We start from the raw sequence: 227574 nt of genomic DNA on the forward strand, positions 1-227574 counted from the left end.
CACGCGCGTAGTCGAAATCGGGTCCGAACGGATTCGACAACTCCGAATGCTGGTGCAGCACTTGCAGATCCACCTGATCCGGCCACCAGTCACGATTGGACCGCGGCCGGCTCGCCTTCGGGGTGGGCGAGGGGATTACCGGGTTCTCGCTCTCACTGACACTGGCAGTGTTCTCACTGGTAGGTGGCTTGTCAGACACGACGTTCCTTTCGAGGAGGGGTGAACCGGGCTGTGATCACCCGTGTGAGGGCATGGACGACGAGCATTCGGGGCACACGCCCCAGTAAATGACCTCGGCCTCATCGAGTACGAAACCGTTGTCATCGGACGCGGTCAGGCACGGCGCCGCACCGACCGCGCACTCCACATCGGCGATCGCGCCACAGCCGCGGCACACCACATGATGATGGTTGTCACCGACCCGGGTCTCATACCGCGCGACCGACCCCATCGGCTGGATCCGGCGCAGTAGTCCCGCCGCCGTCAAGGCACGCAGCACGTCGTACACCGCCTGATGAGAGACCGCGCCCAACGTCTGGCGCACCGATCGCAGAATCGAATCGGTATCGGAGTGGGGATGTTCGTGCACGGCCGACAGCACCGCCACGCGCGGCGCCGTCACACGCAGTGCAGCACCACGGAGCATGCGCTCGAAGTCCGAGGTGGTGGACACATTCAGAAGTATTACCCATTCAAGTGTCCGCCGTGCGGGGTTTGCGATACCGGGTTTCCCGTCCGAGCCGACGGGCGCAGGGGAGCGGTGCCGGGCGGCAGGCGCTCAGCGACTCACCGCGACCACACGCTCCATTCGCGACAACTTCTCCGGATTGCGCACCGCGTACATACCGGTGATCAGCCCGTCGTCGATCCGCAGCGACAACACGCTGTCCAGTTCGCCGTCCAGCCGCAGCACACCCGCGGGCCTGCCATTGACCAGCGTGAGCTCGAACGACGCTACCGGACCCACCCGTTTCCAGCCGTGCATCAGCAACTTCGCCACCGGCAGCGCACCCACCACCGGCCGCGGCAACGCCTGCTTGATGCCGCCGCCGTCGCCGAGCAGCACCACCTCCGGCGCCAGCACATCCAGCAGCGCCTGCACATCACCGGTGTGCAGCGCCCGCTGGAACGCCACGAGCACACTGCGGGTCTCATCCGCCGACACCGGCCCACGCGGGCGTCGCGCCGCCACATGCTCACGCGCGCGGTGGGCGATCTGGCGCACCGCGGCCTGGCTCTTGTCGACGGCCTCGGCGATCTCGTCGTAGCCGAGGGCGAAGACCTCACGCAGGACGAACACTGCCCGCTCGACCGGCGCCAGCGTCTCCAGGACCAGCAGCATCGCCATCGACACGCTGTCGGCCAGCTCGACGTCCTCGGCAACGTCGGGGGAGGTCAGCAGCGGTTCGGGCAGCCACGGGCCGACATAGGATTCGCGGCGGCGTCCGAGTGTGCGCAGCCGGGTCAATGCCTGCCGGGTGGTGATGCGCACCAGATAGGCCCGCCGGTCCCGCACCGTCGGCAGATCGACCTCGGCCCACCGCAGCCACGTCTCCTGCAACACATCCTCGGCATCGGCCGCCGAACCGAGCAACTCGTAGGCCACGGTGAACAGCAGATTGCGGTGCGCGAGAAAGGTCTCGGTGGCAGCATCCACCCGGCCACCCACATTTCCCGGTGCACTGTCCATCCGTCACTCCTGTCCGCTGATCGGCCCGTGTGTCACTCAACTAGACGCCGCGGGCCGTCGATCTGTGACACACGGTGACGATAGCGACCGGCTCGGAGGGGATGGCCCTGATCCCGATTAGTTGACGTAATGTTGATTATCGGTAGTTCTACGGCGCGGCCGGAAGGGGCGGATCAGCTCCGACTGCCGCGCTGAAGATGACGTTTATGAGCAGGTGCCCGCCGAGGTTCCGCGCCCGCGCAGGGTCACTGCTCGACCTTGCATGCACTCGTCGTCTGTATGCAGTTGCTGTCGTTCTTGGCGCGCGCAGCCTGCGACGGCGTTATGTCAGGTCGCGGCGCTGTGGTGTGTGGTCGTTCGGATCTCTGTGGGCCGCCCCGTGCGAGGCCGGAAGCAGCGCACCGCCTCTGGAGCGCGGCATCGCGTGCCGATGTGCGCGAAGTGCCTACTCGACGGACGATATCGCGCCGAGCTCGCACCACATTGTCGGGCAGGGCTCGGTTCGGTCCACTCCCCTGATGCAACAGAACCCCTCCCTATATTCGTCACTGTGACGAATATAGGGAGGGGTTCTCCGTCGCCGTGCCGTCTACTTGCGGCCGGATATCACGATTGCCGGGTAGGCAGTCCATTCGGATAGGCCCACGCCAGGCGGCTCAGGACCAGGGCCGCGGCCATCAGGCCGAAGTCGCGCAGAGCGATATCGCCATAGCCGCCGACGATCAGCAGGTTGACGATGATCCCGCCGAGCCAGGCCGCGACGAGCGGCGCACCCAGGCGCGGGAACACGAGCACGGCGATCCCGGCGACGATTTCGATCACCCCGACGATGTTCATCGCAGTGGCCGCATCGCCGGGAACGAGGTCGTTCACGAATCCAGCGAGGTAACGAGTCCAGTCATCGGTGAGAACGTTTGCGAATTTGTCGAGCCCGAACAGGATGGGCAGTACGCCGAATCCGAGCCGCAAGGCCCAGAACGCTTGATAGCCGGGTTCGGTGAGGCCGGCGGTGTGCTGGGTGCTGGTGGCTTGCGCAGTCATTCGTTTCTCCTGACAACGATGCGAGGGACGACCGGCCCCGGTGGGGTGCGCTCGGGTTCCTGCCGAGCGCAACCGGTCCACACTGTTAGTGGCGGTGGCGGGGCCGGTCTTACCTGCGAGCGGCGAAGTTTTCGCGCCGCTACTGCCGCGGTTCGTGATGGCCGGCGAGCAAATCGTGCAGGGCCGCTGCCTCTTCGGCGCACGCGCCGCATCCGGCCAGGTGCACGCGCATGGCGAGGTCGTCGTAGCTCGGGTCGGCGATGCGGCGTTCGACGTATTCGTCGATCCGCTCGAAGCATTCGTCGCAGGACAGGTAGGGGCTGGTATCGGCCAGCAGTGCGGCGATGATGTCGGCGCCGGGGCCGGTGTGCGGATCGGTCATGGGATGCTCCGATCGGTGCGGGTGTCGAGATGTCCGCTGGCGATGAGGGCGGTTCGCAGCCGGCGACGGGCGTCGTGCAGGGTTTTGTAGAGGGCGTTGCGGGTGCTGCCGAGACGTTCGGCCAGCACGTCGATCGGCACCTGCTCCACCACCAGGGCCAGCAGGATGCGCCGTTGATGCGGGGTGAGCTCGCCGACGATGGCGGCTTCTACCGCGCGGCCGAGTTCGGTGGCGTCGAAGACGGCGTCCGGCGTGGGCGATCTGTCGGCGATCGATGTCAGGGCGTCGGGCAGCAGTATTTCCCGGTGCCGCCAGGCCTGGCGGCGTACCGCGACTCCGGCGTGGTGTACGCCGAATTTGTAGGCCCAGGTGGTGAATCGGCTGCGGCCTTGGAAGGTCGGGAGTTGGCGCAGTACGGCGATCACGGCGTCGTCGGCGCATTGTTGGGCGAGATCTTCGAGTTCGTCGGCGCCTGCACCGGTCAGCAGGTGGCGTAGCCGCCAGATCTGGTGGCGGGTGGCGCGTAGCAGGACTTCGCGCAGGCTGGCGATGGCGTGGTGGCCGGCGGGGCCGTCGTCGGTGAGATCGGTCAGCCATTCCTGATCGGTCTGTGGCCGGGTGGCGTCGGCGGTGGTGGGGTTGACGGTGCTCACGGCGGGGTCTCGATTCCTGGCATCGGCGCGAGGATGCGCACCGCCAGTTCCGGTGTGCAGCCCTGGTCGACGAGTTGAGCCAGCGCGAGGAGGTCGATGGTGGGATCGGAGGCCACGGTGTCAGCCAACCACGGCGGGAATCCGGACGCCACCAGCCATCGTCTGCGCCAGTCGCGGATGTCGGTCGATGGGCACCGTGGTCGAGGCGGGTCGGGGTGTGGGCGCGTGGAAGTGGCCATGCCCTATTGGTGTCGCTCGACGGGCGAGTCTTACCTCGGCGCCCGCCGTCGGGTATCGGGTGTTCGGACGGCGGACGGCGATGGGTGGGTCAGGCTCCCACGTAGTCGGCGAGGTGTTCGCCGGTGAGGGTGGAGCGGCCGGCGACGAGGTCGGCGGGGGTGCCTTCGAAGACGACTTTGCCGCCGTCGTGGCCTGCGCCGGGGCCGAGGTCGATGATCCAGTCGGCGTGGGCCATCACGGCTTGGTGGTGTTCGATGACGATGACGGTTTTGCCGGCGTCGACGAGCCGGTCGAGCAGGCCGAGCAGGTTGTCGACGTCGGCGAGGTGCAGGCCGGTGGTGGGTTCGTCGAGGATGTAGACCCCGCCCTTCTCCCCCATGTGGGTGGCCAGTTTGAGGCGTTGGCGTTCGCCGCCGGACAGGGTGGTCAGTGGTTGTCCGATGGTGAGGTAGCCGAGGCCGACGTCGGCGAGGCGTTGCAGGATCTTGTGTGCGGCGGGGGTGCGGGCTTCGCCGGAGCCGAAGAATTCTTCGGCTTCGGCGACGGGCATGGCGAGGACTTCGCTGATGTCGCGGCCGCCGAGTTTGTAGTCGAGCACTTCGGCGAGGAAACGTTTGCCCTCGCATTCCTCGCAGGGGGTTTCCATGGTGGCCATCATGCCGAGGTCGGTGTAGATGACGCCGGCGCCGTTGCAGGCGGGGCAGGCGCCTTCGGAGTTGGCCGAGAACAGTGCGGGTTTGACACCGTTGGCTTTGGCGAAGGCTTTGCGGATGGGGTCGAGCAGGCCGGTGTAGGTGGCGGGGTTGGAGCGGCGGGAGCCTTTGATGGCGCCTTGGTCGATGACGACGACGCCGTCGCGGCGGGCGAGGTTGCCGTGGATGAGGGAGCTCTTGCCGGAGCCGGCGACGCCGGTGACGACGGTGAGTACGCCGGTGGGGATGTCGACGTCGACGTCGACGAGGTTGTTCTGGTTCGCGCCGCGGATTTCGAGGGCGCCGTCGGGTGTGCGCACGGTTTCTTTGAGGGTGGCGCGGTAGCCGAGGTGGCGGCCGGTGAGGGTGTCGCTGGCGCGCAGGCCGTCGATATCGCCTTCGTAGCAGACTGTTCCGCCGCCGGTGCCCGCGCCGGGGCCGAGGTCGATGACGTGGTCGGCGATGGCGATGGCTTCGGGTTTGTGTTCGACGACGAGCACGGTGTTGCCTTTGTCGCGCAGCCGTAGCAGCAGGTCGTTCATGCGTTGGATGTCGTGCGGGTGCAGGCCGATGGTGGGTTCGTCGAAGACGTAGGTGACGTCGGTGAGGGCGGAGCCGAGGTGGCGGATCATCTTGGTGCGTTGGGCTTCTCCGCCGGAGAGGGTGCCTGCGGGGCGGTCGAGGGACAGGTAGCCGAGGCCGATTTCGACGAAGCCTTCGAGGGTGTGGCGCAGGGTGGTGAGCAGTGGTGCGACGGAGGGTTCGTCGAGGTCGCGGACCCAGTCGGCGAGGTCGCTGATCTGCATGGCGCAGGCGTCGGCGATGGAGATGCCGTTGATCTTGGAGGAGCGGGCGGCTTCGGTGAGGCGGGTGCCGTCGCATTCGGGGCAGGTGGTGAAGGTGATGGCGCGGTCGACGAAGGCGCGGATGTGGGGTTGCATCGCTTCGCGGTCTTTGGACAGGAACGATTTCTGGATGCGTGGGATGAGGCCTTCGTAGGTGACGTTGACGTTGTCGACCTTGATGCGGGTGGGTTCTTTGTAGAGCAGGTCGTTGAGTTCGCGTTTGGTGTATTTGCGGATGGGTTTGTCGGGGTCGAGGAAGCCGGAGCCCATGAAGATGCGTCCGTACCAGCCGTCCATGCTGTAGCCGGGGATGGTGAGGGCGCCTTCGCGCAGGGATTTGCTGTCGTCGTAGAGCTGGGTGAGGTCGAAGTCGGAGACTTTGCCCATGCCTTCGCAGCGTGGGCACATGCCGCCGGTGATGCTGAAGCTGCGGCGTTCTTTGACGGTGTGCCCGGCTTTTTCGATGGTGACCGCGCCTGCGCCGCTGATGGAGGCGACGTTGAAGGAGAACGCTTGGGGTGAGCCGATGTGGGGTGTGCCGAGGCGGCTGAACAGGATGCGAAGCAGGGCGTTGGCGTCGGTGGCGGTGCCGACGGTGGAGCGGACGTTGGCGCCCATGCGTTCTTGGTCGACGATGATGGCGGTGGTGAGGCCGTCGAGGGCGTCGACGTCGGGGCGGGCGAGGTTGGGCATGAACCCTTGGACGAAGGCGCTGTAGGTTTCGTTGATCATCCGCTGGGATTCGGCGGCGATGGTGGAGAAGACCAGTGAGCTCTTGCCGGAGCCGGAGACGCCGGTGAAGACGGTGAGGCGGCGTTTGGGGATGTCGACGCTGATGTCTTTGAGGTTGTTCTCGCGGGCGCCTTGGACACGGATGGTGTCGTGGCTGTCGGCCAGGGGCAGGGCGGCCGGTGCGGTGTCCTTGGTCGTGGCCGGGCTCATGGTGAGGTCTCCATCTGTTCGCGAACGCGGCCGGTGCGGGCCGAGCGGGTGTTGTGCGTGATCGTATGCGGTGCGCCGGTGGTGGCGTGCCGATTCCCCGCACCGGTGGATGCTGTGTGGTTGCTGCCGGTGCGGGGTCGGTGGGTCAGCTGATCTGCTGGATGCGCAGCAGGTTGCCCGAGGGGTCGCGGATGGCGCAGTCGCGGATGCCGTAGGGCTGGTCGGTGGGTTCCTGGACTACTTCGGCGCCGTTGGCTTGGAGTTGGTCGAAGACGCCGTCGACGTCTTTGGTGGCGAGGTTGAGGCTGGCGTAGGTGCCTTTGGCCATCATTTCGGTGATGGTGCGGCGTTCGTCGTCGGTGACGCCGGGGTCGGCTTCGGGTGGGTAGAGCACGATCGAGGTGGCCGGTTGGTCGGGTGGGCCGACGGTGATCCAGTGCATGCCTTGGTAGCCGACGTCGTTGCGGACTTCGAATCCGAGGACGTCGCGGTAGAAGCCGATGGCGGCTTCTGGGTCGGTGTGCGGTAGGTAGGTTTGGGCGATGGTGAGGTCGTTGGTCATGGTGGTCACGCTAATTGCTGTGGTGAGAGCGGCGCTTCTCGATTCCTGATCGGTCTGGTGACCTTTTTGGCGACGCAGGAGGGCATGCCGTCGGTGTGGGCGGCTTCGCGGCGGTAGGCGCTGGGTGGCATGCCGACGAGTTCGGTGAAGCGGGTGCTGAAGGTGCCGAGGGATTGGCAGCCGACGGCGAAGCAGACTTCGGTGACGCTGAGTTCGCCGGCGCGCAGCAGGGCCATGGCGCGTTCGATGCGGCGGGTCATGAGGTAGGAGTAGGGGGATTCGCCGTAGGCCTGTTTGAACTGGCGGCTGAGGTGGCCTGCGGACATGTGGGCGTCGCGGGCGAGTGCTTCGACGTCGAGGGGTTGGGCGTATTCGCGGTCGATGCGGTCGCGCACGCGCCGGAGCCTGGCCAGGTCGCGCAGATGTTGCTCGGTGGCGGGTGTGCTCACGGTGCTGATGCTGCCATGTGTTCGCGGTGCTGCCCAGCAGTGTGTTCGGGGGTCGGGCCGATGTTGTGTGTTCGGTATTCGGTGACTCCCCTGTCCCCCGGCGCCGCACGCCTCGGGTGGGGGCGCGCGATGCCGGGGTGTCAGCGGGCTGCGCGGGCCCGCAACGAGCCGCCGGTTACCCGGGACAGCAGATGCTCAGGCGTCGACGGGTGTGGCGCGGGAGTCGGGTGCGGTGCGGCGGATGGCGTCGGCGGTGGCGTCGTCGGGCTGGTGTTGGGCGTCGAGTTCGGCGGCGACGCGGGTGGTGTAGCGCTCGATTTCGCGGGCGATGTCGGTGCTGTCCCAGCCGAGGTGGGGTGCGGCGAGGGCGGCGGCTTCGGCGGCGACGGCGGTGCCGCGGTCGGGGGTTTCGATGGACAGGTGGGTGCGGCGGGTGAGGATGTCGTCGAGGTGCAGGGCGCCTTCGTGGGTGACGGTGTAGACGATCTCGGCGCGCAGGTAGGGGGTGGTGCCGAGGGGGCGGGCGAGGGTGGGGTCGACGGTGATGAGGTCGCGGATTTCGGTGACGGCGCTGCCGTAGCGGCCGAGCAGGTGGTCGATGGTGGCCGGGGGCAACCGCATCTCGTCGGCGAGGCGGGCGCGCGACAGTGACAGTTCGGTGTAGCCGTGGGCGCCGACGAGTGGGACGGTGTGGGTGCGGCTCGGGCCGATGCGTTGCGGTAGGTCGGCGATGGCGGCGTCGACGGCGTCGGCGGCCATGACGCGGTAGGTGGTGTATTTGCCGCCGGCGACGAGGACGAGCCCGGGGACCGGGGTGACGACGGCGTGTTCGCGTGAGAGTGCGGTGGTCTGGTCGGTGTTGCCCGCGAGCAGGGGGCGTAGTCCGGTGTAGACGCCGACGATGTCGTCGTGGCCGATGGGGTTTTCCAGTAGCCGGTTGACCTGGGTGAGGATGTAGTCGATGTCGGCGCGGGTGGCGGCGGGGTGGGCCAGGTCGTGGTCCCAGGGGGTGTCGGTGGTGCCGATGACCCAGTGTTGGTCGCTCCAGGGGCACGGGATGACGAACAGCAGGCTCTTGTCGGTTTCGGTGATGAGCCCGGTGGTGGCGTCGATGCGGTCGCGTGGGACGACGATGTGGACGCCTTTGGAGGTGCGGATCCGGAATTGGGGGGTGGCGTCGAGCATGGCCTGGATGTCGTCGGTCCATGGGCCTGCGGCGTTGATGACGCGGGTGGCGCGGATGTCGAAGCGGTGCCCGGTTTCGAGGTCTTCGACAACGGCGCCGGTGATGGTGTCGCCGTCGCGGAGGAAGTCGATGACGCGGGTGCTGGAGGCGCAGAGGGCGCCGTGGGTGGCGGCGGTGCGGGCCAGCATCATGGTGTGGCGGGCGTCGTCGATCTGGCCTTCGTAGAAGCTGACGCCGCCGCGGATGCGGTCGCGTTTGGCGCCGGGGAATCGGTCGAGGGTGGCGCGGCGGCCGAGGTGGCGGTGGTGGGCGGGCACGCCGCGGCCGGCGCCGAGGATGTCGTAGACGCCGATGCCTGCGCCTGCCCAGGCGCGGTCCAGTAGTGGGCGTTGCAGGGGGTAGACGAATTCGACGGGGGTGGCCAGGTGCGGGGCGAGGGTGTCGAGGATGAGGGAGCGTTCGCGTAGCGCTTCGAAGACGAGGCCGAAGTCGAGTTGTTTGAGGTAGCGCAGGCCGCCGTGGATGAGTTTGGAGGAGCGGCTGGAGGTGCCGGAGGCGTAGTCGCGGGCTTCGACGAGGCCGACGCGCAGGCCGCGGGTGACGGCGTCGAGTGCGGTGCCCGCGCCGACGACGCCCGCACCGATGACGAGGACGTCGAGTTCGGTGGTGGCCATGGTGTGCAGGGCGTGGGCGCGGGTGGTGGGGTTGAGCGGCAGGGGTGTGGTGAGCGTGCGGCCGGTCATGGGGGTGTCTTTCTGGTTAGTAGGTGGTGGTCAGGGGGGTGGACCGGTCGAGGGTGCGGCCGACGGCTTCGGTCCAGCCGGAGTAGCCGTCGGCGCGTTGCTGTTCGGTCCAGGTGGGGTGCCAGCGGGTGTCTTCGCGCCAGTGCCGGCGTAGTTCGCCGGTGTCGCGCCAGTAGCCGGTGGCCAGGCCCGCGGCGTAGGCGGCGCCGAGGGCGGTGGTTTCGGTGATGACGGGGCGGCTGACGGGGACGCCGAGGATGTCGGCTTGGATCTGCATGCACAGGTCGTTGGCGGTGACGCCGCCGTCGACGCGCAGTACGTGCAGGTCGACGCCGGAGTCGCTGGTCATGGCGTCGATGACGTCGCGGGTTTGGTAGCCGATGGCTTCGAGGGTGGCGCGGGCGATGTGGGCGCTGGTGGCGTAGCGGGTGAGGCCGACGATGGCGCCGCGGGCGTCGGAGCGCCAGTGCGGGGCGAACAGGCCGGAGAAGGCGGGCACGAAGTAGACGCCGCCGTTGTCGGTGACTTGTGCGGCGAGTGTTTCGCTGTGGGCGGCGGCGGGGATGATGCCGAGTTGGTCGCGGAGCCATTGGACGGCGGATCCGGTGACGGCGATGGAGCCTTCGAGGGCGTAGACGGCGGGTTGGTCGCCGAGTTGGTAGCAGACGGTGGTGAGCAGGCCGTTGGTCGATCGGACGGGGGTGGTGCCGGTGTTGAGGAGCAGGAAGTTGCCGGTGCCGTAGGTGTTCTTGGCTTGGCCGGGGTCGAAGCAGACCTGTCCGATCATGGCGGCTTGCTGGTCGCCGAGGGCGGCGGTGATGGGGACGGCGGCGGCGAGGGGGCCGTCGGGGTGGGTGTGTCGGTAGTGGGTGGGGTGGGCGGAGGCGGTGATGGTGGGCAGCATGGCGCGGGGGATGTCGAACAGGGTGAGCAGTTCGTCGTCCCAGTCGAGGGTGTCGAGGTCCATGAGCATGGTGCGGGCGGCGTTGGTGACGTCGGTGCGGTGGATGCCGCCGCGGGTGCCGCCGGTGAGGTTCCACAGCAGCCAGGTGTCGATGGTGCCGGCGAGGGCGTCGCCGCGTTCGGCGGCGGCGCGCAGGCCCGGCTGGGCGTCGAGCAGCCAGCGGATTTTGCCGCCGGAGAAGTAGGTGGCCGGTGGCAGTCCGGTGCGGTGGCGGATGAGTGGGCCCGCGGTGGCGTCGAGTTCGGCGGCGATGCGGTCGGTGCGGGTGTCTTGCCAGACGATGGCGTTGTGGTGCGGGCGGCCGGTGTGACGGTCCCAGATGACGGTGGTTTCGCGTTGGTTGGTCAGTCCGATGGCGGCGAGGTCGCTCGAGCGCAGGCCGTGGCGGTCCAGGGCGGTCCGGATGACGGTGCAGCTGCGTTCCCAGATGTCGAGCGGGTCGTGTTCGACCCAGCCGGGGCGCGGCAGGATCTGCTGGTGTTCGAGCTGGTGGCCGGCGACGACGGTTCCGGTGTGGTCGAAGACCAGGAATCGGGTGCTCGTGGTGCCTTGGTCGAGGGCGCCGATGAAGTCGGTCATCTGTTCTCCGCGGTCGGGGCTCGCTGCCCCGTCGCAGGAGCGGCCACCGCCGAACGTAGGCAGCCTCGCCACTGCCCACAACGGGGTGCGTTCGACAATGTCGAACGGTTCGCCCGCTACGGTGGTGGGGTGCCCGGACCCATTCAGTCGATCGAACGAGCCGCCGCGATCATGGCGCTGGTGGCGCAGGCGCCGTTCGGTATCGGGGTGAGCGAGGTGGCGGGTGCGCTGGGGCTGCCGAAGGCCACGGTGCACGGGCTGCTGCGCACCCTGCACGGCGTCGGGTATGTGACCCAGGATGCGCGCACCGGGAAGTACCGGATGGGTGCGGCGCCCTCCGGGGCGGGTATGGACACCAATGTGCTGCGCTCGTATGCGATGAACTGGGCCGACACTCTGGCGGCGCGGTCGGGGGAATCGGTGCGGATGGGTGCGGTACACGATGAGGGAGTGCAGGTCGTGCATCACGTGTTCCGCCCCGATCGGTCGCCGCAGCGGCTGCGGGTGGGTGTGGTGCTGCCGTTGCATGCGACGGCGCTGGGCAAGGTGCTGCTCGCCTACACACCCGGTCTCGCCGAACGTGGCGGCGAACTGCCCGGCTACACCCACCGCACGATCACCGCACCGCGTGCGCTGCACGCCGAGATCGCGCGGGCGCGGGCGCAGGGGTTCGCCATGGACGTCGGTGAATTCGCGGCCGAACGAGCGTCGGTGGCGGCGCCGGTGCGCGATCCCGGTGGACGTGTCGTCGGCGCGATCGGTGTGGTGGGGTCGGTCGACCGGGTGAGCGGTGCCGCGCGGGCGGGGCTGGTGGAGGTGGTGCGGTCGGCGGCGGCGGCGATCTCGGCCGATATCGCCGCCGATCGGGCGCGGGTGCGGCGATGAGGGCGCCGCGGCGGGCGAGCAACCGGTATGTGCTGGCCGTCGATCAGGGCACGACGTCGAGTCGCGCCATCGTCTACGACGCGGCCGGGCAGCTGGTGTCGGTGCTGCAGCGTGAGCATCGTCAGCTGTATCCGGCGGCCGGGCAGGTCGAACACGATGCGAACGAGGTGCGCCGCCAGGTGCAGGCGTTGATCGGGCGGGCGATCATCGCGGCCGGGATCGGTGCCGGGCAGGTGGTGGGGATCGGGATCGCCAATCAACGTGAGACGACGGTGCTATGGGATCGGCGCACCGGCCGCCCGGTGGGCAATGCCATTGTCTGGCAGGACACCCGAACCGACGACCTCGTCGCGCACCTGTCCGCCCGGCCCGGGGTCGACGAGGTGAGCGAACTCAGTGGGCTACCGCTGCTCGGCTATTTCGCCGCCCCCCGCATCCGCTGGCTACTCGACCGCGACGAACGCCTGCGCGCGGGCGCCGAACGCGGCGACATCCTGTTCGGCACCATGGACAGCTGGCTGATCTGGAACCTCACCGGCGGCGTGCACGTCACCGACGTCAGCAACGCCGGGCGCACCATGCTGATGAACCTGCACACCCTCGACTGGGATCGGCGGCTGCTGGAGTTCTTCGATATCCCGCGGGCGATGCTGCCCGAGATCCGTTCCAGCGCCGAGGTGTACGGCCGTACCGTGATCGAGCCGTCCGGTATCCCGATAGCGGCCGCGCTGGGTGATCAGCAGGCCGCGCTGGTGGGGCAGACCTGTTTCGCGGCCGGGGAAACCAAATGCACGTATGGCACCGGGGCTTTCCTGCTGTCGAATACCGGTACCGCGCCGGTGCGGTCACAGCACGGGTTGCTGACGACGGTGGGTTTCCGGCTCGGTGACGAGCCCGCCCACTACGCGCTGGAAGGTTCGATCGCCTCGACCGGTTCGCTGGTGCAGTGGCTGCGTGACCGGCTCGGGCTCATCGACTTCGCACCCGAGGTCGAAACGCTCGCCGCCACCGTCGCCGACAATGGTGGATGCTCGGTGGTGCCTGCTTTTTCGGGATTGTTCGCGCCCCGCTGGCAGGCCGAGGCGCGCGGGGTGATCGCCGGGCTGACCTCCTACATCACCCGCGGGCATGTGGCGCGGGCGGTGCTGGAAGCCACGGCATGGCAGACCAGGGAGGTCGTCGAGGCATTGAACGCCGACACCGGAAGGCCCCTGACCGAACTGCGCGTGGACGGCGGCATGACCTCGAACAATCTGCTGATGCAACAGATCTCCGATGCGCTCGGGGTGCCGGTGCAGCGGCCGCTGTTCGCCGAAACTGTCTCACTTGGTGCGGCCTACGCGGCGGGGCTGGCGGTCGGGTTGTGGCCCGATGTGGATGGGCTGCGCCGTAACCGCCATATCGCCGGGCGCTGGGAGCCTGCCGTTTCGGCTGCCGACCGCGACCGTGGTTACCGGCAGTGGAGCCGCGCCGCGGCCCTGAGCTACGACTGGACCGGACACCAGTAGCGGCACGTCACCGGCGGCCACGCTCACTCGGAAGCGACGGCCTCCTCATAGGCGCGGAGTGTGGCGATGACCAAGGCGCGCTGGTCGGCGGTCAGCGGGCCCAGCGCGGCACGCCATCCCCGATCCGCACCACCGAGCCAGGCCGTTACCGCTTCGCGGTGCTCGTCGGCGATGGCGACCAGGGTGCGGCGGCGGTCGTTGTCGTCGGTGCGGCGGTCCAGGACGCCTTGGCGGCTGAGATCGCCGACCATCAAGCTCACCGTGGTGGGCGCGACCTCGAGTCGCCTCGCCAGCTCGTTGACGGTGAGCGGTCCGTCGAGCAGGACGTAGGTCAACAGCGACAGGTGCCGGGGTGCCAGATCGAACGATCGCAGCGCTTCGGGCACCGGCAGGCGTTTCGCGCGGCCGACCAGGCGCGGCATGAGCAGCACCATGGCCCGGACACTGTCGTCCAGCGACAGAGCGTCGTCGGTTGACATACCTTTCTCCCTAAAATACCTTTGTTGTTAAAGCTATATCGAGGTGAACAGGGCCCATCGTCTCATGCGGACGGGCGCTCACACACCCTTCCTGGAGGTATCGACGAGTGTCCGAACCACCCGCCCGCCTGCGAGCCCTGACCATCGGATTGCATCCACACGCCATGGATTACGGTCGAAACCCGGGCCTGGACGAGGCCGAACTCACGGCCAGGGTCGACGCCGCCAACGCCGCCCTCCGTGACACCGAATTCGATGTCACGCCCTGCATGGTGCAGGCCTCACCCGCCCAGGCCGAATCCACAGTCCGCGAGCTGCTGGCCGCCCAGACGTTCGACCTCGTCATGCTCGGCGGTGCGGTGCGGTGCGGGCCCTCCCCGAGCACACTCTGCTGTTCGAACGCCTGGTCAACGTCCTCGTCGAGGAGGCCCCGGGAATCCGGTTCTGCTTCAACACCTCACCCGAGACCACCCTCGACGCGCTGCGCCGCGCAGCCGCATCCGCCTAGTCGCCCGGCCCGCACCGTCAGAGCCCGCCGCCGCCACCGATCAGCCACGGATTGAAGGCGCACACCAGCTCCGGGTGCGCGGCGGGGTCGAGGGCACGCAGCACCATCGACATCGCGCGCGGGGAGTACATCATCGTCAGGTGATCGGACAGATCCTGTTCGCAGCCGTCCTGCAACGTCAGGTTGGCGACGGTCGCGCCGGGGCCGGGCCGCAGGAACGTCAGATCGTAGGGGTTGACGATTTCATCCCAGCGGGAGGCGATCACGGTGTAGTCGACACCGGCGACAGTGTCACCGCCGGCATTGAGCGCGTGCAGAAATGGGGATCCGATGACCTGCTCGATATTGGCGGGGCCGACGAACAGCTGATTGAACCCGAGGATGTCCAGGCCGAGATCATTGATCGCGCGTCCGAGCGCGGCGATGCCGAGCAGGCTGGTGCCGTGATGGGTGGCGCCGAGGGTGATCAGCCGGTCCACGTCGGTGTCGCCGCCCTCGAATTTCAGGTAGTGGGCGGCCACGGTACCGCCCTGGGAATGGGCGACGATATCGACCGATTCCGCGCCCGTCTCCCCCAGCACCCGATCCACGAAATCGGCGAGCTGACGCGCCGATTGCGCCATCGGCCCCACCGCGTTCCGGCCCGGCATCAGCGGACCGAGACCGCCGCCCTCGAGCACACCCAACTGCCCGTAATTGAGGGCGAACACACAGACACCCGCCCGCGCCAGACGCGGCGACAGGTACGCGAAACTGCCAAAGGCGTTCATCCACGACCCGTGCATCAACACCACCGGCCGCGGATGCTGCGGAGTGGGGCGGCAATTCCAGTCGTTGGCGCCCGGCGGCGCCGCATTCGGATGCAGCAGACCGTAGGCGAAGGCGGCCAGCGCGGCCGTCGCCTCCGGGCCCGGCCCGGCCGCGACCATCGACCGGCTGGCCGGCGCGCCCGCGCTACCCGACACCGCACCGGCCTGCGCTGCGCCCGGCTGTGTGGCGTTGATCTGGTCCGCCAGTTGCTGTTCGGTCACCGCCGGCTCGGGTGCCGCGTTCCCCGGTGGTAGCGGCCCGGCGGCCAGCAGCGCCGATCCCGCGAGCACCGCTGCGGCCTGCGCGGCCCGTCGTATTGTCCAACCCATGTGTGGTCCTCTCACGCACCCCGGCAAGCCACCGCATCGATCGCACTGGAACTCACCGGTTCTGATTCGAAACTCGTCGCGACGCTAGAAGTTCCGGACACCGGCGCGGACCGCATCGACCGCGAATCCGAGCATTCCCACCGCGACGCCCGGCACCGATTGGAGAAAGACACAACCGCATCAGGTCCCGGCGCGGAGGCGGCGGCGCGGGCCGCGTACAGCCGGTAGCCTCGTCGGGGAGCGTTGTCACAACGGACCAGGGGGCGTGCATGAGCGCGGACACGGCGCACATCGTGGGAAAAGTGTTGATGCAGCTCGCCGAACCCGAAGGCCGCGCCGACCCCTACCCGCTGTATGAGCAGCTACGGGCCTGCGGACCGGCGGTTGCCGCCCCCGACGGGACCATCGTGGTCACCGGATACCGTGTGGTGTCGGCACTGGCACGCGACCATCGGCTGCGCAAACGGCCGGAAACCTCGCTTGCCGCCAACGGATTCCCGCACTGGCAGCAGCGGCCCGGGTTGCGGTTGATCTTCGGCAGCATGCTGGTGGCCAACCCGCCCGAACACACCCGGCTGCGGCGGCTGGTGTCCGCCGCGTTCACCAGCAGACGAGTCGCCGGGCTGCGGCCGGCGATCGAGAAACTGGTCGACGGGCTGCTCGACCGGATGCACACCGCCGCCATGAACGGCCCGATCGACTTCATCGACGAATTCGCATTCCCCTTGCCGGTCACCGTGATCGGTGAACTGCTCGGCATCCCCGCAGCCGACCGGATGCGCTTCCAGCCACTGGTGCGGGACTGGACCGCGGTCCTGGACCGGCTCGACGAACCCACCGTCGCCGCCGCCGACACCGCGGCCGACACCATCACCGACTACCTGCGCGAACTGATCGCCCGCCGCCGCCGCGAACCCGCCGACGATCTGCTCTCCGCGCTCGCCGCCCCCGACGACGGACTGCCCGACGACGAACTGATCACCATGGCCGCGCTGCTGTTCGCCGCCGGATTCGAAACCACCACCGGCCTGCTCGCCAACGGCCTGCGCGCCCTGCTCGACCACCCCGGCCAAGCCCAGCAGTTGCGTGAACGCCCCGAACTGGCCACCACCGCGGTCGAGGAACTGCTGCGCTACAACTCCCCCGTGCAGCTGCTCACCTCACGCACCGCACCCGAAGCCATCGACGTCGCCGGACTCCACCTCGACGCCGGCCGGCGCGTGGTCATGCTGCTCGGCGCCGCCAACCACGACCCCGACATCTTCGACCACCCACACCACCTGCGACTGGACCGCGATGGCGAACCACCGCTGTCCTTCGGCGGCGGCATCCACTACTGCCTCGGCGCGCCCCTGGCCCGCCTCGAAGCCCAGATCGCCTTCCCCGCCCTGCTACGCCGCTTCCCCGGCCTCGCCCTCGCCGCCACCCCCGTCCCCCGCGACGGGCTGGCCCTGCACGGGCTCGTGCACATGCCGATCCACCTGCACTGACCGCGACGTCACAGCGACCCGCGTCCTGGTCGGCGAGAACCAGCCACCCCGCCCGCTGGTGTGCCGCTCGAACAGGCAATGACCAGCTGTCACACTGGTGGCGAGCAGGTGGGAGGCCTAGATGAGTGTCGTATCAGCGGAATCGGCGCCGGCGACCGCATGGGCGCAGCACCGGCGGCGCCTGTTCGGAGCGAGCTGGGAGGCGCTCGAGGCGCACCTGTTCACCGACTATCCGCACATTCAGCTGCTGCTCCGGGTCCGCGGACGGGTCCTGCCGTGGCGTGGTGGCTGGTATTGCGCCGCCGCGGTCACCGTCGCCGCCGCCGGTGTGGTCGCGTTCTGGCTCGGCTCCGCGCACCCGCGTGCCGCCTGGATGATCGCCGGCACACTGATGGGCGTCTGCGCCGGACTCCAGATCACCGGTTGGGTGCGCGCCTGGCGCGGCTACGGCACCGGCGCCGACGCGATATGGGGCGGCGTGGTGTTCACCGTCGGCTTCGCCCCCGCTATCGGCATCGGGATGCTCGAAAGCCGGATCTGGGGCTCGGCCACCGGCGGCACCACCCCCACCCCCGTGTTGTACCTGACGCTCGTCGCGCTGGCGCTGGGATTCACCGGCTTGCACGCCACCTCACTCGGCCCCGCCCCGGGCAGCCACCGCTACCAACGCGCCCTCGACGCCGTCGCCGCCCTCCCCGACCCCGCCCGGCAGCGCCTCGACGCCGACCTCGCCACCGCGCTGCGCCTGCTGCGCGACCGCCGCGTCATCACCCCCACCGAGTACCGCGACGCCACCGCCGCACCACTGGGCGGGCTCGTCGCCGCGATGACCAACCGATCCCCGAACTGACCGCTGCTCCACAGGTCAGGCGTGGAGTCGGCACCACAGTCGCACGCCGCCGCGGTAACGCCGCAGCGCCCCCACCTCACCGACCACGAGAGGTGAACCATGCATGACACTCGGCCTCGACTTCCCCCGACCCCGACCCGGGCCTGCTGACGGTGGTGCGTGCACCGTCGCCGCCACTGATCCGGATCACGCTGAGCACCGATCTGCCCGCCCGCACCCAAGGGTGGCGGCGGGTCCGGGCGCGGACCGTCCTTGCCGGCATCGACTCGATCGACACCCTCGAGCGGCATCTGCGGCGATAACTCCGCCGCTGTCTCGACACCCGCGGATCAGCGCAGGCCTGCTCAGCGGATCCTGATGCGGCGCAACGACGCCGCTATCGGGTGAGAGTCTTTTCCACCAGGTCCAGGAAGGCATCGACTTCCTGTTCGTCGTATCCACGCTGACCGAAACGCGGCCGCCGGAACGCGATGTCACGAACCTCCGCCGGGGTCAACCGATCGGTACCACGCAAGGTGGCTTCGACCCGGTCGAGAAAACCATCCACCTCATCCTCCCGATAGCCGCGCGCACCGAACCGCGGCCTGCTGAACGTGACCGCGCGGACGTCGTCTGCGGTGAGTCTCATCGCTGCCTCCTCGACCGGCTGATCGATCCATTGTCGTCGCACCGCCGCTGGTTCGCCGTGCGAACCAGCGATCGACGGTGCTGCTACCGCGCATCCGCGCGATGATCGTCGAAGGCGACCGCGACATCGGGCAGACCCGACGCGTCGGCCACCACGGCGGCGGCCCGTTCGACGCGGCGCCGCAGACCCGCGGGCAGCGCGGCGAATCCGGTCACCGTGAGGAGGTTCTCACCACGCCGGTAGCGCCAGATACCCACCACCTCACCGGCGTCGAGTACCGCGCCGGGCGCCGACACCGGCCGCCACACCAGCCGGCGACGGGCCGGCTCGGGCACCAGCAGAACACGATCGGCGTGCCGCAGATACGGATCATGCGGCGGAACCAGCACGCTGCCCTCGGCCGCCGCCGCGGTGCGCAGATCGTCGACGAGGGCGGCGGGCAGGCTATAGCGTCGCCCGTCGACGGTGACCGGCACCAGATCGGCGGCCTTCCACACGCCGGCCACATCCGCCGGTTCGACCCCGAGCCATTCGGCGAAGAGGGCTCGGGTGGTCGGGCCGTTGATTCCGAAGAAGGTGTCGAGCAGCCGAGCGCGCGCCTGCCGCGGACGCTCACGTGGATGCGCGGGCGCGGGCCGCAACACGGTGCCGCGCCGATCATCCGAACCCACCAGGATCTGCGCGCGACAGCCCGCGGTCCGGAACAATGCGTCGGGCACATGCCGCGCCTGGCAGCGTTCACACCAGCTCACCAACGTGTCCGGCACGCATTCGGTGACCCGAGTGCTGGCGTCGGACTTCGAGATCGGGCCGGTGACCACCGCACGCAACGCCTCGGCGACGGCCTCCACCGCGGCGACCAGATCCGCGCCTCCGGAGTCGGTGGGCAGCGGCGTATTGGCCGCGGTGACGAAGTCGAGTCGATCCAGCCGATGCACATGCGGTGCCCCACGTACCGACCACATCGCCACCAGCGGCCCGTCCGGACCGATGACCGCGGACACGGAACGAGCTCGCAGCGATCGCAGCGCGCCATCGGGTCGCCCGTCCTGGATGCCGAGCAGCAGCAGCTCGTCCAGATCCGTGCCGTCGGCGCCGAAGCCATGGCGCTGCCAGCGGTGACCCAGCCACCGTGATCGGTCGACGACGAGCGCGCCCGCCATCACTCCACTCTACGAGCCTGCGCCCACCCGCCGGGCGTGGGTGTAGATGAGGCGGGCGTACTCGGTGAGCAGCCGGTCCAGTCCGATCGGCTGCTCACCGGTCGCGGTCTGCTGGAACCCGATCAGCATCGCCATCCCCAGTTCGGTGACCACGGCGGCGGTCTCGTCATCGCCCACCACACCCTTGATCGCCTTGTGCACGGTGCGCCGACGGGATTCGTCGACCCGCTTGACCGCCAGATTCACCGATTCGTCATTGGCCGCCCACGCGCGGATGGCGGCTTCGGCGGCATGATGCAGGCCCAGCGCCAGATCGGACATGGCGCGGATGTCGTCGTCGGGATGGCCCTGATTGAAGTTCAGGGTGCGCAGGATCAGGACCTGGCGGTTTTCCCAATGGTCGAGCAGGGCATCGACGAAACCCTGCCAACTGCCGAAATGATGGTAGAAGGAGCCGCTGGTGACACCGAGGCGCCGGCACAGCACACCGATATTGAGGTTTTTGAAGCCGAGTTCGGCCAGCACTTCCAGTCCGGTGTGAAAGTACTGCTCCTTGGTGACCACTCGTGACATACGGCGCCGTTCTTCTGGTATGGGCTGGGCGGAAGGACCGAACGGTACCCCATCGTGTCGTCGGCTGGCCCGAGGGTAGCCGAGTCGCGACGCCGATTACAGAGTGCCACCGGGTACCAGTTACCTGATGAAACATTAAGCGCGGGAAGGGAACAGGACGCCGCACACCCGAACGCCGCAGGGAACCGACGATGCGCGGCACCCGGGCAGCGGTACCAGCACTCGCCTACCTACGTGACGGCTGCGCCGATCACACCCCAATAACAGAGCACCCGCTCTGTTATAGTGGCGGCATGCCCCGCCCGCGCATCCACGACCCCGACGCCGTCCTCGACGCCGCCGAACACCTGGCCGCGCGCTCCGGTCCCGCCGCGGTCACCATCCGGGCCGTCGCCACCGCCACCGGGATCTCCAACGGCGCGATCTACCACAGCTTCGGCTCGCGGGCCGAGCTGCTGGCACGGACCTGGCTGCGGGCGGCACACCGGTTTCTGGACTTGCAGACCGCGCAGGTCGACGCCGTCCTCCCGGCCGCACCGCAGCCGGGCTCCGCCGCCTGCGTACGCGCCGTCGCCGCCGCCGCGGCCACGCCCGCACTGTTCGCGCGCGAGCACCCGGACTCCTCGGCGCTGTTGCTGACCATCTCCCGCGAACAGCTGCTCGGCGACGAACTGCCCGAGGCCATCGCCGACGAACTCGCGGGCACCGATCGAGCCTTGGTGGGTTTGATGATTCGGCTGGCGCAGGCGATGTGGGATCGCCGCGACGGCCGCGCCGTCGCCGTCATCACCACCTGCCTGGTCGACCTCCCCACAGCGATCCTGTTGCGCCGCCATCAGATCGACGCACCCCATGCCCGGCGGCAGCTGGACGCGGCGGTACGCGCCGTCCTCGACGTCGGACCACCCGACCACATCCCGAAGAACAAGGAGCCCTGATGCCCGCCCTCGACTACCACGACAAGATCGCCGTCCTCGATCTCGGTGACGGCGAGAACCGCTTCTCCCCCACCTTCCTCGACGAGCTGAACGCCCACCTCGACACCGTCCTCGCCGACGGCGCCCACGCCCTCGTCACCACCGCGAGCGCCAAGTTCTACTCCAACGGCCTGGACCTGGAATGGCTTTCGGCCAACGGCGAACGCGCCGACTGGTACGTCGCCCAGGTCCACAGCCTCTTCGCGCGCGTGCTCACCCTCGGTGTGCCGACCGCCGCGGCCATGCCGGGCCACGCCTTCGGCGCCGGCGCGATGCTCGCCATCGCCCACGACTTCCGCGTCATGCGCGCCGACCGTGGTTACTTCTGTTTCCCCGAGGTCGATATCCGGATCCCGTTCACCCCCGGCATGGCGGCCCTGATCCAGGCCAAGCTCACCCCGCAGGCCGCGGTCGCTTCCATGACCACCGGCCGCCGCTGGGGCGGTGTGGACGCCGCGGCCGCCGGCATCGTCGACGCCACCGCACCCGAAGGCGAACTCGTCTCCGCCGCAACCCAGCTGCTCGCCCCGCTCGGCGCCAAGGATCCGGGCACCCTGGCCGCCATCAAGCAGACGATGTTCGCCACCGCCGTCGAAGCGCTCACCTAGTCCCTCGGAGGCGCCGGGATATGCCGGCCGGCGGTGCTGGACCGCCGCTCCGTCCGGCAGCCCTGTGGCGCCCGGACCAAGACGCCACAGCTCATCTCAGTCGTGGCCGTAACGCTCACGGGCCTGCCCAGCATCGTGTGCCGGCACACCTGATGCGGTGAACACTGTTGCCGGCGCACGGCATACGACTAGGGTGAGGCGATGACGCAGTCGACAAGACCTGGTGGGGTCCTGCGCTTTTGGCGGCTATCCGGGCCGGGGGCGAAGTTCTTGGCGCCGATCGTCCCGTTCTGGGTGGTGCTGGAAACCACCGGCAGGCAATCCGGTCTCCCGCGGCGCAAACCGCTGGCGCGCGGCATCACCGACGGTGAGCAGATGCTGCTGGTGTCGGTGCACGGGCGTCGCGCGGACTGGGTGCGCAATATCGAGGCCGATCCGCGGGTGCGGCTGCGCACCGGGCTGCGCTGGCGCAGCGGGATCGCCTCCATCGAGCCGCTGACCCCGCAGCAGCTGGCCCGCTTCAACAGCTACATCCGTTCGGCCGCGGCCCGATTCGCGATGGACGGCACCGAACAAGTCCTGGTGCGCATCGACACCGCCGCCTCCGCACGCTGAGCTGACGCCGGTTCGAGGAGGTTCCGTAGTTCGCGCCGCCGGATCAGCAGTCCGTGCCATTCCTGCCCCGGCACGCGGTACCGGTGTTCGACAGCAGGAAAGCCCGGGATAGCCCGGTTCAGTAGCTCACAGGCGCACGCCGAGCAGGGCGTCCACCGCGGTCGCGATCGCGGCGGGGGCGTCGGTGTCGGTACCGCCGTAGGTGAGGGCCTCATCGGTCCAGTTGTCGATGGCGGCCAGCGCCTTGGGGGTGTCGAGATCGTCGGCCAGATGCTGACGCAGCCGGGCGATGGTGTCGGTCGCTGCGCCCGCGGCGGGCAGGGCGGCAGCGCGGCGCCAGCGGTCCAGCCGGGCCACAGCCTCGTCGAGCACGGCGTCGGTCCACATGCGGTCCTGGCGGTAATGGCCGGCCAGCAGCCCCAACCGGATCGCGGCCGGATCCACCCCGGCGCGGCGCAGCTTCGATACCAGCACCAGGTTGCCCCTGGACTTCGACATCTTCTCCCCGTCCAAACCGATCAACCCGGCGTGGACGTAATGGCGGGCGAAGCGGCGGCCGGCGACCAGCGCCTCGGCGTGCGCGGCCGAGTACTCGTGGTGCGGGTAGATCAGATCGCTACCGCCGCCCTGGATGTCGAACTCGGTGCCCAGCCGGTTCACCGCGATCGCAGCGCATTCGATATGCCAGCCCGGGCGTCCCGGCCCGAACGGCGACGGCCACGACGGCTCACCCGGGCGGGCCGCGCGCCACAGCAGCGCGTCGATGGTGTCGCGTTTGCCCGGACGGTCCGGGTCGCCGCCGCGTTCGGCGAACAACCGCTCCATGGTGGCCCGGTCATAGCCGGATTCGTAACCGAACTGTTCGGTGGCGTCCGCGCGGAAGTAGATATCGGGGAATTCGGCATCGTCGACGGTGTAGGCGGCGCCGGAGGCGAGGAGTTTGCCGACGAACTCGACCACCTCGTCGACCGATTCGATGGCGCCGATGTAGTCACGCGGCGGCACGATCCGCAGCGCGGTCATGTCCTCGCGGTACAGCTCGATCTCGCTGGTGCCCAGCTCGCGCCAGTCGACGCCGTCGCGAGCGGCCCGTTCGAACAGCGGGTCGTCGACGTCGGTGACGTTCTGCACGTAGTGCACCTCATGGCCGCGGTCGCGCCAGATCCGGTTGATCAGATCGAAGGTGAGGTAGGTCGCGGCGTGGCCGAGGTGGGTGGCGTCGTAGGGGGTGATGCCGCACACGTACATGGTGGCGGTGGCGCCGGAAGTCACCGGGCGCACCTGCCGGTCGGCGGTGTCGTACAACCGCAACGGGGGTCCTGCTCCGGGGACCGTCGGGATCGGGGTATCGGACCAGGACTGCATTCTTCGAGGGTAAAGGTGGCGTCGACGCCGTCGGCGCCCACCCCGGCGCACACGCGTGACACGGCATGCGATACGCGGGCGCGGACCTGCACGGAACCGGCCGCGCGGCGATGTCAAGGGTTTGGCTCAGGCAGAACCGATGCCCCGGGGAACGCTCAGAACGCCGGCCACGGAATGGGCCGCGCGGTCACCGGCAGAGGCATGACCGGCTCGTCGAGCAGCCGCTTGGCGCGATCGAGCAACGCGTCGATCTCGGCATCGGTGATATGCGCGGACAAGGTGTCGGCCAGCTCGCCCGGCAGGGCGTTGGTGAAGGATTCGATATCGGCGATCAGGGCGTCGTCGATGGGCCGGCCGGCCCAGCCCCACAGCACGGTGCGCAGTTTGTGCTCGGTGTGCAGGCAGATGCCGTGGTCCACGCCGTACACCTGGCCGTCGATGCCTTCCAGGGCGTGCCCGCCCTTGCGGTCGGCGTTGTTGAGCAGCACATCCAGCACCGCCATCCGGTGCAGGCGCGGGTCGTCGGCGTGGATGAGCGAGACCTCGTTGCCTTCGGGGTCCAGTGCGCGCAGCACCTCGCAGAAGCCCTCCGGTACCGCGCCCGGCGGGCACAGGTCGACCAGGTCGAGACGGTGACCGCGGTCGGTGTGGTTGTCGGCGGCGGTGATCCAGCGCTGCACCATGCCAGGCCCGAACGGGCCATCCCGCAGGATCGTCTCCGGGATCACCGACCAGCCCAGCGCCTGGGAGATCAGGTAGGAGGCCACTTCGCGGCCGGCGAGGGTGCCGTCGGGGAAATCCCACAGCGGCTGTTCCCCGCGCACCGGCTTGTACACCACCCGCAGCGGGGCTTCGCCGTCACCGATATCGCAGACGAGGGTGAGGTTGCTCGCGGTGGTCACGCGCCCGATCACCGTCAGCTCGCCGGTGGTGAACTCGTCACCTGCCGCGGGCACGGTTCACTCCTCCAGCTCGGTGGCGCCGAAGATGTCACCGCGTTTGTAGCCGTTGGTGCGCACGCACATGTGCCCGCGCGCCGACAGCGGTTCCCCGCACAGCGGGCACGGTGGGCGTCCGGCCGCGATCACGCGCGCCGAGCGCAGCGCGAACTCGCGGGCCTGCATCGGGGTCAGGAACACCCGGACCGCGTCGGGGCCTTCCTCGGTGTCGTCGAGCACCACCGATTCGTCGACCTCGGTTTCGGTGATCGCCAGCAGTTCGACCACGACCGCGCCGGCGTCGGCGTCCCAGCCCAGGCCCATGGTGCCGACCCGGAACTCGGCGTCGATCGGGGTGACCAGCGGCGCGTTGTCGCTGACGTCGTCGGCTTGCGGGGGCACCTCGGCGCCGAAGCGGCGCGCCACCTCGTCCAGCAGCAGACCCATGCGGTCGGCGAGCACCTTCACCTGCTGCTTTTCCAGCAGCACGCTGACCACCCGGGGTTCTTGCACGGCCTGCAGGTAGAACGCGCGATCGCCCGGCTCACCGACAGTTCCGGCGACGAAACGTTCGGGGGTGCGAAATACATGGATTGCTCGTGACACATGCACCTCCTGATACGTGATCATGTTCGGCCCGCGGCGCCCGTATCGGGGTCGACGCGGCCGCGAGTGCCCGGTTCGGCCGACTACTCATGACAAGGAATCGCTGGGCCGCGCATTCCCATTATCCGTGTTCCCGGCCGCACCGATCTCACCCCCGGGCACCGGACCCGACTCGGCGGACGCACGAGCGGGTACGGGGGCCAGGCCGTCGAGATCGGGGCCGGTGTCGTTGATCCGGGTCACATACGGCGCGGTCGGGGTGTAGCGGACCACGCTGATGGAGGCCGGTTCGACCACGATGCGCTGGAAGCCGTCCAGGTGCAGCCCGAGCGCGTCGGCGAGGACCGATTTGATGACGTCGCCGTGCGTGCACGCCACCCACAGCACGTCGCCGCCGTGCGCCTCGGCCAGGGTGCGGTCGTGTTCGCGGACCGCGGCCACCGCGCGGGTCTGGACGTCGGCGAGGCCTTCGCCGCCGGGGAACACCGCGCCGGAGGCGTGCCGTTGCACGACCTTCCACAGCGGTTCCTGCAGCAGTTCGGAAATCGCCCGGCCGGTCCACTCGCCGTAGTCGACTTCGGCCAGCCGCGCCTCCACCACCGGTTCCAGGCCGGTTTTCTCGGCCAGCGGGGCGACGGTGCGCTGACAGCGCAGCATCGGTGAGATCACGATCTGCTGGATCGGGAGCCCGCCCAGGCGTTCGGCGACCGAGCGGGCTTGTTCGGCGCCGCGGTCGGTGAGTTCGACGCCGGGGCTGCGGCCGGCCAGTGTGTGCGCGGTGTTGGAGGTCGACACACCGTGGCGCAGCAGAATCACCGTCATGGCGCCAGCCTAGCGATCACGTGGCCGACACCACCCCGCCCGCGAGCAGACCCATCACGACCACACCGAGGACGATGCGGTAGCCGACGAACCAGTAGAGGCTGTGATTGCTGACGAAACGCAACAACCAGGCGACCGAGGCGTAACCGGCGGCGAAGGCGATGAGCGTCGCCACCAGCAGCTGCGCGCCGCTGGCATTGAGGCCCTCACCTGCGGGTTCGAACGCGTCGGGCAGGCTGAACAGGCCCGAGGCGGTGACGGCGGGGATGGCGAGCAGGAACGAGAACCGCACCGCGGCCTCGCGTTCGAGACCGAGGAACAGACCCGCGCTGGAGGTGGCGCCGGAACGGGACACGCCGGGGATCAGCGCCAGGCACTGCGCCAAGCCCATGATCAGGCCGTCGCGGGTGGTGAGCTGTTCGATCGGGCGGGTCTTGCGGCCGTAATACTCGGCGGCCGCGATCACCAGCGCGAACGCGATCAGCATGAACGACACCAGCCACAGGTTGCGGGCACCGGTGCGGATGACGTCTTTGAACAGGAACCCGAGCACACCGATCGGGATGGTGGCGATGATCACATACCAGCCGATGCGGTAGTCGAGTTCGCGTTGCGCGTCGGCGTCGGGGTCGTAGCCGAGTGGCCCCGATCCGGTGACCACGGGCAGTTTCGTGGTGACCTGTTCGCTGAGCGGCACGGTCTCGCGGGAACGCTGGGTCAGCTTCTCGAACACCGTTGAACACCACACCTTCACGATGCGCCAGATGTCCTTGGCGAAGAACACCAGCACCGCGGCCTCGGTGCCGAGCTGGGTGACGGCGGTGAAGGAGGCGCCCGCGTCGTCGCCGAAGAACACCGACGACACGATCCGCAGATGTCCGGAGGAAGAGATCGGCAGGAATTCGGTCAGCCCCTGCACCAGGCCGAGCACTATCGCCTGGAGCCAGGTCATCGACTCGCCTATCACTCACCCTCCTGTACTGCCGCCGAAATGTCCGTTCCGAGAAGATGATTGGTTCATCGGCGGGTGACCCCGGCGTTCGGACCGCTATCTCGCAGCGACAGTACCGTGTCGACCTCGACGACGCCGGACGGGGTTGGGCGCCTGCGGTGTGGCCCACACGACGCGCGACCCGGCGCGCGAGAGGGACCGCACCGGCGGATCAGGCTCTACGCTTGGCGCCGTGACGAATGCGCGGACACGGTGATGGAACAGCGGACGGTCGGTCGCAGCGGCCTGCGGGTGTCGCGGATCGGGTTGGCCACCCACACCTGGGGCAGCCGCACCGATGCCGACCAGGCGGCGGTGCAGTTGATGGCGTTCGTCGAGGCCGGTGGCACCCTGGTCGACACCTCCCCGGTCTACGCCGGCGGCGCGGCCCAGCGGATCCTGGCCGATCTGCTCGGCGATCTGGTCTCCCGCGACGATCTGGTGCTCAGCGGGTGCGCGGGTCTGCATCCGCGGCCCGCCCCGCCCGCCGCCGACGGCACACCCCCGCTGCCGCAGGTTCCGGGCATCGGTGTGGACACCTCACGCCGGACGCTGCTGCGGCAACTGGATCGCACCCTCCTCGAACTGGGCACCGATCATCTCGACATCTGGCATATCGCGGCCTGGGATCCGCGCACCCCGCTCGAGGAGGTGGCCGCCACGGTGGAGTTGGCGCTGCGTTCGGGCCGGGTGCGGTACGCGGGTGTGCGTGGGTTCACCGCCTGGCAGATGGCGAGCCTGGCCGCGATGGCGCCGATCACCGTCACCCAGACGCCGTATTCGCTGCTGGCGCGCAGCGCCGAGGACGACACCGTGCCCGCCGCGGCCCACCACGGCGTCGGCATGATCGCCACCGCACCGCTGGCCGGCGGCATCCTCACCGGCAAGTACCGCGACGGGGTTCCCGCCGATTCCCGCGGCGCCGATGAAGCCACCGCCGCCGAGATCCGCGGCAGGCTCGACGACCGCGCCACCCGTGTGGTGGACGCACTCGTGACCGCCGCGGACGGGTTGGCGACCTCACCGCTGGCGGTCGCGCTGGCCTGGATCCGGGACCGCCCCGGAGTGGCGAGCATGTTCGTCGGCGCCCGCGATATCGGCCAGTTGACCGGCGTGCTGGCCGCCGAGACGCTCGAGCTGCCGCGGGCCATCGCCGCCGCGCTCGACGATGTGAGCGCGCGCACCGACTAGCCGTGGTGGATTGCCCGCGCGCCAGGGGATTCGGCTGTGATCTGCCGGACCGAGGCCGCACCGCCGGCGGACCCGCCGTTAGGCTTGCCTTCATGAGGTATGACCGTGTCCGATCCGGGTGGGTCCGAGCGCTGCTCGCGGTGCTCGCTCTCGGCGTGCTGGTGGTGGCGACCGGGTGCGATGCCGGCAGTCAGGGCGCCGTCGACGGCCGCCGCGGCCCGGCCACCGCGCAGCTGGCCGACGCGGCGCCGGTGCCGATCGGCCCGGAACCGACCCCGGTCCTGCCCGCCACGGTGCGCTCCTTCGACGGCACCGAGGTCACCGTCGGCTCCGCCGACCGCATCATCGCCGCCGACCGCTACGGCACCCTGATGCAAACGGTGTGGGCGCTCGGGCTCGGCGACAACCTCGTCGGACGCTCCACCGCCGGCGTGTTTCCCGAAGTCGCCGATCTGCCCAACGTCACCGGCGGCAACGGCTCACTGAACGTCGAATCCATCCTGGCGTTGCGCCCGACGGTGTTCCTCACCGACACCACCAGCGCCTCACCGGCGGTGCGCGAGCAGCTGCGCGCCACCGGCGTCACGGTCGTCTACTTCGATCCGCAGCGCACCATGGAAGGCGTCGTCCCGCAGATCGAGGCCGTGGCCGCCGCGCTCGGTGTCCCGGATCGCGGTCAGGCGCTGGCCCAGCGCACCCGCGACGAGATCGCCGCCGCCTCCGCCGCCGTGCCCGCGCAGAATCCGCCGCTGAAGATCGCGTTCCTGTACCTGCGGTCCACCGCCATCACCATGCTGGCCGGGCCGGGTTCGGGTGCCGATGCGTTGATCGCCGCCATCGGCGGGCGCGACGCAGGCACCGAAGCCGGGGTGAGCGAACCGTTCACCGCGATCACCAGCGAAGCCATGATCACCGCCGCCCCGGATGTGCTGCTGGTGATGACCGACGGCCTGAAATCGGTGGGCGGGGTCGACGGGGTGGCCAAGATCCCGGGGATCGCGCAGACCCCGGCCGGGCGCAATCAGCGCATCGTGGACATGTCGGATGCGGTGCTGCTGAGCTTCGGGCCCAACACCGGTCGCGTCATCGAGGCGCTCAGCGAAGCCGTCTACGGTCCGGCAGGCGCATGAGCGTCATCCCCGGACGCGGTGGGCTCACCGGCGCGCGGCGCGGCAACGAACGGCCCGTCGGCGCGAAGGCTCGGCAGATCACCGGCATCTCACCGCGCCATGGCCGTCCGGGCCGCCGCGGGGCGGGCTCATGAGCGAGCAGGTGAAGCTCGCCGAACGACGGCCGGCGACAGCCCGCTGGTCCCGCACGACCGTGGTGTTCGCGGTGGCGATCGCGGCGCTGATCGTGCTGGCGCTGGCGTCGGCGGCGATCGGACAGGTACCGACGAGCATCGCCGAAGTGACCGGATCGGTACTGCACCGCATCGGCCTGGACTGGGGGCCGATGCCCGCGCATCCCGCAGGCGAGGTGACGCTGTGGGAGGTGCGGTTCCCGCGGGTGATGCTGGCGATCCTGGTGGGCGCCGCGTTGGCGACAGCCGGTGCGTTGTTGCAGGGTGTGTTCGCCAATCCGCTGGCCGAACCGGGCGTGATCGGAGTGTCGGCGGGTGCGGCGGTCGGCGCGGGCACCGTCATCGTGGTGGGCGGGGCGTTCGTGGCGGCCTGGTCGGTAGCCGCGGCCGCGTTCGTCGCCGGTTTGGCGACCACGGCGCTGGTGTATCTGCTGGCCCGCGCCAACGGCCGCACCGAGGTGGTGACGCTGGTGCTCACCGGTGTCGCCATCAACGCCTTCGCCAGCGGCCTCATCGCGTTCCTGCTGTTCGTCGCCTCGCCGGCGGCGCGCGACCAGATCGTGTTCTGGCAGTTGGGCAGCCTCAACGGCGCCACCTGGTCGGCGGTGTGGGTGGTGGCCGTGCTCACCGTCGTCGGGGTGTGCGCGGCGATCGTGGTGGCGCCGAAACTGGATCTGCTGTCGCTGGGTGAATCGGCGGCCCGGCATCTCGGTGTCGATGTGGAGCGGTTGCGGCGCAACGTCATCGTGATGGTGGCGATCCTGACCACCGCCGGTGTGGCGTTCAGCGGCATCATCTTGTTCGTCGGGCTGATCGTGCCCCACCTGGTGCGCATGCTGGTCGGGCCGGGGCATCGGGTGCTGATCCCGCTCAGCGCCGTGCTCGGCGCGGTGGTGTTGCTGGCCGCCGACGTGGCCGCCCGTTCGCTGGTCGACAATGCCGACCTCCCGCTGGGCATGTTGACCTCGCTGATCGGCGGCCCCTTCTTCTTCTGGCTGCTGCGCCGCACCCGGGCACGCTCGGGAGGCTGGGCATGATCGAGCGGCCTCGCGCGCCGAGGGGTCCCGGCGCGTCGCGCACCGCGCGCCGGGCGGCACATGATGCTGGGACCATCCACCGGCCCGCCGGCCGGCCACGCCCGGTCGGTCCATGCGACCGGCTCGTGTTAACCGATGCGGCGGGCATCGCCGTTGTGGCAACGCCCGAGAACACTGCGGGCCGTACACCGAGGATGGTCGCCGGATGACCGGGCTCAAGGCCGGATTGGACACGGTGTTCGCCCGGGCACATGAACTGCCGGCCGCGCCCGACCGTGGCTCGGTGACGTTGCGCGCGAGCGGGGTGAGCGTCGACCGCCGCGGCGGTGGCGCGAAGGTGCGCCGAGTGCTCGCCGAGGTCGATTTCGAGGTCGCCGCGGGCGAAGTGGTGGCGTTGGTCGGCCCGAACGGTGCCGGCAAATCGACGCTGCTCGCCGTGCTGGCCGGCGAACTGGATCCCACCGAAGGCACTGTCGAACTCGACGGCCGATCGGTCACCCAGTGGACGCCGCTGGATATGGCCCGCCGCCGCGCGGTGCTGCCGCAGAGCCACACCGTGGGGTTCCCGTTCTCCGCCGGTGCGGTGGTGGCGATGGGCCGCGCCCCCTGGCAGCGCACCACACTGCGCGAACGCGACGACGAGATCATCGCCGCGGCGATGGCCGCCACCGATGTCACCCACCTGGCCGAGCAGGCGTTCCCCACCCTGTCCGGCGGCGAACGGGCCCGCGTCGCGTTGGCCCGTGTCCTCGCCCAGGACACCGCCACCCTGCTGCTGGACGAACCGACCGCCGCCCTCGACCTCGGCCACCAGGAGGCCGTGCTGCGCCTGGCCGCCCAGCGCGCCGAGGCCGGCGCGGCCGTCGTCGTCGTCCTGCACGACCTCGGCGTCGCCGCCGCCTACGCCGACCGCGTCGCCGTCCTCGACGCAGGCCGCATCGCCGCCGACGGCCCACCCCGCGAGGTCCTCACCACCGAACTGCTGACGCGGGTCTACCAGTACCCGGTCGAGGTGCTCGATCACCCGGTGACGGGTGCGCAGCTGGTGTTGCCGGTGCGCGGCGGAATCGCCGGGTAGGCGGCTGGTCCGGGAAGCCGCGCCGGCGTTCGCGCCCGAGCTGCGCGCAGACGCCGCGGCCGAGTGATCGGACCGGCCTCGACAGTGATTGGCGCCGTTGGCGATCGATCACACGGCGCGCCCTGGAGTATGTGGTCTCCGTAGTCTGGCGGAATGGACGTTGTGGAGCTCGGCGGCGCACCGGCCTGGGATATCGCGGGCCCGGCCGCTGCCGCGCCCGCGGGTGCCGCGATCATCGGCTACCGCGATGTCGGTGGCACCGGATTGGATCTCCAGGTGGCCGGGGCGGCGGCGGTCACCCTGGTGGTTCCGTTCGGGGACGCCGACCCCGTCGTCGAGGACGCGTTCGGGCGGCGCAGGGTCGGCGGCTTCCTCGCCGGGCTGCCGCTCGAAGCGATGCGCGTGCGCAGCGAACGAGCCGAATGCGTCGAGGTCCGTGTGTCGCCGATCCAGGCCTACTCACTGTGGGGCGGTCTCGTCGCTGAATTGGGCCGCGGCGCGGTCGATCTGGAGGATCTCTGGGGTCCGCGTGCCCGGCGACTGCGTGCGCAACTGGCCGCCTGCCGCAGCTGGGATGAGCGTTTCGCGGTGACGAAAGCGTTCCTGGCGCAATGGGACAACTCGGCGCGCACCCCGGATCCGGAGATCCTGGCGGGTTGGCATCGCATCATCGGCTCCGGTGGACAGGTCCGCGTCGGTGAGCTCGCCGCGTCCGTCGGATGGAGCCACAAACGGTTCGGGGCGCGATTCGAGTCGCAGATCGGCCTCACCCCCAAGCGGGCGGCGATGCTGGTCCGATTCCGGTGCGCGGTCGACGCGCTGCTGGCCGGACGACCCGCCGCCGAGGTCGCCGCCGAGTGCGGGTACGTCGATCAGGCCCATCTGTGCCGTGACGTCTCGATCTTCACCGACCGCACACCGGGCGCGCTGACCACGCACTATCTGCCGCCGATCGCCCGGCACCGGCACCGGGCGTGGGGAGAATTTTTCCAATACCGGCCGGGGCGGGCCGGTCGATAGTGGTGGGGCCTCGGGCACGGTCGGTGAACCGGCCGCGGCTCGAATCCGCACCCATCGACACCGAGAGGACCTTCGCCGTGACCGACACCCTCGAGCCCGCCGCACTCCAGACCGCCCTGGACGCAGTGCATCACGCAGGTATGCCAGGAGTTTTCGCGGAGGTACGTGCCGGCGAGCACACCTGGCAGGGCGCCGCGGGCGTCGCCGATCTGGCCACCGGCCGCCCCGTCAGCGCCGACATGCGTCACCGCGTCGGCAGCCTCACCAAGACCTTCACCGCCGCCGCCGTCCTACGGCAGGTCGAGGCAGGCGCGATCGGACTGGACACACCCATCGGCCATTACCTGCCGCGGCTGGTACCCGGCGAACGAGGTTCGGCGATCACGGTCCGGATGCTGATCAATCACACCAGCGGGCTCGCCGAATATCTCCCGCACGCCTACCCGTCGCTGGCAGCCTTCCCCGATCTGGCCGCAACGACACCGGCGAGCCTGGATGAGCAGCGGTTCACCCACTTTGCGGCGACCGAGCTGATCGAGATGGGTGTGTCGGCACCCGCGACCGGGAAGCCCGGTGCCACGCCGGGGGTGTACTCGAACACCAATTACCTGCTGCTGGGCCAACTCCTGGAGTCGGTCACCGGGGACGCGGCCGAGAAAGTCATCACCCGTGACGTCATCGAGCGGGCCGGACTGCGCGACACCGAACTGCCGGACGGCCCGTACCTCACCGGCCCGCATTCACTGCACTACGAGGCATGGTTCGGCATGATCGACCCGCCCCGCGACTACAGCGTGTACGACATGTCGTGGGTCGGGCCCGCGGCATCACTCATCTCCACCGTCGCCGACCTCAACCGCTTCTACCGCCTGCTTGCGGACGGCGAGATCATCAGCCGGGAATCGCTGACGCAGATGCAGCGCACCGTCCCGGTCATCTCCTTCGAAGGCGAGCTCATCGACTACGGCCTGGGCTTACAGAAAACGACCATCCCCGGTCACGGCACCTTCTGGGGCCACGAGGGCTCGGCCTGGGGTGCCGGCGCGGTATCGATGATCAGCGACGACGGCGCCCGCCAGATGTCGGTGATGGTGAACCTCCAGCGCTGGAAAACCCCCGGCTCCCTCCGCCGACCCTATCCCATCGATACCGCACTCGAAGCGTTCACCCGCCTCGCCCTGTGTGATTGATTCCCGCTTATGGGCGTATGTGTCGGCGTCCGGTGGCAGGATAGCGAAGCCTGACTTCGCCGAACTGCTGCTCGGATTCTTCGCTGATGCGGACTGGACGTGAGCGGCCGCGGCGGCGGTCATCTTCCCGCCGCCCTTACCACCGGGACTTGGACATTGACGCTCTCCTGCCTTGTGCCTCTGCTTCAGCCTTCGCCACGGTCAGCCCGGACCGCCAGGGCCACCGGCGCGCGTTGTCTCGTTACCAGGGAAGCGGAACGGCCGAGGTCATATTCCTATGGCATGCTGCTCGTATCCGCTGGCCGTTCGATCGCCTGCTGGGGCAGGATCGGGCTGTGCGTCATGATCTCCACGGGCTGGCCGAGAACCCCGCGCTGCCATCGGAGCTGGTCGATCGGCTCATCGCGGCTGCGGACACCGACCTCGCCGAGGTTCTGGCCTGCCGCCCGGACCTGATCGGCACACAGGTGGCCGCGCTCGCGCGCTTCGAGGGGGCCGCGGTACGGCTCGCTCGCGCTGGTCGATTCGCCGCCGAAGATGTTGATCCGCTGGCTCACCCGCGTGTCGCGCTCGCTCTGCTGGAGGCGGGCTCCGGCAGGCCGGAGTGGGCACGGCTACTGGCAGCCGATCCGTTAGTGGACAACCGGGAGAAGTTGGCGGCCTGTCCTGGTCTGCCGCGCGATGTGACGCAGACGCTGGCCTGCGATCCCGACGTCAGGGTCGTCGCGGAGCTTGCACTGTGGGCGACAACGGATGTTGCCGCCGAGCTTGCGGCGCATCCCCATGCTTCGGTCCGCCGCGCGGTGGCGGCCAACGAGGCCGCGCCGCCCGCCGCGCTGGCGGCGCTGCTGACCGGTGTTGGGCTGCCGCCGGCACGCTCCTGCCTGGTCTGCGACCGCGAGCCAATTCCTTTCGTTCACGACCCGAACTGCCCGCGACCCGACTGTGCTCTGCCACCGGGCGCTTCCTGTGACGGCTCCCACGAATCCACCGTGCACGAGATCCAGCAGTTGGCCCTGCGGAACCCGGCCACACCGGTCGACGCGGCGGTGGGCTTCGCCGACCACTCCTCGACACTGGTTCGCTGTGAACTGGCAGCACGCACCGATCTGCCGCAGCACCTCTACGCGAGGCTCGCCGAGGATTCTGTCCCATGGGTTCGCGCGCATCTCGCGGACAACCCCGCCATCGCCGAAGGCACGATCCGTGCCCTGGCCTTCGACCGTGGCCACGATGTCCAGCGCCGACTGGCCCACCATCCGCGCCTGCCACTCGACGTCCTCTCCCACCTTGCCGAGGCCACCCGGATCGGCTCGACTCTGCTACCGCGTATCGGCTCAGCGTCGACGGCCGAGGCCGAGGAGCTGGCCGCGTCCCCGAACTCGACCCTGCGGATGCTCATCGCCCAGCGACGCGATCTGCCGACCGGGCTGCGTGACGCGCTCGCCCGCGACCCGGATGCGAAGGTGCTCGAGTCCATCGCGCCGCACCCGGGCCTGTCCGAAGCCCAGTTGCGGGCGATGGTCGCATCGCACGGTGTCCGGGTGATGGCGAAGGTCGCAGCAAATCCTGACACCACGTCATCCCTACTGGAGGACCTGGCACAACACCGGCCTCCGGTACACAAGGCGATCCGTGAGATCACCCGCCACTCCAACGCGACGGCCGCAGCTCTGCTCGCGTGCCTCACCGATCGCCAGGCCAGACCATGGGCCGCCGGCCACCGTGCCCTGCCACCGGCGATCATCGTTGAACTGCTCGACGACGAAGACTGGCAGGTAGTGAAAGCAGCGGCAGCCAATCCGTCGCTGCCGCATGCCGCGATGGCCAGGCTCGTGCCCTGAGCGAAGCGGTTCGGTTCTATCGGTGAAGTATGCAGCGCAAGCACTTCTTTCCGGCTCGACGCAAGCATTCCGCCAGCTATCCGTTCCACTTCCTAGGAGGGGTTCCGGTAATAACCGCCGAAAAACCAACGGATATGGGGTCGCCGTAGTATCGGCCGAATTTCGGGCGGATATGGCGTACCCCGCTGGTAGAGGGCGGGTTACGCGCGCTGGGTGCCGGTCAGGCCGGGGGTTGTTGGGTGAGGCGGTCGCGGTAGATCCGATATGCCTTGCGGTCGGCGGCCGCGGTGCTGTGTGCGAGGGGTTCGGCGGCGACCAGCAGTGCCTGGTGGATGTGTGGTGGGGCGGTGACGTGCAGGCTGTAGCCCTCGCCTCGCCGTATCTGCCGGCCGTCGCGTAGGGCGTGGTGTTCGGTTTCGCCGAGGTCGGCGGTGTGGGCGGTGAGGTGGTGGGCGAGCTTACCCGGCATCTCGATTCGGATCGGGCGGGGTTCGTCGATATCGGTGGGGGCGGGTTGTTCGGGCCGGTCGGGCAGCAGGTCGGCGAGTGCGGTGCGGATCGCGACGCGGCTGACTCGGTGTTGTCGGGCGAGGGCGGCGATGCTGGCGCCTTCTCGATATTGGCGGCGGACTTGTTCGAGGTCCCCGTTCGCGGCGACCTGGGGGCGGCGCCCCGATATCGCGCCGTTGGCGCGGGCGGCTGCCAGGCCCTCGCGGGTGAGTTCGTTTTGCAGGTCGCGGCACAATCGATAGAGCTCGGACATGGTGAGCCGGTCGCCGGGGCGCGCGTATCGGGCGAGCTCGCGGAAGCCGTCGCGGTGCAGCGCGGGGATCTTGGATGAGGTGGCCGGATCGGCGAACAGTCGCACACCGTGCGCGCCGTCGACGAGACCGGCCTCGGCGAGCAGGTGGGTCTGGCGCGCGGTGCTCTGCTCGTCGGTGGAGACCCGCGTGTAGACGAGTTCGGCCATGACTGCGGTGTTCCCTCTCCGATCTGATCGCTTTCGTTCACCGCGCTATCTGTCGTCAAACCCTGTCGTCAATATGGACCGCATTGGATCGGGAGTGCTGTTTCCGCACGATCCGCGCGACCCGGAAAGCGCTCACGGCGGGTGTCGTCAAAGGGTCATTTGACGACATTATCGGAGCACGGATGCTGGCTTGTTATGGCGGCGCTGTTCGGTGGTCAGCGCCATGGTGTGCTCTCCTGCATTGCGGTCCGCGGAAACGCGGCGGAGTTCAGGGCCGGTCGGCGGGCCGATGATCGGTTCTCTGCGCCGGCCGTCCACGAGTCGTGATCATGGAATATCGTGCCGGTCATGACCACGAATGACTGGTTGGCCGACACCCGAACCTCTTATGACACGGTCGCGGTCAGCTATGCCGACCAAGTGCGCGGCGCTCTCGCCGGACACCAGTACCTTCGCGCGGCTCTGGCGTTGTTCGCCGACAGCGTGCGGGTCGCTGGCGGTGGGCCGGTCGCGGACGTCGGCTGCGGCCCCGGCGAAGTCACCGCCCACCTACATGAGCTCGGTGTCGACGCCTTCGGTGTCGACCTCTCCCCGGTGATGATCGACGTGGCCCGGCGCGACCACCCCGGCCTGCGGTTCGAGGTTGGCTCGATGACGGACCTGGACCTCCCCGACGCTTCGGTGGCAGGCCTGCTCGCCTGGCAGTCGTTGATCCACATCCCTGACGCCGAGGTGCCGACCGTGCTCGGGCACTTCCGCCGAGCATTGCGTCCCGGCGGACCGCTGCAGCTGCTGTTTCACGTCGGCGACGAGTCGTTGTTGAAGACGGACGGCTATGGCGGTCACCCGATGAATGTCCATGTCCACCGCCGTCAGCCTGACCAGGTGGCATCCTGGCTGCGCGAGGCCGGATTCGTGGTCGAGGCTCAGATGCTGCTCGACCCGGACGCGAAAGCTCAGCAAGCGATTCTTTTCGCACGCAGTAAGTCCTGACTTCTGCATATGTCGGGCTCGCCAGTCGGATCCGGAGCCGATGCCCGAGATGGACGCCGACACTGCGCTATGCTCTCGGCGCGACCGTCTGGGACGACCTGCTGCGGCTGGATATCGGCCGTTGCGGGTCCGCGACACCGGCCTCGGGGCGCCAGAACGCCTTGGCCGAACAGATGCGCCGGGCCGGGCTGGACAAACGCACCGGCTACCTGGACTGCCTCGCGCACGTACCATTCGTCGGTCCAGGACAAGATGTCGTAGGAGATGCGCATGTTGTCGCGGGTCACGAAGTGCCGCCGCACATGCCGCAGCGTGGCTTCGGTCTCCTCGTGCTCGCCGGTATTCACGATCGCCTTGATGCCCATGTTGGTGCCCAACGGCGAACAGCACCAGCAGCAACCGCTGCCGCAGCGTGTCGCGGTCCATCGACTCACGCGAGGTCACCGACACGAACTCCGTAGAGAAGTCGGTCAGGAAGTCGGCTTCCTTCAACACGTCGAGCAGGTCGATCGTGCCCCAGCGGCGGGCTACCTCGTCCTTGATTGCGGTCAGGTTCTCCGGTTCGACCAGTTTGTCCAGCTTCGGTACCGAGATCCACTGCTCGCCACGGCGTTTGGTGATCCGCACCCCGCCGGTACTCCCCTCGTTCAGGGCCCTGTCCAACCCTTCCAGCCCGGCCGTCATCCGTGCGCGCAGATCGGTGATGAACTCGGTCGCATCCAGCGGCTGACGCAGCGCGGCGTAATGGACCTCGCGGGCCTGCTCGAAATCACCCGGCAGGTCGTCTTCCGGGTTGCGCCACCGGTTGCCGCCCTCGACGTAGATTTCGCGCCGTCGCAGCGCGTCACGCAACGCGACCAGCACGCACAGCTCGTACGGTATGCGCTCGACCCGGTCGCGGTCGTCGACCACAGCTTCACGCCAGGCTTTCGGGACCACGCCGTCCAACGGCACCAGGGCGTGCTGGTCGTAGAAGCGAACCTTGCCGTCGATCGTGGCATAGCGCGCCAGCAGTTACCGAGCTCGTGCCGTGGCTGCGCAAGCAACGGGTATGGCTGGAGTCGTTGATCGATGAGTGCGGCGATCCACACCAGCGAATCAGCCTGTTCGCGATCGCCGGCCAGACATCGGGGTTGCTCGGCTACATCGCGGCTGGTCGAGGAAGCTCTCCGATAGGGCGGGCCTACTGCCTCGAGTCCTACCAATTGGGCTGCTACGCGGCAGATCCGAATCTGGTGGCGTGGGCACGTGGGATGCAGAGCTTCTGTGAGTACTACGCGGGGCGTTACGAGGAGGCGCTTCGATTCGCCGAGGCGGGCCTGGCCGAGGCGACGGCAGATTCGCAGCGAATCCGATTGGCTGTCAACGGCGTTGCGCGGGCGAAGGGGAGGCTCGGAGATGCCGACGGCGTTCGCCGTGCGGTCGACCAGGCGTACGAGGTTCAGTCGCGCAGCGAGGCAGGGATTTCGCCGCGGTCCAGCATTTCGCTCGCGGGTTACAGCAGCGCCCAGCTCGCAGGTAACCCCGCCACCGCCTATCTGTCATTGGCGATGCCGCGCGAGGTCGAGCGTTATGGCCGGATAGCGTTGGGCGTGATGCCGGCCGAGCAGTCGCCGTGGGGCCGGGCACTGGTGCAGCTCGATATGGCGCGGGTCGCAGGTGATGAGTTCGGATGGAGACTTCGATGCGGCAATGGCGATGATCGGTGAGGTATTCGCTTGCGCGAGGGGCGGGTTCATGACGCCGGTTCGGTGCCGCGGTATGGAGTTCGTCGGCGAGGCTGCCGCCCGGTGGGGCGATTCGCCACAGCTGCGTGAGATTCGGACGATGCTGCTCGACGCTCGAGCTCCAGGTGGCCGAGGTGAGTGAGCTGATATTTCGCGAAGGGCAGGACGGCCCGCTCGGCCACTATTGGTTCCTCACCTTTGAACACGCAACGCAGCTGCACGCGGCGTCGACAGAAGTCCAACGCGCGCTGGATCCGCACCGTTTCGCGGCGACCCCGATTGATGGTCTGCATCTCACGCTGGACCGTATCTCGCGCGGCCCAGCTAGCAACGCCCGGCAATGCGCGCGGATAGCCGCCGCAGCCGAAGAAGCCTGCGCGCTCTGGAAACCTTTTGTCCTGACATTGGAGCGGTTGGCACATATTCGCGCGGCCATCGGATTCCTCGCCACACCCGGCGAACAGATACGCGAACTACGTGACGCCCTCCGTGCGGCAACAACGTCGATACTTGCGGATGCGCCCATCAAGGATTCCCGCACTGCCCCGCATGTCACAATCGCCTACCCGATCTATGAGGGGTTGACTGCCGAAGCCATAGCGGCCGTCGACGCGAACGTACACCGCGTTGGTCCGGTGCAGGTGACAGTCTCAGAAGTCGCCATGGTGGCACTCGAACGGCGAGGTCACGGGTACCGATGGGACACGATGGCGCGTATACCGCTCACCGGTCCCTAGCCCGTAGACCGGCGAATACGGACGTTGCGCGAACACCACCCCCACGGCACACCGTTCCCGCCGGGTGCACGCCGCGGCAGAGTTGAAGTCGCATCCGGTAGCGGGTGACGCCGGCGACCACCACCGGCCGACGCATAGCCTCGGCGGCCGCGATAGGCCGGTGTCGAAAGCCTCGCTACCGGATGGTCCGACTCCACGACTCACCAGGGAGACCATCCATGTTCGCGCTCGGTTGGATCGACCCGTCCTCACCCACGCCTGATTGGGATGCGGCACAGATTCGCCGACTAGCGCGGCGACTGGGCTACCCGTTGCACTGGGCGGATTCGCCGTGGCTGGGATTAGTCGAGCAGGTCCGATCCGGCGGCGCCGACATAGTGATCATGCCGTCGGCCGCCCACATCGATGCCATAACGCTGGATCGGGTCATGGCCGTCGCGGATGTCGAATGCGCGGCGCCACGGTCATCGTTCGCGCGCTGGACGATCTTCGGAGGGCGGTGGTGAGCATGACATCGATCGGCATGATGCTCGCGATCGGCATTCCGGTGGCAGTCGTGGCGCTGGTGATCTGGTGGCCGAGCGACGACAACGATCCGCCGCGGTGAACCCGGTTCCTTGTCCGGACGCCCGGCACGTGGTGTTGTTACTGCGTGTGCGATGTGGCGCGGCGGTTGATGAGCAGGCGGATGATGCTGGGCGGTGCGCTCGGCGCGGGTGCGTTGGTCGCGCTCGGTGCGGGGGCGGCCGCGGGGGCCGAGCCCCGGACGGTGGCGGCGCGGCAGCGGTTTTTCGGTGGCGACGTCGTCGACCCGGTGACCGGTGCGGTGCGCGCGGACCGGGTGGTGCTGTCGTGGGTGGGATGTGCGACCTACGCGGTGGCGTTCGCCGGGACCGTGGTGTTGCTGGACGCGTGGGTGCCGCGGTTGAGCAGCGCTGGGTATGTGCCTGCGACCGCGCAGGATCTCGCCGATCTACGGCCTGCGGCGATCCTGATCGGGCACGGGCATTTCGACCACGCGGGTGACGCGGGCCGGATCGCGCAGGCCAGTGGTGCGGTCGTGCACGGCACCGCCGAACATTGCGCGACGATCCGGGCGCAGGTGCCGGATCCGGGGTTCGGCACCATCGCGCTCGGTGATGCGGGCACGCCGCCGGGGCACATCCACGAGTTCCGCATCGGCGATATCGAGGTGACGGCGGTGCGGCATCTGCATTCCGGGCCCACCGCACCCGACCCGGTCAACGGTTCGGCACCGTTCTTCCCGGTGCCGGATCTGTGTGCGATCGCCGAGCATCCCCCGACTCTCGACGACCTGCGCGTCGGCCTGCCGCGCCTGCGCGACGAGGAGGGCGGCTGCCTGCTGTATCAGCTTCGCGCAGGCGGCTTCTCGCTGGTCTGGCACGACTCGGCCGGCCCACTCACCGAGAAGGCGCCGCACGTGTTCGACGTCTTCGCCGGCCTGCCTCCCACCGACCTGCAGATCGGCGCCATCCAAGGCTTCAACCAGCTCACCAACGGCCTGCGCGACCCACGCACCTACATCGAAGCCATCCGCCCCAAGATCTTCGTGCCCGCCCATCACGACAATTGGCTGCCCGGGTTCACCGCCCCCGCCGCCACCTACGATCAGCCGTTGCGCAGCGAGCTGGACCGGATACCGGCGGACAGGCGACCCGAGCTGCACGCACTGCTCGACCCCACCGACTACATCGCCCCGGCCCTGCTCACCTTCGCGCTCTGAGGCCGCGGGCCGTGACCTGCCCACGGATCGGCCGTTCAGCCGCCTATGACACCGGTGATGTCCAGTGGGATGGTCTGAACGAGGATGTCTGCTGCCGGTTCGCCGAGCGCCCTGCCACCTGACCTCCCGCGGTCCGATCCGAACCCCTTCAGCGGTAATGCTCGTTCGGACCGCCGTCCACACGGCCCGTGATTCCCACGGATGCGAGGGTCCCGGGAGTGCGCATCGTTTCGCGGCTGAGACCTGCGCCTCTCGTATGACGGCAGGGGTGGTTCAGCGGTGACCGCCGGAGTGATCGTGGGCGCAGGTGTCGGTGCGGCGGCCGTCGGCGCTGACGGCTTGTCCGGCTCCGTGGCCTTCGAGGGCGGCGAAGGGGCCGCAGTGATGGGCGGTGATCCACACGTGCACCATCGGGTTGCCCGCGCCCGGGTTGACCGAACCCGGCGGGCATGTGCCCTGGTCGTCGGTGACACCGGCGACGACCGGACCGTTGTCGCCGCGCTTCCAGCACAGGTTGTCGTGCACATGCCATTGCATCAGCGGGCCGCCGAAATCCACCAGTTCGGGATCGTCGATCTTCTTGTCCTTGGCGATGTACATCGCCGAGACCAGAGTGCGCCGATCGCCGTCGACCCGGTACACCAGCGACTCCGGGTAGGCGGGATCGAGGAACCGGTCGTCGCGGATGTAGGCGGTGTTGATGTAGTGCTCGTGGCCGGTGGACGCGTCGCCGATGGAACGGAAACCCAGGGCGCCGATCGTGCTGACGTCGGCGAAGGCGGGCAACGTGTGCAGGGTGGTGCGGATCAGTTCGGCGGCGCGCTGCTCCTGCGCGGGCGTCACGCCGGGCACACCCGAGACATCGATCGGGTTCGCCGGATCCCACGGCCGCGGCCATGCGGCGCCGGTGTCGTGGTCGTGGCCGGTGTGCTCTTCGCCGGCGGCATGGGAGTGGCCGCCGGCGCCATGGCTGTGCACATGTCCGGCGCCGCCGAGCATCGCCGCCACAGCGAGGGCTCCGGCCAGGCCGGCGGCGGTCGCGGTCGACGTGGTGGGCAACGTCGCGGCGGGCCGCACCAGGGCGAGCACGGCACCGGCGATCGCCAGCGCGCCCAGCACCGCGCACACTGTGTCGAGCAACTGCGGTGATTCCGCCGCGGACAACCCGTCGGGCCACGGCAGCCCGGCCAACCGCGTGTACCCCCACACCGCGACGGCCACGAGGTTCACCCCGATCACCATGGCGGGCACGACTTTTCGTGTCGTGACCGTGGCCAGCAGGCCTGCCGCGCATTGCGCGGCCGCCAGCAGCACCATCAGCCGGGCCAGCGTCGCGTGCTCGGTGTGCAGCCCGGCCCCGAACAGGTGCAACGCACCCGCCGCGACCGAGGCCATGCCGGCCGGCAACAGGAATCCGTGGCGTCCACCAACCATGTTCGATCTCCTCGTCGTTCTCGGCGGACTCTACTGTCCCGGGCCGACGTCGAACTCCCCTGTCGTGTGAGAGAACTCTGTGGATTTCAGTCCGGCCGAACCCAGCCGTGGCGACAGCTCATCGTGGCGGCGCTCACCCAACGACGGTCGCGATCGCGGTGGCCGACACCCTGCGGCCCCCGGACGTTCGCAATGATCAGCTCAGAGCCACGTCATCGGCTCCGAGACGACTCAGTACCTCCATCGCTTCGTGCTCGAGGCGAGACAGGTCGCCGAGCAGCGTGCCTGCCCGGTCCAGCAGGTGCCGATCCCCTGATCGGCCGGCCTCCGCGATCAGGGTGGCGACCTCCGTCCACCCGTCGGCGGCGTCGGTGTAGAGCCGGTGACCGGTGCGCAGGTTGTCGCTATCGAGGATGTCGCGGCATTCGCCGAGAAAGTCGCGGTACAGGTTGCGGAACAGGGCGCCGCCGGTGCCGCCCCTCTCCATCAGCAGCGCGGCCTGCGGCAGGTCGCGCTGCGGGTTGTCGGTGCGGTCGAACCAGGTAGGGACCACCGTGCCTGCCTTGGCGATTCCGCGATAGCCGAGATTGGCGATCGGCGGGTGCAGGAAGGCGCGGGCGCAGGCGGTAATGGCGGGGACGATCCGGAGCCCTACCTCGGTCACCTCACGCGGGACGGTAAGGGTGAACGAGCGATGCTGGGCCGTCATCGGTCCGCGCGCGGCCCTGGCTTGGCCGAGGCTGTCCAGGCTGGTGGTGACGGCGCCGCCTTGCTGTTCGGTGTCCACCAGGTAGGCGGTGTCCGAGTCGTAGCCGTACAGGGCGACGATGTGCCCGCCGAAGTGCACCCTCGACCCGAAGTAGTCCAGGTAGTAGCTGTCGAGCTGCAACCCGACGGGCCTGCCCGCCTCGATGTCGCACGCCACGTTCTGCCAAGCCTTGCGCGCGGACCTGGTTTCCCGCACCTCGAGCCCGAGCCCGAGCGTGCCCGCCAGGTTCCTGGTCAACTCGAACGGCTTGACCCGCCCGCCGAGGAACGGGAAATCCAATGTCTTGCTGTCCCAATAGACGAACGACAGCCCGGCACCGAGACCGAAGAGCATCGGCTCGGACAGATCCAACCCTTGATGCCGCAGCAGCACTCCGAGCGCGGTGGTCTCGCAGTGCTGCATGCCGCGCGCCTCGACACCCTCGACGATCATGCTCTGATCATGAGCCCTCCGGTAGCAGGAGAGTCCAGCGGCTCACCGCCCCGGCCTATCGCACACGCGGCCGGTCGTGGTGGCCCCGGCATGCGAGGCCACCAGGATCAGCCGCAGTGACTCGGCCCCGGCGCGTTCCATTCGACAGCCCGTGCTGCACCCGGCTTGTGCGCGAGGCCGCCCCACCCGATGCATTTGCCGGGAGCATCCACCTTGACCGGTCCGGCGTAGTAGGCGTAGAAGCCCTGGTCGATCTGTGGCTGATCGGCCCCCCAGATGCCGACACCGGCCCGCAGGCCGGTCTTGGTGCCGATGTAGGCGGTCTTCCACGTGACGACGCAGTTGGTTCTGCCGTTGTAGAGCAGATAGATCGTCGCCAGGCCGTCCAGATTGTGGCTATCGATGACGTGATAGCTGCCCCCGCCGCATGCCGCGACCGGGGATGAGGCGGCATTCGCCGGGGCGGCCATGGTCAGCGATCCAGTAAGAATCGCCGCGACGGCCAAGCCCAGGCGGGCTCCGCGCTTGATGACACGCATCGTTCGATTGTCCTTCCGAGGCACCAATGATCGACCACCTCACGGCGGCGGATGACCGCCGGCCGATCAATGATCTGTCAAGATCCTGCCCTGAACCCGACTGGACGGTTTCTCAGCAGTGGAGGGCCTCGGAGCACACCGATCGTCGACGCGATGTCTGACGGATCAGACCGGGTTCGAAGCCTTTTCGACATCGGCGACGGCCGGCTGCGCCCGGCCGGGCCGGCGTCGATCACGCCAGATGAGCTTCAGCAGTGCAGGCGTGAGCAGCATCCGCACCACCGTCGCGTCCAGGATCAGCGCCGCGATCATGCCGTAGGCGATGTATTTCATCAGCACCAGATCGGAGAATCCGAACGCTCCGGTGACGACGATGAGGATCGCCGCCGCCGAGGTGATCACACCACCGGTGTGGGCGATGCCGTAGCGGATCGCCTCGGGTGGGTCGGCGCCCTCGGCGCGCGCCTCCGACATCCGCGACAGCAGAAACACCTCGTAGTCGGTGGACAGGCCGAACACCACCGTCACGATCAGCACCAGCACCGCGAACATCAGCGGGCCCGGGGTGAAATCGAACAGCTCCGCGCCGTGTCCTTCGACGAAGATCCAGGTCAGGATGCCGAGGGTGGCGCCGAGGCTCAGCGCCGACATGGCCACCGCCTTGACCGCGAGCACCATCGACCGGAACGCCAGATACATCAACACCAGGGCCGCGGCCACCAGCAGCGCCGCCAGCAACGGAAGCCCTTCGATGAGGCCGTTGATGCTGTCGCGTTCGAGGGCGGGTACCCCGGCCACCATCACCCGTACACCGTCCGGTGCGTCGATGCCGCGCAGCGTGGCGATGGCGGTGTCGGCCGCGCGTTCGTCGACCAGGCCGGCGTTGAGGACGTTGATGCCGTCTTTGGTGGGCGCTGCCGGTTCGAACGGCCCGGTCAAACCGGGAGTGTGGTTGGCCTGGAAGCGGATATCGCTGAGCTGCTGCGGGTCGGCGCCCACCACCACCAGTTTCAGCGGTTCGGTGCGGAAGCCGGGGAACAGCTCATCGAACTGTTCCTGCGCGACGCGCGCGGGATTGTCGTCGGCGAGATAACGTTCGCTCAGCCCGCCGAATTCGATATGACGGAACGGCACGATCAATGCCAGCAGCGCCAGCACGATCGGCACGATCACCAGCCACGGCCGTTTCATCGCCAGAATCGCCAGCCGGGAGAAGAACCCCGCGTCGATCTCTTCGGCGGTTTTGGATTTGGCGAACCGATGCCAGCCCCACAGATCGATGCGGTGCCCGATGATGGCCAGCACCGCGGGCAGCGCCGTCACCGACAACACCGCGGCCAGCAGCACCGAGCTGATGCCACCGTAGGGCACCGACCGCAGCACCCCGTTCGGGTAGATGAGCAGCGCACCGAGGCTGACGGCGATGATCGCCGCCGAGAACAGCACCGTGCGTCCCGCGGTGGCGACGGTGCGCGCCACCGCGTCCTCGACACTGCGTCCGGCCGCCAGCTCCTCCCGGAACCGGGTGACGGTGAACAGCCCGTAGTCGATGGCCAGGCCGAGGCTCACCAATGTCACCACCGCGCTGGCGAACACGTTGACCTCGATGTGGTCGGTGAGCAGCCGCATGATGCCCTGGGTGCCGAGGATCGTCATCCCGCCGATCAGCACCGGCAGCAACGCGGCGATGACGCCGCCGAACACGAAATACAGCAGGATCGCCACGATCGGCAGCGCGATCAACTCGGCGCGATGGATGTCGTCCTGCATGCCGTGGTTGATGCCCTCCACCACCGGTTGCAGCCCGGCGAGCTGGACGGTGGTGCCCGCGGGCCCGGCGCCGGGGACCCCGGCGTGCAGATCGGATTTGATGGCGGTGTAGTTGTCGACGGTGGCGGTGCCCTCGCCGCGCAGACCGACGCTGGCGAAGGCATGGGTACGCGAGTCGTCGGCGAACCCGCTGGTGAACGCGCTGTCCCAGTAGCTGTCGATCTTGAGGACGCGGTCGGGATGCTCGGCCTGCAGCCCGGCCAGCTGGGCGGTGACCGCGGCCCGGATGTCCGGGTCGTCGACGGTGCGGCCGTCGGGGGCGGTGTAGAGCAGGATCAGATCGCTGTCGGTGTCGCGGCCGAAGGTGGCGTCGGCCAGTTTCGACGCGGCGACCGATTCGCTGGATTCGTCGAACCAGCCCTCCTGGGTCAACCGGCCCGATAGGTCGCGACCGTAGAAACCCGAGAGGGCGACCGCGAGCAGGAAGACGGCGAAGACGAGATAGCGGTGGCGGTAGACGAACCGCCCCCACCGTTGCGAGCCAGTGGAGATCATCGGTATCGGTGCGGTCGCCGGGTCAGCCGCAGGCCGGGGTGCGGTAGTCGGCCGAGCGCAGGATGCCGCACAGATCGGTGCGCGAGATCTTCCACTTGCCGTCGAGGTAGACGAAATGCACGACGGTGGTGCGGATCTGGGTGCCGGTGCCGTCCTTGTCCAGGCGCATGGTGGCGGTCAGGGTGCCGTCGTGGTTGTCGAACACCGGATCGGTGACGCCGTAGACGGCGTGCGGATTGTCCTGCAACGCCTTGTACATGTCCGGGATGGCGTCGCGGAACGCCTCACCGTCTTCGATGAGCGCGGTGCGTTCCGCATCGGGCAACGCCGGGTCCAGCGCCCGTTTGATCTGGGCGTCGAGTTCGGCGGCGGTCGGCAGCACCCGCGCGGCGACCGACGAGGAGGTGGCGGCCGCCGATGACGACAGGGCCGCGTTCGCCGCGGAGCGGGCGGCGGCGACGGCATCGTCGTCGACTCCCGAACCACAGGCCGAGGCGGCGGCCAGCGCGACCAGCGTCGCGGCCGCCAGTGCGGCGCGGACAGGTCGGACGGCGCGGGAGAAGGGTGTGTAACGCATCACTACCTACATACCATCGATCACGGAGCTGATTCGGCCGAGCAACGCCCGGACGGTGGTGACGTCGCGGTCGGCGACGGTGGGGACGGCCTCTGGCACCAGGTCACGCACGAGGGCGGTCACGCTGCGTTCGTCGTCGAGGTCGATATCGGTGACCTTGACCTCGGCGACGGCGACGACGTCTTCGGGGGCGGGTACCTCGGTGTCGAGGTCGGGGCGGTAGATCTCGAGGCGCAGCGTGGAGCGGACCGTGCGGAAGGCGAAGGGGCGGCCGTCGTCGGTCGTCCCGAAACCATGAGCAAACGAACCAATTGTTAAGTCATCGATCGAAAATCCCGAAGGATGTTCTGATTTCAACCGGAACTCCTGACATTGGACGCTGTGCTGGCTCAACCGTAACTCCCCGCCACAATTATCCGCCGGAGGCGGTCGCCAAACCCCTCCCGCGTGCTCACCGCGGCGCACGTGGTCAGATGGTGTGGTTCGCGGTTGTGTCACAAGGTAGAGGAGTTCGTGGATGCGCCCACGCGGCTCGGTCCCCGCAGTAGTGGCTGGTGTGACGGTGCTGGCGTTGCTGGCGGGCTGTTCGTCCGACACCGACCCGGACAAGGTGCCCACCCGCGATCCGGCCACCGCCGCCGTTTCCCCGGACCAGGGCGCCGCCCCCGCGGGCACGGTGCTGAGCGCGCCCGCGCCGATCGGGGCGCTGGTCGCCGAGGCGAAGACCGGCCGCATCGCCGCTCTGGACGCGCGCGCCGGCACCCCCGCGGTTTATCTCATCGACGCGGCCGACCCCTCGGCCGAGACACGCGCGCGCACCGTCGCGTTGGCGGCGCCCGGCGCCACCGTGGCCCAGGGCGCACCTGGTGAGGTGCTGATCCCGGCGCCCGGGCGGGTGCTGCGCGTCGACGTCACCAGCGGTGCGGTCACCGACGTGCCCGTCGATGCCGACGCGCGGTCGGTGCACCTGGGTGCCGACGGCGGGCTGGTGATCGGCACCGCCGACGGCCGGGTGCTCTGGCTCGACGCCGAGGGCGAGGTCACCGACAGCGTGGACGGGTTGATCTCGGCCGACGCGGTGACCGTTGCCGGCGACCGGGTGGCGGTGCTGGATCGCCACCAGACCTCGATCACCGAGATCGACCCCGCCGAAGACCACCTCGGGCTGGCACTGCGGGCCGGCGACGGGGCCACCAACATGATCGGCGACCGGTTCGGGCGCATCGTCGTCACCGATACCGCGGGCGGGGAACTGCTGGTGTACACGACCGGACCGCTCGTACTGCATCAGCGTTTCCCGGTAAGATCGTCGCCTTACGCGCTCGCCTATGACAACGAGTCGGACATCGTCTGGGTGACGTGCACGCAGAGCAACGAAGTCGTCGGTTTCGATCTGTCGACGGGTATACCGGAGGAAGTGGGCCGCTACCCCACCGTCGGGCAACCGAACTCGGTGACCGTCGATGAGCGCAGCGGCGATCTGTTCGTCGGGTCCGCGACCGGTGACGGTCTGCAGCGGATTCGCGCGGACGAGCGGAAGAGAGGGCAGTGATGGCAGCGAGCCGCCGCGCGGCGCTACCGGCCGGCTGGGAAACCAGCACCGACGATTACGAATACGTGCCGCTGCGGCTGCCACCGGATGTGACCAGGGTGACGGCGTCGATGCGGCTGGCGATCCAGGCCGAATACGGCGGCTGGGAACTGTCGCGGGTGCGCGCCTACACCGACGGCAGCCGACGGGTGTTGCTTCGCCGCCGCCGCACCCCGCTGAGCAGCCCGGTCACCGCCGAGCCGGGGATGTGAGCTCGATGCTGTACCGATTATTGCTGCGGGTGATGTTCCTGGTTCCCCCGGAACGCATCCATCATCTCGTCTTCGCCGCCCTGCGCGCGGCCACCGCCTTCCCGCCCTCGCGCGCGGTGCTGAACCGGCTGCTGGTCGACCACGATCCGATCTTGCGCAGCACCGTGTTCGGCGTGGAGTTCCCGGCGCCGCTCGGTCTGGCCGCCGGCTTCGACAAGAACGCCACCGGCGCCGACGCCTGGGGTCCGATGGGGTTCGGCTTCGCCGAGATCGGCACCGTTACCGCGCAGGCCCAGCCCGGCAATCCCGCGCCGCGGCTGTTCCGGCTGCCGGCCGACCGCGCGCTGATCAACCGGATGGGGTTCAACAACGAGGGCGCGGCCGCCGCTGCCGCACGACTGCACTCCCGGCGCCGTAAGACGGTGCCGATCGGGGCGAATATCGGTAAGACCAAGATCGTCGAACCCGAGCATGCCGCCGAGGATTACGCCACCAGCGCCCGGCTGCTCGGCCCGCTCGCCGATTTCGTCGTCGTCAACGTCAGTTCCCCCAACACCCCTGGACTGCGTGATCTGCAGGCGGTGGAGTCGCTGCGGCCGTTGCTGCGCGCGGTGCTCGACACCGTCGAGGTGCCGGTGCTGGTGAAGATCGCCCCGGATCTGTCCGACGACGATATCGACGCCGTCGCCGATCTGGCGGTGGAGCTGGGTCTGGCCGGGATCGTGGCCACCAACACCACCATCGGACGCAGCGGCCTGGCCAGCGATCCGGCGACGGTGCAGCAGATCGGGGCGGGTGGGCTGTCGGGTCCCCCGGTGGCCGATCGTTCGCTCGAGGTGTTGCGCAGGCTGTACGCGCGCGTCGGTGACCGGTTGGTGCTGGTGTCGGTGGGCGGCATCGAAACCGTCGATCAGGCGTGGGAACGCATCCGGGCGGGTGCCAGCCTGCTGCAGGGCTACACCGGATTCATCTACGGCGGTCTGTTGTGGACGCGCCGCATTCATCGTGGGCTGGCGCAGAAGCTGCGCGAGAACGGTTACGCGAGCCTGGCCGAGGCCGTGGGCTCCGAACACACCGCGCGCGCCTGAATATCGCGGCGCGATCAGCTCAGTACGCACGGCGGGCCGCCCGCGAACCGGAAGTCCTCGTCCAGGTCCGCGGGCACCGTCGCGCTCTCGCACAGCCGGGCGCTGAGCCGCTTGCAGAGCAGTACGACAGCGTGTTCCCACAGCAGCCCGAGCATGCCCGCGCACTGTGCACCGCGGGCGAGGGCCGCCTGGTCATAGACCAGCGTCGGATCGCTGACGATTTCGTCGAGTTCCATGCCGGCGCGGGCCTGCTCGGCGCTCAGCCGCCGATCCGGTAGCCAGCTCAGCCGCCAGGGCGTGCGGGACTCACCGGGTACCCGATGGGCTGTTTCGGGAGTGATATCGCTGGTCATCGACCAGTCGGTGGCGTGGATGGTCACAGCTGCCTCCTGACGAACTCCGGCACCGAGACCGGGCCGGGCATTCCCGGCGCGGCGTCGCTACCGTCGTGCGGAGCGGGATGGTCGGGCGTTATCGCGAGTTGCGGATGCGTCCGGGTCCGTCCCGAGGTGGCCGTCGGGCTGTGTGTGCCTGCGGCGGCTGCGGAACCTCAGCGTCGTTGTCATCACCAGGGCCTCCCGTCCGTCTGGTGCGGCGCTCTCTCACCATCCAGTCTGTCATTTGCCGGGAATGGCGGTCAATTGCCGTTGCGATATGGTAGTTGCCGGAATGACTGGTGGTTAAACCTCGTTCACGACCGGGAAATGCCGAAAGGTGGGGACGCCATGGTCCAGCAGGACTCGGGCATGGTCGCCGTGCGCAACATCCTCACGCGGCTGTGCAAACGGTCCGGTCTGAGCCCGGAACGCTTGCGCACCACCGAAATCGACGTCGGACCGCTCCTGGATCTGCCCGCGGTGCGCCGCCACGCCCACCGCAGTGGCCTCGCACCGGAGGAGGCGGTGCTCCCGGTGGTCCGCGACCTCGCCCGTCATCTCCCGCCGACCCACCGCCTGATCACCGATGCCGAATTGTCACTGGGCCTGTTACGGGACGACACGCCCGAGGGCATCGATCCGGACCGCCTCTACGCGCAGGATCTCGGCGAGCGGCGCGAATACCTCACCCAGCAGTGGCAGCGGCTGCACGAGATCGCCGGCGCCGAGCAGATCCCGCCCACCCCGACCGTGCGCTCGTTGCGGGCCACTCCGGAACGCCGCGCGTTCAGCGCGCTGGCGGGACTGCTGACGACCGGCCCGGTGTTCGGCACTCCCGTCGACGCGGGCATCAGTGTGGACACCGGGGCCGCGCACGAGCCGGCACCCGGGGTGCTGACGGTGATCGGCGACGCCGTCATCGACCACATCTACCGCGTCGACCACGTCCCTGCCGCCGGCACGTCCACCCGCGGCAGTTTCGAAGCGCATCCCGGCGGCAAAGGTCTCAACCGCGCGGTGGCCGCCGCCCGCCTCGGCGTGGAGGTGCGGTTGGTGGCGGCCGTCGGCGACGACGAGGCGGGACGGCAGATCCTGGACTATCTGCGCGCGGAGAACGTCGACACCGAGCTGGTGACCGTCGTGCGCGACGCCGCCACCCCGGTGACCTCGGTGATGATCACCGCCACCGGTGTGGCGGCCAGCATCGGCTGCAAGGACGACCGGATCCGGCTCGGCGAACGCGAACTCACCGGCCCCGCCCTGCATGCCGCGCTCGCCGCCTCCGATGCGATCCTGCTGACCTTCGAACAGCCGTTGGCGGTGATCGAGCAGGTGATGGCGCGGGTGCGGCAGATGCGGCCGCGGCCGCTGCTGATGGTGCATCCGGCCCCGCCGGTGGACGCACCGCAGCATCTGTATCAGCATCTGGGGGCGGTCGACTATCTGATGGGCGCGACCTGGGAACTGGACGAAATGGTGCCGGAGGTCAAAGCCACCTCCGGCGATCACATCGCCCGCCATCTGCGCGCCCTCGGCGTCCGAACCGTCTGTGTCATCGACGATTTCGCGTGCACGGTGCGCTCGGAGGAGCTCGATCTCGACGTCGGCCGCTTCCCCGCCGCGCTCAGCGATTCCCCGGGAGCCCGGGCCGCGTTCGCGGGGGCATTGGCGTATAGGCTCCTGTCGGCGCGCCGCCCGGCGCAGGAACAGGACTACGTGTGGGCGACCGCTGCGATGGTGGCGACCCAGTCCTTCGGCGATATCCCGGGCGCCATGCCGCTGGCAGGCGAGATCGACCGACTCGTCCGGCTCGGCCCGGAAGAGCGGTGACCACACCACTTCAGGTTCGGTTCGGCGGCGATCGCGCAGCGCACCGAACCGGCGGGGCCACACCCCGTACGACACAGGAGGCGCGTTGACCATAGTTGCGGTACCGACCGGCGACACCGGTCACCGGTTCACCCGCGGCGGGCGCGATATCAGGGTCCGGGTTCTGGAGGTGGCGGGCGGCGCCGAGGACGGGCATGTGCTCGTGTTCGGTGAGCCGGCCAACGGCTGCCTGGTCCGGGTGCATTCGCGCTGCCTCTACGGCGAAGCTCTCGGTTCCCAGGATTGCGATTGCGGCCCCGAACTCGCCAAATCGCTCGACCACATCCAGGACGAAGGCGCCGGCGTGCTGGTGTATCTGGAGCAGGAAGGCCGCGGTTGCGGGCTGGTCGCGAAGGCGCACGGCTACCGCGAGAGCGAACGTTCCGGCGCCGACACCTTCACCAGCTATGAGCGCCTCGGCCTGCCCGCCGACGCCCGCACCTACACCCACGCCGCGACCAGCCTGCTCGAACTGGGCTTGACCCGGGTGCGGCTGCTCACCAACAACCCCGACAAGGTCGCCGCCCTCACCGACGCCGGGATCGAGGTCACCGCGGTCCCGCTGGCCACCACCCCGCTCAGCGACCGGGCGGCGCAGTATTTGCAGGCCAAGCGGCAGCGGCGCGGTCACTGGATTCCCGCCGACACCTCCGTGTGGGAACAGCAGGCGGCCGTGCTGGACCGGCCCGAGACCCAGCATCGGGGCCGTAACTAGCGCCGGCCCGCGCCGGTCCGGGTGCCGTCGTGCGCTCGGACCGGTTTCGTAACCCAGGTCACAAATGTCCGGTTTCCGGCTACCATGAGTGAGCCGCGTCACTCGGTGCTGCCTCGGTGAGCCGGTGTGCCGCACAGGCCGGCGCGCTGTCCAGTCAGGGGCTCCGCCGAGACGCTCGGTTCATGCAGCGACATCGGGAACGGAACATGACCACAACAGACATCGGCTACGCCCATCCCAGCGGCACCACCGTCTACACGGTGCCGCAAGCCTTCCAGCAGACCCTCGCCCTGCGCCCCGATCAGATCGCCTTGCGCACCGTCGGCGGCACCCAGGAGATCACCTGGCGTGAATACGGTGAACGCGTGCGCGCGCTGGCCGCTGGGCTGGCCGGGTTGGGCGTTGGGCACGGCGACACCGTCGGCATCATGCTCACCAACCGGCCCGAGTTCAACCTGATCGACACCGCGGCCCTGCATCTGGGCGCCACGCCCTTCTCGGTCTACAACACCAGCTCCGCCGAACAGATCACGCACCTGTTCACCAACGCCGCCAACAAGGTGGTCGTCACCGAACAGAAGTTCCTCGATGTCATCACCGGCTCCGATGTGCCGATCGAGCATTTGATCGTGGTGGACGGCCCCGTCACCGGCGCACTCACCATCGACGATGTCGAAGCCGCCGCGAGCGAGGATTTCGATTTCGACGCCGCCTGGCAGGCGGTGCAACCCGACGATCTGGCCACCCTCATCTACACCTCCGGAACCACCGGCCCGTCCAAGGGTGTGGAGATCACTCACCGCAATGTGCTCGCGCAGGTGATCGCGCTGGTCAACGGCCCGCTGTCGGTGGGCATCGATGACCGGATCGTGTCGTACCTGCCCGCCGCGCATGTCGCCGACCGCATTTCCGCGCACGCGATGAACCTGCTCACCGGCATCCAGCTCACCACCGTGCCCGACCCGCGGGAGGTCGCCGCGGCCCTCCCCGACGCCAAGCCCACGGTGTTCTTCGGGGTGCCGCGGGTGTGGCAGAAGATCAAGGCCGGTATCGAAGCCAAGCTCGCCGCCGAGACCGGGGTGAAGAAATCGCTGGCCGAGTGGGCCATCGGTACCGGTGTCGCGGCCGCGCGCGCCGATCTGGCAGGCAGCGGCCGCCCGCTGACGTTGCGCATCCAGCATCCGATCGCCGACGCGTTGGTGCTGTCGAAGCTGCGGGCGGCGCTGGGCTTGGATCAGCTGAAGGTGGCGTCCTCGGGTGCGGCGCCCATTCCGGCGGAGACCCTCGAATATTTCCTCGGGCTCGGGTTCACCGTGTCGGAGGTGTGGGGCATGTCCGAAACCACCGGTGTCGGCACCTACACCGAACTCGACAAGCCGCGCCCCGGCACGGTCGGGCGCCCGGTCGACGGCCTGGAGTTGCGGTTGGACGCCGACGGCGAGGTGCTGGTGCGCGGACCCATCGTCACCCGCGGCTACCGCAATATGCCCGACAAGACCGCCGAGGCCTTCGATGACGACGGCTGGCTGCGCACCGGCGATGTCGGCACCCTCGACGCCGACGGCTACCTGCGCATCGTGGACCGCAAGAAGGAACTGATCATCAACGAGGCGGGCAAGAACATCGCGCCGAGCAATATCGAGAACTCGGTGAAGGCGGTGTCGTCGCTGATCGGGCAGGTCGTGGCCATCGGCGACGCCAAGCCCTACATTTCGGCGCTCATCGTGCTCGACCCGGATATCGCGGCGGTGCGGGCCAAGGAGCTCGATGCCACCGGCACCGATATCGCCGGTCTGGCCCAGCGCCGCGAAATCCTCGACGAGGTGCTGGCCGCGGTGCAGGCGGGCAACAAGAAGCTCTCCCGGGTGGAGCAGATCAAACGGTTCACCGTGCTCGGCACGGTGTGGGAGCCCGGTGGCGACGAGTTGACCCCGAAGATGTCGCTGAAACGTCAGCCGATCGCGGCGAAATACGCCGACCAGATCACCTCGCTCTACGCCGAACCCGCCCCCGACAGCGTGATCAACGTCAAGTAGCTGTCCGAGACCTGCCGATGGCGCTGTGGCCCTGAGCGAGCACGCTCAGGGCCACAGCCTTGTCCTGCTCAGTTCTGCTCGTAGGTGGCGACCAGGGTGGCGCGGGCGAGGGTATGGGAGAACAGGTTGAAACCGAGGAAGGCCGGGCTGGCGTCGGCGGGGATGTCGAGGGAGTCGACGTCGACGGCGTGCACGACGATGAAGTAGCGGTGCGGTCCGTGCCCGGAAGGTGGGGCGGCGCCGACGAAGCCGGCGAAGCCGCCGTCGTTGCGCAATTGCACCGCACCCGTTGGCAGTTCACCGCCCTGGCTGCCCGCACCGGCCGGCAGCGACGTCACCGTGGCGGGGATGTTCGCCACGGCCCAATGCCAGAAACCGGAGGCCGTCGGTGCGTCGGGGTCGAAGACGGTGACGCCGAAGCTCTTGGTTCCGTCGGGGAAACCCGACCACGACAGCTGCGGCGACACATCCTTGCCTCCGGCCCCGAACACGCCGCTGACCTGGTCGTTGCCGAACCTCTGGCCGTCGGCCACATCGTCGGAGGTCACGGTGAAGGACGGGACCTGCGGGAGAGCGTCATAGGGGTTGTAGCTCATTGGCTCCTCATCTCGGATCGGTTCAGCTGTGCAACAGGAAGTGTTCCAGCACCTGGGTGCCGAATTCGAGGGCGTCGACCGGGACCCGTTCGTCGACGCCGTGGAACAGGGCCGCGAAGTCCAGTTCCGGCGGCAGCCGCAGCGGCGCGAAGCCGAAGCAGCGGATCCCCAAGCGGGCGAACGCTTTCGCGTCGGTGCCGCCCGACAGCATGTAGGGCACGGTGCGGCCCTGCGGGTCGTGGGCGAGGATCGCCTCGTTCATGGCGTCGACGAGGTGGCCGTCGAAGGTGGTTTCGTAGGAGTCGAGTTTGGTGATCCACTCCCGTTCCACATCCGGGCCGATGAGTTCGTCGACCTCGCGTTCGAAGGCGGCCTGCCGGCCGGGCACCACCCGACAGTCCACCACCGCCTCCGCCGTCTGCGGGATGACGTTGGCCTTGTAGCCGGCGTCGAGCATCGTCGGATTGGCGGTATCGCGCAGGGTGGCACCGATGATCCGCGCGATCGAGCCCAGTTTGGCCAGGGTGCCTTCGATGTCGGGGCTGTGCGGGTCGAAGTCGAGGCCCGATTCCTGCGACACCGCGGCCAGGAACTCCGCCACCGAATCCGAGATCACCAGCGGGAAGGTGTGGGTGCCCAGGCGTGCGACGGCGCCGGCGAGGATGGTGACGGCATTGTCTTCGTGCAGGAACGAGCCGTGCCCGGCGCGGGCCTTGGCCCGCAACCGCATCCACCCCAAACCTTTTTCCGCGGTCTCCACCAGATACAGCCGCCGCTCCCCGCCGTCGGGGCGCGGCACCGTCAGCGAGAAACCACCCACCTCCCCGACCGCTTCGGTGATGCCGTCGAACAGGTCGGGGCGATTGTCGACCAGCCAGTGCGAGCCCCATTTGCCGCCGTTCTCCTCGTCGGCGAGGAAGGCGAACACCAGATCGCGCGGCGGGACGGTGCCCTCGATCTTGAACTGGCGTGCCACCGCCAGCATCATCCCGACCATGTCCTTCATATCGACCGCACCGCGGCCCCACACATAGCCGTCGCGGACCGCGCCGGAGAACGGATGCACGCTCCAATCCTCGGCGCGGGCGGGCACCACATCCAGGTGCCCGTGCATGAGCAGCGCGCCCCGGGAGGAATCGGCACCGGGCAGGCGGGCGAAGACGTTGCCGCGACCCGGCGCACCGGATTCGACGTATTCGGTGGTGTAGCCGACCTCGCGCAGTTTCTCGGCCACCCATTCGGCGCATTCCTGTTCGCCTTTGGTGGTGGCCAGCTCGCCGGTGTTGGAGGTGTCGAACCGGATCAGCGCACTGACCAGATCCACCACCTCCGACACCGCGCGAGAACGTTGCTGTGAACCCGGTACTCCGCCAGTTGCCGACACGTACCCTTTCCTACCATCCGCGGGCGGGGTTGCCGGTGGTTCGGTCGGTCGCGCGGCGCCCGGGCAGCCGCCGATCCGCTGGTCGGGGCGTTCGGCGGGGTCCGGCGGGTTCGAGTCGCGGTGAGCCGAATCCGGCGTGCCGTCGCTTGTGCGGTCGAGCGCGCGAGGCGGGTGTGCGACGTGGTCGGCGGCGACCGCGTCCGAGCCGGGCATGACACCTGAGCCAATTCCGGTAGCCGCAGGTCGTTCGCCTCGTACGCTGTCCGCACGGAGCCGGCACCGACGGAGCGGAGAGCGGGTGAGCGAGAGTCCGGCCGAGATCAAGCGGCACGGCAAGCACTACACGCCCACCGATCTCGCACGGTTCCTGGCCGAGCGCGTCGTCGACCATCTCGACGACGAACGTACCGAACTGCGGATCCTGGATCCCGCCTGCGGTGATGGCGAGTTACTGTTCGCGGCCTACCGTGCGGTGACCGAACGTCGGCCCGGGATCGCGGTGCGGCTCACCGGCTACGACCTGGACCGCGACGCGCTCGGGGTGGCGCGGGTGCGGGCGGCGCGCCTCGGTATCGCGGTCGACCTGCACGCGGGCGATTTCCTGGACGCACGAACCGAACTCGATACCGCCGGTTTCGACGCCGTGATCACCAATCCGCCGTATGTGCGGGTCCAGCAACTCGGGCAGGTGACCGCCCGACTACTGGCCGCCCGGTTCGGACTGCGTGGCCGCATCGATCTCACCCACCCGTTCGTGGTGTTGCTGCCCGCGCTGCTGCGCCCGGACGGGGTGGTCGGGCTGCTGTGTTCGAACCGGTTCCTCACCACCCGGGCGGGCGCCAATGTGCGGGCGGTATTGCAGCAGTCGTTGCAACCGCTCGAGCTCTACGACCTCGGTGACACCAAACTGTTCACCGCCGCGGTGCTGCCCGCGATCGTCATCGCCCGCAACCGGGCACCCGATGGGGCGTCCCGGTGCGTCTACACCTCCGCCTACCAGGACATGCGCGCCGTGCCGAACAGTGCGATCGGCTTGTACGAGGCGCTGACCGCCGGTGCTGACACCGTCATCGACCACGGTGGGCGCACCATCGCCATCAGGTCCGGGCATCTCGCATCGGCCGTTGACGCGCACCTGCCCTGGCGACGCTCGCATGCCGCAGGCGATGCGTGGTTGCAGCGGGTGCAGGCCGGCACCTGGCGCCGATTCGGTGAGGTAGCGCGCATCCGGGTGGGCATCAAGACCACCGCGGACCCGGTGTTCATCTCCGACGCTTGGCACGAACGCAGTCCGCGCCCGGAGCAGTCGCTGTTGCGTCCGCTGCTCACCCAGCACGATGTGCTCGCGTGGCGGGTCTCGCCCGCACCGGCGAGCCGGGTGCTGTATCCGTACGTGCTCGACCACGCCAGACGGACGGTGGTGGATCTGGCCGACTACCCGGATACCCGCGCCTATCTGGAGGCGCATGCCGACCGGTTGCGCAGCCGCCGCTACGTCGCCGAGGGCGGGCGCGAATGGTATGAGATCTGGGTGCCGCAACAGCCTGCGCGGTGGGCGGCACCCAAGATCGTGTTCCCCGATATCAGTGCCACCGCGCGTTTCGCGCTCGACCGGTCCGGGGCGATCGTCAACGGCAACTGCTACTGGATGTCGGTGCCCGATATCGGGGGCGACGAGCTGGCCTATCTGATGCTGGCCGTCGCCAATTCGCGGCTGGGCCTGCGCTTCTATGACGAAGTGTGCGGTAACCGGCTCTATTCCGGGCGCCGCCGCTGGATGACGCAGTACGTGGCCCGATTGCCGCTGCCCGCCCCGGAATGCGCGGCGGCCCGCGAGATCATCGCCCTGGTCGCCGATGTCCTCGCCGCCGGCGCGGTCCCCTCCGCGCAGCAGTGCGCGGCGATCGATGAGTTGCTCGACGCCGCGTTCGGTCTGTAGGCCGCTGCCGTCTCATCCAGTGGGAGCATCACCGACCGCGGGACGCCGTGGCGGGCGGTGGTGCGATGATGGCGGCGTGACTGCGTGGCTGCCCCTCATCAGTTCGGTTGTTGTCGTCGTTGCGCTGTCGTTGACGATCCTGGCGACCCACCGCTCGCATCGGCGCGCGATCATCGCCGCCGACGAGCGCGCGGCTGCGGCGGTGGAGGCGGCGCAACGCACCACCGAGGCCACCCACGGCGCTGCCGCGAGCCGCGATCATGACCGGTGGCGGCGGGAAAAGGTGCTCGACGCAGTCTCCGACATCCTCGCCATCTCCGAGGAGGTCACCGATCAGCTGGATCGGCGCGCGGAGTGGAGCGCCGAGACCGTCGACGACGCCGAGGCCCAGATCCTGCACACCTTGGACCGGCTTCCCGTGCTGTTCAACGTGATTCGCCTGCTCGCCGATGACGCTCTGCTCGAAGAATGCGACCGGCTCGGCCAGGCCCTGCACTCGGTGACCAAGGCCGCCGCGGCGACGGTGGCGCGGGAGCCGATCGGCTTCGACGAACACAAGAAGCTGATCGAGCACTACATCGCCAGCTACCGCGCGATCGCGGCCATCGAGTTCGACCTCGTGGCCGCGGCCCGATCCGAACTCGGCGCCACCGCCTTGGTGCGCGTGGGGTAACCCACACACCGATCACGCCTCCCGAGCGATCAACCCGCGCCGCACCGATCCGCGGCCAGCACTGCCGCCGCGCCTTCGCGCAGGCCCTCGACGAGATATCGGGGAACCTCCAGCGGCGGGAAATTCCCGCCGTTCTCGGGGTGAGTGCCGGCGGACGACACGCCGTGCCGCTGCTGCGCCCCGGGGCGTGGAGTCTTCTCGATATCGCCGGGGTGCATGGTGATTCGGGCGAATGCTGTAGCCGCGGGGCGCTGGTTCGCGCCCACCGGCCGTCTTCGTTGTCCGGCGGTGGGCGCGCCGGTGCGCTACTGGGCGCGGTCGAACAGCTCGCGCGCCTGCTCGATGGCAGCATGTAAACGCTGCGGCTGCGGCACCAGCTCCGCGATGATGTCGTCGACACCGCGCAGCCCGGCGCGGTTCAGCATCCGCTTCTCGTTGACCACCCAGGTGCCGCGGGCCGCGAGCACCGCGTGCGCGGTCTGCACCGCCGCTGTCGCCAGCGCCCCTGCCACTTCGGTGCGGTGTCCGCGTGCGGCATAGGCGTTGTCGGCGTAGGTGAGGGTGAGCGCGGCGCGTTCGCGCCACACCGGCGGCGCGGATTCGCGCAGGGCCCGCGGGTAGTCCGGGCGCGGCAGCGCACCGTGCAGCACGCTGTTGATCGCGAGTTCGGCGACCAGCAGATAGCTGGGGATGCCCGCCAAATGGAACATCAATGGTTCCCAATGGAATCGGCCCGCCTCGGCCTCGGTGAGTTCGCGGTCGACGGCGGCCAGGTCGCGGTAGTGGATGTCGACGCGGCGGCCGTCGACGGTGAGCCACGCGCCGCCGTTGAACACCCCGCCGCCCCACGCACCGAGGTCGAACACCTCGCCGGGCCAGCCGATGGCGCGCAGGTCGGCGGGGTCGAAGCCGTGGCGGTAGTAGACGGCAAGGTCCCAGTCGCTGTCGGGAGTGTGGGTGCCTTCGGCGCGGGATCCGCCGAGGGTGACCGCCTCGACGCCGGGCAGCGCGGCGAGGCGGTCGGTGAGGTGGGCGAGAAACTGCTCGTCGGTCATGGCTGTCCTCTGGATCGGAGCGATGAAAGAACCTGCGGGCAGCACCATCCATCGCGCCCGGGTATCCGGGCCGCGATCAGGGGGGCCGCGCTGTCATCACTCCACGACCGGCGATGGTACCGAGCACCAGCGCGATGTGCGCGGCATTATCCGCGGCGCCGATCCCTGTCGCGGCGCCGGTCGATGACCTGACTCCAGGCGCTCGCGTGATCGAGGCGCTCGGCGACGCCGTCGCCGGTCCTAGGAGGCGACGTGGATCTTGTCCGCCCCGATTCGCGCGATCCGCTCGCGCCCCCACTCCCCCAGCGGGCCGAGCGCGGCGTTGAGGGCGGCGCCGAGTTCGGTGAGCCGGTATTCCACGCGCGGTGGCACCTCGGCGTAGACGGTGCGGTCGACGATCTCGTCTTCTTCGAGTTCGCGGAGTTGCTGGATGAGCATCTTCTCCGAAATACCGGGAAGGCCGCGGCGCAGTTCGCCGAAGCGGCGCATGCCGTGGTTGTGCAGCTCCCACAGGATCAGCGATTTCCATTTGCCGCCGACGACGTCCATGGCCGCGTCGATGCCGCAGAAGTATGGTCCGGATCTCTTCGCACCCATTGCCGACCTCGCTACCTGTTCACACACGGTGTGGTAAGTACCCGACCAAATAGTAGGTACTTGTCGGGTCTTCCGGTACACCGCAGTGTTGGGGCATGCGGCGCGCATCGGCGCGCTACCGAACCCAGGAGATGTCTTCCATGCCCGACACCACCCCCGCACCGGTCACCGTCCTCGGCCTCGGCGCCATGGGCCGAGCCTTCGCCGCCACGTTGCTCAAAGGTGGCCGGTCCGTGACGGTCTGGAACCGCACGCCCGGCAAGGACGGCGAGCTCGTCGCCGCCGGTGCGAGCAGTGCCGCCGCGCTCACCGACGCGGTTGCCGCGAGTCCGGTGATCATCGTGCTGCTGCTCGACCACGCCTCGGTGCACACCACCCTCGACCCGGTGGCCGAACAGCTGTCCGGTCGCGCGGTGATCAATCTGACCAGCACGACGCCCGAGGAGTCGCGGGCGTCGGCCGAGTGGGCCGCCGCCCGCGGCATCGACTACCTCGACGGCGGCATCATGGCCGTCCCGCCGATGATCGGGCAGCCCGGCGCGTCCATCCTCTACAGCGGCGCACAGACGGTCTTCGACGAGCACCGCGCGATGCTGGAACTGCTGGCCTCGGCCGAATACTTCGGTACCGACGCCGGGCTGGCCTCGACCCTGGACTTCGCGCTGCTGGCGGCGATGTACGGGATGTTCGGCGGCTTCTTCAACGGTGTGGCGATGACGCGCTCGGTCGGTGTGTCGGCCCAGGCCTACGCCGAACGCGCGGCCGCGTGGGTGGCGGCGATGGCGCAGCTGCTGCCCGACTACGGAAAACTCATCGACACCGGCGATTACCGCGATGGCGTGCAGGGCATCGCATTCCACAAGTCCGCCATCGACGCGATCGTGCGTGCCACCCGCGATGCCGGCGCCGCCCCCGATTTCCTGGCGCCGATGCAGCATCTGCTCGACCGTCAGATCGCCGAGGGCAATGGCGCACTGGCCTTCGAGCGCACGGTCGAAGAAATCGCCTGACCCCGGCCCCGGGCGACGGGCCCGCGCGGCGGCCGTTGGCGGCTGACCGGGACGTGTGGTCCGGGCCTCACCGCCGGTGCGGTTAGCGTGTGAGGTTCGGCCGGTCGTATCCGGCGGTGACCGGAGGGTCCGGCCGAGCAGGCAACGACGACGACAAGGAGTCCGCGGGTGGCTGTCCTGGACGCGAAGCTGAGCGACATCTACGACGAGGTGTTGCGCCGCAACCCCGGCGAAACCGAGTTCCATCAGGCTGTGCACGAGGTACTCGACAGCCTCGGCCCCGTGGTCGCCAAGCATCCGCACTATGCCGACGCCGCGGTGATCCGCCGGCTGTGTGAACCCGAACGCCAGATCATCTTCCGGGTGCCGTGGGTCGACGATTCCGGCGCGGTACAGATCAACCGCGGGTTCCGGGTCGAGTTCAACTCCGCGCTCGGCCCCTACAAGGGCGGGTTGCGGTTTCATCCGTCGGTGTATCTGGGGATCGTGAAGTTCCTCGGCTTCGAGCAGATCTTCAAGAACTCGCTGACGGGGCTGCCCATCGGCGGCGGTAAGGGCGGTTCGGATTTCGACCCGAAGGGCCGTTCCGAGGGCGAGGTGATGCGGTTCTGTCAGGCGTTCATGACCGAGCTGTACCGCCACCTCGGTGAGCACACCGACGTCCCCGCCGGCGACACCGGCGTTGGTGGTCGCGAAATCGGTTACCTGTTCGGCCAATACAAGCGCATCACCAACCGCTACGAGTCCGGTGTGCTCACCGGAAAAGGCTTGACCTGGGGCGGATCCCAGGTCCGGCGGGAAGCCACCGGGTACGGCGCGGTGTTCTTCGTCAACGAGATCCTGGCCGCGGCCGGCCGTTCGCTGGAGGGGCAGCGGGTGGTGGTGTCGGGATCGGGCAATGTCGCGATCTATGCCATCGAGAAGATCCACGAACTGGGCGGCATCGTGGTGGCGTGCTCGGATTCGAGTGGCTATGTCGTCGACGAGCACGGCATCGACTTGGAGTTGCTCAAGGAGATCAAGGAGGTACGCCGGGCCAGGATCGCCGATTACGCCGAGGCCAGGCCGGGTGCGGCGCGTTTCGTGGCCGGCGGCTCGCTGTGGGAGGTGCCCTGCGATATCGCGTTGCCGTGCGCCACCCAGAACGAACTCGACGGTGTCGCCGCGGGCAAGCTCATCGCCAACGGCTGCCATATCGTCGCCGAGGGCGCCAATATGCCGTGCACGCCGGAGGCGGTGAAACTGTTCGGCGCGGCCGGGGTGACCTTCGCGCCGGGGAAAGCCGCGAACGCGGGCGGGGTGGCCACCAGTGCGCTGGAGATGCAGCAGAACGCCTCGCGCGATTCCTGGAGTTTCGAACACACCGAGCAGCGGTTGGCCGAGATCATGCGCGGCATCCATGACCGCTGCCTGGCCACCGCCGACGAATACGGCATGCCGGGCAACTATGTGGCCGGTGCGAATATCGGCGGTTTCATCCAGGTCGCCGATGCGATGCTGGCGCTCGGGGTGATCTGAGCGCCGTCTCGGCCGCGGGCGCCAAGGGCTCGGCGGTGGGTCCGTACCCTGGGTGCATGCCCGATCACACCGCCGGGCGGGCCGAGATCGAGCGGCTCGCGCAGATGATCACCGGGCGCCGGGTCGCGGTGCTGACCGGGGCCGGGATGTCCACCGACAGCGGGATCCCGGACTACCGCGGCCCCGGCTCCCCGCCCCGCACCCCGATGACCTTCCAGCAGTTCATCGGCGACGCCGCGTTCCGGCAACGGTATTGGGCGCGCAATCATGTGGGCTGGCGGCGCATGGACGCCGCGCGCCCCAACCCCGGCCATCGCGCGCTGGCCCGGCTCGAACGCCTCGGTGTGGTGAGCGGGTTGATCACCCAGAACGTCGACCTGCTGCACACCAAGGCCGGCCATCGCCGGGTGATCGACCTGCACGGCACCTACGCGCGGGTGCGCTGCCTGAGCTGTGATCATCTGGTGTCGCGGATGTCGCTGGCGGATCGGCTCGAGGCCGCCAATCCGGGGTTCGCCGACGCCGCCGACGCCACCGGTGTGGAGGTGGCGCCCGACGCCGACGCGGTGATCGCCGATACCGCCGCGTTCCGCATGGTGGATTGTGTGCGATGCGGCGGCATCCTCAAACCCGACATCGTCTATTTCGGGGAGAACGTGCCCAAGCAGCGGGTGCGCGCGGCCTATGACGTGGTCGACGACGCCGAGGTGCTGCTGGTGGCCGGTTCGTCGCTGACGGTGATGTCGGGGCTGCGGTTCGTGCGCCACGCCGCGAAATCGGGGACGCCGGTGATCATCGTCAATCGTGGGCGCACCCGCGGCGACGAACTGGCCACCCACACCGTCGATGCCGGATGTTCGCCGACGCTGAGCGCGCTGGCCGACCACCTCGCGGCGCGGGTCGCGGTGGCCTGAGCGGCTGCGTCACCGGCCGGTGAGCGGGTACGCCCCGGGTATGACGTTGTTGGTGGGCACCTCCGGGTGGCAGTACCGCGACTGGCGCGGGGTGCTGTATCCGCAGGGGGTGCCGCAACGGCTGTGGCTCGAGCAGTACGCGCGGTCCTTCGCCACCGTCGAGCTCAACAATGCGTTCTACCGGCTACCCAGCGCCGAGACCTTCGCCTCCTGGCGGGTACGCACTCCGGCGGGGTTCCGGATCGCGGTCAAGGCCAGCCGGTTCCTCACCCACATCAAACGGCTGCGCGAGCCCGAGGAACCGGTGGCGCGGCTGATGGGCCGGGCCGCGAGCCTGGGTGAGCGCCTCGGACCGATCCTGCTGCAACTGCCGCCGACCTTGCGCGCCGATCCCACGCTGCTGGAGGCGTGTCTGCGGTGTTTTCCGGATGGCACGCGGGTGGCGGTCGAACCGCGCCACGAGTCCTGGTGGACCGAGGAGACCAGGCAGGTCCTCGAACGTCAGGGCGCGGCGCTGTGCTGGGCGGATGCGGGCGAGCAGGCGGTCACACCGCTGTGGCGCACCACCGATTGGGGCTATCTGCGCCTGCACCACGGCACCGCCGAGCCATGGCCGCGCTATCACCCCGGCACCCTGGCCGAGTGGGCGCGCCGCCTCACCGAGACCTGGCCGCGGGCGGCTGAGGTGGAGGTGTATTTCAACAACGACCCGGGCGGTGCGGCGATCTACGACGCAACCGTTTTCGCGCGTTCGGCGGCCGCGCTGGGCGCCGAGGTCACCCGCACACCGGATATCCGGCCCGCGACCGCACCACCTGCCGTCGGCGGGGCGTGACCGCAACGCTTCAACCGGGGTGGTCGGCCGACCGGGCTGAACGCGCGCAGACACAGCCGACCGACAGATGCAGCCGACGTCTCGTCCCGGTGCCGCCGACGCCCGGCCGGGCTGCACCGTCCCCCGGTCGGGCGTGCAGCGGGTCGTCAGTCTTCGGTAGGGAAGAACGACTCTCCGTCCTCGGGGGCGCCGTCGATTTGTCCGCGGTGTTCGCCGAAGGTTTCGTCGCTGTCGTCGGCGGGCAGCTGGTCGATGTCGTCGCCTTCGTCGATGGTGCCGGGTTGCCCGGCGGTGGGTTCGCCCGGCTCGGTGGCGCCCAGGTCGGGTTCTTCTTCGGCCAGCCGTTGTCCGAGTGATTCGCCGGCGCGCTGTTCGGCGGGTGTCATGCCGAACTTGTCGGCGCCGGTCCAGTCCTCGGGCGGGTCGACCACGATGTCACCGTCGTCGTTGCGCACCTCGTCGGAGTCGAGGCTCTCGGTGGGGCCCAAGGTGTCGCCTGGTCCGGTTTCTGTAGCCATATGCGCCGGATGCCCGGACACCGGCCGGGCAAACAGCTCACCCGTGCGGGGCGATCTCGGTCTCGTCGGGCGACAGGCATGCTGTCGGCGGCGGCGCCCGGACGCACGACGACAGCAGCGGGTACGCCGGTGAGCGCGCGGATCGGGCAGCTTTACTCGCTCGGCGAGCAACCGCACCCGTGGTGCGCGGTCGGCGGCGACGAGCGTGCTCAGCTCGATGGCGGCCGGCGTCCGGTATCGGTGCGCGGCAGTAGGTCGAAGGCGGTGTCGACCACGACGTCGCCGAGCCCGGCGGCACGCAGATTTCCGCGTATGCGGTCCAGGTCGAGCGCGGGCAGCGGTGGAACGTGCGAGGCCGGGCCTGAATCGAGTTCGGGTTCGGGTTCGTCGTCGCCGACGCGCACGGTGACGGGGTAACCCGGATAGTGTTCGCCGATGAACGCTCGATAGGCGGCGGCGTCGACCGGATCCCAGCGGTCGACGCCGGCGTGGCAGTCGAGTGCGAAAGTGCCGTCTTCGAATCCCCGCACGATCGTGAACAGCCAGGCTTCCAGCCCGGGATGGGTGATAGAGCGGTATTCGCTGTCGTGGCTGAACTCGACGATCTGGCCGGCAACGCCATCGAAGGCGCCGGCGAGATCGACGCAGACGCAATCGCCCCAGCCGTTGTCCAGGAACGGGATCCAGTCCGGGCCCCACCACTCGGCCATGTCGTCGTTGTCGACCAACCACGCCATATCTGCCAGGGTGGACTCGATACTGTCGGTGGACATCAGCGACCACGTACCCAGCAGTGCGCCGCGATGGTCGGCGCCTTCACCGTCGTGCCAGCCGAGGAGTTCACGCAGCAGCGGCGGGAACCGGCCCTCGAACCGGGCGGCGAGGGCATCGATGGCGTCCGCGGACGCGCCGGGCCGCAACCCGGCTCGATAGGCGGGGCGGTTGAGCATGAGCCATCGGTCGAGTCGGGTGAGCAGCGGATGCATGACGCCGAAACTACCGGCGCACTGCGTGATTCGCGCATCGCGCCTGCCTCCGGGCTGTGAGTTGTCAGCTGTCGGCGCGGAGCAGGGCGGCGATCTCGGCCTGTCCGCGCGCGAGCGCGTTGTCGAGGGCGGTGTTGCCGTCGCTGTCCCGGATGTTCGGATCGGCGCCCGCGGCGAGCAGATCGGTGACGACCTGCTGGTAGCGGGTGCTGCCGTCGCCGTAGACGATCGCTTCCTGTAGCGCGGTCCAGCCCGGGGTGTTGACGTGGTTCACCGCCACGCCGGCCTCGATGAGCCTGCGCACCGTGGTGACCGAACCGTGTTCGGCGGCCGGGATGAGCGCCGTGCCGCCGTAGCGGTTGACGCTGGTCAGGTCGGCGCCATGAGCGAGGGTGAGGTCGAGGATGGAGTCGATTCCTTCGGCGCCGGCATACAGGTAGGCCGAATCCTGCAGGGCGTCCACGGCGTTCACGTCGGCCCCGGCCTCGATGAGTGCGCGGGCGGCGTCGGTGGCACGGTTCTTGGTGGCCTCGATCAGGGGCGTGCGCTCGTGTGGTCCGCGGGCTTCGATATCGGCGCCGCGGGCCAGCAGCTCGCGCACTCGGGCCGCGGCATCGGCGGCGGCCGCGGCGAACAGATCGTCGTCGAGGGCCGGGTCGTGCGGCGGGGTCGCCGGGGCGGTGCCCGGGTTCGGTTCGATCGAGGCCGGTGCGCCGGCGGATGCGGGCACGGGAGTCGAGACCGAGGTCTGCGTGGGCGCCGGGTCAGCGGTGCACGCCACGGTAGCCGTCAGGATCGCCGCCGACGCCGCGAGGGTGACGCTCGCCGGCAGCGAACGTCGTCTGCTCGAATGGTTGCGGGTCATCGCCGACTCCTCAGATTTGGTATACCAACGATGGTCGACTCGTTGCGGGAGTTTGTCCAGATGAAGACCGGAACTGTGGTTACCGACACCAAGGAGGCGACTTGTTGGTATACCAGAGTTGGTATCGTGGGGATATGAGCCAATCAGGCGAGGGCTACCAGATCACCGATCAGGACCGGCAGCATCTGCGCCGATGCGTCGACCTGGCCCGTACCGCGCTCCAGGACGGTGACGAGCCGTTCGGGTCGATCCTGGTCGACGCCGAGGGCGCGATCCGGTTCGAAGCCCGCAACCGCATCGTCACCGGGGAACCGACCCAGCATCCGGAGTTCGAGATCGCCCGCTGGGCCGGGATCCACCTGCCGCCCGAACAGCGCGCGAGCGCCGTCATCTACACCTCCGGCGAACACTGCCCGATGTGCAGTGCCGCGCACGCCTGGGCCGGTCTCGGTCGCATCGTGTACGCGGTCGGCTCCGAACAGCTCGGCCGCTGGCAGCGCGAATGGGGTCTGCCACCCGGGCCGGTGGCCGCGCTCCCCATCACCGCCGTCGCGCCGACGGTGCCGGTCGCGGGGCCGGAACCCGGCCTCGAAGCCGAGATCAAGGAGCTGCACCAGCACATGGCCGCACGGCTGCGCGGCTGACCGCGGTCGCGCGGGCCGGTGTCAGTCCGCGCCGTCGCGGATATCGGCGGCGTCGCGTTGCGCGGCGAGGGCGCGGCTGGTGTCGATGTGGGCGGCGGCCAACGCCTCGACGCGGGCCAGATCACGGTTGGCGATGGCGTCGAAGAGCTGCTGGTGTTCGCGGGCCACGGTGGTCAGATCGTCGTGGCGGCCCAGCAGCCAGCGCATCCGGCTGCGCAGCCCGGCCTGCAGTTCGCCGAGCAGTTCGTTGCCCGTGAGCCGGATGACGGTTTCGTGGAAATCGGCGGCCGCCCGGCGCGCGGTGACGGCATCACCGGCGCGGGCGGCATCCCATTCGGCGTCGAGATCGCGGCGCAGTTCGTCGAGCCCGGCGCGGGTGGCGCGTTGCGCGGCGAGCCGGAAGGCCAGCACTTCGAACGCCGAGCGCACTTCGATCAAGTCGGCGATATCGGTGGCGCTGAACTGGCGCACCACGGCCCAACTGCGCGGGCGCGCCGTCACCAATCCCTCTGTCACCAGCGCTTTGAGTGCTTCCCGCACGGGCAGCCGGGAGACACCGAGTTCGGCCGCGAGTTCGCGTTCGACCAACTTGGATCCTGGTGCCCGCACACCGTCGAGGATCTGATCCCGCAGGATCCGGGTGACCCGTTCGGATTCGGAGGCGAACCCAGCCGACGCACTCATCACCGCATTCTCGCATCCCCTCGCCCACATTTGGTATCCCACCTGCGTCGGGGGTGGGTCAACGCCCGGGACGTCCCAGCTGCTGCAGGCGGGCTTCGTCGAAGTCGAGCATGTACTGGCAGCGGGCCAGCGCCTTGGCGCCGAAACGTTCGCCGTCACGGGCGCGCAGCAGCGCCGTCCGCTGCGCACCCAGTACCCGCAGCCGCAGCTGCCGGTACTGTTCGCGCGGGTCGGGACCGTCGGCAGGCAGATCCGCCTGCGCGGCCGAGCCCTTCCGGACGGTGTCGTCGCGAACCATTCCCACCAGTGCGTCCGGGAATGGGTTGCCGTCGTCGTCGGCGAGACCGGGAGTGTCGAGGACGTGTTCGGCGGCCTCGGACAGCAGCGTCCGCAACTCGGCGAAGTCGTCGCGCAACCGCACCGGATCGTCGCCGGGTACGCGGACGAGGCGGATCACCGCGGGCAGGCTCAGGCCCTGCACCAGCAGCGTGGTGGTCGCGACGACGAACGCGATCAGCACCAGCTCCGACCGCATCGGGGTCTGCGCGGGCAGGGTTTGCGCCGCCGCGACGGTGACCGCGCCACGCATCCCGGACCAGGCCAGGACCGCTCCGCCGCGGGCACCGACGGTTTCGGTGAGCCGGAAGTCGACCGTGGCCGAGACCTTGCCGAAGCGGCGCAGCATCATCTGCAGGCGTTTGCTCTCCGGCGGCAGGCCGGTGTCGGCGATGCGCGCGCTGATCTGCTCGAGGCGCGGTTTGACTTCGGCGGCGCGGCGCTGGTCCAGCCGGAGAAAGGCCACCAGCGGCATGATGAACACCGCGCGGATCACCATCACCACCAGCGCGGCCAGCAGCCCGATACCGAAAGCTTGCGCGGCGCTGAGCTGTTCGCCGCGCACATCGTCGATCAGGCCGGACAGGCTCAGGCCCATGAGCAGAAAGATCGCACTTTCCAGCAGGAAGGCGACGGTGCGCCAGTTGGTGGCGTCGACGAGGCGGTCCTGGGCGCTGAGACGGCGTGGGCTCAGGTGCCCGCTGACCAACCCGGCAACGACGACGGCGAGCACGCCCGAGCCATGGAATTCCTCGGCCGGCAGATAGGCCAGAAACGGGATCACGAACGACACCGCCGTGGTGGCCACCGGATCGTCGAGCATGGCCCGCGCCCGCACCCCGAGCCAACCGACCAGCAGTCCGGCGATCACCGCGACCACGACCGCGAGGACGAAATCGCCGAGCACCTGCCACAGCGACACCGTCGCCGCCAGCGCGGCCACCGCCGAGCGCAGCAGCACCAGTGCGGTCGCGTCGTTGACCAGCCCCTCCCCCTCCAGCATCGTCAGCAACCGCGACGGCAACCCGAGCCGTCGGCCCACCGAGGTCGCCGCGATCGGATCGGTCGGGCTGATCACCGCGCCGAGCGCGAACGCCGCCGGCCAGCCGATATCGGGCAGCAGCTGATGAAACAACCAGCCCGTGCCGAGGGTGGTGACCACGACCAGCAGCACCGCAAGGCCGGTGATGGGTTTGAGGTTGCGGCGAAAATCGACCGCAGGCATGTTCACCGCCGCCGAATACAGCAGCGGCGGCAGCACACCGGACAAGATGAGCTCGGGTTCGACCTGCGGATGCGGAATGCCCGGCACGAAACTGAGCGCGATACCGACCACCGCCAGGCTCAGCGGCGCGGCCACGCCGAGCGTGTCGGAGAACGCCGCGACCACCACGATGGCGATGATGCCGACGACCACGACCAGGGTGATCTCCACGAACCCTCCTCAGCGCTGACGGCGTGTCCCGGTAGCACCGTACGACGCGGGCGGCGGCCGTGATTCGATGGCGGTGCAGCGTTTCCCTGACCGCGGCGACCGATCGGAGCTGACGATGACGGCAACTACGGGTATCAGCGAACTGTCCTTGGCCGAGAAGGCCGCCCTCGGCAGCGGCGCGGATTTCTGGACCACCAAGGCGGTGGGCCCGGTGCCGTCGATGCTGCTGACCGACGGCCCGCACGGGGTGCGCAGGCAGACCGGCGCCACCGACCATCTGGGGCTGGCCGCGAGCAGGCCCGCCACCTGTTTCCCGCCAGCGGCCGGGCTCGGGCAGAGCTGGGATGTGGCTCTGGTGCGCCGGGTCGGCGAAGCGCTGGGCCGGGAGGCGCGCGCCCTCGAGGTGGACGTGCTGCTGGGGCCGGGGATCAACATCAAACGGGATCCGCGCTGCGGGCGGGTGTTCGAGTACTACTCCGAGGACCCGCTGCTCACCGGTGTGCTGGGTGCGGCGTGGGTGCGGGGTGTGCAGAGCCAGGGGGTGGGCGCCTCGCTCAAACATTTCGCGGTCAACAATGCCGAACACGATCGGATGCGATCGAGCTCGGATGTGGACGCACGGCCGTTGCGGGAGATCTATCTGCGAGCCTTCGCCCATATCGTGCGCACCGCGCAGCCGTGGACGGTGATGTGTTCCTACAACCGGATCAACGGCGTCTACGCCGCGCAGAACCGGTGGCTGCTCACCGACGTGCTGCGCGATACCTGGGGTTTCGACGGGCTGGTTGTCAGCGACTGGGGTGCGGTGTCGGACCGGGTCGCCTCCGTCGCCGCGGGCCTGGATCTGCAGATGCCCGGCGGTGGCGGCGACCCGGACGCGCAGGTGGTGGCAGCGGTCGAATCCGGTGCGCTCGAGGTTGCCGCGGTCGATCGGGCCGCGCAGAAAGTGGCCGAGTTGGCGGCGAAGGTGCTCGCCGGGCGGGCTGCTGCCCCGGCGGCGCCGGATCCGGACGCACATCATCGGCTGGCTCGTGAGGTCGCCGCACGTTGTGTGGTGTTGTTGCGCAATGACGATGAGCTGCTGCCGTTGCGTGCCGGGCAGCCGCTGGCGGTGATCGGCGAGTTCGCGCAGACCCCGCGCTACCAGGGTGGCGGCAGTTCGCATGTGAATCCGACCCGTGTGGATGTGCCGCTCGAGGAGATCGCTGCCGCGGCCGAGCCCGGGCAGGTGCGGTATGCGCGCGGGTTCCGCACCGACACCAGCACACCCGATCCGGTGCTGGTGGCGGAGGCCGTCGCCGCGGCGCGTGCGGCCGAGGTGGCGGTGGTGTTTCTCGGGTTGGGCGCGGGCCAGGAATCGGAGGGCTTCGACCGCGAGGATATCGAGCTGCCCGCCGACCAGCTCGCCCTGCTGGCCGAGGTCGTGGCGGTTCAGCCGAAGACCGTGGTGGTGCTCTCCCACGGTGGGGTGCTGCGGTTGGCGCCGGTGGTCGAGCTCGCGCCGGCCATCGTCGACGGCGCGCTGCTCGGTCAGGCCGCGGGCGGCGCGCTCGCGGATGTGCTGTTCGGGCGGGTCAATCCCTCGGGCCGGCTCACCGAGACGGTGCCGCTGCGGCTTCAGGATGTGCCCGCGTATCTGAACTTCCCCGGCGAGAACTCCCACATCCGGTACGGCGAAGGTATTTTCGTCGGCTACCGCTGGTATGACGCGCGCGAGATGGCGGTGAGTTTCCCGTTCGGACACGGCCTGTCCTACACCAGCTTCACCTACTCGGACCTGGCGGTCGAGTCGAGCGCGAGCGGGCTCACCGTGGAGGTCACCATCACCAATACCGGTGACCGGCGCGGCCGTGAGGTCGTGCAGATCTACACCGCGCTGCCCGAATCGGCGGTTACCCGTCCGCCGCGCGAGCTCGGGGGCCATGCGGTCACCGGTGAGCTGGAACCCGGTGCGAGCCAGCGGGTCTCGATTCCGATCGAGCGCGAGGCTCTGGCCTACTGGGAGACCCGCACCGAGGCGTGGGTGGTGGAAGGCGGCACCTACCGGGTGATGGCCGGTGCGTCCAGCCGCGATATCCGCGCCACCGCCGACGTCGAGGTGCCCGGCGACGAGCTGCGCCTGCCGATCACCCGGCAGTCCACCCTCGGCGAGGTGCTGGCGAACCCGGCCGCGGCAGCGGTGCTGTCACAGATGTTCGCGGCGATGACCGGCGGCGGTGACGGTGACGGTCAAGCCCTCGGCGTCGACATGATGCGCATGCTCGCCTCCATCCCGCTGGACCGGCTCACCGGCTTCGGCATGTCCCCCGCCGACCTCGATGCCCTGCTGTCGGCCACCGACGACCACAGCCGACCGTGAGCCGTCGCGCCGTCCCGCGGCGCCGGCCGGAGCCGACCGTGAGCCGTCGCGTCGTCCCGCGGCGCCGGCCGGAGCCGACCGTGAGCCGTCGCGTCGTCCCGCGACGCCGGCCAGAGCCGAGCTGCACGAGGGGCTCTGTGACCGCCGCGCACGCCGCCGGGAGAAGGTGGCCGGCTTCGACGGGTCACCGCCGCGGTCTCGGGGCCGGCGCAGTCAGCAGGTCGCTATTTCCGCGCCGCGACGACGAACATCGGCACCGCGACGAAGATCCGGTTCGTGCGGGCGCGCTCGGCTTGCTCGGCGAGCCAGCTCTGCTCATCGGTGATGCGACGCACCAGGGCGAGTGCGGTGTCGTCGGTGAACACGCTGGTGCGCACCTCGACGACCGCGTCGCTGAAACCGGCGTCGAGCAGCAGGTTGCGGTAGCGGCGGGCGATGCGCGGCGACGGCAGCGAGTCCGCCTTCGCGTGGACCAGCCGCCGGGTGGTCTCCGGCTGGTCGGAGTCGATGACCACCGTGTCCCAGTCCTGGCCGAGCAGCACGGCCCGCCCGCCCGGAGCGAGCACCCGGTGGGCCTCGGCGACGGCGCGCACCGGGTCGTCGACCGTGTGCAACACCTTGTCCGCGCGGTAGCCGGCCACCGACCCGGTGGCCAACGGCAGTTCGCAGGCATCGCCGACGTGGAACTCCCCGGCCGGCCAGCGCTCGCGGGCCACGGCGATCATCTCGGGGTCGGTATCGATCCCGACGGCGTGGCACCCACGCTCGGCCAGTTCGGCGACCGCGCGGCCACCGCCGCAGCCGACGTCGACCACGGTCCGGCCGGTGAGATCGCCGAGCAATGCGTAGGAACGTGCGCGCAGTTCCACAGACATCGGCTGGGCATCGATGGCGTCGAGGACATCAAGAAGAGTGGACATGCCCGCCATAATTCGACTTAATGTCGACATGAAGTCAAGTGTGCTGACGATCGGCCAGGTCGCCGACCGCTTCGGCCTGCCGACACACGTTCTGCGGCACTGGGAGTCGGTCGGCCTGCTGCATCCGGCCCGCGTCGCCGGCGACCGCCGCCGCTACACCGACGACGACCTCGTCCGGGTGGCGTCGATCATGATCGCGAAGCGGGCCGGCCTGCCGCTCGAGGACATCCGGGCGTTCCTCGCCGCCGCGGACCCGGCCGCCCGCAAGGACGTGCTGCAGCGCAACCACCGTGCGCTGCAGGCCAGGATGGCGGCACTGCGTTCGGCGCTGGATCTGCTCGAAGCCGGCATGAACTGCTCGCACGAGGACATCACGACCTGCCCGAACTACCGGGCCCACCTCGCAGCCGAGTCGACCCGAGGCCGATGACCGGCATGGTCGCCGCGCGGGAGGGCCCCGCTAGGTGATGTGCCCGCCCAGGGCATCGGCTGTGCGTGCGGTTGCGGCGAGGTGGGCGTTGACTCGCCCCAGCAGCGCGAACAGCTGTGCGCGTTCCTCGTGATCGAGTGGGGTCATGATCTGTTCGTTGACCGTGTCGAGGACGCGGTCGAGTTCGGCGAGGCGTTGTTCGCCGGCTGCGGTGATGGTGATGACGTTGCGGCGTTTATCGGCCGGGTCCGGGGCGCGGCGCACCCATCGGCCCTCTTCGAGGTCGTTGAGTACCGAGACGAGGTCACTCTTGTAGACGCTGGTTCGCTCCGACAGCGTCGCCTGGCTCGCCGGCCCGAATTCGGCGAGCGCGGCCAGCACCACGAAGTGATCCTTGCGCGCCCCCGTGGCCCGTAACGCCTCGCGCGACAGGCGCGTCATCTGGGCCGCCGTCATCGAGGTCAGGCGTGAGAGCTGCTTTTTCAGCCGCGCCGGAGTGGACTCGCCGCGGTCGAAGCGCATCTCCTCATCGGTGTCCATGCACCGAGCCTACCCCTTGCGTTAGTGCCACTAACGACCTACATTCATTCGCGGCACTAACGTTAGTGCTCCGAACAGATTGTAGGAGTTCCCATGACCCCCACCGAATCCCTGATCCGTACCCTCGCCGACCGCGCCGAGCTGGCCGATCTCGTTGCCCGTCACAGCCTCTGGATCGACGAGGGCTTGGCCGACACCGACCGCATCTTCACCGACGACGTCGTGGTGCGCTCCATTCGCGGGCAAGCCAAGGGCATCGACGCCCTCGAAGCTCTCGCCCGCGCAGGGCACGACACCTACACGCGCACCCTGCACAACAAGTCCAACCTCGTCATCGAGATCGACGGCGACACCGCGACTGTGCGCGCGCACGACGTGGCCGTCTTCGTCATCGACGACAGCACCGCGGCCGTCGCGGCCGGTATCGGCCGCTACCGAGCTCGCCGCACCTCGGCGGGCTGGCGCTTCGACGCACTCGACATCACCCCGGTCGCGCTGACCGACGCGCTGCCACGCACCCTGTAACCCGCCCGACTGGCCGAATATCTCGATTTTGTGGCCGCCAGTCGTTGCTGTCGGCGTCGCGCACCGCTCTACGCTCGAACAACAGGTCAACGGTGATGGAGGACACAGGCAGATGGCGTTCGACTACGACGTGCTGGTGATCGGTTCGGGATTCGGCGGCAGCGTGTCCGCGCTCCGGCTGACCGAGAAGGGCTACCGGGTCGGCGTGCTCGAGGCCGGACGCCGCTTCGCCGACGACGAATTCGCCGCGACGTCGTGGCGGGCACGGCAATTCTTGTGGGCGCCACGGCTGGGCTGCTTCGGCATCCAGCGGCTGACGTTGCTGAAGAACACCTTCATCATGAGCGGCGCCGGTGTCGGCGGCGGCTCGCTGGTGTACGCCAACACCCTCTACGAGCCGCCTGCGGCGTTCTACGCCGACAAGCAGTGGGCCGGTATCACCGACTGGCGCGCCGAACTGGCACCGCACTACGACCAGGCCAAACGCATGCTCGGCGTCACCACCAACCCGGCCACCACCCCCAGTGACCGGATCCTGCGTGAAGTCGCCGACGAACTCGGCGTCGGCGACACCTACCGCCAGACCCCGGTGGGTGTGCTGTTCGGCGGCGCCGGGGCCCGGCCCGGCCAGGAGGTGCCCGACCCGTTCTTCGGTGGTGTCGGCCCCGCGCGGCGCACCTGCACCCACTGCGGCGAATGCATGACCGGATGCCGCCACAACGCCAAGAACACCCTGGTCAAGAACTACCTGTATCTGGCCGAGCGGGCGGGTGCGCGCGTGCATCCGCTGACCACGGTGGTGGATGTGCGGCCCCGCCCCGGCGGCGGCTACGAGGTGCACACCCGCCGCACCGGACGCTGGGCTCGCACGGGAGCGCGCGTGTTCACCGCCGAACAGGTGGTGTTCTCCGCGGCCGCGCTCGGCACCCAGAAACTGCTGCACCGGCTGCGGGATCGCGGCTCGCTGCCCCACATCTCGCCGCGGCTCGGCTATCTGTCGCGCACCAATTCCGAGGAGCTGCTGTCGGTGCGCAGCCGCCGCCGCGACGCCGATTTCACCAAGGGCGTCGCGATCACCTCCTCGATCCATCCCGACGAGCACACCCATATCGAACCGGTGCGCTACGGCAAAGGCAGTAATGCGCTGGCGCTGATCACCACCGCGATGGTCGGCGACGACGGCGTGCGCCCACGCTGGCGCCAGTACCTGCATCAGCTGCGGCGCAATCGCCGCGACCTGCTGCACATGCACAATCCGCACCGCTGGTCCGAGCAGATGATCGGGCTGCTGGTGATGCAGTCGGTGGACAACTCCATCACCACCTACACCACCCGAGGCGTGTTCGGCCGCAAGATGACGACCAAACAGGGCGAAGGCGAACCCAATCCCACCTGGATCCCGATCGGCCACGAGGTCGCCGAACGCGTCGCCGACAAGATCGACGGCTTCCCCACCGGCGCCACCAGCAGCATCGTCAATATCCCGGCGACCGGCCATTTCATCGGCGGCTGCGCCATCGGCGACTCCCCCGCCACCGGCGTCGTCGACCCGTACCACCGCCTCTACGGCCATCCCGGCCTGCACGTCATCGACGGCTCGACCATCTCGGCCAACCTCGGGGTCAACCCGTCGCTGACCATCACCGCCCAAGCCGAACGCGCGATCTCCCTGTGGCCCAACAAGGGTGAGCCGGATCTACGGCCCGAACTAGGCGCACCGTATCGGCGGCTGGCGCCCATCGCACCGGCCGCTCCGGTGGTGCCGGCCACCGCCCCTGCCGCTTTGCGGTTGCCGATCGTCGAGATCTCCGGCGGCCAGCCGCTGGTCGAACACGACAACTGACCGCACACCACGCGATCTCGACCGGTTCGCGACAACGTCGTCGCGTCGGTCACCGAGCCGGTCGCGTCGGATCGCGTCGGCGCGGCCCCTCCTGAACGGGCCGCGCGAGGACGCTGCCCGTGAACGCTCAGCCGTCGGTACCGCGTCGATCCCGCCGACCCGACGCCCGGCGCGGCACACTGGTGCGGGTGAGCAATGTCCCCGTCGCCGCGGTGGTGTGTGCCTTCCTCGCCGCGCTCGGGTTCGCGGTGGCCGCGGTCGCGCAGCAGCGGGCCGCGGCCGAGGTGCCCGAGGGTGCGGCTTTCCTGGCCGGGTTGGCGCGCAGTCCTCGCTGGTGGGCGGGGATCGTCGGGGACGGCGGCGCGTTCGTCTTCCAGATCGTGGCGCTGGCGTTGGGGTCGGTGCTGGTCGTGCAGCCGATCCTGGTGACGTCGTTGATCTTCGCGCTACCGCTGGCCGCACGCTACAACGACCGACCGGTGACGCGGACGGCCTGGGCACAGGCGATCGCCCTGTCGGTCGCGCTGGCGTGTTTCCTGGTGGTGGGTGATCCGTCGCCGGGGGTGCGGGACGCGCCGTGGTCACACTGGTTCGGCCCGCTGATGCTGGTGCTCGGGCTCGTCGCCGCGGCGGTGGCGGCCGCGGTCGCGGTGCGGGCCACCGCGGTGCGGGCGCTGCTGCTGGGGGCGGCGGCGGGGCTGTTGTTCGGTGTGTCGGCGGCGGTGACCCAGCATGTGGTCGAACTGTTCGGCGACGGCATCGCCACCGTGTTGCGCAGCTGGGAGCCGTACACGATGGTCGGGGCGGGCCTGCTGGGGTTGTATCTGCAACAGCGCGCGTATCAGATCGGTGCGCTCTCGGCGTCGCTGCCGGCGTTCACCGTGGCCGAGCCGCTCGCGGCGATGTTCCTGGGGCTGACCGTCCTCGACGAAACACTGAACACCGGGACCGTTGGCGTCGTGGTGGTGCTGGCGTCGGTGGTGGTGATGTGTGTTGCGGCCGTGCAGCTTTCTCGCGCCCAGGCCGAGGCCGTGCCCGCCGAGCACGCCGGATGATCGTGCCGCCGGGCATGGTGGCCGTCCGTGGACAGCGACAATTGCCGGTCGGTTGCCGATTTTTGTCGATCGACGCGCTCTGCGCGGTGGTCGGTATGTGTCGATCCCGGCACCGGAGCTCGACGGTGAGGCCGGCCCGTTCCTCGAAGGTGGCGAAGTCCTCGTCCACGGCAACCACGTTTTCGTCGGCGAGTCCGGGATGGCCACCAACGGTCTGGCCATCGACGCCGAAACCTATATCACCGACCCGAATTTCGAGCGCGTCGGCCGCGACGTGCAGGCTCGCGGCATCACGGTCGAGTATGTGGACTTCGCGGTGTCGCGACTGTTCGGTGGCGCGTTCCGGTGCTCGCCCCAACCCCTGGGCCGCTTCGACTGAGACACCCCGGCGTTCGCCACACCTCCCGGTCTGGGTGGCGACGAACGACCACCGGCAACCCGTCGTTGCCGGTGGTCGCGCCGCGGTCATCGCACCGCAGTCCGAGCGAACCCGCGGACGCGCCGGATGTGGCGGACGTAGCGAGGACGACCGATCACGTACCAGATGACGCGCACCGGTGCCGGCAGCACACCCAGCAGCAGCGCACGTTCGGCCGGGTCGGCGTCCTCGAGGACGAGACCGAACAGCGTGAGCAGAGTCGGTTTCGGTGTGTTGGCCACCAAATGCTCACCCAGCGACGCCCATTCCTTGTCGGTGATGTGGTCGGCCGCGAGCGGAAGCAGCATGGTCTCTTCGTCGTCGAGGTGCTCGACCAAGACCGCCCGGTGATCGGCCAGGACCGCGACCAGCGCGTCGCGTTCATCGGCACCGGCCGTTGCCTCCCACGCCGGGACCGCGCTGTCCAGGCTCGCCAAGGTGGCTTCGACGCGCTCATGCTGTCGCTGCATCCGCAGGATGACATCGGCGCCCAGATCGACGCGGGACAGCAGCGGCGGCCACAGCAGCTCGTCCTCGCCCTCATGATGGTTCTTCAGTCCCAGCCGATAGTCGCGGAAATGGCCGGCGATCACCGCTGCGCGCGCGGTGTCACCAGGGGCGACCGCCGCCACGAGCTCCATCAGCAACCGCGACTCGCGCCGGAACGCGCGGTGCACGATCTTCATGTCCTGGGTGTCGACGCTCATCTGTTCCTGCCTTTCAACATCGGTGGTGTTCGCTTGCGGTTCGATGCGCCTGCGGCGCTAGGCGCCGACGAGGGAACGTGCGACACGGCCGCGCGCCACCGGATCGGTGCCTGCCGGTCGCGTCCGCTCGGTCAGCAGCAGGACCGCCGTCAGCGCGACGACGACCACCGCCGAGCCGTGCACGATCAGCGCCGTCGACACGCTGCCGCCGTGCGACACCACCGCGAGCGCGTCACCGACCGGGATCGCGGCGTGGATCAGCACCACCCAGCCGAGAACGCGCCGCAGGCCGAGGCCGAGCAGCAGGAAGGTGACGGCCGCGATGGCGAGGTCGCGCACACCCTTGACGACGAAATAGCCGTCGGCGTTGCCGGTCGGCCACGGCTCGATACCGAAACCGGCGGGGGCACTGCCGGGAGCGAGCAGGAAGCTCAGCCCGAAGTACAGGGGCGCGGCCGCGCAGATCACGGCCAGCACGGTGGTCAAGCGATACTTCGTCATGATGGTTTCTCCTCGGTTGGTCGGCGGATCGTTTCCGTCCGATGGGACCGTGTTCGGTCTGCTCCGAGACTGCGTGCGCGGGTTTGGAGGCCACCTGGAACCGACTTGGAACACCGGTCACAGCGGTGGTGCGTACGATGTGCCAGGTCATGGTCTTCATCCGGGTATTGGGGTCGTTCGCGGCCGAAGCCGACGGCGAACCCATTCCCCTCGGCGGACCGCGCCAACGTGGCGTGCTCGCCCTGCTCGTCGCCGCGCGCGGCCACGTCGTGCCGGTCGACCGCATGGTCGAGGACCTGTGGCGCGGCGAGGCGCCCGCCCGCGCGCTGGCGTCACTGCAGGCCTACATCTCCAACCTGCGCCGTCTGCTCGAACCCGGCCGCCCGCCACGCACTCCGGCCCGCCTGCTGGTGAGCGCCGCACCCGGCTACGCCTTGCGCCTGCCGCAGTCGGCGGTCGACGCCTGGCGCTTCGAAGAACTGCTCGACCAGGCCCGCACGCGCACCGACCCCGGCGCGGTCCGCGCCAGGCTGGACGAGGCACTGGCCCTGTGGCGAGGACCCGCGTTCGCCGAGTTCGCCGACGAACCATGGGCTGTCACCGAGACCGGCCGCCTCAGCGAGCTGCACCTGGTGGCCCGGGAACTGCACCTCGCGGCGCGCCTGCGTCTCGATCTTCCCGCGACGGTGGCGCCCGACGCCGAAATCCTCACCCGCGACCATCCTTTGCGCGAGGAGGGCTGGCGACTGCACGCGCTCGCCCTGTGGAGCAGCGGCCGCCAGGCCGATGCGCTCGCCGCGCTCCGCCGCGCCCGCGCCACCTTCGCCGACGAACTCGGCCTCGACCCCGGACCGGATCTGCTCGCGCTGGAAGAGGCGATCCTCACCCAGCGCACCGACATCCTCCGCGAGGCCGGCCCACCACCCCGAAACGACGCACCCCACGCGAACACCGTGCCGGACAACAGCATTCGAACCGGCACCGATCCGGGCACACCCGACGCGGGGACGTTCGTCGGACGCGACGACGAACTCGCCGCACTACTGGCGGCCGCGACCGATGCGATCGAATCCCGAGGGCGCGTCGCGCTCGTCACCGGAGAAGCCGGGCTCGGCAAATCGACACTGCTCGAACACCTCACCGCCCGACTCGAACACCACGGGTGGCTGGTGGCCACCGGACGCTGCCCCGATCTCGACAGCGCCCCGCCGGCCTGGGCGTGGGTCGAGGTCCTGCGCACAGTGGCCGCGACCGTACCGGCCGGCGAGTTCGCCGACGATCTCGCGCCGCTGCTGTCGGATGCGGCAGCGGTCACCGGTGACGCGGCCGCCGGGCGGTTCCGGCTGCGGCAGGCCGTGTGGGCCTTTCTCACCGCGGCCGCCGCCGAGCGTCCGGTCGCCATCGTCGTCGACGATGTGCACTGGGCCGACGCCGCCACGCTGGAACTACTCGGCGGCTGCCTCGACACGCGCGCCCCGATCTTCGTCGTCGCCGCCTACCGCGCCGACGAGAGCGAGCACCTCACCGCGACGCTGGCCGCCCTGGCCCGCACCGCGCCGCTGCGGCTCGATCTCGCCGGACTCGACCGCGCCGCCGTCGCCCAGCTCGTGCGCGCCGAATGCCGGGCCGATGAAGCGACCGTGACCGGAATCGCCGAACGCACCGGCGGCAACCCGTTCTATGTGCGGGAGAGTGCGCGGCTGCTCAACGGCGAGGGCGCCTTGATCGCGTTGTCGGAGGTGCCCGACGGTGTCCGCGACGTCCTGCGGCGCCGCCTGGCCCGGCTCCCCGAAAGCAGTGTTGCTGTGCTGCGGCTCGCCGCGGTCGCGGGCCGGGAAAGTTCGGTGGACGTGCTGGTGCAGGCCGCCGACACCGACGAGGACGGCGTGCTGGACGCACTGGACGCCGGCGTCATCGCCGGGCTGCTCGACGAGCCCGGACCAGGGCGGGTCCGATTCGTCCACGCATTGGTCAGGGACACACTGGGCACCGACGTCAGCCGACTGCGCATCACCAGGATGCACGCCAGGATCGCCGCCGCTCTGGAAGGCACCGGCGATATCGCCGCCCTCGCCCACCACTATGCGCGCGCCGGCTCACCGAAGGCCGTCGGCTACTGCGTGCGCGCCGCCGAACTGGCCGAGGCCCGCTACGCCCACGACGTGGCGGCCACACTGCTCACCGACGCCGTCGCCAACTCCAGCGACCCGGACGAACGCATCGACCTGTGCGGCAGGCTGCTGCGCGCCCAGGTCAGAGCCGGAGACGTCGCCGCGGCCAGACAGACCCGCGAATACGCCGTCACCTATGCCGAATCCCTTGGCCGCGACGACCTGATGATCGCGGCGTTCACCGCCTGGACCGAACCCACCCCCTGGCTTGCCCGCACCTACGGCACGGTCGACCATCCCATCGTCGACCGCCTCCGCCGACTGCTCGACCGCACCGACCTCGCCGCAGAGGTGCGCGCCCACCTGCTCATCGCCTATACCCACGAACTGGTCGGCGAAGCAGACCCGACCGTCATGGCGGCCGGGCGGGAAGCGCTGGCACTGGCCACCTCACCGCGCCTGCGCGCCGGGGCGCTCCTGGTCCTGGCACGCGACTCGGGCCAGGAGGAGTACTCCCGTGAGCTGGTGCGGATCGGCATCGAGCACGATCTGCCCGTCTACCGGGTGACCGGGCTGCTCAACCTGGCCGCCAACGCCGCCGGGGCCAACGACCCGGCCACCATGCGCGAGCTGATCGGGCAGGCACTCGAACTGGCCCGCACCTACCGGATGCCGGAGGCGATCGGCGCCGCCGAGATCGCGCTGGCCTCACTGCTGCTCATCGAGGGCCGGTTCGCCGACGCCGAACACAGCTACATCGAAGCCACCGAACGCCTGGAACGAGCCGGATCAGTGCACGCCACCGGCTTCCTGCGCCTGGCGCTTGCGGCGACCTGGCTCAACGCGGGCACCCTCGGCGACCACCTCGACGACATCCGCGCCCTGCACACGGCACTCGGCCCCATGGTCGCCGACCTGCACACCCTCGCCCTGCACGCCGCCGGCCACACCGAGCAAGCGCGCCGAACCCGCACCGCACCGACCCCGATCCGCCCCGACTTCTTCTTCACCTTCCTGACCAGCCTGCGCGCCATGGCCATCCTCGCCGTCGGCGACCGCGCCGCCGCCGAGCAGATCTACACCGACCTGCTCCCCCACCGCGACGGTCCCCCGGCCGGCGCGGAAAGCCTGTCGCTGGCCGTGCGTCCGGTCGCCCATACCCTCGGCGAACTCGCCCGATTCCTCGGCCGCGACGCCGAAGCCGACGCGCACTTCGCCCGCGCCGACGCCATCGCCGGATTGTGGAACGCGCACCTGAGCTGATCCGCTCCCCTGCACCGGCACGGCGTTCCAAGCCGGCTCCAAGCGCCTTCCAAAGCCCCGGGACCACTGTCGAGCCATCAGAACCGAACTGATGGAGGAGTCACCCATGAGCAGCGCAGCAACTTTCCGGGCCGCCGTCGTCCGCACGCCGAGCGGGCCCGATTCGATCGAGATCATCGACGTACCCGTCACCGAGCCCGGACCAGGCGAAGTACGGGTGGCGGTCGCGGCGGCGCCGGTCAACCCCACCGACCTCGGCGTCGTCAGCGGCTTCTTCCACGAACTCGGCATGATCGACCAACCCGCCCACACCGGTCTCGGCTGGGATTTCGCCGGCACCGTGCTCGCTGCCGGGCCAGGAGTGGACCTGACGCCCGGCACCCGGGTCGCCGGCGTGGTCCTCGGATTCGACCGTGACTTCGGCACGTATGCCGAACAACTCGTCGTGCCCGCCGCCGAGGTGGCGGTGGTGCCCGACGGGCTCGACCTGGTCGCGGCATCGACAGTGCCGCTCAACGGGTTGGGTGCGGCGCGGATCGTCGACCTGCTCGGCGACGCACCCGCCGACGGCAACCGGCTGCTGGTGACCGGCGCGGCCGGTGCGATCGGCGCCTATGTGGCCGCGCTGGCCCCTGAGCGCGGCTGGAAGGTGACCGGTCTGGCCCGCCCCGCCGACGAGGCGTTCGTGCGCGGTCTCGGCGCCGACTTCGTCACCGAGGCCGCACCGGGCTGGGACGCGGTCGTCGACACCAGCTCACAGCAGACGTGGGGCCTGACCCCGGTCCGCGACGGCGGCGCCTTCGTCGGTGTCCGGCCCAATCTCGCGCCCGCACCCGAACGCGGCATCACGGTGAACGCGCTGCTGACCCAGTCCGATCGCACGCGACTGGAGCAGCTACTCGCCCTCGCCGAGTCCGGTCGCCTGCCCGCCCGAGTGCATGCGGTCCTGCCGTTGTCCCGAGCCGCCGACGCCCACCGGGCGATGGCCGAGGGCGGGACGCGCGGACGCTACGTGCTCCAGCCCTGACCGAGCAGCCCGCCCCGGAGACGCCGATGCCTCACGGGATCAGCCCGTGCCATCGAAGGTCGCCCAGGTATCTGGTGATCAGATCCGCACTCAGGTGCGGGATGTCGGCGTCCGGGCCGAGTTGCGCGGCGCGCACCGCGGCCCGGAACTCGGCGGCCGGAATGGCCGAGCCCGCGATCGCCGGCGCGGGCCGGGCGAAGGCGTGCAGCAGCGGCAGCACCGAGGCGCTGCGCTGCGGCTCGGGCAGCCCACGCAGCGCCGCCTCGAAACGGGTCACCCACTCGGCGTAGTCGTCGACGCGTTCGATCGCGACACCGGCCTCGATCAGCCAGTCGACCACCGTATCGAGCGAGATCCCGTCATCGTGCGGGTTCACCACATGGAAGCTGTGATGGCCCGCGTCGACGGCGGCGCCGAGCACGGTGATCGCTTCGGCGGTGAAATCCGCTGGTAGCCCGTCGTAGTGGGCCCGTGCCCGCGCACCGTCGCCGGCGCGGCGGTAGAACGAGGCGGGCGCGAGTCCGGTGGCGGCCAGCCCGATCAGCAGCCGGGTGAACATGTCCGGCACATTGAGCTGCCCACGGTAGCGCGGATGGGCCAGCACCATATCCGAGCGGAACACCGCCACCGGCAGGCCGCACAGATCGTGCGCCTCGCGCAGCAGCACTTCCCCCGCCCATTTGCTGTTGCCGTAGCCCGCGGCGTACCCGGCGCCGTTGCGCCGCACCGGGCTACCGGCCCGGATATCGCCGCCCTCGGTGAACACCGTGCGATCGACGTCGGCGGCCACCGCCACCGTCGACAGATAGGTCACCGGCTTGAGCCGATGGGTGAGCGCCAACCGGATCACCTCGGCCGTACCGACCACATTGGGGCCGAACAACTGCTCATACGGCAACACATGGTTCACCAGTGCCGCGCAGTGCACGACACGGTCCACGCGCCGCGCCAACTCCTGCCAGGCCGGTTCGTCGAGCCCGAACCGGGGCGCGCTGATATCGCCGGCGATCACCTCGAGGTGGGCATCGGCCGATTCCCGGTAGCGGCGCAGCAACTCGGGATCACCGGAGTCGAACGCCGCGTCGAGCCTGCGGCGCGCGCTGTCGGCGTCCTTGCCACGCACCACACACAGCACCCGCCCGCCGACGGCCGCCATCCGCTGCAACCACAGCAGGCACAGCCACCGCCCGAGGTAGCCGTTGGCGCCGGTGATCAACACCGTCGACGTCGTCGCAGCCAGCGGTAGCCCTGGCGCCGCCGCCACGGTGTCGGCGCCGATGAATTTCTCCAGCGTCAGGTCCGCGGCCGCCACCTGTTCGGCCCCGGCGCCGTGCACGCTCGCGAACGACACCACCTGTGCACCGGATTCCCTTGCGGTGCTGATGTATTCGGCGAGATCGCCCAGCCTGGTGGCCGGGCTCGTCACCACGCTGACCGGCACCTCGACGCCGAAGATCTCGGTCAGCAGCTTCGCCAGCGACAGCGCCGAGAGCGAATCACCGCCGAGGTCGGCGAAACCCGCCTGCGGGCTCGACTGTTCGGGCGTGCAGTCCAGCACGGCGCGCGCGGCTCCCAGCACCGTGTCCACCACGGCGACCTCGCCCGCGCTGATGTGCAGGTCCCGCAGCTGCGCCGAACGCCCCTCGGCGCGATCGCGGTACATCTGCTCGAGCCGCGGACCATACCGGCGCTCCAGCGCCGGGCGCAGCAGCTTACCGATTCCCGACAGCAGCCCGTTCTCGATCGTGAACGGCTCGGTCTCCACGATGAACTCGCGCGGAATCTCATACGGTTCCAGCCCGGCCTCGGCTGCCACCGCACGCACCGAGGCGGCGATCGACGCCGTGAGCTCACCGGTGTTCGCTGCCGCGTCGATCGCGGCCTCGGTCGGCACCACCACCGCGAGCAGATAGGCGCGCACACTACTGCCGTAGACGAAGATCTGCCGGATCAGCGGGCTGCCCGCGAACACCGCCTCCAACTGCGCGACAGCGACGAACTCCCCTTGGGACAGCTTCAGCACATTGTTGCGCCGATCCAGATACCGCAGCCGATCCGGGCCGATCTCGGCGACGATGTCGCCGGTGCGGTAGAAACCGTCGGCGTCGAAGACCTGCGCGGTGATATCGGGGCGCCGGTAATAGCCGGGGATCATGGTCGTGGTCTTGAGCAGCAGCTCACCACGCGGATGGGGGGTATCGGTGGTGCGGTAGCCGAGTTCGGGGACGTCGACGAGCTTGTAGTCGATCACCAGCGGCCTGCGCACCCGGTTGTCGACCACCAGACCACCACCGGCCTCGGTGGACCCATAGGCGTCGTGCACCTCGATCTCGAGCAGCGACTCCAGGAACGTCTTCAGCTCCGGCGCCAGCGGCGCGCTACCGGTCGAGGCCGAAATCAGCCTGCCGCCGAGCACTTCGCGCCGCAGCTGCGCCCGCACCTGCTCCTCGGACCGGCCACCCGCCACCTCGCTCTGATACCGCTGGTAGATCATCTCGCTGACCCTCGGCACCAGCACCATCTCGGTGGGCCGCACCAGCGCGATGTCGTCGAACAACGTCGACATGTCCGCCGCGGCGGTGAAATACGCGGTGCCACCGCGCACCAGGACCCCGGCCAGGGCCAGCCGTCCGGCGAGATGACTCAACGGCATGTAGTTCACACTGATGGCCGGCGGGTTCGAGCCCGCCTTACGGGCCAGCCCTTGCAACCAGATCCCCGCGGCCAGTCGATCGGTGTACATCGCGCCCTTGGGCGTGCCGGTGCTGCCAGAGGTGTAGATCAGCATTGCCAGCGGGTCGGTATCCCGGTCCGCGAAATACGGTGCGACCCTGGGCATATCGCGGCCCGCCTCGATCACCTCGGCCAAGGTTTCGAGCGTGATCGACGTGCCGGCCAGTCGCTCCCGAGCCGTGGCCAGCGCGGACCGGTGCGCATCGAGCTCGGCGACGTGATCGATCACCACCAGCCGCCGCAGCCCCGGGCCGGCCAGCGCGCAGTCGACCGCACGGTCGAGCAGTTCGGGCGTGGATGCCAGTACCCGCGGTTCGGTCTCCGCGACGATCTGGGCCAGCGCCGGACTCGGCGCCCCTGCCTGCAGCGGCACCACCACCGCCCCGAGCCGCACGCAGGTCAGATCGACGATGGTCAACTCGACGCCGGTCACGCCGAGAACCGCGATCATCGTGCCCGCCTCGACTCCGGCCGTGCCCTGCCACGCGGCGGCTATCGCCTCGACTCGATCGGCCACTTCGGCATAGCTGAGGGTCTCGAAACGGTCGAGCCAGCGGCGTTCGGGCTGCCCGGTGACCGGATCGCGCACGATGTCGAACGCGCGCTGCCCGAGCGCGGGACGTTCGGCGTAGCCGGTGAGCACACTGGCCACGATCTGGGCGACACCGGTGCCGGGCGTCCGCACGGCATCGAGCACTGTCTCATCCGGCGCCGCCGCGCGGGCCTGGTGATCATCGCTGTACAGCTGAGCGATGCGCTGCCTGCGCCGAGCAGCCGGCGTCTCGATCGACATGGTGTTGGTGCCTCCCCTGGCCGGCCGAGCACGTCCTGAACGTTAGCGTGCCTAAGCAAGATGCCAGCCGGGGGGCGCTTACGCAGCCGCAATCGGGTGTGATACCAGTCACAAGGGTGCTGATGTCTCAAACGCGGCAGGGGGACCGGTCATTCGACCGAGCCGGACACGAGCTAAGCGGCAGCCGGTTCGGCCAGTGCCTGCTCCCGCAGACTCGCCAGCGTGCGCGACAAGATCCGCGACACCTGCATCTGGGACACACCGAGCCGTTCGGCGATCTGGTTCTGGGTCATCGACCCATAGAACCGCCACACCAGCACCTGACGTTCCCGCCGCGGCAGCGCGGCGATCAGCGGCCGCACCGCCATCGCATCCTCGAGCAGGCCGTAGCAGGGTTCCTCACTACCGAGCCTGCGCTGCACCGCACTGCCCGCGTCATCGTCGTCACGAGCGATCGACTCCAGCGAATTGCTCGTATGCCCATTCGCGGCGACCATCGCCTGCGTCAGCTGAGCCAGCTCCACCCCGAGCTCGGCGGCGACCTCACGGGCGGTCGGCACCCGTCCCAGCCGCTGCGACAGCGCTTCGGTGGCCGGACCTATCCGCAACTGAATGTCTTTCATCGTGCGCGGCACCCGCACCGCCCAGGTGCGGTCGCGGAAGTGGCGGCGCACCTCACCCATCATGGTTGGCACCGCATAAGCGAGAAACGTACTGCCGCGGCTGAGATCGAAACGATCCACGGCCTGGATCAAGCCCACCCTGGCCACCTGCTGCAAATCGTCGAAGGACTCACCGCGTCCACCGAAACGACGCGCGATGTGCTCGGCCAGCGGAAGGCACAGCTCGATGATTTCGTCGCGAACATGCGCGCGATGCGGATCGTCAGGGTCCAAAGACTCGAGTTTGTCGAACCACGGCTCGATGTTCTCGTAACTGTCCGAAGAATCTCCGTATTTCCCCGCACCGGCACCGACTGATCGGGCCGCAGGAGCGGTTGTGGTGGTCTGAGCGTGCTTCGACTGGTTCATTGGGCCTCCTCGGTTCCCCAATCGGCTGACGTTCGGCTCGACCTGACTGAGGGGTACCCAATTTCCCGTAATCGAAAAGTGATCGCCCACGCCGCGTTCGCCGCCGCGACGAACTGCACGGACGTGTCGGCGCCGCACACCCGGGTATGCGGGAAGCGAGTCGCATGATCCGCGACCAGAGCGCCGAACACGCGCAGCGGGCATCGACAGGAAGGAACCGCGCATGGCAGGCACCGATCTCACCCAGCGCCGCATTCTGGCGATCGTCACCAATTACGGCGTCGAACAGGACGAACTCATGGTTCCCGTGCAGCATCTCCGCGACGCGGGCGCCACGGTCGACATCGCCGCCGAATCCGGCGACACCATCCAGACCCTGGTGCACGACAAGAATCCCGGCACCACCGTCCAACCCACCGTCACCCTCGACGCGGTGAACCCGGCCGACTACGACCTGCTGCTGATCCCCGGCGGCACCGTCAACGCCGATTCGCTGCGCCTCAACGCCGCCGCCGTCGACATCACTCGCCGGATCGCGGCCGCGGGCACACCGATCGCCGCGATCTGCCACGGACCGTGGCTGCTCGTGGAAGCCGGCATCGTCGGCGACAAGACACTCACCTCGTTCCCCTCCCTGAAAACCGATATCCACAACGCGGGCGCCGCCGACTGGGTGGACCGATCGGTCGTCTTCGACGACACCCACGGTTACCCGCTGATCACCTCACGCTCCCCCAAGGACATCGGCGACTTCATCGAACGCATCGGCCTCACCCTGGCCGAGCGAGCGGCCTGACCGCCCGCTCAGCCGTTGCCGCGGCGACGCAGCCGCGCCAGATCGGCGTGCAGGGCGGCATTGGCGTCTTCGAGTTCGAGAATGCGGCCGATGCCGGCGAGGTTCACCCCATCGGCGGCCAGCGCCGCGATCCGATGCAGCCGCGCCAGATCGTCGCCGCTGTAGCGGCGGGTTCCGCCGTCGCTACGGGCCGGGGTGATCAGACCGTGCCGCTCGTACAGGCGCAGAGTCTGCACGCCGATGCCGGCCAGGTCGGCGGCCACCGAGATCGCATAGACCGCCTGCGTCGAGTCGGGGAGACGAGGCTCGAAACTCTCCTGCGTCATCCGTTCTCCTCACTCCTGCCATTCCTTTCAGATTTTCTATCCTAAGCCCTTGCGTTCATCTCACCGCCGAGCTATAACGAATCTATGTCAGATGACATAGGTTATCTGCTCATCGATACAGAGAATGGAGTGATCTGGAGGTGGCGACCATGCTGATGCGCACCGATCCGTTCCGTGATCTGGACCGACTGACGCAGCAGGTGTTCGGCACAGTGGCCCGCCCGGCCGTCATGCCGATGGACGCCTGGCGTGCGGGCGACGAATTCCTGGTCGAGTTCGACCTACCCGGCATCGACCCCGAATCGCTGGATCTCGATGTCGAACGCAATGTCGTGACAGTCCGCGCCACGCGTCCAGAACTGCAAGGCGACCGCGAGATGATCGCCGCAGAACGCTCCCGCGGCGTCTTCAGCCGACAGCTGTTCCTCGGCGACGGCCTCGACACCGACCACATCCGCGCCGACTACACCGACGGCGTACTGCGCCTGTCCATCCCGGTCGCGGAGAAGGCCAAACCCCGCAAGATCGCGGTCGAGCGGGCCGAACGGCGTCAGGCCATCGACGCCTGATCCGGCACGGCCCGGCACTCCTTCGAGGAGACAGGGCAATGATCGGAACGGACTCGCGCGAGGACCTGCTCGACACCGAACTGCTCCTGCTCGACCCCGACATCGAGCAGCTCTTCGCCGAAATGGACGCCATTGTGGCCGAAGCGCTGGCCCGTTGGCCCGCACCACAGCACCCCGGCCAACGGGTCCGGCCCGAGCGACCACCGCGCGCACCGACGCACCCCGCGCTCGTCGCGACGCTACGCCGGCGCATCCCGCCCGGCGTGCAGCCGACTCAGCGCGGCCCGCCGCACCGCGCGGTGTCCCCGCAACCGGCCGAGATCGACACGAGTGAGGTGATGCCCCTGTTCGACACGGACTCACAGCAACCCATCTCGAACACAGTCACTCTTCGCGGGGCGACCCGGAACCCTCCGGGCCGCCCCTGGCCCGTCACCCGATCGGACGCAGGGAGGTAACGCGATGACCCCGTTCCCCACCGGCAGCGACGCCGACCGCAGCGACCAGCACACCCTCGCCTACGCCACCGACGTCGACGCCGGACTCGACACCGCGGAACCCCCACTCACCACTCGCATCCGCGAAGCCTTCGACAACGCCGATACCGCCGACCGCATCGATCAAGCCTGGATCACCCCGCTGCCCGACGACGAGTACCCCCTCGCCTACTGACCGCGGGGACACCGGGCCATCAGCGATTCCCGGCCGCGACCCCGTGCTCCGCCAGAATCCGTTCGCGCTTACGCGGAGCGATATTGGCCTTGGTGACATCACCGCCGTAATGCGCGAGCACCCGCGGATCCATCACCCGCCGCCACAGTGGAGGGACAGCGGCCAGCAAGATCATGGTGGCGTACCCCGCGGGCAGCTGCGGGGATTCGGCGGAACTACGCAGCGTCTGATACCGCCGCCCCGGGTTCGCGTGATGGTCGCTGTGGCGCTGCAAATGGAACAGGAAGATATTGGTCACCAACCGGTCGCTGTTCCAGCTGTCACGCGGCGAGCAGCGCTCGAACCGGCCGTTGGGGCGGCGCCTGCGCAGCAGACCGTAGTGCTCGACATAGTTGACCGTCTCCAGCAGGGCCGCGCCGATCACCGCCTGCAACAGCAGCCACGGCAACACCTCGAGCCCGAATGCCGCGATCAGCGAACCGAACAACACCACCGTCATCGCCCACGCCTGCACGATGTGGTTGTGCGGTGACCACCAGCCCTGGCCGTGCCGCTGCAACCGCTCACGTTCGAGCGCGATGGCCGAGCGGAACCCACCCGAGACGGTGCGCGGCAGGAACTCGTACAGCGACTCCCCCAGCCGCGCGCTCGCCGGATCCTCGGGCGTCGCCACCCGCACGTGATGACCGCGGTTGTGTTCGACGAAGAAATGCCCGTAACCGGATTGGGCCAAGGCGATCTTGGCCAGCCAGCGCTCCAGATGCTCGGCTCGATGCCCCAGCTCGTGTGCCGCGTTGATCCCGATCCCGCTGACGAATCCCAGCGTGACCGCCAAGCCGAGCTTGTCGACGAAACTCAGCGCATCGCCCGCCCACATCGAGGACGCGATCACCAGTCCGAGCAATTGGATCGGCAGGAACATGTAGGTGCACCACCGGTAATAGTGGTTGTTCGACAGCGCCTCGTAGTCCTCGTCGCGGGGGTTGCTGCCGTCCTCGCCGACGATCAGATCGAGGACCGGAATCACGATCAAGACGATGATCGGACCGATCCACCAGAACACTTCGGATCCCGTGCGCAGCACCAACTGTGAGGGCAGCAGCGCACACCCCGGGGCAATCAGCCCCAATACCCACAGATACCGCTTCCGATCCTGAGGACCCCGCGATTCGCCCGCTTGCACTGAGACCAACTCCGAGTGTTGCCTTGTGGCCCCCCACAACGAATAAATCCGGATGCTCACCCGGCCCGTTACAGCCGGCGCAAATCATTGGCATCCCGATTCTCGCACCCGCGACTCGAGTAGATCAATACAGATGATCATGCCCCTTGGATCAACCAAGCGACCATTCGGACAGGGCCCAATAAAAAGGACAGAAGCCGACCAATTGCGGAACGGCGTATCGCCGGGCGCCCTACTTTTCCCGCAAACCCGCTGAGCCACATCGAGATCCAGTCGATACCGCGATATTTCGAAAAGATCCGTTCCCACATCGACCGCTGCTTTGAAATGCGCGATCCGATCGGCACGCCCGGCGAGCTCAGCCGTGGGCGCCGCAATTATCCGCTCGTGCAGAAACCACACCCATACCGCCGAATCGAGCCACCGGATCGTCGAGCAAACTACAGTTTGCAGTGAACGACGAAACCAAGGGGCCGAGACCGATCGCGCCCGACCGGCCGGGCACCCTCGGGAAGGGACCGCACCGATGCACCGCGGCCGAATCAGCACACCCGGGCGAGCTCCCGGAGCCCTCCCATGACCCGCTGGTTCACCGACACCATCGTCGACAACGGCCGCCTGCCGCTGCTGTTCATGATGGTTGCCTTCCTGCTGACGTTCCTGTTCATCCGGATGAGCACCCGGATGATCCGCGCCGAAGTCTCCTGGTGGCCCGGCAACGTCACCCCGGGCGGCCTGCACATCCACCACGTGATCTTCGGACTCGTCACCATGCTGGTCTCCGGCCTACTGCTGGTCGCGCTCGCCGCGCACGAAACACCGGTCCTCAACTGCGTGCTCGCCACCTTCTTCGGCATCGGATCCGCGCTGGTACTCGACGAATTCGCCCTCGTGCTGCACGTACGCGACGTCTACTGGAGCGAGGAAGGCCGCAGCAGCATCGACGCCGTCATGGTCGCCTTCGCCATCTCGGTGCTGTTCCTGCTCGGCATCCACCCCCTCGGCCTCGCCGACGACTTCGACGAATACACCGACGACGGCGAAGTCGCCACCCTCATCGCCTCGATCGCCGGTCTCACCATCCAATACGGCCTCGCCGCCATCACCCTGCTCAAAGGCAAATACTGGACCGGCTTCCTCGGCCTGTTCTTCCCACCACTGCTGGTCGTCGGCGCCCTCCGGCTCAGCAGGCCGACCGCGCCCTGGGCGCGGTGGCGCTACCGCCCGGGCTCATCGAAACTCGCCAAAGCCACAGCCCGTGAAACCCGCTACCGGGAGCCGGTGGTCCGCGCGAAGATCACCGCCCAGGAATTCGTTTCGGGTCGCTTCACCACACCCGAACCGGCTGCCGAACCGGAGACGAGCAGAGCTGGGCGAACCGGCAGCGGACACGAACTCTGATGCGGCGAAGACTCGGACCGTCCGGCGGCGGGCCGCCGGCTAGGCGGTAGTCCGTACTCGACGCTCTCCTCCTCTCGCGGCATACTTTCCCGCCGGCTGTAGCTCGGCCCCTCGAGGACTTGGGCCGACCGATTCTGATGAACCCCACCAGGCCCTCACGCCTCTTTGCTGTTTTTACGGAGGGTCGTGTATGGGCGACGTTGGCTATTGGGTGAGGCACATTCGTAGATGCGCATATCTACGTATCGGCAAGATTAACACAGCGAGATTATCGGACCCTTCTCATACCGAACTTCAGCCCCCACTCGCTCAAACCGGTAGCCGAGCTACGCCGGACCTCACTTCCCTGGCCCACATAGTTTGCGTGTCCACCGCCCCTCCCCCATGTCGCCGTCGCCGAACGACAACTACACGCCTCAGCTCCCCCGGTCGAACGATCCGAGTCCCTCCTGGTGGTAATACTCGAGCGTGAGCTCATCACCGTCGAAGGTCGCCTTGGAGACCGAGCCGGGGGCGGCGTTCTCCCCGGAGGGTGTGAAGACGAAAATGTCGCCATCCCAGTGAGTCAGCGGGAAGGCCGTATTCTTCGGGCCGAGCGTCAGGGTCAACGCGCCCGCGGTTTCGGTGATGGTCGCCGGGCCGTAGTACGGGTTGTCGTAGACGCCCGCGTAGTCGGTCAGTGGGCGGGCCGGGGCCGGGTCGGCGGGCGCGGTGGCGTCGGCCAGTTCGCCGGTGGGCGCGCTCATCGGCGCGAACGCTTCCCGGTAGAGGGCTCGCCAGTCCTGCCGGATCTCACCGAATTGCACCAGGTCGGCGAATTCGGCGTTGAGCGTCTCGGGTACGCCGATCGGTGCCGCGTTGGTCAGCGTCACGATGCCGACGTCGGCCGAGGGAATCAGGGTGAACGCGGTCGCCGCTCCGAGTTCGAATCCGCCGGAATGGCTGAGCATCACCCGTCCGGCCGCGGATTCGGAAACATTGAAACCGAAGCCGTAGAAGCCGGCGCGTGCGTCGGCCGATTGCGGTGGGTGCGCGACCGACTGCGGTGAGATCGCGGGCAGCAAGTCCTGCGGTTCGATCAAGGCGCGCCCGTTCACCGAGCCGTTCGCGAGCACCATCGTCATCCATTTCGCCATGTCCGTCACCGAGGAGCTCACTCCCCCGGCCGGCGATTGCGCGTCCGGCTGTCGTCCCGGATTGGTGACCCGGTATTCGCCGTCGACGAAGGTGTGACCGTCGGCCCGGTCCGCGCGTTCGGCGAATTCGCTGTAGCGCGAACTCGTGGCGGTCATGCCGAGCGGCTCGTACAACTCGCGGGCCGACAGTGTTTCCCAGTCGGTGCCACCGGCGCGCGCCACGGCCATGGCGGCGGCGGTGACCCCGAAGTTGGTGTACTCGTACGAATCGCGGAAGGGTCCGAGCGGCAGCAGACGCAATCGCTCGACGACCTGTTCGCGGTCATAGCCGAGATCCTCGAGCAGGTCACCGGCGTGATCGGGTAGTCCGGACCGATGGGCATACAGGTCGCCGACGGTGACATGGTCGGTCACGTAGGGGTCGCCGAGAGCGAAGGACGGCATCAGCTCCTCGAGCGGCGAATCCCACTCGACCTTGCCCGCCGACACTTGGTGCGCCACCACCGTCGCACCAACCGATTTCGACACCGACGCCAGCTGGAACACCGTGTCGGGCCCGACCTCGCTCTTGCTGTCGACATTGCCGACGCCGAAACCCTCGCTGTAGACCACCCTGCCGTCGTGCACGATGGCCACCGCCATCCCGGGGATTCCGGAGGATGCCATCAGCTCCTCGGCCAGCCCACCGACCCGATCGACCGCCTCGCCGACTCGGCCATCCGGGATCGCGACACCCGCGACCTGGTTGGGCAAGACCGAATCGGTCGCCGACGGCGTCGTACTCGCCGACTCCGCCGGTTCCTCACCCCCGCAACCGCTCACCACTAGTCCCGCGGCGACAACAGCCGCGAGAGCCCCGAACCTCGACCGCCGACGCTTCATTACGTCGCCTCCTGGGTGTGGCACGCCCCCGTCCGACAGTAATGCACCCGGGTACCCGGCGGAAGATCATCGATGCGGGCCGCTACGCCGGTGACGTCCTCGACCGACCCCGGCGGCTACCGGCGCTGTGTGCCCGGATCTCTTCGGTGGCCGCTCGGAAAGCAGGTGCGGCCCGAGCGAAATAGTCGAACAACAGGGCGCGCTGCTCGGGGGTGTAGTGGTCGAGGACTTCGGCCAGGTGCCGGCGGGCAGGGCCGACGACCTGCTGGATGCGATCGAGGGCTTCGGGCACCGGCTCGACGAGCACACGCCTGCGGTCATTCGGGTCCGCCGTTCGGCGGGCGAAACCGGACTTCTCCAGCCGGTCGATCAGGCGGGTGGTGGCACCTGTGGTGAGCCCGGCCCGGGTGGCGAGCTCTCCCGAGGACAGGGCGCCGTGGAATGCGATCAGGCTCAGCGCGTACCACTCCGAGGTGTGCAGACCTGCGGCCTCCGCGCTGGCGAGGCCTTGCAGGCCCACCGCGTCCAGGTACTGCCGGAAGATCACATGTTCGCGGTCACCATCCGCCGTACTTGCCATCGGGTCGCCTCGCCTCGTACATTCGATTTATCTGCATCTGAGCAGATACTTCTTGCATGCAGTATCTGCGCCATTCTAACCAGCGAGGGAGTGATTCACCATGCAGCAGGACATCGCCGCGGTGAGAGCGGTCATCGACGGTCTGGTCGCCGCCTGGGCCGACCACGACGCCGAGGCCTACGGCGCACTGTTCACCGAGGACGCGAGCTATATCAGCTTCGTCGGCACCGTCTACCGCGGCCGGCGCGATATCGTGAGCAGCCATCGCGCGCTGTTCGCGAAGTTTCTCGCGGGCACGAAACTCGCCGACGAGGTTCTCGACATCCAATTCTGCGGAACCGATACAGCCGTGGTCACCAGCCGGGGCGATACCTACAAAGGCGGGCGGCCGCGCAAGCTGAGCAAGGTCCAGACCTACACGATGGTCCGTGACACCGACGGACAGTGGCGCGTGGCCGCCTTCCAGAACACCCAGCGCAAACCGGTCATGGAGAAGATCTCGTTCCTCGTCTCCCCCGACACCGTCCCCCGGGCACAGCAGTGATCATTTCTCAGGACGATTGTCCATAACAGGCGACCAGCGCGGCTGCGCGATCGTGAAGACGGGTGCGCAGCCATTGCGGCGCAAGAGCTTCCGCGTCCGCGGCGAGCTGCCACAGGGCCCATTCCGCGTGCCGGGCATCTTGGAAACTCACCTCGAGGCGCAGTCGACCGTTCGTGTCGGAGTCCTCGGCATGCACGGCCAGGGCGGTGCCGACCAGGTCCTCGCGCCGTGCCGGATCCACCAGCGCCAGCACGGTGACCTGGTCGCCACCGGCACGAAAACGTGTGCTGCGCTCCTGCCAGACGCGATCCAGATCGACCCGGCCCGCCCGCTGCGCGGGTTCGGGCAGTTGCTCGGCGGCCAGCACTCGCGACAGCCGATAGGTGCGATCCGCACCCGCTCGGGTGGCCAGCAGATAGACGTGATCGCGCACAGTGACCAGGCCGATCGGGTCCACCGTTCGCCACGTCGGGGCCTGGTCCACGGCGGCGTAGTGGATGCGCAGTTTGTGTCCGGTGAACACAGCACGGCGAACCTCGGCGGCCACGGCCTCGGGCACCTCGTCCTCGACCAGCCGACGTGAGAGCAGATCGGTCTCGGGATCGACGAGCAGCCGCCCGGCCACCTCGTCGGCGGTGGCCCGGTAGCTGTCCGGCAGCGCATCGACCACCTTGAGCATTGCCGAAGCCAACGCCGAGCCGAGACCGAATACCTGTGCGCCACGCCGGGATCCGGCCACCAGCAGGGCGAGTGCCTCGTCATGGTTGAGTCCGGTGAGCTCGGTCCGGAATCCCGGTAACAGCGCGAAACCGCCGTGTCTGCCGCGTTCGGCGTACACCGGGACGCCCGCCGTCGACAGCGCTTCGATGTCGCGCAGGACCGTGCGCGTCGACACCTCGAGCTCATCGGCCAGCTCCGCCGCCGTCAGCCGGCCACGCCGGCGCAGCAGCAGCACCAGCGATACCAGCCGATCAGCGCGCACACCGGAAATCTTCCCAGAAATACCTGACACAGGATGTCGTGAATCGTTGGAAGGCTCGTCAACACGGCGCCTAGAACAGGCGGCGGTAGGTACCTCGACAATGCGAATGGAGCTGAAGTGGTAGCGCAACGAACGGCAGTGAACCCGGTGACGTGGTCGCTGGAGATGGGGTTCAACCAGGGCGAACTCGTTTCCGGGCACACCCGGACGCTGTACTGCTCCGGCCAGACCGCGATGGGCGAGGACGGCACTCCCCAGCACGACGGCGACATGGCGGCGCAGTTGGCCCTGAGTCTCGACAATGTCGAAGCCGTGCTCGGCAAGGCAGGAATGTCGCTGGCGAACCTGGTCCGGCTCAACGTTTATACGACCGACGTCGACCTGCTCTTCCAGCATTACGGCGTGCTGGCCGCGCGATTGGGCGCCGCCCAGGTAGCCCCGGCCACCACGATGCTCGGCGTCACCCGCCTCGCGATCCCCGGCCAGCTGGTCGAACTCGAGGCGACCGCCGTCGACTGATGCTCGCCCCGCCGCCTCTGGTTGCGATGCCGGAGGCGGCGGGTAGCCGGAAGATGACGATCACCCGTCGTACGACACGTGGGGCGTCCAGTCGTCATCGGGCCGCTGCACCGCTGCCCACATGGCTTCCGCGATGGGCGGCGGGGAGAACGGACCCGTCTCGGCCAGCAGGCCGTTGATCTGGACGGCGACGGCCCTGATCCCTTCACCAGCCAGGGCGGCGTCGAGACTGGTGACGAGATTGCGTACGCCGGCCTTCTGCACACCGAGCGAAGCCGCGCCGTGCCACGGCTTGTCGGCGGCCGCGCTGCCCGTCACCAGGATGCGCGCCCCGCGCGACATGAAGCGGTATGCCGCCTGTACCGCGGGCAGCAGTGCCGCGACACCGAAAGTGACGTCCTCGAGCAGTTCGGCCACGGTCAGGTGCAGCGGATCCTTCTCCCGCCACGCGCTGGGATTGAAATGCAGCAGATCGATGCGGCCGTGGCGGGACCCGATCTCGGCCACCACCCGGCTGATGTCGCCCGCATCGAGCAAGTCGATGGCGGCACCCTCGGCAGAAAGGCCGTCGGCGGTGAGCATGTCCGCCAGCCCGGCGGCATCCTCGGTGGTGCGGGCGGTGAGCGCCGCATGGTAGCCCGCACGGGCGAATCGGCGCGCGACCGCGACACCGAGACCGGGCCCTGCGCCGATCGTCAGATGGACGGGAGTGGTCATCCCGCCAGGCTAAGTCGCCGGAGCCACTCGTGCGAGGACGCTCCCCGCGCCGGTTACTTTCACACGCGTGAGCGCTCCCCCAAGGCAAGCTGACGGCAGGGCCCACCACCTACCGCCCGGATCGCCGGCATCGATGACTCCGCAGCCGGAGCAATCCCACTCGCAGCCACCCCGGCGCCGACAGACGCCCGGTACGCACCCCAAGCCCCTCTCCTCAGTAAACCACCAGGTCAGGGCGCGATTTGGCGCTTACCCTGAGCATCCGATAATCTTGCTGGGCACACCGGTCCGGGTGGCGGAATGGCAGACGCGCTAGCTTGAGGTGCTAGTGCCCTTTATCGGGCGTGGGGGTTCAAGTCCCCCTCCGGACACAACCACTACGCCCACGGGCGGTTGTGGGCTGGTTTCGGCTACCACCGTTCGTGTGGCGTGGTTATAGGTGAGCTTCAGGCCAAGCTGTCGGTAGATCTCAAGTTTCTGGGCTGGGTCGGCCTTGCGTATCACTTTCACCAGACCGCCGAGCGAATCGATGAGGCTGGCGATCTCCGCCTGTGTCATGCGCTGGTTTGAAACGTGCCGGCTTTCTAGTGCCGCCATCTGTGCGGTGACGAGTTGCCGCTCTCGCTGGACATCGTCAATCCACCCGGCGACAAGTCCAGGGTCTGCCCCCGCTTCCAAGGCTGCACGGTGTCTGGCGAGTTTCTGATCGATGGTGGCCAGTGATCGACGTGCCGCATCCAGTGCTGGTGCATCATCTCGTTGGGTGGCTTCGAGCATAGAGAGGGAGTGCGCGAGCCGATCGGGGTGAAAGATATCTGCCAGCCATGTGTGCAGAGGACCAGTGAGTTGGTCTTCGCGCAGGTAGACCGACGGCGGGTGGTCGAGCTGGTTGGCGATAGCGTATTCGGAGGGGTATCGGCATCGGTAGTGGGCTCGCTCGTGGTTCCACGTACCCTGCATCCTCCTGCCGCAGGACTCATGAAACAGTAACCCTTTGAACATGTAGGGATGCTGTCGCCGAGTCACAACCCGGCCGGTCGATTTCGGGCCCCGGGAGGCCAGTCGTAACCGGACGTGTTCGAAATCAGTTCTGCTGACCAACGCCTCGTGAGCAGGTCGGTCGGAGTAGACCCACTCGGTTTTCGGATTCCAGGACAGCCGGGTGTGATGGCCGAGAGCGACGTCGTCTACGTCGATGAGGGACTCTTGCTTGCGCTGCTTGTTCCACACTTCGTAGCCGGTGTACCGCGGATTGGTCAGGATCGAGCGGACCGCACTCTTCGACCACGCGAGTGCCGAGCGGTGGTTGTTGCGCTTGCTGTCGTAAGCCGACGGGCACGAAATACCCTCAGTGGTGAGGCGTTGCGCAATCGCGAATACTCCTATACCCGACAGGTACTCGTGATAAATGCGCTGCACTACGGGCGCCGTGACCGGGTCGGGTTCGAGCCGGTGTAGCCGCTTACCATCGGCGGCTTTGCCCGGATTGGGATGAGGGCCGGCGTCGGCGAGCCGGTACCCGTAGGGCGGTCGGCCCCCAAGATAGCGGCCCTCGACTTGCACTTGCGCGGCCATAGCAGCACGAACACGAATCTTGATGCGGTTGCGCTCGCCTTTGGACATGCCACCGAAAACCGACATGATCAGGTCGTGCGCTTCGGAGTCAGGGTCGATCGGACCACCGACCTCCGGCACCCACAGCTGCACGCCGTAGTGGACGAAGACCGGGAACGTCAGCCCGAATTGGTTGCCGTAGAACGCGCGCTGCGGTTCGCCGATCACGACCGCGTCGAACCCTCGATCAGGTTCTTTGAGCAGCTCGAGTAGTCGCCCGGCCGCGGGCCGCCGCTTCCACGGAATGGATCGCGACTGCCCGATGTCGAAGAACTCCGCGACGATGTGCCCGTGCTGACCGATGAGGGCCTTCGCCCGTCCGATCTGCCAGTTGCGAGATGCATCCGGATCCTGTTGATCTTCGGTGGAGACCCGCCCGGCGAAAGCGAATCTGAGCATTAGTGCAATTCCACCTGCTGGTTGCGAAAGACATCCATGTTCGGCGGTGAGGTGGTGGGACTGCCCCATCGTTGTAAAAGGAGCCTCGTGGTGTCGGTCGTGCTGCTGAGGCGGGCTCGGTCCGGAGCGACCGGCGATCTCGCCATCAGCAGCACGGACATGTTGGAGAATGATCTCCAGCAACACTCTAGCGGCCGAGGCGTTGAGCATCGGCGGATCGCTCGGGACGTTAACGGTGATGTCCTCCGCGTCATTTCGGCCAGAGCTATCGTCTGCGTTGATGCTGTCAGGTCGCACGGCGCACGTCCTCACCTACAGCGGCGGACTTGAACCAGCTGATTGATGACCGAAACCTTGGCCTATACAGGCTGCCGCGCACGCCCGACCGAGCGTGGTCATTTCCCTGTGAGGGCCCACGAATCGGTGCGCTGAAGTGGACAGTCGCGGCTGATGCACCCATGAATCCTGGGTGCCCGATAACGGGAGCAGCCCCGGCACAGGAAACACTTATCGATATCTGGCCTTGGAGATCGAACGGCATGAATCCTCCAGCCCGCCGATTCTCCCTCTATCTATGAGAGCCGAACCACGACGATTTCGCAACCGCCGAAGTCCTTGTGCACAAACGCGGCCAAAGGGCAGTTGCGACGACCCGTGAGAAGCGCTCCGAGCCATAGTTATTTCTCTTGCCAGCCGCCGCTGCAAGGGTGGCGCCACGACCACGTCAAGTCTCCCATCCCGAAGGATGGCGCCGCGCTGTCGGTACAGACAGGCAACCCTCATTGGCTCGCCTCCGCCGCATATCGCTCACACCCTGACCACAATCACGGGAGGACTCCCATGCACAGCTCTGCGTCCGATTCACCGAACCGTGCGGACGCGACGGAAGTAGTGGTCGCGACGGATGTGCCGCGTGCGCACCCGTTCTTCTGGGCCGTGCTCATTACCGCCGCGACTGTCAGCATCATCGGCAACGCCACGCAAGCAATCCTGCATGGCACCGCTGTTCCCGTTGTCGCCGCTGCCGTCGCCGTCATACCACCGTTGGCGTTGCTCGCCGCTGTGCACGGGGTGTCGGTCCTGGTCCGCGCCGACACCGGAGCCCGCGCAACGCACATCGTCGCAACAGCGATGACTGCGCTGATCGCGGCGGGCGCCTTCTGGTTGTCGTTCACCGCGTTGAGGTCGTTGGCGGTAACGGCCGGCGTACCTGGCAAGGAGGCGTGGCTGTGGCCGCTGATCATCGAAGGCTCGATGGCACAGTCCACCGTCGCGCTGCTCGCACTCGCGCATTCCTCCAACAGTGCGCACGCGAGCGTGCCCAATGTCCCGGCCGCTCCCGCGGATGAGCCGATGCTCGAACGCGTGCGCACGCCGCTCGATTCATCTGCGCCGGTCTTGGCGGACTTCGCGGCGCTGGCAGAGCTGTTGTGCGCACGCGATCCTGCCAGGCGCCGCGATCCGCGTGTGGTCGCGCACGCATTGAAACGCCACCACAACGATGGCTGGAGTCCCACCCAGATCGCCAACGAACTGAACAAGAGCCGCTCGACTATCAGCCGCATCCTCTCCGACGCGGCCGCCACACAAGCAATGCACGACTCACCGGACAGCTCGCAGACCGCCAGGGAGTTGTGACCGGCGCCAGCGCCTGCCGAATCAAAGAGGCTGTGGCATCAATCGGCTCGACATACCGCCCACCGTGTCGGATTATCGAAGGAGTCTTCGTGACAGCATCACCATCCGCGCACACGGCAGGTGTGCCTGTCGCCCAGGGAGTTCCGATCGACGTCGACTTGAGCTGTCCGCACTGTCACCAAATTGACCTGGTGCAAAGCGTTCCAGCCGTATACACCAACGGCATCTCCTCCAGTTTCGGCACCGGCACCCACTCCGGTATCGGCGTGGCCTCCACAGGGCTGGTACCCGTTATCGGCACGGCCTCGATCGACCGCACTCACGTGACGATGCTGGCCGCCAGCCTGGCACCCGAGCCCGCGCTGGAGTCGACCACCCGACTCACGATCGTCGGTCTGCTCGTACTGATTCCCGCATTCTGTATGACCGTGCCGTTGGTGGGCGCTACGGCGATGGGAGACCCGGGCATGTCCTTGGCGACCTGGGTGGTCGGGCTTCTGTTCTTCATCGGCCCGGCAGCTGCACCCGGCGTGGTCACGCTCGGCATCCCCGTCGCCCGCGCCCGCTCCAACAGACGGATAGTCCGCGGCCGGGCGAAGGCGCACGCCGTCTGGCGGAGCGCGGTCTACTGCCACCGATGCGGACTGGTCTTCTGGCCCTTCTCCCCAGCGCCTGGCATACCTGCACGGCAGGCATTCTTCCCGGAGAAGTTCCGATCGCTGGGCTGGAGGGCCGGAGGCTACCTCAGAACCTGAACCAGCCCGTCGCCACAGCTCGGGGAGGGCGTACGGCGCCTTCTGGGCAGACTCGTCCGATCGGAGTCTTCAGACGACTCCACCCACTCCCGAATCACCTCTACTACCAGGTGTTCCAATGTCTGGACCGGTGCTGCCGGGCTGCTGATTCGATGCTTCGGTCAGGTCGATGGGCCGTTGACCGGTTGCCTGGCTCGCGGCGGCGTCACTGGTGTGAGCCGCACGCGCAGCCGCCAATAGCTGGCGGACGTGTTTCGGGGATGTCTCGAGGAGTTCACTGATCTCGGCTTCGGTCAGCCCCTTCTCATGCATGCGCGCAGCTGCGGCTGCTTGCCGGGCGTGGTGTGCGGCTTTCTCCCGGCCGGCGCGTTCCTCGACCGCTCGTATCCGCTGCTGGAGTGCGGCCACTTCGCTGACGAGTTGGGCTTCGCATTCGGTGATCGCGTGCCATTCGGCGATATAGGTCGTGATCGCGGCGTGTATCACGCGTTCGCGTTCCCGTACTTCGTCTTTGCGGCGGCGCTCGCGTTCACGTGAACGTTCGAGTCGTTGGATGAGTTCGGGGGGACGCGATGTGCGCGACGAGCGTGTCGGCTTCGACGACATGGGCATGGCCTTCCGCCGTGACCGGCCTGCCTGTTCTCCCGCCACCAATAGTACCCATGCTCCCCGGCCTGCTGACGAACAGATATGGCCACGAACGACTCTGAATGGTCCCGATCTCCCATGTCGGTCTGTCGGGCCGCTGCTTGCGCCGTCAGCGCCTCATCTCTGAAAGGACATTTGATGCAAGTCGATCTGGATTGTTTCTTCGTGCCCGCGCGGTTGATCGCGTCTGTTCCGGGTGCGCTGGGGTACTGGCCGCGCCGACGTCTGGTGTTGCTCATGACCGTAGCGCCGGCACCGGATGAGCAGCCCCAACGGGTGCAGCCTCTATTTGTCACTTGGCCGTTGGAGGTGCCGTCGGCCACCGCGTTGGCCGACGCGCGGCGTCTGGCCACGAACGTGAACGCCTCCGCTGTCGCTGCGCTCATTGTCGACGACCGGCTCGCCAGCCCCGATTCCGCCGAGCTGGGCTCGGCGGCGCATCGTGAACTCGTCGATGCGTTGGTCGAGGGATTCGATGCCGGTCCGCCATCATTGGTCGCGGTCTGGGGTATCAGCGACATCATCGCCAGCGCCGAATGGTTCACGTTGTGTGGTTCACCCGAGCGCGGTCTAATCGGGGACCCGTTGCATGATCCGGCCACGCGCGAACGTACCGAGCGCGGCCAGGAGGTGCAATCCAGCCGGGAAGCAGTGGTGCAATCTCTGGCACCTGACCGCCAGCTGATCGAGCAAATCCGCAAGCACAACGCCTCTGCTGGTGACCCCGATTCTCGCGTACCGGGGCGCCGGCGATCAGCAGCGCATGACGTATCGGAGCATTCGGCTCGGCAGAGTCTGCGTGCGGCGCTCGAGCTGCTCGGCTGCTGCCAGGACGAACGTCGGTTGAGTGCTGTGCAACTGGCTTGCTTGGCCGGGTTGATCGCCGATAGCAGCGTGCGCGATTGTTTGTTCGCGGTAGCGAACACCGCCCGCGCCGCGGTGGCTGAGGCGACGTGGGTGATGCTCGTTCGCGGGCTCACTGGACCCGACCGGGCACATGCAGCCGTCCTACTCGCCTACTTCGCCGCTGTCCGGGGCGATACGGTCCTCGCGTCGATCGCCGTCGGCATCGCCCTCGAGGCCGGCCCTCACTACGAGATCGCGGTCCTCCTGGATGCAGCGATCGAGATCGCGATCCCACCGCAGAAGCTGCTGCGGTTGGCCCACAAATCGGCACGAATAGCAGCCGCCCTGGGCGTCGAGATCCCCCAGTCGTCGGCCTGACACGCCGGCGGAACGCCCTGGCCGGACCCACTCCCGTTAACGAACAGCTCGTCGCCTGCCCCGACACGTGGCCGGGCGAGTCTGAACAGCTGTCTACCGCAAGGAGTTACGTCATGAAGTTCGACATCAGACCAGACCGGGGCGCAGGCCGACGCCGGGGTGGGCACCGACTGCGCCGCCGCACAGCTGCCCTGCGTGCCGGGCTGGTCCGCTGGCGCGCCTACAGTCACATTCCGGCACAGCTCGAACTCACCGTGGCCGAGCAGCGGTGGCTCCGCGTCGATGCCTGGATCAGCACGATCGACGGGGCCGCCGTGGTCCAGGTCGACACCAGCGCGCTCGACCAGGCGCGGCGCTGCCGGGTCTACGTCAACGACGGCGCCGTCTATGACGCCGTGCCCAGTGACGCAGACCACGACACCGGCCGGCTCGCCGACGACCTGACAGAGCTCGGCCGCGGTGAACGCGTCAACCTCGCCCGGGGCCTGGCTGCTGCGCGCACCCGACGGCCCGACCTGCCCGAATGGCCCTATCACGATGTCGGCGCCGACGATCTCGGCCGAGTCTGGCCCCTGATCACCGTCGATCAGATCGCGCACTGGGCGGGCACTGCCTTGACCGGCGATGAGATCGACCGGGTCGCTCGGGCGATCCCGAAGTCCTCGATTCCCAAGGCGATCGGCGACATCGTCGCGGCGATCACCGCCGACCGGGCAGGTGCGCATAACCAGCACGACGCGGCAGCCGAAGCGGGCGAAACGGCCCGCTGCAGTCTGCCACAACGAGGGGAGTGATATGGGTCTGCGAACACCGCCACGATCGATCATCGAAGCGTTCGCTGGCTTGTTCGGTGCGGCCGGCGCCGAATTCGCCAGCACCATGGACGTCACCTTCGACCAGTTCAACTGGGCCGAGGACGAGATCCACGGTGCGCAGCGGCGCCATCGCCGTCACCGTGACGTGCTGCATCACAGCTTCGGGCTCTTGGCGCCGACCCATGACCTGATGAGCCGGGAGTTCGTCTACCGATCGCACTGTCGTGAACTGCTCGACCGGGTTGCCGCTTGCTCCGACACCACGCTTGCGACCGCGGCCGAGGTGGCGCTGTCGCTGGTGCAGGCCAGTCACTCAGCTCCTTTGAACACCGTCGCGTTCGGGCTGTATGTGCGCATGTGGAAGCTCGCCGGGTTTCCGGCGCTGGATGCGCTGGGATCTGTCGAGGTCCACTACGAGGCGATCGCCGCCTCCGAGATCGACGATCTCGAGAACTGGACCCGTCAGAAACTCGCGGTCCGCGACCGGACCCTGACCGGCATCGCCTGCCGCGGCCGTCACCACGACGAACCCGTCACCTGCCGATTCGCACACCCTACCGACCGCCCCGCGGCGGCCTGAGACAAAAAGTCAGGCAACGGCCCTGAATGCGAGCGCGAAACCCGCAGTCTCGCTGGGGGCGCCGCCTGTAGGCCGCGCAAACCGCGCCCGCAGGCGCGGAATTTCCAGTTCCCGCCTGAACACCAGCGGCCTCGACTGGCACTCACAGTCGTCGGCGCCCCGGGGGTGATCTGGCCGGGAGTAGGCCAGCTGTCCGGCCACCGCACGGGCGATCGTTCATCATCCCCACAACGCCTGTGCCGGGTTGCACCACGCTGTTCGACCCCCCGTGCTGCAGAGTTCGGTCGGCGGTCGAGGCCCTCTGAGAGGGACGTATCTGCGGTCATCCCAAACATCTACGAGCAGGAGGTCGATGGTGGGCAAGTTGTCTAAACGCGCGGCTGCTGCGCATCGTGAGGCGTGCGCGTTGGTGGCGCTGCGGCGCGAGTTGTGTGAGGACGAGAAGTTGTTCGTTCTGGCCAACTTTCAGGAATCCAGTGTCAGCGGTCAATCCGCGGTGGGGGCGTTCTTCACTCCGGCCAGGTTGGCGCGCGATATGTCGATCGAGGTGGTGGGTCGTCGTCTGATCGATCTGGGGGCGGGAATCGGCCAGCTGGCGTTCGCGTGCCGAGATCTGTGGGGCCGGGCCAACGGCGAACCCGTTCGGGACCTGGTGTGTGTGGAACGCAACCCTGTGTTCGTGCGGGTGGGCCGGAAGGTGCTGCCCGAGGCGCGGTGGTTGTGCGGTGATCTGTTGCGCGCGCACCTGGAGCGGATGCCGTTGTTCGACACCGCGATCGCCAACCCGCCCTTCGGCGCGGTCGCCCGCAGCAGCGATGCTCCGGGCTATCATGGGCCGCGTTTCGAGTACCACACGATCACGATCGCAGCACGGGTGGCTCGCCACGGCGTTTTCCTGATTCCGCAGTCCTCGGCTCCGTTTCGCTACAGCGGCCAGCCTCGGATGCACGACGGGTGCGCTGATGCGGAGTGCCAGCGTTTCCACGCCGCCACGGGCATCACCCTCGATCCCAGCTGCGGAATCGACACCAGCGGCTACCGCGACAACTGGCACCACCCGACCGTCGCCACCGAAGTCGTCACCAGCGACTTCACCACCCTCGCCAGCGCACACGAGCCTTCCCCGCCCGCGACGCCAGAGTCCTGGGCCGCCTGAGCACGAGTGCGTAGCCAGCTAGCACGCTGGCCGCGATTGAGTGCGCCGGCTTCACTGCGATCTGATCGAGGAGACCCGTGGTTATGGATGTTCATGAGCCTGTCGAGGTTTCGGTCGGCGACGGCCGCGCCTACCGCGTGCGCTTTCTACGCGATCCGGACGCCGAATGCCCTCGCAGTTGGGACGGCAATCGCGCGCTGCTGATGAGCCGAGATGGGGGTACCGCCGTGAACGAGATCGCGGCGAGCAGCGCGCCACACGCGCGAGCGGTGGCGCATCTCCTCGATCAGCACGACGGGGATTGCGATGCGGTGGTTCGTGGCTACGCGATGTGGCGGGCCATCACGGGCAGCCCGTACCGGCTGTTCGTCGGCAGCGGGTATGCCACAGCCTGGCAATCGGATTGGCTGGTCTGGTACGCGCTGGCCGAGAACGTCGACATCGCCCGCGTCGAGGTCGACATCTATCGGCAATGGCTTGCCGGGGAAGTGTTCGGCTGGTGTCTGACCGGGCCCGACGGCGGCCAGGTCGATTCCTGCTTCGGCTACTACGATTGCGAGGCAGCCGATGCCGACTGGCGCGCCGCACTGCGAGCCCACGAGCGTCAGTTGTGCCGGCAGGCCAGCGCGGCCGGCACAGGCGTGATCGGTGTCATCTGAAACATCGTGCCGGATGGTGCCCCTCGATGCAGTCACGTCTGGACCATCGGGCGCCGGCGGCGGCGCAGCCGCTGGCCGATGATTCGTTCATGTGAGGTGAAGCCACAGAACGGTTTCGTGGTCCCGAAGGACGGCGCATATCCACGATGTGCGGACCAAGCCGCTCCTGGTCTGCAGATTCGAGCCTGGATCGAAACGCCCGACTGCACTCCCGTCCTGGCGACCCGGATTCGGTCGGATACGAAGCCACGTACTGAGGTGGCGTGGGACCGGGCGATGGTTGGGTCGCTACCGGCCGATGGTGCGTACCGGATTCCGCGGAGGTTCCATACGGGGGCATACCCGGTGGCCAGCGCCCCTGAGCCGCCGCTATTCGCGCCGGCGCGGCGATCGGGTCAACATCCGCGAACTGGCGACCAGCAACCGCGGATGGTGGCTGAAGTACCCCGCACTGATCCGCCCCGAGATGCAACGCCTCTACGGACTCGAATACGGCGCCCACAGCATCCGCGCCAACAACCGCCTCCTCATCCCCGGCCTGCTGCAATCCGAGGGATACGCGCGGACCATCATCGGCGCCAACACCATGATCCGGCCGTTCGAAGTCGAGCGGCATCTCGCCGTGCGGATGCAGCGGCAAGGTCGGCTCACCGATGACGACTTGCTCCACCCCGTTGCCGTATTCAGTCAGGCGGCCCTGATCCAGCAAACGAGAGGCCCTGCAGCCCTGCGAGAGCAGTTGAATCACCTCATCGAGCTACTGGGGGGCCGGCCGGACACCATCCAAGTCCGAATCATCCCGTTCACCGCAGCGGAAGGCACCGCCCTTGGCGGCTCGACCTTCCATCTGCTGGACTTCGACACCCCACCAACAGCTTCTTACGCTCGGATGGTCCGAGACCCCGACGAGGGCAACCATCATCGAGGACGAGAGCGAGGTCAACAAGCTCGCCTATGCGTTCGAAGCCGCTCTCCGGCAGACCCTTAGTGCAGCCGATTCGCTGGCCCTCATCAAGGACTACGCGCGTGGGTAAAGTACTGGATACGAACGCTTGCGAACCAGCAGCGTCCGGGTCCACCGGCTGGTAAAAGGCCAGCTTCTCCGATCACGGAAATGCGTGCGTCGAGGTACGGTTCGAGGGCGAGGAAGTACTCATCCGCGACAGCAAACATCGGGGCAACGAAGCCCTGCGGCCGATCATCGCCGTCCCTGCCCACGCCTGGGTCAAGTTCCTCTCGATCGCCACCGGCGACGCAACCGACCACCGCACCACCCTCGGCGTACCGAGCATCCATCCGGAAGTACGCGAGACGAGCGAACAATATGGATTGACAACTTACTAGGACCGACCGCCCTGTCGTGTTGTCAGCGTCGGATCGTGGAGGGATCCGAATCTCTTCGCGCCCTTCAGATCCGGTTGATCCCGGCGACGAGCGTCGCGATTCCCGACACCAGCAGCCCGGCCATCAGCAGCGTCGCACCCAGCCAGACGCTGACGATCATCCGGTTCGGCCGCTGCGGTTCGCGGCCGAGCACCGAGAGGAAGAAGCCGAGCGGCATCAGGATGGCGGCAGCCAGGACGGCGATCGCGCCGCCATCGGCCCAGCCGCTGCTCGCACCCGTCGCGTTGCCGAGGACGGCCAGCAGCAGGCCGAGCATGACCAGCACCCCGGCATGCGCGTGGCCGGCGCGGAAGAACGATTTCTGCAAGTCGTTGGTGTCGTGAGCGCCGGTGAAGACGCGGAGGAGGAATGCGCCGCCGAAGGCGATGGTGACCACCGAGAGGATGGTCGCCCCGAGCAGGATGCTCATGAACGGCGAGATCAGCGAGGTATTCATGACTGCTTTCTGATGTCGAGAATTGGAGGAGGAGCGGGCTCGATGCTGATATCCGAGTTGGAGGCCCGCACCGAAGTGACGGCGGCCCTTGGCCGCGGTTCCTCCTGTGTTCGAAAGTGATTGTCGGAAACGAACTCAGATCCATCGCCGGCGCGCTGTGAGTCAGCGAGCCGATGAGGACGGCATCTATCAACTGGGTGGGCTGTGATCGGCGGGCTCTCGGGTAAGCGGCGGCGGGTGTCAGCCTTCCGGGTGTCCGTCGTAGACGCCGATTTTGTACTCGGTGATCTCCAGCGCCAGGCCGAGCTCACGGATCTGCCGCATGATTCGGTGTTGCTGGTCGAGCATGATGCGGCGGCGTTCGGGGATGCTGCTCGGGCCCTGCTCGACGAGCAGGATGTAGCGCTTGAGATCGGCCATGGTCATGCCCGACACGCGCATCCGGGTGAGGAAGACGAGGCGGCGCAGGTCGAACGCGGAGTACTCGCGGTACCCAGAGGCATTACGAGCCGGCCGCACGAGTCCCTCCTGCTCGTAGTACCGGAGGGTGTGCGCCGACAGGCCGACGAGCCTGGCCGCCTCGGCGACACTCGTCGGCCTCGCCGAGTCCTCGATCGTGGCATCGTCGAGCAGCCCGTGCAGCGCAGCGATCGGCGACGAGGATGGCCCGTCGCTGGCAGCGAGGATGCGTTCGATCAGCGCTTCAGTGGCCATGGCCGACAACGTACGGCGATCAGAACGCGCGCACCGCGGGCGGCAGGCCCGGGAAGTCTGCCGACTCGCTCACCGACGCCCATTTCTCGACGTCGTCGAGTGCGCCGCGGTACACGCGGGTGAGATTGCGAACCGCCTCGGCACCGAGCGGGAGCCGGAGCGGCGCCTCCGGGGTGTCGAGCATGTCGCGGATCACCTGGGCCGCGCGTACCGGGTCGCCCTCCTGAATGCCGTCGGCCTCGGCCATGTTCGCGCGCACAGCACCGATCGCATCCTCGTAGACCGAGCTCTGCTGGGCCGTGTTGAGCACGTCCGCTGCGTTGAAGGCGGTGCGGAAGCGACTGGGCTCGACGATGAGAACGCGGATGCCGAACGGCGCGATCTCCCCCGCGAGCGCCTCCGACCAGCCCTCGAGCGCGAACTTGCCGGCCGAGTAGCTGCCAACGGCAGGAAACGACATCCGCCCGCCCTGGCTGCTCATCTGCACGATCGCACCCGAACCACGCTCCCGCAGGTGGGGCAGCACGGCACGAACATAGGCGGCCGGACCGAACAGATGCTGCTCGAGCATGGCCCGTAACGCGGCATCAGTGATCTCTTCGGCCGCGCCGACCTGTCCGGCACCGGCATTGTTGACCAGCACATCGACGCGCCCGAACACCCCCAGCGCCCGCCGCACGACCGCGTCCGCTCCCGATGTGTCGCGCACATCGTGCTCGATGGCGAGCAGCCGTTCCCCATATCGCGCCTGCAGCCCGTCGAAGCGGTCGATCCGGCGCGCGGTCCCGACCACCTGCTCGCCGGCGGCGAGTGCCGTTTCGGCGAGCGCCAGGCCGAGACCCGAACTCGCGCCGGTGATTATCCATGTCTTCGTCTCGCTCATCTCGGTCATGACTCCGACGCTAGGGCTTCGAGCGCGCTCGAAAGCAAGCCGTGCTCGGGCTCGGGAGGCGACGAGCGGTCCGCCCGCTCGATCCACTGGGCGACTATCTCGGTCTCGGCGCAATACACGCCGGGCAAGCGCGCCGCTGCGTTCGGCGATATACCGGCGCAGGTGGCAGTCGTCGGCAAGTTCGCGGAACGCGACGATGCGGCCGACGTCCGTGATCGTCGTGGCGCACACGAACTCGGGAGGCGTGACAAGCGCATTCGCGGCATCGCCGAGCGCGCCGGGGTGCCCATCATTTGCCGAACCCGGCGGGCAGCACCGACAGATCGAAGGCGGCCGCGATGGCGCGATGCCCCGCATCGTTGAGATGCATACCGTCGTTGTCGAATTCGGGGCGGATGAAATTCGGCCGGGCCGGGTCCTCTACCGCCGCGGCCACATCGAACACGGCGTCGAAGACATCGGTGCCGCGCAGCCAGTCGTTCAGTTCCCGTCGCACCGGAATGCCATCGGCGATATTGAGTCCGGGGTAGATCGCGCCGCCGAACGGGCCGATGGTGTTGATGTAGATCGGCAATCCGGCCTCGTGCGCCAGCTCGGCCAGTTCGGTGTAGCCGGCGATCATGTCCGCGGCGGTCGCGGTGTGTTCGTCCAAGATCAGGTCGTTGATGCCGAAGTTGGCCCACACCGCCGCGACACCCGGCACCGACAGGACATCGCGCGCGAACCTGGTCAGGCCACGCTCACCGATCTGATCGGTGAGCAGGCGATTTCCGCCGATGCCCTGGTTCACCGCCCAGCCGCGATGTAACCGCTCGTTGAACTGGTCGACCGAGCGCCGGTTTTCGCCGTGCGAGGAGCCGACGCCCTCGAACCAGGAATCTCCGAAGGCGACCAGCACCGGGGGCGCATCTTCGGCGAGTACGTCCACCCCGGTGAGGAAGAACCGCGAGGTGCTTTCCTCGGCGTCCGACAGCGCCTGCGCGGTGACCTGATCACCCGGCACGATCCACGCGGTATCCACCGGCATATGGGCGAAGGCGGCGGGCCCGGTGGGCTCGGGCAGATACAGGCTCAGCGCCAGGTGCGTCCCGGCGGCCACCGGCAGGTCGATCGGATCGCTGACCACGTCGCCGAAGGCGGGCACCCGCACCCGTGCGGAGCCGGCGAACCGGACCTCGGCAGCAGTCTCGGCGACGATCTCGTTGCCGGCCTTGCGTTCCGCCACGGCAGCCGCGCCGATGACCAATTCCCGATCCGAGTAGCGATTGGTCAGCCGCACCCGCAGCTGCTGCCCGCCGCCGGCCAGGCGCACCACCTGTCGCAGGGTCTGCCCGGCGAATGCACGCGGCTCGGCGAGCCGGATCTGCTCGGCCGGATTCACCAGCGGCGCACGGAATCCGGCCACCCAGTGTTGCGTCGACATCGAGAACCTCCATTTAGTTGCTGCGCGGAATATTGCGTAGGCAAGAACCTAGAGCGCATGTATTCCTCGTGTCAACTATCCTCGCGGAAACTTCTTGGTTTAGGCTGCTCACGTGGACACCGAAAAACTCTTCGACGATCCGCGACTGACCGCCGTCGGCCTGCTCTACGAGGCGCACGACGGGCTAGTCGCCCGCCTCGAGGCCACCTGGAAGAGCAACGGACTCTCCGGCCTCGATCTCAACGCCCTGATGCGCCTGAGCCGCTCACCGGGCCGCAAGCTGCGCATGACCGATCTGGCCACCCAGACCAACCTGTCCACCAGCGGCGTCACCCGGCTGGTGGACAGGTTGGAGCGCAACAAATTCGTCCGGCGTGAGCCAGACCCGCACGACCGCCGCAGCTCCTACGCCGTCCTCACCGCCGCCGGCGCCGCCCGTGTGGCCCAGGTGCTGCCCGCCTACCTCGAGGGTGTGGACAGATGGTTCACCAAACTGCTCACCCCGAAGCAGCTCGCCGACCTCACCGCGAGCCTTCGCATCATCCGTGACGCCACCGCGCCGGGCGCGGCTCAGGTCTCGGAATAGCCGAAACCGGTTCCCGCCTCAGCAGTTTTGGACGGCAGTGTTCAGACTTATCCGGAGGCCGTCGACTTCGCCGAGCCAGCCGCGTTCGGTGGCTTCGCGGAGCTGGTCGTTGAGGTTGACGACGATGGCCGGCAGCCGCAATTCATGGTTCGGGTCCGGGCGCAGAACTGGGCGCAGATGCAAACATCCTCATGACGGCAGGTCATAGGGGCTCACAACCGTTTTCGGTTAGATGTGCAGGGTGTTCGTTCATCTCGATGCGGGCTGTTGTCCGCGTGCCTGCCAGACGGTGCCTCGGCGCTCGTATTCGACGGGAATGCGCTGTGGCTCGCTCGAACTGTGGCACCGTACTTGCGCGTTGCATGCCAAGAGCTGAAACAGAGGCCGCAGTGTCCGAATGTCGTTAGCTCGCATAGCATGCGAATCCGCGCAGGTACTGCCCTGCTAGAGCATCTGGCTCTCGGTACGGGCTCGACCAATCCCACGGCGGTTGCCCCAATGGGCGGCGGCTCGACCGGAACCGAGTGTGCCGCGCGGTTCGTCGCTGCGGACCTACCGCAGTCAGATCGACAGAAGGGTCCAGTACCCCTGCCCGACAGGGTAACTCGGTCACCATTCAGTGTTGTCGAGACAGCCTTCGGCGCGGCGCAGCCGGTCGGCCATGTCGACCAACAGTTGCTGGCTGCGTAGCGACAGGTCGACGGCAATCCTGAGGAGTTGGCGTAGTCGCTGGTCGGCGAGCTCTGCGCAAATGGCCGTGTCCGAGCGAGTCTCGTCGGGCCGGTCCGGGTGATAGAAGTAGGCGGCAGTGACGCCGAACACCGTGGCCAGTGTCTGCACCACCCGAGAAGAGGGATGTTGCCGATGCCCGTTTCTGAGCTGCGAAACATACGTTGCCGATAGCTTGCAACCCACATCGTCGAGCAGCTCGACAATATCTTGGTTACCCAGATGCTGGCCGGTTTGATGCTCCCAAGCGGTGAGCAACGCAGTGAAACGGTCACTGAAGCTCGCCCCCTCGACCAACCCCGACCTCCTCAACACCCACACCACCACCTTCATCACCGCTTACCCGGTACGGCGGCGGAAGATGCAGACCCGAACTGTAGCGAGTGTTGAGCAAATGTCCAGCAGGCTCGCCGGTCTCGCACGGCTGGCCCTTGGTGTTCGCCACCTACCTCGACCGGACCTTCGGCGCCCCGAGGCCTCGGCGGAAATCGTCGCCGCTCACGCCAGCTCTCACGATCCGTTCTGGCGTTCGCTGCGCTGGCCGCCTGTGGGGATAAACCCGGTGCCGAGCCCACCAAACGACTGGCCGAACCACACCGGCTAGTCGCCGCCGGAACCCGCTGGTATCTCATCGCTTTCGACAACGACCGCGGTGACTGGCGAACCTTCCGGCTCGACCGCATCACCACCGTGCACCGCACTGGCGTCCGCGTGCCCGCCCGCGAACTGCCCGACGGCATGGACGCGGCCGCCTGGCTGACTCGATCACCGCGCCGTACGGCCGGTGTCCGTCAAGCCCGCGTCCTGCTGCACGAGCCCCTCACCCACGCCCAACACCGGCTCAGCGCCCGCCAAGGCATCCTCGAACCCGCCGACGACAACACCTGTCTCCTCACCACCTACCCCGACACCCCCGAATACCTCGCCGCCCAACTCGCCGTCCTCCCCATTCCCTACACCCTGCTCGACCCACCCGAACTCGCCCCACTACTACGCCGACTCGCCGAACGAGCCATGGCAGCACTCCCCGACGACCACTGATCCGCCGCGAACCAACCCCAGCCGACGAGAAGGGACCCCACATGATTCACCTCACCTGCATCGCTATCGACGCCGCTCGGCCGCCGGTGCTGGCCGAGTTCTACTCCGAGCTGTTGCGCCGGCCATCTAGGAGTGCAGCGAGGAGTACGCGATGGTCGGCGACGGGCACACCACACTGTGCTTCGGCGCCGTCACCGGCCACACGCCTCCGCGCTGGCCCGCCACCCGCGCACCCCAAAACGCGTCCATCTCCACCTCTCCGTCGACGACCTGACCAGCGCCATCGAGCGCGCCGTCCAGCTCGGAGCCACCGTGCCCGACTTCCAGCCCGGCCGCGCCCCCAACTGGGAAGGCCAGCCGCCCTGGCAGATCGTTCTCGATCCTGAAGGGACGCCGATCTGCCTCAACCCGAACCCGCAAGAACCCTCCCTCCGGCTCACCGCTGACGCCCGCTCCATGACGTCCGGCAATACGGCGGGCCGGTCATCGCAGGGAAGGGAGCGTTCGATGGCAGCACACAGTGATCGCCGTAACGACCACACCACGGCGACCGGTGTCCGGCCGGGCAGCGAGATCCGGTTCGCATTCACGATCCCCAACTTCGGAGATTTCGCCGAGTCCCGCTTGCTCGCCCGCTGCGCTCACACTGCCGTGCAAGCCGGGTGGGACGCCGTTCTGGTTTGGGACGCACTGGTCGGCGAGCGGCGATGGAGCACTCGCAGCGCGGATCGCTGGATCCTGCTGGCCTGCGCGTGCATGCTCACCTCCCGTATCCGCCTCGGCACCCCTGTCACCCCGCTGCCGCGCAGCCGAATCCGGAGGCCGGCCAAGGAAATCACCAGCCGTACTCCCCTACCACCAGTACATTCTGAGGTGCGCTGGGCAATCCCGCCCGACGCCGGGCATTTCGAGCACTTCGATTCACGCCCGGCCGCCGTAGCCACCGTTGAGGACTTCTTCACCAGCCACGACTGACCGCCGCCCCGACCGAGTGCCGCGTGTGAGCGCGGGGCCCAGTCACATCGCGGGCGTGCGAATCCACTGCGACGTGGTGTTGTCCCTCGGCTTGGTCGAAGGACCTGCGTCACCGGGGTCGGCCCTGGACGATCCGGCGCGGTACCGCAGTCCCCTATGTGATTCGGGGCTTCGGGTTCAGGCGGTAGCCGGGTCGGTGGGTACGCCCGGCCACCAGTCGAGGGCGGCGGTCGGTGCGTCGGGGTCGATGGGGATGCCGACCGGGTTGACCCGGGCAACGTGGCCGTCGGGTCGGACGAATGTGGCGTCGCACACGGGAACCGCGCCGAATGCGGATAGTTTCCACGTGTTCATCGTGAGCGCGGGGTCGAGGCGGACGTCGAGGTAGTCGACGCGATCGGCCCACCCGGTTGCGGAATTTGCCCAGCTCGGCCCCGAAGTCGCTGCCCCTCTCATGCCTCCGGCCGCCAGCAGTCCAGCGTCGTCACAGGGCAGGGCGGAGACACTGGAAACGATCAGGCGATGAGCGGTCTCGGTTCGAAAGCGGTGTCGAGATGCTCCTCTCGACCTTCGCCGGTCGATAGACCCGCCGCGACGGCGGTGACCCATAGGTACTCGACCCGAGGCCGCACGGACCGCGCTCCGTGGCAGCACGGTATCCGCTGATCGGCCAGCCGGAAAGAATTCTTCGTGACCAGCATTCGCTGGATCATTCGCCCGGCGGCATCGGCGCCGGAAACAAAGGAGATCACGATGAAAACCACCATGAAACGTGTCGCAGTGGCAACGGTTTTGGCTGCGCCATTGATGATGTCCGGTATGGCGCTGGCGGCGGCCGCGCCGTCGGTGACTCCGGGGCCGCCGCTAGCGCCGTTCGACGGCACTGTCAGCGCACCCGCGGGAGAGGTCTGGTCGTGCCTGGTCACCGCCCCCGGGTTCGGATGGACTGTCGCGACCAGCGTCCCGGCACCGCTGGTGACGGCACCGCCCGCGGCAGCCCCGGGAGCAGTGTCGGGATGGTGTGTCGGGCTACCGGGGCTGATCGCACCCCTGACCGGCAGCGTGGCCTGATCGATCGTTGAACACCCGGTATCGCACCGGCATACCGTGCCGGGTGTTCACGCGTTCGCCGAGCGCAGGTGCTCGAGGACCGCGAGCACGCGCCGGTGGTCGTCGGGTTCGGGATGCAGCCCGAGTTTGACGAAGATCGCCCGCACATGCGCCTCGACGGTGCGTTCGCCGAGGAACAGGGCCGCGCCGATCGCCTTGTTCGATCGGCCTTCGGCCATCAGTGCGAGCACTTCCCGTTCGCGTTCGGACAGTCCGTCGATCGGGCGCTGCTCCCGATGCGGGCGAGCCACCATACGGCTGATGACGCTCGGGTCGATGGCGCACCCGCCGTCGGCGACCCGACGCAGATCACCGACGAATTCGTCGATGTCGGAGACCCGATCCTTGAGCAGGTATCCCAGTCCCGCGGTGCCGGCCGCGATCAGGCTCGACACGTGCTCGGTCTCGACGTACTGGGACAACAGCAGCACGGCGGTGCCGGGAAAATCGCTGCGGATGGCCATCGCCGCATCGATGCCTTCGGTGGTGTGGGTCGGCGGCATCCGGATGTCGACCACCGCCACCGTTGGCCGATGCTCGTCGACCATGCGCAGCAGCGTCGGCGCGTCACCGGCTTCGCCGACCACATCGATGCCCTCATCCCGCAACAGCCGCACGACCCCGCCCCGCAGCAGGGCCGAATCGTCAGCGAGCACGACCCGCAGCGGAGTATCGCGCCGCTCGGGCGAGGCGCGCAGCGAGTCGAATCGCGTCGGATCGGCGTCCGTCGACACGGCGTCGGGCACGACGGCCGGTTCGATCCCGAGTGCCTCGGCGGCAGCGGCCACGAATGCTCGGCAGGTCCGATACCGCTCCCCGGGTGTTTTCGCGAGCGCTCGGGCCACCACGGGGTCCAGGCGCGCGGGAATGCCGTCCCGGCCCCGGCTGGGCCTGGGGATCGGGCCACGACTGTGGGCCTGCCACAGTTGCGCGAGGCTGCGGCCGGAATACGGCGGGCGGCCGATGAGCAGCGCGTAGAAGGTGCACCCGAGCGCGTAGATATCGCATCGATCATCGATGGCGCTGTCGCCGAACTGTTCCGGCGCGGCGTATTCCAGGCTCGCGACGAACATGCCGGTGCGGGTCAGCCCGGTGGCGTCGTCCAGCGCTTTGGCGATGCCGAAGTCGGCGAGCAGGACGCGTTCGGGTTCGTTCGGGCCCGGCGGCGGACCGAGCAGGATATTCGCCGGCTTCACATCGCGGTGCAGCACACCGCGGTGGTGCGCGTAGTCGAGTGCCCGCCCGATCTCGCTGACGATGTGCAGCGCCCGCCCCGGCCGTACCGGCCCGGTGCGCACCAACTCGGCGGCGGTCGTGCCCGGCACGTACTGCATGGCGATCCACAACCGGTCCGCGACGTGCCCACGGTCGTAGACGGCCACGATATTCGGATGCTCGAGCCGGGCGGCGTGGTCGGCTTCCAGTTCGAAGCGCGCGCGCAGGGACTCATCGACTGCGGGGCCGGTGTGCAGGACCTTCAACGCGACCTGGCGCGGCAGGTGCGGATGCGCCGCGAGATACACCGTCCCCATGCCGCCGGTACCGAGCAGCCCTTCGATCCGGTATCCCGCGAAGAGGCTGCCGGTCGTCAACTGCCCGGTCTCCATCGCCAACCACCATCCTTCACGGCGGCCCATCTCCATTGAACTACGTTCGCGCAGGTCGGGAAACCGCCTGCCGGGCCGGAGTCAGGACGTCGGGTCGGGGTCCACGGGCAGGACGGCGGTGATCCGGGTGCCCCCGCCTGCCGGGCTGTCGACAGTGAGCGTGCCGCCGAGTGCGGCGGTGCGATCGCTCAGGCCGCTGAGCCCGCCGCCAGGGGCGATGACGGCACCGCCGACGCCGTCGTCGGCGATGACCAGCGACAGGGCGGCACCGTCGCAGCGCAACTCGATGGCGATCAGCCGCGCCGCGGCATGCTTACAGCTGTTGGCCACCGCTTCGGCGGCGATGAAATAGGCCGCGAGCTCGACGCCGGCCGGTGGCCGCGACCGCAGGCCGTCGTGGATCTCGACCGGCAACGGGGCACGCTCGGCCAGTGAATGCAGCGCCGCGGCGATGCCACTTTCGGCCAGCACCGGCGGATACACCCCGCGGGCGAGCTCACGTAGTTCGGTCAGCGCCGTCGCAAGTTCGGTGGCGCCGTCGGAGAGCAGTGCGCGCAACCGTTCACCATCCGGGGCGCGCTGGGCGCGCCGCAGCAACAGTTCGGCGGCGACCAGGCGCTGCTGCGCGCCGTCGTGCAGATCGCGTTCGAGGCGCCGGCGCTGGGCGTCGCCCGCGGTGACGATGCGTTCCCGGGACCGGCGCACCTCGACCAGTTGCGCGCGTAATTCCTGTTGTAGCCGGGCATGTTCCAACGCGAGCACGGTGGCTCCGCGCACCGCGGCCAGCAGCTCCGGCTGGGCTCGCAACGTCTCGTCGTAGACGAGCGCACCGACCGGAACTCCGTCACGTTCAAGCACAGTCGCCGCCCGCGGACCGCTCCCGCGCGGCAGCGCGCGCGGTGACCCGTGCTCGTCCACATAGGTGCCGCGCTCGGAGTCAAAGGTCCACAGCACCAGTGTGGGGTCGCGCAAGGCGCGTCGCAGCGCGCCGACGAAGCTCTCCTCGATCGGGGCGTTACCGATCTCGACCATCGCGTCACTGATGGCGGCCTTGGCCAGCCGATACCGGACCAGACCCCAGACGACGGCGATCGGCAGCAGCGCCGTGGTCGGATACCGCAGGTCATTGGCCCATCCGGCCTGCCAGCCCGGGAACCGCGCGGCGCCGAGCAACAGCCAGATGGTGACCGCCGCCGACAGCAGACAGGCGACCGCCAGTGGCGTATACCCCGCGCGAAACGCCGCCGAACCGGCCCACCAGCGATACCCGATCACCCCGAGCAGCGCCGCACCCATGAAAAGGGCGAGCGCGCCCGCGCCCAGCTGGATCGGCTCGGCCAGGGCCGGCACATCGCGGATGAGCAGCAGGTTGATCGAGGTGGATGGGTAGGTACTCGGGGCGAGCCGAGGATCGAAGAACAACCATTCGGCCGCGACGCCGACCGTCGCGAGCAGCCAGGCGGCACCCACGAACCAGCGCTTCCAGCGGCGACGCAGCCGCCCGGACGGGAAACCGAGGACCATCTGGATCAATACCGGCAGATACAGATTGGTGAGCAGAACCCCGGCCGTGAACAGCACCGGGTCACTCGCGCGACGGATTCCGCCCAGCAGCCACAACACACCGGCCACCGCGATCAGCGGTCCGGTGAGCATCTCCGGCCGGGTGCGCCATGCCAGAGTCCCGGACACCACGAACGACAACCCGGCGCACAGGAACAACCCGAGCTCGACCACCCCGAACACCGGCGGATTCGGGCCCTGCGCCGCCACGAACGCTTCTCGCGGCCCCAGCAGCAAAGCCCGCGCCGGATCGTGGACTGCCCGATCGGACCAGTCCACCGCCACAATGACGGCGACCCCAACCGCCACAGTGGCAACCACCGTCACTACCAGCGCCCGACGACTCATCGCCCGTCCTACCATCACCCGGTCGACATCCAGTCTTGCCCACCTGGCAGCCACGCTCCACCGTGCAGGCACCGAAATCTTCCGTGCGAGCCCGGGTATCCCGCTCCGTGCGACCAGCACCTCGGCGACGGTCTCGATCCGCCCGCGCAGCGAGAGACTTGCGAAGCACGAGCGGCACTCGCAGCCCGCCGCATGCACGCAGGCATTTACGTGCCACCCCGGCCAGGAACCCGTGCCAGCACGGAGGACCAGCGACGCGTCAATCCACACACTGGGTTGCAGCACATTTCGGACTCCCCAGGAGAAATCATGAACGCCAGAATGCTCGGAACCCTCGCCACCGCAGTCGCCATCGCAGCCGCGCCGATGCTGCTCACCGGCCCATCGGCCGGGGCCGCAGCGATTGGATTCGACGCCGTCGGCGGGCGGGAGAAGGTCAAGATCACCGTCCACGCCGACGGCGCCGGCGCCGAGGACTGCGCACTCTATCTCCGCGACGGCGGGATCCAACACCCCAGGTTCGACGTACCCGCCAACACCTCACGGTCCCAGGTGTACCCGGTGCACGAGACCGGGCAGGTGTGGATCCAGGTCTACTGCGACAGACGCGTTGACGGGATGAACGTCGAAATCCTCCCGGCAAACCCGCTGCTGGACGCCGTGGACGCCGCCCTCGCCGGCGCCGGTAGCTCGGCATTGGTGACCGATCCAGCGATGCGTTGACCGTCTGCCCAGCGGGGCACGATCGGCTCCGACAGTGCTCCGCGGCGACGCTCAGCGCGGACCGACCAGCACCACCACCCACAACACAGCCAGCGACGAAAAAGACTCGCGCAATGCCCGCGTATTCCGCCCCAGGACGCAGGTGCTGGCTACTCTGGGTAGGAAGCTGACAGACCGACGGTCGGCTCTGCTGTGCTCGGCGACATTCCTACCAAGGAGGATGCGGTGGTCAGCAGCTCGAAGTCTCGGCGCGGCAGGGCCGCAGCCGCGATCGGTTCGGTTACCGCGACCGCGATGGCCGCCGTCACGCGTACGGCCGAGTCCTCGGCGTCTTCGCGCGCAATCGATTCGGCAGCCGGTGATCTCGAGGTGCAGGCGTATGTCTACACCTATCCGCTGGTGTCGGTGGAAGTGAGCCGGCGTCAGGCGACGAACTACCCAGTGCCGGATCCCAGCATCGGAGCGGCGCCGATGAACCAGCTGGCTCATCTGCATTTCCTGCCCGGCGCCGGCTTCACCGACGTTGTGCGCCCGAACGTCGACACCGTGTACACGTCGATGTTCTTCGATGTCTCGACCCAGCCGCTGGTGGTGAGCGTGCCGGACATGAGCGGGCGTTATCACCTGTTCCCGATCATGGACATGTGGTCGAACGTCGACGCCTCCGCTGGTCCGCGCACGCTCGATGACCAGCATGGCTATCAGTTCGCCATCGTCGGCCCGGACTTCGCCGGTACCCTCCCCGCCGGTGTGCACGAATACCGCCTGCCCACCGACACCGGTTGGATGATCGGTCGCATCCAAGTCGACGGGCCCGAGGACCTGCCCGGCGTCATCGCGCTCCAGGACCGCATGAGCGCGGTCCCACTCGGCTCCTACGGCAGCCCGTACACCCCGCCGACCAATACCGAGATCCACACCGACTGGCAGCGGGTGCAGGTGGCCGAATACATTCACGACCTGACCCCGCAGCAGTACTGGGACCTCTATTACGCGGCGCTCTCACACGCCCAGACGCGCCCCGGTGACGAAGTTCTGCTGGCGGAACTGGCCTCGATAGGCTGGCGCCCCGACACTGCGCTCAACCTCGCTTCCCTCCCCGAGTCCGAGCGCACGCGCTGGGAACTAGCGTGGCCGACGGCGCTGTCGCAGATCGAGAGGGATATGGGTAACACGACGGTCAACGGCTGGACCGTTTCCCGTACCGGCGTCGGCGACTACGGCACCGCCTACGCCGACCGGGCGGTGGTGGCCTACGCCGGGCTCGGCGCGAACCTGCCACAGGACGCCATCTACCCCTCGACCCGCCTCGACGACACCGGCGCCCAGCTGAGCGCGGACAACAACTACGTGCTGCACTTTCCCGCCGACCAGAAACCACCGGTCACGGGTTTCTGGTCCCTGACGATGTACAACGACAGCGGCTTCTTCGTCGACAACCCGATCAATCGCTACGCCGTGCGCGGGGAACATCTGCGCGCCAACTCCGATGGTTCACTGGACATCCATATTCAGCGCGAAACCCCCGGTACTCCAAGAGAATCCAACTGGCTTCCCGCGCCTGCCTCAGGTGAGTTCAATCTCATGCTGCGCCTGTACTGGCCCGACCAGGCCGTCATCGACGGCAACTGGAACCCGCCCCCGGTGACCCGCACTGACCGTTAGCTCGAATAACGGCGCGGCCCGAGTTGGCCGCTCCTGCGCCAGGGTAGCCACGGCCGAACTCTCCGCCGGCAACCTCCGGGCCACGCGTCGCGTCCTGGCAGGCGTCCTCGCGGCCATGCGTGACCACTCGAGGAGTCGCTGTCCTGGTCGGTGGGATGCTAGCCACGCCTCGATTACGCGTCGTTCCATCGGCGGAGTGACGGGGCTCTCCCCGGATACGGCCGGGGGCGGTCGGCTCAGGCGTCCGCGGCGAGGATCCGGTCCACGGCGTCGGCGAGTCCGGACAGGCTCTGGGCCGATTCCGGCAGAATCGCCGACTCCCAGCCCGGACCGCCGACGAATACCCGCGCACCGGTCGCGCCCGCGGCGCGAATCGCCGAGATCAAAGCGGTCGACTCCTGCTGGGACCACAGCACGACGGTCACCCACGTGTTACTCACCCGTTCGCCGCTCGTGTACCCCGAAGGGCCTTACCGCTCGACTTGCATGTGTTAAGCACGCCGCCAGCGTTCGTCCTGAGCCAGGATCAAACTCTCCGTTGAAGACTCTCGAAACACCCCGAAGGGCGAATCAGAAATATCTAAACTAGAGTCCGAAAACCTAGCAAAGCCGAACACCAGCAAAAATTTGCTGACATTCAAAATGTCCGACCCACAACACACGGGGGTATGAGGGGCCGGAACCAATAAATTATTGGCACTGACATTCATCGACACACTATTGAGTTCTCAAAGAACACACGCACACACATCCGACCCGGCTTTTCGTCCAGGGGCTTCAGTGAGGCAGGGTTCCTAGCTTACCGATCAGTGGCTCAGAGTCAAATCCGCTCTTCGACCGGCTTGTCAGGCGCTCCTCGTCCTACCTCGTTTCCCAGGCCCTGTGGGCTCCGGGTCGGTGTCCGTGTCGCTCTGACCTGGAATAAGTTACGCGGCGGCGAACGCTTCGTCAAATCCCCTGGTCGCGTTGACATTTGCGCAGGTCAGCGGGGTGCAGCCGGGCCGGTTTCGCATCCGGAATCACCCCGGTGTGACCCAGGCCATCAAGATCAATTCCGTCGATCACCGAAGTCCCAGGTGGCGAGCCGGCCGACCCCTCGACTGTCGCTGCGGCTCAGATCCCCAACCGCCAGATCAAGCTGTCCACGGCGCGGGGTGAGACGGCGCCGATGGCCTGCAAGAAGCGGGCGTATCGCGGATAGAGCTCAATGGGACGCGTGCGGATGGCCGTGAGGATCCAGTCGGCGGCCGCCTCGGCGGAGAGCGCGGGCGCCGCCTCGTATTTGGCGGTCGGCGCGATCATCTCCGTGCGGACCAGCGGATAGCCGATGGTCGTGACGTGCACGCCGTGCGGGCGGGTCTCGGCGCCGAGGCTGCGGCCGAACGCGCCGAGCGCTGCCTTGGACGCGTGATACGCGGTGAACATGGGCATCGAGCCCGCGGCGACGCCCCAGGTGGCGATATTGATGATGTGCCCGTCACGTGCCTCGAGCATCGAGGGCAGCAGGGCCATGGTGAGCCGGGTCGCGCCGAAGTAGTTCAGCGCCATGGTGCGCTCGTAGTCGTGGAAGCGGTCGGTGGCGTCGTCGGCGCGGCGGCGGATCGAACGGCCCGCGTTGTTGACGAGTACGTCCACCTTGCCGACCTCGGCGCCGATCTGTTCGGCGAGCGTGTCGACGGCCGCCCCGTCGGACAGATCGCAGACCATCGCCTCGGCTTTGCCACCGGCCGCCCGGACGGCGTCGCGGACCTCGCACAGCGCCTGTTCACCACGTGCGACGAGCACGAGGTTCGCACCACTGGCACCGAGTTTGTGCGCGGCGACCTTGCCCACTCCCGACGATGCGCCGGTGAGCAGCACGGTCTTTCCTGCGATGTTCTCCCCTCCGCCCGGACGCAGTAGCGAGGAAAGCGTGCGCACCAGCGCCGGTGGGTTGAGTAGGGCCGTTCCTGCACGTCCGGTTGCCATCGGAGTCCTCTCGGTGGTCGGCATCCACGATCCTAGCGAATTGACCATAGCGTAATTTACCTAGAAGTAAGTTTGGTTGGCGAGCCTCGGCTCGGGTCGCGTTCGTGAGCCAGGCGAAATACCGCGACCGGGGCGGGCGTTCGCACAGGGGAACGCGATCGCGAAGGAGCCCCATGATCAACGTCCCGCTCTCCGTGCTGGATCTTGCACCCGTGCAGGAAGGCAACACCGCCGGTGACGGTCTCGCGGCCACGACCGAACTCGCGCGGCGCACCGAGGCGATGGGCTATGCGCGATTCTGGGTGGCCGAGCATCACAACATGCCCGGCATCGCCAGCGCGGCGCCGAGTGTGCTGCTGGCGCACCTGGCAGCGGCGACCTCTCGTATCCGGGTCGGATCCGGCGGGGTGATGCTGCCCAACCACGCGCCGCTCGTGGTCGCCGAACAGTTCGGCACGCTGCACGCATTGCATCCGGGTCGGATCGATCTCGGCATCGGGCGCGCGCCCGGGACAGACCAGGCCACAGCACTGGCACTGCGCCGCACCAAGGACGGGCTGTCGGCGGAATCGTTTCCGCAGGAGCTGGCGGCGCTGCTCGCCTATTTCCGCGGCACCAGCCCGGACGGCATCGCGGCGACCCCGGGCCAGGACGATGAACCCGAGATCTGGTTGCTCGGCTCCAGCGGCTACAGCGCGCAGGTGGCGGCGATCCTCGGCGTGCGCTTCGCGTTCGCTCACCACATCAGCCCGAACAACACCGTGGCCGCGCTCGAGCTGTACCGCGAGAACTTCCGGCCCTCCGAACAGCTGGAACGTCCGTACGCCATGGTGGCGGCGGCCGCGATCTGCGCCGACACCGATGAGCAGGCCGAACTCCTGTCGCGCCCACGCGAGCTGGCCTTTCTGCATCTGATGTCCGGCCGCCCGCGCCGCCTGCCCACCCCCGAGGAGGCCGCCGGCTTCCCCGCCAACGATCGCGAGCGCCATTTCGCCGCCCAGCGCCGTGCCGGTCAGTTGCTCGGCTCTCCCGACACTGTGCGCCGCCAGCTCAGCTCCCTGATCGCGGACACCGACGCCGACGAGATCATGCTGAACACCCTCGTCTACGACATCGAGGCCAGGGCCCGGTCGTTCGAGTTGATTCGCAAGCTCACCCAGGACTGAAGGACCGGCAGCGGGTGCGCCCCGGCTGTGGCGAGCCCGGTGGGCGCCGCGGCGGCGAAACAGCACAATCGAGCGGAAGCGTACCGCCCGTCTTCGAGGTGCTACCCCGCCCAGTTCATGCGCAGACGAACGTCGCCCACGCCCGCGCGGCCACGCGGCCGTCCTGGTCGGTGCCGACGAGGGTGACGTCGACGCAGGATTCACCATCCAGAACGTAGTGCTGCACAACGAATCCCGAGCAGGTGAGCGTGTCGCCCGGCCAGAGCGGGCGGGAGCAGCGGGTGCGGAATCGGCGCACGGTTTCGCTGCCGAGCCAATCGGTGGCGTAGGTGGCGAGGAGCGCGGCGGCGAGTGGGCCCGCGGACGCGGTGAACGACGCTGCGTCACCGGCAGTTTCACTACCGGGGGCAAGCGTTCGAGTGGCGCTCGCGTACTTCTCGAAGTCGGCCTCGGTGAGTGGGCCGAAGGAGGTGGTGGGTGCGGGGGCGGTCGCGGTCATGCGGACTCCTGCGAGACGGGACGGGTGCCGGTCATCCAGGATTCGGCGACGAGGCGGCCGGTGCGGTCGAAGTACTGGGTGACCATCTCGATCATGGTCACCGGGGTGCCGTGGTCGTCGTCCACCTCGTAGACGCGTGCGATGCGCGATTGCGCGGTGAGCCGTTCGCCTGCGCGCGGCGGTGGGCCGAAGAAGCGGTGATCCTGCTCGATCGGGATGCCGGGCCAATGCTCTATCGCCGCTTCGCCGGCCGCGGCGATCCGGGCGGGCAGGAAGGTGGGCGCGACGACGGGTTCGCCGGTGGTGGCGGGTGTGGCCGCGCGCGCCATCGTGGCGGCGTTGAACTCGCGGATACCGTCCGCCTCCAGGTCGATGTCGAGCCGGGTCCCGACCGCACCGGCCGTCGCAACGTGCACCATCGCCACATCCCTTCCTTCGATCCTGCGGCAACGGTAGAGCCGGCCGACACCTAGCGGCCGGGCCTGTTCCACTGATCGGGAACGGTATGCGCCACGGCCCGGTCGGCCGCCGACTATCGCAGGACGCCGGCGTCTGCGTGCGCCGCGGCGATGGCGAGGAGCGCGATGAACCATAGGACGGGACGAGTCCGCGGCAAAGTGGCGGTGGTGACGGGAGCCGCCAGTGGCACCGGACGCACCCACGTGCGCCGGTTGCGTGCCGAAGGCGCGGATGTGGTGGCCGTCGACCTGCCGGGGAGTTCGTTCGAACACGAACCCGCCGTTGCCCGAATGCTCACCGCGGAAGCCGATGTCCGCGACCTCGCCGCCCTCGAGCGGGCAGCCGAATCGGCGGTCCGCGCGTTCGGCCGCATCGACATCCTGATCGCCAATGCCGGGCTGTGCGATGCGCCGGGCCCGGCGGCCGGAATCGAGGACGCCACTTGGCACCGATGCCTCGACATCAACCTCACCGGCGTCTGGAATACCTTGCGGGCCTTCGGTTCCCATCTGGTCGACGGCGCAGCGGTGGTGATCATCGGTTCCACATCCGGCGTGCGCGGGGATCCGGTGCGGGCCCACTACTCGGCCGCCAAACACGGCGTCGCCGGGCTCGCCCGCACGGTGGCGGCGGAATGGGGTCGGCGCTCGATCCGGGTGAACACGGTGCATCCGGGCGCTGTCGGCGGCCGGCCGCTGAGCTCGGACGCGATCGCGAGACTGTGCCCGGACATCGAGCATCCGACCGCCGCCGATGCCGAGGACGTGCTGGCACGGCGACATCTGATCGCCGTTCCGTGGGTGGAACCGGAGGACGTCAGCAATGCCGTGCTGTTCCTGGCCTCCGACGAATCCCGCTACGTCACCGGCACCGAACTCGTCGTCGACGCAGGATTCACCCAGAAAGGCTGAACGATGGACAGTGCGGCGATGACGCCGGGGCGCAACGGGCGTGCGGATGGGTCGGACACGGAGGGACAGCACCCATCCGGTGCCCGCTCCGGCAGCGAGGCCGGCATCGGCACTGGAACCGCGGCCGACGAGTCGGGCCTGATCGAACGGCAGGCAGATCGCGGCGAGCCGGTGATCTACATCGTCGACGAGATGGTCGCACCACCCGGGCGTGGTCGCGCCTTTCTCGACCTCTACCTGCGGGAATACGCACCCGGCGCGCGGGAGCGTGGGCTCGAGCTGGATCGGGTGCTGGTCAGTCCCCCGGTGTGGCTGGCCGAGCAATCGAACACCATCACCGTCAGCTGGACGGTGCGCGGCGCGCAACAGTGGTGGCGGCAGCGGCTCGGCGCGAGCCGGGATCCGCAGGTCGCGCAGTGGTGGCGGGCTGCCGACGAGCTGCTCGTCAGCCGGCGCCGGACCACCGCCTGCGGCTGCGACGATGTGGAGGTTCTGGCCGATGTCTGAGGTCGTGCACTTGGTCCACCTGAGCGATCCGGAGCGCTGCGCCGAGCTGGCCGCGCAGCTACGCCGTCTGGTCGCACCACACACCCACCGAGCGCTGGTCGCAACGACGTTGCCGGGCGGGATCGACGCCGGGGACCTGATCGTGCGACTGCGTTTCGCCGATGACGTGCAGCAGCAGCCGGTCGTAAACGCCGTCGACCGGTGGTTGAGCGAGTCGTTCGTCGAGCGGGTCGAGACCGCGGCTTTCACCGCAACCCCGCAGCGCGTGAAGCCACCGGCCGGACGAGCAGCGCCGCCAACCTCGCACACCCCGCCACCGGCGCGACATCAGGGGGCGCCGTCACCGGCCGGATATGCCGAGCCGGCGCGCATCTACCGAGCCCTGCTCGTCGCGGTCGACCCACGGACCGACCCGGCACAGGTGGCCACTTTCGAATCCGAAACCGCCGCGATGCCCGACTACATCCACACCATCGGCGCCTCCCAGCTGAGCAGAGTCGACAGCGGCAGCGGCTGGACCCATGTCTGGGAACAGGAATTCACCGACCTCGACGGGCTGACCGGGCCCTACATGACCCATCCGTACCACTGGGCGCATATCGATCGCTGGTTCGATCCCGAACGCGGCAGCAAGATCGTGACGCGGCTGTGCCACAGCTTCGGCGCGCTCGCCTGGCCGGTGCTACCGGCCACGTGACCCCACTCGCTCCCGCTCACCGGGAGGCCCGCAGCCAGCCGTTTCACACTTCACGAAACCTGTCCGCTGACCGGGAGGACGACGTCCGTACGCCGCCCGGCGGGTCCACCATTTGACTCAGATCACAGTCATCCGGTGGAACATGGAGGTTTCGATGCCGGGTCTATCACCGAACGGCTCAGCCCAGAGCACGGACGAATTCAGGACGATCGAGGCCGCGGCGGCGCCCACCCGGTTCGCCCGCGGCTGGCATTGCCTCGGCCTGCTGAAGTCCTTCCAGGACGGCAAACCACACGAGATCAAGGCGTTCGGCACCACGCTGGTGGTCTTCCAGTCCGAATCCGACGGCAAGCTGAACGTGCTCGACGCGTTCTGCCGTCACATGGGCGGCAACCTCGCCCACGGCACCGTCAAGGGCGATTCCATCGCCTGCCCGTTCCACGACTGGCGCTGGGGCGGCAACGGCCGCTGCACCGGCATCCCGTACGCGCGCCGCGTGCCGCCGCTGGCCAAGACCCGCGCCTGGCCGACGCTCGAACGCAACGGCCAGCTCTATGTCTGGCACGACCCGCAGGGCAGCAAGCCCACCGATGAGGTGACCATCCCCGAGATCGAGGGTTACGGCAGCTCCGAGTGGACCGACTGGACCTGGAATTCGATGCTGATCGAGGGTTCGCACTGCCGCGAGATCGTCGACAACGTGGTGGATATGGCGCACTTCTTCTACGTGCACTACGCCTTCCCGCGGTACTTCAAGAACGTCTTCGAGGGCCACGTCGCCACCCAGTACATGCGCTCGACGCCGCGCCAGGACATCGAGGTCGGCACCAACTACGACGACCCGAACTCCACCTTGCGTTCGGACGCTTCGTATTTCGGCCCGTCGTACATGATCGACTGGCTGTGGAGCGAGGCCAACGGCATGACGATCGAGACGGTGCTGATCAACTGCCACTACCCCGTCACCGAGAACTCCTTCGTGCTCCAGTACGGCGCGATGGTGAAGAAGCCGACCGGCATGTCCGATGAGGACGCCAACGCGATGGCCGCGCAGTTCGCCCACGGCGTCGAAGTCGGTTTCGAGCAGGACGTGGCGATCTGGAAGAACAAGGCGCCCATCGACAATCCGCTGCTGTCGGAGGAAGACGGGCCGGTGTATCAGCTGCGCCGCTGGTACAAGCAGTTCTACGTCGACGTCGAAGACATCACCGACGACATGACCAAGCGCTTCGAGTTCGAGATCGATACCGAGCGCGCCGTCACGAGCTGGGAGGCCGAAGTGGCCGACAACATCGCCCGTGGCGCCGTCATCACCACCTAATCCCCCCGCGCATACGACAGGAACTAGTGCCCCGATGAACAAGGTTCTCGACAACATCACGGCCATCGCCGACCAGCTGCGCGAGCAGTCCCCTGAGGCCGAGCGCCTCGGGAAGCTGCCCGACGAGACGGCGAAGATGCTGAAAACCGCCGGCCCGATCAAGCTTCTTCAGCCCAAGAAGTACGGCGGTTTCGAAGCGCACCCGCGCGAATTCGCCGAAACGGTCATGGCCGCCGCGTCGCTGGACCCGGCGACCGGCTGGATCTGCGGCATCGTCGGTGTGCATCCGTGGCAGCTGGCCTTCGCCGATCCGAAGGTGCAGGAAGAGGTGTGGGGCGCCGACAACGACACCTGGATGGCCTCGCCGTACGCGCCCACCGGTATCGCGCGGCCGGTGGACGGCGGCTACATCTTCAACGGCCGCTGGCAGTTCAGCTCCGGCACCGACCACTGTGACTGGATCTTCCTCGGCGCGATGCTCGGCGACACCGACGGCAATATCGCCACCCCGCCGACCATGCTGCACATGATCCTGCCGCGCAGCGACTACACGATCGTCGAGGACTCGTGGAATGTGGTGGGGCTCAAGGGCACCGGCTCCAAGGACATCATCGTCAAGGATGCCTTCGTGCCGTCCTACCGGGTAATGAACGGCGATCACGTGATCGACGGCACCGCCCAGAAGGAGTACGGGGTCACCGAGACGCTGTACAAGATGCCGTGGTCGAACATGTTCCCGCTCGGCATCACCTCCGCGGTGATCGGCATCGCCGAGGGCGCGCTGGCCGCGCACCTGGATTACCAGCGCGACCGGGTCGGCGCCCAGGGCACCGCGATCAAGGACGACCCGTATGTGCTGTTCGCGATCAGCGAGGCGGCGGCCGATATCAATGCCGCTCGGCAGGAGCTGCTGGCCAACGTCGACAAGATGTGGGATCTGGTCGACGCAGGCAAGGAGGTCTCCTTCGCCGATCGCGCCGCCGGACGACGCACCCAGGTGCGGGCGGCGTGGCGCGCGGTGATGGCCGTCGACCAGATCTTCGCCCGCTCCGGCGGTAACGCCCTGCGGATGGACAAGCCGCTGCAGCGGTTCTGGCGCGACGCCCACGCCGGCCTCAACCACGCGATCCACGTGCCGAGCACGGTGTTCCACGCGGCGGCGCTCGGTTCGCTCGGCGTGGAGCCGCCGCAGCATCTGCGCTCGATGATCTGATCTCGCGATACCAAGAAGGACAACAGTAATGACTGACATCAAGAGTCTTGGCTACGTCAAGATCCAGACCAACGACATGGACCGCTGGCGCAAGTTCGCCTTCGAGGTGCTCGGCTTCGCCGAAGGCAGCGGACCGGACGAGAACGCCCTCTATCTGCGGATGGACGAGCGGGCCGCCCGGATCGTCATCGTGCCGGGCGACACCGACGAAGTGGTGACCATCGGCTGGGAGGTGCGCGATCACGCCGCGCTGGTGCGCGTGCAGGAAGCGGTGTCGGCGGCCGGTGTCGCGGTCAAGCCGCTCTCGGTCGAGGAGGCCGACGCGCGCCGGGTCGAGGAGGTCATCACCTTCGTCGATCCGACCGGAGCGACCGTCGAGGTGTTCCACGGCGCGGTGCTCGATCACAGCCCGGTGGTGACCCCGTTCGGCGCGAAGTTCGTGACCGGCGCACAGGGCCTCGGTCACGTGGTGCTGCCGACCATGGACCCCAACGGCGCCTTCGAGTTCTACACCGAGGTGCTCGGGTTCCTGCCGCGCGGCGCGTTCCGTATCCCGGCGCCGCCGGAGTTCGGGCCGGTGCGGATCCGGTTCATGGGCGTGAACGAGCGTCATCACAGCCTGGCGCTGTGCCCGGCACCGCACGGCGGTGCGCCGGGTCTGGTGCACATCATGGTGGAGGTCGATTCGCTCGACGCGGTGGGCCAGGCGCTGGATCGGGTCGTCAAGGACGGTTTCTCCGTCTCCTCGACGCTGGGCCGCCACACCAACGACAAGATGGTGTCGTTCTACGTGCGCGCCCCCGGCGGCTGGGATATCGAATTCGGCACCGAGGGCATGCGCGTCGACGAAAAGTACTACAGCGCAGAGGAAATCACCGCCGACAGCTACTGGGGCCACGACTGGTCCGGTAGCGAGCCGCTGGCCGCGATGTAGTCACATACCGCTCCCCTCCCCGACCCCGGGGTTTCAGTCGTCACGGCTGAAACCTCGGGGTCGTTGTGATTTACATCACTGCGTCCGATTTGTGTGACAGCGCCCACAAGAGCATGGTATGAATAGTCATATGCCTAATAGAAATATTCCGTTGGGCATCAGCTCGTAGACCCGCAGGGAGGGCCACATGAACACACAGGCCGACGCCGCCACCCCGAGCGCTGTCCTGGACCGCGTCTCGCTGGTCCTGGACGCCTTCGACGGACCGGGCAGGCTCACCCTCGCCCAGATCGTGCGCCGGACCGGGCTACCCCGGTCCTCGGCGCACCGCATGCTCGAACGACTCGTGCAATTGCGCTGGCTGCGCCGCGAGGGCCGCGACTACGAGCTGGGTATCCGGCTGGTGGAACTGGGCTCGCTCGCCGTGCACCAGGATCGGCTGCACCGCGCCGCGATGCCGTTCCTGCACGAGCTGTACCGGGCCACCGGCTTCGTGGTGCATCTGGCCGTGCTCGACGGCCCCGACGTGGTGTACCTGGAGAAGATCGGCGGCCGGATGGCGGCCGCGGTGCCCACCCGCATCGGCGGACGCAGGCCCGCGCACTGTACCGGCGTCGGCAAGGCGATCCTGGCCTACTCCGACGAAGACCGCATCGCCGCGCTCGGTACCGGCGTGCTCAACCGCAGCACCAAGTACTCCATCTCCAACAAGGCCCAGCTGCGCGCGGAGCTGGACAAGGTCCGCGCCCACGGCATCGCGCACGAGCGCGAGGAGTCGCTGCCGGGATTCGGTTGCGTAGCGGCACCCATCGGCAATATCGGCGAGGCCATCGCCGCGGTGTCGGTGTGCGGTCCGGTGGATCGGATGAACTTCGACTACCGCCTCACCGCACCGGTGCGCACCACCGCGCTGGGCATCTGGCGCAATATCGAAGGCGGTATGTCCCGCGTGCATCCCACGTTGCAGCAGTCGCGCCCGCTGCGCGGTGGACCTGCGATGCGGACGCCGGCCGCTGCAGGCCGGCCGCTGGAATACGTGTAGCTCGTCCGGACCGAAAGACGGTGTGACCCATGAGTACTGAGGACCGGATCGAACTCGTGCCCGAAGTGGCGGCGCTGCTGCCGATGCTCGACGCCGGATTTCCCGCGGTCGAGACCATGACCGGGGCACAGGCGCGGGCGGCGATCCGGGCGCGGTTGCGGCTCCCGGACGAGCCCGAGCGGGTGGCCGAGATCATCGAACGAGAGCTGGCCTCGGGCGGCGGGGTTCGGGTGTATCGTCCGGCCACCTCGTCCGTGGGGCCGGTGCCGATCATCGTGTTCGCACACGGCGGCGGGTTCGTGTTCTGTGATCTGGACACCCACGACGGGCTGTGCCGGTCGATGGCCAACGGGGTGGGCGCGGTGGTGGTCTCGGTGGACTACCGGCTCGCGCCGGAACATCGCTGGCCCACCGCGGCCGAGGACGTGTACGCGGCGACACTGTGGGCTGTCGAGCATGCGCGCGAGTTCGGCGCCGACCCGGCGCGGCTCGTCGTCGCCGGCGACAGCGCGGGCGGCAATCTCGCGGCCGTCGTCGCCCTGATGGCCCGTGATCGTGGCGGGCCCGTCATCACGGCGCAGGCCCTGCTGTATCCGGTGCTCGCCGCCGATTTCGGCACCGAGTCCTACACGCGCTTCGCCGAAGGTTTCTACAACACCCGTGCCGCGATGAGCTGGTACTGGGATCAGTATGTTCCCGATCTCGCCGACCGCAGCCATCCGTACGCGAGCCCCGCGGCGGCCGATCTCGCCGGGCTGCCGCCTGCCATCGTGGTGACCGCGGGCTGCGATCCGCTGCGCTCGGAGGGCGATGCTTTTGCCCACGCCCTCGCCGAGGCCGGCGTCACGACCGTGCATCGGTGCTACGAAGGCGCCATCCACGGATTCATGACCATGCCGGTGCTCGAACTGGCCGGTCAGGCATGTAAGGACGTGTGGGCCGATCTCACGCGACTGACCCGGTCCGACGAGAGCTAGCCTCCGTCGCTCAGTCCGAACCGTCGGGTGTGGCAGGGCGGCACTCGGCGATTTCGTGCGCGAGGGGGTGGCCGGCCGAATACTGCCGCCGCCACTCTGACGCACCACCGAACCCTTCGCACTCGAGCACCTTGCCCGAGTGCGAAGGGTTCGTTCAGTTCTCGACCGCGCCCTCCGATTCCTGCACCCGCTGTTCGACCTCACGCCAGCGTCCCGGCGTCGGATGCGGGTATTCGGACCTGTCGTCGTGTTCGGCCTTCACCAGGATCGAATCGGCCGCGTCGATCTGTTCGATCAGCTCCTGAGCGAGATCGCGTTCGGCCGCGTAATGGCGCTCGGCCCACTGCAAGACGATCTGCGAATACGCCCACCCGGGTTCGGATTTGGCGGCGGCGGAATCGATCGCGGCCCGCTTGCGCAGCCGGTCGATATCCTCGATGTGATCGCGCAGGATTTCCTTGAGCCGCTCCGGCGAACTCAGATGCCCGAACATGATTCGCAGCATCACGTGGTGTTTGAGCACCGGCTTGTCGACCGGCGCCTCATTGCACCACTGGGTGACCGCGGCGCGGCCTTCGTCGGTGATGCGGTAGAGCCTGCGCCCGCGCATGGCGTTGTCGCTGTCCACCCGTGAGGTCGCGTAACCCTGCTTCTCGAGCTTTTTCAGCTCCGAGTAGATCTGGCTGTGTGAGGGGCTCCAATAGAAGTACCGGATACTCCAGTCGGCCCACTTCTTGAGGTCGTAGCCCGAGATCTCTTCCTCGTAGGAGAGCATGGCGAGCACGGCCCAACTGGTCGGCGGGAGATTGACCAGGCCGATTTCCGGTTCACTTGATGCCACCGGCAAATGCTAGCAACCAGGCAAATCCCCCGTACCCGCCGAACAACCGCTGACCGGGACGGCACATTGAGACTTCCACCGTGCACACTCGATGCTGGAGTTCGACAGATCTTCGGGAGGACCCCACGCATGAGCGCAGACAACATCGTCATCGAACCGGGCTGCCCAGGGCCCGCCGCCCTACGCAAGGTGCTCGGGCACTTCGCCACCGGTGTCGCGGTGATCGCCGCCCACGACGGCACCCGGCCGCTGGGCTTCACCTGTCAGTCGGTGGTGTCGGTGTCGCTGGATCCGCCGCTCGTGTCGTTCTGCCCGGCCAAGACCTCCACCAGCTGGCCGCTGCTGCGGTCGGCGGGATCGCTGTGCATCAACGTGCTGGCCCACGATCAACGCGAGCTCTGCCGCCAGTTCGCCGTCAGCGGCAGCGACAAATTCGCCGGGATCGACTGGACCCCCGGCGCCAACGGCGCCCCGGCCATCGCCGGCGCACTCGCCCACATCGAGGCCTCGCTGGAGTTCGAACACGAGGCAGGCGACCACACGATCGTGCTGGCCAGGGTCACCGAGCTGGCCGCCGACGAGAGCGGACGGCCGCTGCTGTTCTACAAGGGCACCTTCGGCGGTTTCGCCGACTGAACCCCGACCGCCCCCGGACGACGAAACGGGTGGTTGTACCGACTCCGCCGGTACAACCACCCGTTTCGCTTATCTGTCAGCCCGCGATGACGTCGAACCCCTTGTATTCCGCGGCCGCCACCTCGGCGATGATCTCGCCGTAGACGCCGAACCCGCCGACGAACGGCATGAACACCCGCGGCTTGCCCGGCACATTGGCGCCCAGGTACCAGGAGTTCGCGGTGGGCATGAGGGTGCGCGCGGCGCGTTCGGCGCATTCGGCCACCCAGGCCTCCACGGCCTCGGGCCTGGCCTCCAGCGCGGTTGCGCCATTGCGGTCGAGGTAGTCGATGGCTCCGGCCACCCAGTCGACGTGCAGCTCCGAATGCAACACCATGTTCGCCAGCACCGACGGGCTGCCGGGACCGGTCAGGTTGAACAGATTGGGGAAGCCCGTGACGCCGAGCCCGAGATAGGTTTTCGGGCCGTCGCTCCAGGCGTCGTTGAGGGTGCGGCCGTCGCGTCCGACGATGTTGAGCTTGGCGACCGAACCGGTCATCGCGTCGAAACCGGTGGCAAGCACCAACGCGTCGAGCGGATAGTAATCCGCAGTGGTGTGCACGCCGCCGGCATCGATGCGTTCGATGGGGGTGGCCCGCAGGTTCACCAGCTCCACATTGTCGCGGTTGTAGGTCTGGTAGTAGTTCGTATCGGTGCAGATGCGTTTGGTGCCGATCGGGTGATCCTTCGGGATCAGCAACTCGGCGACCTCGGGATCGTCGATCACCGCACGCACCTTCTCCTCCCAGAACAGCCGGGCGGTGTCGTTGGCCTCACGGGTCACCATCTGATCGGGGAAGGTCTTGCTGAACAGCACCCCACCCAGCTCCCACCGCTTCTGGTAGGCCGCGCGCCGCTCCTCCTCCGAGACGTCGAGCGCGGATTTCGGATGCGGTTGATGCGGTGAGCCACCTCCGCTGATCATCGACAGCCTGCGCCGCTCGGCGTAGTTCGCCTTCTGGGCGCGCCGGGTTTCCTCATCGAGCGGCACATTGCCGGCCGGCACGCTGTAGTTGGGCGTGCGCTGGAAGACGTGCAGGCGCTCGGCCTGTTCGGCGATGCACGGAATCGCCTGGATCCCCGAGGAACCCGTGCCGATCACGCCGACGCGCTGCCCGGTGAAATCGACGCCGTCGTGCGGCCACTGCGAGGTGTGCAGCACCGGGCCGGCGAAATCGGCGAGGCCTTCGATGTCGGGAGTGTTCGCATTCGACAGCGGGCCGACCGCCAGCACCACGAACCGCGCCGACACCACCGTGCCGGTGTCGGTGCGCACCTCCCAGCGCAGGCTCGACTCATCGAGCACGGTATCGGTGACGCGCGCGCCGAACTCGATGTCGCGGCGCAGGTCGAAGCGGTCGGCGACGTGGTTCAGGTAGGCGAGGATCTCGGGCTGGGTGGCGTATTTCTCGCTCCAGTTCCATTCCTGCTGGAGGGCCTCGTCGAAGGAGTACGAGTAGTCCACACTCTCGACGTCGCAACGCGCGCCGGGATAGCGGTTCCAGTACCACACGCCGCCCACGCCGTCGGCGGCCTCGAAGACCCGCACGGTCAGACCTTGCGAGCGGAATTTGTGCAGCGCGTACAGCCCGGCGATGCCGGCGCCGACGACCACCACGTCGACGCTGCTCGGGACGGTCTCTACAGACGTTGGCGTCTCGGCGTTCACATGCCTACCTTTCGAAGAATCTCCGGTTCTCCTGCGACGCTAAGTACTGTGCGGGCCCTTCGAGCAGGCGTTCTCCCGCTGACCGGCACGTTCACCGCAGCCGCCGCCACGTTCCCGGTGACCGGGAGAACCGCGCCGCGAACCCGGGCGCGCGGCCTAGCGTCGAGGTGAGCAAACGCACAGGAGGACTCACAGTGGTGGACTGGAACGACGAGGTGGACGTGCTGGTCGCGGGCTCGGGCGGCGGCCTGGCCGGCGCCTACACCGCGGCCCGCGAAGGGCTGACCGTCGCGGTGGTCGAAGCGACCGACAAGTTCGGCGGCACGACCGCTTATTCCGGGGGCGGCGGGATGTGGTTCCCGTGCAATCCGGTGCTGCGCCGCGCAGGCACCGACGACACCATCGAGGACGCGCTCACCTACTACCACGCCGTGGTCGGTGACCGGACCCCGCGCGAGCTCCAGGAAACCTACGTCCGCCGCGGTGGTGACCTCATCGAATACCTGGAATCCGATGAGCATTTCGCGTTCGAGATGCTGCCGTGGCCGGACTATTTCGGTAAGGCGCCCAAGGCCAGACTGGACGGGCAGCGCCACATCATGCCCACCCCGCTGCCCGCGTCCGCGCTGGGTGAGATGCGTGAGCAGTTGCGCGGGCCACTCGATACCGACCGGCTCGGCGCGCCGCTGCCGGACATGCTGATCGGCGGGCAGGCGCTGATCGGGCGGTTCCTGCTGGCGCTGTCGTCGTATCCGGACGTGCGGCTGTACCTGAACACGCCGCTGGTCGAGCTGGTGATCGAGGACGGCGCCGTCGTCGGCGCGATCACCGAACGCGAGGGCGAGCCGTTCGCGATCCGGGCCCGCAAGGGTGTGGTGCTCGCGGCGGGCGGGTTCGAGCAGAACGACGAACTGCGCAAGCGCTACGGCGTACCCGGCGAGGCGCGCGACACCATGGGGCCGTGGGGCAACCAGGGCAAGGCGCACAAGGCGGGTATCGCCGCCGGCGCGGACACCGATCTGATGGATCAGGCATGGTGGTCGCCCGGTCTGACGCATCCGGACGGGCGGTCGGCGTTCGCGCTGTGGTTCACCGGCGGCATCTTCGTCGGCCAGGACGGCAAGCGCTTCGTCAACGAATCCGCGCCCTACGACCGGCTCGGCCGCGACATCATCGGCAAGCTCGACGACGGTTCGCTCACCCTGCCCTATTGGATGATCTACGACGACAAAGAGGGCGAGGTGCCGCCGGTCAAGGCCACCAACGTCTCGATGGTCGAATCGGAGAAGTATGTGGCGGCCGGCCTGTGGCATACCGCCGATACACTGCCCGAGCTGGCCGAGAAGATCGGCGTGCCCGCCGATGCGCTGGTCGCCACCGTGCAGCGGTTCAACTCCTTCGTCGAGACCGGCGTCGATCCGGATTTCGGGCGCGGCGACGAGGCCTACGATCGCGCGTTCTCCGCCGGTGAACCCCCGCTGGTATCGATCGAGCAGGGACCGTTCCACGCCGCCGCGTTCGGCATCTCCGATCTCGGCACCAAGGGCGGGCTGCGCACCGACAGCGCCGCGCGGGTGCTCGGCCGCGATGGCGAACCGATCCCCGGGCTGTACGCGGCGGGCAACACCATGGCGGCCGTCAGCGGCACCGTCTACCCCGGCGGCGGCAACCCGATCGGCGCCTCCATGCTGTTCAGCCACCTCGCCGTACGCGACCTGCTCGGCGTCTGACCACAACCCCGACCCCAGAATTCCGGAGGAGCCTCGATGGCCTCAGCAGATGACATCCGCGCGGCGGTCCGCCGCTACCTCGACACCGTCGCGAACGGTTCCGCGAAGGACATCGCGGCGCTCTACGCCGAAGACGCCACCGTCGAGGACCCCGTCGGCAGTCCGCCGCACATCGGGCGCGCGGCGATCGAAAAGTTCTACAGCGCACTGGAATCGGTGCGGGTGACGACCGAACTGCACAACGTGCGCGTCGCCGGCGATCAGGCCGCCTTCGGATTCCGGGTGGTCACCGACACCGGTGACCAGACCATCATCATCGAACCCATCGACGTCATGACCTTCGACGAGAACGCACGGATCACCAGCATGCGCGCGTTCTGGTCGCCCGACGACATCAGCCTCGGCTGAACCGAACACGCCGAACGCGCCGCGGGTGCGTTGACGAGGAGCATCCAGATGCAAGCGATACAGTGCGGCACATGCGGTAACCGCGTCCTGGTGGAGAAGTTCAGTCCGAGCCATACCAGTGTGCAATGGCTCGACGATGCCGAATCGGCCTGCCCGGAATTCGCCCGGCGGGCCGCGCTCGGCGAGCACAGCAAATGGATTCCGACCTGCCCGGCGCTGCGCGATTCGATCGAGGCCGCGGTCGTCAAGGGCGCGTTGGCCACCGATGAACTACGGCACGAACCGGTTCCCGGCCGGATCGGCTGACCCACCCTTTTCAGACGAGGAGAATTCATGAAGCGATTGGAAGGCCATCGCACGCTGGTGACCGGCGCGGCCTCGGGTATCGGGCAGGCCACCGCACTGCGCCTGCTCGACGAAGGCGCCGCGGTCGTCGCGGCCGATGTGTCCGCCGACGGGCTGGCCGCCACCAAGGCCGGCGCCGACGAGCGCGGGACCGCGGACCGGCTCACCACCCTCACCATGGATATCGGCGCCGAGCGGTCGGTGGTCGACGGTGTGCGGACCGCGGTGGAGACGCTCGGCGGCCTCGATTCGGTGGTGAACGCCGCGGGCATCCTGCGCGCCTCGCATACCGAGCAGACCGGTCTGGATCTGTGGAATCAGATCATCGGCATCAATCTCACCGGTACGTTCCTCGTGGTCCGCGAAGCGCTGCCCGCACTGCTGGCCAATCCGCGGTCCTCGGTGGTGAATTTCAGCTCCACCTCGGCGGCGTTCGCCCACCCGTACATGGCCGCCTACGCCGCGAGCAAGGGCGGAATCCAGTCGTTCACCCATGCGCTCGCGCTGGAATTCGGCGGCAAGGGATTGCGCGCGGTATGTGTGGCGCCGGGCAGCATCAAATCCGGAATCACCGACGCGACACCGGGTTACGTTCCCGCGGACGCCGATTGGTCGTTGTTCGCCAAACTGTCGCCGGTATTGCCGACCAACCTCGAGTCGGGCGGTGCGGGGATGGGTGATCCGACGGCCGTGGCCGGCGTGATCGCCATGCTGGTATCGGAAGACGGTGCGTTCATCACCGGTACCGAGATCCGGATCGATGGAGGTACGCACGCGTGAGCTGAGCACGCCCGGATATCGCGGTATTCCGTTTCGCCGACGCGCGAACCGGAATCGCGCGCACGATCGATGCCCCCGTGGACACCTGGTGTCCGCGGGGGTTTCGTCGTTTCCGGCCACGAGCGTGAATTCATCGGATGTGATACACGTGTAATTCGCTGCTCAGCACGGTTTTTCGGCTCCCCGATCTGCCTATCAGTCATATTGGTCTCCCAGTGGGTGGGATATCGGGCACTGCGACACGCCCAGGGAAAGTGTGATGTCGGTTACGCATTCCGATCGATTCGTCGAATGCGAGAACCACCCCCGAAAGGACCGCAGATGGTCGCTCCCACCCCCACACCCGACATCGCGCAGCGCTGGACCCCGCGCCTGATTCTTTCCCTCGCCTCGATCGTGCTCCTCCTGGAAATGCTCGCGGTGAGCTACATGATGATCTCGACGGCGCTACCGTCGATCGCCGCGCATTACCAGACCACACAGGGCGCTTGGCTGCTGACGTCGTTCCTGCTGGTCGGAGCCGTCACCGCGCCGCTGATCGGCAAACTCGCGGACATGTACGGCAAGCGCAAAGCGCTACTGGGCTGCGTGACCGTGGCGGCGGCGGGATCGCTGCTGTCGGCCGTCGCCGGCAGCTACGCGGTGCTCATCGCGGGCCGCGCGCTCACCGGTCTGCTGGTCCCCTGCCTTTTCCTGAGCTACTCGCTGATCCGGGACGTGTTCCCGGCCAAGACGATCGCGCTGGCGGTGAGCATCGCGACCAGCGGCATGGGGTTGATCGCGATTCCCGCGCCCTTCCTCACCGGGTGGCTGATCGACACTTTCGGGTTCCGCAGCATCTTCTGGTTCTTCGTGATCGGTCTCGCCGTGCTCGGCGCGCTGATCTTCCTCACCACCGCCGAATCGCCGGTGCGGCTGCGCTCGCGGCTCGATCTGCTCGGCGCGGTGCTGCTCGGTGGCGGTATCGCCGGCGTGCTGATCGCGGTGAGCTTCGGGCCCACGTGGGGCTGGCGTGACAGTTCCACCCTGGCCTACCTCGCCGGCGGTGTGGTGCTGCTGCTGGCGTGGGCGGCGACCGCGCGGATGATCCGGGAACCGTTGATCGACCTGGACGTGCTCGGCCGCCGGCCGGTGCTGCTCACCACGATCGGCGCCGGACTCTGCTACGGCTCCAGCGGCCTGTTCACCATCCTGCTGCCGATGCTCGCCATGACACCGGCGGCGCTCGGGCTCGGCTACGGATTCGGCGTCAGCGCCGAAGGTTTCGCGATCTTCCAGGCGCCGGTCGGCCTGATGGTCGTGGTCGGCGGCGTGCTCGTCGGCCTGCTGGTCGGCCGCGGCGACGTGCGTCCCCGCATCCTGATGACCTGCGGCATGCTGCTGATGGCCGTCGGTTTCACGCTGACCGCCTTCGTGCACGACAGCAAGCCGCTGCTGATCGTCTTCGCGGGCATCTTCGGCACCGGTATGGGCATGGCCTACGCCTCCATCCCGAACCTGCTGATCGAGGCCGTGCCGCCGCAGCTGCAAGCCAGCACCGCAAGCATCGTCGGCGTCTCGCAGAGCGTGTTCCCGGCCGTGCTGCCTGTCATCGCGTTCACGGTCATGAACAATTCCTACATCGCGCCGATCCCGCCGGAGATGACCCAGGGCGCGGTGTTCTACCTCGACCGCGGATTCACCATCGCCTTCCTCATCGGCGCCGCGACCGCGGTGATCGGTGCGATCGTCGCGGTGGCCCTGCCGCGCCGGATCGTCCAGCTGTCCGCACCGAGCGCGACGGTGACCGATCCCGGCGAGGAAGGATTGGTGTTCGCGCACTGAGTGATCCGCGCCGAGCCGGCCGTGCGTGCGCGCGGCCGGCTCGCTCGCGCGTTGGACCCGCGCTGCCGTGAGCCACCGGTGCGCCCGCTGACCGGAACAAACCGGCCGGAATCGGGCGGGCGAGTGGCAACGTGGGGGTGAACGACTGAGATGGAGGTTGGGTATGTCATCGGACCTGAGTTATGAGGGCACGCTGCGGGAGGTGCGGACCGAGGCGGGGGTGCTGCGGTACCACGAGGCCGGCGAGGGTGCGCCACTGTTGCTGCTGCACGGGTCCGGGCCTGGGGTTACCGGGTGGCGGAATTTTCACGGGAACCTCGGGGTGTTCGCGGAGAACTTCCGCTGCCTGATTCTGGAGTTTCCCGGCTTCGGGGTGAGCGACGACTTCGGCGGGCATCCGATGGTGACGGCGCTGGAGGCGGTGGGGCGGTTCGTCGATGCGCTCGGGCTCGATCGAGTCGACATCATCGGCAATTCCATGGGTGGCGGCGTGGCGTTGAATTACGCGATCGCCCAGCCCGACAAGGTCGGCAAACTGGTCACCATCGGCGGCATCGGCAAGAACATCTTCAGCCCTGGGCCGGGTGAAGGGATCAAGCTGCTCCAGGAGTTCACCGAGAACCCGACGCGGGCTCGGCTGATCGAATGGCTGCATTCGATGGTGTACGACCCGGCACTGGTCACCGAGGAACTGATCGAGGAACGGTGGACCCAGGCCACCGATCCGGAAACCCTCGACAGTGCCCGCCGGATGTACAGCAAGGCCGCGTTCACGGCGATGGTGCGCGCGATGGAGGCCTCCGACGCTCCCCCGCCGTGGGCGATGCTGCACAAGGTCAAGGCACCGACACTGCTGACATGGGGGCGTGACGACCGGGTGAGCCCGCTGGATATGGCGTTGATTCCGATGCGCACGATTCCGCGCGCGGAGCTGCACGTGTTCCCGAATTGCGGGCATTGGGCGATGATCGAGCAGAAGGAAGCGTTCGAGTCGGCGGTACGGGCATTCCTGCTGCGCAAGGAGTGACCCCACGCGGGAGACAGTGATCTGACGCAGTTCGGCCCCACCGGGATGGCGGGGCCGAACTGCTCGATGCGTCACACCTTCCGTATGGAGTCCGGGAGGGAAATGCTGAGGCCCCGCGCCCGGGGCCCAGCGGCGAACCTCTAACGCTGTGTACTCCCCGCATCGACCGGCAAGGTGACCGCGGTGATGTAGCGCGCCTCATCGGAGGCCAGGAACAGCGAGGCGTTCGCGATATCGATCGGCTCCACCCACGGAATCGACAGCATGTTCATCGACATGGCGGCCTCGGCGAATTCTTCGCGCGTCGGGTTCTCGCGGTCGGGCCGGAAGACCTTGCGCACCATATCGTTCTGGATCATCGGCGTGTCGACGTTGGTGGGGTGCACCGAGTTGACGCGGACCTGGTGGGGCGCCAATTCCTTGGCGAGCGAACGCATCAGCCCGACCACACCGTGTTTGGCGGCGGTGTAGTGGGCCACCCCCACCAGCCCGCGCAGGCCGGCGATGGAGCTGGTGAGGATCATCGAACCGCTACCGCGTTCGATGAGGTGCGGGGTGGCGGCCTTGCAGGTCTGCCAGACGCCGGTGAGGTTGACATCGAGCATCGTCTGCCAGGCCGCCTCGCTCAGCTCCAATGCCGGTGCGCTGGAGGTGATGCCCGCGGTGGCGCAGACGATGTCGAGGCCGCCGAGTTCGGCAACGGCGGCATCGGTGGCCGCGCGCAGGGCCGCACCGTCGCGCACGTCGACCGTCGCCGTGATCACCTTCGCACCGGCCGCCTCGACCGCCCGCGCGGTCTCCGCGAGATCCTCCGGCGTGGCCGGCGGAATGATCACGGTGTCGACCGGCGCGCAGATATCCAGGGCGACGATATCGGCGCCTTCCTCGGCCAGCCGCACCGCCTGCGCGCGGCCGATCCCCCGTGCCGCACCGGTGACCAGCGCGACCTTGCCTGAAACCCGTCCCATATCACACCTTCTGAGTCAGTCCGGCATCCACGACGATCTGGGTTCCCGTGACGTAACGGGACTCGTCGGATGCGAGAAACACCACCGCATTGCTGACGTCGACCGGATCGACCCAGGGCACGGGCAGCAGATTGCGTTGCGCGAGCGCCTCGGCCGCGTCCGCCTCGGTCGGATTCGCCAGGTCCGGGCGCAACTTCGCGAACACGCTCGCGTTCAGGATCATCGGCGTGCCGACCGAACCCGGATGCACGGTATTGACCCGGATGCCCAGCGGCCCCATCTCGTTGGCGAGCGTGCGCGCGAGCCCGACCACGGCATGCTTGCTGGCCGAATAGTGCGCCGCGTTCGCACCGCCTTTGAGGCCGTTGGTGGAGCTGACAATGACGATCGAGGCGCCGTTCGGCAGATACGGCGCGCCGGCGCGCACGGTATGCCAGACACCGGTGAGATTGATATCGAGGGTGCGCTGCCAGGCGGCGTCGGTCAGTTCCCAGGACGGGCCGAGATCGGCGTAGATGCCGGCATTGGCGACGATCACGTCGAGGCGGCCGAGCCGGTCCGCGCCGTCGGCGACGGCGGCGTCGAGGGAGGCCTGATCGCGCACATCGGCGAAGCCGGTGACGCATCGGCGCCCGAGCCCCTCCACGTCCTTCGCGGTGGCGGTGAGACCATCGGCCGAGCCGGCCAGATCCAGGGCGATGATGTCGGCGCCTTCTTCGGCCAGCCGCAGGCAGTGGGTTCGGCCCATCCCGCCCCCGGCGCCGGTGACCAACGCGACCTTGTCCTGCATGCGGTTCATGGGATGCTCCCGGGGAATCGACTGCTCACCGGCGTGACGGTAGGACGCAGCGGCGCGCCGCGCGGTGCGTCGTCCCGGTGAGCGGGCGGTCGAGGGCGGCCTCCCGGCCATCGGGATCGCGAACCCATCGGCCCGCCGGGATCGGCCAGCATGGCCTCGGCGCCCCGTTTCGTGACCGCAGGAGGAAGAAGTGACAACGGCGACTGTTGATCTACCGCGCAGCTCGCGCGCGGTGACGCTGCGGGTGACCGAGGTGATCGAGGAGACCGCCGACGCCCGTTCGCTGGTGTTCGAGATCCCGGCCGAGGCCGCAGACCGTTTCCGCTACCGTCCGGGACAGTTCCTCACCTTGCGCATTCCGAGCGAGCAGACCGGGTCGGTGGCGCGCTGCTATTCGCTGGCCAGCTCGCCCTACGCCGACGATGCGCCGAAGGTCACCGTCAAGCGCACGGCCGACGGCTATGGCTCGAACTGGTTGTGCGACAACATCTCCGTCGGCGATGCGATCGAGGTGCTGCCACCGTCGGGCACCTTCACCCCTGCCTCGCTCGATACCGATTTCCTGCTCTGGGCGGCGGGCAGCGGCATCACCCCGGTGATGTCGATCCTGCGCTCCGCGCTGGCCGAGGGTTCGGGCCGGGTGGTGCTGTATTACGCCAACCGTGACCAGGATTCGGTGATCTTCGCCGCCGAACTGCGCGAACTCGTGCAGCGCCACCCCGACCGGTTGACGGTGGTGCACCGGTTGGAAACGCTGCAGGGCCTGCCCACTCCCCCGCAACTGGCCGCCTTCGCCGAACCCTTCGGTGCGTACGAATCCTTCATCTGCGGTCCGGCGCCGTTCATGGCCGCGGTGAGCGAGGCGCTGACCGGCGCGGGCTGGCCGCGCGAGCGGGTGCGCACCGAGGTCTTCACCTCACTGTCGGGTGACCCGTTCGCCGAGATCGACGAGGTCGACGCCGACGAGGATTCGGCCGCCGTGGCGGTGGAACTCGACGGCGAGGTGCACCAGATGGACTGGCCGCGCTCGCGCACCCTGGTCGACATCATGCTGTCGAAGGGACTGGATGTGCCCTATTCCTGCCGCGAAGGCGAATGCGGGTCCTGCGCGTGCACGGTGGTCGAGGGCGAGGTCGACATGCCGCCGAGCGCGATCCTCGACCAGGACGACATCGACGCCGGCTACATCCTCGGTTGTCAGGCGCGACCGCGCAGCGACCAGCTGAAAATCCGATTCTGATGACGGCACGCGGAATATTCCCGGTTCGGCGGCGTTCGTTCGAGTTGTTTACTCGAACGAACGACAGGGGCCGCCGATGGTGACGGAGACAGCGGAATCGGCGGTAGGCCTGCGATCGGAACGCGGCGCCGTCCTCGGTTCACTGATGCTGGCCACCTCGCTGGTCGCGCTCGATTCGACGATCATCGCGACCGCCGTCCTCACCATCACCGCCAGCCTCGGCGGATTCGCCCAATTCCCGTGGCTGTTCTCGATCTACCTGCTGGCCCAGGCCGTGACCGTGCCGATCTACGGCAAACTCTCCGACATCGTCGGCCGCAAACCGGTGATCCTGTTCGGGATCGGCGTGTTCGCGCTCGGGTCGCTGCTGTGCGGCCTGGCCGGCAGCATGCTCGGCCTGATCATCTTCCGCGCGATCCAGGGCATCGGCGCCGGCGCCATCCAGCCGATGACGATGACCATCGCAGGCGACCTCTACAACCTCGCCGAACGCGCGAAGGTGCAGGGCTATCTGGCCAGCGTGTGGGCGATGTCGTCGGTGGCCGGACCGCTGCTGGGCGGGCTGTTCGCCGAATACATCGGCTGGCGGTGGATCTTCCTGATCAATATCCCGATCTCGGCGCTGGCGGGCTGGATGCTACTGCGCAAGTTCACCGAGACCGCGCCGCGGCGGCGTCAGCGGGTCGATTATCTCGGCGCCACACTGCTCACGCTCGGCGCGGGCGCGTTGATCCTCGGGCTGCTCGAAGGCGGACAGGCGTGGGCGTGGCAGTCACCGATCAGCATCGCGATCTTCGGCGGCGGTGTGGTGATCATCGGCCTGTTCATCTGGGTGCAGCGCCGGGCCGAACATCCGATCCTGCCGCTGTGGCTGTTCACCCGGCGGGTGGTTGTGGCCAGCAGTGCGGTATCGCTGATGGTCGGCGCGCTGCTGCTCGGGCTCACCTCCTACGTTCCCACCTTCGCCCAAGGTGTGCTCGGCACCGGGGCGCTGGTGGCCGGACTGACCGTCGGCGCGCTGACCCTCGGGTGGCCGCTGGCCGCCTCGCAGGCCGGGCGGGTGTATCTGCGGCTCGGCTTCCGCAATACCGCCCTCATCGGCAGCACACTGGCGGCCGTCGGCGCCGCATCGATGCTGCTGATCACCGCGCAGAGCCCGCTGTGGCAGGTCGCGGCCTCCTGTTTCGTCATCGGATCCGGTATGGGCCTGGTGGCCACACCCACGCTGATCGCCGCGCAGACCAGCGCCGAGTGGAGCGAACGTGGCGTGGTCACCTCGGCGAACATGTTCGCCCGCTCGCTCGGCAGCGCCGTCGGCGTCGCGGTGTTCGGCGCCGTCGTCAACGCGCGCATCGGCGATACCGACAGCCCCGCGCCGGACGCGCTCGCCTCGGCGGTGCATCTGGTGTTCATCGCGGTGCTGGTGACCACCGTGCTGACGGTGATCGCGTGCGCGATGATGCCGCGGCGGACCGCAGACAAATTGTGATGGGCCCGAACACCTTCCGCTGAGAGAGCCGGCTACGCACCACTCGACCCGCGCCCGACCATCGCCGTCGAGGCAGGCGAGCCCGCTCGACTCGGGTGCTCGGCACCCGACTCTCCACGCGCCCCGATTCACCTCGGTCATAGCGGGTATACGCGGTGGTACGGTCGGAAACACCTGGTGGGCGGGCCGACGATGATGTCGGCCGGACCCCTCACCGGTCCGCGACGACCCATTGCCGCGGCTTCGCCAGAGTTCGACCGCACGACCATCACGGACGATCGAGACTCCGAGGAAAGGGGTTCCCATCATGCTGATCCGCAGGCTCGCCCGACCATTGCTGGCGAGTGCTTTCGTCGTGGACGGCGTCGACACCCTCATGCATCCGGAGCCCCGGGTGAAAACGGCGTCGGCAGTGGTGCAGCAGGGTCATGAGAAGCTGCCGTCGGACGTGGCCCAGAAGCTGCCGAGCAACCCCGACCTGCTGGTCAAGGCGACGGCGGTGACGCAGGTCGCCGGTGGGGCGATGCTCGCGCTCGGCAAGGCTCCGCGGTTGGCCGCGCTGGCGCTGGCCGCCACCGTTGTCCCCGCGACGCTCAGCCAGCAGGACTTCTGGGCCGAATCCGATCCCGAGCGCAGGGCCGCCAAACGCACCGCGTTCCTCAAGGACGTCAGCCTGCTGGGCGGGCTGATGATCGCCAGCGCCGACACCGAGGGCAAACCGTCGCTCGGCTGGCGCGGCCGGCGCGCGGCCAAGGGCGCCGCCGCGGCCGTGAGCGCCGCGTTGCCGTTCGGCGCGGCCTCCCAGGACGGCACCGGCGAGGCCCTGCGTCAGCAGCTCCAGCACGCGGCCGAACGCGGTCGCGAAGTCGCGGGCGTGGCGGCGACCAAGAGCGCGGCACTGGCCGAAACCGCCCAGCAGCGTGGCCCGGTCCTGGCCGAGGCCGCCAAGCACCGCGGCGCCGAACTCGCCGAAGCCGCCAGGCATCGCGGGGCCGCGTTGGCCGAGATCGCTCAGCAGCGCGGCGCGGTCCTCGCCGAAACCGCGCAGCAGCGCGGACCGGTGCTGGCCGAGGCCGCCAAGCAGCGGGGCACCTACCTCGCCGAGACGGCCCAGCAACACGGACCCGAATGGGCCGAGCTGGCCAAATCACGCGGTGCCGAATTCGCCGACGTCGCCAAGCATCGCGGCGCGGAATTCGCCGATGTGGCCAAGCACCGCGGTGCGGAGTGGGCCGACATCGCCCGGCACCGCGCCGCCGAACTGGCCGCCGCCGCCCGCGAGCAGGGCGCCCATCTCGCCGACAGCGGGGCCAAAGCGGCCGAATCGGCGCGGGATCAGATCGAACCGCCCAAGCGCAGGTTCTGGCGCACAGCTCGATAGTCGCCGCAGCCGCGTCGTCGCGGTGTCCCGATCGGTCTGGCCGACAGCGCGAGTCCGGTCGGGACATCATGGCGCGCGGCTGCCCCGCGCCGGTCAGGCGAATCCGGCGTGCATCTCCCAGATCAGCAACTCGGCCGCGTCGACGGCGGTGACCCGATGCCCGCCGGTCGCGGTGAGGCGCATGGCATCGCCCGGCGTGAGAGTCCCGTGGTCTTCGACATCGACGCTGCCCGAAGCGACGTACACATGCCCGAACGGTGCGTCCGGGACCGTGATCGAATGGCCGGGATCCAGGCGGGCGACGTGCAGGGCGGCGTACCGGTTCCCGAGGGTGATCGCGGTCCGGTCGCGGTCACGTCGCATCCCGGAGGCGAGGGTGACCAGTGAGTTCCCGGCGAGTTCGGCCTCGATATCCATCTCCTGGTAGCCCGGCGTCGCACCGGGCGTATCCGGCGGCACCCACATCTGGACCACCCGCAACGGGGTGCGCTGCGGCCAGACGGCGCCGTTGCGCTCGGAGTGCCTGATCCCGGTCCCCGCGCTCATCCGCTGCGCCAGCCCGGGATAGATCAGACCGGAGTTGCCGAGGGAATCCTGGTGCACCACCGATCCCTCGAGTACCCAGGTGATGATCTCCATGTCGCGATGCTCGTGGGTGTCGAAACCCGCACCTGGGTCGACCCTGTCGTCGTTGTGGACGAGCAGGATCCCGTGTGCGTTGGCTTCGAGGTCGAAGTTGCCGGTGGCCGGGAACGACTGCTTGGAGTCGAGCCATTCGTTCCACCAATGGGCCCGCTCGCCCGAGCGCACCACGCGTACATCCGGCATCGGCGTCGTCATCGCAACTCCTCACCTCGCTCCACTGGTATCAATTTCAACTACCTCGGCAATATTCCGCCGGCAGCTGTCACCGCCGGGTAGACGCTTCTTTGTTGCGGGGTCGAGCTCGCGCCGCCCTGCCCTGTGAACCGGCACAACGGACGTGTGCGCGGCACCTCGATCTCGCTAGCATCCGCGCCATGATTCGACTGGCGGCGGTAGTGATCAGCGCGGGCATCCTGGTGACGGGATGTGGTTCGGACGAGGCCGAGACGCCGGCGGCGCCGTCGTGGGATCCGTGCACGGTCTCCGATCAGCTGATCACCGAGGCCGGGTTCGCCGCCGCGTCCAAACGCAAGGATGTCGCGGCGGATACCGGCGACGCCTGGACCGGCTGCGGATGGAGCAACGCCGACGCCGCCGTGCGCATCCAGTTCGCCGACGACACCGAACTCGCGCAACTGCGCGAGGAGCCGGGCATCGCCGACGTCACCGACACCACCGTCGCCAACCGGCCCGCACTGCGCTTCCACCACTACGGCGACGGCCAGGACACCAACTGCTCGCTCGCGCTCGGCACCGCCGCCGGCGGGGTGGTGCGGATCCGGGTGGACCGCAGCGCCGATCCCGCGGGCGAGTCGAGCTGCACCCGGGTCGAGCACATCACCGCGGTCCTCGCGCCCGGCCTACCCGGCTGAGCGCCTTCGGCGTCACCAGGAAGAATTCAGCTGTGACCGCTCACAAACAATGTCGTTCACAGACCCGCGCCCGCCCAATCCACTCGGAAAACTCCCCGGTTGCGGTCATGGGCTGGCTAGCGTGTTACCGCACAGTCGCAATCGGGGGGTAGAAGGAGTCACCATGGCCGTCGACAGCGCGATGCGAGCAGCACTCACGGTTTCCGGGCAGCCGATGTCGGCGCCCCTGCAGGACGTTCGCAGCCTATCGCGGCAGATGGTCGGCCATTTCGTGGAGAACGTGGTGCCGTGTGGCACCCTGCCGGGCGACGCCATCTACGGCGACGTCACCACGATCACCCGGGTCTGTCTCGAGCTGGCCGTGAGCATGCTCGACGGACGAGATATCCCGGAGAAGACCCGGCGCCTGGAGAACGCCGCGGCCGGCTGGGCGCGTGAGGGCGTCCCGATCGACACCATCCACCACGCCATCCACGAGGGTTTCAAGCTCGGGTTCGACCTGGTGGTGTCGAACGCCTCGGTCACCGACTACTCCAACCTGGTCGACGGCGCCAAGCTGGTGGTGGAGATGCTGGACCGGATGACCTCGGCGATCTCGCTGGCCTATGTGCGGGAATTGCGCGCGGTCGTCAGCGAGCACCACACCGCGGTGCACACGCTCACCTCCGCGCTGCTGGGCGGGCACAGCACCTCGACCATGGCGCGCGAATGCGGGATCGAGATCGCCGAGTCCTACACAGTGCTGGCCATGGCGATACCGGCCCACCCCGACGAGGCGGACCCGACCCTGGACGGCAAGGTGGTGGCCCGGCGCAAGCTGCGCCGCGTGCAGGCGGAGCTGGCCACGCGCTGCGGGGAACGGGCGCTGTCGCTGTTGAGCGTGGACGGCGGCACCATCCTGATCCCGAGCTCGACCTTCGCCGATGACGAACTCGACGAGCTCGTCACCCAGCTGTCGCGCGCCGCCCAGGTACCGATCACCGCCGCGGTGGTGGAATCGCCGACCGCGAATATCCCCGGTGCCGCCGACCAGGCGCACGAACTGCTGGACATGGTGCAGCGGCTGCGCTGCGTGCGCGGGCTGTACCGCTTCGACGATATGGCGCTGGAGTATCAGCTCACCAGACCCGGGCCGGGCCGGGAGTATCTCGGCTCGCTGCTCGACCCGCTCGACGACCACCCGGAACTGCTGGAGACGTTGCAGCGCCACATCTCCAACAACCTGAACCGCCAGCGCACCGCACGGGTCATGCACATCCACACCAACACCATCGACTACCGGCTCAAGCGGATCGCACAGCTCACCGGCTTCGACCCGACCCAGCCCTCCGGTCTGTGGTACCTGCGTTCGGCCCTGGTGGCGCGCACCTACCGTTCGTCCTGATATCCGTCGAACACCGCATGCGCCCGGCTCAGCGAGAACCGGGCGCCGAGCGCAGCTGCGCCACGTAGGCGCGCGAGACGGCCGAGGTCAACGTATCGAGCAGGTCGACGATGAGGCATTCATCGCTGCCGCCCATCCCGAACCCGAGCCGCCGACGGCCCGGATCGCCGAGACCGAGCCCGGTCTTGACGCTGTCGTGGATCACGTGCTGGATCGCCTCCAGCGGCACCTGCTCCCTGGCGCAGCGCGCGGCGGCCCGTTCCAGCCTGGCCATCACCCGCCGCGACGATGGATCCGAGTCGTCGAGCAATACCAACGCCATATCGAGACCGAGTCCGAGCGCGGTACCGAAATCGCTTGCTGCGCGCCGCGCTACCGGGGAGTCCCGCGCCGCCGTGTCGTACGGGACGTCCTCGCTCATCGCATTCCCTCCACCGAATCACCATCGACACCGTCGAACGTATCCCGGTCTATCCGCCGATCCGGCCACATCCCTCGTACTTCGGCAATCCGCCGAATCGACGCGCCACGGAATTGTGAAACGTCCCATTCACACATATCTCGCTTCGTGGTGGCGACAGTGCGGCAACCATCGCTGCCCGGTCGCGGGCGTGCTGCGGGCTCCGGTCGCGTCGATTAGGGTGCGGCGGTGGATACAGCCGAATTGGTCGACCGTGGCAGCTCGATCGCGGATCGACTGACGACGACGCAGGCGGCGCCGCCGTCGTGGTTGGTGCTCGGCGCCGCCGCGGTGGCGCTGGTCCTGGTGGGATACGGGCCGCTGTGGCGGCTGACGCGCAACGTGGTGACGATCGCCCACGAGGGCGGGCACGCGCTGGTGGCGCTGCTGACCGGACGCAGGCTCACCAGCATCACCCTGCACTCGGATACCTCGGGGCTCACCGTCTCGAGCGGCAAGCCCTACGGCCTCGGCATGATCTGCACCGCGCTGGCGGGATATCCGGCTCCGGCATTGCTCGGTCTCGGCTTCGCCGCCCTGCTCGGCGCGAATCGGATCACGCTCATGTTGTGGATCGCGATCGCCGCGCTGGCCGCGATGCTGATCATGGTGCGCAACGTCTACGGCGTCGTGTCGGTATTCCTCACCGGCGCACTGGTTTTCGGTGTGTCCTGGTTCGGCTCGGACACCTTGCAGGCCGGGTTCGCCTATCTCGCGACCTGGTTGCTGCTGCTCGCAGGCATCCGGCCCGTCATCGAATTGCAGCGCACCCGGTCCGGGCGGCGGTCGGCCGAGCTGACCACCGACGCCGACCAGCTCGCGCGCCTGACCCGACTGCCAGGGCTGCTGTGGGTGCTGGTGTTCGCGGCGATCAGCCTCGGCGCGCTCGCGCTCGGGGCGGGATTGCTGCTGTCGGCCACCGCGGGCATCTGCCTGCCGGTGCCATCGGGAGGCGCCTGCCCCGCCGGTTGATCAGGCGTTGTCACCCGCTTCGGCGGCGGCGAGTTCGCGCTTCCAGACCCGGAAGCTCTCTTCGGTGCGGCCGCGCCGCCAATAGCCGGAGATCGAGGCGAACTCGGCGGGCACGCTGCGTTCCTTGCGGATGTAGCGGCGCAGATTGTGCATCACCGCCTGCGCCTCGCCGTGAATGAACACACCGGCCCGGCCCGGCAGCCACTCGGCGTCACGGACCGCTGCGATGATCGGGGCGTTATCGCCTGCCCGGTCCTCACCGACCTCGTGGGCCGCGCCACCGCGGTGGATCCAGTGCACCTCGAGCTGGGCCTTGGAAACGAAGGCGATCTCGTCGGCGGCGTCGGCGACCTCCACGAAAACCTTGGCGGTCGCGCCGTCGGGCAATGCCTCCACAGCCGCCGAGATGGCGGGCAGCGCCGATTCGTCGCCGGCGAGCAGGTGCCAGTCCGCATCGGCGCGCGGAGCGTACGCGCCACTCGGACCGAACATCGTGATCTGTTCGCCCACAGTCACATTCGCCGCCCACGGGCCCGCGATGCCCTCGTCGCCGTGCACCACGAAATCGATCGCGATGCGGCGGGCGATCGGGTCCACCGAGCGCACGGTGTAGGTGCGCGCCACGTCGCCGTCGGGGCGGTCGAAGAGCAGTTTGACGTAGGCATCGGTGAATTCGATCGGGGTGAAATCATCGAAGCCGGGATCGCCGAGATGGACCCGGACGAAATGCGGGCCGATCTGCTCGGTCCCGACCACGGTCAAGGTCGTGCGCTTCCTGGCCATCCAGCCTCCCTCGACGAGTTAGGTTTACCTAACCGAACGATACACGAGCCGTCGAGCGACCCCGATGTGACTGTATCGCGGCCGTGAAATTCCCGGCGACCACAGGGTTTTGGGATAGTCTCACAGCAGGTCACCGGGGAAGGCGTTGATATGACCGCAGCCACTGTTTTGCGTCCGTTGGCGCCGAGTGAGCAAATTTTCGCATTCGCGGAGGTTTTCGTCGGATATTCGGCGCGGGTGCGCGGCCGGCTGGATCCGGGTGCGCTCGCGGTGGCCTTCGAAGCGGTGCTGCGGGCGCATCCGATGCTCGGAGCGCGGCTGGCGCCGGTCGACGAGCTCGGTCACGTCCTGCTCGCCCCGGACGGCGACGCCCCCGAGCTCACGGTGGCCGACGGGGTGCCCGAGCAGTTGCTGACCGGCGCGGATCCGGATCAGCGGCGGGCAGCGGGCGCTTTGTGCGTGGTGCGCGACGGCGAGCACGCGAGCGTCACGCTGCTGACCCATCACAGCATCGCCGACGCCGTGCATTCGCTGGCGATCTTCGCCGAGCTGTGGCGCTGTTACCGGGAGGCGGCCGCCGGGCGCACGCCGGTGCTGCCGGAACGGCCGTATCCGGCGTCGGTGGAAGGCCTGCTGACCGCGCGCGGGATCGTCAAACGTGCCGTACCGGACGCATTGCTGCGTCCGCCCGCGCTCTCGGTCCCGACCTCGGCGGCCGACGACCCCTACCCCACGCTGATCACCACCCGATGCCGGCTCAGCCGCACCGCCACCGCGGCGCTCGTCGACCTGGGCCACCGCACCGGGGTCACCGTGCACGGGCTGGTGTCGGCGGCGCTGCTGCTCACCGAAGCCGCGACCCGCGGCGTGCCGGTCGAGCAGCTGCATTACGCGTATTCGGTCGATCTCCGGCGCCGGCTGAATCCCCCGGTGGGGGCCACCGAGGCGACCAACGTGCTCGGCTACACCTCCTACCGGGCCGGCCCCGGCACCGCACCCGGTCTGGTGGGGTTGGCCCGTGGTATCGGCGCCGCCTTGCGCGCGGGACTGGATTCGGGATTCATCCAGCAGACGCCGTTGCAGATCCCCGAGATGCCCCCGACTCCACAGGGCACGGTGATCGCCACCAACTGGGGCCGCATTCCACCCCTGGCCGCCCCGGACGGGCTGCGCATCACCGATTTTCGTTCCACCATGATCGCCAAACGCGACCGCACCGGGCGACGATTACCGCAGCCGGGTGGCGGCACCATCATCATCAGCACCTTCGATGATCAGCTGAGCGTCGAGGTCCATCACCCGCCGTCGTACCGCGAAGAGCAGTTGCCGCGCCTGGCGCGGATCGGCGCGCTGCTCAACGAGGCGACGGGTTGACCCGGTCCCGCACGGTGCGTAATTCGAGCACGGTGATGTCCGACGGCGCCGCCACCCGCACCGGCGGACCCCACGCGCCCGCGCCGCGGGTGACGTAGAGCTGGGTGTCGCCGTACCGTTCGAGACCGGCCAGCGTCGGATTGGCCAGATCGGCGATCAGGTTGCCGGGAAAGAGCTGGCCACCGTGGGTGTGGCCGGATAGTTGCAGGTCGACGCCGTGGTCGACGGCATCGTGGATGACGACCGGCTGGTGGGCCAGCAGCACGCACGCGCGCGTGGCATCCCGGCCCGCCAGCGCCGCCGCCACATCGGGACCGCGACCCTCGGCCTCGCCTTCGACGTCGTCGACGCCGGCCAGGTCGAACCCCGGCAGCTCGACGCGACTGTTCATCAGCACCCGCATGCCCAGCTCCTGCACATGCTCGACCCATTCGTCGGCGCCGGAGTAGTACTCGTGGTTGCCGGTGACGTAGTAGGTACCGAGGCGCGAGCGCAGCTCGGCCAGCGGCGCGACCGTCGCGCGCAGGTCGGCGACCCTGCCGTCGACGAGGTCACCCGCGACGGCGATCAGATCCGGGTCGGTGCCGTTGACGGCCTCGACCACCCGCCGGGTGAACGAGCGGCCGAGCGCAGGGCCCACATGCAGATCGCTGACCAGGGTGATCCGGAATCCGTCGGCGCCGGCGGGCAGTTTCGGCAGCAGGACCGTCATCCGTTTCACGGCCGGTCCGCTGAGCACGTTGTAGGTGCCGAGCCCGACGGTGCCGACCGCCGCGGCCACCACCGCGCCACCGAGGACGCGGGAGACGAACAACCGCCGGGAGAGGGGATCAGCCGCATCCGTTCCGCTCTCGACGGCGGCCTGCGGGACCGCGGATGCCGCGGACGCCGGCCCGGCCGCGCCCGCCGGCTCCCCGCCGTCGCCGCGTACCCCGTCGTACCAGCGCATCACCAGCGGCCGCAGCAGCTCCCCGATCAGCACACCGATCAGCAGATAGATCACCAGCGCGGCCCACAGGAAGCCGGGCCAGGACACGATTCGCACGACACTCATTGGGGCGCGGGCGAATTGCGCGACCAGCGCCGCCACCATCAACACCGCCCCGATGACGATGACGCCGGTGCCGAGCCACCAGCCCACCGATCCCGGCCGGGTGGTATCGCGGACCAGACGCCGCCACAGATACCAGTGCAGCGCACCGAGCACCGTCAGCGCGAGCAGACCCATGAGAACCGAGACGACGATCACTGGCGCCTTTCCAACATGCCGGGCATTCGCGTAGAAGAACCTACGCGATGGCGCCGCATGCTCGAAGGGGCACCTACCGCGCTTACATCGAACCCGGCAGCGCCAGCCCACCGATCGCAGGCGGGCGTCCGGGGCCACCGGCATCGGTCAGCAGGCGCTTGAGGATTTTGCCGGTCTCACCGCGCGGGAGCGCACTCAGGAAGGTGACGTCGCGTGGCACCGAGAATCGGCTGAGCCGGTGCCGGATGTAGGTGCGGATCATGTCCGGATCCAGGCCTGCGCCTTCGCGTTTGACCACGAAGGCCGCGAGCCGCTGGCCGAATTCGTCGTCGGGGACGCCGACCACGGCGACCTCGCTGATCTGCGGCAGGTGCGACAGCGCCTCTTCCACCGGACGGGGGAAGACGTTCTCGCCGCCGGAGATGATCATCTCGTCGTCGCGGCCCGCGATGAACAACCGACCGGAGACATCGAAATAGCCGAGGTCACCGGTGTCGAGCATGCCGTCGGCCTCATCGGGCGGTGCGGCGTTGACGTAGCCGTCGAAGAGCATGTGGTTGCCGACGAAGATGCGCCCGGCGGCACCGATCGGCACCGGTTTGCGATCCTCGCCGAGCACCGCCACCTTGGTGCCGAGCGGCGGCCTGCCCGCGGTGGTCGGTGAGGTGCGCAAATCCTCCGGTGTGGCCACCGACGCCCAGCTCACCTCGGTGGATCCGTAGACGTTGTAGAGGATGTCGCCGTAGAGATCCATGAATCGCAGCACGGTGGCCCCTGCCAGTGGCGCACCGCAGCTGACCACGTGACGCAGGCTCGAGGTGTCGTATCGCGCGCGCACCTGCACCGGAAGATCCATGATGCGTTTGACCATCGTCGGCACCACGATCAGGGTGACGACGCGATGTTGTTCGATCCGGCGCAGACAGTCCTCGGCGTCGAACTTCTCCGGCAGCACCACCGTGGAACGCAGCGCGGTGCTCAATTGCAGACCGGCCAGACCCCAGGTGTGGAACAGCGGCGCGGGGATGAGCATGGCCTCGTCCATACCCAGCGGGATCCGCGACAGCAACGCGGCGATGGTGCCGAAGCCTTTCGGATGTGGGCGGCGCGCGCCCTTGGGGCGGCCGCTGGTGCCGGAGGTGAGCACGATCAGCCTGCCCGGTTGGCTCGGGCGACGGAACTCGTACTGCCCCATGGCGATCAGTTCGTCGATGGTGGTGCGATCGGGCACCGGCGGCCTGCCGTCGGTGTTGTAGCGCGGGACGTCGGTGTGCAGGTAGCGGACCAGTTCTTCGAGTTCACCGTCGACGAACAGCGCCGAGAGCCGATGCCGCTGCACGATCTCTTCGATGCGCCGCCCGGACAGTCCCGAATTGAGCAGGGCCACATCGACGCCGAGCTTGCCCGCGGCGACCATGGTTTCCACCATGCCCGCGTGGTTGTTCGACAGCAGCCCGATGGCGTCGCCGGAGGTGAGTCCGAGCGATCCCATGGCGCCGGCCAGGGCATTGGTGCGTGCGTGCATCTCGGCGAAGGTGCGGCTGCCGCGATCGTCGGCCACCGCGATGCGGTCGGGCGAATGGACCGCACCCGCGGCGTAGCCGCCGGCCAGATTGAAGCCCCACTTGCTCAGCGACCGAAGCTGTTTCATGGCCACGTCCGGGCGTCCGGTGTTCACCACTCCGGTGGTCATGACCTGGCGCAGCACGCCGACCTGACGCCGGACCGGCGAGTTCTCCCCATTGACGACCACCGAGGTGCGCGCGCCGCGCACGATGTCTTCGATGCGACGCAGCCCGGCCTCGGTCCACGCGGTGATCGCACCGTTGGACAGCTTCGCCAGCTGCGGATGCATCCGTCCAGGGCTGAAGTAGGTGACCGAGACGCGGGTGCGCTCCCCCTCCCCGCTCAGCCGGACCGAGGCGAAACTGCCCTGCATCGGGCTGTGCAGCTCCATGCTCTCGTACCAGCGGCCGATCGCCACGCGGATCTGGTGGATGCGAATGCCGGTGTCGGGGGTGCCGACTCGCAGTTCCAACAGCGGGTTGCGGTCGGGCACGTCCAGGCGTTCGGCGGCGCCGATGCCCGCGAACACTCGTGGATAGGTTTGCGCGTCGAGCAGCAGATCCCATACGGCTGCCCGGCTTGCCGCCAATTCAGCGACCACATCGATGACGTCGGTAACCAACTGCGTACATCTTCTCGTCGGCCCGCAACGAACAACTCGGGTCGGCGGGTAGCTACTGTGTAACGTCAGTCACAATACAGCGGGGTTGTGGTTCCCACCACTACCTTTCGGCGCCACCGCAGCCGCCGACGAGGGCCCCCGAAACCTGTTGCCCGAAGTTCACCACGGCTTTTGCGCCGATCCCGGATCGCGCGCTTGGCCGTTTCCCCAAACCCGCCCGACCAGCCCTATGACAACTCCCAACCGAATCCGGTGTGACGTCAGCCACATTTTCGGCACACTGGACGTGCCGACCATCGACAAAGGAGAAGCGATGACGAAACCCGATCGCCGCGTGGCGATCACCCACACCGAGGAGATCCTCAACTACTTCGGCAAATGCGGCGCCTGTGGCTATCCCGCACGTGCGGCCACCACCAAGCACATTTTCGACAACGGCGACGAAGAGACCTGGGTGACGGCCACCTGTTCGCTGCCCTGCGGCTGGGCCGATCGGGTCCGGCCCACCACGATGACCGCCGGTCAACGCCGCGGCTGAGCACCCGGCGCGGTGCCGGCCGCGCCCGCCGCCCGCCGGTGCGGCACGATGACGATATGGAACTGCGTATCTTCACCGAGCCACAACAGGGCGCCGATTACGACACGCTACTGAGGGTCGCCAAGGCCGCCGAAGATCTCGGCTATGGGGCGTTCTTCCGATCCGATCACTATCTCGCGATGGGTGATGCCAGCGGTTTGCCCGGGCCGACCGACGCCTGGATCACCCTCGCCGGGCTGGCCAGGGAGACCGAGCGCATCCGCCTCGGCACCCTGGTCACCGCCGCGACGTTCCGTTTGCCCGGACCGCTGGCCATTCAGGTCGCACAGGTGGACCAGATGTCGGGTGGCCGGGTCGAGTTCGGGCTCGGTACCGGCTGGTTCGCCGAAGAGCATGCCGCGTATGGCATTCCGTTCCCCGACGACAAGTTCGCCCGGTTCGAGGAGCAGCTCGCCGTCATCACCGGGCTCTGGGAAACCAAGCTCGGTGACACCTTCAGCTTCGAGGGCGCGCACTACCAGCTCACCGATTCCCCCGCGCTGCCCAAACCCGCGCAGGACAGGGTGCCGGTGCTGATCGGCGGCAAGGGCGCGCGGCGGACGCCGCGCCTGGCGGCCCGCTATGCCTCCGAGTTCAATGTGCCGTTCTCCTCGCTCGAGGAGACCGCCACCCAATTCGAGCGGGTGCGCGCCGCGGTCGCCGAGCGCTGCCGCCCCGCCGACGACATGGTCTATTCCAGCGCGCTGGTAGCGTGCGTCGGCAGCAGCGACGCCGAGGTCGCGCGCCGGGCCGACGCGATCGGCCGCGAGGTCGACGAACTGAAGGCCAATGGTCTGGCGGGCTCCCCCGCCGAGGTGGCCGACAAGATCGGCCGCTACGCCGAGATCGGCGCCGAACGGATCTACCTGCAGATTCTCGACCTCGCCGATCTGGACCACCTCGAGCTCATCGCCCAGCAGGTGGGAACCCAGCTCTGAGTGCCGCCCGGCTCGTCATGGAACGCGGCTGCGCCGCAGGCTGAACGGATAGTAGTGACCGCAAGACCCTCCGGCTCGACCGTCGCGCCGACTCACCGCAAGGTCGCCGCGGCGACCCTTGTGGGCACCACCCTCGAGTGGTACGACTTCATGCTCTACGGCACCGCGTCGGCGCTCATCTTCGGCAAGCAGTTCTTTCCGTCGATGAGCCCGGCGGCCGGCACCCTGGCCGCGTTCACCACGTTCGCGGTCGGTTTCGGTGCGCGTCCACTCGGCGGGCTGCTGTTCGGGCACTTCGGTGACCGCATCGGCAGGCGCGCCACGCTGGTGGTCTCGCTGATCCTGATGGGTGTGAGCTCGACGCTGATCGGCGTGCTGCCCAACTACGACAGCATCGGCTTCTGGGCGCCGGTGCTGCTGGTGGTGCTGCGGCTGATCCAGGGCGTCGGCCTCGGCGGCGAGGGCGCGGGGGCGGTGGTGTTCTCGATGGAGCACGCTCCCGGTGGGCGGCTCAATCGCTACGCGAGCTTCCCGCAGATGGGGACGCCGGCCGGGCTGGTGCTGGCCAACGCGGTGTTCCTCGGTACCAGCGCGCTGATGCCGGAGGATGCGTTCCTGTCCTGGGGCTGGCGGATTCCGTTCCTGCTGAGTGCGACGCTGGTGGTGGTCGGCCTCGCGGTGCGGCTCACCATCACCGAATCGGCGCAGTACGCGGCTCTGGTGCGGCGCGGGGAGATCGCGGCGTTCCCGCTGCGCGAGGCGCTGCGGGTGGGTCCGGTGCGGCTGCTGCTGATCCTCGGCGCGGCGATCGCGACGTCGGCGGTGGTCTACATCTTCATGGTCTTCACGCTCACCTATGGCACGAAGTCGCTCGGCTTCAGCAGGGATTTCCTGCTGTCCGGGGTGATCGTGTCCTCGGTGCTGTGGTGTCTGACCATGCCGCTGTGGGGTGCGCTGGCCGACCGGGTGGGCACCGCGCGGGTGTTCCTCGCGGGGACGGCGGCGCTGGTGGTCTGGTCGGCGGTGTATTTCCCGCTGCTGAATACCGGCAATGCCGGGGTGGCGTACGTGGCGCTGCTCGGCATGGGCCTGGCGCTGCCGGTCAGCCACAGCGTGGGCGGCATCATCGTGGCCGAGCTGTTCCCGCCCGGTGTCCGCTACTCCGGCACCTCGCTGATCGTCCAGGTGTCGGTGATCCTCGGTGGCGGGCTGGCTCCGATGATCGCCACCGCGTTGTGGACCGCCGGGTCCTCGTCACTGGCGGTCAGCGTCTACGCCGTCGGGATCTGTGCGCTGAGCCTGATCTGCACGTATGTGCTGTTCTGGATGGTGCCGGGGATGCGGGGCGACCGGGTCGGCGCGGCCGGCGAGGTCGGCGAGGATCGGCAGGCCGTGCACAGCTGACGCCGGATCGGCGAGTCACCGGCCGGACCTGGACGACGGCTCGGCGGCCCGGGTGTTCATCGGTGACCGATCGCGGACCCCGTCGGTAGTCGACCGGGAGCGCGGCGACGGGCACGATCGAAAGGGACCGCTACCGACCCGGAGGTCAGCATGCGCGTACATCAGACCGGACTCATCCCGCCAGTGCGGTCGTGCCGCACCACGGCGACCCGTGGGGCGGCGGCTCTGCTGCTGATGTGCGGCCTGGCGTCATGCGGTGATAACGAGTACGCCGACCGGCCCGGCACCCCACCACCGCCGCTCGCGTCCACGACCGACGTCAGCCGACCGGCGGGCGCTCCGGATCTGGCCGCGGGCGAAGAGGTGGTGCGCGGGATACGGACGCCGTGGGGGCTGGATTTCCTGCCCGACGGCGCCGCCCTGGTCTCCGAGCGCGACACCGGACGGATCCTGCGCGTCGTGCCGGGGCGGCCCGCCGAGCAGGTCTATCAGGTGCCGGGGGTGGTCGCGGGCGGTGAGGGCGGGCTGCTCGGGATCGCGGTGTCGCCGCGATACACCGAGGATCGTTACGTGTACGCCTATTTCACCGCCGACTCGGACAACCGCATCGTCCGGTTCCGGTTCGGGGAGGCGCCGCAGGTCGTGTTCGATGGAATCGCCAAGGCGGGCAACCACAATGGCGGCCGGATCGCGTTCGGGCCGGACGGCATGCTGTATGTGGGCACCGGTGATGCGGGCAGGCGCGCCGCATCGCAGGATCCCGGCAGCCCCAACGGGAAGATCCTGCGCCTCACCCCGGACGGCACCCCGGCACCCGGCAATCCGCGCCCCGGCTCCCCCGTGTACTCGCTCGGCCACCGCAATGTGCAGGGCCTGGCATGGGATTCGACAGGCCGGTTGTTCGCCGCCGAGTTCGGCCAGAACGACGTCGACGAGATCAACCTGATCGAACCCGGTCGCAACTACGGCTGGCCCGAGGTCGAAGGCACCGGCGGCGCGGGCCGCGGATTCACCGATCCGCTGGTGACCTGGTCCACCACCGACGCCTCACCGTCCGGAATCGCCATCACCGCGAACACGCTGTACGCGGCCGCCTTACGGGGCGAGCGCCTGTGGACCGTTCCGGTGACCGCCACCGGAACCGGCGCACCGGCCGATCATTTCCGCGACGGTTACGGCCGCCTGCGCACCGTGGTGGTCGCGCCCGACGGTGCGCTGTGGCTCACCACCTCCAACACCGACGGCCGCGGCGATATCCGCACCGACGACGACCGGATCGTGCGGTTCCCGGCGCGCTGACCGCGCCGGGTTCCGCGAGAAACGTGGCGAGACAAACACCTGCCGATCAGTTGTAGGAGTTCGCTACACCGTTGAGCAGGTTCTCGAGCGTTTCGTAGGCCGGAATGTCGACCACGTCGATGAGGTCGCGTGCGACCGGCACATCGTTGGCCTCGGCCACCGCGGTGAACTTCGCGGTATCGCCGGTGCGGAAACCGTGTTCGGCGGCCAGTGCCTGCAATTGCGGGTCGGTGGACAGCAGCTGCCCGACCCGGTCGCCGTCGTCGTTCAGCGGCACCAGCGCGTGCCGGGACAGCACCGTCGGCGACGGGTACACCAGCACCATCTCCGGCGTGATCCGCTTGTCGACGGCGGCCGCCACATACTGCGCCTCATACGCCCACACCATCGGCGCGGGCCCCATGCCCGCGGCGAGGTACTCGCCGAACGGGCCCTCGGAGGAGTTCTCGGTGTAGCCCTGGGCCAGGAACAGCCGCGAAAGCAGCGGCAGCACATGCGCTTCGGCCGCACCGCCGCGCACCACCGCATCGCCGTTGGCGACATAACTGGCGACGGCCAGGTACATGGCGGCGGAGTTGGAGCTGCGCGGATCGGTGGTGGAGACCAGCACGTTCTTGCGCACCGGGTAGGTGGTGTTGCCCTCGATCTGATCCCATTGCACGCCGCGGGCGACCATGTCCAGGTAGGCCGACATATCGAAGGTCGGCACCGGGCCGGGCTTCACCACACCCGCGCGGGTGAGCAGGTCGACGATGGGCCGGAAGGTCGCGATCACCATCGGAGACGAGAACGGCGTGTACTGGCGGCTCGCGCCCGTTTCACGCTGAATACGTTCCGCCGCAGGAAGGCTCGATGGAAAGGCGAAATCCAGATTATCGAGTTCCACCGAGGTCGCGATCTGCCGGGAACCGGCGGGCCGCACATTCACGTCGATGCCGTGCTGGGCGAGCGCGTCCACCACCCGTGGGTCGTCGAAGAACGCCATTTTCTCCGAACCGACCACGCCTTCCACCACCGTCAGCGGTGCGGCGGCCGCGGTGGCCGGAGCAGGATCGGAATCGCGGACCGCGGCGACCGCCACCGCCGCGACGACCAGCACGCCGACGACACCGAGGACCGGCACCAGCCGTCCACGCGAGAACAGCGCGGCACGCAAGGTTTCCGGCAGATGACGAGAATCGGAATTCGAATCGACAATTTCGTTATCGGATTTCTCCGGCGCGGTTTCGATTCGCGTGACGACCTTTTCCACGACCGGTTCGGGATCGAGTTCGCGGCGCACGATCCGCTCCACCAGAATGGGCACGAAATCCCTGATCGGTAGTCCGTCGAATCGTTGGTGCGCATTCTGCACCGCACTGCCGACCTGCTCGGGCGTGGCCTCTGGCAAGCTGTCGACCAGGCGATTCTCCAAGTCCCGTATCGCTTTTTCCTCACGGACGGTATCGAGCTCCACCTGTTCTCCTCGGCGCCGGATCAACGGAACGGACGGCATCGGCGCCGCCACGGGCGCCAACCCTACCGCTATATTCGCAGACTCGACACTCGGGCCGAAATAATAGGAGGAAACCTCTTCCCACCGAATTATCTTCCGCCGCTGGTGGCTTCCAGCACCGCCATCGCCGCATTGTGACCGGGTATACCGCTGACTCCCCCACCGCGCTGCGCGCCTGCCCCGCAGAGCAGGACGTTGCGGTGTGCCGTGGCTACACCCCACCGGGCGGCCGGATAGTCGTGCTGGACGCCGTCGGCCAGGTACGGGAAGGCGAGGTCGCGGTGGAAGATGTGGCCGCGGGGAAGGCCGACCTCGGCCTCGAGGTCCAGGGGCGATTTCGCTTCCAGGCACGGTTTCCCGTCGGCGTCGGTGGCCAGGCAGTCCCGGATCGGTTCGGCGAAGACCTCGTCCAGCTGGGCGAGGGTGGCGGCCACCAGGTCGTCCTTGGCGGTCGGATCGTCGTCGAACAGTCGTGCGGGCGCATGCACACCGAACAGCGTGAGGGTGTGCAGGCCCGCGGCGCCGGACCCGAGAATGCTGGGGTCGGTGAGGGTGTGGCAGTAGATCTCGGCGGGCGGGGCCGCCGGGATGCGGCCCGCGGCGGCTTCGGTGTAGGCGTGCTCGAGCTGCGAATACGACTCGGCCACATGGAATGTCCCGGCGAATGCGTCGCGCGGATCGACGGCCGTATCGCGCAGCCGCGGCAGGGAGCGCAGCACCATGTTCACCTTCAGTTGCGCGCCTTCGGGTGGCGGCTCGGCCGGCTCAGCCAGCAACCGGGCCAGCTCGGCGGGAGCCGCGTTCACCAGCACATGCCGGGCACCGACCGCGCCCCCGTCCCACCGGATCTCGGCACGGTTGCCGTCGGTGTCGATGGCCGTCACTCGGCAGTCAGTGCGTAGCTGCGCACCCGCGGATCGGGCGGCGGTGGCCAATGCCGTGGTGAGCGCACCCATTCCGCCGATCGGGACGTCCCAATCGCCGGTGCCGCCGCCGATCACGTGGTAGAGGAAGCAGCGGTTCTGGAGCAGGCTCGAATCGTGGGCGTGGGTGAAGGTGCCGATCAGCGCGTCGGTGAAGACGACACCGCGCACGGTGTCGTCGGCGAACCACGCCTCGATCGTTTCACCGAGCGGGCGCTCGAAAATCGCTTCCCACGTGCGGGGGTCATCGACCGCGCGTTGCAGTTCCGCCCTGGTGGGCAGCGGGCGGGTCAGGGTCGGGAAGACCCGCCGCGCGAGGGTGCCGGTCATCGCGTAGAACCGCTGCCACGCCTCGAATTCCCGGTCCGAACCGGTCAGGCGGGCGAAACTGTCCCTGGTGCGTGCCTGCGAGCCGGTGTCGACCAGCAGTCCGGAATCGCCGACCGGCGTATAGGAGGAGATCCGGCGTCGCCTGGTCTCGAATCGCAGGCCCAGATCGGTGACGATCTGGCGGGGCAGCAGGCTCACCAGATACGAGTACCGCGACAACCGCACATCGACGCCGGGGAAGACGCGCGCCGACACCGCCGCCCCGCCCACCTGAGCGCCCTGTTCGAGCAGCAGCACCGAACGGCCCGCTCGGGCCAGATAAGCGGCGGCGACCAGTCCGTTGTGGCCGCCGCCGACGATGACCACGTCATAGTCGGAGCGCGTCGATGTCATGGGTCACTCGATAGCACGGATAGGGCGTCGCGGGAAGCGTCACCGCACCGCGCGCCGGTTCCGGCGTTCGCGCCGAATCGGCCGCGCCGGAAAGTCCGGCACCTACAGTGGGACCGTCGGACCGCACCGGTCCGATCGGCACACGGTGCAGCGACGCACGGAATGCGTTGGCGCACTGCCTGTGTGCCGGCACTCGACGAAGGGGATACGCGTGACAGAAGGGCTCCGACAGCACCAGCTCGTGCCGATAGCCGCGGAGAGCCTGGTGATCACCGCGCGGTCGGCGCTGCCGGCGCATCTCGCGGCGATTCTGCTCGGGCCCGATGGCGCCATCCATGACGAGACCGATTTCGTGTTCGGCACCCAGTCCGAGGCGCGGGGTCTGCGGCTGGCGGGTCCCGGCATGGCGCCGGCACCGACGCTGCACGTCGAGCTGTCGTCCATCCCGCACGCGGCGACCACCGTTCGGGTCGTGCTGGCATTGGACAATCCGCACCGCACCTTCGCCGAGGCGGACGCACCCGCGGTCACGGTCGCCGACAGCCTGGGTGGCGAGCTGTATCGCAACGACTTCGACGGATTGGGCGCGGTCTCGGCGGTGGTGACGATCGACATCGAACGCAGCGGCGCGGGCTGGGGCATCACCGCCGTCGGACGCGGTCATGCCGGCGGATTCGCCGCGGTGCTGGCCGAGAGCCACGTCCAGGTGGGTTCCCGTCCCGGTACCCGTGAGCAGGTCGACGCCACTGTGCTGTCCGAGGACCGCCCGCTCGGTCTCCTGCCGGGCCAGGTCGTGCGCCTGCGCACCGGCACCGGACCCACCCTCGATATGGTGCGGCTCGGCCTCGGCTGGGATCCCGTACCCGGCCACACCCTGGCCGGAGGTGCCGCCACCCCCGCCGACCTCGACGCCGCCGCGCTGATGTTCGACCGCGACCATCACCTGCTCGACGCCGTCTACTTCGCCCAGCTCAGCTCCAACGACGGCGCGGTGCGTCATCTCGGCGACAGCATGACCGGGGAAGGCGGCGGCGAGAACGAGGTCATCACCGTCGACCTGTCCCGGATCCACCCGCAGGTGGCGACCGTGATCCTGGTGGTCACCAGCTACCACGGCCACAGCTTCGACAGCATCCGCAACGCCTTCTGCCGCCTGGTCGACGCGGGCACCGGCACCGAACTGGCCCATCTGGACCTGCACGGCGGCGGCCCGCACACCGGCATGGTGATGGCCAAGCTGTACCTGGCGGCCACCGGCTGGAAGATGCAGGCCATCGGCGAACCCGTCTACGCCACCCACCCGGGCGAGGCCGTCCACCAGCTCACCCATCACCTCGCCTGAGTGCTGGCTATCCGGTCACTGCCGCACCGGGCTGTCGGCGCCGGACCACACCGGTAACCGCTCGCCGGACCGGTCCGTCCGGAGCAGCGGCGACCGCCGTGAACGCGGCGGCGACGAACGCGATCTGCTCGGGAATGCGGAACCACAGCGGCGTCGCGGGATCACCGTTCAGCGGCACCGATTCCATCGCGGCATGCACATTCGCCGGGAGCATGACCACGAACAGCACCGCCAGCCCCACGCCCGCGGCCGCACGGGTGGGCGGGTACACCAGCGCCGCGGCGCCCAGTAGTTCCAGCACGCCGGTCAGGTACACGAGGAAATCGGCGAACGGCAGGTAGGGCGGCACCATCGCGGTCAGGTCGGCATGGCTCGGCATCGCCTCGACGCTGTCGGGCAGGAAGTGCGCCACACCGGTGAACAGCAGCATCACCGCCAGCCCGTGCGCCAGGCACACGGCCCAGCCGGCGAACCGGGTGACGCCGAACCGGCCGAGCAGCCGGAACACCAGCGTCGGCACGAGCAGGAGCAGGAGGGTTTCGAACATGTCTTCCTCGCATGGGTTGGTGCAGGTACCTTGCCGATCCTGCGGAGCGCCCGGCGCCACGTCAGCGCCGCGCGGACGATGCGGCGGATTACGACATCCGCCTATGGTGTTGTGGTGGATTCGGTCACGCTCGATGCCGTCGACTTGGGCTTGGTGCACGCGCTCCAGGTGGACGGGCGGGCCCCGTTCAGCCGGATCGCCGAGGTCCTCGATATTTCCGACCGCACTGCCGCGCGCCGCTATGCCCGGCTGCGCGCGCACGGCGCGGTCCGGGTCACCGGTGTGGTCGACAGCCGGCGCATCGGCGACGCCGAATGGGTGGTGCGGATCCGGGTGCGGCCCAATGCGGCGGAGGCGGTTACCCAGATGTTGGTGCGCAGCCCCGATGCCGCGTGGGTGACGATCCTGTCCAGCGGCACCGAGATCGTCTGCGTGTTCCGCACCGACCCCGCCCACCCGGCGCCGATCCAGTCACTGGCCCGGCACCGCGACGTGCTCGACGTCGAGGCCCACCGGCTGCTGCGCAACCTCATGACGCAGGCGTGGCGCGGCCGCACCTCGGCGCTGTCACCGGATCAGGTCGCCGCCCTCGATCCACCGTCGGGTGAACGCTCGGGCCCGGTCACGCTGACGGAGCTGGATCGGCGGCTGCTTCCAGCGCTCGCCGTCGACGGCCGGGTGCCGTATCCGAGGCTGGCCGGTGCCTCGGGATGGTCGGAATCGGCGGTGCGCAGGCGTGTGGACGAACTCCGCCGCGCCGATATCGTGCGGTTCGACGTCGAGATCGATGCGGCCGTGCTCGGCTACACCTTTCAATGCCTGCTCTGGCTGACGGTGTCGCCCGCGCGGCTCACCGCGGTGGCCGGCGCACTGGCCGCCGACCCGGAAGTCGCGTTCATCGGCGCCATCACCGGCAGCCACAACCTGCTGGTCTTCGCGGTCTGCCGGGACGCGAGCGCCCTGTTCGACTACGTCGCCGAGCGGGTCGGCGGGCTGCCCGGGATCGACCGGGTGGACACCGCCGACGTCTCGCGAATCGTCAAGCGCGGCAGTTCGTCCCCGTGGCCGGGGCGTGCGCCACATCGCCCGTGATGTCGGTTCCCCACCCGTAATCGTGAAGGTGTCGGCGATCTCGAGCCCGAGCCGCCGCAACGTTGTCGCGGCGGGCATGGTCAGGCCAGCGACGGCGGGTGCTGTCCACGCACCCTGCGCGAACGCCGGGATCAGCAGGCCGGTGTGAAGAACAGTCCGGCCCCACACGCGTCGCGACCGGAGACGAAGAACCCCACGCTGGTCGTGCGGGTTCGAGTTCTGCTGTCCTCGAAGAACTTTCGGGCGTGATCGGGGTCGCCGACGCGGATGGTCAACGCCGCCATGTATGAAGGCGCCGGCGCCGTTTCGCCCGGCAGCACGCGGGCCGCCGCCGAGGCGGGCACGATCTCGATCCGCGCGCGGCCCCCTTCCAGCACCGTCACCGGTCCGGCGGTCCGGGGCTCCGTGCCGAGGATGTCGCGGTAGCGCTGCGTGATCGCGTCCAGCCGCGTGTCCTCGGCGACGATCACGACCGCCGCCAGGCCGAGGGCGCCATTGGGGTGGTCGAGGTAGCGCGGCTGGAGAACGTATTCACGGGTGAGGTGTTGTGCGACACCGATATAGCCCTCGGCGGTCGAGCGCGGATCCAGGTGCACCGACCGGGCGCGCAGCGTCGCGGGACCGTTCTCCGTGTCGACGGGACGTTCCAGTTCCAGGACGCCGGAGGTCCGCAGTCCCGCCGCATCGAGCCTGGTATCCGTCGCCGCAGCATCGGCGGTATCCAGGCTCAGGATCCGCAGCCCTTCGAACCGCTCCACCATCTGCTTGGTGTGCCAGGGATCCGGCGCGGATTCATCGACGATGCCGAGTAGCTCGATATACGAGTCGCCGAACAGCACACACATATTCGCGGTGCAACCCGCCGTCAACGGCGCGCCGGGGCGCTCGCTGAGCATATGCCGCGACAGTGGGCTGAGGGTGAAGCCGAACGAGCGGTAGCGCGCCGCCATGGCGTCCAGATCGCGGTTGACGATGCCGACGTGGTGGAATCCGGTGATGTCGTTTGCCATGGTCACCATGGTCGGAGCGGGCCGGTCCGCAGTCGCGGCGCCGGGGCACGGACGCCTCGATCCGACACCGAAGAGCCGTCGAGCGACGGATTCGGACGCCGCATCGTCGAACGTACTCACCGCCGCTCGAACGACAACTCACGACCGGAACCTACGGACGACACAGGCGAGTGCGACCACCGGTGCTCGCCGTCGGCATCGATCAGCGATGTGCGCGCAGATACTCGTCGTGCTCGAGATCCTCGCGGTAGAAACGTCGCGTGAGCCCGGCCAGCCGGGTGATCTCATTGGTGAGGGCGGTGGGGCCCGCGGGTTTGGCGACGATGGGGTCGCCGGTGCGCACGTAGTAGCGGCCGTCCTCGTAGTCCATCCACCAGAAGCTGCGGCAAAAGGCCGGGCGGGCGTCGACGGCGGGGCCGGGGAAGATCATGATCTCGCCCAGTGAGCGGCGTTGCCGCTGGAATACGCGATCCAATTGCTGGGTGAGGCTGAGTTCACCGACGTTGCGTACGTAGCGGGAGCGGTCGGCGCTCAGGTCCGCGCGGCGCACCTCGACGGCGGGTCGGGTGCCCGCCTTCGCGGGCGGCAAGGCGGCGACGGCCTGCGCGGGCACCTGGTTCGCCGCGCAGTTGGTGACGATCACGTCGCCGCCGATATCGGCGGACGGGCCCGGCAACTGCACCAGCGTCGCGCCGGCGGTTCCGCGCATCGCGCCGTGAAAGCGGTAGGTGCGGGCCATATCCCGGCCGCCGTACCCCTTGACCTCGATGCGCACCTCGGGCTCGCGCAGGAGGGTGAGCACATCCACCAGTTCGGTGGAGTAGTACTTCTCCAGCAGGACGTCGACGGCGGCCTCGCGTTGGCGCCGCAGATCCTCGAAATCGTCGGCGACCGGTCGATAGCGCAGCGGGTACGGCAGCCGGTCGTGGCCGTACGCGGACCAGAGGATCTCGAACTCCAGGCCGGTGAACCGCCAGGTAGCCATGTGCTCACCTCCCCAGCTGACCTTCAGCGCACCCTACCGCCCGGTTCCGGGCGCGGCAACAGTCCCGCGTAGCCGCTGCCCCGTCACTCCTCCACCGGATCCGGGACCGGCTTGGGCCGTCCGGTAATGAGCCCGACCACCGGTTCCACCACCCGCGCGGCCACCGGGCCGAGCACCGCCATCAGCAGCACGTAGGTGGTAGCCAGCGCGGCGAAGCCGTCGGGCACCGCGCCCGCGGCGACCGCAAGTCCCGCGATGACGATGGAGAATTCACCGTGCGCGACCAGCGCGGCGCCCGCGCGGGCCCGGCCGAGTTCGGTGGCGCCGGAGCGAGCCGCCGCCCACCAGCCGGTCGCGATCTTGGTCGCGGTGGTGATCACCGCCAGCAGGACCGCCCAGCCCAGGACCGGCGGGATGCTGGCCGGGTCGGTGCTGAGCCCGAACAGCACGAAGAACATGGCCGCGAACAGGTCCCGCAGCGGTTCCAGGATCTTGGTGGCATTGTGCGCGGTGGAATCGGAGATGGCGATGCCGAGCAGGAACGCGCCGACCGCCGCCGACACCTGCACCGCGGAGGCGACTCCCGCCACCAGGAGCGCGGCTCCGAGCAGCTTGAGCAGGAAGATCTCTCGATCGTCGCTGGCCACCACCGCGGAGACGTACCGGCCGTAGCGCAGCGCGACGACGAGCACGACGGTAATGGCGATCAACGCGATACCGAGGGTTTGCAGCCCCGCGACGAATCCGACGCCGGCGAGCACCGCGGTCAGCACCGGCAGGTATCCGGCCATGGCCAGGTCCTCGAACACCAGGATCGACAGCACGACCGGCGTTTCCCGGTTACCGAGGCGCCCGAGATCATTGAGCACTTTGGCGACGATCCCCGACGACGAAATGTAGGTGACGCCCGCCATCGCGATGGCGCCGGTGGCGCCGAGGTCGAGCAGCAGGGCCACGATCACGCCCGGTGTCGCGTTCAACGCGATGTCGAGCAGCCCGGCGGGCCAGGATTTGCGCATGCCGGTGACCAATTCCGCAGCGCTGTACTCGAGCCCGAGCAGCAACAACAGCAGCACCACACCGATTTCGCTGGCCAGGTGAATGAACTCGTCCACCTCATGGAGTTCGACCAGCCCGCCTTCGCCGAAGACCAGACCACCGATCAGATACAGCGGAATCGGCGACATGCCGATCTTCGCCGCGATCCGCCCGAGCACCCCGAGTCCGAAGAACACCGCCCCCAACTGGATCAAAGCCAGCGCGGTTGCACTCACCTGCACCGGTCAGCCGTCGGTCAGGATCCGGGCGGCGGCATCGAGCCCCTCACCGGTACCGACCACTACCAGCAGATCTCCCGCGGTCAACGCGAAATCCGGCCCTGGTGACGGGATCACCTGACCGGCCCGCATCACCGCGACGATCGACGACTTGGTCCTGGTGCGCATCCCCGTCTCGCCCAACGTCCGCCCGTCATACGGCGAACCCTCCAGGATCGGCAGTTGCCGGGTGTTGACGCCGACCATTTCGCGGTGTTCTTCCCGCAACTGCGCCACCAACTGCGGCGCACCGAGCAGATTGGCCAGCACCCCCGCCTCGTTCTCGCTCAGCGGGATCTGCACCGTGGTATCGGGATCACCGACCTTGGTGAAGATCAGGTCGATACTGCCGTCTTTGTGGTCGATCACACCGATACGGCGACGGACACCCGTCAGCTGAAAATCTTTGCGCACACCGATTCCCGGCAGCGGGGTCACATCCACGTTCACACCATCAACCCTAACGGGCGCAATGCTTACGGAGCCGGGCCCGCCCACGCGCTCGGCCGCCGGGACGACGAACGACCTGACCAGCGCCGGCGGCGGCGGTCAGGTCATCGTCTACCCCGGTTTCACTCCAGGAGCGCGGCTCCGGCGATCACGACACACACGATGACGAAGTTGATCAGCATCAACGGCCAGATGAAGCGCAGATACTTGTCATAGCCGACCTTGGCCATCGCCAGTCCGCCGACGACCACCACATTGGTCGGTGCGATCAGCATGGTCAGACCGTGCCCCATCTGGAAGGCGGTGATCACCAGCGACCGGCTCACCCCCGCGAAATCGCCGAGCGGAGCCAGCAGCGGCATCGCCAGCGTCGCATGGCCGGACGAGGACGGGATCAAGATCGCCAGCGGGATGTTGACGATCACCACCAGAATCGCGAAGATCCCGGCCGACGCACCGCTGACCAATTCCTCCATCGCGTTGAGCACGGTGTCGAGGGTCTGGGTGTTGGTCATGATCACCGAGACGCCGCGCGCCAGCAGAATCACGATGGCAGGGCCGACCATATCGCCCGCGCCACGGCTGATCAGCGAGACGATCTCCTTCTCCCCCATCCTGGCCACCACACCGACCACGATGGCCGCGATGATGAACAGCATCGCCAGCTGCGGGAACCACCAGTTGAGTTCGAACCAGTAGGGCTCGGTGGTGGTTTCGTGGTAGACGTCGTACTCGGCGGGGGTGGTGGTGGCGCCGAAGATGGCCGACCACGGGATCACCGAGAAGATCATCAGTCCGAAGGTGAAGGCGGTGATGGCGAGCACCCATTTCTGGGTGCCGGTCAATCGCTCCTCGCCCTGGGGAGTGTCGGCGGCCTCGGTTCCCGCCTCGTCCTCGTCTCCGTCGAACCCGACCAGCGACCGCGACTTGTCCTGCTGCACGCGCCGGGCGTAGCGCACCACGAACACCACCGCGACCGCGGTCAGCACCACCCACAGCACGAACCGCAGCACGATGCCGTCACCGATCGACACCCCGGCCTCGCCGGAGGCCACACCGATCGAGAACGGATTGACCGTCGAGGCCATCGTTCCGGTGAGCGCGCCGACGATGATGGTCGCGGCCGCCACCATGCGGTCGTAACCCATCGCCAGCATCAACGGAATGATCAGGGCGTAGAAGCCGAAGGTCTCCACCGAAAAGCCCATGGCGGTGCCGAGAACCGAGAACAGCACCATGATGACGGCGATCAGCACCCAGCCCTTGTCCTGCAGCTTGGCGCCGAGACCACCGACGGCGACCTCGAGGCTGCGGGTGGCGAAGCTGACGGAGATGAACGCGCCGAGCGCCATGATGAACAGCACGACACCCACCGACCCGAACAGCCGGCCCATGTTCTCGGTGTCGACGAATCCGCTGGCGGTGTCCTGTATGCCGTAGAGGCCGTTGACCGGAGCCAGGATCAGCTGCTGAACTCGCTCCCAGAAGGTGAGCGGGGAATCCACCCGATCGAAGGACCCGGGGATCGGGGCGCCGTCGGGGTCGGTGCGGTAGGCGCCGGCCGGGATGAACAGCGCCGCCAGCCACACCAGCACCATGACGATGGCCAACACCGTGACGGCGCCGGGGAATTCGAACTTCGTGCGCTGCTTACCACCGGGCCCGGTGGTGGTCTGTGCCGTTTCACTCATCGCGAGATATCCGATCGACCGGCCGCGTATCTCGCGGCGTACTCCTGCAGGAACAGCGCCTTGGCCACGGTGGCCCTGCGCATTTCGTCGATGAGCACCCGCTCGTTCGGTCCGTGGATATTGGCGTAGCCGTCGGTGGCGCCGAACAGTAGCTTCTCCGCCTCGGGTATCCCGGTGTGCAGAGCCATGACCAGCGGAATCGAACCACCGCCTGCCATCTCGCCGGCCTCGGCGTCCCATGCCGCGCCCAGCGCCGCCTCGGCGGCTTCGAAGCCTGGACCGCTGGTTTCGGCGGCGAAACCGTTGCCGACCTCGCCCGCGGTGGCGGTCACCTCGAGGCCGAACGGCCGCTGCGCCTGTAGATGCCGGATCACCGCGGCCTGCGCTTCGGCGGCGTCCTGGGCCGGGTGCACCCGCACGTTCAGCACCGCGCGGGCCGAACCGGCGACCGCGTTGACCGGTCCCTCCACCGCGGGTGCGTCGAACCCGATGACGGTGATCGCCGGGCCGGACCAGATGCGCTCGCCGAGACCGCCTGTCCCCATCAGTGGCTTCCCCTCGAGCACCTCGGCCAGATCCCGGAACTCCTGGTCGGTGTAGGAGGTTCCGGTCCATTCCTCGCGGCGCAGACCCTCGACCGCGACGTCGCCGGCATCGTCGTGCAGCGAGGCGAGCGCGCGGATGAGCGCAAGCCGGGCATCAGGCGCGGCGCCGCCGTAGAGGCCGCTGTGCTTGTCCGCCTTCAGCGTCTGCACCGAGACGGTGACCTGCGCCGAACCACGCAGGGCCACGGTGAGCGTCGGCGCGCCCGGGCGCACATTGCCGACGTCGGCAATCACCATGGCATCGGCGCGGAAGGGCTCGGGATGAGTGGCCGGATAGAAGTCGAACGGGCTGCCGAATTCCTCCTGCCCCTCGAACACCAGCTTCACCGTCACGGGCGGACGCGCGTCGAAAACCCGTAGCGCACCGATGATGCCGACCAGATTGGCCTTCGAATCGGCGGTACCGCGGCCGTAGATCGCGCCGTCACATTCCTGCGGTTCGAACGGCGGCGAATCCCAGAGTTCGACATCGTCGGCGGGGACGACGTCGTAGTGGGTGTAGAACAGCACGGTCGGCGCGCCGGGCGGCCCGGGAACGGTCGCCATCACCACCGGCGCCGTCTTGCCCGGAATGGTGAGCTCGTCGATCTGGGTTATCCCGCTGTCGCGCAACAGCTCCACCACGGCGTCGTGGGCGCGCATCAAGGGTTCGGTGGGGTAACCGTCCAACGCGATCGACGGGATGCTCACCAACCGGTTCAGGGCAGACTTCAAATCGGGCAGCAAGGCGGAGACTGCGTCCTCCACTTCGCCGACGGGTCGAATCACAGGCACGGACATCGCATTCCCTCGCCACTCGCTGGGTACCAGGTGGGCCTACATCTGCTTGCTCGATAGTTGCACAAACATCGTTGCCGCGAACCGAATTCGCGTGGTGACGCGCTGGCGGCCCACCTGGTTGAGCCGCGCACGCTGCCCGTCGGACCGCACGCCTTTGTTGCGACATGCGGTGACGGACCGAGTTTCGACTAGTCATCGCCGATCTTGCCGCACCCGGGGCCGGCAAGCCGGGTCTACAGCGGGAAATAGCCGATGTGATGTGAATCACTCTCGCTTCAAACGTGGCTGTGATCTAATGCGCGTAGCCAGCCGGATGCCGACCGCCGATCCAGCGACCTCAGGGGTGTCATGCGCACTGCCCTTTTCGAACCCGCAATCGCGTTCGACTCCCCCCGCCCTCCTCACTCCCCGGACCTCGACGGCGCGGCCTGCGTTACCGGCCGTATCTCTTGCCCGGGTAGAGCTTGCCGACGTATGAACGGCGCGGGTGAACCGCGCCCACATCCGCCCCGCCACCCCGCGGTGAGCTCCGGCACGGCGGAGGTTCCGTGATGGCCGAGTCGACCATCACCTTTGTGATCACCGGCGGCGCGGTCGTCCTGTTCGTGTGGAACCGGCTGCCCGTCGGCATCGTCGCGCTCGCGGTCGCGCTGAGCCTGTACGCGACCGGCATCCTGACCGTCGATCAGGCGCTGTCCGGGTTCGGTGATCCCACCGTCGTTTTCATCGCCGCACTGTTCGTGGTCAGCGAGGCCCTGGACGCGACCGGCGTCACCACCTGGGCCGGCCAGCAGTTGATGGCGCGCGTCGGGACCAGCCGCACCCGGCTACTGGTGTCGATGATGCTGCTGTGCGCGGTGCTGACCGCGGTGATCTCCGTCAACGGCGCGGTGGCGGCGCTGATCCCGATGGTCGTGGTGCTCGCGGTGCGGTTGGGCCGCTCGCCCGCACAGCTGCTGATGCCGCTGGCCTTCGCCGCGCACGCCGGATCGCTGCTGTTGCTCACCGGCACCCCGGTCAACATCATCATCTCCGAAACCGCCGCCGACTCGGGCGCCCGCGACATCGGCTTCGCCGAATTCGCGTGGGTGGGCGCGCCCTTGGTGATCGGCACCATCGCCATCGCGGTGCTGTTCGGCGGCAAGCTGCTGCCCGACCGCACCGCGGCCGTGATGCCACCGGATCTGAGCAGGCTGGCGACCACGCTGGCAAAGGAGTACACCATCCACAGCGGGCTCGTCCGGTTGCGGGTGTGCGCGGCATCGAGTTTCGACGGCGCCGCCCGCGGCGCGGTGGTCGATGCCCTGCCTACGGGCGCGGAACTGCGCGGTGTCGAACGCGACGGGCAGGATCCGGGCGATTCACCATTACGCGCCGGTGATGTACTGGTGGTCGACGCCGGGGACGCCCAGCTCGCCGACTTCGTCGACGACAACGCCGTGACCCCGTGCCGACGTCTCGATGGGCCGGACCCGGACGAGCTGATCGGGGCCGAATACGGTGTCGCCGAGGTGATCATCCCACCGCGCTCGGAATTCGTCGGGCATCTGGTCTTTCCCGGAATGGCCACCAGCAGTGGCGATCTGGTGGTGCTCGCGGCCCAGCGCGGCGGCCGCGATCTCGGTTCCTGCCCGCAGCAACTCCGGGTCGGTGACACGCTGCTGCTGCGCGGCACCTGGAGCGCACTCGATCAGCACATCGCCGCCCCGCAGGTGCGGGTGGTGCACGAACCGGAACTCATTCGCCGCCAAACGCTTCCGATGGGCCCCGGTTCCCGTCCGGCGCTGGTGATCCTCGCGGTGATGGTGCTGCTGCTCGCGACCGGATGGATTCCGGCGGCGGTGGCCGCGCTGCTCGCCGCGTGCGCGATGGTGGTGTGCCGAGTGCTCACCGTCGAGCAGGCGCACCGCTCGATTTCCTGGACCACCCTGATCCTGGTCGGCGCGATGATCCCGCTGTCGACCGCGATCCGGGAGACCGGCGCCGCCGACCGCCTGGCCTCGCTCTTCATGACCGTTCTCGGTGACGCCGACCGTCACCTGGTGCTCGTCGCCCTGTTCCTGGTGACGGTTACCCTCGGCCAGCTCATCAGCAACACCGCCACCACCCTGATCATCGCCCCGATCGCCGTCGTCATCGCCGCCGACCTCGGCGTCTCCCCGCTACCACTGCTGATGACGGTCTGCGTCGCCGCCGCCGCATCCTTCTTCACCCCCGTGGCCACCCCCGCCAACATGATGATCATGGGCCCCGGCGGCTACCACTTCGGCGACTACTGGAAACTCGGCTCCGCCATGATGCTGTGGTACCTGCTGATCACCGTACTGGTGGTGCCGGTGGTGTGGGGGTTCTGAGCGAATCGCCGGGCACGTTTCGGCATGCCTGCGGCGCACGTGAACTGCGTGCGCGTCGTTGCGCCCGGCCATGCGTCAGGTGAAGATCTCTTCCACGGCGCGGGCGGTAGCGGAGGTCGAGCCAGTGGTGGAGCGTTTCCAGATCTGTGCATGACCGGATCCGGGCTCGGGTCGAATCGGTGACAGGGAGACCGCGACGTTCCAGGACTCGGATGATGCTGCCGGCTGCCTCTTCCGCGCGGCCCTGGTCGCGGCCTTGCTCTCGGCCCTCCTCGCGCAGACGTTCGGTGGTGACAGTGCGGATCATCGAAGAGCTCGAGGTCAGGTGCCTTCAGGCGTCTCCGGCTTGTGTGGTTCCGAGGCCGGCTTCGGTGAGTATGCGACACCTCCCACAAGCGCAAGCTGGTTCCGCAGCCAGGCTCGATAGTCGTCGTCGGACCAGCCGCGTTCGATAACGAAGTGCTGGTACGCAGCGGAATCGGTGATAAAGGCAAGGACGTCGGAAACCATGGTCTCATCGCCGGGCTTCGCCAGCCCGTGAGCGCTGAACCATCCGGCCGCCTTCAGTAGTTCTCCGCTCCGGCGGTGTTCGAGTTCTGCGACCCGGTTCGCCACGGTGGCGTCGATCGCCGCGGCAGTGTGCACAACAGCCCATAGCCGCGCCGACCGGGCATGCGCTGCGGTGAGGAAGGTGGCTGTGGCATCGAGAGCGCGGCCGGTATCCGGGTCGGAGAATGCTGCCGACAGCTCGTCGGTGTCGAGAACCGCTCCACCGCCGGTGAATTCGCGCATCACCGCGTCGAGTAGGAGGGTGCCTTTCGTGCCGGCCGCATGGACGGTGGCTACCGCGACACCGGCGTGGTCGGCAATGTCGGCCACGGTCGTGGCGACGAATCCTCGGGTTGTGAACAGATCGCGGGCGGCATCCAAAATTCGTGCGCGGGTACCGGCGGCCTGGGCAACGCGCCGGGTTGTGTCGTAGCGGCGTGGCATATGTCCTCACTTTGGATATAGTCGACTATATCGAAAAGGAGTGGGATGGCTCGTTACTTGTTGTGTGCTACTCCGGCGGGTGGACACGTACACCCGGTTCTGGATGTCGCGGGCGGCCTTCGACAGCGGGGCCACGATGTCACGGTTCTCACCGGATCGCGGTTCCGATCCGCTGTCGAAGAGGCGGGAATCGCCTTCCGCTCCTTAACCGGAGCCGCGGACATCAACGACCGCGAACCCGATTCCTTCCTGCCCGACCGCGGCCGATATCGCGGGCTGCGACTGGCCCGGTACCAGCTGCGGCGAATGTTCATCGATCCAATTCCGGCCCAGGCGAAGGACGTCGCCGACGCAGTCCGGGATATCGCGGCCGACGCTGTGATCGTCGATTCGATGTTCCTCGGGGCGCTTCCCATGCTGCACCGTCCCGAACGACCGCCCGTCGTCGCGTTGGGAGTGTCGCCGCTGTCGATGCCGGGACCGGAGGTCCCGCCGTACACTTCGGGCCTGATTCCTGTCGCCGGTGCCTTCGGACGCATCCGCAATCGCGCCCTGAACGCGGCCATGATGGCGGCATTCAAGGGCCTGGAGCGCGCAGTCGACGAGGCCGTCCGATCCGTGTCCGGTCAGGGGCTGGACGGCGGGCTCTTCGGGATCGCCCGGCATTACGACCGCTACCTACAGCTGGGGCCCGCGGAGTTCGAATATCCGCGCGGCGACTTGCCGGCAGGCTTCCGTTTCGCCGGTCCCCTCGGGCTGGACCGCACACGGCCCTCGACGGACCTGCCGCAGTGGTGGCCGGAGCTCGACGGGCGACGCGTCGTCCATGTCACTCAGGGAACCGCGGCGAACGCCGATCCGTCCGCATTGATTCGCCCGACCATCGACGCGCTCGCCGGAACCGATCTTCTCGTCGTCGTCTCGACCGGCGGCGAACCGGTCGAGCGTCTCGGCCGGCTGCCGCGCAATGTGCGGGCCGAACAGTTCATCCCGCACACGGCGTTGTTCGCCCATGTCGACGCGTTCGTCACCAACGGCGGGTACGGCGCGGTGACGAACGCGCTCTGCCACGGCATCCCGATCGTCATCGCGCCCGGTGGCGAGGACAAACGCGAGGTCGCGGCACACGTTCGCTACTTCGATGTGGGTATCGACTTACGCCGCGAACGCCCTCCCGCGGAGGCGATACGCGCAGCCGTCCATCGAGTCCTCGACGAGCCTCGGCACCGTGACGCCGCACGCGCCATCGCACAGGCGTGCGGCCGGTATCGTCCGCACGACATCATCGCCGACGAACTGAGGGCGGCGGTCTCGGAACGACGAACCAGCAGGCTCGGCTAGCGGGATCCAGGCCATCCACCGACGTGCAAGGGCGTAACGCCGGGCCTGGCGAGCGTCAGGTGAAGATCTCCTCCGCGGTGGCGGCGGTCGTTGCGAGGTCGAGCCAGTGGTGCAGCGTTTCCAGGTCCGTGCACGACCGGATCCGGGCGCGGGTCGAGTCGGTGACCGGGAGACCGCGACGCTCCAGGACCCGGATGACGCTGCCGGCCGCCTCCTCCGCGCGACCTTGATCGCGCAGGCGCTCGGTGGTGACAGTGCGGATCATCGATGAGCTCAGGGTCATCAGGTGCCTCCAGGTGTCTCCGGCTGGTGTGGTTCCGAGGCCGGCTTCGGTGAGCAGGGCGAAAACTTCGGCGTCGTTGTCGTCGATGCTCTGCAGCGCTGCGGCCAGCGCTTTCAGTATGGCACCGATGTCGGGGTCGTTCACATGGGTGATGGCGGAGAGCGCGGCCAATGGGACGTTGACGGCGGCTTCGGCCGGGTCGGTGACGATGGGGACGTTGTGCGGGCCGAGGACCAGCGGAAACGCGGCGAAGCTCGTGCGGCCATGTGTAGCGGCGGTGATCGGGTTATCGGCCCAGCGGGCGATCGTCTCGTCCTGGCAGATCACGAGTAGATGCGGGACCTGCTGATATCTGTTGTGCAGATACGTGAGGTAGTAGGGCCAAGAGGCAAGCTTGCCGCGGTCCTTGCTGCGCTGGGCTTCGACCACCAGCAGGAAGGTTTCCTCCCGCGTGGTGATACGCAGCAGGGTGTCGATGCGGCGTTCGAGCGGTTCGATCTCGGTGACGTCGGTCGGGAGTAGTTCAACCACGGTGGGCTCGCCGAACGGGAGGTCCAGGATCTGGATGGTTTGGGTGAAGACACCGGGTTGATTCTCGAAGATCCGGTGCATTGCCTCATGCTGTGCTCCGACCATGCGGCGACGCTATCGGCCGGGCGACGCGCGGCCATATCGCGCACGGCGTGTGCAGTGGATATCGGTGTGTCGGGGTGACGACGCGACTGCTGTGGGCGGTGTGCCGACCAGCACCGGCTCGATGCCATCACTTGGATCGGCCGGTCGACGCACCAAACGGAACGAGTAGTGCACTACTCGTGGCAATGCCGGTTTGCAACACCAGAATCGGCCCGTGTTACGCCGTTGTCTCACACGGCGATTCCATCGGATATCCATAGGTCGAGGGGTTGGTGTATGGCGCAAGGTCAGGAGCGGGAGACGGTTTCGACGCCTGGGGCGGTGACGCTGCTGGGCGGAGCGGGAGCTCGGAGGCGAGGGCTAGGGGACCTCAGGGCTGCGGGGTGCGGGACCCGGCGCGTCGGACCGCCGCGCTCCCGACGACCGATCCCCGCGACCCCGCCTCCTGACCGAACACCCGCCACCGCACAGAGATTCGCGGATCACGTGGTCCGTGCGACGCTCGAGATCCTCGACCGGCGCCGGCCGATTACTCAGCTCGACGCGGTGGCGAGTCCCGATGTCGTCGCCCGCATCCACACGCTGGCTGCCGGTGATCTGGCACCTGGTCGTCAGCTGGGACCTGCTGTGCCGATGCGGGTGACCGTTTCGATGGACGAAGGTCCCGATGCCGAGGTGTGCGCCCGCTATCGCCGGGGTCCCAGACTCCTCGCGCTGGCTGCCCGAATCACCTACACGCGACGCCATGGTTGGCGGTTGACGGCGCTACGAATCGGATAACGCGGTGTGGCGTCAGCCCGGCGGTCGGGACGGCACGCGGGCGAAATCGTGGCCGGTGCGGTGTGGCCAGCAGGCGTAGCAGCTCGGCTTTGAAGGGGCAGGGGGCGCAGGTGGTGTGGTAGGTGAGCATGGATTCGAGTTCGTCGCGGAAGAAGCCGGAGCCGGGTTTCGGGGCTTCATGATTGACGGGGATATCGTCGGGGAAGGCGCGGTCGGCGTTCGGGCCTGTCACCTACCACCGCCTGGGGTGCGCAGGGCCAGACGGGTGCCGCGGGGCAGGTAGCCGGCGGGGTGGACGACGAGCAGATCGCACCGGTCGAGGACGTCCTGGGCGCGGTGAGCGAGATGGTGCAGGCTCGGAGTCACGATGGCCGACACCTCGAGCTGCTTCACCTTCACCAGCAACCACGGCAGGATGTCGGACTCGGATTCGATGACGGTGCGCGCGACCGAATACCCGCGCCGGGCCGCGAAGGCCCGCGCCTCCATCTCGAAACCCGCCCGCCGCTTCGCGCAGCATGACTTGTTCAGATACACAACGGCTTTCATTGCTTCTCCCCTGCTGATATGCGATGGTGGGGCGCACGACGGCGAGGTTCAGGGATTCAGGGGCAGGAGAACCCGGCAGAACCATCCGCGGCCCGAGCGCTCCAGGCTCGGCAACGGATGTGCGGCGAGGCTTTCCCGCCGTCGTGCGCTGGGACCAGTAGACAGGGACCGCCCAGGTCACGGAAGCTTTCGCAGGGCCGATCGCCGGACTTTCTCGCAAGATTCCATGGCCGGAAGGTTCCGCATTCCAATCCGGTGCACGTTCGCATTCCAATCTGGAATCAACACCGCGTGAAGGGGACTCGATGGAGACAGGGGACAGTACTTTTGCCCGACGCCAGATCGGCAAACAGCTGCGGTACCTACGCGAGACGTCCGGGGTGAGCGTCGATGTGGTGAAGAAGGCGCTCGGGGTCTCCACCCAGACGATCTGGAGGATGGAGACCGGGCAGCCGACGAAGATCGGGCGGTTGCACATCAAGGAGCTGTGCAGGTTGTACGGCGCGCCGGAGAGCACGACGCTCGTGCTGTTGGAACTGTTGGAAGGCGCGGCCCGGAAATCGTGGTGGCACGCGTACGGCGATGCGGTGCCGCGACACTTCGACCTCTATCTCGGCTTAGAGTCAGCTGCCGCGAGGCTGGTCACACATCAACCATCAATGCTCCCGGGCCTCGTGCAGACCGAGGAGTACCGGCGTGCGTTGACCTGGGTTACGAATCCGGACATGCCTCCAGCGGAGGTCGAGCGTCGAATTGAGCTGGCCACGCGCAGGCAATCTCGCTTAGCCGATCCCCATTTCGCCGTCGAGATCCTGCTGAACGAAGCAGCCATCCGGCACCGTGTCGGCGGCGGTGCAGTTATGGCCGAGCAACTGCGTCACCTGGCTAAGGTCGCAGACCTTCCCAACGTGCAGGTACGGTTGCTTCCGCTGACCAAATGCCATCTCGGTTTAGTGGCAGGGGTTTTCAACCTGCTGGAATTCCCACCGTCTCCAACGGCGTGGCTGAGTGAGCCTCCCGTTGTGTACATTCAGGGACATGCTTCGGCGCAGTACCTCGAGCGACCGGCAGAGGTCGAACTTTACTCGTCGACGGCAAGCAGCATCCGAAAAGCTTCGCTGGACGTGCAGGCTAGTCGAAGCTTGATCGTTCAGATAGCGGAGGAACACCGGCATGAGCGCTGATCGAGTCTGGTTTAAGAGCAGCTACAGCAGCCCGTCGCAAGACTGTGTGGAAGTAGCTCACTTCGACGGTGGGCAGGTCGGCGTCCGCGACTCCAAGAACCCGAGCGGCCCGGCACTCGCCTTCACTCCCGCCGCATGGGACAGTTTCCTCACCCGCGCGCGCAGAGGAGAATTCACCCGCCCCTGACCACTTGAAAGCCCCCGCGGGCCGCCAACCGGCGGCAGCGGGGGCTTCCCGCTATCAGCGGACCGGAATGCACACCGAATGGCACATGAGGACGGCGAACATCGAAATAGCCCTACCTCATGTGCCACTCGGGAAGTCGGTCAGGCGGTGCGCGCCTTCTCGGCGGCGACGACCACGTGGCGCATCAGCAGGGCGGTGGTGACGGGGCCGACGCCGCCGGGCACGGGGCTGAGTCCTTCGGCTTTCCCGCGCACGGAGTCGGCGTCCACGTCGCCCACGATGCTGCCGTCGGCGGCTTCATTGGTACCGACGTCGATCACGACGGCACCCTTACGCACGTGCTCGCCGGTGACCAGCCCGATGCGGCCGGCGGCGGCGACGACGATGTCGGCGGCGGAGGTCACCGCGGGTAGGTCGGTGGTGCGGGAATGGCAGACGGTGACGGTGGCATTCTCCGCCAGCAGCAGCTGGGCCAGGGGTTTGCCGACGACGTTGGAGCGGCCGACGACCGCGACATGCCGACCGGACAGCGGGATCTGATGATGCTTCAGCAGCTCGACCACGGCTTCGGAGGTGGCGGGCACGAAACCTTCCAGGCCCGTGGCGAGCAGGCCGAGCGAGAGCGGGCTGACGCCGTCGACGTCTTTGGTGGCCGCGATGGCCGAGCTCACGTCGTCCAGGGTGACGCCCGAGGGCAGCGGGGTCTGCAACATGATGGCGTCGGTCGCGGCGTCGGCGCTGCGGTTCGACAGTTCGGCACGGATCTCGTCCGCGGTCGCCTCGGCACCGAGATCGACAGTGTCGCAAGCGATTCCGAGCCGCTCGGCGGCCTTGCGGAGCGAGTTGACATACCAGGCGCTGGCCGGGTCTGCGTTGGCGACGATCAGCGCGAGTTTCGCGGCGGCTCCGCTGTCGGCGAGTGCCGCGGCACGCTGCTTGGTATCGGCATTGATGGCGGCGGCAAGTTCCTTGCCGGTCAGCGAAACGGTCTCCACGGGGCCTCAGCATAACCGGGCAGCCGGGATCGGCTGCGCGCCGGAGGGCGGCGCCGCGCGGATCGGAGGGCACCGGCGGCGGATTTCGGCCGCAATTCCCGCGCTCGCGGGCTCACCGGCCGTATCGTGATGAGTGTTTGCCACCGGCTAACTGCCAGCTGACGTACCGAAAACCCGTGTCACACGTGGAAAGGTGTCGACTGTAGTGAAGATCTCGAGGCATATGAAGAACCTGGTCGCGGCGATGTTCGCCGCGACGACCATTGCCGGGCTGGCCGCCGCGCCCGCCCAGGCGAGCCCGGAAACCGACGCCCTCTACAACTCCGCCCAGCGCCACTTCACCGCCGGCAACGACGCCGCGGGCCGCGATGATCTGCGCAGGCTCATCGGCGCCGACCCCAACGATGCCGAGGCGTTGTCATTGCAGGCCATCTGGTCCCATTACGCGGGCGATGTGCCCGCGTTCGCCGATGCGATGGGCCGGTTGCGCGCGGTCGACGCGGGAATGGCCGCCGGTACCGATCAAGTGGTGAACGCGATCGGGGCGGCGGTGGCGACGCTGCCCAATCCGCTGCCCGCGCTGGTCGGCCCGCAGACCGGCATCGTGGTGCTCGGCTACGGCCTGCTGCCCGACGGCTCGCTGCGGCCCGAGCTGGTGAACCGGCTCACCGCCGCCTGGATCCAAGCCGTCGCCTCGCCCTTCTCGCCGGTGATCGTGACCGGCGGCAACCCGCAGAACGGGGTCGCCGAGGCCGATGCCATGTTCCACTGGCTGGTCGGGCGCGGCCTGCCCGCCTCGCGTATCCATGTGGAGAACCGGGCCGGGTCGACGGTGCAGAACGCGCTGTTCAGTTCGCGGATGCTGCGTGATCTCGGCGCCACCAGCGCGGTCGTGGTGACCTCGCCGAACCACATCCGCCGCGCCGTCGCCGACTTCATCGTGGCCGGAACCCATGTGGTCGGCGCGATGACGTCGCTGGAACAGCTGGTCTCGCAGCTGCCGCCGCCGAACCGCCAGGCCCAGCGCGGCATCTACCTCGACGCCACCCGCACCTTCCAGCTGGCCACCGCCCGCTGAGGGCGTTGGAAAAGGGGCGGAACGCATCGAGCCGCCGAGACCCTCCAGGCCGTCACATCACCTGGCCGGCAGGCACACTGAATTCCGCCCCGACCGCCGGCGGACAGTCGCGCTGTCCACCGGATAGCCGCCCTGCGCGGCGGATATTCGCGTGCAAGGTGATCGCCGGCCGAATAGAACTGGACCGGTGAACGATCTGACCTTCGACGCCGTCGTCGGCCGTTTGCGCGCGGCCGGGTGCGTGTTCGCCGAGGACGAGGCGCGGCTCCTGCTGGACGCGACCAGCTCCGCGGACGAGCTCGACCGGCTGGTCGACCAGCGGGCTTCGGGAGTTCCGCTGGAGCACCTGCTCGGCTGGGTCGAATTCCGCGGCATCAGGGTCGGGATCCGGGCGGGCGTGTTCGTGCCGCGGCAGCGCACGGCGTTCCTGGTGGACGAGGCGGCGGCCCGGGCGCGCGCCGAGGGCCGGACCGAACTCGTGGTGGTCGATCTGTGCTGCGGGTCGGGTGCGCTCGGGCTGGCGCTGGTCACCGAGCTGGCGGAGATGCGCATCGAGCTGGACGCCGCCGATATCGACCCGGTCGCGGTCGCGTGCGCGCGGGAGAACCTCGCGCCGATCGGCGGCCGCGCTCACGAAGGTGATCTGTTCGCGGCGCTACCGCCGGCTCTGCGCGGACACATCGACATCCTGCTGTGCAACACCCCGTACGTGCCCTCGGACGAGATCGCCCACATGCCACCCGAAGCTCGCGATCACGAACCCGCCACCGCGCTCGACGGCGGACAGGACGGACTCGACATCTTCCGCCGCGTCGCCGCCGAAGCCTCCGAATGGCTCGCTCCCGGCGGCCATCTGCTGGTCGAGATCAGCGAAGAACAACGATCCACCGCCACCGCGATCGCCACCGATGCCGGACTCACCCCGAGGATCGCCCACTCCCCCGACTTGTACGCGACGATCATCGTCAGTACTCGCTGAACCGCCGCAACTCAGGTCCCCCGGTCCGCGAGCGTTTCATCGGATGGTGTCGCGTCGACGTCGAATGGACGCCGTCTGCCGGGAGGGTAGACCGGATCCGGGTGGTGCCCGAACAGGTAATCGCGGAAGGTGCGCAGATATTCGGCGAACTGCGTGTGATCAAGGAACGCCGTCGTGTCCGGGTCGAACCAATCGCTCGGCATCGGCCGTCGGGCAATGACGTAGTCGAGCGCTTCGCGCACCATGTCCCCATAGCTCGGCACCTCGATGATGGCGCGGCGCAATTCTGGTGCGTAACGCCACATCTGATCGCCCAGGTAGGTGTAGGGCATGCGCCCGACCGGCCACAGTAGGCTATCGACATGCGGTATCTCGTCCCACCACTCCGGCAGCGGGTCGGGGCGCATGCAGGCCCCCGGCCGTTCGGGGGAATCGGTGAGGCGTTCCGGGGTGGAGCCGGGCGCAGCGGGGTTTCGGCCGACGCCGCGAGGACGCCATATCGGCCCGCGCCGGAGGTTGCTCGGCGGATACCAGACACCGCGCCACACAGAAACTCCCAGATGGCAAGGGTTCACCGAAAGTTTCTCCGCGAGCGAGATATCGACCGTGATGTGCCGCACCGGAGGTAGCTCTGCGCCCTCGGGAAGCAGATCCGCCACCATCGACAAGCAGTCCCGAACGTCGAATCCGGTCACGCCCACGCCTTGGCTCAGCGGCCAGGCAGGTCGTTCACTCCCCAGATCGAATTCGATCCAGAATCGCCGCACCGTGGACATTCGCCCACCGTGCCACATCACCGTGCCGAGAGCTAACCGACGATTCCCCTCGAATCGTCGGTCCCGAACCCGGCGATCGGACCGCTCCCGCCCCACATGGCTCAGCATGCGACTCGCCACCGGTGTTCAGCCCCGACCGGCGTCCCGCGCAGCCAGGGGCCACCGGCGGCGAGCGTCAGTCCGCCCACAAACGAGTGTCGTGGGCCTGGACCAGCGCTCGAATACGAGCGATCGCGTCGCCTACGGTGTAGCCCGGCAAGCGACGCCCGTCGCGCAGTCGAATTGCCACCTTCGCGTCGGAGACTTCGGCCGGGCCGAGGATGAACTGGTAGGGCACCAAACGGGTTTCGCGCACCCGCGCCGCCAGGCTCCCTGCCTCCGAATTCACCACCCGCACACGCAGATCCGCCTCGCGGCAGTGCTCCCGGAGCTCCGCGGCCGCGAGTTCCTGGCCCTCGGATACCGGCAGCACGACGACCTGAACAGGGGCCAACCACGCCGGGAAGGCCCCGCCGTGTCGCTCGATGAGATGCGCGACCGCACGCTCGACGCTGCCGATGATGCTGCGGTGCACCATCACCGGCCGGTGCTCGGCTCCGTCGGCGCCGATGTAGTGCAGATCGAACTGCTCGGGTTGATGGAAATCGACCTGCACGGTGGACAGGGTCGATTCGCGTCCGGCATGGTCGCTGACCTGGATATCGATCTTCGGGCCGTAGAACGCGGCTTCACCCTCCACCGCCTCATAAGGCACACCCGCCCGATCGAGCACCTCGCTCAGCATCTTGCTCGCACGCTGCCACATCTGTGGTGCCACCACATATTTCCCGCCCGCTCCGGGCAGGGAGAGCCGGTACCGAGCGCCGGTGATTCCCAGGGCCCGGTAGGCCGAACCGATCAGCGCCAACGCGGCACCGGCCTCGTCTGCGACCTGGTCGAGGGTGCAAAAGATGTGTGCGTCGTTGAGCTGGATGCATCGCACCCGGGTCAGCCCGCTGACCACACCGGACAGTTCCGACCGGTACATCGCGCCGAGCTCGGCCATGCGCAGGGGCAGGTCACGGTAGCTGCGCGAACGGGACCGGTACATCAGCGCGTGATGCGGGCACAAACTGGGGCGCAGCACCACCTGCTCACCACCGATGTCCATCGGCGGGTACATGTCGTCGTGGTAGTGCGCCCAATGGCCAGAGATTTCGTAGAGTTCCCGCTTGCCGAGCACGGGCGAGTACACATGCTGGTAACCCGCACTCCGTTCAACGGCGCGGATGTATTCCTCGAGGCTGTGGCGCACGATCGCGCCATCGGGCAGCCAGTACGGTAGTCCGGCCCCGATCAGCGGGTCGGTATCGAACAGGCTCAGTTCCCGGCCGAGTTTCCGATGGTCGTGCACGTGCGTCTTCCTTCCTTTCGGAGGCGGATGACCACGTGCGAAAGCCCCGGGCATCCGCCCGGGGCTTTGATCAGAACAACGGTCAGCGCGCCGGGACCTCGTCCGGCGTCGTGGTGCGGAAGGCGCGCTGCATGCCGAGCACCCTACACCCGCGCAATTGCCCAGCACAACAACACAACACGCTGGAAGGTACCTGCCGATCGCGACCCCACGCGGGCGAACTGCCCGGTCGACGCCGCGCCGCGGCGCGCGAGAACCCCGATGCGGCGCGCTCGAGCCAGACCGGGGAATCGCATCACTTGCGCCCGGTGAACTCCTCCATCGAGCGGTACACACCCACCGTGTCGAGGAACAGGTCGCGCAGTTTGATCGGCAGCAGGCCCGACAGTGCCTTGTTCAGTCGCGAGGTCCACGGCAGGATCACCAGGGCGCCACCGTTCTTCATCTCCTGCCAGGAGGTATCGACGACCTCTTCCTGCTTCAGGATCGGGGTGAGCAGGAAACCCTTGGCGCCGTCGAACATGCCGGTGTCGATGTAGGTCGGGCACACGGTGGTCACCTTGACGTGGTCGTGGCCGGCCTGTTCGAGTTCGATGCGCACCGAATCCGACCAGCCCAGCGCCGCCCACTTGGAGGCCGCGTAGACGCTCATCCGCGGGTTCGACACCAGACCGGCCGAGGACGCGATGGTCAGGACCCGGGCCTGTCCGGTGCCGGCCACCATGGCGGGCAGGAACTCGAGGGTGACATACATCGGCGCCAGCGAGTTGATCGCCATCGTCTTGTCGATGTCGGCGCGGTTGGTGGTCTCCCAGAAGTAGGTATTGCCGCGCACGATTCCGGCGTTGTTGACCAGGATGTCGATATCGCCGACCTCGTCACGCACCGCCTGTGCGGCCTCGCTGATCTGGTCCGGGGCGGAGACGTCGACGATGAAGTGGTGGATGGTGCCGCCGAGGGCGGTCAGCTCGGCGGCGGTGTCCTTCAGCGCGGCCTCGTTGATATCCCACAGCACCACCGCCGCGGCGCCCTCACGCACGGCGCGTTCGGCGAACAGCTTGCCCAGCCCCATGGCGGCACCGGTGACCAGGACCTTCTTGCCCGCGACCGTGTCCAGTTTCATGATTGTCGTCCCTTGTTCGATGGATGGTGGTCTGCGGTCACTTCTGGCGCAGCGTTTTCATGACGCCGAAGTACAGCGTCATGGTCTTGGCCCACAGCTCTTCCGACATTCCCGGCAGCGGGGCGACGGGCAGCATCCGCTGCACCGCGATGGTCTGGGTGTCGATGTATTTGAGCAGGCCCTCGGGGCCGTGGCGGCGGCCGGTGCCGGAGATCCCGAGCCCGCCCGAGGGCGCGTCGACACTGCCCCAGGCCGCGATGAAGCCTTCGTTGACGTTGACCGACCCGGCATTGATCCGCGCCGCCACCTCACGTCCACGGGCGGTGTCCCTGGTCCAGACACTGGCGTTGAGTCCGTAGGCGGTGTCGTTGGCCTGTTCGACGGCCTCGTCATCGCTGGCGACCCGGTACACCGACACCACCGGGCCGAAGGTTTCCTCGCGGTAGACCGTCATACCCGGCCGCACGCCGGCGAGCACGGTCGGCTCGAAGAAGTACGGGCCGAGATCGGGGCGGTGCTTACCGCCGGCAAGCACCGTCGCACCCTTGGCGACCGCGTCCTCGACGTGCGCGCGCACCGTGTCCAGCTGCCGCTGGAAGGTCAGCGAACCCATATCGGCGCGGTAGTCGAGATCGGCCCCGAGCTTCACGGCCTCGACATTGGCGACGAACTCGCGCACGAACCGGTCGTAGACGGCGTCGTGGACATAGATGCGTTCCATCGATTCGCACAGCTGACCGGCCGAGGCGAAGCAGGCGCGCACCGCGGTCTTGGCGGCGGCCGAGACGTCGGCGTCGGCCAGCACCAGCAGCGGGTTCTTGCCGCCGAGCTCGAGGGAGTAGCCGATGAGCCGCTCGCCCGCCTGGGTGGCGATGGTGCGGCCGGTGGCGCTGGAACCGGTGTAGTCGACGTAATCGGCGCGGCCGATCACCTCACCGCCGATCACCGCGCCGCGACCGAGCACGATCTGCCACAGGCCCGCGGGCAGGCCGGCGCGCTCGGCGGCATCGACGGCCCACAGGGCGGTGAGGGCGGTCTGGTTGTCCGGGCGGCCGACGACGGCGTTGCCGGCCACCAGGGCGGGCAGCGCATCCGAGACGGCCAGCGCCAGCGGGTAGTTCCACGGCGAGATGACCGCGACGACGCCCTTGGGCCGATGCCGCACGTCGACCTTGGTCAGCACCGGCAGCACACCGCGCGGCTTGCGGGTGGCCAGCAGCTTCTCCGCGACCGAGGCGTAGTAACGGGAGTTGACCGCGACGTCACCGACCTCGTCGAAGGCGTGTACCCGGGACTTGCCGGTCTCGGTCTGCACGATGTCGAGGATCGCGTCCTGTTCCTTCAGCACGATGTCGTGGAAGCGGCGCAGCACCGCGACCCGCTCCCGGATCGGGCGCGCCGCCCACTCGCGCTGGGCCTGCCGGGCACGGTCGAAGGCCGCGTCGATATCGGCGGTCGAGGACTGCGGTAGGTCGGCGATCTTGCGGCCGGTCGCCGGAGCGAAGACCTCCACCGATGGCGCACCGCCCGCGGCGGCACGAGCGAGCAGCGGTTTCACCAAAGCCGGGGACAGCGCTTCGGCGTCGGCGTGCCGGGCAGTCGTCATGAGCGGCCTTCTCCTGCGGATCGGTGGATTAATTTGAACAGTGGTGTTAGATTAATATGCGTGACGAGCTCCATGTCAAGCTCTCCGATGTGCAGCACAGCCGTGAACCGATCCGCGCGATGATGGCAGGCCATGTCTGAGACCACCGCACGGCGCGGCAGGCCGCCGCAGACCAAGCAGCAGGCCGAGCAGGTGCGGTCGCGGATCGTGCTCGCCACCGCCGAGGTGTTCAGCAGGACCGGCACGCGCGGATTGAGCGTCGCCCAGATCATCGAGCAGGCCGGTATCGCCCGGCCCACCTTCTACCGCTATTTCGCGAATGCCACCGAGCCGCTGCTGCTGGTGCTCGACGCCTCCAACGAGGGCTTGGTCGAGGGCATCCGCACTGCGCTCACCGTCACCGCCGAAGGCGTGGAACTCGGCATCCGCCTCATCGACGCGTTCCTGGATTGGGCCCGCGGCCACGGCCCCATGCTGCGCCCACTGTTCGCCGAACTGCACGATCCGGCCTCCCCGGTATCCGGCTACCGCGAGCGGGCCCTCGACGAGATCCGCGCGACCGTGCGGGAGAAGTTCAGCGAGCTCGGCCGCCCCGTGCCGTCACCGCTGGATCTGGACGCCGCACTGCACGTCTGCGAGTACGTGGTCTACCGCATTTCGGCCGGCGCCGAGCCCGGGTCCGAGCCCGACTCGGAGACCGTCGCCGCCGCCCGCGTCACCATGATCCGCGTCGTACTGGCAACTCTCGGCAATACCGACGATCTGAACTACGCGATGGAGTTGCCCGGCATATTTCCGGCCGCGCCACGGTGACCGGCGGGCCTTACCGCGCAGGCCCGGACCCGCACGCGCAGTGAAGTCACTCACAGCGGAGCACGAATCCGACGGCACCGCACGGCCTTTCGCGACGATAGCCACGTGTTAGCCGGAGCGCGATGAACGGCCAGTGAGGAACTGCGGCGTTCCCGTCAGCAGGGTGGCCGATCGCCAACGGGTCATAGCCACGGGGTGTCCAGATTAGTGATACCGCACGATACAGGAACTAGAAAGCGCTGAGCCGCAGCATCGTTCGTCACTTCGTCGGATTCCGGCGCTAGTTACCGTCGGGTAATGTCCGCGGCGTCGATCACCCAGGAACGATCCCGAACGCATTCGTCATCGATTTCAGGAGCCCACGTGCTGCATTCTCGATTCGAATCCATCGGCGCCTATCTGCCTTCACATACCGTCACCACCGATGAGGTGTTGTCCCGGTTGGCAATTCCGCCGTCATTCGATCTGGAGCGAATCACCGGCGTGAAAGAGCGCCGTGTCCGCGACACCCGCCCTGGCCACGAGGAGGATTCGTTCACCTTGGCCATGGCCGCCGCGAACGACTGTTTGTCCAGGTCACGTTATGCGGCAACAGAACTCGACGTCATCATCTCGACCTCGATCACGCGCAGCAAGAACGCGACCCGGATGTACATGGAGCCCTCGTTCGCCTCGGCGATCGGGCGCGCACTCGGCGCAACCAACGCCATCACATTCGATATCTCGAATGCCTGCGCCGGAATGCTCACCGGTACCTACATTCTCGACAGAATGATTCGGTCGGGCGCGGTCCGCAATGGTCTCGTGGTGAGCGGTGAAGCCATCACACCTATTTCCGATACCGCGGTGAACGAGATCTCGGAGAAATACGATCTGCAATTCGCCTCGCTCACCGTCGGCGATTCCGGCTGCGCGCTGGTGCTCGATCAGGCGGTCGACGATGCCGACAAGATTCATTACATCGAGATGATGACGGCCTCGGAGTACTCGCACCTGTGCCTCGGCATGCCGAGCGACAAGACCCAGGGCGTGGCCCTGTACACCGATAACCGCAAGATGCACAACGAGTCCCGGTTCCTGCTGTGGACCGACACCCAGCGCAACTTCCTGGCCGAGCGTGGTCGCAGCTTCGCCGACGAGGAATTCGACTACATCATCCACCACCAGTTCGGCGCCGCCGCCGTGCCGTACATGAACGCGATCGGTGAACGGGAGTTCGGCACCCCGATGCCGCCGGACCTCAATGTCATCCACAAGTACGGAAATACCTCCACCACATCGCATTTCATCGTGCTGCACGATCAGCTCGGCGAGGACAACATTCCGGCCGGGTCGAAGCTGCTGATGATTCCGGCGGCCTCGGGGGTCGTCACCGGTTTCCTGTCCACCACCATCTCCTCCCTGAAGGTGTGATCATGGGCGTACGTATCACCGCCACCGCTGTCAGCCGGGCCGAGGACACCCGCAGCGTCGTCGAGAACAGCGGCCGGGCCGCGCGGCACTGCCTGGAACGGGCCGGGGTGCGGCCCGAGCAGATCGGGGTGCTGATCAACGCGGGCATCTTCCGCGATTCGAACACCGTGGAGCCGGCCGTCTCCGCGCTGATCCAGAAGGCCGCCGGTATCGGGCTCGAGTACGGCGTCGACGACCCGCGCACCTTCTCCTTCGACCTGATGAACGGCGCGGTCGGGGTACTCGACGCGGTTCGGGTGGGCACCGCGATCCTGGAGACCGGCAGCGCGACGCACGTGCTGATCGTCTCCGGCGACACCCATCCCTCGCTGACCCGCACCGCCGCCACCGAGGACTTCCCGTACGCGAGCTCCGGCGCGGCGCTGCTGCTCGAATCCACCGGCGGCCCCGAAGGATTCGGCCGCGTGCACAGCCTCAGCGGCGCCGGCGGGCCCGGAATCGAGGCGTACGTCGATACCGCGACGATGGGCACGGTCGGCCGCACCCTGATGACCGTGGTGCGCGAACCCGACGTCGAGCAGCGGTTGCTGGCACTGGCGACGGAGGCGGCGCTGGCCGCACTGGCCGACTCCGGTCACGCCGATCTGGCCGGCACCGCGCTCATCGCTTCCACGCCGAGCCCGGACTTCCCCGCGCGGCTCGCCGAATCACTCGGCATCGCCGCTGATTCGGTGCTGCTGCCCGACCTCGCCGACGGCGATCCGCATACCGCGGCCCTCACCCACGCCTACGACCTGGCGGCCGCAGGCGATGGCCTCGACCGGCACACCCACGTGCTGTTCGTCGCCGCGGGTGCGGGCCCGTCGGCGGCCGCGGTGCTGTACCGGCTGCCCGATCGCGCGGCGAGCGCCGGAGCGGCGGCGTGAGCACGGCGACCTACTGGCAGGCCATCGATCGCTTCCGCGCGGTGGCGCAGACCGACCCGGAACGCGATGCGGTCATCTTCCCCGCGCACGTGCCCGAGGCCGGGCCGCCCACCTATCGGACGCTGAGCTACCGCGAGTTGGATCGCTGGTCCGACACCATCGCCGAGCGCCTCACCGCCGCCGGGGTCGCCGCGGGCACCCGCACGATCGTGCTTGTGCTGCCGAGCCCGCAGCTGTACGCGATCATGCTCGGGCTACTGAAGATCGGCGCGGTGCCCGTGGTCATCGATCCCGGGATGGGCCTGCGCAAGATGGTGCACTGTCTGCGCGCGGTCGAGGCCGAGGCGTTCATCGGGATACCGCAGGCGCATGCGGTCCGGATACTGTTCCGTCGTAGCTTCCGGCGGGTACGCACCAGCGTCACCGTCGGGCGGCGGTGGTGCTGGGGCGGCGACACGCTGGCCGAATGGGGTCGCGAGCCGAGTGGTGCGGTACCGGACCGGGCACCGGCGGATCCGGGCGAGGTCCTGCTCATCGCCTTCACCACCGGCAGCACCGGCCCGGCCAAGGCCGTCGAGCTCACCCACGGCAATCTGGCCGCGATGGTCGACCAGGTGCACGCCGCGCGCGGTGGCATCGCGCCGGACACCTCCTTGATCACCCTGCCGCTGGTCGGCATCCTCGATCTGCTGCTCGGCGCGCGCTGTGTGCTGCCGCCGCTGATTCCGAGCAAGGTCGGGTCCACCGATCCGGCGCATGTGGTCGACGCGATCACCCGGTTCGGGGTGCGCACCATGTTCGCCTCCCCCGCCGTGCTCATCCCGCTGCTTCGCCAACTGCGGCGGCGGCCGACGCCGTTGCCGACCCTCGACAGCGTCTTCTCCGGCGGCGCGCCGGTACCGCACTGGTGTATCGCGGGGCTGCGCGAGGTCCTGCACGACGAGGCCAGGGTCTACGCCGGATACGGGTCGACGGAAGCACTACCGATGTCCACCATCGAATCCCGGGAACTGCTGGACGGGCTCGTCGAGCGGACAGAGCGCGGGGCGGGCGTCTGCATCGGGCGGCCCGCCGAGGGCATCGCGGCGCGGATCGTCGCCATCACCGACGATCCCTTACCGACCTGGACCGAGGCCGAGAAACGCGCGCCGGAACTGAACGGCACGCGCGGAATCGGTGAGCTCGTGGTGGCGGGACCGAACGTCAGCACCCGGTACTACTGGCCCGAGCGGGCCAACACCGCGGGCAAGATCGACGACGGCGCCCGCATCTGGCATCGCACCGGCGATCTGGCCACCATCGACGAGCAGGGCCGGATCTGGTTCTGCGGACGCAAGTCTCAGCGCGTCGTCACCGCCGCGGGACCGATGTTCACCGTCCAGGTGGAGCAGATCTTCAACACCGTCGCGGGCGTCGCCAGGACCGCCCTGGTCGGGGTGGGCGAGCCGGGTGCGCAACGCCCGGTGCTGTGTGTGGAACCGGAAGCCGGCGCGGACACCGCATCGGTGGTGACGGCCCTGCGGGCGCTGGCCGCGCGGTCGGAACTCACCGCCGCGGTGGACCACTTCCTGATCCACCCGTCGTTCCCGGTCGATATCAGGCACAACGCCAAGATCGGCCGGGAGAAACTCGCGGTCTGGGCCGCGAAGCAGTTACGCGGAAGTGGGGCTCGATGAGAACGGCCGCCTTGCGCGCGATTCCCGTCATCGGCTGGTTGTACCTGGTCGCCGGGCTCATCGCCGCGTCCGCAGGCAGGGCGCCGGCGCATCGGCTACCGCGTGCGCTGTGGTGGATCGACGCGTTCCTGAGCGTCGTCGTGCACGCGGCGCAGATTCCGTTCGCGCTGCGCGCCGCCCGCGGCAGCGGCCGTTCGGCGGGCGAAATAGCGCTGATGACACAGATTTTCGGGCTCACCTGGTGGCGCACGATCGACCACGGGCAGCGGGAGGACACGCGATGACGATTCTGGTGACAGGCGCCTCCGGCTTCCTCGGCGGGGCGCTGGTGCGGCGACTGGTGCGCGAGGGCGGGCACGAGGTATCGATTCTGGTGCGCCGCACCAGCAGCCTCGGTGATCTGGGCGAGCTCGCCGGCGTCCGGGTGGTCACCGGCGATCTGACCGACGAAGCCTCGCTGCGGCGGGCCACCGAGGGCATCGATGTGGTGTTCCACAGCGCGGCCCGGGTCGACGAACGCGGCACCCGCCGCCAGTTCTGGGCCGAGAACGTGCGCGCCACCGAGGTTCTGCTCGACGCCGCCCGCGACCACGGCGCTTCGCGTTTCGTGTTCATCTCGAGCCCGAGCGCGCTGATGGATCGCGACGGCGGCGACCAGCTCGACGTGGACGAATCACTGCCGTATCCGCGCCGGTACCTGAACCTGTACTCCGAGACCAAGGCCGCCGCCGAGCGCGCGGTGCTGGCCGCCGACGCACCCGGATTCCGCACCTGCGCGCTGCGGCCGCGCGCGATCTGGGGTGCGGGCGACCGCTCCGGCCCCATCGTGCGGCTGCTCGGGCGCACCGCCGAGGGCGCGCTGCCCGATCTGTCGTTCGGGCGCACGGTGTATGCGTCGCTGTGCCATGTGGACAATATCGTCGACGCCTGCGTGAAAGCCGCGACCGTCGACGGCGCCGCGGTGGGCGGTAAGGCGTACTTCATCGCCGATGCCGAACGCACCGATGTGTGGGGGTTCCTCGCCGCCGTCGCCGGCGACCTCGGCTACGCCCCGCCGGCCCGCACCCCGAATCCACGGGTGGTGCGCGCCGCCGTCGCGGTGATCGAGGCGATCTGGCGGCTGCCACCGGTGGCCACCCGCTGGTCGCCACCGCTGTCGCGGTATGTGGTCGCGTTGCTCACCCGCTCGGCCACCTACGACACCGCTGCCGCGGCCCGGGATCTCGGCTACCGGCCGATCATCGACCGGGACACCGGTCTCGCGTCCTTCCTGACCTGGCTCGCCGCCAACGGCGGCGTCACCGAACTCACCCGGACGCTGCGCTAGCCCCGCGCACCCGTCCCACCGATCAGCGAGGTAGATATGGCTACCGGCACCGTGTTCCGCCGGATCTCACCGACCGAACGCATGTATTTCCCGATGCGTGATCTGGCGCCGCCGTTCCTCATGCAGCTCGTCTTCCCCGGTGAGGGCGAGATCGACCCGGAGCGGTTGCGGCAGGCGGTCGCGGTCGCTTCGGCCGCGTGCCCGGGATCGCGGTTGGTGCGCCGGGGCCGCGACTGGGTCGACAGCGGTGTGCCCGCCGCGGTGCGGGTGGTGCGGGACCGGATGATCGACTACGACTCGCTCGACGATGATCCGGTGGTGCACAGCCCGATCGGGCCCACCGACGAATCGACCTGCGAGGTGCTGCTGCTCACCGCGCAGCCGGTGACCCTGATCTTCCGGGCCTTCCACGGCGTGATGGACGGCATGGGCCTGGTGACGTGGGCGTTGGCCGTGCTGGCGGCCCTGCGCGGCGAGCAACCGCGGCCCATGCCCGATCCGGTCGCCGACCAGGAGCTGGTGCGGCGCGTCGGCGCCCCGGGCAAGCCGACGTTGATGCTGCCGCGATACCGCGCCGCCGTCGGACATGGTCGCCAGGTCTCCGGCCAACCACGACATCTGTTGCGCCGCCGCACCATCGCGTCGAGCGCACCCGGCGCAGTCGCCAAGATCGCGGCGATCCTGGCCGAGCAGACCCAGGGGACCTCGCGGATCATGATGCCGGTGGATCTGCGCCGTCACGATCCGCAGCTGCGCTCCACCGCGAATCTCGCGCTCCCCCTGTTCTTCGACATCACCGCGGGAACATCGTGGACCGAGATCAACGACATGAAGCGCGCGGGTCTGGCGCAACGGCGCGAGCTGAATCAGATGGACAACAGCGGGTTGGCGCAGATCCCGCAGCCCGCGGGCCGTGCTCTGCTGCGCACCCTGAACTGGCTCGGCGCCGGGTTCGGCCGCAATCTCGCCTCGGCCACCGTGTCGCATATGGGCCGATTCGATCTGGACGAACTCGCCACACCCGGGTTCCGGCCGGTGTCGGTGCTGATCCTGCCGCAGCACAGCGTGGCGATGCCGCTGCTGTTCGGGTTGATGGAATCGGGCGGGAAATCCGAGCTGACGGTCTCGGCCCGCAATGGACGCGGTATCGCCGAGCGGCTGGATGCGCTGCTCGACCGCATCGTGGCGGGCTTGGAAGCCGGAGTACCCGCCGATGACGAGAGCGCGCGATGAGGGCCTGGGCGCGATTGGTCATCGCCCGGCCGCGCACCGTCCTCGCGGTGGTGATCGGGCTGATGCTGCTGTGCGCGGCCTACGGCGCGAGCGCGGCGGAGAAGGTCGGCGCGGCCGGATTCACCGATCCGGGTAGTGAATCCAGTCGCGTGGACGCGCTGGTCCGGGCGCAGGTCGGGCCGACCAGCGCCGACGTCGTCGCCGTCTATACCGCGCCGGACGGGCAGAGCCTCGAGGCGATCGGGCCGCAGATCACCGCGGCCATCGAACGGATCGACCCCGCCCTGCTGGCGCGGCCGGTGGAAAGTTACTGGAACAGCACTCCGCCGCGCACCCAGTTCCTGCGCTCGGCCGACGGCCGCCAGGGACTCGCGGTGGTCTTCCTCGCAGGCAACGATAATCAGCGCATCACTGCCTTCGCATCCGTCGAAGCCGACCTCCAGGTCCCCGGAATCGACACCAGGCTGGCCGGTTTCAGTGCGCTGGCCGATGAGATCACCACCCGATCCCAGCGGGATCTGATCGTCGCCGAGTCCCTTTCTCTCCCGATCACCCTGCTCATCCTGGTGTTGGTGTTCGGCGGGCTGGCGGCTGCGTCGATGCCGGTGCTGGTCGGTGCGCTGGCGGTGGGCGGCTCCTTGGCGGCCATCCGGGCCTTGACCGAATTCACCGAGGTCACCACCTTCGCGGTCAATATCGCGTCGCTGATCGGGCTCGGCATGGCGATCGACTACGGGCTGTTCCTGGTCACCCGATTCCGGGAGGAGAGAGCCGGCGGATGCGACCTGCCCGCCGCGATCGAACGGACCTGCGCGACGGCCGGGCGCACCGTCGCGTTCTCGGCCGCACTGCTGATCTGTGCCTTCGCCGGCACGTTCGTCTTCCCGCAGCCGGTGCTGAGATCGCTCGGGTTCGGTGCGATCGCAGCGGTCGCGCTGGCGGCGGCACTCTCACTGACCGTGCTGCCCGCGATGCTCGCGCTGTTCGGGGCCAGGCTCGGTGCCTCGCGCGAACGCGGCCGTACCGAGCGGTTCTGGGGCCGCGTGGTCGATGCGGTGCTGCGCCGTCCGGGTGCGGTCGCCCTAGGGGTGATGGCGGTGCTGCTGGTACTGGCGACACCGCTGCTGGGAGCGCGGCTCGGCGATATCGACCATCGCGCACTGCCCACGGACAATCCCATGCGCACCACCGTCGAGGAACTCACCGACCGTTTCCCGGCCGCCAACAGCGGGGTGACCGCGCTGCTGCACGGCCTCGACGGTGCGGCTCCGCAGGACGCGGCCATCGCGCAGGTGATGCGCGAGATCGGTGCCGTGCCCGGGGTGGGTCCGGTGTTCCAGGCCGGGCGCGCAGCGGATTTCGTCGTCGTCCACGCGATGCTCGACAGCGCCGACCGCAGCGACGAGGCCATCGCCGTCGTCGAGGCGGTGCGGGCGCTCGAACCGCCCGCGGGCACCGGCCTGCGGGTCGGCGGCGATACCGCGGCGACCATGGACAGCGTGGATTCGATCACCGCCGCCCTGCCCTGGATGATCGCGGTCATGGTGCTGGCGACCCTGCTGCTGCTCGGGATCGCCTTCCGCTCGATCGTGCTGCCGATCAAGGCGGTGGTCATGGCCTTCATCAGCCTCGCCGCCACCTTCGGCATCCTGACCTGGATCTTCCACGACGGACATCTGGCAGGCGCGCTCGGTGTGACACCGGGGCCGCTCGCCGCGGGCATGGTGGTGCTGATCATCGCGGTGGTGTTCGGACTGTCCACCGACTACGAGGTGTTCCTGCTGTCGCGGATGGTCGAAGCCCATCACGCGGGCGCGAGCACCGCCGAAGCGGTGCGCACCGGAACCCTGCGCACCGCCCGCGTCATCACCGCGGCGGCCGTGCTGCTCATCATCGTCACCGGCGCGTTCACCCTCTCCCCGCTCACCCCGATGCGCTTCCTCGGGATCGGCATGATCCTCGCGCTGATCATCGACGCGACCCTGGTACGCATGTTGCTGGTACCGGCGCTGGTTCAGCTGATGGGGCCGGTGAACTGGTGGATGCCCGGATCTCGCCGGCGCGCGGAGCCGAACCCCGATCCGTCGAACACCGCTGCGCGCACACCGATCTCGAGTGCCACAGCAGGAGGCTGACCAGCGCCGAACCACAGCCCGAACGGGGGTCAGCGATCGCCGAGGTCGTGCACGGCGCCCTCGGCGATCGACTGCAGCTTGTCCGGGTTGGCGACGTTGTGGATGGCGATGATGCGGCCCTCGGGATCGAGAGTGACGGTGAGGGTGGCGATCACCCGGTCGGGGCCGCGGAACAGCACACCGGCGGCACCGTTGATCTCGACCAGCTCGACCCGCATGTCGGCCGGCGCCACACCCTGGTAGGGGCGGGTGCCGATGGCCGCGAACCAGCTGGCCACCCGGTCGGCGCCCACCACGGGACGCATCGCCTGACGGACCTTGCCACCGCCGTCGGTCCACAGCGTGACGTCCGGGGCCAGCAGGTCCATCAGCGTGTTGATATCGCCGCCGGTCGCGGCCGCGACGAACCGGGTGGTGACGTCGCGCTGCTTGCCGCGGTCGGCGCTGAACCTCGGCCGCCGCGCCTGCACATGCCCGCGGGCGCGGTGCGCGGCCTGGCGCACCGCCTCCTCGGAGCGGTCGACGGCCTCGGCGATCTCGGCATAGCTGAAATCGAAGACCTCCTTGAGCACGAACACCGCCCGCTCGATCGGACTGAGCGTTTCCAGCACCACCAGCATCGCCATCGACACCGATTCCGCACCGGTGACGTCGTCGACGATGTCACCGGTGGTCAGGATCGGCTCGGGCAGCCACGGACCGACATAGGTTTCGCGTTGATAGCGGGTGGAGCGCAGGCGATCCATGGCCAGGTTGGACACGATCCGAGCGAGATAGGCCTTGGCGTCGGTGACGCGCGAACGGTCCACCGTCGACCACTTCAACCAAGCATCCTGCACCGCGTCCTCGGCGTCGGCGGCGCTGCCGAGGATGCGGTAGGCGACGGCGAACAGCAGGTTGCGGTGTTCGTCGAAGAGCTGCTGAGCGTCATCGGACGCTGTCATCGCGCACCTGCGCGGCGGGTGTAGCGGCCACCGCTGGGCCAGATCGCACCCGATCGCGGGAACTTGGTCATGCGCTGGAAGGTCGGCCACGGCGAAGAACTCACCGTCTCCTTGTACCAGGTCGCACGCTTACCGGTCAGGTACCAGCGGCGCGGCGTGCTGTCCGGCTTGGTGAACTGCACGACGGCGTCGTTGCGGCCGAGGCTCACCGGCGTGTGGTAGTAGCCGAAGCGGAACGCCTTGGGCTGCTTGCCTTTCAGCTCGCGGGCCAGGCAGACCGCGGCGTGCACACCGGTCGGCATGCCGCTCTGGCAGGTGCCGTGCATGAGGCCATATCCCTGTTCGATGGCGGCGGCGTCGCCGACGGCGTAGATGTCGGGGTGCGAGATCGAGCGCAGGGTGGCATCGGTGACGATGCGCCCGCGCTCGTCCACGGCACACCCTGCCGCGGCCGCCACCGGGTTGGCCCGGACACCGCTGGTCAGGAGCACCGCGTCGGCGGCGATGCTCTCGCCGTCGGCCAACTCCACCGAATCGGCGAGCACCTTCACCACCTCGGCGTCGCTGCGCACCTCGACACCGAGCCGGTCCAGCGTCGCCCGCAGGTAGGCGCGCGGCTTATCGGCCATGGCGGCGCCGGGTTCGTCACGTCCCAGCAGCATTACCCGCAGCCGCGGATACTGTTCGGCGATTTCGGCGGCCGCCTCGATACCGGTGAGCCCGGCGCCGCCGACCACGACGGTCCCGGCCTCGAGCCGGTCCAGGCGCGCGGCGAGGGCCGCGGCGTCCGCGGCACCGTCGAGGGTGAAGGCGTGCTCGTCGGCGCCGGGCACCCGGCCGGTGTCGGCGAGGCCGCCCAGGGCGTAGACCAGGCTGTCATAGCGCAGCAGTCGCTGGTCATCGAGGCGAACCGTCTTCGCGTCGGGGTCGATCGCCGCCACCCGGCCCCGGACGAACCCGACGCCGATGCCGTCGAGCAGTTCCGGGATGTCGAACTCGGCCAGCCGCTGCCCGGTCGCCACCTGATGCAGTCGCAACCGCTCCACGAAACGCTCGTCCGCGTTGATCACGGTCACCCGCACATCGTCGCGCCGCTTCACCCGGGCACCCAGGTTCACCGCCGCCGACATGCCCGCGTATCCGGCGCCGAGGACCAGGATGTCCCGCCGCGCCGTTTCCTTGGTCTCGTTGTGCTCGCGCATCGTCGTATCCCTTCTGAACAATCGGTCGATGCACCCGAGACGTAAGGTGGGCCGCCGAACGTGACATCCAGAAAAGTGACGTGCGTCACATGAATTGCGGAGATCCGAAACCGAGAGCGCGGATGACAACGCCTGCTCGGGCATCGCCGTGCGCTGATACGGGGATGGCACGCGTCGAGCCGGGCCCGGCCGGCGTTCACTCCACTCGGTGGCTCAACCCGCTGGCCCGCAGCACCCGACGCGCGGTCGCGGCGCGGATGGCGGCATCGGTGCCGATGATGCGGACGTGGCCGCGGGCGCGGGTGATGGCGGTGTAGAGCAGCTCGCGGGTGAGCAGGGTGGATTCGGGTTCGGGCAGGACGATGGTGACGGCGTCGTACTGGCTGCCCTGGCTGCGGTGGATGGTCATGGCGAAAACGGTGACCACGGAGGGAAATTGGGTGGGATGCACGAGGTAGGGTTCGCTGCCGCGTTGCAGGGCGACTCGCAACGACCCGTCGGGTTGGCGGATGACGACGCCGGTATCGCCGTTGTAGATGCGGGCCTCGTGATCGTTGGCGGTGACCAGCAGCGGTTGTCCCGGATACCAGGTGTTCTGCCCGGATTCGGGGCCTGCCCCCGCGGCGGCGGCCCATTCGCCGGCCATTCGGTCCCAGCGTTCGACGCCGAACGGGCCCTGGCGGTGGGCGCACAGCAGCCGATGTGATTCCAGCGCCGTGAGCGCGGCGGCGGCGTCACCGGCCAGGGCGGCCTCGGTGACCCGACGGGCGGCGGTGATCACGTCGGCGCGGACGGCGGCCACGTCCTCCGGTTCGCACAACGACAGCGCATCGCCGCCTTCGCGCAGCAATCCCAAGGCGGTCTCGGAGTCACCGGCCCGCACCGCCACCGCCAGATCGGCGATCCGGCCGCCGAACCGCCGCCCGCGGGTGAGCCGGACGATGCCGCCGCGCAACCGGGCCTGCTCCAGCTCGGTCAACGCCTCCGGATCCGCCGATGGCTCGGCCGCCCGGCCGATGATCTGGTCGAGCACCGGATTCGGGGCGCCGACCACCGGGCCTGCCACCAGGTCGGCGAGCACCGCGCCCGCGTCGACCGAGGCGAGCTGATCCGGGTCGCCCACCAGCACCAGCCGGGTGTCCGGGCGCAGCGCCGCCATCAGCCTGCTCATCATGGTCAGCGACACCATCGAGGTCTCGTCGACCACGATGACGTCATAGGGCAGCCGATTGAATTCGTGATACCGGAAGCGGGTGCCGCGACCGCGCTGCCAGCCGAGCAGCCGGTGCAGGGTGGAGGCGCTCAGCTCCGGTAGTCCGAGGTCGGCGGCCTGATCACGCACCGCTTCCTGCAACCGTGCGGCCGCCTTCCCGGTGGGGGCGGCGAGCGCGACCCGCAGGGCCGGCGCCTTCGGGTTCGCACGCTGATGGGCGTCGAGCAAGGCGATGATGCGGGCGATGGTGTGGGTCTTGCCGGTGCCCGGCCCGCCCGCGACGACGGTGGTCCAGTGAGTCGCGGCGAGCGCGGCGGCCAACCGCTGCCGGTCCGGCGCTGTGGACCCCGATTCCGTTGCGGGAGTGGCGAACAGCCGGTCGAGTTCGCGACGCACCACGGCCGGGTCGACCACCGGATGCCGGTCCGAGCGTTCGGTCAGCACCCGACGGATGGTCTGTTCCTGCTGGTAGTAGCGATCCAGGTAGAGCAGCGGCCCGCCCGCACGGCGATCCTCGACCAGCCGCAGCGGGCGCAGCGGCCCGGCCGCGCCACCGATCACGAGGGGGCTGACCCGCAAAGCCGCGAGCACGTCGTCGAATTCCGGCCACGGCAGGGAGGCCGGATCGACGGTGGTGTCCCAGGTTTCGTCGGCGTCGATGCCGATCTCGCGCATCCGGGCCAGCTCGAGGCACACCGAACCCGAGCGCACTGCCCGCACCGCCAAAGCCGCCGCGAACAACGCCGATTCGGACTCCTCGCGCCCGAGCCGGCCCAACCGCACGGCGACGTGCACATCGGCGGCCGAGAGCACCCCGGCTTCGTTGAACGCCCGCAGCAGCCCGGTGCCGCGCTGCGCGATCTGGATCGAGGTCACTGCGGCACCTCCCGCATCGGCCCTGCGGCATACCCGGTTCGGGCAGCACCGAATGCTCGCGCACTCACCGCGCACCGCCTGCCAGCAGATCCGAGAGCTCGGTGATCAATGCCGGCGGCGGAGTCCAATCGAACACTCCGCGCCCGGGCGGGGTCTCCGGTCCGATCATGCCGCGCACGAACAGGTACGCCGCACCGCCGAGATGGCGCGCCGGCTCATATCCGGGCAGCCGCCACCGCAGATAGCGGTGCAACGCCACCGAATACAGCAGGGCCTGCAGCGGATAGTGCGAACGCATCATCTCCGCGGCCATCCGATCCCTGGTGTAGTGCTCGACGGTGAGCTCGCCGGTGCCGAGCCGGTTGGTCTTGTAGTCGACGATGACGAAACGGCCGTCCGCGATGCGCAGCACCGCGTCGATGCTGCCGGTCAGGTAGCCGCGCAACGGGTTGTCGTCGAGGGCCTCGAGGTGATCGGCGTAGGTGGCGAAGACGTCGGCGGCGGGCAGATGTGCCCGTAGCAGTGCGGCGATCGCACGCAGGGTCGCGGCGTGCTCGCCGGCCTCGTCACCGCCGGCCAGCGGCAGCTCGAATTCCAGCTCGCACAACCGGTCCCGGGTCGCGATATCGGCGAGGGCGCCGAAGGGGGTCGGCGTGCGCAGCACCGCCAGCAGCGCGGTGGCCAGCAGGCCCGGATCGGCGGCGGCCATCATCTCCTCGATGCTCTCCCGGCAACGCGTCGCGACCTCGGCCGCCAGATCGGCGGCATCGGTGTCGATCCGCTCCAGCACCGCGTGCACCAGGGTGCCGAACTCGGCGCCGTAGGGCAGCTCGTTCATCAGCGACGGCGCACCCGCTTCGGGTTCGGCGGCGAGCACCGGCACGCCGGTGGGCTCGTCGTCGGGTCCGCGGCCGTCCTCGGGTTCGCTGTCCGGGGCGACGGCGTGCGCGGCGGCGGTCAGCGCCGAGTAGGAGGTGCGCCGCCATTGCTGGTCGAGCGTGCGGTCGAAGACGGCGGCGGCGAGTTCGCCGGTCATCGTCTCGACCTGCACTCGCCGCGGCTGCACCTGCTGCTCACCGTCGACGATCTCCACCGCCACCGCCGGTCCGGCAGCGGCGGCCCACGCCGTAAGCCTTTCCGCGACAGCGGTATCCGACGGAACCGGCACCCGCGGCGCGACCTGTTCGGCTCCGCCGGAACGGCCGAGCAGCATCCGGTGCAACGGCGCGTTGTCGGTGGTGAACGCGGGCGCCCACCACGCCACCACCTGACACATGGCGCGGGTCAGCGCCACGTAGAGCAGCCGCAGTTCCTCACCCGATTCCTCGGCCTCGGCGCGGCGTTTGCGCTCGGCGTAGCCGGGTGCGTCGGGGCCGCCCACATCGAGGACGCGGACCTCGTCATCGTGGAACAGCAGCGTCGCGGCCTTGGGATTCCGCGCGCTGTCCCAGGCGAACGGCAGATAGACGACCGGGAATTCGAGCCCCTTGCTGGCGTGCACGGTGGCGATCTGCACCGCGGCCGCGTCCCGATCGAGCCGCCGGCTGCGATCGGTGACGGCACCGGAAGCGGGATCGCGTACCCGGTCGGCCAGCCAGCGGGTCAGCGCGGTCAGGCCGTAGCCCTCGGAGACGGCGAGCTGATCGAGCAGCTGGGCGATATGGCGCAGATCGGTGAGCCTGCGTTCGCCGTTCTCGATGCCGAGCAGGCGCGGCGCCAGCTCGGACTCCGCGGACAGCTTCTCGAAGACCGCCGCGAACCCGGCTCGGGTGAACAACCGGGCGGCTTCGCGCAACTGCGCGCTGACCCGCCCGACCAGATCCGCTCCCCCACTGTCGATCTCGGCGGCGGTGATGCCGAGCAACGGCGTGCAGGCCGCAAGTCGTACCCTGTCACTGCGATGCGGTTGTTCGAGGGCACGCATCACCCACAACCAGTCGGTGGCGCTCTCGGTCGCGAAGACGCTGGTACCGCCCGCCAGCACCGAGGCGACACCCACCCGGTCCAAGGCCTCGCGCACGACGTCGATCTGGGAGCGGGTGCGCACCAGCACCGCGATATCTCCCGGGTCGATCGGCCGCGGCTCCGCGTGCCCGCCGGCCGCGTCGATCGTCGTCCCCGATTCCAGCAACCGCACGATATCGGCCGCCAGATCGGTGGCGACCTTGGCTCGCATCCGGCCAACGGTCGGGAATCCGGTCTTGTTCAGCGGTCCGGCGCCGGTGCGCGGCAGCACCCGCAACCGGAAGGGCGTGGGGTCCTGGTGGGGCCCGGACAGCCGCGACCACGGCCGGGTCGGAGCCACCGGATAGACGGTGATGGCGTGGTGGCCGAGTGCCGCGCCGCCCATCACCTGGTCGACGGCGGCGAGCAGACCGGCATCACTGCGCCAGTTCACCGTCAGTTCTCTGCGGGTCTCGGCATGGCCGACGGCGTCGAGGTAGCTCAGTACCTCGGCACCGCGGAAGGCGTAGATGGCTTGTTTGGGGTCGCCGACCAGCACCATCGTGGTGTGGCCGTGGAAGACGCGGCGCAGGATGTCCCACTGCAACGGGTCGGTGTCCTGGAATTCGTCGACCAGGGCCACCCGGAACCGGTCCCGGATCCGCAGGCACGCGCGACGGCCGTGCTCGGGATCGGTCAGCACCTCGTGTAACAGCACCAGCAGGTCGTCGAAATCACGCAGTCCCGCGAGACGTTTGCGGCGCTCGGTCTCGGCGCGCACCGCCAGGGCGAATGCGACGCGCTCCCCGGCCAGGTCGTCGGTGTCGGGGGCCAGCCGGGCGTGCCGGTCCCGGACCGCGGCCAGGGCAAGCGTATGCGCCTCTTTGATGGTGAACGGCGGTGCGGTGCGTGCGTAGCGGTGCAGGTACAGATCGTCGGCGACGGTCTCGGCCAGCTCGTCGACGTTCTCGACCAGCCGCGAGCGCATATCGTGTTCACCCGCCAGGCCCAGCTCGTCGAGCATGCGCTGACAGAAGCTGTGCGTGGTCGCGATGGCGCCGGCGTCGAAATCCGACAGTGCCGCCAGCAGCCGGGCCCGGCGGCGCCAGACCTCGTCCTCGTCGGCGGCGGCGAGGTACTCGACCAGCTCGTCCCCGCTCGCGCGCGCGGCCACCGGGTCGGCCAGGGCCGCCGCGACCCCGACGAAGCGATTCCTGGTGCGTTCGCGCAGTTCCTGAGTGGCGGCGCGGCTGAAGGTCACCAGCAGCAGCTGCGAGATATCGATCCCGGCCTCGGCGACATAGCGGACCGCGAGCCCGACGATCGCGTAGGTCTTACCGGTCCCCGCGCTGGCCTCGAGCACGGTGGTGCCGGTGGGTAGCGGGCCGACCGGATCGAAGGCGGTGTCCAGCGACGGCGCGGCAGCGGGCGGGGTGTGAATGGTCATGGCTGCCCCTGTTCCTCGGCACGCAGCAGCGGCGCCCACAGCCGGCGCGACAACGCACCGAAGCGGGTGCTCTCACTCGGTTCGCCAGGCGGAGCGGGCGCCGCCGTGAGGTCCTCCAGGCGCGGCGCCGAGCCCCAGATGTAGCGCAGATGACGGTCGGTGTGCTCACCGTAGGGGCCGGGACCGTTGGGCCCGCCGAGGAATTCGCGTTCGGCGGCAGCCAGCGCCTCCTCCACCGTGCCGCCGCGGAACCGGCGCTCGGCGTAGGCGGCGGTGGCCGCGGTGGCGATCGGCAACGGCTCGGTGAGGCCGGCATCACGCAGGGCGACCAGCTCGCGCAGGATGGTCAGCGCTTCCGGAGCCGACGGCGCGGTCAACTCCGAACGCCATGCGGGACGGCGGAATTGGCCCCGGCCGATGGTCACCGCCCGCCAGGGCCGGTCCTCGCCAGCGGCCAGCGCCAGCAGCGACACCCACGCCGTGATCCGGTGCTTGGGCGCGAGCCGGGAGTAGGTGGTGCGCACCAGGGTGTCACCGCGTACTTCGGGCACCGTCCCGGTCAACCGGCGTCCACCGCCGAGATCGAGCGCGATGTCGACCGCCCGCGCGGGCCGCTCGTACTCCGGTTGCGCGATCCGCACCAGGGTGTCGACGGTGTGTTCCACCTCGTCCAGCACGGCGCCGCCGAGACCGAACGGCGGCAGCGTGCCGCGCCGCCATTCCGCAGCCCGCAGCCCGGCCGGATCGGCGCCGGTGAGCCGAGCGGCCAGCATCCGTTCGCCGAGATCCCATTTCGCCAGGCCGTCCAGCTCGATGGGCAGCCGGTCGGCGATGTCGTCTTCCTGGTCGGGCACCCGCAGACCCAGGCGCTGCCACAGGAACGCGCGCACCGGATGTTCGGCGAACGACAGCAATTCGGCCAACCCGATATCCACCGGCTCGGCCGGCGGCAGCGGCTCGGGCAGAAACGGCGGACGCGGCCGCGGCTTTCCACCCGCCGCCCTGGCACCGGCCAACGCCACGGTATCGAAGCTGAACGGGCGCTCGGCATGGAAATTGCGGCGGTCGAACGACTGCAGGGGATGGCGGGTCACCACCTCCGCCATGCCCGCGGGCCCGACGTGCGCGCGCAACACGTCAAGGAGTTCGGCCACCGGAATGGCCGGTGGCCGATGCGTACCGGAGACCGGATCGGACCCGGTGTGCAGCAGCACCAGCCGCTCACCGGCGGCCATGATCGCGTCCAGCAGCAGTTGACGGTCCTCGGCGCGGTGATCACGCTCGCCGAGCAGTGGGTTGCGGGCGAGTACATCGTCACCGTCCACGCCGCCCGCACGCGGGAACACATCGTCGTCGAGGCCGAGCAGCACCACCACCCGGTGCGGCACCGACCGCATCGGCACCATCGTGCACACCGTCAGTTCGCCGGTGCGGAAGTTGGCCCGGGTCGGGCGCGCCGCCAGGCGTCCGGCCAACAGCACCTCGACGTCGGCCAGCCGCAGCGGCACCGCACCGGCGAAGGCGAGCGCGGCGGCGAGTTCGCGGCGGGCCTCGGTGCGGATCCAGGCCTGGGACTCGGGGACGTCGGTCAGCAGATCCAGGGAGCGGGCCAGCGAGGCGGCCCAGTCGTCGGCCGGTCGGGGGCCGCGCAGATCGCGGAGCGCGACGGCGAGCCGGTCGACGAATTCGGCGAAGCGGCCCGCGAGGTCGACGTCGTTGCTGTCCACATCGTCCAGCGGCAACGCGAGGTCGAGCCAGTCCTCGGAGCTCTCGCCTGCGGTGACGCCGAGCAGGATCCGGTCGACCGCGCTGTTGAGGGTGTTCTGCTGGAAACCGGCCAGCCCGAAGCTCTGGCGCTGCCGCTGCCCGATGCCCCAGCGCGCGCCGGTCTCGGCGGCCCATTCGCGCAGCCGCTCGATATCGTCGTCATCGAAACCGCAACGGCGGCGCACGGTTTCGGAGGCGGCCAGATCCAGCACCTGGGTGACGGTGACGCGCCCGTCGGCCAGTTCGAGCAGCACCGAGATCACCCCGAGCAGCGGATTGGTGACCGCCCGTCCACGATCGGCCAACCGCACCCGCAACCGATGCGCCGGATGTCCGGGGCGACCCGAATCCCCCACCGGCTCAACCGATCCCGCAATCTTCTGCCCGAATGCCGCCCGCACCAGCGGAGCGTACGCCTCCACCTCCGGGCACATGATCAGCACATCGCGCGGCTCGAGGGTGGGATCGGCGGCGAACATGGCGAGCAGGCAATCGCGCAGCACCTCGACCTGCCGGGCCGGGCCGTGACAGGCGTGCACCTCGACGGTGCCATCGGCGACGGCGGGAGTCACGGGCCAGCGGTCGGCGCGGATCCCGTCCTGCAACGCGTGCAGCAGGCCCGGCCGGTCGGTCGCCGGCGCCCCACCGCCCTCATGCCGGTCGGTGGCCGCGGCAGGCAACCGCTGCTGCAATTCGCGCACATCGCGAGCCAGTCCCGTGAGCAATGGGTGGTGCACGGCGGCCGCGGTCCGGTCCTCGGCCCTGGTGAGTGCCGGGGCGATGCCGCCGAGCGTGTCCCACATCGCCGGGCTCGGATGCGTCAGCCACAGGTGCACCTCGCGGCCCTCGGCCAGCGCCGCGAGCACCGCGAGCTGATCGGCGGGCAACCGGGTGGGACCGAACAGCGACACCCGCTCCGGCAGCGCCACGATGCCGGGTTCGGCGCGCAGCACCGCGCAGGCGGGCGCGAGCCGCTCGGCCGGGCTCGGCGTGCCGATCTCGGCGCGCAGGCAGCGCCACAGCTGCGGCTGCCAGCGCAGATCCTCCGGCACCTGCGATCCCGCCCCGTCGGTGTCGGCACCGGCCGCCCAGTCGTTGATGAGCTGCGGACGTTGCGCGCCGTAACTGTCGAACAGGGCCGCCAGGTGCGCGGCGGTGGCGTAGCGGCGCCCGGCCCGATGGCTGGATTCGCCGTCGCGCAGACCGAGGTGGCGGGCCAGCACCGCACACCAGGGCTCGGTCACCGACGTATCGATCACCCGCAGCAACGTCCACACCACGCGGTCGTGCGCCCACGGATCATCGGCGGGCGCCACCCCGCCCGCGGCGGCCAGCGCCTCGGCCACCAGCGCGGCGGGAGAGGGAAATTCGATATTGGCCGCGATGCCGTCGCCGGAGGCCGCCGCGGAAACTCCGAGCACACCCGAAAGCCGCTGCGTCAGCCACCGTTCCACCCCCTTGGCCGGCACCGCGACCACTTCGGTGGCGAATGGATCGGGCAGCGGCTGCGCCAGCAGCGCGGCCAAGCCGTCGGCCAGCGCGTCGGCGCGTTCGCCGCGATGGATGTGCAGCGGCATGCGCGCCCTTTCCTCCGATGCGGTCCGCCTCGGCACACCCGGCCATCCTCACCGGCCCCGGGTCGAGCACCTCGGCGCTTCGTGCTCTCGTTATACGCCCAGCGACCGACGCGCAACCGCAGCGGCCCATCGCACCCCACGTGACATAGGCCACACACCCGATCGATATTCGGCCGTGTCGTCCCGGCATCCGGCGGGGGCTGTGCCACAGTCCTTCCCCGGGGAGGAACGGGAGACTGCACCGAAAGGCTGGTTCGCGTTTCATGGATGCGATGGTGATTCCCCTGGTACCGAGAGGCGGCTTCACTGTCCGCCGCATCGGCGACCGCTGGGAGCTCGTCAATTCGCGCTGCTACGGGCGCACCGTCGTTCTACACTCGTGGCCGCGCGATCAGCACGCCGAGGCCTTCGAGCACTGCCATCGCCTCAACGAGGGCGCCACCGCGGCGCGGCAGGTGCAGCACCGCTGATCCGCGCGAAAGTTCTTGCCACACAAGACCACCGCTGCCGTAGCACAGGTGGCCGCTGAGCTCAAGACGTGCGTCGAGCGCACGGATATGCCAATGTGGTCCCTCGTGCGTTTCCCCATGGCCGCTACCGGGGCCAAACCCCGCGTCGCCGCATCCGCCTGTGTCCTTGCCGCCGCCGCCATCGCGCTTCCCGGTGTGCCCGCCATCCTGCCGACCGCCGCTGCCGCGCCGCTGGCCCACAGCCAAGCGTGCCTGCCCGGTTTCGACTGCGATATGAGCAACCGGATCGCCAGTGTGAACGCCTACCTGAAGAACCGGCCCGGCGTCACCGGCTATGTGCTGCGCGACCGGGTGAGCGGCGGCGTGTACGCCAACGAGCACGCCGAGGATTCGGTGTGGACCGCTTCCACCATCAAGCTCGCCATCGCCGCCGACCTGCTCAACCGCGCGCGCGTCGGCGCCATCGGGCTCTCCCCCGAGGACCGCTCGCTGATGGAGTCGATGCTGGCCACCTCCAACGATCAGGCCACCGACGTGCTGTGGAACAAGTACGCGGGCCTGGACCGGATGGCCTACAACAACGCTTTCCGCGCCAACGGCATGACCGGCCTGGTTCCGCAGCCCACCAGCACCGCGCTGTTCCCCGACTGGTCGTTCCAGAAGTGCACCGCCGCCGATCTGGACCGGCTGATGTCGCATGTGCTGGACCGGATGCACCCCGACGACCGCAACTACCTGATCGACCGCATGCGCAAGGTCGACATGAACCAGCACTGGGGTGTGTGGGGCGCCGGTGCCGCGATGCGGCCGGGCCTGAAGAACGGCTGGTCGGCCGAGCAGGGCGGCTGGGTGGTCAACTCCGTCGGCTTCGCCGGCCCGGGTGAGCGCTACACCTTGTCGATCATGACGTCGATGGGCGATCAGGGCGGCTACACCGACGGTGCCGACACCGACACCAAGATCGCCGAGATGCTGCTGGCCGGACGCTGAGCCATGATCCGGCTCCGGGTGCGGTCACTCGGAGCCGGACCGGTCAGTTGATGCGCCGCAACCGCATCGGCGCGTCGTCGCGGGGGAACGGAATCGTGGTGAAACCCCACGGCATGCGGTACGGCTCGGGGATGGACCACTCGTAGTCGCGCACCAGTGCCGCGATCACCGTCTTCACCTCGAACGTGCCGAAGTGCATGCCGATGCACTTGTGCGAGCCAGCACCGAACGGCATCCAGGCCAGCCGATGCGATTTGTCCTCGCGCCGCGCTTCGCTGAAACGCTCCGGATCGAAGACCTCCGGGCTGGTCCACAGTTCCGGCAGCAGGTGATTCACCTGGTAGGCCAGATCGACCGGGGTGCCGGCGGGAATGTAGTGCCCGCAGATCTCGGTATCGCGCACCGCGCGCCGCACCAGCCCCGGCACCGGCGGCATCAACCGCAGGCTTTCCTTCACCACCAGATCCAGATCGCGCATGCGCTCGAGTTCGGCGATGGTCGGCGGGGCGCCGGCACGATCGGCCGCCCTGACCTCCTCCCGCACCCGCTGCTGCCAATCGGGATGTTTGCCGAGGTAGTAGGCCACCGCGGTGGCGGTGGTCGTGGTGGTGTCGTGGGCGGCCATGATCAGGAAGATCATGTGATTGACCACGTCGGCGTCGCTGAATACCGAGCCGTCGGCATCGCGGGCATGGCACAGGCCGGAGAAGAAATCGGCCTCCTCGCTGCGCCGCTTCTGCGGCAACATCGCCGTGAAGTACTCCTCGAGCACCTTGCGCCCGCGCAGCCCGGCCCGCCAGCGGCCGCCCGGCATGGGATGGCGCACGATGGCCAGGCCCGCGTGCGTGCAGTCGACGAATGCCTCGGTGAGCCGGCGCCGCTGCGGGCCGACGTCGGCGGCCATGAACGTCTCGCCGGCGATATCGAGAGTCAGTTCCTTGATGGTGGGAAACAGTTTGACCGTGCGACTGGCGCCGCGGCCGGGCGGCACCCAGCGGTCGACCACCTCGCGGACCACCGGCGTCAGCGCGGCCAGATGCGCCTCCAGCCGTTCTCTGGTGAAGGCCTGCTGCATGATCCGGCGATGGAACATGTGCTCGTCGAATTCCAGCAGCAGCAATCCGCGCCGGAAGAACGGGCCGATGAAATAGTCCCAGCCCTGGCCGAAATCGCGGCGACGCCGGCCGAGCACCTCATCGATGGCTTCCGGACCGGCGGCCAGCACCCGCTCCATCCCGAGCGAACTGTTGAGCGTGACCGGTCCGTAGCGGCGGTAACGATCCATCATCTCGGCCGGACCCCAGCGCATGTAGTGCAGCGCGCGGCCGAGGTACGGCAGCCCGGCGTCGCCGTCGACGGCGGTCGCGGTGCTGCCGGAGGGTGGGTTGGCGAGTACTCGGCGCCGGGCCGGGATCAGGCTCAATGCCCGATCGATCGGATGCGCGCGTGGGATCTCGATCAATGCCGAATTCTCGGATTCGATACGCACGCGGGCTTTTTCGACGGCGGCACGGTCGACGGTGACCATGGCAGACCTCCCTGGGCGAGGAACCTCCATGGTATTCGCTTTCGGGTGTTCTCCGGCGGCTTCGCCGGAATCCGGCCTCACTTCGTACAGTGAACAACGGTGCGCGATCGCACCGACACGCCCCGCCGACGGGGATCTCACCGTGACGATGCCGGGGCCGCCGACTACCGTGTGCCATGTCAGAAACGTTCGGCGGGGTCGACCCCCAGTCTGTCGAGGAGCAGCGACGATGAGCACTGAAACCGTGGAGAACCGTCGTCACCAGGTGGTGGTGATCGGTTCCGGCTTCGGCGGCTTGTTCGGGACCAAGCACCTCAAGAATGCCGATGTCGACGTCACCCTGATCTCCAAGACCTCGACCCACCTGTTCCAGCCCCTGCTCTACCAGGTCGCCACCGGCATCCTGTCGGTCGGCGAGATCGCGCCCGCCACCAGGCTGGTGCTGCGCAAGCAGAAGAACGCCCAGGTCCTGATGGGTGAGGTCATCGATATCGACCTGAAGGCCAAGACGGTCACCTCCCGGCTGCTCAACCAGGACACCGTCACCTCCTTCGACAGCCTGATCGTGGCCACCGGTGCCCAGCAGTCGTATTTCGGCAACGACCATTTCTCCACCTTCGCCCCCGGCATGAAGACCATCGACGACGCCCTCGAGCTACGCGGGCGCATCCTCGGCGCCTTCGAGCAGGCCGAACTGGCGAACACACAGGAAGAGCGCGATCGCCTGCTGACCTTCGTCGTGGTCGGCGCGGGCCCGACCGGTGTCGAACTGGCCGGGCAGATCGCCGAATTGGCCGACCGCACCCTGGAAGGCACCTTCCACAACATCGATCCGCGCGATGCGCGCGTGGTGCTGGTCGAAGGCGCGGGCGCGGTGCTCGGCCCGATGGGCCCCAAGCTGGGTGGTAAGGCGCAGCGGCGGCTGGAGAAGATGGGCGTGGAGATCCAGCTCAACGCCATGGTCACCGATGTGGACGCGCACGGCGTCACGGTGAAGGATCCCGACGGCACCATCCGCCGCATCGAATCCGCATGCAAGGTGTGGTCCGCCGGTGTGCAGGCCAGCCCGCTGGGCAAGATGCTCGCCGACCGCTCCGACGGCACCGAGGTGGACCGCGCCGGACGCGTCATCGTCGAGCCGGACCTCACCATCAAGGGCCATCCGAACGTCTTCGTCGTCGGCGACCTGATGTCGGTGCCGAACGTGCCCGGTCAGGCCCAGGGCGCGATCCAGGGCTCCACCTACGCCGCCAAGCAGATCAAGGCGGGCCTCAAGGGTCACACCCCCGAAGAGCGCAAGCCGTTCAAGTACTTCAACAAGGGCAGCATGGCGACGGTGTCGCGGTTCAGCGCCGTCTGCCAGGTCGGCAAGCTGGAGTTCGGCGGGTTCATCGCCTGGCTGGCCTGGCTGGCGCTGCACCTGTACTACCTGGTCGGTTACCGCAGCCGGATCATCACCGTCATCCAGTGGTTCGTCACCTTCCTCGGCCGCACCCGCGGGCAGATGGCGGCCACCGAGCAGTGGGTGTTCGCCCGGTTGGCGCTGGAGGCGATGAACGGCGAGGACGAGGGCGAGGCCGAGGTGGTGATGTCGGCGCTCGGCGACCCCTCGGCGAACAGCTGGAAGGCCGCCACCAGCGGTGCGGGACCGACAACCGAGGTGGCCGCCGACGGAAAGCCGGAGCACGCGCCCGCCGAATCCGATAGGACTCGCGCTACCGGCTAACTTCGGGCAATCGCAGTGGCTCCGATCGGCCCGTGAAACCACCCATCCGGGTGTGCGCCGAGTCCGAATGTCGAACAGACATCGGACTCACTCCGGATGAAAGGCAATCATGGCCACAGCCAAGCACAGGATGATCCACCCGCAGCGGCAGAAGGTCGGGTCGATCGTTGTGGCGGGCGCGGTTCCACTCGTCATGGCGCTCGTCGGCACGGGCACCGCCACGGCCACCACGGCGCCGGCTCAGCCGACGACGATGAGCGGTCACGCGCCGAGCACGGCACCACTCGGCGGTACCGCGGCGGCACCGATCGCCGAGCCGAACGCACCGCAGCAGGCCTCCGACGCGCCGGCCACGGCCCCGGAGGCGCTGACGGCGGCTCCGGGCACCGCACGGCAGTCGGCGGCCGAGCCCGGCGCGCACACCACGCTCGCGTGGTCGCGCCCGGTCCCCGACAAGTCCTACCTCGCGCCCCTCGGCGATCTGCACGCCCCCACGCAGGTGCAGCCGGTCGCGCCCATCGCACCGCCGCCGGGCCAACTGCGTTTCGGTGACGTCGCCATCGAGTCGCCGGCCTGGCTCGACCCCCAGCAGGCCGCGCAGGTCAACGACGGCGCAGCCAACGCCGAGGCCGGCCTGGCGACCTTCCTCGACTCCGTCGGCATGGAACGCAGCCGCTCGGATCGGGTCGCGAGCCAGACCATCGGCGCGGCCGCGGTCGGCGCGGTGGCCGGGGCGAGCGCGAGCACTCCGCTGGCGGCCACCTCGGCCGTCGTCGGCGCGGTCGCCGGTCTGGTCGCCGGAGTGCCGTTCCTGCCCGCCGGACTCGTCGCGGGCCCGATGCTCGGCGCCGCCATCGGCGCCGCGGTGATCGCGGTGCCCGCTGCCGCGATCGGTGCCGCCGCCGGCGCCGCCATCGGTGCCGCCGACGCGCTCGCGGCCCCGCCGCACGGTCAGCCGGTCGAGGCCCAGCCCGCACCGGGCGGGGTCGTCACCTCCTGATCCGGGCGACAACGCCGGAAAGCGACATCCAGCCCCTGCCCGACAGTCGGATTCACCGAGCCGGAGCAACCACTCATCGACTGTGGTGCCCCGGCTGCCTGATCCCGGCTCCGGTCGGGGGCTGGATCGTCGATACCGTCAGCGACCTTTCGGTGTCGCCACCAGGACGATGATCGCCATCGCCACCAGGATGAGGGCGCCGACCGTCGTCGCGGCATGCATCCCGTTCACGAACGATTCCCGCGCGGCCTCGACGATCTCAGGCCGGTCGCCGTCGCGCGCGAGCGTCTCCCCCAGCGTCGACTCGAAGCTCCCGCCCGAGCGGAACACCACCGCCGCCAGTGAGCCGAGCAAGGCCAGACCCAACGCATTGCCGAGTTCGAAGCTGGTCTCCGAGATCCCCACGGCCGATCCCGCGCGCTCGGGCGGCACCGACGACACGGCCACCTCCGACACCAGCGTGAAGGTGATGCCGTAGCCGATACCCGCGATCGCGGATCCAGTGATATACCAGGCCAATCCGCCGTCCACGCCGACGCCGAGCAACATCAGATTGCCGATCGCCGCGGCGAACAACGCCATGGCGAAGGTGATCCGCACCCCGAAGCGGTGCCCCACCGTCGCGCCCGTCATCGAGAAGATGAACACCGCGATCGCCATCGGAATCCCCAGCAGCGCCGCCACCAGCGGATCCCTGCCGGTGACCGACTGCAAGTAGATGCTGGCCAGATAGCTCATCGCGGCCAGCGACATCATCCCGGCCAGGCTGGAGCCGATCGCCACCGAGAACTGGCCGCGACCGAACAGCGCCAGATCCAGCAAGGGCTCGTCGAGGTGGCGCTGCCTGCGTACGAACATCGTCAGCACGATCGCGCCGATCAACCCGATCACCGCGGCCTCGGCGTCGGGACCGTGTTCGGCGGCGTGCTTGACCGCGTACACCAGCGGCAGGATGCCGCCGATGGACAAGGCCACACTCGGCAGATCCAGCGGGCCGAGCGAGTTGGCGCGATGTTCGGGCAGCAGCACCGGCGCGAGCGCGAGCAGGATCAGCAGCACCGGCACGTTGATCAAGAACACCGAACCCCACCAGAAGTGGTGCAGCAGCACCCCGCCGATGATCGGGCCCACCGCCGAGCCGCCGGCGAAGAACGCCGTCCACACCCCGATCGCGGTGGCGCGCTGTTTGGCGTCGGCGAACAGCGTCGAAATCAGTGACAAGCTCGACGGCAGCAACGTGGCACCACCGATGCCCATGAGCGCCCGCGCGGCGATGAGCACACCCGCGCTCGGGGCGAAGGCCGCCACGGCCGAGGCGATACCGAAGACGGTCGCGCCGGCCAGCAGGATGCGCCTGCGCCCGATCCGGTCGCCGAGATTGCCCATGGTGATGAGCAGGCCCGCGATCAGGAAACCGTAGATGTCGAGAATCCAGAGTTGTTCGGAGGCCGAGGGGTCCAGATCGACGGTCAGCGTGGGCAGCGCGAGGAACAGCACCGAGACGTCCATCGACACCAGCAGCACCGGCAATACCAGCACCCCGAGGCCGAGCCAGGCCCGCCGCGGGGCCACGCTCGAATCCGGGGCGGGCCGCACCGCCTCCACGTTCGTCATCCACCGATTCCTCTCGCTGACGCGTACGACGTACGCATGAAGTCCGGGTACAGTGTACGCATCCTGGCCGGACATCGAAAGGCAGTCATGGGATGACCGAGCCGAAGCTCACAAAAGCGGCCATCGTCGACGCGGCGATCGAACTCGCCGACAGCGACGGGCTCGAGGCGCTGTCGATGCGCCGGATCGCCGATCGTCTCGGCGTCGGCGCCATGTCGCTGTATCGGCACGTCACCAACAAGGACGAGCTGATCGCGGCGATGACCGACGAGGTCGCCGGCCGCTACCCGTATCCGTCGACCGCCGAACGCGACTTGACCTGGCGTGACCGCGTCCGGATCGCCGCCGAGATCGATTGGAATCTCTACCAGCAGCATCCGTGGGTGCTGCTGACCTTCGCGGTGCCGCGCTACAGCTTCGGCCCGAGCAGCATGGGGTGCCTGGCGTGGCTGGTCGAGGGCTTCCGCGAATTGAACGTCAGCACCCACGAGGCGACCCAGATGGCTTTCGCGGTCTGGAACTACATCTCGGGCGCGACCCTGCCGCATATCAGCTCGGCGCTGCTGACCAGCAAGGGCCTCGACTCCGATGACGAGAACGGTTTGCGCGCGCTGCTGGCGGGCCGTCCGCTGCATCCGGTGCCGCCCGCGCTGGCCGAGCTCGAGGGCGCCGACGACGGCCGCTTCGCCCAGGTCGACCTGCTCCAACTCGGTCTGGACGCGCTCTGCGACGGCTTCGCCGCGCGCGCAGCGGCCCGGGCCGGCCACGCATCGGATTGACCTGAACAACACTTCAGGTTGCAGGCTGGGTTCCGACCCCGATCATCAGGAGCCGCCATGTACGCCATCCGCCTGCACGCTTTCGGTCCGGCCGAGAATCTGCGCTACAACACCGTCCCCGATCCGGTACCGGGCCCCGGCCAGGTCCGCGTCGCGGTGGCAGCCGCCGGAGTCCATCTCGTCGACACCGCGCTGCGCCGCGGCGAGCCCGGCCCGTACCCGATTCCCGAGCTGCCGACGATTCCCGGCCGGGAGGTGGCGGGCACCGTCGATCGCGTCGGCACCGACGTCGATCCGGCGTGGCTCGGCAAGCCGGTGGTCGCGCATCTGGGCGCGGTACCGGGCGGCTACGCCGAGCTCGCGGTGACCGATGTCGCCCGGCTCCACGATATTCCGGCGAATCTCGACGCCGCGGCCGCGGTGGCGATCATCGGTACCGGGCGCACCACCATGGGCATTCTGCAATTCACCGATCTCGGCCCGGACGATGTCGCGATCGTGACGGCAGCGGCGGGCGGCATCGGCACCTTGCTGGTGCAGTACGCGAAGAACGCGGGCGCGACGGTGATCGGGCTGGCCGGTGGGCCGGCGAAAACCGAGCTCGTGCGCGCCAACGGCGCCGATATCGCGCTCGACTACCGGCAGGCGGACTGGCCCGATCGGGTGCGAGATCGCCTCGGCGGGCGGCAGGCGACGGTGCTGTTCGATTCGGTCGGTGGCCCGATCACCCCCGCCGCGCTCGACCTCCTCGGCCCCGGCGGACACCACGTGATCTACGGGTGGTCCAGCGGCGAGCCGGCGCGGATCGGTGACGCGGAGGCCGAGCGGCGCGGTATCCGCTCCGAGACGGTGGTCGGCCCGCCGATGCTCGAACGGGTCGGCGGCGATATCCGGGTGCTGGAAAAGCGCGCGATGGCCGAGGCCGCCGCCGGACGCTGGAAGCCAGCGGTGACCCGCTTCCCGCTGGCGGAGGCGGCCGCCGCGCACCGCGCGCTGGAGAATCGCGAGACCACAGGGAAGGTCGTCCTCGAACCCTGACCGGCGTCGCGCTCCCGGCGGCTCCATAGGCTGCAGGCGTGGGCAGCGCGGCGACTACTGGGCCATCGGGTGGCATGACGGCACGAACGGACGTCGTCGTCTGCGGACTCGGCCCGGCAGGACGAGCGCTCGCCCATCGTTGTCTGGCGCACGGACTCTCGGTCGCGGCGGTGGATCCCGCACCCCGGCGGCAGTGGACGGCTACCTACGCCGCATGGGCGGACGAACTCCCCGAATGGCTCGATCCCGGGGTGATCGCGGCGACCGTCGATCGGCCCGTGGCCTGGGGCGCACGCGAGCACCGCCTCGAGCGCCGATACGTGGTGCTCGACTCCGAGCGGCTGCGGTCGGCACTCGATATCACCGGCTCCCGCGTGCTCGCCGATCGTGCCGTGCGACTCACCGCTCACACCGTGACGCTGGCCTCGGGAACAGTGCTGCGAGCCGAGCGGGTCATCGATGCGCGCGGGCTGGCACGGGCCTCGTCGCGAGCCGAGCAGACCGCCTTCGGTGTGGTCGTCGCGGCCGAGCGGGCCGCCGGTGTCGAGCCCCTGTTCATGGACTGGCGTCCGGACAACGGCGCACCGGCCGAGGCGCCCCGATCCTTCCTCTACGCGGTACCGCTGGGCGCGGGCGCGATGCTGATGGAGGAAACCTGCCTCGCCGGGCGCCCGGCCCTCGGCCAGACCGAGCTGGCGGCACGGTTGCATCGGCGTCTGCGTGCCCGCGGCATTCGCCTCGACGGCGGCGAGCGCGTCGAGCGGGTGCGGTTTCCCGTCACCGGTGCCAGGCCGGGCCGTTTCCGCTTCGGTGCCGCGGGCGGGTTCATTCATCAGGCCACCGGTTACAGCGTGGCCGCGGCACTGACCGCGGCCGACGCCGTGGTCGCGGGCGGTTCACCCGCGCCGCCGGCAGCGCGCGTGGTCCACGGTTTACGCGAGGCGGGATTGCGGGCACTGCTGCGGCTCCCACCGGCCGATCTTCCCGTTTTCTTCGACACCTTTTTCGACCTGCCCGAGGAATGGCAACGCGCGTACCTGTCGGGCCGCACCGATGTGACCGGGACCGCCGCGGCCATGGGCACGCTGTTCGCGCGGCTACCGGCGCGGCTGCGGACCCGAATCGCGGCAGCGACACTCCGGTTACCGTTTGACGAGCGAGGTCGCCGAGATTCGTCCATGATGGGGTGATGCGGTCAATCTGGAAAGGCTCGATCGCGTTCGGGCTGGTGAACGTCCCGGTGAAGGTATATACCGCCACCGAGGACCACGACATCCGCTTTCATCAGGTCCACGCCAAAGACGGCGGACGGATCAAATACGACCGGGTCTGCACGGTGTGCGGGAAATCGGTGCAGTACGCCGATATCGACAAGGCCTATGAATCGCCAGAGGGCGACAAGGTGATCCTGACCGACGAGGATTTCGCCAAGCTTCCGGTGGCGGAGAAACACGAGATCCCGGTCCTGCAATTCGTGCCGAGCGATCAGATCGACCCGATCCTGTTCGACAAGACCTACTACCTCGAACCCGATTCGAACACCCCAAAGGCCTACGTGCTGCTCGCGGCGACCTTGGAGCGCATCGAACGCACCGCCCTCGTGCACTTCACCTTGCGCCAGAAAACCCGGCTGGCCGCGCTGCGGGTCCGTGACGGCATGCTCGTCCTGCAGACGCTGCTGTGGCCCGACGAGGTGCGTTCGGTGTCGTTCGAATCGCTGGAGAACGCGACCAAACCGCGTCCGCAGGAAATCAAGATGGCCGAGACACTGGTCGATTCCATGTCGGAGGATTTCGATCCGAGCGAATTCACCGACGAATACCAGATCGAACTCAAACGGGTGCTCGACGAGGCCATCGCCAGCGGCACCGGCAAGGTCCCCGAACAACCCGAGGCCGAACCCGTCGCCCAGGACGCCGAGGTCGTCGACCTGGTCGCCGCGTTGCAGCGCAGCCTGGAAGCCAGCGGGCGCCGCACCGAGGACGGCAAGAAGCGGGCGCCGGCGAAGAAGACCGCCGCTAAGAAGGCCGCGAGCAAACGCGCCCCCGCCAAGAAGACGGCGGCCAAGAAGACCGCCACCCGCAAAGGCGCCTGACTCGCGCATACTCCTGGCAAACTGATCGCATGGACCCCGCCATCGCGATCGTCCCCATGGGCCTCGGCCACCTCCGTCAGGTCCTCGACCTCGGACACGAGGTCTACGACACCTCGGTCAAGCCCTACACCTCCTGGTCGCTGACCTCGGTGGCCGAGCATCTGGACAGCCCGGACAACGCGTGCTGGGTGGCGGTCGACTCCGACCGGGTAGTGGGTTTCGTGCTCGGCTCGATGGAATTCGAGCTGCGCGACGACTGGGGCTATCTGGAATGGATCGCCGTGGCCCCGGATATGCAGGGCCACGGCATCGCGGGCAGGCTCGTCGACGCGTGCTGCACCGCGCTGTTCGCCCGGGGTGCCCGCCGCATCGTCACCGATGTGGAATCGAGCAACGAGGCCTCGGCGAAACTCATGCAGCGCAACGGTTTCGACGCGGCGACC

217 protein-coding genes, 1 tRNA gene and 3 pseudogenes (2 of these 221 running past the window's edge) are annotated in these 227574 nt (G+C 68.6%); 118 read left to right on the forward strand and 103 right to left on the reverse strand.

Going from position 1 to position 227574, the window contains the following annotated elements; genetic code table 11:
- The 12 genes from katG to glpK (AC5W7N_RS26230) form a co-directional block, all read right to left on the reverse strand.
- Positions 1-199 carry the beginning of a catalase/peroxidase HPI gene (gene katG / locus AC5W7N_RS26175; RefSeq protein WP_495922407.1) on the reverse strand. The gene continues 2024 nt to the left of window position 1, outside the view, so 199 of the gene's 2223 nt are visible here — the first part of the coding sequence; its start codon is at positions 197-199; its stop codon lies off the left edge, out of view.
- Positions 200-235: 36 nt separating this feature from the next.
- Entirely contained in the window at positions 236-673 is a 438-nt protein-coding gene (locus tag AC5W7N_RS26180; protein WP_163817793.1) for a Fur family transcriptional regulator, read from the reverse strand.
- Between the two features lie 105 nt (positions 674-778).
- Positions 779-1690, reverse strand: coding sequence for an RNA polymerase sigma-70 factor (locus AC5W7N_RS26185; protein ID WP_490725127.1), 912 nt, complete (start codon positions 1688-1690; stop codon positions 779-781).
- Positions 1691-2296: 606 nt separating this feature from the next.
- Positions 2297-2731: a hypothetical protein gene (locus tag AC5W7N_RS26190; protein WP_163817799.1), complete on the reverse strand. Its 435-nt coding sequence runs from the start codon at positions 2729-2731 to the stop codon at positions 2297-2299.
- Between the two features lie 139 nt (positions 2732-2870).
- Complete coding sequence (locus tag AC5W7N_RS26195; RefSeq protein WP_163817789.1) at positions 2871-3113, reverse strand: hypothetical protein; 243 nt, start codon at positions 3111-3113, stop codon at positions 2871-2873.
- Positions 3110-3766, reverse strand: coding sequence for an RNA polymerase sigma factor (locus AC5W7N_RS26200; RefSeq protein ID WP_495922410.1), 657 nt, complete (start codon positions 3764-3766; stop codon positions 3110-3112). The genes AC5W7N_RS26195 and AC5W7N_RS26200 overlap by 4 nt, the downstream gene beginning before the upstream one ends.
- A complete protein-coding gene (locus AC5W7N_RS26205; protein ID WP_256673584.1) occupies positions 3763-3894 on the reverse strand; it encodes a hypothetical protein in 132 nt (43 codons plus the stop codon). The genes AC5W7N_RS26200 and AC5W7N_RS26205 overlap by 4 nt, the downstream gene beginning before the upstream one ends.
- Positions 3895-4094: 200 nt before the next feature.
- Positions 4095-6485 (reverse strand): ATP-binding cassette domain-containing protein, encoded by a 2391-nt coding sequence (locus AC5W7N_RS26210; protein ID WP_495922412.1) that lies wholly within the window; start codon positions 6483-6485, stop codon positions 4095-4097.
- 145 nt (positions 6486-6630) lie between these two features.
- On the reverse strand, positions 6631-7047 hold the full coding sequence (locus AC5W7N_RS26215; RefSeq protein WP_163817782.1) for a VOC family protein: 417 nt from the start codon (positions 7045-7047) through the stop codon (positions 6631-6633).
- A 5-nt stretch (positions 7048-7052) separates the two neighbouring features.
- The gene (locus AC5W7N_RS26220) at positions 7053-7496 is read right to left on the reverse strand and encodes a helix-turn-helix transcriptional regulator (protein ID WP_081597397.1); all 444 of its coding nucleotides are present in this window, start codon (positions 7494-7496) and stop codon (positions 7053-7055) included.
- 195 nt (positions 7497-7691) lie between these two features.
- On the reverse strand, positions 7692-9425 hold the full coding sequence (locus tag AC5W7N_RS26225; protein WP_495922415.1) for a glycerol-3-phosphate dehydrogenase/oxidase: 1734 nt from the start codon (positions 9423-9425) through the stop codon (positions 7692-7694).
- Positions 9426-9441: 16 nt separating this feature from the next.
- Positions 9442-10968, reverse strand: a complete 1527-nt coding sequence (glpK, locus tag AC5W7N_RS26230) for a glycerol kinase GlpK (protein WP_495922417.1) — start codon at positions 10966-10968, stop codon at positions 9442-9444.
- A gap of 129 nt (positions 10969-11097) precedes the next feature.
- On the opposite strand from glpK (AC5W7N_RS26230), the gene AC5W7N_RS26235 reads away from it, so the two are divergent.
- A complete protein-coding gene (locus AC5W7N_RS26235) occupies positions 11098-11853 on the forward strand; it encodes an IclR family transcriptional regulator (RefSeq protein ID WP_495922419.1) in 756 nt (251 codons plus the stop codon).
- Positions 11850-13361 carry a glycerol kinase GlpK gene (gene glpK / locus AC5W7N_RS26240; protein ID WP_495922420.1) on the forward strand — a complete coding sequence of 504 codons (1512 nt, stop codon included), beginning with the start codon at positions 11850-11852 and terminating at the stop codon, positions 13359-13361. Before AC5W7N_RS26235 ends, glpK (AC5W7N_RS26240) begins: the two co-directional genes overlap by 4 nt.
- A gap of 23 nt (positions 13362-13384) precedes the next feature.
- On the opposite strand, the gene AC5W7N_RS26245 is transcribed toward glpK (AC5W7N_RS26240), so the two are convergent.
- Positions 13385-13840 carry a MarR family transcriptional regulator gene (locus AC5W7N_RS26245; RefSeq protein ID WP_495922422.1) on the reverse strand — a complete coding sequence of 152 codons (456 nt, stop codon included), beginning with the start codon at positions 13838-13840 and terminating at the stop codon, positions 13385-13387.
- A 364-nt stretch (positions 13841-14204) separates the two neighbouring features.
- Between AC5W7N_RS26245 and AC5W7N_RS26250 the strand changes: the two genes are divergently transcribed.
- Complete coding sequence (locus AC5W7N_RS26250; protein ID WP_495922423.1) at positions 14205-14348, forward strand: hypothetical protein; 144 nt, start codon at positions 14205-14207, stop codon at positions 14346-14348.
- Positions 14349-14365: 17 nt separating this feature from the next.
- Here the strand turns inward: AC5W7N_RS26250 and AC5W7N_RS26255 are convergent, their stop codons facing one another.
- Entirely contained in the window at positions 14366-15487 is a 1122-nt protein-coding gene (locus AC5W7N_RS26255) for an esterase/lipase family protein (protein WP_495922425.1), read from the reverse strand.
- Between the two features lie 269 nt (positions 15488-15756).
- On the opposite strand from AC5W7N_RS26255, the gene AC5W7N_RS26260 reads away from it, so the two are divergent.
- The 3 genes from AC5W7N_RS26260 to AC5W7N_RS26270 all read left to right on the forward strand — a co-directional run bounded on the left by AC5W7N_RS26260 (position 15757) and on the right by AC5W7N_RS26270 (position 18129).
- Positions 15757-16977 (forward strand): cytochrome P450, encoded by a 1221-nt coding sequence (locus AC5W7N_RS26260; RefSeq protein WP_495922427.1) that lies wholly within the window; start codon positions 15757-15759, stop codon positions 16975-16977.
- A 121-nt stretch (positions 16978-17098) separates the two neighbouring features.
- Positions 17099-17827 carry a hypothetical protein gene (locus AC5W7N_RS26265; RefSeq protein ID WP_495922428.1) on the forward strand — a complete coding sequence of 243 codons (729 nt, stop codon included), beginning with the start codon at positions 17099-17101 and terminating at the stop codon, positions 17825-17827.
- A 155-nt stretch (positions 17828-17982) separates the two neighbouring features.
- Complete coding sequence (locus AC5W7N_RS26270) at positions 17983-18129, forward strand: hypothetical protein (RefSeq protein ID WP_495922430.1); 147 nt, start codon at positions 17983-17985, stop codon at positions 18127-18129.
- 74 nt (positions 18130-18203) lie between these two features.
- Here the strand turns inward: AC5W7N_RS26270 and AC5W7N_RS26275 are convergent, their stop codons facing one another.
- From AC5W7N_RS26275 to AC5W7N_RS26285, 3 genes are all read right to left on the reverse strand, one after another.
- The gene (locus AC5W7N_RS26275) at positions 18204-18455 is read right to left on the reverse strand and encodes a DivIVA domain-containing protein (protein WP_163815431.1); all 252 of its coding nucleotides are present in this window, start codon (positions 18453-18455) and stop codon (positions 18204-18206) included.
- 83 nt (positions 18456-18538) lie between these two features.
- A complete protein-coding gene (locus AC5W7N_RS26280; protein ID WP_495922431.1) occupies positions 18539-19618 on the reverse strand; it encodes a DNA glycosylase AlkZ-like family protein in 1080 nt (359 codons plus the stop codon).
- Between the two features lie 9 nt (positions 19619-19627).
- Entirely contained in the window at positions 19628-20191 is a 564-nt protein-coding gene (locus AC5W7N_RS26285) for a TetR/AcrR family transcriptional regulator (protein ID WP_036537348.1), read from the reverse strand.
- A gap of 293 nt (positions 20192-20484) precedes the next feature.
- On the opposite strand from AC5W7N_RS26285, the gene AC5W7N_RS26290 reads away from it, so the two are divergent.
- The 3 genes from AC5W7N_RS26290 to AC5W7N_RS26300 all read left to right on the forward strand — a co-directional run bounded on the left by AC5W7N_RS26290 (position 20485) and on the right by AC5W7N_RS26300 (position 22391).
- Entirely contained in the window at positions 20485-21129 is a 645-nt protein-coding gene (locus AC5W7N_RS26290) for a TetR family transcriptional regulator (RefSeq protein ID WP_490725113.1), read from the forward strand.
- Complete coding sequence (locus AC5W7N_RS26295) at positions 21129-21776, forward strand: enoyl-CoA hydratase-related protein (RefSeq protein ID WP_175585968.1); 648 nt, start codon at positions 21129-21131, stop codon at positions 21774-21776. Before AC5W7N_RS26290 ends, AC5W7N_RS26295 begins: the two co-directional genes overlap by 1 nt.
- Positions 21777-21977: 201 nt before the next feature.
- Positions 21978-22391, forward strand: coding sequence for a nitroreductase/quinone reductase family protein (locus AC5W7N_RS26300; RefSeq protein WP_163815423.1), 414 nt, complete (start codon positions 21978-21980; stop codon positions 22389-22391).
- Between the two features lie 126 nt (positions 22392-22517).
- Here AC5W7N_RS26300 and mshC read toward each other — a convergent pair whose 3' ends face one another.
- The 5 genes from mshC to AC5W7N_RS26325 form a co-directional block, all read right to left on the reverse strand.
- Positions 22518-23756 carry a cysteine--1-D-myo-inosityl 2-amino-2-deoxy-alpha-D-glucopyranoside ligase gene (mshC, locus tag AC5W7N_RS26305; protein WP_495922433.1) on the reverse strand — a complete coding sequence of 413 codons (1239 nt, stop codon included), beginning with the start codon at positions 23754-23756 and terminating at the stop codon, positions 22518-22520.
- 155 nt (positions 23757-23911) lie between these two features.
- Positions 23912-24712 carry an SCO1664 family protein gene (locus AC5W7N_RS26310; protein WP_194990897.1) on the reverse strand — a complete coding sequence of 267 codons (801 nt, stop codon included), beginning with the start codon at positions 24710-24712 and terminating at the stop codon, positions 23912-23914.
- 3 nt (positions 24713-24715) lie between these two features.
- Positions 24716-25300, reverse strand: coding sequence for a DUF3090 domain-containing protein (locus AC5W7N_RS26315; protein WP_014351002.1), 585 nt, complete (start codon positions 25298-25300; stop codon positions 24716-24718).
- Between the two features lie 87 nt (positions 25301-25387).
- Positions 25388-26122, reverse strand: a complete 735-nt coding sequence (locus AC5W7N_RS26320) for a histidine phosphatase family protein (protein ID WP_195019339.1) — start codon at positions 26120-26122, stop codon at positions 25388-25390.
- Between the two features lie 16 nt (positions 26123-26138).
- Positions 26139-27074, reverse strand: a complete 936-nt coding sequence (locus AC5W7N_RS26325) for an undecaprenyl-diphosphate phosphatase (protein ID WP_163815414.1) — start codon at positions 27072-27074, stop codon at positions 26139-26141.
- Positions 27075-27329: 255 nt separating this feature from the next.
- Here AC5W7N_RS26325 and AC5W7N_RS26330 point away from each other — a divergent pair, with 255 nt between their 5' ends.
- The 7 genes from AC5W7N_RS26330 (at position 27330) to AC5W7N_RS26360 (ending at position 35776) form a co-directional block, all read left to right on the forward strand.
- On the forward strand, positions 27330-28304 hold the full coding sequence (locus tag AC5W7N_RS26330; protein WP_163815412.1) for an aldo/keto reductase: 975 nt from the start codon (positions 27330-27332) through the stop codon (positions 28302-28304).
- A gap of 92 nt (positions 28305-28396) precedes the next feature.
- On the forward strand, positions 28397-29434 hold the full coding sequence (locus AC5W7N_RS26335) for a heme/hemin ABC transporter substrate-binding protein (RefSeq protein ID WP_163815410.1): 1038 nt from the start codon (positions 28397-28399) through the stop codon (positions 29432-29434).
- A 130-nt stretch (positions 29435-29564) separates the two neighbouring features.
- Positions 29565-30644: a FecCD family ABC transporter permease gene (locus tag AC5W7N_RS26340; RefSeq protein WP_495922437.1), complete on the forward strand. Its 1080-nt coding sequence runs from the start codon at positions 29565-29567 to the stop codon at positions 30642-30644.
- A gap of 205 nt (positions 30645-30849) precedes the next feature.
- Positions 30850-31722: a heme ABC transporter ATP-binding protein gene (locus tag AC5W7N_RS26345; protein WP_195007145.1), complete on the forward strand. Its 873-nt coding sequence runs from the start codon at positions 30850-30852 to the stop codon at positions 31720-31722.
- 153 nt (positions 31723-31875) lie between these two features.
- A complete protein-coding gene (locus AC5W7N_RS26350; RefSeq protein ID WP_495922439.1) occupies positions 31876-32742 on the forward strand; it encodes a helix-turn-helix domain-containing protein in 867 nt (288 codons plus the stop codon).
- 77 nt (positions 32743-32819) lie between these two features.
- The gene (locus AC5W7N_RS26355; RefSeq protein WP_495922441.1) at positions 32820-33932 is read left to right on the forward strand and encodes a serine hydrolase domain-containing protein; all 1113 of its coding nucleotides are present in this window, start codon (positions 32820-32822) and stop codon (positions 33930-33932) included.
- Positions 33933-34081: 149 nt separating this feature from the next.
- Complete coding sequence (locus AC5W7N_RS26360; RefSeq protein WP_228806758.1) at positions 34082-35776, forward strand: hypothetical protein; 1695 nt, start codon at positions 34082-34084, stop codon at positions 35774-35776.
- A gap of 220 nt (positions 35777-35996) precedes the next feature.
- Here the strand turns inward: AC5W7N_RS26360 and AC5W7N_RS26365 are convergent, their stop codons facing one another.
- Entirely contained in the window at positions 35997-36746 is a 750-nt protein-coding gene (locus tag AC5W7N_RS26365; protein ID WP_495922443.1) for a recombinase family protein, read from the reverse strand.
- A gap of 348 nt (positions 36747-37094) precedes the next feature.
- Here AC5W7N_RS26365 and AC5W7N_RS26370 point away from each other — a divergent pair, with 348 nt between their 5' ends.
- From AC5W7N_RS26370 to AC5W7N_RS26395, 6 genes are all read left to right on the forward strand, one after another.
- The gene (locus AC5W7N_RS26370) at positions 37095-37739 is read left to right on the forward strand and encodes a class I SAM-dependent DNA methyltransferase (RefSeq protein ID WP_194991561.1); all 645 of its coding nucleotides are present in this window, start codon (positions 37095-37097) and stop codon (positions 37737-37739) included.
- 357 nt (positions 37740-38096) lie between these two features.
- Complete coding sequence (locus tag AC5W7N_RS26375; protein WP_194991555.1) at positions 38097-38807, forward strand: hypothetical protein; 711 nt, start codon at positions 38097-38099, stop codon at positions 38805-38807.
- Positions 38765-39448, forward strand: coding sequence for an NsdA family TPR-like regulatory protein (locus AC5W7N_RS26380; RefSeq protein WP_194991556.1), 684 nt, complete (start codon positions 38765-38767; stop codon positions 39446-39448). Before AC5W7N_RS26375 ends, AC5W7N_RS26380 begins: the two co-directional genes overlap by 43 nt.
- 152 nt (positions 39449-39600) lie before the next feature.
- The gene (locus AC5W7N_RS26385; protein ID WP_194991557.1) at positions 39601-40203 is read left to right on the forward strand and encodes a 2'-5' RNA ligase family protein; all 603 of its coding nucleotides are present in this window, start codon (positions 39601-39603) and stop codon (positions 40201-40203) included.
- A gap of 448 nt (positions 40204-40651) precedes the next feature.
- Positions 40652-40810, forward strand: a complete 159-nt coding sequence (locus AC5W7N_RS26390) for a hypothetical protein (protein WP_194991558.1) — start codon at positions 40652-40654, stop codon at positions 40808-40810.
- A gap of 69 nt (positions 40811-40879) precedes the next feature.
- The gene (locus AC5W7N_RS26395) at positions 40880-41947 is read left to right on the forward strand and encodes an MBL fold metallo-hydrolase (protein WP_495922446.1); all 1068 of its coding nucleotides are present in this window, start codon (positions 40880-40882) and stop codon (positions 41945-41947) included.
- Between the two features lie 273 nt (positions 41948-42220).
- On the opposite strand, the gene AC5W7N_RS26400 is transcribed toward AC5W7N_RS26395, so the two are convergent.
- From AC5W7N_RS26400 to AC5W7N_RS26425, 6 genes are all read right to left on the reverse strand, one after another.
- A complete protein-coding gene (locus AC5W7N_RS26400) occupies positions 42221-43381 on the reverse strand; it encodes a hypothetical protein (RefSeq protein ID WP_495922447.1) in 1161 nt (386 codons plus the stop codon).
- A 196-nt stretch (positions 43382-43577) separates the two neighbouring features.
- Complete coding sequence (locus AC5W7N_RS26405) at positions 43578-44582, reverse strand: BtrH N-terminal domain-containing protein (RefSeq protein WP_495922449.1); 1005 nt, start codon at positions 44580-44582, stop codon at positions 43578-43580.
- 107 nt (positions 44583-44689) lie between these two features.
- Positions 44690-45121 carry a hypothetical protein gene (locus AC5W7N_RS26410; RefSeq protein WP_228806514.1) on the reverse strand — a complete coding sequence of 144 codons (432 nt, stop codon included), beginning with the start codon at positions 45119-45121 and terminating at the stop codon, positions 44690-44692.
- A 165-nt stretch (positions 45122-45286) separates the two neighbouring features.
- Entirely contained in the window at positions 45287-47446 is a 2160-nt protein-coding gene (locus tag AC5W7N_RS26415; RefSeq protein ID WP_495922452.1) for an MMPL family transporter, read from the reverse strand.
- 22 nt (positions 47447-47468) lie between these two features.
- A complete protein-coding gene (locus AC5W7N_RS26420) occupies positions 47469-48023 on the reverse strand; it encodes a WKL family lipoprotein (RefSeq protein ID WP_194990830.1) in 555 nt (184 codons plus the stop codon).
- Positions 48024-48029: 6 nt separating this feature from the next.
- The gene (locus tag AC5W7N_RS26425; protein WP_163815380.1) at positions 48030-48380 is read right to left on the reverse strand and encodes a hypothetical protein; all 351 of its coding nucleotides are present in this window, start codon (positions 48378-48380) and stop codon (positions 48030-48032) included.
- Positions 48381-48540: 160 nt separating this feature from the next.
- Between AC5W7N_RS26425 and AC5W7N_RS26430 the strand changes: the two genes are divergently transcribed.
- Genes AC5W7N_RS26430 through AC5W7N_RS26440 form a run of 3 tightly spaced genes read left to right on the forward strand, consistent with a single transcriptional unit; the run spans position 48541 to position 50914 of the window.
- Positions 48541-49575 (forward strand): NHL repeat-containing protein, encoded by a 1035-nt coding sequence (locus AC5W7N_RS26430; protein ID WP_194990829.1) that lies wholly within the window; start codon positions 48541-48543, stop codon positions 49573-49575.
- Positions 49575-49826: a DUF5703 family protein gene (locus AC5W7N_RS26435; RefSeq protein ID WP_130916523.1), complete on the forward strand. Its 252-nt coding sequence runs from the start codon at positions 49575-49577 to the stop codon at positions 49824-49826. The genes AC5W7N_RS26430 and AC5W7N_RS26435 overlap by 1 nt, the downstream gene beginning before the upstream one ends.
- Positions 49827-49834: 8 nt before the next feature.
- Positions 49835-50914 carry a quinone-dependent dihydroorotate dehydrogenase gene (locus AC5W7N_RS26440; protein ID WP_163815444.1) on the forward strand — a complete coding sequence of 360 codons (1080 nt, stop codon included), beginning with the start codon at positions 49835-49837 and terminating at the stop codon, positions 50912-50914.
- A 14-nt stretch (positions 50915-50928) separates the two neighbouring features.
- On the opposite strand, the gene AC5W7N_RS26445 is transcribed toward AC5W7N_RS26440, so the two are convergent.
- Positions 50929-51294, reverse strand: coding sequence for a hypothetical protein (locus AC5W7N_RS26445; RefSeq protein ID WP_195019346.1), 366 nt, complete (start codon positions 51292-51294; stop codon positions 50929-50931).
- Between the two features lie 345 nt (positions 51295-51639).
- Between AC5W7N_RS26445 and AC5W7N_RS26450 the strand changes: the two genes are divergently transcribed.
- The 3 genes from AC5W7N_RS26450 to AC5W7N_RS26460 all read left to right on the forward strand — a co-directional run bounded on the left by AC5W7N_RS26450 (position 51640) and on the right by AC5W7N_RS26460 (position 55911).
- Positions 51640-53121: a PfkB family carbohydrate kinase gene (locus AC5W7N_RS26450; RefSeq protein WP_195019347.1), complete on the forward strand. Its 1482-nt coding sequence runs from the start codon at positions 51640-51642 to the stop codon at positions 53119-53121.
- An 85-nt stretch (positions 53122-53206) separates the two neighbouring features.
- Positions 53207-53875 carry a GTP cyclohydrolase II gene (locus tag AC5W7N_RS26455; RefSeq protein WP_194990826.1) on the forward strand — a complete coding sequence of 223 codons (669 nt, stop codon included), beginning with the start codon at positions 53207-53209 and terminating at the stop codon, positions 53873-53875.
- Between the two features lie 206 nt (positions 53876-54081).
- Complete coding sequence (locus tag AC5W7N_RS26460; RefSeq protein ID WP_195019348.1) at positions 54082-55911, forward strand: AMP-dependent synthetase/ligase; 1830 nt, start codon at positions 54082-54084, stop codon at positions 55909-55911.
- Between the two features lie 68 nt (positions 55912-55979).
- Here AC5W7N_RS26460 and AC5W7N_RS26465 read toward each other — a convergent pair whose 3' ends face one another.
- Both AC5W7N_RS26465 and AC5W7N_RS26470 read right to left on the reverse strand, forming a co-directional pair.
- Positions 55980-56507, reverse strand: a complete 528-nt coding sequence (locus AC5W7N_RS26465) for a YbhB/YbcL family Raf kinase inhibitor-like protein (RefSeq protein ID WP_495922455.1) — start codon at positions 56505-56507, stop codon at positions 55980-55982.
- A gap of 22 nt (positions 56508-56529) precedes the next feature.
- Positions 56530-57843: a M20/M25/M40 family metallo-hydrolase gene (locus tag AC5W7N_RS26470; RefSeq protein WP_495922456.1), complete on the reverse strand. Its 1314-nt coding sequence runs from the start codon at positions 57841-57843 to the stop codon at positions 56530-56532.
- Positions 57844-58189: 346 nt separating this feature from the next.
- Here AC5W7N_RS26470 and AC5W7N_RS26475 point away from each other — a divergent pair, with 346 nt between their 5' ends.
- Both AC5W7N_RS26475 and AC5W7N_RS26480 read left to right on the forward strand, forming a co-directional pair.
- A complete protein-coding gene (locus AC5W7N_RS26475) occupies positions 58190-59830 on the forward strand; it encodes an Eco57I restriction-modification methylase domain-containing protein (protein WP_495922457.1) in 1641 nt (546 codons plus the stop codon).
- A gap of 76 nt (positions 59831-59906) precedes the next feature.
- Positions 59907-60503, forward strand: a complete 597-nt coding sequence (locus AC5W7N_RS26480; protein ID WP_495922458.1) for a hypothetical protein — start codon at positions 59907-59909, stop codon at positions 60501-60503.
- A gap of 29 nt (positions 60504-60532) precedes the next feature.
- On the opposite strand, the gene AC5W7N_RS26485 is transcribed toward AC5W7N_RS26480, so the two are convergent.
- From AC5W7N_RS26485 to AC5W7N_RS26495, 3 genes are all read right to left on the reverse strand, one after another.
- The gene (locus tag AC5W7N_RS26485; protein WP_194991596.1) at positions 60533-60769 is read right to left on the reverse strand and encodes a hypothetical protein; all 237 of its coding nucleotides are present in this window, start codon (positions 60767-60769) and stop codon (positions 60533-60535) included.
- Between the two features lie 39 nt (positions 60770-60808).
- The gene (locus AC5W7N_RS26490) at positions 60809-61558 is read right to left on the reverse strand and encodes a nucleotidyltransferase domain-containing protein (RefSeq protein WP_495922459.1); all 750 of its coding nucleotides are present in this window, start codon (positions 61556-61558) and stop codon (positions 60809-60811) included.
- A gap of 240 nt (positions 61559-61798) precedes the next feature.
- Positions 61799-62155, reverse strand: a complete 357-nt coding sequence (locus AC5W7N_RS26495) for a winged helix-turn-helix transcriptional regulator (RefSeq protein WP_163815354.1) — start codon at positions 62153-62155, stop codon at positions 61799-61801.
- A gap of 140 nt (positions 62156-62295) precedes the next feature.
- Between AC5W7N_RS26495 and AC5W7N_RS26500 the strand changes: the two genes are divergently transcribed.
- The 4 genes from AC5W7N_RS26500 (at position 62296) to AC5W7N_RS26515 (ending at position 66432) form a co-directional block, all read left to right on the forward strand.
- Complete coding sequence (locus tag AC5W7N_RS26500) at positions 62296-63165, forward strand: NAD(P)-dependent oxidoreductase (protein WP_194991598.1); 870 nt, start codon at positions 62296-62298, stop codon at positions 63163-63165.
- 168 nt (positions 63166-63333) lie between these two features.
- Positions 63334-64683 carry an NADP-specific glutamate dehydrogenase gene (gdhA, locus tag AC5W7N_RS26505; RefSeq protein WP_163815350.1) on the forward strand — a complete coding sequence of 450 codons (1350 nt, stop codon included), beginning with the start codon at positions 63334-63336 and terminating at the stop codon, positions 64681-64683.
- Positions 64684-64739: 56 nt separating this feature from the next.
- Complete coding sequence (locus AC5W7N_RS26510) at positions 64740-65597, forward strand: NAD-dependent protein deacetylase (protein WP_490725106.1); 858 nt, start codon at positions 64740-64742, stop codon at positions 65595-65597.
- 40 nt (positions 65598-65637) lie between these two features.
- A complete protein-coding gene (locus AC5W7N_RS26515; RefSeq protein WP_495922460.1) occupies positions 65638-66432 on the forward strand; it encodes a DUF72 domain-containing protein in 795 nt (264 codons plus the stop codon).
- 146 nt (positions 66433-66578) lie between these two features.
- Here the strand turns inward: AC5W7N_RS26515 and AC5W7N_RS26520 are convergent, their stop codons facing one another.
- The 3 genes from AC5W7N_RS26520 to AC5W7N_RS26530 form a co-directional block, all read right to left on the reverse strand.
- Positions 66579-66950, reverse strand: coding sequence for a hypothetical protein (locus AC5W7N_RS26520; protein ID WP_194993018.1), 372 nt, complete (start codon positions 66948-66950; stop codon positions 66579-66581).
- A gap of 209 nt (positions 66951-67159) precedes the next feature.
- Entirely contained in the window at positions 67160-67936 is a 777-nt protein-coding gene (locus tag AC5W7N_RS26525) for an SMI1/KNR4 family protein (RefSeq protein ID WP_495922468.1), read from the reverse strand.
- A 64-nt stretch (positions 67937-68000) separates the two neighbouring features.
- Positions 68001-68801 carry an ankyrin repeat domain-containing protein gene (locus tag AC5W7N_RS26530; RefSeq protein WP_495922470.1) on the reverse strand — a complete coding sequence of 267 codons (801 nt, stop codon included), beginning with the start codon at positions 68799-68801 and terminating at the stop codon, positions 68001-68003.
- Positions 68802-68935: 134 nt separating this feature from the next.
- On the opposite strand from AC5W7N_RS26530, the gene AC5W7N_RS26535 reads away from it, so the two are divergent.
- Entirely contained in the window at positions 68936-69445 is a 510-nt protein-coding gene (locus tag AC5W7N_RS26535) for a nucleoside deaminase (RefSeq protein ID WP_490725101.1), read from the forward strand.
- Positions 69446-69466: 21 nt separating this feature from the next.
- Here the strand turns inward: AC5W7N_RS26535 and AC5W7N_RS26540 are convergent, their stop codons facing one another.
- Together AC5W7N_RS26540 and AC5W7N_RS26545 are read right to left on the reverse strand one after the other, a co-directional pair.
- Positions 69467-70129, reverse strand: a complete 663-nt coding sequence (locus tag AC5W7N_RS26540; protein ID WP_490725100.1) for a GntR family transcriptional regulator — start codon at positions 70127-70129, stop codon at positions 69467-69469.
- 58 nt (positions 70130-70187) lie between these two features.
- The gene (locus AC5W7N_RS26545; RefSeq protein ID WP_490725099.1) at positions 70188-71900 is read right to left on the reverse strand and encodes a cation:proton antiporter; all 1713 of its coding nucleotides are present in this window, start codon (positions 71898-71900) and stop codon (positions 70188-70190) included.
- 115 nt (positions 71901-72015) lie between these two features.
- Here AC5W7N_RS26545 and AC5W7N_RS26550 point away from each other — a divergent pair, with 115 nt between their 5' ends.
- Positions 72016-74259: a glycoside hydrolase family 3 C-terminal domain-containing protein gene (locus AC5W7N_RS26550; RefSeq protein WP_495922473.1), complete on the forward strand. Its 2244-nt coding sequence runs from the start codon at positions 72016-72018 to the stop codon at positions 74257-74259.
- 224 nt (positions 74260-74483) lie between these two features.
- Here AC5W7N_RS26550 and AC5W7N_RS26555 read toward each other — a convergent pair whose 3' ends face one another.
- Positions 74484-75179 carry a methyltransferase domain-containing protein gene (locus AC5W7N_RS26555; RefSeq protein WP_495922475.1) on the reverse strand — a complete coding sequence of 232 codons (696 nt, stop codon included), beginning with the start codon at positions 75177-75179 and terminating at the stop codon, positions 74484-74486.
- Between AC5W7N_RS26555 and AC5W7N_RS26560 the strand changes: the two genes are divergently transcribed.
- The gene (locus AC5W7N_RS26560; protein ID WP_228815371.1) at positions 75178-75609 is read left to right on the forward strand and encodes a MerR family transcriptional regulator; all 432 of its coding nucleotides are present in this window, start codon (positions 75178-75180) and stop codon (positions 75607-75609) included. The genes AC5W7N_RS26555 and AC5W7N_RS26560 overlap by 2 nt on opposite strands.
- 30 nt (positions 75610-75639) lie before the next feature.
- Here the strand turns inward: AC5W7N_RS26560 and AC5W7N_RS26565 are convergent, their stop codons facing one another.
- Positions 75640-76149, reverse strand: a complete 510-nt coding sequence (locus tag AC5W7N_RS26565; protein ID WP_194990949.1) for a MarR family winged helix-turn-helix transcriptional regulator — start codon at positions 76147-76149, stop codon at positions 75640-75642.
- Positions 76150-76242: 93 nt separating this feature from the next.
- On the opposite strand from AC5W7N_RS26565, the gene AC5W7N_RS26570 reads away from it, so the two are divergent.
- The 4 genes from AC5W7N_RS26570 (at position 76243) to AC5W7N_RS26585 (ending at position 79951) form a co-directional block, all read left to right on the forward strand.
- Entirely contained in the window at positions 76243-76674 is a 432-nt protein-coding gene (locus tag AC5W7N_RS26570; RefSeq protein WP_163815325.1) for a nuclear transport factor 2 family protein, read from the forward strand.
- Positions 76675-76786: 112 nt separating this feature from the next.
- On the forward strand, positions 76787-78517 hold the full coding sequence (locus tag AC5W7N_RS26575; RefSeq protein WP_495922476.1) for an FAD-dependent oxidoreductase: 1731 nt from the start codon (positions 76787-76789) through the stop codon (positions 78515-78517).
- Positions 78518-78705: 188 nt separating this feature from the next.
- The gene (locus tag AC5W7N_RS26580) at positions 78706-79572 is read left to right on the forward strand and encodes a DMT family transporter (protein ID WP_163815321.1); all 867 of its coding nucleotides are present in this window, start codon (positions 78706-78708) and stop codon (positions 79570-79572) included.
- A 97-nt stretch (positions 79573-79669) separates the two neighbouring features.
- Entirely contained in the window at positions 79670-79951 is a 282-nt protein-coding gene (locus AC5W7N_RS26585; RefSeq protein WP_495922478.1) for a hypothetical protein, read from the forward strand.
- Between the two features lie 86 nt (positions 79952-80037).
- Here AC5W7N_RS26585 and AC5W7N_RS26590 read toward each other — a convergent pair whose 3' ends face one another.
- Positions 80038-80697 (reverse strand): hemerythrin domain-containing protein, encoded by a 660-nt coding sequence (locus tag AC5W7N_RS26590; protein ID WP_163815319.1) that lies wholly within the window; start codon positions 80695-80697, stop codon positions 80038-80040.
- A 57-nt stretch (positions 80698-80754) separates the two neighbouring features.
- Positions 80755-81198 carry a DUF4267 domain-containing protein gene (locus AC5W7N_RS26595; protein WP_163815317.1) on the reverse strand — a complete coding sequence of 148 codons (444 nt, stop codon included), beginning with the start codon at positions 81196-81198 and terminating at the stop codon, positions 80755-80757.
- A 137-nt stretch (positions 81199-81335) separates the two neighbouring features.
- Between AC5W7N_RS26595 and AC5W7N_RS26600 the strand changes: the two genes are divergently transcribed.
- Both AC5W7N_RS26600 and AC5W7N_RS26605 read left to right on the forward strand, forming a co-directional pair.
- Positions 81336-84572: an ATP-binding protein gene (locus AC5W7N_RS26600; protein WP_495922480.1), complete on the forward strand. Its 3237-nt coding sequence runs from the start codon at positions 81336-81338 to the stop codon at positions 84570-84572.
- A gap of 106 nt (positions 84573-84678) precedes the next feature.
- Entirely contained in the window at positions 84679-85599 is a 921-nt protein-coding gene (locus AC5W7N_RS26605; RefSeq protein ID WP_495922482.1) for an NADP-dependent oxidoreductase, read from the forward strand.
- A gap of 31 nt (positions 85600-85630) precedes the next feature.
- Here the strand turns inward: AC5W7N_RS26605 and car are convergent, their stop codons facing one another.
- Both car and AC5W7N_RS26615 read right to left on the reverse strand, forming a co-directional pair.
- A complete protein-coding gene (gene car / locus AC5W7N_RS26610) occupies positions 85631-89125 on the reverse strand; it encodes a carboxylic acid reductase (RefSeq protein ID WP_495922483.1) in 3495 nt (1164 codons plus the stop codon).
- Between the two features lie 173 nt (positions 89126-89298).
- Positions 89299-90156, reverse strand: a complete 858-nt coding sequence (locus tag AC5W7N_RS26615; RefSeq protein WP_228805988.1) for an RNA polymerase sigma factor SigF — start codon at positions 90154-90156, stop codon at positions 89299-89301.
- Between the two features lie 223 nt (positions 90157-90379).
- On the opposite strand from AC5W7N_RS26615, the gene AC5W7N_RS26620 reads away from it, so the two are divergent.
- Complete coding sequence (locus tag AC5W7N_RS26620) at positions 90380-90952, forward strand: type 1 glutamine amidotransferase domain-containing protein (RefSeq protein WP_495922485.1); 573 nt, start codon at positions 90380-90382, stop codon at positions 90950-90952.
- Positions 90953-90960: 8 nt separating this feature from the next.
- On the opposite strand, the gene AC5W7N_RS26625 is transcribed toward AC5W7N_RS26620, so the two are convergent.
- Complete coding sequence (locus AC5W7N_RS26625; RefSeq protein WP_163812980.1) at positions 90961-91278, reverse strand: MerR family transcriptional regulator; 318 nt, start codon at positions 91276-91278, stop codon at positions 90961-90963.
- Positions 91279-91412: 134 nt separating this feature from the next.
- Here AC5W7N_RS26625 and AC5W7N_RS26630 point away from each other — a divergent pair, with 134 nt between their 5' ends.
- Positions 91413-91847 (forward strand): Hsp20/alpha crystallin family protein, encoded by a 435-nt coding sequence (locus AC5W7N_RS26630; protein WP_280211720.1) that lies wholly within the window; start codon positions 91413-91415, stop codon positions 91845-91847.
- Here AC5W7N_RS26630 and AC5W7N_RS26635 read toward each other — a convergent pair.
- Positions 91829-92029 carry a hypothetical protein gene (locus AC5W7N_RS26635; RefSeq protein ID WP_195007135.1) on the reverse strand — a complete coding sequence of 67 codons (201 nt, stop codon included), beginning with the start codon at positions 92027-92029 and terminating at the stop codon, positions 91829-91831. The genes AC5W7N_RS26630 and AC5W7N_RS26635 overlap by 19 nt on opposite strands.
- 280 nt (positions 92030-92309) lie before the next feature.
- Here AC5W7N_RS26635 and AC5W7N_RS26640 point away from each other — a divergent pair, with 280 nt between their 5' ends.
- Positions 92310-92519 carry an Rv3202a family protein gene (locus AC5W7N_RS26640; RefSeq protein WP_495922487.1) on the forward strand — a complete coding sequence of 70 codons (210 nt, stop codon included), beginning with the start codon at positions 92310-92312 and terminating at the stop codon, positions 92517-92519.
- 19 nt (positions 92520-92538) lie between these two features.
- Here AC5W7N_RS26640 and AC5W7N_RS26645 read toward each other — a convergent pair whose 3' ends face one another.
- Complete coding sequence (locus AC5W7N_RS26645) at positions 92539-93657, reverse strand: alkane 1-monooxygenase (protein ID WP_228805994.1); 1119 nt, start codon at positions 93655-93657, stop codon at positions 92539-92541.
- 621 nt (positions 93658-94278) lie between these two features.
- Between AC5W7N_RS26645 and AC5W7N_RS26650 the strand changes: the two genes are divergently transcribed.
- Positions 94279-95103, forward strand: coding sequence for a hypothetical protein (locus AC5W7N_RS26650; protein ID WP_495922489.1), 825 nt, complete (start codon positions 94279-94281; stop codon positions 95101-95103).
- Positions 95104-95519: 416 nt separating this feature from the next.
- Here AC5W7N_RS26650 and AC5W7N_RS26655 read toward each other — a convergent pair whose 3' ends face one another.
- Both AC5W7N_RS26655 and AC5W7N_RS26660 read right to left on the reverse strand, forming a co-directional pair.
- On the reverse strand, positions 95520-97121 hold the full coding sequence (locus AC5W7N_RS26655) for a serine hydrolase (protein WP_495922490.1): 1602 nt from the start codon (positions 97119-97121) through the stop codon (positions 95520-95522).
- 82 nt (positions 97122-97203) lie between these two features.
- Entirely contained in the window at positions 97204-97701 is a 498-nt protein-coding gene (locus tag AC5W7N_RS26660) for a MarR family transcriptional regulator (protein ID WP_163812994.1), read from the reverse strand.
- 100 nt (positions 97702-97801) lie between these two features.
- Here AC5W7N_RS26660 and AC5W7N_RS26665 point away from each other — a divergent pair, with 100 nt between their 5' ends.
- Positions 97802-98245: an SgcJ/EcaC family oxidoreductase gene (locus tag AC5W7N_RS26665; protein WP_495922491.1), complete on the forward strand. Its 444-nt coding sequence runs from the start codon at positions 97802-97804 to the stop codon at positions 98243-98245.
- Positions 98246-98252: 7 nt separating this feature from the next.
- On the opposite strand, the gene AC5W7N_RS26670 is transcribed toward AC5W7N_RS26665, so the two are convergent.
- Complete coding sequence (locus AC5W7N_RS26670) at positions 98253-99227, reverse strand: helix-turn-helix transcriptional regulator (RefSeq protein ID WP_495922492.1); 975 nt, start codon at positions 99225-99227, stop codon at positions 98253-98255.
- A 165-nt stretch (positions 99228-99392) separates the two neighbouring features.
- On the opposite strand from AC5W7N_RS26670, the gene AC5W7N_RS26675 reads away from it, so the two are divergent.
- On the forward strand, positions 99393-99746 hold the full coding sequence (locus AC5W7N_RS26675; protein WP_163813265.1) for a RidA family protein: 354 nt from the start codon (positions 99393-99395) through the stop codon (positions 99744-99746).
- A gap of 60 nt (positions 99747-99806) precedes the next feature.
- On the opposite strand, the gene AC5W7N_RS26680 is transcribed toward AC5W7N_RS26675, so the two are convergent.
- Positions 99807-100463: an SDR family oxidoreductase gene (locus AC5W7N_RS26680; RefSeq protein ID WP_495922493.1), complete on the reverse strand. Its 657-nt coding sequence runs from the start codon at positions 100461-100463 to the stop codon at positions 99807-99809.
- A 286-nt stretch (positions 100464-100749) separates the two neighbouring features.
- Here AC5W7N_RS26680 and AC5W7N_RS26685 point away from each other — a divergent pair.
- A tRNA-Leu gene (locus tag AC5W7N_RS26685) sits at positions 100750-100834 on the forward strand.
- Between the two features lie 742 nt (positions 100835-101576).
- On the opposite strand, the pseudogene AC5W7N_RS26690 reads toward AC5W7N_RS26685, so the two are convergent.
- Positions 101577-102686 (reverse strand): annotated as a pseudogene (locus AC5W7N_RS26690) (recombinase family protein); the annotation flags it as partial.
- A gap of 444 nt (positions 102687-103130) precedes the next feature.
- Between AC5W7N_RS26690 and AC5W7N_RS26695 the strand changes: the two are divergent.
- Complete coding sequence (locus AC5W7N_RS26695; RefSeq protein ID WP_194989627.1) at positions 103131-104114, forward strand: DUF2637 domain-containing protein; 984 nt, start codon at positions 103131-103133, stop codon at positions 104112-104114.
- A gap of 89 nt (positions 104115-104203) precedes the next feature.
- Positions 104204-104869, forward strand: a complete 666-nt coding sequence (locus AC5W7N_RS26700; RefSeq protein WP_495922495.1) for a hypothetical protein — start codon at positions 104204-104206, stop codon at positions 104867-104869.
- 69 nt (positions 104870-104938) lie between these two features.
- Here AC5W7N_RS26700 and AC5W7N_RS26705 read toward each other — a convergent pair whose 3' ends face one another.
- Positions 104939-105475 carry a hypothetical protein gene (locus tag AC5W7N_RS26705; protein ID WP_194989625.1) on the reverse strand — a complete coding sequence of 179 codons (537 nt, stop codon included), beginning with the start codon at positions 105473-105475 and terminating at the stop codon, positions 104939-104941.
- A gap of 84 nt (positions 105476-105559) precedes the next feature.
- On the opposite strand from AC5W7N_RS26705, the gene AC5W7N_RS26710 reads away from it, so the two are divergent.
- From AC5W7N_RS26710 to AC5W7N_RS26740, 7 genes and pseudogenes are all read left to right on the forward strand, one after another.
- Positions 105560-106741, forward strand: a complete 1182-nt coding sequence (locus AC5W7N_RS26710; RefSeq protein WP_495922497.1) for a DUF4192 domain-containing protein — start codon at positions 105560-105562, stop codon at positions 106739-106741.
- 113 nt (positions 106742-106854) lie between these two features.
- A complete protein-coding gene (locus AC5W7N_RS26715) occupies positions 106855-107535 on the forward strand; it encodes a hypothetical protein (protein WP_495922499.1) in 681 nt (226 codons plus the stop codon).
- Position 107536: 1 nt separating this feature from the next.
- Positions 107537-108136: a hypothetical protein gene (locus tag AC5W7N_RS26720; RefSeq protein ID WP_194989622.1), complete on the forward strand. Its 600-nt coding sequence runs from the start codon at positions 107537-107539 to the stop codon at positions 108134-108136.
- Positions 108137-108488: 352 nt separating this feature from the next.
- Positions 108489-109292, forward strand: coding sequence for a class I SAM-dependent methyltransferase (locus tag AC5W7N_RS26725; RefSeq protein ID WP_495922501.1), 804 nt, complete (start codon positions 108489-108491; stop codon positions 109290-109292).
- A gap of 227 nt (positions 109293-109519) precedes the next feature.
- On the forward strand, positions 109520-109951 hold the full coding sequence (locus tag AC5W7N_RS26730) for a hypothetical protein (RefSeq protein WP_194989620.1): 432 nt from the start codon (positions 109520-109522) through the stop codon (positions 109949-109951).
- 298 nt (positions 109952-110249) lie between these two features.
- Complete coding sequence (locus tag AC5W7N_RS26735) at positions 110250-110939, forward strand: DUF5753 domain-containing protein (protein ID WP_495922503.1); 690 nt, start codon at positions 110250-110252, stop codon at positions 110937-110939.
- Positions 110940-111100: 161 nt separating this feature from the next.
- Positions 111101-111295, forward strand: a pseudogene (locus tag AC5W7N_RS26740) (hypothetical protein); the annotation flags it as partial.
- Between the two features lie 64 nt (positions 111296-111359).
- Here the strand turns inward: AC5W7N_RS26740 and AC5W7N_RS26745 are convergent.
- The 4 genes from AC5W7N_RS26745 to AC5W7N_RS26760 form a co-directional block, all read right to left on the reverse strand.
- Entirely contained in the window at positions 111360-111791 is a 432-nt protein-coding gene (locus AC5W7N_RS26745; protein WP_495922505.1) for a hypothetical protein, read from the reverse strand.
- Between the two features lie 240 nt (positions 111792-112031).
- Positions 112032-112505: a MerR family transcriptional regulator gene (locus AC5W7N_RS26750; protein ID WP_495922507.1), complete on the reverse strand. Its 474-nt coding sequence runs from the start codon at positions 112503-112505 to the stop codon at positions 112032-112034.
- Positions 112506-112524: 19 nt separating this feature from the next.
- A complete protein-coding gene (locus AC5W7N_RS26755; protein ID WP_324197298.1) occupies positions 112525-113754 on the reverse strand; it encodes an SDR family NAD(P)-dependent oxidoreductase in 1230 nt (409 codons plus the stop codon).
- Complete coding sequence (locus AC5W7N_RS26760; protein WP_495922509.1) at positions 113687-114820, reverse strand: GDSL-type esterase/lipase family protein; 1134 nt, start codon at positions 114818-114820, stop codon at positions 113687-113689. Before AC5W7N_RS26760 ends, AC5W7N_RS26755 begins: the two co-directional genes overlap by 68 nt.
- Positions 114821-114932: 112 nt before the next feature.
- Between AC5W7N_RS26760 and AC5W7N_RS26765 the strand changes: the two genes are divergently transcribed.
- Positions 114933-115406 carry a MarR family winged helix-turn-helix transcriptional regulator gene (locus AC5W7N_RS26765; protein WP_194989616.1) on the forward strand — a complete coding sequence of 158 codons (474 nt, stop codon included), beginning with the start codon at positions 114933-114935 and terminating at the stop codon, positions 115404-115406.
- 18 nt (positions 115407-115424) lie between these two features.
- Here AC5W7N_RS26765 and AC5W7N_RS26770 read toward each other — a convergent pair whose 3' ends face one another.
- Both AC5W7N_RS26770 and AC5W7N_RS26775 read right to left on the reverse strand, forming a co-directional pair.
- On the reverse strand, positions 115425-115589 hold the full coding sequence (locus AC5W7N_RS26770) for a hypothetical protein (protein WP_194989615.1): 165 nt from the start codon (positions 115587-115589) through the stop codon (positions 115425-115427).
- 426 nt (positions 115590-116015) lie between these two features.
- Complete coding sequence (locus AC5W7N_RS26775; RefSeq protein ID WP_195007132.1) at positions 116016-116471, reverse strand: helix-turn-helix transcriptional regulator; 456 nt, start codon at positions 116469-116471, stop codon at positions 116016-116018.
- A 246-nt stretch (positions 116472-116717) separates the two neighbouring features.
- Between AC5W7N_RS26775 and AC5W7N_RS26780 the strand changes: the two are divergent.
- Positions 116718-116768: pseudogene (locus tag AC5W7N_RS26780) on the forward strand (hypothetical protein); the annotation flags it as partial.
- 57 nt (positions 116769-116825) lie between these two features.
- On the forward strand, positions 116826-117176 hold the full coding sequence (locus AC5W7N_RS26785; RefSeq protein ID WP_495922510.1) for a WYL domain-containing protein: 351 nt from the start codon (positions 116826-116828) through the stop codon (positions 117174-117176).
- 126 nt (positions 117177-117302) lie between these two features.
- On the opposite strand, the gene AC5W7N_RS26790 is transcribed toward AC5W7N_RS26785, so the two are convergent.
- Positions 117303-117425 carry a hypothetical protein gene (locus tag AC5W7N_RS26790; RefSeq protein ID WP_495924265.1) on the reverse strand — a complete coding sequence of 41 codons (123 nt, stop codon included), beginning with the start codon at positions 117423-117425 and terminating at the stop codon, positions 117303-117305.
- On the opposite strand from AC5W7N_RS26790, the gene AC5W7N_RS26795 reads away from it, so the two are divergent.
- Positions 117390-118151, forward strand: a complete 762-nt coding sequence (locus tag AC5W7N_RS26795; protein WP_495924210.1) for a VOC family protein — start codon at positions 117390-117392, stop codon at positions 118149-118151. The genes AC5W7N_RS26790 and AC5W7N_RS26795 overlap by 36 nt on opposite strands.
- Positions 118152-118328: 177 nt before the next feature.
- Here AC5W7N_RS26795 and AC5W7N_RS26800 read toward each other — a convergent pair whose 3' ends face one another.
- The 4 genes from AC5W7N_RS26800 to AC5W7N_RS26815 form a co-directional block, all read right to left on the reverse strand.
- The gene (locus AC5W7N_RS26800; protein ID WP_462747236.1) at positions 118329-118760 is read right to left on the reverse strand and encodes an aromatic-ring hydroxylase C-terminal domain-containing protein; all 432 of its coding nucleotides are present in this window, start codon (positions 118758-118760) and stop codon (positions 118329-118331) included.
- On the reverse strand, positions 118667-119077 hold the full coding sequence (locus AC5W7N_RS26805) for a hypothetical protein (protein WP_195007131.1): 411 nt from the start codon (positions 119075-119077) through the stop codon (positions 118667-118669). The genes AC5W7N_RS26800 and AC5W7N_RS26805 overlap by 94 nt, the downstream gene beginning before the upstream one ends.
- A 192-nt stretch (positions 119078-119269) precedes the next feature.
- Complete coding sequence (locus AC5W7N_RS26810) at positions 119270-120868, reverse strand: protein kinase domain-containing protein (RefSeq protein ID WP_228815376.1); 1599 nt, start codon at positions 120866-120868, stop codon at positions 119270-119272.
- Positions 120869-120949: 81 nt separating this feature from the next.
- The gene (locus tag AC5W7N_RS26815) at positions 120950-122779 is read right to left on the reverse strand and encodes a sensor histidine kinase (protein ID WP_194992504.1); all 1830 of its coding nucleotides are present in this window, start codon (positions 122777-122779) and stop codon (positions 120950-120952) included.
- Positions 122780-123088: 309 nt separating this feature from the next.
- On the opposite strand from AC5W7N_RS26815, the gene AC5W7N_RS26820 reads away from it, so the two are divergent.
- Together AC5W7N_RS26820 and AC5W7N_RS26825 are read left to right on the forward strand one after the other, a co-directional pair.
- Positions 123089-123502: a hypothetical protein gene (locus AC5W7N_RS26820; RefSeq protein WP_194992503.1), complete on the forward strand. Its 414-nt coding sequence runs from the start codon at positions 123089-123091 to the stop codon at positions 123500-123502.
- 225 nt (positions 123503-123727) lie between these two features.
- On the forward strand, positions 123728-125167 hold the full coding sequence (locus AC5W7N_RS26825; RefSeq protein WP_194992502.1) for a DUF1254 domain-containing protein: 1440 nt from the start codon (positions 123728-123730) through the stop codon (positions 125165-125167).
- A 236-nt stretch (positions 125168-125403) separates the two neighbouring features.
- Here AC5W7N_RS26825 and AC5W7N_RS26830 read toward each other — a convergent pair whose 3' ends face one another.
- Both AC5W7N_RS26830 and AC5W7N_RS26835 read right to left on the reverse strand, forming a co-directional pair.
- Positions 125404-125607, reverse strand: coding sequence for a hypothetical protein (locus tag AC5W7N_RS26830; protein ID WP_495922512.1), 204 nt, complete (start codon positions 125605-125607; stop codon positions 125404-125406).
- A 673-nt stretch (positions 125608-126280) separates the two neighbouring features.
- Positions 126281-127159 (reverse strand): SDR family oxidoreductase, encoded by an 879-nt coding sequence (locus tag AC5W7N_RS26835; RefSeq protein ID WP_495922513.1) that lies wholly within the window; start codon positions 127157-127159, stop codon positions 126281-126283.
- 149 nt (positions 127160-127308) lie between these two features.
- Here AC5W7N_RS26835 and AC5W7N_RS26840 point away from each other — a divergent pair, with 149 nt between their 5' ends.
- Complete coding sequence (locus tag AC5W7N_RS26840) at positions 127309-128301, forward strand: LLM class flavin-dependent oxidoreductase (protein ID WP_163812908.1); 993 nt, start codon at positions 127309-127311, stop codon at positions 128299-128301.
- A 115-nt stretch (positions 128302-128416) separates the two neighbouring features.
- Here the strand turns inward: AC5W7N_RS26840 and AC5W7N_RS26845 are convergent, their stop codons facing one another.
- Positions 128417-128800: a hotdog family protein gene (locus tag AC5W7N_RS26845; RefSeq protein WP_195021693.1), complete on the reverse strand. Its 384-nt coding sequence runs from the start codon at positions 128798-128800 to the stop codon at positions 128417-128419.
- On the reverse strand, positions 128797-129219 hold the full coding sequence (locus AC5W7N_RS26850; RefSeq protein WP_163812903.1) for a hypothetical protein: 423 nt from the start codon (positions 129217-129219) through the stop codon (positions 128797-128799). The genes AC5W7N_RS26845 and AC5W7N_RS26850 overlap by 4 nt, the downstream gene beginning before the upstream one ends.
- 165 nt (positions 129220-129384) lie before the next feature.
- Between AC5W7N_RS26850 and AC5W7N_RS26855 the strand changes: the two genes are divergently transcribed.
- From AC5W7N_RS26855 to lipP1, 8 genes are all read left to right on the forward strand, one after another.
- Positions 129385-130170 carry an SDR family oxidoreductase gene (locus tag AC5W7N_RS26855; RefSeq protein WP_195021692.1) on the forward strand — a complete coding sequence of 262 codons (786 nt, stop codon included), beginning with the start codon at positions 129385-129387 and terminating at the stop codon, positions 130168-130170.
- A gap of 3 nt (positions 130171-130173) precedes the next feature.
- Positions 130174-130677, forward strand: a complete 504-nt coding sequence (locus AC5W7N_RS26860; protein ID WP_324197468.1) for a hypothetical protein — start codon at positions 130174-130176, stop codon at positions 130675-130677.
- Positions 130670-131374 (forward strand): Dabb family protein, encoded by a 705-nt coding sequence (locus AC5W7N_RS26865; protein ID WP_195021691.1) that lies wholly within the window; start codon positions 130670-130672, stop codon positions 131372-131374. The genes AC5W7N_RS26860 and AC5W7N_RS26865 overlap by 8 nt, the downstream gene beginning before the upstream one ends.
- Before the next feature lie 154 nt (positions 131375-131528).
- Positions 131529-132695: a 3-ketosteroid-9-alpha-monooxygenase, oxygenase component gene (locus tag AC5W7N_RS26870; protein WP_228806364.1), complete on the forward strand. Its 1167-nt coding sequence runs from the start codon at positions 131529-131531 to the stop codon at positions 132693-132695.
- Positions 132696-132729: 34 nt separating this feature from the next.
- Positions 132730-133908, forward strand: a complete 1179-nt coding sequence (locus AC5W7N_RS26875; RefSeq protein ID WP_163812897.1) for an acyl-CoA dehydrogenase family protein — start codon at positions 132730-132732, stop codon at positions 133906-133908.
- 28 nt (positions 133909-133936) lie between these two features.
- Complete coding sequence (bphC, locus tag AC5W7N_RS26880) at positions 133937-134842, forward strand: biphenyl-2,3-diol 1,2-dioxygenase (protein WP_163812895.1); 906 nt, start codon at positions 133937-133939, stop codon at positions 134840-134842.
- Between the two features lie 187 nt (positions 134843-135029).
- On the forward strand, positions 135030-135884 hold the full coding sequence (locus AC5W7N_RS26885; RefSeq protein WP_194990367.1) for an IclR family transcriptional regulator: 855 nt from the start codon (positions 135030-135032) through the stop codon (positions 135882-135884).
- Between the two features lie 47 nt (positions 135885-135931).
- Positions 135932-136861 carry a LipP1 family hormone-sensitive lipase gene (gene lipP1, locus AC5W7N_RS26890; protein ID WP_163812970.1) on the forward strand — a complete coding sequence of 310 codons (930 nt, stop codon included), beginning with the start codon at positions 135932-135934 and terminating at the stop codon, positions 136859-136861.
- A gap of 154 nt (positions 136862-137015) precedes the next feature.
- On the opposite strand, the gene AC5W7N_RS26895 is transcribed toward lipP1, so the two are convergent.
- Entirely contained in the window at positions 137016-137636 is a 621-nt protein-coding gene (locus AC5W7N_RS26895; RefSeq protein ID WP_228806365.1) for a PadR family transcriptional regulator, read from the reverse strand.
- Positions 137637-137831: 195 nt separating this feature from the next.
- On the opposite strand from AC5W7N_RS26895, the gene AC5W7N_RS26900 reads away from it, so the two are divergent.
- The gene (locus tag AC5W7N_RS26900; RefSeq protein WP_163812889.1) at positions 137832-138338 is read left to right on the forward strand and encodes a flavin reductase family protein; all 507 of its coding nucleotides are present in this window, start codon (positions 137832-137834) and stop codon (positions 138336-138338) included.
- Between the two features lie 76 nt (positions 138339-138414).
- On the opposite strand, the gene AC5W7N_RS26905 is transcribed toward AC5W7N_RS26900, so the two are convergent.
- On the reverse strand, positions 138415-140046 hold the full coding sequence (locus AC5W7N_RS26905; RefSeq protein ID WP_163812887.1) for a flavin-containing monooxygenase: 1632 nt from the start codon (positions 140044-140046) through the stop codon (positions 138415-138417).
- 194 nt (positions 140047-140240) lie between these two features.
- Here AC5W7N_RS26905 and AC5W7N_RS26910 point away from each other — a divergent pair, with 194 nt between their 5' ends.
- The 6 genes from AC5W7N_RS26910 to AC5W7N_RS26935 all read left to right on the forward strand — a co-directional run bounded on the left by AC5W7N_RS26910 (position 140241) and on the right by AC5W7N_RS26935 (position 146160).
- Complete coding sequence (locus tag AC5W7N_RS26910) at positions 140241-141776, forward strand: FAD-binding protein (RefSeq protein ID WP_195021688.1); 1536 nt, start codon at positions 140241-140243, stop codon at positions 141774-141776.
- A 36-nt stretch (positions 141777-141812) separates the two neighbouring features.
- Positions 141813-142184 (forward strand): SgcJ/EcaC family oxidoreductase, encoded by a 372-nt coding sequence (locus tag AC5W7N_RS26915; RefSeq protein WP_163812882.1) that lies wholly within the window; start codon positions 141813-141815, stop codon positions 142182-142184.
- A gap of 48 nt (positions 142185-142232) precedes the next feature.
- Entirely contained in the window at positions 142233-142490 is a 258-nt protein-coding gene (locus tag AC5W7N_RS26920; protein WP_048834119.1) for a hypothetical protein, read from the forward strand.
- A 27-nt stretch (positions 142491-142517) separates the two neighbouring features.
- Positions 142518-143309 (forward strand): SDR family NAD(P)-dependent oxidoreductase, encoded by a 792-nt coding sequence (locus AC5W7N_RS26925; RefSeq protein WP_163812881.1) that lies wholly within the window; start codon positions 142518-142520, stop codon positions 143307-143309.
- Between the two features lie 321 nt (positions 143310-143630).
- A complete protein-coding gene (locus AC5W7N_RS26930) occupies positions 143631-145133 on the forward strand; it encodes an MFS transporter (protein WP_163812879.1) in 1503 nt (500 codons plus the stop codon).
- Positions 145134-145296: 163 nt separating this feature from the next.
- Positions 145297-146160, forward strand: a complete 864-nt coding sequence (locus AC5W7N_RS26935; protein WP_495922518.1) for an alpha/beta fold hydrolase — start codon at positions 145297-145299, stop codon at positions 146158-146160.
- 140 nt (positions 146161-146300) lie between these two features.
- Here AC5W7N_RS26935 and AC5W7N_RS26940 read toward each other — a convergent pair whose 3' ends face one another.
- Together AC5W7N_RS26940 and AC5W7N_RS26945 are read right to left on the reverse strand one after the other, a co-directional pair.
- Positions 146301-147128, reverse strand: a complete 828-nt coding sequence (locus tag AC5W7N_RS26940) for a mycofactocin-coupled SDR family oxidoreductase (RefSeq protein WP_495922519.1) — start codon at positions 147126-147128, stop codon at positions 146301-146303.
- 1 nt (position 147129) lies between these two features.
- The gene (locus AC5W7N_RS26945) at positions 147130-147927 is read right to left on the reverse strand and encodes a mycofactocin-coupled SDR family oxidoreductase (protein WP_163812875.1); all 798 of its coding nucleotides are present in this window, start codon (positions 147925-147927) and stop codon (positions 147130-147132) included.
- 190 nt (positions 147928-148117) lie between these two features.
- On the opposite strand from AC5W7N_RS26945, the gene AC5W7N_RS26950 reads away from it, so the two are divergent.
- From AC5W7N_RS26950 to AC5W7N_RS26960, 3 genes are all read left to right on the forward strand, one after another.
- The gene (locus AC5W7N_RS26950) at positions 148118-149167 is read left to right on the forward strand and encodes a 2Fe-2S iron-sulfur cluster-binding protein (protein ID WP_195021685.1); all 1050 of its coding nucleotides are present in this window, start codon (positions 148118-148120) and stop codon (positions 149165-149167) included.
- A 76-nt stretch (positions 149168-149243) separates the two neighbouring features.
- Positions 149244-150656, forward strand: coding sequence for an MDR family MFS transporter (locus AC5W7N_RS26955; protein ID WP_163812870.1), 1413 nt, complete (start codon positions 149244-149246; stop codon positions 150654-150656).
- A 307-nt stretch (positions 150657-150963) separates the two neighbouring features.
- On the forward strand, positions 150964-152037 hold the full coding sequence (locus AC5W7N_RS26960) for a DoxX family protein (protein WP_195007376.1): 1074 nt from the start codon (positions 150964-150966) through the stop codon (positions 152035-152037).
- Positions 152038-152130: 93 nt separating this feature from the next.
- On the opposite strand, the gene AC5W7N_RS26965 is transcribed toward AC5W7N_RS26960, so the two are convergent.
- Positions 152131-152877, reverse strand: coding sequence for a pirin family protein (locus tag AC5W7N_RS26965; RefSeq protein ID WP_228806867.1), 747 nt, complete (start codon positions 152875-152877; stop codon positions 152131-152133).
- 179 nt (positions 152878-153056) lie between these two features.
- Here AC5W7N_RS26965 and AC5W7N_RS26970 point away from each other — a divergent pair, with 179 nt between their 5' ends.
- Both AC5W7N_RS26970 and AC5W7N_RS26975 read left to right on the forward strand, forming a co-directional pair.
- On the forward strand, positions 153057-153554 hold the full coding sequence (locus tag AC5W7N_RS26970; protein ID WP_495922521.1) for a DUF3558 domain-containing protein: 498 nt from the start codon (positions 153057-153059) through the stop codon (positions 153552-153554).
- Positions 153555-153717: 163 nt separating this feature from the next.
- Positions 153718-154938: a PucR family transcriptional regulator gene (locus AC5W7N_RS26975; RefSeq protein ID WP_163812863.1), complete on the forward strand. Its 1221-nt coding sequence runs from the start codon at positions 153718-153720 to the stop codon at positions 154936-154938.
- Positions 154939-154966: 28 nt separating this feature from the next.
- Here the strand turns inward: AC5W7N_RS26975 and AC5W7N_RS26980 are convergent, their stop codons facing one another.
- The gene (locus AC5W7N_RS26980; protein WP_195021682.1) at positions 154967-155359 is read right to left on the reverse strand and encodes a hypothetical protein; all 393 of its coding nucleotides are present in this window, start codon (positions 155357-155359) and stop codon (positions 154967-154969) included.
- A 228-nt stretch (positions 155360-155587) separates the two neighbouring features.
- Here AC5W7N_RS26980 and AC5W7N_RS26985 point away from each other — a divergent pair, with 228 nt between their 5' ends.
- Positions 155588-156370: a M50 family metallopeptidase gene (locus AC5W7N_RS26985; RefSeq protein ID WP_163812860.1), complete on the forward strand. Its 783-nt coding sequence runs from the start codon at positions 155588-155590 to the stop codon at positions 156368-156370.
- On the opposite strand, the gene AC5W7N_RS26990 is transcribed toward AC5W7N_RS26985, so the two are convergent.
- Complete coding sequence (locus AC5W7N_RS26990) at positions 156371-157153, reverse strand: siderophore-interacting protein (RefSeq protein ID WP_495922522.1); 783 nt, start codon at positions 157151-157153, stop codon at positions 156371-156373. It abuts the gene before it with no gap.
- Between the two features lie 150 nt (positions 157154-157303).
- Between AC5W7N_RS26990 and AC5W7N_RS26995 the strand changes: the two genes are divergently transcribed.
- The gene (locus AC5W7N_RS26995; protein WP_490725588.1) at positions 157304-158527 is read left to right on the forward strand and encodes a phthiocerol/phthiodiolone dimycocerosyl transferase family protein; all 1224 of its coding nucleotides are present in this window, start codon (positions 157304-157306) and stop codon (positions 158525-158527) included.
- Here AC5W7N_RS26995 and AC5W7N_RS27000 read toward each other — a convergent pair.
- Together AC5W7N_RS27000 and AC5W7N_RS27005 are read right to left on the reverse strand one after the other, a co-directional pair.
- Positions 158508-159776, reverse strand: coding sequence for a metallophosphoesterase (locus AC5W7N_RS27000; RefSeq protein ID WP_495922524.1), 1269 nt, complete (start codon positions 159774-159776; stop codon positions 158508-158510). The two genes, AC5W7N_RS26995 and AC5W7N_RS27000, sit on opposite strands and share 20 nt — an antisense overlap.
- An 82-nt stretch (positions 159777-159858) precedes the next feature.
- Positions 159859-161964 carry an AMP-binding protein gene (locus tag AC5W7N_RS27005; RefSeq protein WP_175585846.1) on the reverse strand — a complete coding sequence of 702 codons (2106 nt, stop codon included), beginning with the start codon at positions 161962-161964 and terminating at the stop codon, positions 159859-159861.
- A gap of 313 nt (positions 161965-162277) precedes the next feature.
- Here AC5W7N_RS27005 and AC5W7N_RS27010 point away from each other — a divergent pair, with 313 nt between their 5' ends.
- The 4 genes from AC5W7N_RS27010 to AC5W7N_RS27025 all read left to right on the forward strand — a co-directional run bounded on the left by AC5W7N_RS27010 (position 162278) and on the right by AC5W7N_RS27025 (position 166182).
- Entirely contained in the window at positions 162278-162502 is a 225-nt protein-coding gene (locus AC5W7N_RS27010) for a hypothetical protein (protein WP_014350624.1), read from the forward strand.
- A 56-nt stretch (positions 162503-162558) separates the two neighbouring features.
- On the forward strand, positions 162559-163479 hold the full coding sequence (locus tag AC5W7N_RS27015) for an LLM class F420-dependent oxidoreductase (RefSeq protein WP_163812851.1): 921 nt from the start codon (positions 162559-162561) through the stop codon (positions 163477-163479).
- 54 nt (positions 163480-163533) lie between these two features.
- Positions 163534-164883, forward strand: coding sequence for an MFS transporter (locus AC5W7N_RS27020; RefSeq protein WP_495922526.1), 1350 nt, complete (start codon positions 163534-163536; stop codon positions 164881-164883).
- A 234-nt stretch (positions 164884-165117) separates the two neighbouring features.
- Positions 165118-166182: a PQQ-dependent sugar dehydrogenase gene (locus AC5W7N_RS27025; protein WP_495924212.1), complete on the forward strand. Its 1065-nt coding sequence runs from the start codon at positions 165118-165120 to the stop codon at positions 166180-166182.
- Positions 166183-166228: 46 nt separating this feature from the next.
- Here the strand turns inward: AC5W7N_RS27025 and AC5W7N_RS27030 are convergent, their stop codons facing one another.
- Positions 166229-167638, reverse strand: a complete 1410-nt coding sequence (locus tag AC5W7N_RS27030) for a three-helix bundle dimerization domain-containing protein (RefSeq protein ID WP_495922528.1) — start codon at positions 167636-167638, stop codon at positions 166229-166231.
- Positions 167639-167766: 128 nt separating this feature from the next.
- Positions 167767-169323 carry a phytoene desaturase family protein gene (locus AC5W7N_RS27035; RefSeq protein ID WP_163812847.1) on the reverse strand — a complete coding sequence of 519 codons (1557 nt, stop codon included), beginning with the start codon at positions 169321-169323 and terminating at the stop codon, positions 167767-167769.
- 211 nt (positions 169324-169534) lie between these two features.
- Here AC5W7N_RS27035 and AC5W7N_RS27040 point away from each other — a divergent pair, with 211 nt between their 5' ends.
- Entirely contained in the window at positions 169535-170665 is a 1131-nt protein-coding gene (locus AC5W7N_RS27040) for a TerD family protein (protein WP_163812846.1), read from the forward strand.
- Positions 170666-170672: 7 nt separating this feature from the next.
- Here AC5W7N_RS27040 and AC5W7N_RS27045 read toward each other — a convergent pair whose 3' ends face one another.
- Positions 170673-171212 (reverse strand): DoxX family protein, encoded by a 540-nt coding sequence (locus tag AC5W7N_RS27045; RefSeq protein WP_495922530.1) that lies wholly within the window; start codon positions 171210-171212, stop codon positions 170673-170675.
- A gap of 114 nt (positions 171213-171326) precedes the next feature.
- On the opposite strand from AC5W7N_RS27045, the gene AC5W7N_RS27050 reads away from it, so the two are divergent.
- A complete protein-coding gene (locus AC5W7N_RS27050; RefSeq protein WP_495922531.1) occupies positions 171327-172304 on the forward strand; it encodes an Lrp/AsnC family transcriptional regulator in 978 nt (325 codons plus the stop codon).
- Positions 172305-172435: 131 nt separating this feature from the next.
- Here the strand turns inward: AC5W7N_RS27050 and AC5W7N_RS27055 are convergent, their stop codons facing one another.
- From AC5W7N_RS27055 to AC5W7N_RS27080, 6 genes are all read right to left on the reverse strand, one after another.
- A complete protein-coding gene (locus tag AC5W7N_RS27055) occupies positions 172436-173314 on the reverse strand; it encodes a VOC family protein (RefSeq protein WP_495922533.1) in 879 nt (292 codons plus the stop codon).
- Between the two features lie 202 nt (positions 173315-173516).
- Positions 173517-174299, reverse strand: coding sequence for an ESX secretion-associated protein EspG (locus AC5W7N_RS27060; RefSeq protein ID WP_495922534.1), 783 nt, complete (start codon positions 174297-174299; stop codon positions 173517-173519).
- Between the two features lie 83 nt (positions 174300-174382).
- A complete protein-coding gene (locus tag AC5W7N_RS27065) occupies positions 174383-175573 on the reverse strand; it encodes a cation:proton antiporter (RefSeq protein WP_195021668.1) in 1191 nt (396 codons plus the stop codon).
- A gap of 9 nt (positions 175574-175582) precedes the next feature.
- On the reverse strand, positions 175583-176065 hold the full coding sequence (locus AC5W7N_RS27070; RefSeq protein ID WP_163812838.1) for a cation:proton antiporter regulatory subunit: 483 nt from the start codon (positions 176063-176065) through the stop codon (positions 175583-175585).
- 122 nt (positions 176066-176187) lie between these two features.
- Positions 176188-177756 carry a YfcC family protein gene (locus AC5W7N_RS27075; protein ID WP_195021667.1) on the reverse strand — a complete coding sequence of 523 codons (1569 nt, stop codon included), beginning with the start codon at positions 177754-177756 and terminating at the stop codon, positions 176188-176190.
- Positions 177753-179141 (reverse strand): M20/M25/M40 family metallo-hydrolase, encoded by a 1389-nt coding sequence (locus tag AC5W7N_RS27080; protein WP_495922535.1) that lies wholly within the window; start codon positions 179139-179141, stop codon positions 177753-177755. Before AC5W7N_RS27080 ends, AC5W7N_RS27075 begins: the two co-directional genes overlap by 4 nt.
- Positions 179142-179692: 551 nt before the next feature.
- Here AC5W7N_RS27080 and AC5W7N_RS27085 point away from each other — a divergent pair.
- Entirely contained in the window at positions 179693-181495 is a 1803-nt protein-coding gene (locus tag AC5W7N_RS27085) for an SLC13 family permease (RefSeq protein ID WP_495922537.1), read from the forward strand.
- A gap of 321 nt (positions 181496-181816) precedes the next feature.
- Here AC5W7N_RS27085 and AC5W7N_RS27090 read toward each other — a convergent pair whose 3' ends face one another.
- Entirely contained in the window at positions 181817-182488 is a 672-nt protein-coding gene (locus AC5W7N_RS27090; protein WP_495922539.1) for a TetR/AcrR family transcriptional regulator, read from the reverse strand.
- A 45-nt stretch (positions 182489-182533) separates the two neighbouring features.
- On the opposite strand from AC5W7N_RS27090, the gene AC5W7N_RS27095 reads away from it, so the two are divergent.
- On the forward strand, positions 182534-183829 hold the full coding sequence (locus tag AC5W7N_RS27095; RefSeq protein WP_490725586.1) for a nucleotide disphospho-sugar-binding domain-containing protein: 1296 nt from the start codon (positions 182534-182536) through the stop codon (positions 183827-183829).
- A gap of 55 nt (positions 183830-183884) precedes the next feature.
- Here the strand turns inward: AC5W7N_RS27095 and AC5W7N_RS27100 are convergent, their stop codons facing one another.
- Positions 183885-184748, reverse strand: a complete 864-nt coding sequence (locus tag AC5W7N_RS27100; RefSeq protein ID WP_163812830.1) for a hypothetical protein — start codon at positions 184746-184748, stop codon at positions 183885-183887.
- Between the two features lie 486 nt (positions 184749-185234).
- On the opposite strand from AC5W7N_RS27100, the gene AC5W7N_RS27105 reads away from it, so the two are divergent.
- Complete coding sequence (locus AC5W7N_RS27105) at positions 185235-185528, forward strand: Rv3235 family protein (RefSeq protein ID WP_194991863.1); 294 nt, start codon at positions 185235-185237, stop codon at positions 185526-185528.
- Positions 185529-185756: 228 nt separating this feature from the next.
- Here the strand turns inward: AC5W7N_RS27105 and AC5W7N_RS27110 are convergent, their stop codons facing one another.
- Entirely contained in the window at positions 185757-186077 is a 321-nt protein-coding gene (locus AC5W7N_RS27110; protein WP_163812826.1) for a hypothetical protein, read from the reverse strand.
- 305 nt (positions 186078-186382) lie between these two features.
- On the opposite strand from AC5W7N_RS27110, the gene AC5W7N_RS27115 reads away from it, so the two are divergent.
- Positions 186383-187261 (forward strand): helix-turn-helix domain-containing protein, encoded by an 879-nt coding sequence (locus tag AC5W7N_RS27115; RefSeq protein ID WP_195021662.1) that lies wholly within the window; start codon positions 186383-186385, stop codon positions 187259-187261.
- A gap of 46 nt (positions 187262-187307) precedes the next feature.
- Positions 187308-187448, forward strand: a complete 141-nt coding sequence (locus AC5W7N_RS27120) for a DUF397 domain-containing protein (protein WP_495922542.1) — start codon at positions 187308-187310, stop codon at positions 187446-187448.
- A 140-nt stretch (positions 187449-187588) separates the two neighbouring features.
- Here AC5W7N_RS27120 and AC5W7N_RS27125 read toward each other — a convergent pair whose 3' ends face one another.
- Entirely contained in the window at positions 187589-188443 is an 855-nt protein-coding gene (locus tag AC5W7N_RS27125; protein WP_195021660.1) for a bifunctional 5,10-methylenetetrahydrofolate dehydrogenase/5,10-methenyltetrahydrofolate cyclohydrolase, read from the reverse strand.
- A 223-nt stretch (positions 188444-188666) separates the two neighbouring features.
- Here AC5W7N_RS27125 and AC5W7N_RS27130 point away from each other — a divergent pair, with 223 nt between their 5' ends.
- Positions 188667-189521: a YdcF family protein gene (locus tag AC5W7N_RS27130; protein WP_194990809.1), complete on the forward strand. Its 855-nt coding sequence runs from the start codon at positions 188667-188669 to the stop codon at positions 189519-189521.
- 187 nt (positions 189522-189708) lie between these two features.
- Entirely contained in the window at positions 189709-190500 is a 792-nt protein-coding gene (locus AC5W7N_RS27135; RefSeq protein WP_194990801.1) for a putative protein N(5)-glutamine methyltransferase, read from the forward strand.
- Between the two features lie 11 nt (positions 190501-190511).
- Here AC5W7N_RS27135 and AC5W7N_RS27140 read toward each other — a convergent pair whose 3' ends face one another.
- From AC5W7N_RS27140 to AC5W7N_RS27155, 4 genes are all read right to left on the reverse strand, one after another.
- On the reverse strand, positions 190512-191276 hold the full coding sequence (locus tag AC5W7N_RS27140) for a hypothetical protein (RefSeq protein WP_490725585.1): 765 nt from the start codon (positions 191274-191276) through the stop codon (positions 190512-190514).
- Positions 191277-191451: 175 nt separating this feature from the next.
- Positions 191452-192669, reverse strand: a complete 1218-nt coding sequence (gene thrS / locus AC5W7N_RS27145) for a threonine--tRNA ligase (RefSeq protein ID WP_194990803.1) — start codon at positions 192667-192669, stop codon at positions 191452-191454.
- Positions 192670-192964: 295 nt separating this feature from the next.
- Complete coding sequence (locus AC5W7N_RS27150) at positions 192965-193792, reverse strand: SDR family oxidoreductase (RefSeq protein WP_194990804.1); 828 nt, start codon at positions 193790-193792, stop codon at positions 192965-192967.
- Positions 193793-193829: 37 nt separating this feature from the next.
- Positions 193830-195398, reverse strand: coding sequence for a succinic semialdehyde dehydrogenase (locus AC5W7N_RS27155; RefSeq protein ID WP_195021658.1), 1569 nt, complete (start codon positions 195396-195398; stop codon positions 193830-193832).
- Between the two features lie 132 nt (positions 195399-195530).
- On the opposite strand from AC5W7N_RS27155, the gene AC5W7N_RS27160 reads away from it, so the two are divergent.
- The 8 genes from AC5W7N_RS27160 (at position 195531) to AC5W7N_RS27195 (ending at position 204921) form a co-directional block, all read left to right on the forward strand.
- Positions 195531-196211 carry a TetR/AcrR family transcriptional regulator gene (locus tag AC5W7N_RS27160; RefSeq protein ID WP_195021657.1) on the forward strand — a complete coding sequence of 227 codons (681 nt, stop codon included), beginning with the start codon at positions 195531-195533 and terminating at the stop codon, positions 196209-196211.
- Positions 196212-196574: 363 nt separating this feature from the next.
- Positions 196575-197624, forward strand: a complete 1050-nt coding sequence (locus AC5W7N_RS27165) for a 3-oxoacyl-ACP synthase III family protein (protein ID WP_163812807.1) — start codon at positions 196575-196577, stop codon at positions 197622-197624.
- 2 nt (positions 197625-197626) lie between these two features.
- Positions 197627-198550 (forward strand): beta-ketoacyl-[acyl-carrier-protein] synthase family protein, encoded by a 924-nt coding sequence (locus AC5W7N_RS27170; RefSeq protein WP_194990805.1) that lies wholly within the window; start codon positions 197627-197629, stop codon positions 198548-198550.
- The gene (locus tag AC5W7N_RS27175; protein ID WP_194990806.1) at positions 198547-200226 is read left to right on the forward strand and encodes a fatty acid CoA ligase family protein; all 1680 of its coding nucleotides are present in this window, start codon (positions 198547-198549) and stop codon (positions 200224-200226) included. Before AC5W7N_RS27170 ends, AC5W7N_RS27175 begins: the two co-directional genes overlap by 4 nt.
- Entirely contained in the window at positions 200223-200510 is a 288-nt protein-coding gene (locus AC5W7N_RS27180) for a hypothetical protein (RefSeq protein WP_194990807.1), read from the forward strand. The genes AC5W7N_RS27175 and AC5W7N_RS27180 overlap by 4 nt, the downstream gene beginning before the upstream one ends.
- Positions 200507-201553 (forward strand): NAD-dependent epimerase/dehydratase family protein, encoded by a 1047-nt coding sequence (locus tag AC5W7N_RS27185; RefSeq protein ID WP_195007384.1) that lies wholly within the window; start codon positions 200507-200509, stop codon positions 201551-201553. The genes AC5W7N_RS27180 and AC5W7N_RS27185 overlap by 4 nt, the downstream gene beginning before the upstream one ends.
- Before the next feature lie 36 nt (positions 201554-201589).
- Complete coding sequence (locus tag AC5W7N_RS27190) at positions 201590-202786, forward strand: peptide synthetase (protein ID WP_195021656.1); 1197 nt, start codon at positions 201590-201592, stop codon at positions 202784-202786.
- Positions 202783-204921, forward strand: coding sequence for an MMPL family transporter (locus AC5W7N_RS27195; protein ID WP_194991981.1), 2139 nt, complete (start codon positions 202783-202785; stop codon positions 204919-204921). Before AC5W7N_RS27190 ends, AC5W7N_RS27195 begins: the two co-directional genes overlap by 4 nt.
- A 29-nt stretch (positions 204922-204950) precedes the next feature.
- Here AC5W7N_RS27195 and AC5W7N_RS27200 read toward each other — a convergent pair whose 3' ends face one another.
- The 5 genes from AC5W7N_RS27200 to recC all read right to left on the reverse strand — a co-directional run bounded on the left by AC5W7N_RS27200 (position 204951) and on the right by recC (position 215891).
- Positions 204951-205865, reverse strand: a complete 915-nt coding sequence (locus AC5W7N_RS27200; RefSeq protein ID WP_195021655.1) for an RNA polymerase sigma-70 factor — start codon at positions 205863-205865, stop codon at positions 204951-204953.
- Positions 205862-207067: an NAD(P)/FAD-dependent oxidoreductase gene (locus AC5W7N_RS27205; RefSeq protein WP_194991979.1), complete on the reverse strand. Its 1206-nt coding sequence runs from the start codon at positions 207065-207067 to the stop codon at positions 205862-205864. The genes AC5W7N_RS27200 and AC5W7N_RS27205 overlap by 4 nt, the downstream gene beginning before the upstream one ends.
- A gap of 196 nt (positions 207068-207263) precedes the next feature.
- Positions 207264-209156 carry an exodeoxyribonuclease V subunit alpha gene (gene recD, locus AC5W7N_RS27210; protein ID WP_195007385.1) on the reverse strand — a complete coding sequence of 631 codons (1893 nt, stop codon included), beginning with the start codon at positions 209154-209156 and terminating at the stop codon, positions 207264-207266.
- Between the two features lie 64 nt (positions 209157-209220).
- Entirely contained in the window at positions 209221-212547 is a 3327-nt protein-coding gene (locus AC5W7N_RS27215) for a UvrD-helicase domain-containing protein (protein WP_195021654.1), read from the reverse strand.
- The gene (gene recC, locus AC5W7N_RS27220; RefSeq protein ID WP_194991813.1) at positions 212544-215891 is read right to left on the reverse strand and encodes an exodeoxyribonuclease V subunit gamma; all 3348 of its coding nucleotides are present in this window, start codon (positions 215889-215891) and stop codon (positions 212544-212546) included. Before recC ends, AC5W7N_RS27215 begins: the two co-directional genes overlap by 4 nt.
- Before the next feature lie 263 nt (positions 215892-216154).
- On the opposite strand from recC, the gene AC5W7N_RS27225 reads away from it, so the two are divergent.
- Both AC5W7N_RS27225 and AC5W7N_RS27230 read left to right on the forward strand, forming a co-directional pair.
- Positions 216155-216361, forward strand: a complete 207-nt coding sequence (locus tag AC5W7N_RS27225) for a hypothetical protein (protein ID WP_036536571.1) — start codon at positions 216155-216157, stop codon at positions 216359-216361.
- 117 nt (positions 216362-216478) lie between these two features.
- Positions 216479-217351, forward strand: a complete 873-nt coding sequence (locus AC5W7N_RS27230) for a serine hydrolase (protein ID WP_228816217.1) — start codon at positions 216479-216481, stop codon at positions 217349-217351.
- Between the two features lie 43 nt (positions 217352-217394).
- On the opposite strand, the gene AC5W7N_RS27235 is transcribed toward AC5W7N_RS27230, so the two are convergent.
- The gene (locus tag AC5W7N_RS27235; RefSeq protein ID WP_163812783.1) at positions 217395-218879 is read right to left on the reverse strand and encodes a cytochrome P450; all 1485 of its coding nucleotides are present in this window, start codon (positions 218877-218879) and stop codon (positions 217395-217397) included.
- A 229-nt stretch (positions 218880-219108) separates the two neighbouring features.
- Here AC5W7N_RS27235 and AC5W7N_RS27240 point away from each other — a divergent pair, with 229 nt between their 5' ends.
- Together AC5W7N_RS27240 and AC5W7N_RS27245 are read left to right on the forward strand one after the other, a co-directional pair.
- Complete coding sequence (locus AC5W7N_RS27240; RefSeq protein ID WP_495922550.1) at positions 219109-220605, forward strand: NAD(P)/FAD-dependent oxidoreductase; 1497 nt, start codon at positions 219109-219111, stop codon at positions 220603-220605.
- A gap of 109 nt (positions 220606-220714) precedes the next feature.
- Entirely contained in the window at positions 220715-221605 is an 891-nt protein-coding gene (locus tag AC5W7N_RS27245) for a hypothetical protein (protein WP_495922552.1), read from the forward strand.
- 138 nt (positions 221606-221743) lie between these two features.
- Here the strand turns inward: AC5W7N_RS27245 and AC5W7N_RS27250 are convergent, their stop codons facing one another.
- Positions 221744-223219 (reverse strand): MFS transporter, encoded by a 1476-nt coding sequence (locus AC5W7N_RS27250; RefSeq protein WP_495922554.1) that lies wholly within the window; start codon positions 223217-223219, stop codon positions 221744-221746.
- Between the two features lie 92 nt (positions 223220-223311).
- On the opposite strand from AC5W7N_RS27250, the gene AC5W7N_RS27255 reads away from it, so the two are divergent.
- From AC5W7N_RS27255 to AC5W7N_RS27275, 5 genes are all read left to right on the forward strand, one after another.
- The gene (locus tag AC5W7N_RS27255) at positions 223312-223998 is read left to right on the forward strand and encodes a TetR/AcrR family transcriptional regulator (RefSeq protein ID WP_194990556.1); all 687 of its coding nucleotides are present in this window, start codon (positions 223312-223314) and stop codon (positions 223996-223998) included.
- Positions 223999-224055: 57 nt separating this feature from the next.
- On the forward strand, positions 224056-225036 hold the full coding sequence (locus tag AC5W7N_RS27260; RefSeq protein WP_495922556.1) for a zinc-binding dehydrogenase: 981 nt from the start codon (positions 224056-224058) through the stop codon (positions 225034-225036).
- 74 nt (positions 225037-225110) lie between these two features.
- A complete protein-coding gene (locus tag AC5W7N_RS27265; protein ID WP_495922558.1) occupies positions 225111-226226 on the forward strand; it encodes a lycopene cyclase family protein in 1116 nt (371 codons plus the stop codon).
- The gene (ku, locus tag AC5W7N_RS27270) at positions 226226-227131 is read left to right on the forward strand and encodes a non-homologous end joining protein Ku (RefSeq protein ID WP_495922560.1); all 906 of its coding nucleotides are present in this window, start codon (positions 226226-226228) and stop codon (positions 227129-227131) included. Before AC5W7N_RS27265 ends, ku begins: the two co-directional genes overlap by 1 nt.
- 29 nt (positions 227132-227160) lie before the next feature.
- Positions 227161-227574: the 5' portion of a GNAT family N-acetyltransferase gene (locus tag AC5W7N_RS27275; RefSeq protein WP_495922562.1), read on the forward strand. Its footprint extends 117 nt past the window's final position; only the first 414 of its 531 coding nucleotides appear in the window; its start codon is at positions 227161-227163; its stop codon lies off the right edge, out of view.

It is taken from the genome of Nocardia sp. CDC519, from assembly GCF_059509835.1.

Excerpts from the sequence above, each read along its gene's own strand:
- AC5W7N_RS26185 (WP_490725127.1), bottom strand. The coding sequence starts at position 1,690 with ATGGACAGTGCACCGGGAAATGTGGGTGGCCGGGTGGATGCTGCCACC.
- AC5W7N_RS26190 (WP_163817799.1), bottom strand. The coding sequence starts at position 2,731 with ATGACTGCGCAAGCCACCAGCACCCAGCACACCGCCGGCCTCACCGAA.
- AC5W7N_RS26195 (WP_163817789.1), bottom strand. The coding sequence starts at position 3,113 with ATGACCGATCCGCACACCGGCCCCGGCGCCGACATCATCGCCGCACTG.
- AC5W7N_RS26210 (WP_495922412.1), bottom strand. The coding sequence starts at position 6,485 with ATGAGCCCGGCCACGACCAAGGACACCGCACCGGCCGCCCTGCCCCTG.
- AC5W7N_RS26215 (WP_163817782.1), bottom strand. The coding sequence starts at position 7,047 with ATGACCAACGACCTCACCATCGCCCAAACCTACCTACCGCACACCGAC.
- AC5W7N_RS26225 (WP_495922415.1), bottom strand. The coding sequence starts at position 9,425 with ATGACCGGCCGCACGCTCACCACACCCCTGCCGCTCAACCCCACCACC.
- glpK (WP_495922417.1), bottom strand. The coding sequence starts at position 10,968 with ATGACCGACTTCATCGGCGCCCTCGACCAAGGCACCACGAGCACCCGA.
- glpK (WP_495922420.1), top strand. The coding sequence starts at position 11,850 with ATGAGGGCGCCGCGGCGGGCGAGCAACCGGTATGTGCTGGCCGTCGAT.
- AC5W7N_RS26245 (WP_495922422.1), bottom strand. The coding sequence starts at position 13,840 with ATGTCAACCGACGACGCTCTGTCGCTGGACGACAGTGTCCGGGCCATG.
- AC5W7N_RS26255 (WP_495922425.1), bottom strand. The coding sequence starts at position 15,487 with ATGGGTTGGACAATACGACGGGCCGCGCAGGCCGCAGCGGTGCTCGCG.
- AC5W7N_RS26260 (WP_495922427.1), top strand. The coding sequence starts at position 15,757 with ATGAGCGCGGACACGGCGCACATCGTGGGAAAAGTGTTGATGCAGCTC.
- AC5W7N_RS26265 (WP_495922428.1), top strand. The coding sequence starts at position 17,099 with ATGAGTGTCGTATCAGCGGAATCGGCGCCGGCGACCGCATGGGCGCAG.
- AC5W7N_RS26275 (WP_163815431.1), bottom strand. The coding sequence starts at position 18,455 with ATGAGACTCACCGCAGACGACGTCCGCGCGGTCACGTTCAGCAGGCCG.
- AC5W7N_RS26280 (WP_495922431.1), bottom strand. The coding sequence starts at position 19,618 with ATGGCGGGCGCGCTCGTCGTCGACCGATCACGGTGGCTGGGTCACCGC.
- AC5W7N_RS26285 (WP_036537348.1), bottom strand. The coding sequence starts at position 20,191 with ATGTCACGAGTGGTCACCAAGGAGCAGTACTTTCACACCGGACTGGAA.
- AC5W7N_RS26290 (WP_490725113.1), top strand. The coding sequence starts at position 20,485 with ATGCCCCGCCCGCGCATCCACGACCCCGACGCCGTCCTCGACGCCGCC.
- AC5W7N_RS26295 (WP_175585968.1), top strand. The coding sequence starts at position 21,129 with ATGCCCGCCCTCGACTACCACGACAAGATCGCCGTCCTCGATCTCGGT.
- AC5W7N_RS26300 (WP_163815423.1), top strand. The coding sequence starts at position 21,978 with ATGACGCAGTCGACAAGACCTGGTGGGGTCCTGCGCTTTTGGCGGCTA.
- mshC (WP_495922433.1), bottom strand. The coding sequence starts at position 23,756 with ATGCAGTCCTGGTCCGATACCCCGATCCCGACGGTCCCCGGAGCAGGA.
- AC5W7N_RS26320 (WP_195019339.1), bottom strand. The coding sequence starts at position 26,122 with ATGACGGTGATTCTGCTGCGCCACGGTGTGTCGACCTCCAACACCGCG.
- AC5W7N_RS26325 (WP_163815414.1), bottom strand. The coding sequence starts at position 27,074 with ATGACCTGGCTCCAGGCGATAGTGCTCGGCCTGGTGCAGGGGCTGACC.
- AC5W7N_RS26330 (WP_163815412.1), top strand. The coding sequence starts at position 27,330 with ATGGAACAGCGGACGGTCGGTCGCAGCGGCCTGCGGGTGTCGCGGATC.
- AC5W7N_RS26335 (WP_163815410.1), top strand. The coding sequence starts at position 28,397 with ATGAGGTATGACCGTGTCCGATCCGGGTGGGTCCGAGCGCTGCTCGCG.
- AC5W7N_RS26340 (WP_495922437.1), top strand. The coding sequence starts at position 29,565 with ATGAGCGAGCAGGTGAAGCTCGCCGAACGACGGCCGGCGACAGCCCGC.
- AC5W7N_RS26345 (WP_195007145.1), top strand. The coding sequence starts at position 30,850 with ATGACCGGGCTCAAGGCCGGATTGGACACGGTGTTCGCCCGGGCACAT.
- AC5W7N_RS26350 (WP_495922439.1), top strand. The coding sequence starts at position 31,876 with ATGGACGTTGTGGAGCTCGGCGGCGCACCGGCCTGGGATATCGCGGGC.
- AC5W7N_RS26365 (WP_495922443.1), bottom strand. The coding sequence starts at position 36,746 with ATGGCCGAACTCGTCTACACGCGGGTCTCCACCGACGAGCAGAGCACC.
- AC5W7N_RS26370 (WP_194991561.1), top strand. The coding sequence starts at position 37,095 with ATGACCACGAATGACTGGTTGGCCGACACCCGAACCTCTTATGACACG.
- AC5W7N_RS26375 (WP_194991555.1), top strand. The coding sequence starts at position 38,097 with ATGCCCATGTTGGTGCCCAACGGCGAACAGCACCAGCAGCAACCGCTG.
- AC5W7N_RS26390 (WP_194991558.1), top strand. The coding sequence starts at position 40,652 with ATGCGCGGCGCCACGGTCATCGTTCGCGCGCTGGACGATCTTCGGAGG.
- AC5W7N_RS26395 (WP_495922446.1), top strand. The coding sequence starts at position 40,880 with ATGAGCAGGCGGATGATGCTGGGCGGTGCGCTCGGCGCGGGTGCGTTG.
- AC5W7N_RS26400 (WP_495922447.1), bottom strand. The coding sequence starts at position 43,381 with ATGGTTGGTGGACGCCACGGATTCCTGTTGCCGGCCGGCATGGCCTCG.
- AC5W7N_RS26405 (WP_495922449.1), bottom strand. The coding sequence starts at position 44,582 with ATGATCGTCGAGGGTGTCGAGGCGCGCGGCATGCAGCACTGCGAGACC.
- AC5W7N_RS26410 (WP_228806514.1), bottom strand. The coding sequence starts at position 45,121 with ATGCGTGTCATCAAGCGCGGAGCCCGCCTGGGCTTGGCCGTCGCGGCG.
- AC5W7N_RS26415 (WP_495922452.1), bottom strand. The coding sequence starts at position 47,446 with ATGATCTCCACTGGCTCGCAACGGTGGGGGCGGTTCGTCTACCGCCAC.
- AC5W7N_RS26420 (WP_194990830.1), bottom strand. The coding sequence starts at position 48,023 with ATGCGTTACACACCCTTCTCCCGCGCCGTCCGACCTGTCCGCGCCGCA.
- AC5W7N_RS26430 (WP_194990829.1), top strand. The coding sequence starts at position 48,541 with ATGCGCCCACGCGGCTCGGTCCCCGCAGTAGTGGCTGGTGTGACGGTG.
- AC5W7N_RS26435 (WP_130916523.1), top strand. The coding sequence starts at position 49,575 with ATGGCAGCGAGCCGCCGCGCGGCGCTACCGGCCGGCTGGGAAACCAGC.
- AC5W7N_RS26450 (WP_195019347.1), top strand. The coding sequence starts at position 51,640 with ATGGTCCAGCAGGACTCGGGCATGGTCGCCGTGCGCAACATCCTCACG.
- AC5W7N_RS26460 (WP_195019348.1), top strand. The coding sequence starts at position 54,082 with ATGACCACAACAGACATCGGCTACGCCCATCCCAGCGGCACCACCGTC.
- AC5W7N_RS26465 (WP_495922455.1), bottom strand. The coding sequence starts at position 56,507 with ATGAGCTACAACCCCTATGACGCTCTCCCGCAGGTCCCGTCCTTCACC.
- AC5W7N_RS26490 (WP_495922459.1), bottom strand. The coding sequence starts at position 61,558 with ATGACCGACGAGCAGTTTCTCGCCCACCTCACCGACCGCCTCGCCGCG.
- AC5W7N_RS26495 (WP_163815354.1), bottom strand. The coding sequence starts at position 62,155 with ATGGGTGCGAAGAGATCCGGACCATACTTCTGCGGCATCGACGCGGCC.
- AC5W7N_RS26500 (WP_194991598.1), top strand. The coding sequence starts at position 62,296 with ATGCCCGACACCACCCCCGCACCGGTCACCGTCCTCGGCCTCGGCGCC.
- AC5W7N_RS26510 (WP_490725106.1), top strand. The coding sequence starts at position 64,740 with ATGCCCGATCACACCGCCGGGCGGGCCGAGATCGAGCGGCTCGCGCAG.
- AC5W7N_RS26515 (WP_495922460.1), top strand. The coding sequence starts at position 65,638 with ATGACGTTGTTGGTGGGCACCTCCGGGTGGCAGTACCGCGACTGGCGC.
- AC5W7N_RS26520 (WP_194993018.1), bottom strand. The coding sequence starts at position 66,950 with ATGGCTACAGAAACCGGACCAGGCGACACCTTGGGCCCCACCGAGAGC.
- AC5W7N_RS26525 (WP_495922468.1), bottom strand. The coding sequence starts at position 67,936 with ATGCATCCGCTGCTCACCCGACTCGACCGATGGCTCATGCTCAACCGC.
- AC5W7N_RS26530 (WP_495922470.1), bottom strand. The coding sequence starts at position 68,801 with ATGACCCGCAACCATTCGAGCAGACGACGTTCGCTGCCGGCGAGCGTC.
- AC5W7N_RS26535 (WP_490725101.1), top strand. The coding sequence starts at position 68,936 with ATGAGCCAATCAGGCGAGGGCTACCAGATCACCGATCAGGACCGGCAG.
- AC5W7N_RS26540 (WP_490725100.1), bottom strand. The coding sequence starts at position 70,129 with ATGAGTGCGTCGGCTGGGTTCGCCTCCGAATCCGAACGGGTCACCCGG.
- AC5W7N_RS26550 (WP_495922473.1), top strand. The coding sequence starts at position 72,016 with ATGACGGCAACTACGGGTATCAGCGAACTGTCCTTGGCCGAGAAGGCC.
- AC5W7N_RS26560 (WP_228815371.1), top strand. The coding sequence starts at position 75,178 with ATGCCCGCCATAATTCGACTTAATGTCGACATGAAGTCAAGTGTGCTG.
- AC5W7N_RS26555 (WP_495922475.1), bottom strand. The coding sequence starts at position 75,179 with ATGTCCACTCTTCTTGATGTCCTCGACGCCATCGATGCCCAGCCGATG.
- AC5W7N_RS26565 (WP_194990949.1), bottom strand. The coding sequence starts at position 76,149 with ATGGACACCGATGAGGAGATGCGCTTCGACCGCGGCGAGTCCACTCCG.
- AC5W7N_RS26570 (WP_163815325.1), top strand. The coding sequence starts at position 76,243 with ATGACCCCCACCGAATCCCTGATCCGTACCCTCGCCGACCGCGCCGAG.
- AC5W7N_RS26575 (WP_495922476.1), top strand. The coding sequence starts at position 76,787 with ATGGCGTTCGACTACGACGTGCTGGTGATCGGTTCGGGATTCGGCGGC.
- AC5W7N_RS26590 (WP_163815319.1), bottom strand. The coding sequence starts at position 80,697 with ATGAGCGTCGACACCCAGGACATGAAGATCGTGCACCGCGCGTTCCGG.
- AC5W7N_RS26595 (WP_163815317.1), bottom strand. The coding sequence starts at position 81,198 with ATGACGAAGTATCGCTTGACCACCGTGCTGGCCGTGATCTGCGCGGCC.
- AC5W7N_RS26600 (WP_495922480.1), top strand. The coding sequence starts at position 81,336 with ATGTGCCAGGTCATGGTCTTCATCCGGGTATTGGGGTCGTTCGCGGCC.
- AC5W7N_RS26605 (WP_495922482.1), top strand. The coding sequence starts at position 84,679 with ATGAGCAGCGCAGCAACTTTCCGGGCCGCCGTCGTCCGCACGCCGAGC.
- car (WP_495922483.1), bottom strand. The coding sequence starts at position 89,125 with ATGTCGATCGAGACGCCGGCTGCTCGGCGCAGGCAGCGCATCGCTCAG.
- AC5W7N_RS26615 (WP_228805988.1), bottom strand. The coding sequence starts at position 90,156 with ATGAACCAGTCGAAGCACGCTCAGACCACCACAACCGCTCCTGCGGCC.
- AC5W7N_RS26620 (WP_495922485.1), top strand. The coding sequence starts at position 90,380 with ATGGCAGGCACCGATCTCACCCAGCGCCGCATTCTGGCGATCGTCACC.
- AC5W7N_RS26625 (WP_163812980.1), bottom strand. The coding sequence starts at position 91,278 with ATGACGCAGGAGAGTTTCGAGCCTCGTCTCCCCGACTCGACGCAGGCG.
- AC5W7N_RS26640 (WP_495922487.1), top strand. The coding sequence starts at position 92,310 with ATGACCCCGTTCCCCACCGGCAGCGACGCCGACCGCAGCGACCAGCAC.
- AC5W7N_RS26650 (WP_495922489.1), top strand. The coding sequence starts at position 94,279 with ATGACCCGCTGGTTCACCGACACCATCGTCGACAACGGCCGCCTGCCG.
- AC5W7N_RS26655 (WP_495922490.1), bottom strand. The coding sequence starts at position 97,121 with ATGAAGCGTCGGCGGTCGAGGTTCGGGGCTCTCGCGGCTGTTGTCGCC.
- AC5W7N_RS26660 (WP_163812994.1), bottom strand. The coding sequence starts at position 97,701 with ATGGCAAGTACGGCGGATGGTGACCGCGAACATGTGATCTTCCGGCAG.
- AC5W7N_RS26665 (WP_495922491.1), top strand. The coding sequence starts at position 97,802 with ATGCAGCAGGACATCGCCGCGGTGAGAGCGGTCATCGACGGTCTGGTC.
- AC5W7N_RS26675 (WP_163813265.1), top strand. The coding sequence starts at position 99,393 with ATGGGGTTCAACCAGGGCGAACTCGTTTCCGGGCACACCCGGACGCTG.
- AC5W7N_RS26680 (WP_495922493.1), bottom strand. The coding sequence starts at position 100,463 with ATGACCACTCCCGTCCATCTGACGATCGGCGCAGGGCCCGGTCTCGGT.
- AC5W7N_RS26705 (WP_194989625.1), bottom strand. The coding sequence starts at position 105,475 with ATGTCGTCGAAGCCGACACGCTCGTCGCGCACATCGCGTCCCCCCGAA.
- AC5W7N_RS26710 (WP_495922497.1), top strand. The coding sequence starts at position 105,560 with ATGGCCACGAACGACTCTGAATGGTCCCGATCTCCCATGTCGGTCTGT.
- AC5W7N_RS26715 (WP_495922499.1), top strand. The coding sequence starts at position 106,855 with ATGAAGTTCGACATCAGACCAGACCGGGGCGCAGGCCGACGCCGGGGT.
- AC5W7N_RS26720 (WP_194989622.1), top strand. The coding sequence starts at position 107,537 with ATGGGTCTGCGAACACCGCCACGATCGATCATCGAAGCGTTCGCTGGC.
- AC5W7N_RS26725 (WP_495922501.1), top strand. The coding sequence starts at position 108,489 with ATGGTGGGCAAGTTGTCTAAACGCGCGGCTGCTGCGCATCGTGAGGCG.
- AC5W7N_RS26735 (WP_495922503.1), top strand. The coding sequence starts at position 110,250 with ATGGTGCGTACCGGATTCCGCGGAGGTTCCATACGGGGGCATACCCGG.
- AC5W7N_RS26745 (WP_495922505.1), bottom strand. The coding sequence starts at position 111,791 with ATGAATACCTCGCTGATCTCGCCGTTCATGAGCATCCTGCTCGGGGCG.
- AC5W7N_RS26750 (WP_495922507.1), bottom strand. The coding sequence starts at position 112,505 with ATGGCCACTGAAGCGCTGATCGAACGCATCCTCGCTGCCAGCGACGGG.
- AC5W7N_RS26755 (WP_324197298.1), bottom strand. The coding sequence starts at position 113,754 with ATGCGGGGCATCGCGCCATCGCGGCCGCCTTCGATCTGTCGGTGCTGC.
- AC5W7N_RS26760 (WP_495922509.1), bottom strand. The coding sequence starts at position 114,820 with ATGTCGACGCAACACTGGGTGGCCGGATTCCGTGCGCCGCTGGTGAAT.
- AC5W7N_RS26790 (WP_495924265.1), bottom strand. The coding sequence starts at position 117,425 with ATGGACGCGTTTTGGGGTGCGCGGGTGGCGGGCCAGCGCGGAGGCGTG.
- AC5W7N_RS26800 (WP_462747236.1), bottom strand. The coding sequence starts at position 118,760 with ATGGGTCACCGCCGTCGCGGCGGGTCTATCGACCGGCGAAGGTCGAGA.
- AC5W7N_RS26810 (WP_228815376.1), bottom strand. The coding sequence starts at position 120,868 with ATGGAGACCGGGCAGTTGACGACCGGCAGCCTCTTCGCGGGATACCGG.
- AC5W7N_RS26815 (WP_194992504.1), bottom strand. The coding sequence starts at position 122,779 with ATGAGTCGTCGGGCGCTGGTAGTGACGGTGGTTGCCACTGTGGCGGTT.
- AC5W7N_RS26820 (WP_194992503.1), top strand. The coding sequence starts at position 123,089 with ATGAACGCCAGAATGCTCGGAACCCTCGCCACCGCAGTCGCCATCGCA.
- AC5W7N_RS26835 (WP_495922513.1), bottom strand. The coding sequence starts at position 127,159 with ATGCCGACCACCGAGAGGACTCCGATGGCAACCGGACGTGCAGGAACG.
- AC5W7N_RS26840 (WP_163812908.1), top strand. The coding sequence starts at position 127,309 with ATGATCAACGTCCCGCTCTCCGTGCTGGATCTTGCACCCGTGCAGGAA.
- AC5W7N_RS26845 (WP_195021693.1), bottom strand. The coding sequence starts at position 128,800 with ATGACCGCGACCGCCCCCGCACCCACCACCTCCTTCGGCCCACTCACC.
- AC5W7N_RS26850 (WP_163812903.1), bottom strand. The coding sequence starts at position 129,219 with ATGGTGCACGTTGCGACGGCCGGTGCGGTCGGGACCCGGCTCGACATC.
- AC5W7N_RS26855 (WP_195021692.1), top strand. The coding sequence starts at position 129,385 with ATGAACCATAGGACGGGACGAGTCCGCGGCAAAGTGGCGGTGGTGACG.
- AC5W7N_RS26860 (WP_324197468.1), top strand. The coding sequence starts at position 130,174 with ATGGACAGTGCGGCGATGACGCCGGGGCGCAACGGGCGTGCGGATGGG.
- AC5W7N_RS26865 (WP_195021691.1), top strand. The coding sequence starts at position 130,670 with ATGTCTGAGGTCGTGCACTTGGTCCACCTGAGCGATCCGGAGCGCTGC.
- AC5W7N_RS26870 (WP_228806364.1), top strand. The coding sequence starts at position 131,529 with ATGCCGGGTCTATCACCGAACGGCTCAGCCCAGAGCACGGACGAATTC.
- AC5W7N_RS26875 (WP_163812897.1), top strand. The coding sequence starts at position 132,730 with ATGAACAAGGTTCTCGACAACATCACGGCCATCGCCGACCAGCTGCGC.
- bphC (WP_163812895.1), top strand. The coding sequence starts at position 133,937 with ATGACTGACATCAAGAGTCTTGGCTACGTCAAGATCCAGACCAACGAC.
- AC5W7N_RS26885 (WP_194990367.1), top strand. The coding sequence starts at position 135,030 with ATGAACACACAGGCCGACGCCGCCACCCCGAGCGCTGTCCTGGACCGC.
- AC5W7N_RS26895 (WP_228806365.1), bottom strand. The coding sequence starts at position 137,636 with ATGCTCTCCTACGAGGAAGAGATCTCGGGCTACGACCTCAAGAAGTGG.
- AC5W7N_RS26900 (WP_163812889.1), top strand. The coding sequence starts at position 137,832 with ATGAGCGCAGACAACATCGTCATCGAACCGGGCTGCCCAGGGCCCGCC.
- AC5W7N_RS26915 (WP_163812882.1), top strand. The coding sequence starts at position 141,813 with ATGGCCTCAGCAGATGACATCCGCGCGGCGGTCCGCCGCTACCTCGAC.
- AC5W7N_RS26920 (WP_048834119.1), top strand. The coding sequence starts at position 142,233 with ATGCAAGCGATACAGTGCGGCACATGCGGTAACCGCGTCCTGGTGGAG.
- AC5W7N_RS26925 (WP_163812881.1), top strand. The coding sequence starts at position 142,518 with ATGAAGCGATTGGAAGGCCATCGCACGCTGGTGACCGGCGCGGCCTCG.
- AC5W7N_RS26930 (WP_163812879.1), top strand. The coding sequence starts at position 143,631 with ATGGTCGCTCCCACCCCCACACCCGACATCGCGCAGCGCTGGACCCCG.
- AC5W7N_RS26935 (WP_495922518.1), top strand. The coding sequence starts at position 145,297 with ATGTCATCGGACCTGAGTTATGAGGGCACGCTGCGGGAGGTGCGGACC.
- AC5W7N_RS26940 (WP_495922519.1), bottom strand. The coding sequence starts at position 147,128 with ATGGGACGGGTTTCAGGCAAGGTCGCGCTGGTCACCGGTGCGGCACGG.
- AC5W7N_RS26945 (WP_163812875.1), bottom strand. The coding sequence starts at position 147,927 with ATGAACCGCATGCAGGACAAGGTCGCGTTGGTCACCGGCGCCGGGGGC.
- AC5W7N_RS26955 (WP_163812870.1), top strand. The coding sequence starts at position 149,244 with ATGGTGACGGAGACAGCGGAATCGGCGGTAGGCCTGCGATCGGAACGC.
- AC5W7N_RS26960 (WP_195007376.1), top strand. The coding sequence starts at position 150,964 with ATGCTGATCCGCAGGCTCGCCCGACCATTGCTGGCGAGTGCTTTCGTC.
- AC5W7N_RS26965 (WP_228806867.1), bottom strand. The coding sequence starts at position 152,877 with ATGACGACGCCGATGCCGGATGTACGCGTGGTGCGCTCGGGCGAGCGG.
- AC5W7N_RS26970 (WP_495922521.1), top strand. The coding sequence starts at position 153,057 with ATGATTCGACTGGCGGCGGTAGTGATCAGCGCGGGCATCCTGGTGACG.
- AC5W7N_RS26975 (WP_163812863.1), top strand. The coding sequence starts at position 153,718 with ATGGCCGTCGACAGCGCGATGCGAGCAGCACTCACGGTTTCCGGGCAG.
- AC5W7N_RS26980 (WP_195021682.1), bottom strand. The coding sequence starts at position 155,359 with ATGAGCGAGGACGTCCCGTACGACACGGCGGCGCGGGACTCCCCGGTA.
- AC5W7N_RS26990 (WP_495922522.1), bottom strand. The coding sequence starts at position 157,153 with ATGGCCAGGAAGCGCACGACCTTGACCGTGGTCGGGACCGAGCAGATC.
- AC5W7N_RS26995 (WP_490725588.1), top strand. The coding sequence starts at position 157,304 with ATGACCGCAGCCACTGTTTTGCGTCCGTTGGCGCCGAGTGAGCAAATT.
- AC5W7N_RS27010 (WP_014350624.1), top strand. The coding sequence starts at position 162,278 with ATGACGAAACCCGATCGCCGCGTGGCGATCACCCACACCGAGGAGATC.
- AC5W7N_RS27015 (WP_163812851.1), top strand. The coding sequence starts at position 162,559 with ATGGAACTGCGTATCTTCACCGAGCCACAACAGGGCGCCGATTACGAC.
- AC5W7N_RS27025 (WP_495924212.1), top strand. The coding sequence starts at position 165,118 with ATGTGCGGCCTGGCGTCATGCGGTGATAACGAGTACGCCGACCGGCCC.
- AC5W7N_RS27035 (WP_163812847.1), bottom strand. The coding sequence starts at position 169,323 with ATGACATCGACGCGCTCCGACTATGACGTGGTCATCGTCGGCGGCGGC.
- AC5W7N_RS27045 (WP_495922530.1), bottom strand. The coding sequence starts at position 171,212 with ATGTTCGAAACCCTCCTGCTCCTGCTCGTGCCGACGCTGGTGTTCCGG.
- AC5W7N_RS27055 (WP_495922533.1), bottom strand. The coding sequence starts at position 173,314 with ATGGCAAACGACATCACCGGATTCCACCACGTCGGCATCGTCAACCGC.
- AC5W7N_RS27060 (WP_495922534.1), bottom strand. The coding sequence starts at position 174,299 with ATGGCTACCTGGCGGTTCACCGGCCTGGAGTTCGAGATCCTCTGGTCC.
- AC5W7N_RS27075 (WP_195021667.1), bottom strand. The coding sequence starts at position 177,756 with ATGAGTGAAACGGCACAGACCACCACCGGGCCCGGTGGTAAGCAGCGC.
- AC5W7N_RS27080 (WP_495922535.1), bottom strand. The coding sequence starts at position 179,141 with ATGTCCGTGCCTGTGATTCGACCCGTCGGCGAAGTGGAGGACGCAGTC.
- AC5W7N_RS27085 (WP_495922537.1), top strand. The coding sequence starts at position 179,693 with ATGGCCGAGTCGACCATCACCTTTGTGATCACCGGCGGCGCGGTCGTC.
- AC5W7N_RS27090 (WP_495922539.1), bottom strand. The coding sequence starts at position 182,488 with ATGCCACGCCGCTACGACACAACCCGGCGCGTTGCCCAGGCCGCCGGT.
- AC5W7N_RS27095 (WP_490725586.1), top strand. The coding sequence starts at position 182,534 with ATGGCTCGTTACTTGTTGTGTGCTACTCCGGCGGGTGGACACGTACAC.
- AC5W7N_RS27100 (WP_163812830.1), bottom strand. The coding sequence starts at position 184,748 with ATGGTCGGAGCACAGCATGAGGCAATGCACCGGATCTTCGAGAATCAA.
- AC5W7N_RS27110 (WP_163812826.1), bottom strand. The coding sequence starts at position 186,077 with ATGAAAGCCGTTGTGTATCTGAACAAGTCATGCTGCGCGAAGCGGCGG.
- AC5W7N_RS27115 (WP_195021662.1), top strand. The coding sequence starts at position 186,383 with ATGGAGACAGGGGACAGTACTTTTGCCCGACGCCAGATCGGCAAACAG.
- AC5W7N_RS27130 (WP_194990809.1), top strand. The coding sequence starts at position 188,667 with ATGAAGAACCTGGTCGCGGCGATGTTCGCCGCGACGACCATTGCCGGG.
- AC5W7N_RS27140 (WP_490725585.1), bottom strand. The coding sequence starts at position 191,276 with ATGTCCACGGTGCGGCGATTCTGGATCGAATTCGATCTGGGGAGTGAA.
- AC5W7N_RS27150 (WP_194990804.1), bottom strand. The coding sequence starts at position 193,792 with ATGAAACTGGACACGGTCGCGGGCAAGAAGGTCCTGGTCACCGGTGCC.
- AC5W7N_RS27155 (WP_195021658.1), bottom strand. The coding sequence starts at position 195,398 with ATGACGACTGCCCGGCACGCCGACGCCGAAGCGCTGTCCCCGGCTTTG.
- AC5W7N_RS27160 (WP_195021657.1), top strand. The coding sequence starts at position 195,531 with ATGTCTGAGACCACCGCACGGCGCGGCAGGCCGCCGCAGACCAAGCAG.
- AC5W7N_RS27170 (WP_194990805.1), top strand. The coding sequence starts at position 197,627 with ATGGGCGTACGTATCACCGCCACCGCTGTCAGCCGGGCCGAGGACACC.
- AC5W7N_RS27180 (WP_194990807.1), top strand. The coding sequence starts at position 200,223 with ATGAGAACGGCCGCCTTGCGCGCGATTCCCGTCATCGGCTGGTTGTAC.
- AC5W7N_RS27185 (WP_195007384.1), top strand. The coding sequence starts at position 200,507 with ATGACGATTCTGGTGACAGGCGCCTCCGGCTTCCTCGGCGGGGCGCTG.
- AC5W7N_RS27190 (WP_195021656.1), top strand. The coding sequence starts at position 201,590 with ATGGCTACCGGCACCGTGTTCCGCCGGATCTCACCGACCGAACGCATG.
- AC5W7N_RS27195 (WP_194991981.1), top strand. The coding sequence starts at position 202,783 with ATGAGGGCCTGGGCGCGATTGGTCATCGCCCGGCCGCGCACCGTCCTC.
- AC5W7N_RS27200 (WP_195021655.1), bottom strand. The coding sequence starts at position 205,865 with ATGACAGCGTCCGATGACGCTCAGCAGCTCTTCGACGAACACCGCAAC.
- AC5W7N_RS27205 (WP_194991979.1), bottom strand. The coding sequence starts at position 207,067 with ATGCGCGAGCACAACGAGACCAAGGAAACGGCGCGGCGGGACATCCTG.
- AC5W7N_RS27215 (WP_195021654.1), bottom strand. The coding sequence starts at position 212,547 with ATGACCATTCACACCCCGCCCGCTGCCGCGCCGTCGCTGGACACCGCC.
- recC (WP_194991813.1), bottom strand. The coding sequence starts at position 215,891 with ATGCCGCTGCACATCCATCGCGGCGAACGCGCCGACGCGCTGGCCGAC.
- AC5W7N_RS27225 (WP_036536571.1), top strand. The coding sequence starts at position 216,155 with ATGGATGCGATGGTGATTCCCCTGGTACCGAGAGGCGGCTTCACTGTC.
- AC5W7N_RS27230 (WP_228816217.1), top strand. The coding sequence starts at position 216,479 with ATGGCCGCTACCGGGGCCAAACCCCGCGTCGCCGCATCCGCCTGTGTC.
- AC5W7N_RS27235 (WP_163812783.1), bottom strand. The coding sequence starts at position 218,879 with ATGGTCACCGTCGACCGTGCCGCCGTCGAAAAAGCCCGCGTGCGTATC.
- AC5W7N_RS27240 (WP_495922550.1), top strand. The coding sequence starts at position 219,109 with ATGAGCACTGAAACCGTGGAGAACCGTCGTCACCAGGTGGTGGTGATC.
- AC5W7N_RS27245 (WP_495922552.1), top strand. The coding sequence starts at position 220,715 with ATGGCCACAGCCAAGCACAGGATGATCCACCCGCAGCGGCAGAAGGTC.
- AC5W7N_RS27250 (WP_495922554.1), bottom strand. The coding sequence starts at position 223,219 with ATGACGAACGTGGAGGCGGTGCGGCCCGCCCCGGATTCGAGCGTGGCC.
- AC5W7N_RS27255 (WP_194990556.1), top strand. The coding sequence starts at position 223,312 with ATGACCGAGCCGAAGCTCACAAAAGCGGCCATCGTCGACGCGGCGATC.
- AC5W7N_RS27260 (WP_495922556.1), top strand. The coding sequence starts at position 224,056 with ATGTACGCCATCCGCCTGCACGCTTTCGGTCCGGCCGAGAATCTGCGC.
- AC5W7N_RS27265 (WP_495922558.1), top strand. The coding sequence starts at position 225,111 with ATGACGGCACGAACGGACGTCGTCGTCTGCGGACTCGGCCCGGCAGGA.
- ku (WP_495922560.1), top strand. The coding sequence starts at position 226,226 with ATGCGGTCAATCTGGAAAGGCTCGATCGCGTTCGGGCTGGTGAACGTC.